Source organism: Ancylobacter mangrovi (assembly GCF_024752355.1).
Classification (GTDB): Bacteria; Pseudomonadota; Alphaproteobacteria; order Rhizobiales; family Xanthobacteraceae; genus Ancylobacter; species Ancylobacter mangrovi.
Genome location: NZ_JANTHZ010000001.1, coordinates 506728 through 732460 on the forward strand (window position 1 = coordinate 506728; position 225733 = coordinate 732460).

A 225733-nucleotide genomic window follows, 5' to 3' on the forward strand; every position below is an offset into this window, starting at 1 on the left:
CATGCTGCCGGAAACGGTGGATCGGCTGCTCGCCGGCGGCTGATCGCGCGCGGCGCGCTTGACACCGGCAAGGCGGGCACACTAAATCCTGCCGCCGCAAGACGGACGGCCCGACGCGTTCGGGCCCGGGCGGGCGATTAGCTCAGCGGGAGAGCACTCCCTTCACACGGGAGGGGTCGCAGGTTCAATCCCTGCATCGCCCACCATTTTTCCCTAGTGTTATCAAAGCGTTGCGCAGATAACCGCTTCCGCAAGCGTTGCACGGAAGTGCGAACGACAGCCGAACACGGCGCCGCCACTCGTGGAAAACGCGTGGAAACGCGAGGGTCGGTTCTAGTTCCGTTCGCCCCTTCCCCCAGACAGGCGCCATCGGTTGGATATTCGCTGTCCAGCGCATTCGGAATGCCCCCTCCCTCCTCTTCGTCGCCCTTCATGGCAAGGAATGTTGGTCCGCGATGAAGATCTGGGGCCGGTCCGACTTCATTCATCGCCGTTGGGATTTTCGCGCCAAGCGAGAAATCTTGGCGGGCGACGTGCTCAGTTTGCGACCGGATCGGACTTCGATCGCCCAAGCCCGGCAAAGCTGAAGCTGGAATCGACCGCGATGTTCTGTTGCGTGGGAGAAGCAGGAGCGCCTTTGAGGGTCGAACCTGCGACCCCTCCCGTGTGAAGGGAGTGCTCTCCCGAGCCGACGCATGAAACCACAATGGTCCGAAAACCTGGCACCCGATACTCGCCTGAAGGGCCAGTTCCCCTCCCCCTGTGACCGCGTCGCCATAGGCGGGGCGGAAACGGCGCCGTAACGTCACCGCCGGGCCGTTGTTTGCCCTTTACGCGCCGGAAAGACTAAAGTCCTCAGCGTTGCACGGGGCCGGCCGGTCGTTCCGGCCGCGCAACAGGGAACTGGATTTCGTAGGGGCTTAAGATGCGACTGAATCGACTTGCCGCCCTCGCCGTCGCCGCTCTGCTTGCCGGCGCGACCTGGGCGGGCACTTCGCCGGCAAGCGCCGAGGAGGGATTCTTCTTCGGACTGTTTGCCAAGCCGTATGACTTCGGCAACGGGCCCGGCGGCGCCTCCTCCATCCGCCGCCAGCTCGTGCGCTATGACGGCAAATACGGGCCCGGCACGGTGATCGTGAACACCGGCGAGCGCCGGCTCTATCTCGTGCAGGACAACGGCACGGCCCTGAAATACGGCATCGGCGTCGGGCGCGACGGCTTCCGCTGGGCGGGCGTGAACACCATCAGCCGCAAGGCCGAGTGGCCGGGCTGGACCCCGCCGTCGCAGATGCTGAAGCGCCGGCCGGACCTGCCGCGCTACATGCCCGGCGGCATCGACAACCCGCTCGGGGCGCGCGCGCTCTATCTCGGCAACACGCTCTACCGCATCCACGGCTCCAACGAGCCGGAGTCGATCGGCCAGGCCGTCTCGTCCGGCTGCATCCGCATGACCAATGACGACGTCATCGACCTCTACGACCGCGTGCGGGTCGGCACCAAGGTGGTCGTGCTGAGGTAGGACACCGGGCGGCGTGCCGGCACCGGGACGCCGCCCGCCATCGGGCCTCCCAGCCGGTCTACGCCCTAGGCGCCGACGACTCTGACAGCGGCGCCTTTGACGCCGGCGCCCTGGACATCGGCGACTTTGACATCGGAGCCCGGTGCGGGCTCCCGGCGGCGGGGCGCCCTGCCCCCGCCCCCCACGGACTCAGTGCCGGCGCACCGTCCCGGGCGTGTCGCGCGAGAGGTTGCGCGAGGCGAGCTCCTGCTGGTAGCGCGTCCAGCGCGCCTCCTGCTCGCGGCCGAGCTCGTGGAACGTGTCCCAGGTGTAGATGCCGGTCGAATGGCCGTCGTCGAAGACGAGCCGCACCGCGTAATTGCCGACCGGGATCACCTCGGCGATGCGCACCTCGCGCTTGCCGGCCACGAGCTGGCGGTCGGCCGCGGAATGGCCCTGCACCTCGGCCGAGGGGCTCTCCACCCGCAGATATTCGGCCGCCAGGGTGAAGCTCGAGCCGTCCTCGAAGGCGATGGTCAGCGCGCTGTGGTCCTTGTGAACCTTGATCTCGGTCGGCCAGGCATCGGTCACGGCGGTCTTTCCCCTTTGCACATCATCCCCACATAGAGGCGACGGGTCCGCCCGCCAAGCCTCGCGCCGGCATGCACGCGCAAACGTGCATATCGGAAGGTTCTCACCGCGACGTGATGGTCAAGTGGCTCCGGTAATCGCCCCATAGACGCCACCGCCTTGGCACCCCTGGGGCAAGCGGGTAAAAACGTCAGACACTGGCGCCGCTTAGCAGCGCCACGGGAGCGAAGGTAGTGACGAACCAGGAAGCCCTCATCGACCGGATCCAGCGCGAGGCCCCACGCCCGCCGCTCGTCGACACGTTCGGCCGGGCGGTGAGCTATTTGCGCGTCTCGGTCACCGACAGGTGCGACTTCCGCTGCGTGTACTGCATGGCGGAGCACATGACCTTCCTGCCGAAGCCCGAGCTGCTGACGCTGGAAGAGCTCGACCGGCTGTGCTCGGCCTTCGTCGCGCGCGGGGTGCGGAAGCTGCGCCTGACCGGCGGCGAGCCGCTGGTGCGGCGCGACGTGATGACCCTGTTCCGCTCGCTCTCGCGCCATCTCGATTCCGGCGCGCTGGAGGAGCTGACGCTCACCACCAACGGATCGCAGCTCGCCCGCTTCGCCCGCGAGCTCGCCGATTGCGGGGTGAAGCGCATCAATGTCTCGCTCGACACGCTGGACCCGCAGCGCTTCCGGGCGCTCACCCGCTGGGGCGACCTCGGCAAGGTGCTCGCCGGCATCGACGCCGCGCAGGACGCCGGCATCCATGTGAAGCTGAACGCGGTCGCCCTGCGCGGCGAGAACGAGGACGAGATCCCCGACCTCATCCGCTGGGCCCATGGCCGCGGCATGGACATGTCGCTGATCGAGGTGATGCCGCTCGGCGAGACCGGGGCAGAGCGGCTCGACCAGTACCTGCCGCTCTCCACCGTGCGCGAGCGCCTCGAGCAGCAATGGACGCTGAGCGACATCGCCTTTCGCACCGGCGGCCCGGCGCGCTACGTCTCGATCGCCGAAACCGGCGGGCGGCTCGGCTTCATCACGCCGCTGACGCACAATTTCTGCGAGGGCTGCAACCGCGTCCGCGTCACCTGCACCGGCACGCTCTATATGTGCCTCGGCCAGGACGACGCGGCGGACCTTCGCGCGCCCCTGCGCGCCTCGGAGAGCGACGACCGGCTGCACGCGGCGCTGGACGAAGCGATCTTCCGCAAGCCGAAGGGGCACGACTTCGTCATCGACCGCCCCGGCCGTCCCCCGGCGCTGCGCCGGCACATGAGCGTCACCGGCGGCTGAGACGCCCTCGCGGGGCCCCGCCGGCAGCCGGCTGCCGCCCGTTACCTGCCGCCCTTCCGCTGCATCGCACAGCGCGGCCGAAGCTGCGACATCGGCGCATGGCAGCTCCTACGTAAGCTTTGTTGCTGCATTGCAATGCGATGTGCATAGCTGCTCGCATTACGTAGTGCTAGCAATGCACTGCCCGCCCCGCAAAATGCGAGTCCCTTCCATGCAGCTCCCGCTGTTGGCCCTTGCCATGGCGTCTTTCGGCATTGGCACCACCGAATTCGTCATCATGGGACTGCTGCCGGAAGTGGCCGCCGATCTCGGCGTGACGATCCCGGCCGCGGGCATGCTCGTCACCGGCTACGCGCTCGGCGTGGTGATCGGCGCGCCGATCCTCGCCATCGCCACCAACCCGCTGCCGCGCAAGGCGACGCTGATGGTGCTCGCCAGCGTGTTCGTGGTCGGCAACTTCCTCTGCGCCATCGCGCCGGACTACTGGCTGCTGATGGGCGCGCGCGTCGTCACCGCCTTCTGCCACGGCGCCTTCTTCGGCATCGGCGCGGTGGTCGCCGCGAGCCTGGTGCCGCCGAACCAGCGCGCCAGCGCCATCGCGCTCATGTTCGCCGGGCTGACGCTCGCCAATGTGCTGGGCGTGCCGCTCGGCACCGCGCTCGGCCAGGCGCTGGGCTGGCGCTCCACCTTCTGGGCGGTGGTGCTGATCGGCATCCTCGCGGTCAGCGCGATCGCGCTCTGGGTGCCGCGCGACATTCCCCATGCGGCCGGCAACATCCTGCGCGAATTCGGCGTGCTGAAGCGCCCGCAGGTGCTCATCACCATGCTCATCAGCGTGGTGGCCTCGGCGAACCTGTTCGTCGTCTTCACCTATATCGCGCCGCTGCTGCGCGAGGTGACCGGGCTCGCCCCGCACACCGTGACCTATGTGCTGCTGCTGTTCGGCGTGGGCATCACCATCGGCAACATACTGGGCGGGCGCCTTGCCGACTGGCGGCTGATGCCCTCGCTGATGGGCATCTTCGTCGGCCTCGCCGCCATACTGGTGGTGATGGTGTTCGCCAGCCCCTTCCCGGCGTTGACGGTGCCGACCGTATTCGTGTGGAGCATACTGGTGTTCGCCGTGGTGGCGCCGATCCAGACCCGCGCGGTCGATTCCGCGGTCGGCGCGCCCAACCTCGCCTCGACCCTCAACCAGGGCGCCTTCAACCTCGGCAACGCCGCCGGCGCGTGGATCGGCGGCGCGGCGATCGCGCTCGGGGCGAGCTATGCGGACCTGCCGTGGATGGGCGCGACGCTGTCGCTGGTCGCTCTCGGCCTGTGCATGGTCTCGCAGGCCATCGAGCGTCGCGAGGGGCGCCTTGCCGCCGTCACCGACGCCGCGTGCGAGGAGTGCTGAGCACGCGCCGCCGCCCGCCCGCATTCCGTCGCTATTCCGTGGCCTGACTTCCGCATTACCCCTCCGGCATCTCCCTCCATGTATGATCCCACCGCCAATCGCCGCGGCATCCTCCTGATGATCGCCGGCTCCTCGGTCTTCTCGACCAACGACGCCATGTCCAAGCTGGCGCTCGCCTACATCCCGCCGACCGAGATCCTCGCCGTGCGCGGGGCGATGGCGGCGGTGCTGATGCTGCTGCTGATCGCCTGGCGCGGCCAGCTTCCGGCGGTGCGCCACGTGCTGGACCGGCGGGTGCTGGCGCGAGCCTCGGCCGAAGCCTGCGTCGCGGTGCTGTTCATCACCGCGATCGTCACCATGTCGATCGGCGACGCGACCGCGATCCTTCAGGTCGCCCCGCTCGCCACCATGGCGGTGGCGGTGCTGGCCTTCGGCGCGCGGATCGGCGCCGGTCAGTGGGCGGCGGTCGCCGTCGGCTTCCTCGGTGTGATGCTGATCGTCAAGCCGGGCAGCTCGGCCTTCAACGCGGTGGCGCTGCTGCCGCTCGCCTCGGCGCTGCTCATCTCGGCCCGCGACTTCGTCACCGGGCGCATCGGCGCCCATGTGCCGACCCTGGTGGTCACCCTCGCCACCGCCCTGGTCGGCATGGCGATCGGCTTTGGCGGCAGCGCGGTCGAGAGCTGGCAGCCGCTCAACCTGTGGACCATCGCCTATCTGTTCGGCGGCTCGCTGTCGCTGCTGTGCGGCCACATGCTGACCATCGCCGCCTTCCGCGGCGCCGATCCCTCGCTCATCTCGCCCTACCGCTACGCCGCAGTGGTGTGCTCGGTGGGGCTGAGCGCGCTGATGTTCAACAACATGCCGGACCTGATCTCGATCGGGGGCATGGCGCTCATCATGGCCGGCGGGCTCTACACCATGCACCAGCACCGCGCCACGCCGGCCCGCAAGGCCGTCGCGCGGCCGGAGGCCTCGGGCGAGCCGGCGCAGCAGCACGGCTCGCGCTGAGCGCCCGCGAGAGAGCGGGCGTTCCCGGCGCGCGCCCTCACCCGCGCTGGCGGGCGCGGATCATGTAGCCGTCATAGGGATATTCGCCGACCTGCCACCAGAGGTACTCCTCGTTGCGGAAGCCGATCAGCGAATCCATGATCTTCTTGAAGCCGGCGTTCTTGGCGCCAATCTCGGCATAGAGCTCGTTCGCCGCCGTGTAGGAGGCGTCGACGAAGCTCTGCGGGAAGGGGCGAAGCTGGGCGCCCTGGGCCACCAGCCGGCGCAGCGCCGCCGGATTGAAAGCGTCGTACTTGGCCAGCATGTCGGCATTGGCATAGGCCACCGCCGCCTCGAAGATCGCCTGATAGGACTTGGGCAGGTCGTTCCACTTGGCCCGGTTCACGACCACATTCATGGTCGGCCCGCCGTCCCACCAGCCGGGATAGTAGTAATAGGGCGCCACCTTCACGAAGCCGAGCTTCTCGTCGTCATAGGGGCCGACCCATTCGCAGGCGTCGATGGTGCCCTTCTCCAGCGAGGGGTAGATGTCGGCCGGGGCGATCTGCTGCGGCACCACGCCGAGCTTGGCCACCACCTGCCCGGCGATGCCGCCGATGCGGAACTTCAGGCCCTTGAAGTCGTCGAGGCTCTTCACCTCCTTGCGGAACCAGCCGCCCATCTGGGTGCCGGTATTGCCGCCGAGGAAGCCGACGAGGTTGTACTTGGCGAGCACCTCGTCCTGCAGCTCCCGCCCGCCGCCATGGTAGAACCACGCGTTCTGCTGGCGCGCGTTCAGGCCGAAGGGCATGGTGGTGAAGCAGGCGAAGCTCGGGTCCTTGCCTACATAGTAATAGAGCGGGGTCTGGGCGAGCTCGACGGTGCCGTTCTGCACCGCGTCGAGCGCCTGCAGGCCCGGCACGATCTCGCCGGCGGCGAAGTTCTGGATCTGGAACTTCCCGTCCGTCCCCTCGCTAACATATTTCGAGACCAGTTCGTTGGCGCCGAAGATCGCGTCGAGCACCTTGGGCACGCTGGAGGTCAGGCGCCAGCGCACCTGCGGCGCGCTCTGGGCGATGGCGGGCGCGGCCAGCAGGGTCGCCGGCGCGGCGGCCGCCGCCGTGCGCAGGAAGGCGCGGCGGGGAAGACGTCCCCCGGTGGAAGGCGAGGCGTCGTTGTGGCGCGGGAGATCCGGGCGCGGCTGGCCCGTGGCATCGGCTTCTTTGCTCATGGCGCCTTTCCTGTCACTTCGCGCCGGCCGGCGCAACCGCGCTCGAAGGTGCCGCGCGGCACCGGAAACGGACATGCCCGGCACGAGGCCGGGCATGGTGGATCTGTGGTCGCGGGCGCGGGCTCAGCCGCGCGGACGGGTGCGGATCTGGAAGGTGTCGAAGGTGTATTCGGCCACCTGCCACCACAGGTTTTCCTCGTTGCGGAAAGCCTGCATGTTGTCGATGACCTTCTTGAAGTTCGCGTTGTTGGCCGAAATCTCGCCCCAGAGCTGGTTGGTCGCCTTGAGGCAGGCTTCCATGACCTCCATCGGATAGGGGCGAAGCTGCGTGCCGTTTGCCACCAGGCGCTTGATCGCCGGCGGGTTCTGGGCGTCGTAGCGCGCCTGCATGATGGTGTTGGCGTAGGTCGAGCCGGCGATCAGCGCCGCCTGGTAGGGCTTCGGCAGATCGTTGAACTTCTGCAGGTTGGCGAAGGCGTGGATGGTCGGGCCGCCCTCCCACCAGCCGGGGTAGTAGTAGAACTTGGCGACCTTGTAGAAGCCGAGCTTCTCGTCGTCATAGGGGCCGACCCATTCGGCACCGTCGATGGTGCCCTTCTCCAGCGCCGGGTAGATGTCGCCGCCGGCGATCTGCTGCGGCACCGCGCCGAGCTTGGAGAGCACCTGCCCGGCGATGCCACCGATGCGCATCTTCAGGCCCTGCAGGTCGGAGACGGTCTTGATCTCCTTGGAGAACCAGCCGCCCATCTGGGTGCCGGTGTTGCCGCAGGGCAGGCCGTAGACGTTGTAGTTGGCGTAGAACTCGTTGAAGAGCTCGTTGCCGCCGTGCTGGTACAGCCAGGAATTCTGCTGGCGCGCATTGAGGCCGAACGGCACCGAGGCGGCGACGGCGAAGGTGGGGTCCTTGCCGACGAAGTAGTAGGACACGGTGTGGCACATCTCGACCGTGTTGTTCTGCACCGCGTCGAGCACCTGCAGGCCGGGGACGATCTCGCCCGCCGCGAAGACCTGGATCTGGAACTTGCCGTCCGTCAGGTCGGAGACCATCTTCGACATGACTTCGGCGCCGCCATAGATGGTGTCCAGCGACTTGGGGAAGCTGGAGGCGAGACGCCAGCGGATTTCCGGGGCCGACTGGGCGATCGCCGGGGCGGCAAGGGTCGTCGCCGCGACGCCGGTGCCGGCGGCAGCGAGAAACTGACGGCGCTTCATCAGAACATCTCTCCTTAACGGGGTTCCTCACGGGCCCGGTTCTGCCTCATCGCATCCGGGCGCAAACGCTTGTTGGCGAAAGACCTACGCTAGCCCCGCAACCGACGCAACCGCCCGCATCTGCGCCTTTTGTCGAGGGTCGGCGCATCAACGCGCCGCGTTTACGAACATGGCGACGCTGCGGCAGGAGGCGACATGAATTCGCCGCTCCCCACAGGCACTATGCTTCCGGATTTCCTGCAACGTTCACTGAACAACTGGCCCCTGCGCCACTTACCGCTCAGCTAACGTTGAGGGAACAAAGTAATTTCATCCCGATTGTGCAGATACTCGAACAGGGGCTCCGGCCCTCCGGTCCCAAGGTCTATTACGGAGTGATCCTATGAAGTCTTCCGTCATCATGGCCGCCGCTGCGAGCGGGATCGTCTTCTTCGGCATGATCGCCGAGGCCGCCGCCTGGGGGCGCAACGGCACCTTCGTCGGCCGGCGCGGCCACGCTTTCGGCATCATGGGCTCGGGCGGCTGCGCCTCCGGCTCGTGCTGGCGCAACCGTTCCGTCACCGGCCCGCGCGGCTATGGCGTCATGCGGCAGGGCAGCGTGACCCGCAACGCGCCCGGCCGGTGGAGCTATGGCGGCTCGAGCGTCGGCTCGGGCGGGCGCTCCATCACCCGCCAGGGCAGCGCCACCCGCACCGCGCCGGGTCAGTGGAGCTATGGCGGCTCGGCGACCACCGGCAACGGGCGCACGGCCTCCCGGCAGGGCTCGATCTCGGCCGGCAACGGCGCCGTCTCCGCCAACAACACCGTCACGGGCCTCAACGGCAGGACCTACACCACGCAGAAATCGCTGACCGGCACGCCCGGCAATTACAGCTACGCGAAGAGCGTGACCGGCCCGAACGGGCAGAGCGCCAGCCGGCAGGGCGGCGCCACCAGGAGCGCCCCGGGCCAGTGGAGCTATGGCAGCACGGCCACCGGGCCGAATGGCGGCACCGCCTCCAGGCAGGGCAGCGCCACCCGCGCGGCGCCCGGCCAGTGGAACTACGGCGCCACCGGCACCGGCCCGAACGGGGGCACCGCGACGCGCCAGGGCAGCGTGACCAACACCGCCCCCGGTCAGTGGAACTACGGCGAGAGCACTACCGGTCCGCGCGGCGGCACCACCTATCGTCAGGGCACGGTCTACTGAGCGACCCGGGCGCGCCATCCGCCTCCCGTCGCGACGGGGAAGATATGAAAATGCCCGGCTGCGGCCGGGCATTTCTCTTTCCGAGATCTTCAATCCAGAGACCGCGCGGCTTCCGCCCCCCCGGGGGCCAGAGCGTGGCGCGTCAGCTCTCGACCACGATCCGCGGCCCCGGGCGGGCGGCGGCCTGCTTGCCGGCCAGCGCGTCGCGCACCGCGCGGGCGATCGTGCGATAGGTCTCCGCCTCGGCGCTGTCCGGCTTCGTCGCCACCACCGGCAGGCCGGCGTCGGAGGTCTCGCGGATCGACATCTGCAGCGGCACCTCGCCGAGGAACGGCACGCCGAGCCGCTGCGCCTCGTGGCGCGCGCCGCCATGGCCGAAGATGTCCGAGCGCGTGCCGCAATGCGGACACACGAAGTAGCTCATGTTCTCGACCACACCGAGCACCGGCACGTTCACCTTCTGGAACATGGCGATGCCGCGCCGGGCGTCGATCAGGGCGAGGTCCTGCGGTGTCGAGACGATGACCGCGCCGGCGAGCGGCACCTGCTGCGCCATGGTGAGCTGCGCGTCGCCGGTGCCCGGCGGCATGTCGACCACCAGCACGTCGAGCGGCGCCCAGGCGACCTCCTTCAGGAGCTGGCTGATCGCCGACATCACCATCGGCCCGCGCCAGATCATCGCCGTCTCCTCCTCGACGAGGAAGCCGATCGACATCACCTTGAGGTCCCAGGAGCGCAGCGGCTGCAGCATCTTGCCCTGCACGTCCGGCTTGCCCTTCAGCCCCATCAGGCGCGGCACCGACGGGCCATAGATGTCGGCGTCGAGCAGGCCGACCTTCAGCCCGAGCGAGGCGAGGCCGAGCGCCAGGTTGGCCGCCAGCGTCGACTTGCCGACGCCGCCCTTGCCCGAGGCCACGGCGATGATGGCGCCGACGCCCGGCAGGCCGGGGGATTCCTTCTGCGGATCGGCCGGCGGGCGCGGCGCGGCATGGGCGTGGCCCGCATGCGCATGACCGGCATGGCCGCCGGCGCCGGAGACGCGCGCCGGCTGGGCCGGACCGCCGGCGGGCGCCGAGCCGGCCTTGCGCTCGGCGGTCAGCGCCACCAGCGCCGAGGTCACGCCGGGCGTGCCGCGCACGGTGCGCTCCACCGCCGCGCGCACCGGCTCCCAGGCCTGCGCCTCGGCGGCGTCGACCGTGATCGACATGTAGACCTTTCCGTCGGAGACCAGGATCTCGGACAGCGTCCCGGTCTGCGTCACCGGACGGCCGTCCGGCGCGGAAACCTGCGCCAGCCGTGCCTTAACCTCGTCTGCGGTCGCCATTCTCGCGCTCCTGCTTGAACTCTCGTGTGGGTGAGACACCAGCGGGCCGCAAGCGTCAACCCGGCCGCTCCCGTCGCCTCATCGGGGCCGTTTATGACCACCGCATTGCACAATCGGCGACCACTTCGACGATATGACTAGGAATGCATCAACCCCGTTGCGCAACATTCGGAAATAATGCCAGCATGAGTTGCCGGAGAAGAACAACACGCCGGCACCTGAGCAATTTCCAGAGGGGAACAGCATGAGCCTCGTCACCCGTATCGCGGCCGCGGCCGTCTTGGTCGCTGCCACCATCAGCGGCGCTTCCGCCAAGGAGTGGAAGGTCGTCCGCATCGGCACGGAAGGTGCCTACCCGCCCTTCAATTATATCGAAAACAACGAAATCAAGGGCTTCGACATCGATATCGCCAAGGCGCTGTGCGAGAAGATGAAGGTGGAATGCACCTTCGTGGCGCAGGACTGGGACGGCATCATCCCCGCGCTGCTGGCCGGCAAGTACGACGCGATCGTCGCCTCCATGTCGATCACCGAGGAGCGCAAGAAGCAGATCGCCTTCTCGAAGAAGTATTACAACACCCCCGCAAGCTTCGTGGTGCCGAAGGATTCGAAGATCACCGACACCTCCCCCGAGGCGCTGAAGGGCAAGGTGCTGGGCGCCCAGGGCTCGACCATCCACTCCAACTACCTCGAGGATATCTACGGGCCGGCCGGTGCCGAGATAAAGCTCTACGGCAAGCAGGACGAGGCCAATCTCGACCTCGCCAATGGCCGCCTCGACGCGGTGCTCGCCGACAAGGTGGTGCTGCTCGAATGGCTGAACTCGAAGGAAGGCGCCTGCTGCAAGTTCACCGGCGCCGAGTACAAGGATCCGAAATATTTCGGTGAGGGCGTGGGCGTCGGCATCCGCAAGGACGACACCGATCTGGTCGCGATGTTCAACAAGGCGATCGACGAGATCCTCGCCGACGGCACCTACAAGAAGATCAACGACAAGTACTTCCCCTTCAGCGTCTACTGACGCGCGCTCCGCACGGTGCCGTTCCGGAGAGGCTCCCGGGACGGCACACCCTCTCATGACCATCGTGGAGCGGATGCGTCCTCATGCTGGAGCTGCTCGGCCTGCTCTCCTTCGGCCCGGACGGCTGGGGTGACGAGATCGCGCAAGGCGCGCTGCTGACCATCGAGCTGGCGCTCACCACCCTGCCCGTGGGCATCGCCATCGGCCTGGCGGTGGCGCTCGCCAAGGATTCCCATTCGCCGCTGCTGCGCGGCCTCGGCAATTTCTACACCACCATCTTCCGCGGCCTGCCCGAGCTGCTGACGCTGTTCATCGTCTATTATGGCGGGCAGATGCTGTTCACCCGCGTCGCCGGCTACTTCTTCGAGGATGCGCATATCGAGGTGAACCAGTTCGTCGCCGGCGTGGTGGCGCTGGGCCTGGTGCTGGGGGCCTTCTCCAGCGAGGTGCTGCTGGCGGCGATCCGCTCGGTGCCGCGCGGGCAGAAGGAAGCCGCCTCGGCGCTCGGCCTGCCGCGATGGCGGGTGTTCCGCCTCGTCACCTTCCCCCAGCTCTGGCGCGTCGCCCTGCCGGGCCTGTCCAACAACTGGATGGTGCTGCTGAAGGACACCTCGCTGGTCTCGGTGATCGCCATCAGCGACCTCATGCGCGAGACCGCGATCGCGGTCGGCGTGACCAAGCAGCCCTTCTTCTTCTACCTCGTCGCCTGCCTCATCTACCTCGTCTTCTCGGCGGCCTCGAGCGCCGTGTTCGTGCATCTGGAGGCGCGCGCCTCGCGCGGCTTCAAGCGGGTGGGAGGCCACTGATGCAGACACTGCTCGACGCGCTCGGCACCGGCTTCCTGTGGCTGATGGGACTCCTCGGCCTCAATGTCGATCTGATGGAGCGCTACGGCCTGCGCTTCCTCGACGGCGTGCAGGTGACGCTGGAGCTGGTGCTGCTCTCGGTGTTCCTCGGCGCGCTGCTGTCGCTGCCGCTGGCGGTGGCGCGGGTGGAGGGCGGCAAGTTCCTCTCGCGCGCCTCCTTCACCTATTCCTACTTCTTCCGCGGCACGCCGCTGCTGGCGCAGACCTTCCTGGTCTATTACGGCGCCGGCCAGTTCCGCCCCCAGCTCACCGATATCGGCCTGTGGTGGTTCTTCCGCGACGCCTTCAACTGCGCGGTGTTCACCTTCACCCTCAACACCGCCGCCTACCAGGCGGAGATCCTGCGCGGCGGCATCGAGAGCCTGCCGATCGGGCAGATGGAGGCGGCGCGCGCGATCGGGCTGACGCGCTACCAGGCCTATCGCAAAGTGATCCTGCCGCAGGCGATCGCGATCGGCCTGCGCCCGCTCGGCAACGAGCTGGTGCTGATGATCAAGTCGAGCGCCATCGCCTCGGTGATCACGGTCTACGACCTGATGGGCGTGACCCGCCTCGCCTTCTCGCGCTCCTACGACATGGAGGTCTATCTGTGGGCGGCGCTGCTCTACCTCATCATGGTCGAGCTGGTGCGCCGGATCTGGGACGTGCTGGAGCGCCGGTTGAACCGGCACCTCACGCTCTCGCGCTGACGGCTCACACCAGCCGCGCCACCTCGGCCCGCAGCACCGGCACCAGCTCCGCCTCGAACCAGGGATGGCGCTTCAGCCAGCCGGTGTTGCGCCAGGAGGGGTGCGGCAGCGGCATGATGCGCTCGTCTTCCCGCGCCTCGAAGATCTCGCGCCAGCGCGTCACCCGCTCGGTCAGCGAGAGGCCGGCATAGGCGCCGAGGCCGAGCCTCTTCAGATGATAGCTCTGCGAGGCGCTGCCCACCGCGACCACGAGGCCGAAGGGCGGGCGCGCGGCGAACAGCCGGTCGTGCCAGAGCCGCGCGCATTCGCGCCGCGGCGGCAGGTCGCCCCCCTTGGCGTCCTGTCCGGGAAAGCAGAAGCCCATGGCGGCGATGGCCACCCTCTCCTCGTCGTAGAAGGTCGCGCGGTCGATGCCGAGCCACTGGCGCAGCCGGTCGCCCGAGGCGTCGTTGAACGACATGCCGCTGGCATGGACCTTGGTGCCCGGCGCCTGCCCGGCGATCAGCAGCCGCGCCTTCGGGCCCACATGGAGCACCGGATTCGGGGCGTGCGGCAGCGGCCGGCCGAGCGGCGCCTCGACGCAGACCCGGCAGGCGCGGATCCGCGCCAGCAGTTCGTCGAGCGTTTCGCGGCGCGCCGGGGCATCGACGATGCGGGCGGAGGGGGAAGCGGGCATGGGCCCTAGATAGGCATGCGCGGCGGCCGGCGAAAGCGGTCGCGCCGTCAGGCGTTCCCTCGCGCCCTCCGGGGGGTCGTGGAAAGCCGGCAGGCTTAGTCCGCGCCGCGCGGATGGCGGGCGCGCCAGTTCGCCGGCATCTCGAACGGCCCGGCCCAGATGCCGCGGCGTTCCTCGCGGGCGGTGCTCTGCTCGCCCGTATAGGCGAGGCCGGTCGCCACCGCCCAGCCCTGCGCGACCAGCGCCGCGCCGATGTCGCGGCCATCCGCCTCGCAGATCGCCACCGCGCGGCCGTAGCGGTCCTCGTCGACCGGCCGGCAGTTCACCTTCGCGCCGGCGACGAGCGCCTGCAGCGCCGCCTTCGCCTTCTCCCCGCACGGCCAGCGCGTGGCTGCCTCGCCGCAGCTCTGGTGGAGCTCGGGGGCGTCGATGCCCTCCAGCCGCACCCGCACCCCGTCGAGTTCGAGGCTGTCGCCGTCGGCCACCCGCACCGCGCCGGTGAGCGGCGGCACGAAATGTTCCACCACCAGCGCGATCACCACCAGCACCACCGCGACGAGGATCGAGCCGCGCGTGGAGGGCCGCCAGCGCGTGCCGGCACGCCGTGGCGCGCGCCGCCTCACGCGTCCGCCACGCCCGCCTCGGCGAAGGTCGCCATGCCGGAATGACAGGCGAGTGCGGACTTGATGACGCCGATCGACAGCGCCGCGCCAGAGCCCTCGCCGAGCCGCATGCCGAGGTCGAGCAGCGGCTCGAGGCCGAGGCGCTCCAGCACCCGGCGATGCGCCGGCTCGGCCGAGACATGGCCGGCGAAGCAGTGGTCGAGCGCGTGCTCGTCCATGGCGCGGAGCACGGCGGCGGCGGCGGTGACGACATAGCCGTCGAGCACCACCGGCACGCGCTGCATGCGGGCGGCGAGAATGGCGCCGGCCATCGCCGCCACCTCGCGCCCGCCGAGCTTGCGCAGCACCTCCAGCGGGTCGTCGAGATGGTCCCTGGCGCGGGCGACCGCCGCGCGCACCGTCTCGACCTTGCGGGCCAGCGTCTCGCCGGTGGAGCCGGTGCCGGGGCCGACCCATTCCTCCGCCTCGCCCCCATAGAGGCCGTGGAAGATGGCGGCGGCGACGGTGGTGTTGCCGATGCCCATCTCGCCGAGGCACAGCAGGTCCGGCTCGCCGGCCAGCGCCTCCATGCCGAAGGCCATGGTGGCGGCGCATTCGGCCTCGGTCAGCGCGTCCTCGACGACGATGTCGGGGCTCGGCAGGTCGAGCGCGAGGTCGAAGACCCTGAGCCCGGCGCCGAACACGCCGCAGATCTGGTTCACCGCCGCCTTTCCGGCGGTGAAGGTGGCGACCATCTGCTTGGTCACCTCCGGCGGATAGGGCGAGACGCCGCGGCTGGCGACGCCGTGGGTGGCGGCGAAGACGGCGACGGTGGGCCGGTTCACCACCGGGATCGCCCGCCCCTGCCAGCCGGCGATGTCGATGGCGATCGCCTCCAGCCGGCCGAGTGCGCCCGGCGGCTTGACCAGCTCGCCCTGGCGCGCGGCGGCGGCGGCGCGGGCCGCCCCGTCGGGTCCCGGCATGGTGGCGACGAGGTTGCGAATGTCGTCGAAGGGCAGGCCGGAGACGGCGCGCGGCATGGGACTTCCTTCTTGGGCCTTCTGGCGCGGCGGATGCACGCGGCGGTGGGATTCGGCGATGGGACTCGGCGAAAGGACTCGGCAGGTTGCACACAGCGCGCCGGTAACAGGGCTCGCCTCCGGCGCGGCGGCGGGGTAGACCCTCCCACAGGAGCGCGCAACCCCCAATCCGCCAGACCCGCGCCTCGGGCCGCCCATGACGTCGCAGGCTACGACACCGCCCCGCTTCGATGCCGCCTTCCGCACGCGGCTCGACGCGCTGTTCGCCTGGCGGCGCGACGTGCGCCATTTCGAGCGGGGACCGCTGGCGCCGGGCGTGCTCGACGACTTGCTGGCGCAGGCGACCGAGGCGCCGAGCGTCGGCCTGAGTCAGCCCTGGCGCTTCGTTCTGGTGCGCGCGCCCGAGCGCCGCGCCGATATCCGCGCGATCTTCGAGACCTGCAACGCGCAGGCGCTGGCCGGTCAGGCGAGCGAGCGGGCCGGGCTCTATGCGCGGCTCAAGCTCGCCGGCCTCGACGACGCGCCCGAGCACGTCGCCGTGTTCGTCGAGCCCGAGCCGGAGGCGGGCCACGGCCTCGGGCGCGCCACCATGCCCGAGACGGTCGCCTATTCGGCGGTGATGGCCATCCACACGCTGTGGCTCGCCGCCGCGGCGCGCGGGGTGGGCCTCGGCTGGGTGTCGATCCTCGACCCGCAGGCGGTGCGCGCCGCGCTCGACCTGCCCGAGCGCTGGCAGCTCGTGGGCTATCTGTGCATCGGCTACCCGGCCGAGCCCTCGCGCGTGCCCGAGCTCGAGCGCAAGGGCTGGGAGCACCGCCGCCCCCTCGCCGATTTCCTGCTGACGCGCTGAACCGGATCGAAGGACACCATGCCCCTGCCCGTCCTGTCCGATGTGCCCGAGGCGCTGCGCTTCCTGACCAGGCTCCCGGTGCCCGGAAGCGGCGCGGCGCCGGCAGCGAGCGACGGGCCGGCGCGCCCCTATATGGACCGGCTGGCCCCGGCCTTCCCCGTCGCCGGCGCCATCATCGGCCTGCTCGGCGCGCTCGTCCTCGCCGTCGGCCTTGCCATCCATCTCGGGAGCTGGGTCTCCAGCGTCCTCGCCGTCGCGGTGATGACGGCGATCACCGGCGCGCTGCACGAGGACGGCCTCGCCGACACGGCCGACGGGCTCGGCGGCAACGGCATCGAACGGCGCCTCGAGATCATGAAGGACAGCCGCATCGGCAGCTTCGGCGTGCTGGCGCTGGTGCTGGCGATGCTGCTGAAGGTCGGCGCGCTGCAGGGATTGTCGTTCGCCAGCGGGCTCGGCGCCGGTGCGGCGCTGGTCGCCGCGGGGGCGCTCTCGCGCACTGCCGGCCCCTGGATGCTGGCCGTGCTGCCGCCGGCGCGAGCGAGCGGTCTCGCCGCCGGGGTCGGCCGTCCCTCGCCCGCGGCCTGCCGGATGGCGGCCGCCATCGGTGTCGTGATCGCCTTCGCGGTGACGGTGCCGGTGTTCGGCCTGGCGGCGTTCGTGGTCGCCCTCATCTTTGGAATCGCAGCCTTTTTCGGCATCGTCCGCCTTGCCCGCGCCCAATTCGGCGGGCAGACGGGAGACATTGCCGGGGCCGCCATCGTGGCGGTGGAGATTGCCTTCCTCACGGGCCTGCTTATCTTCGCGCGGCAGCTTTGAGCCGACCGAATCCGATGCCGACAACCGTCTCCACTCCTTGCGTTGCCACCTGCACGCTCGACGCGGGCGGGCGCATCTGTATCGGTTGCGGCCGTACCATCGAGGAGATCGGCGCCTGGAGCAGGATGAGCGAAAGCGAGCGCCGCGCCGTCATGGCGCGCCTCGCAGCGAGCCGCGCGGCGGACGCCGCAGCGACCGCCCGCGCGCCGGCACGCCCCGCCCGGATGCGGGAGGGCGCGCGGTGAACAATGACCGCCTGATGTGGATCGTGGTGATCGGCCTTGCCGCCGGCATCGGCCTGATCGCCTGGAGCGAGGCCACCGGCGGCATAGCCGGCCTCGGCGCGCGCCAGCTCGCCCATCTCGTCACCTACGGGGCGATCGGGCTGGTGGTGGGCGCGGCGGTGGTGGCGACCTTCACCGGCCGGCTCGGCGAGGCGCTGCGCGCGGTGGCGCTGTGGCTGGTCATCTTCGCCGTGCTGGCGGCCGGCTACACCTACCGGGTGGAGATCCACGCCGTCGCCTACCGGGTGCTGGCCGAGCTCGCACCCGGCTACGCGGTGCCGCTCGCCGATCGCGGCGCGCCGGCGGTCGAGGTGGCGCGGGCGAGCGATGGCGACTTCAACGTGCGGGTCGAGATCAATGACAGCCGCATCCCGATGCTGGTCGACACCGGCGCCTCGAGCGTCGTGCTGACGCCCGAGGACGCGGTCGCGGTCGGCCTGCCGATCGAATTCCTGCGCTACGACATCCCGATCGACACCGCCAACGGGCGCGGCAAGGCGGCCGCCGTGGTGCTCGACCGGGTGGCCATCGCCGGCAGCATCGAGGAACGCAACGTGCCGGCGCTGATCGCCAGCCCCGGCACGCTCAAGCACAGCCTCCTGGGCATGAGCTTCCTCTCCCGCCTCGGCAGCTTCGAGATCAGTGGAGAGAAGCTGATAATGCGGGCCAAGATCGCGCAGTAACGCACGCTCAGCGCATCATCAGCGCGACCAGGAAGCGCAGCCCGGTTATCAGCAGGAACAGGCCGAAGCCGATCTCGAGCTGGCGCCGGGTGAAGGCGTGGGCGAGCCGCGCGCCGAGCGGCGCCACCAGCGTCGCGATGCCGCCGACCAGTATCAGCGCCGGCAGCGAGACATAGCCGATGGAGAGCGGCGGCAGGCTGGCGAGATGGGGAATGCCGCTCAGCATGTAGCCGATGGTGCCCGGCACGGCGATCAGCGCGCCGAGGCCCACCGAGGTGGCGATGGCGTCGTGGATCGGCACCCGGTAGAGCGTGAGCACCACGGTCGCGATGCCGCCGCCGCTGATGCCGATCAGCGGCGAGGCGGCGCCGATGCCGAAGCCGTAGGCCGCCATGGCGGCGCGGCCCGGCAGCGTCTCGCCCAGCACCCATCTCGACCCGGCGAACAGCATCTTCGAGGACATCAGCGCGGCGAAGACGACGAACGCGCCCTGCAGCACGATGTCCGGCGACACCGCCGCGAGCAGCGTGCCGCTGATCACGCCGGCGAGGACCGACGGCGCCCATCGCCGCAGCACCTGGCTGTCCACGCGGGTGCGCGCGCGGTGCGCGAGGAAGGAGCGCAGCGCTGTGGGCACGATGATCGCCAGCGACGAGCCGACCGCCAGATGCATGCGCTCGGCTTCGGGAACGCCGAGCGTGCCGAACATCTCGTAGAGGACGGGGACGACGATCGCCCCGCCGCCGACGCCGAACAGGCCCGCCAGCATGCCGGTGGCGAAGCCCGCCGCCAGCAGCGCGCCGGCAAGCCAGATCAAGTGCTCAAGAGGTATGGACTGCAGCATTACGCCACCAGGGAACGCCTTTCTTCCGCCCGACGAACCTCGTCGACGGCGGCGCGCAGGACGGCGAGACCGGCCTCCGGCCTCACCCCTTCCATGGCGAGGCGGCGACGATAGGCCCGCGCACCGGGGCGGCCGGTGAACAGACCCAGCATATGACGGGTGACGTCGTGAAGACGCCCGCCGGCGGCGAGATGCGCGCCGATATAGGGCTCGAACGCCTCCACCGCGGCGAAGGCGTCGGCGTGGGGAGGCGCCTCGCCGAACAGGCGGGCATCGACCTCGAGCAGCAGCTCGGGCTGCTGGTAGGCCGCGCGGCCGAGCATCGCGCCGTCGACATGGCGAAGCTGCGCCTCCACCTCGTCCAGCGAACCGATCCCCCCGTTGATGCTGACCGGCACGCCGGGCAGGCGGCGCTTGAGCCGGTGCACGCGGTCGTAGTCGAGCGGGGGAATGTCGCGGTTCTCCTTCGGCGACAGGCCTTCCAGCCACGCCTTGCGGGCATGGACGACGAGCGCGTCCGCGCCGGCCGCGAGCACGGCGTCGGCAAGCCGGTCCAGCGCCACCTCCGGGTCCTGGTCGTCGACGCCGATGCGGCACTTCACCGTGACGGGGATGTCGACGCGCGCCTTCATCGCCGCCACGCAGGCGGCCACGAGCTCGGGGTCGCGCATCAGGCAGGCGCCGAAATTGCCGCCCTGCACCCGGTCGGAGGGGCAGCCGACATTGAGGTTGATCTCGTCATAGCCGCGATCGGCGCAGATCGCCGCCGCCTGCGCCAGCGCATCCGGGTCCGAGCCGCCGAGCTGGACCGCAACCGGATGCTCGTCCTCGCCGAAGCCGATGAGGCGGTCGCGGTCGCCGAAGATCACCGCGTTTGCGGTCACCATCTCCGTATAAAGCCGCGCCCGGCGCGAGAGCAGGCGATGGAAAGCCCGGCAGTGGCGGTCGGACCAGTCCATCATCGGCGCGACGGAAAATCGGTGTTCGTGAAAAGCCATCATTCTTCTTGCCGGGCGGACATGCCCGTGGGCGCTCCATGTACTCGTTCGTACGCCATTAGACGCCCATTTGCGCGGCCTTTCGACCGGGCGGCGCGGAAAACGCGCCGAAACGGCATCACCACAGGCGATTCCGCCGCCGTGCATATCAATGATATGGCAGAGCGCGGCACGGCGCTACCGCCATCTGCGCCGGATGGAGGGCGCCGCGCGGCCGCGCTGCTATTTGTAGTAGGTGCGGTAGGTGCGGACCATGCTCGGCACGAATTCGCGCAGGATCGCCTTGATCCCGAGCGCCTTGCCGTTCTGCCGGTAGAGGTAGTTCGTCACCACCGCCCGCATGACGTTTTCGGGATAGGTCTCGCGGAAGAGGAACAGCAGCTCGTTCTTCTCGAGCAGATGATGGAGATAGGACCCGGCCGGCGGGGCTATGCTCTTCCAGTAGCCGATCGTGGTCAGGATGTTGTTGAACAGATGGACGGTGACCGCGTCGTCGCATTTCGAGGCGCAGAAGTCGAAATGTTCCGGCAGCAGGACCTTCCATATGTCCTGATAGTCGATCGGATAGAAGGCGACGTGCGGGGTCGGCTCGATCGGCCCGCCGAGCACGCGGTTGACCCGCTCGATCAGCGCCGGCCCGGTTTCCCCCCAGCGCAGATCACGGTCGAACAGCTTGTGGACCTCCTCGCGCAGCGTGGTCAGGACCTCTGTGTCGGAGATGTAGATGATCGCGTTGTTCAGCCCGCGCGGCTCCTCCGCGATCAGCAGATTGGAGCGGTCGGCGAAATTGCCCTCGCCGATCATCAGCACGTCGATGTCGACCCAGGTGAGGTTGCGCCGGCGCATCATCTCGTAGCGGAAGAAATCCGAGAAATGGCACACGTCGGGCCGGCCGTTGTAGATGATGCGCTGGCCGATCGCCTCGGGAACGATCGCCGCCGCATCCTCGACCGCGATCCCCTCCGGCACGTTTTCCAGCGGCGCGTAGGAGAACAGGGTGAGGTCGATGCCCCGGCGCAGGAACGAGAGCAGGCACGCCTGGTCGAGCGCGCTGAGCGTGCCGCGCGCCCAGAACGTGCCGACACCCTCGCCGGGAAAGGCGCTGCGCGCCTTGAAGGCGCCCTTGCCCGGCCTGCCGCGCACCGCACCCGCCCTCTGTGCGGCGTCAAGTTGCTGTTCGCCATATCGCATCGCGTCATCGCCCTCGCATAAGCCCTGCCCCGGAAACGCCGTGCGACGAACTCGCGCGATTCCGCCTTCCCTCCCGCCGCCGTCGATCATGGCGGGCCCGCGCACCCCGAAAGCGCCGGTCTGAATGCGTAGGCCCGGATGTAGTCGACCTGCAGCACCACCGGGTTCGGTGTCTCGCTAATGGAAAAGCCGGAGCCGAGCGCCAGATCCACCAGGATCATCAACTTGTTCCTGTGACTGTCCGGCGTCTTCACCTGCCACATCGGCTTGCGATCGAGATAGAAGGTGATGTTGGCAGGCGTGACGGCCGCGCTATAGGTGTGGAACTCGTCCTCGAGCGAGCCCTCCGCCACCTCGAACGTGTTCAGATCGCCGGTCTGGATCGCCGGGTCGTCGGACCACAGGTGATAGGCCGCCTGATAGGAATCGCGGGCGTGGCCGTAATATTCGATGATGTCGACCTCGAGCGTGCCGTCCGTCTTGCCCGGCTCGGGAATGGCGTTCAGCCAGAAGGCGGGCCAGGTGCCGGGCCCCGTCGGCAGCTTCATCCGCGCCTCGAAATAACCGTAGCGCAGGCCGAAGCCCTTGCCCGTGTCGTCGGCCGAGGCGAGCAGGCCCGAGGTCCAGTTGCCGTCGGCATCCTTCGAGGCGGTGATGCTGAGCACGCCGTCCTGGACCGAGAAGGGCGAGTCGGGGCCGGGATCGCCGAAGGCGGCATCGCCGAAATCGCCGTCCCAGGGGGTATGGGCGATCCAGCGCCCATCGCCGATTTCGCGCGCCGCGACGCTCAGCTCGTCGAACTCGTCGTCGAAGACGAGCTCCAGCCGGCAGAAATCGATGGCGTTCCCGACCGGCGGATCCCTGCCCTCCGCCTCGGCCGGCACCACCGGCGGCGCCAGCGTCGTGGCGCCGGAGAGGATGGCGAGGGACAGGGCGAGGCGGGCCGCTTTCATCGCGCATCCCCCAGCAGCGCGCGCGTCAGCTCGACGTGACGGGCGATGTAGTCCTGGCAGCCGAGCCCGCCGAGCCGCATCCGCGCCTGCGCGCGCTGCGCCAGCAGGATGCCGCGCTCGGGCGCCGCGAGCAGGGAATGGACCGCCTCCCGCAGCGCCAGCGGATCGCCGGGCGGTACGTAACAGGCGGATCGCGCGTCGAAATAGGCCTCCAGCCCGCCGGTGCCGCTCACCACCATGGGCAGCCCTTCCAGCGCCGCCTCCTCCATCACCGTGATGCCGCTTGCGTGCCGGTTCGGCTTCAGCGGAACGACCATGAGCGTCGCCTCGTGCATCAGGCTCTGCAGCTCGCTGTTGTCGGCGAGCTGGACGATGCGGACATTGGCCGCGTCGCGCATGAGCGAGACCGGGGCGGTCCCCGAGACGATGGTGAGCTCGATGTCCGGCTGCCCGCGCAGGGCGGCGACCAGCGTGCGCCAGTCCCTGTGGCGGTCGTTGCCGAGGCTGACGATCCGGGCCGGCCGGCTTACGCGCACGCGCGGCGGGGTCCATTTCTCGCTCGGAATGCCGAACAGCACCAGCTCGCAGCGCTTGCCGGGAAAAGCCCGGCGGATCACCGCCAGGTTCTCCGGCGAGAGCGTGGTGAGCAGGTCCACCTCGCGGATCAGGCGCCGGAAGAAGGCGCGGCGGATCGCCGTCAGGTCGTCCCAGCGGTCGAACAGCCACACGCTCTGGCCGAGCAGCTTCGGCCGGCCGCTGGGGCGGCGCCCATAGATCGCCAGCAGCAGCGCGACGGCGAGATACTGGGATTCGGAGTGGGTCCAGATCACGTCCGAGCCGAGGATCGCCTCGCGATTGTGCAGGGCGTGGAGATAGTCGAAGCCGAGCAGCGCCCGCACCGCATAGCGCACCGCCTTCCGCAGCACGCCCTCCTTCGCCGCCCGCGAGAAGGCGACGGCGCAGCCCATGGCGCGCGCCCTCGCATAGCCGTAGGGCGAGGGGTCGTTGAGGCCGATGAGGGTGCCGGCCCGCCAGCGCCGCTCCCATTCCTGCGCGTCCTGCGCGAAGGCGAGATGCACGAACACCTTCGGCTCCGCGCCGGGAGGGTCCGGGGCGGTCGGAGGGTGCCGGCCGGCAAGCGGCAGGGTGCGGTGCTCGTTCATGCGGGCCACCTGCGGCGCAGCCGGGCCTGCGGCGATGAGGGCGCGGCGCCGTCGGGCTGGCGGCGTTCGCCCGGCGCGCGGCCTTCGGGGTGAAGGGGGCGGTGACGGAGGCTCATGGCGCCAGATCCTCCCGGCGCGTCACCAGCCCGTCCGCGATGGCCATCTCGGCGAGATAGGCCTCGGCCGAGGTCGACCAGCGGTACTTCTTGGCGTTCTCGCGCCCGGTCGCCACCAGCTTGAAGCGCAGGGCCGGCTCGGCACGGAGCTGCTTGAACGCGTCGAGCCACGCCTCGGGCTGATCGGGCGCGGCGTAGAGCGCCGCCGCACCGCAGATCTCCGGCAGGCTCGCCCGGTCGGAGACGACGACCGGGCAGCCCAGCGCCATCGCTTCCAGCGGCGGCAGGCCGAAGCCTTCCGCATAGGAGGGAAAGGCGAGGCAGAGCGAGTTCGTCAGCAACGCCGCCAGCTCGTTGTCGGTGAGCCGGCCGAGGACCGTCACGTTCGCATTGTCCGCCGCCGCGCCGGGCGCGGACTGGAACACCCGGCTGTCCAGCGCGCCGACCAGCGCGAGCCGGAAGCCGACCGCCGCGAGCCGCGGCGCGAGGTCGAGCAGCATGCCGATATTCTTGTGCGGCGCCGGGCTCCCCAGCACGACGATGGTGCTGGAGCCCGCCGCGCGCCGCGTCGCCTCGGAGTGCTTGGGCGTCCATGTCAGTGCGTGTTCGTGGCCGCACGGAATGACGCTGATCTCCGCTTCCGGGCGGATGCCGGAACGGGCGAGCTCGGCGGCCGAGAACGAGGAGACCGTGACCACCCGCGCCACCCGCCGGGCGAGCAGCGGGAGGAACAGGCGGTGCAGCAGGCGGTAGCGCAGCGAATAGCTCTGCGGGAAGGCGCTTATGTTGGTGTCGTGGATGCACAGGATCTGCCGGGCGACCGCCAGCGGGCCCGTGTTGCACAGGCTGAGCAGCCCGCCGCGCACCTGGCCGGGGAGCGTGAACTGCTCCCACAGATGGCCGCGCAGCTCCCCGACCCGGCGAACCGCGATGTGGCCCAGCGCGTAGTCCTCGGCGTTCTTGGGCGTCACCAGCTCGAGCTCCAGTCCCTGCGCGAGGGGATGCCTGTCGGCGATCAGGCGGTCGAGGGCGGCGACGATCCCGTGGGCATAGCGCTGGACACCTGTAAGGGGTTGGGTCAGGAAGCGCCCGTTGATGGTCCAGCACCTGATCATGCTCGAATGACGCCTTTCCACCGACGCGCGCGATCAGCAACGGCGCACGTTAGTGTCGGGGACGCTTCGGCCCGGTGCCAGTCGGCATTCGGTGTAGAGGCTCGCGAAGACCTACCCCTTCCGCACGATATGCTTCGCCCGGCGTGTAATTATTTCCTCCATCCCGGCTAAACCCTCGGACGGCGGGAGCAATATTCGCCATCGCGCCGGCCTACCCCGGACGACACGCACTCGTTGCGCGCCTGCAGGTCGCCTGCGTCAGTGCGGGGCGTTCGCGATCCGGCCCACCGGCACGACGGGGAGCCGCCCCGACCTCCGGGCCAGCCCCGGCGGCGCCGCGGCAAGCGCGTCGCGGCAGGAGAGCACCGTGGCGAGGCAGATGAAAAACAATATGCCCGGATCGGCATTGCCGCTGGAGATGATTGCCGGCACCAGCATCCACAGGCCGGCGGCGCGGGCCGATTCGTGCAGGGCGAGCGCAGAAGTGTCTCCGCCCGCCGGGCGCGGCGGCGGGCGCAGGAACAGCCCCGCCAAGACGAGCAGCAGCGTTGTTCCGATGATCCCGGTCTGGCTCAGCATCGCGATCAACCAGTTCGACGCGCGCGAGCTGCCCATGCCGATGCCGATGCCGCCGGTTTCGAAAAACACCTGGATGCTGCGGTCGTTCGCATAGCCGCGCTCCTGGGCCGAGGAGGACTGCGACTTGTTCAGCAGCGCCTCCTCCAGCAGGCGGCGCACGCTCGAGAAGGCGCTGTCGTCCAGCAGGTAGATGCCGAGGCAGACCGTGACCCCGACGAGGATGACGCCAGCGAGAATCAGGTCCGAGCGGCGCGGGCCTCCCCGGAACGGGAACAGGCTGGCGGAGATCGCCAGCCACAGCATATAGGCGCCGAGGCACGCATAGCCGGTGCTGGAGGTGGACAGCATCAGCATGCCGAGCGACAGCAGCATGAGCGCGAAGGCCAGCCGCCCCTGCGTGATCCGCCAGTAGGTCATGATGAAGACCAGCCCGGGGAACAGGGCGGTGGCGAAGGCGGACGCCTCGGAATGGCCGCCGGCGATGCGATAGAAGCCGACCGAGATGTCGTCCGTCAGCAGCGCGTAGCTCGCCGTGCGGATGGGAAGCAGCACGTCGCCGGCGCCCGCCAGCTTGCCCAACAGGTCGAGCAGCCCGAGCCCGACATTCATCCCCACCCAAGCGACGAAGCCCAGCTCCATGGCGGCGAGGGCGCCGGGCCGGCGCAGCTCGATGCACAGCAGCAGGCAGGTCAGCCCGCCGAGCACGAAATAGCCCGACTGGGTGATGTTGCCGGTACTGGGCGCGAGCGGGACCTCGAGCCCGCCCGACTGGCGCAAATCGAACATGCCGACGTCGCCCTGGAACAGCCGCGGCAGGATCACGGCGGTGCCCGCGACATAGACGATGAGGAGCAGGACGAGGAGGCAGGCGCGGTGGCGGACGAGCTCGGCCGCGAAATCGTTCAGCCCGTCCCGGCGACACACCACGCGGACGACGAGGATCAGCGCGAACAGCGTGTAGATGAGGGGCGAGGAGCCGCCGAGGCTCGGCAGCACCGCGAAGGCCGTTGAGCCGAACGCCAGCGACATCATGAGCCCGACCAGCACCGGCGAGCCCATCGCACGCCCGATCAGCAGCAGGGCGAGGCAGACAAGAAGTCCTGTCGGCGACGGGATCATGTCACATCGCTGCCGTTTTGACGCCGTCACCTGACGGGGTGAGCGCGTGGTGGGTGATAGCCGCCCTTCTGGGCGTGGCGACCGGCCTGTGGTTGCGGGCCTCGGCCGTGCTCGCCCTGACGGTGGCGGTGGCGGTCGCGGCGGCGGCGATCGACCTCTGGGCCGGCGAGACCCTCGGGCCGGCCCTGCTCCACGCGCTGGCGGCGGTGGTGCTGCTCCAACTCGGATACCTCGCCGGCCTGCTGGTCGCCACGGCGTGGCGCCGGCGGTCCAGATAGGCGGTCCCGGATCGGGACGGCCGGGCGGGGCGAGGCGCGTCCATGGTCACGAGGTCTGATGGGTGCGCAGCAGCGCGGGTATGGTCCGCAGCAGGATCAGCACGTCGGTCCAGAACGACCAGTTGCGCACATAGTCGGCGTCGAGGGCGACCCGCTCGGCATAGGTCAGGCTGCTCCGACCGCTGACCTGCCACGCCCCGGTCATGCCCGGCCGGACGCTGAGATAGTGCTCGGCCATCGGCCCGTAGAGGGCGATCTCCTCGCGCACGATCGGGCGCGGCCCGACGCAGCTCATCTCGCCGCGCAGGACGTTCACGAGTTGCGGCAGCTCGTCGAGGCTGGAGCTGCGCAGCATCCGGCCGACGAAGGTGATGCGCGGGTCATTGGCAAGTTTGCGGGTGCGCTGCCATTCCTCGGCCGCCGCCGGGTTGGCGGCAAGATGGTCCCTCAGCACGCGGTCGGCGTCGCAGACCATGGTGCGGAACTTGTAGCAGTGGAACTCGCGCCCGCCGAAGCCGACCCGGTGGTGGCCGAAGATGATCGGCCCGTCGGTCGACGCCTTGATCAGCAGCGCCACCAGGACGAGGAGCGGCGACAGCAGCACCCCGGCCGTGACGGCGACCAGCAGGTCGAGCAGGCGCTTGGCCGCGCGGCCAGGGGCGCGCTCCGCGAGGATCGGCTCGCGCAGGTGCGGGCCCGGAAAAGGCCGCGCCGGCAGGCCGGCGTAGTGTTGATCGTCCAGCATGTATCGCGCCCCTGCCAGTTTTCTACTCGATTTTGTTTCGGAGATACTCTCGGGCCCAAACGCATAGAAGTGGTAATTACTGGAGTAAAACTATGCCGATCTTTACCTGTAAGCCGTAACGCCCAACACCTCGGCCTACCCCTTCGGCGCCGTGCCGACCGGCCGGATGAGGGAGCGCCGACCCGCCGGAAGGTCGCGCGCGCCGGTCAGCGTCGAGGCTACGGAAGGGACGGACACACGCCATGCACGCGCCCTCCTTCCGGCATCATCCAGGGAAAGCGCCGGCGCCCGTTACCCGTGTGTCCGGGAGGGCGGCCGGCGGCGTCAGGCGGCCTTGTTCAGCACCGTTCCCAGCACCGCGCTTCCGGTGGATTCGAGCCGGTCCACCGCCTCGGTGATGAGCTGGGCCGGCGTGCGGCCCCACTCCACCACGACGAGCACGCCGTCGAGCAGCGGGCCCATGGCGATCGCTCCCGAGCTCTGCTCCAGGGCCGGCAGGTCCACCACCACGAGGTCGTGGCTCAGCAGCGCCTCGTCGAGGCAGCGCATCATGGCGCCGGAGCCGAGCAGCGCCTCGGAGATGGCCGAGGTGAACTGGCGCGTCGGCACCAGCTCAATATGGGTGCGCGGCACCGGCGTCGCGCATTCGCTGACCCGCCGGTCCTCCAGCAGGATCTGCAGCAGCCCCGGCTGCTGCTCGGAAACGTCGGCCGCCGCCGTCATGGCGCAGCGCTGGAGATCGGCATCGATCACCAGCACCCGCACGCCCGAGGCGGCGAGGAGGCAGGCGAGGTTGCCGGCGACGGTGGTCTTGCCCTCGCCGGTGAGCGCCGAGGTGACGCCGATGGCCCGGGTGCGCTGCGCCTCGGCCCGCGCGCGGGCGACCAAGGTCGTGCTCACATTGGCGAGGGCATTGAGGAAGGGATCGCCGCCCAGTTCCTCGTTCGCGGTGAAGCATTCGAGCGAGGGCCGGCCGTATCGTCGCTTGAGCCCGGCGAGAAGGGTGCCGAGGCCACGGTCGAAGGAGTGGCGCGGCGACCAGCGGGCGCTCCCGCTGCGATGGATGCGCGGCAGGGCGCCGAGGCAGAGCCGGCCCAGCTTCTGGTTGGCGTGGCGCACCGAGCGGATGCTGGTGTCGAGGTTCTCCCTCAGCACGGCGGCGCCGACCCCGACCACGCCGCCCAGCAGCAAGCCGAAGGCCAGGATCAACTTCGAGCGCGGGTGGCTCTTGTCGAGCGGGATCGTCGCCGGGGTGAGCAGGCGCGTCTCGACCAGCGGGTTGGACTGGCGCTGGAGCACCTCGGCATAGCCCTGAAGAGCGCTCTCATAGATCTTCTTGTAGGCGAGCGCGGTGCTCTCCAGTTCCTCGAGCGTGTTGGGGTCGTCCGCCGACTGGCCGGCCGTCCCCTGCCCCACTGCACCCGGTTCCGCCCCGCTTAGCCCGGCCACCGGGCCGTCGAGGGCGGGATCGCCGCCCGCGTCGGAGGGGCGATAGGCGGCGTAGCTGCGGCCGGCCTTGAACTCCTGAAGGGCGAGCGCGGCCGCGTTCATCTGCTCGCGCAGCTTCGCCACCCGGCTCTCGAGCCAGTCGGAGCCGGCGCGGGCGGTGAGCGTGCGCGATTCGAGCTGGTCGCGGATGTAGATGTCGGCCGTGGTGTTGGCGACCAGCGCCGCCAGCTTCGGGTCCGGCGAGGAGAAGCTGAGATCGATCACATAGGAGAAGCCCGAGCGGCGCGCGTCGAGACGGCTGTTGAACACGCCCAGCGCCCGCTGCAGCGCGATGGGTCGGGGCACGTCGGGACCGGGCGGCTTCATGAAGGCCGGGTTGTCCAGCAGGCCGAGTTCCTCGATCACCGCCTTGGCGATCCGTTCGGAGCGCAGCACAACGAGCTGGCTTTCGATCTGCGCCGCGTCGATCGCGCTCGACTGCAGTTCCTCGCGCGTGGGCTGGGAGGATTTCGGGTCGACCAGGAGCTGGGCGCGCGCGGTGTAAAGCGGCGTCGCCGTCTTCACATAGGCAAAGGCGGCGGCGCCGGCGATCGCGACGGCGACGAAGACGATCAGGAAGTGCCGGAGGACGAAGACCGACAGTTCGGGAACGGTGACCGTATCGGGCGGAAATTCAATATCCCCCCAATCGGTCCGCGAGCCGCCGCTAGTGTTCGCCACGACGTGACGCGCATCTTGCCTGGTAAGCTTCATGACCGGACCCAAGACCTCAGGAGTGAAAAAGCTCGCGAACGCGCCGCGCCACCCCCACGACAATTGTGACTCGGCAATATCAAATTGTAATACGCACCCCGTGTTGCAGTAACATCGCCGGAAGCGGTAGCGCGAATACCTAAAAGGACCTCATGTTCCGCCGCACGTCGGCTGCATCGGCCGGATCCGGGCCGCCGGCCCGGGACGAAGAAATGCAGAAGGCGGTACGTCGCGGCGCGGGAGGCGTGGTACGTCCGGGGTAGCGGCCGCCCGCGCCGGATCGGAAGGGTGGCCCCGTGCGGGCGGGCCCGCTCAGCCCAGCTCCTCGCGCACCTCCTGGAGGTAGGCCCGCGCGCCGAGCGCGGTGTCGACCGTGGGGGCCGTAGCCTCCGGCGCGCGCTCGAGCCAGGCCTCGCGCCACCAGCAATAGATGGCGCGCGGGCAGAAGACGCGCTTGCCGCTGATCCGCCCACGGCACCAGACGTTCTCGAGAATGACGGCGGGCGTCTTCATAATCCGCATCACGCCGGTCTTCTCGTCGAGGAAGTGGTCGACCCGGGCGCGCACGCGATAGACGCCGCCGCAATAGGGCACCATCTCGCCGTCGAAATAGAGGCCGCGATGGTGATTGCGGGCATCGAGGGTCGCCATGATCTGCTCGTAGGGCTTCACGCGCACGAGTTCGCCCGGCTGCAGGTCGAGCGGGTAGACCGGCGCATGCGTCGAATCGTCGAGATGCCCCCACATCCGCGGATAGGGCACGCCGCCCCACAGCGACTGGAACACGTTGTAGAACCAGCGCCCCGGCGCCCCGAAGCGCGAGCGCGGCCGCGCCAGATTCTCATAGGCGAAATAGATCGCGCTCATCGCCATGGTGCCGAGCCCGACATTGCGCGAGGCGAGGTCCTCGGCGAACTGGCTGAAATTCCACCGGCCCATGAGCTTGGTGTAGAGCGGAAAATCGGTCGCCTGGCACTGCCAGCGCGGCTTGCCCGAGGCCGAGACGCCGTTGCGCGCGGCCCTCTCGACATCCTCCTGCGTGCACCGTCCGATCGAAGCGGGGGACGGAACCGGGGCGGAGGCCGGCGCCAGCTCGGCGCCGTCGGCGTCGACCCGCCGCAGCCACGCCTCCTTCCAGAACACGCTGCACAGCGCCTGGCAGCCGCCATGGCCGGCGCCGTTGCACCGCACCCCTTCCAGCAGCACGCCGTCCTTCAGCGTGCGGCTGCTCAGCGGGTGGATGGTGTCGCAACTCTTGTGGCCGCGCTTGGCGACGCGGATGCGCTTGCCGCAATAGTCGAACATCTCGGGCATGAAGGGCATGCCGTCGAGCCGGCCGTTCTCGTCGAGCGTGGCGAGGATCTCCTCCTTGCTGCGCACCTCGACCCAGTCGCCGGCGCAGGAGCGGATGGCGATCGGGTGCGAACGGGCCTCGCCGGGAGAGCGGCCGGGCGCGCGCTCGGGCGCCGGCGCCAGCGGGCCGGCCGTCCTCGCCAGGCCCGCTTCCGTCGGGGTGCCGTCGCCGGCCACGGGGCCTTCACCGATGCGGGCCATCACACCTCCTCAATCCGTCAGCAGCAATTTGCGGGCAAAGAAACCTTCGGCGTAGCGGGCGCGGCATTCCACGCCGCGCAGGCGCGCCAGCGCCATGAATGTCTCGGCGTCGAACCACGCCTTGGAGCGCTGTGTGCCGAAATGGCGCTGCAGCAGCTCGACCTTGCGCAGCAGGATCTCGTCCGGCAGCGGCACGTAGAGGTTCGGCTGGCCGAGGTCGCCGTCCCATTTCGGGATCTCGACCTCCAGCACCAGGTGATCGCGGAACGCGTTCCAGGCGAGCTCGCACAGCAGGCGATGGTCCTGATGAGCGTCGTCGCGCCGGTGGGTCAGCACCACGTCCGGGTCGAGCCGGCGCTTGAACCCTTCCACCCAGTCCTTCACCGCCGCGCGCTCGGCGGGCAGATAGCCGTCGCGGAACCCGCCTATGTGGACCTCGACCGTGGCGACGCCCTTCAGGAAGTCCGCCGCGCTCGCGCGCGCCTCGCTCTCGCGCGGCCCGGCGGCGCTGGCCACGCACCAGTGCACCTCGAGCACGGCACCGGCGGCGATCCAGTTCAGGATCGTCCCCCCGGCGCCGATCTCCATGTCGTCCGAATGCGCACCAAGGCACAGGATTCTGAGCCCCTTGCCGGGGCGCGCGAGGGCGAGAGGGTGCATAGGCTCAGGCCCTCGACGCGAGGACCTGCGGGACCGGCCCGCATTTGCGCCAGGGCATCTGGCCCTTCTCGATCATGTCCTCCAGGCTCTGGCGGTCCCTGAGCGTGTCCATCGCCCGCCAGAAGCCTTCGTACTTGTAGGCGAGCAGTTGGTCGGCCTCGATCAGCCGCGCGAACGGCTCGACCACCAGTTCCTCCCCGTCGCGCATGTAGTCGAAGATCTCCTTGCGGAAGATGAAGTATCCGCCGTTGATCCACATGTCGGCGGCGTCGGAGGCCTGCATGCCCTGGACCCGCCCCGCCGCGTCGATCTGCGCCAGATGGAAGGTCAGCATGGGGTGGATGGCGAGGAAGCACGCCACCTTGCCGCTGCGCGCGAAAGTCTCGATCATGTCGTCGAGCGGCGCGTCCGACAGGCCGTCGGAATAGTTGGCGAGGAACATCTCCTCGCCCTCGACCAGATGGCGCACCGCCCACAGGCGCGAGCCGATGTTGCGCCACACGCCGGTGTCCACCAGCGCCATGCGCCAGTCGACCGGCTTGTCGCCGAGGATGTCGACCGTCGCGCCGCCATTCGACACCACGACGTCGCTGTAGATCTCGGGCCGGTGGTTGAGGAAGAACTCCTTGACCACATTGGCCTTGTAGCCGAGGCAGAGCACGAAGTCTCGGTGCCCGAACCGGCTGTAATAGTCCATCACATGCCAGAGAATGGGCTGCCCGCCGAGCGGGATCATCGGCTTTGGCACCGCCTCCGAGTATTCGCGGATACGGGTTCCAAGGCCACCACAGAAAAGAACAACTTTCATGGCGCGAATCCAAAAGTTAAATATTCTATATTAACTATGAACTTGGCGTTCCGAATGTCCAGCTCGGCTTTATTTACAAAGACTACCAAATTGGAATGATACGATTACATCGAATACGTCGCCAACTTCCCCATCGGAGGGAAACGCCGGGCGATCCGGCCGCGCGCCCGCCCCGCCCGCAGGCGGAGACGGGTGCCGAGGCAGGCGCCGCTCAGGCGGGGGTGAGGGCCGCCGGGCTGGCGGCGAGGTGCTCGCTGAGCCAGGTCTCGCCGCGGAAGCGCTCATACTGCTCGGCGCGCAGCCGGTCGGCGAGGCGCCCGGGAGAAAGCGCGACGTCGTCATAGGTGAGGACGGCGTCCTTCGGCACCGCACGCAGCAGCCGGCAGCCCTGCACCAGCCCCTCGGGCAGGTAGCGCCCCCGGCTCATCTCGTCGGCGTTGGCGGCCTCGCCATAGGTCATGTACATGCCGTACTCGTCGAGCACCTCGCCGGCCTCGAGATCGCGCTTGGCGACGGCGCACACCTCGACCACCGGGCCGTCCATCGGCGGGGCGAGGTTGTCGCCGAACAGCGCGACCCGCGCGATGGCGTTCGGCGTCTCGAAATGCACGAGATGATAGGGCACCCAGAACGGGTAGAGCGGCCCCTCGCCCAGCTTGTAGAGGTTGAGGTAGTGCCGCTGCTTGGGATCGGGGTGCTCGGCCAGGATGAAGGCCTTCACGCCGGACGGGCCCACCGTGTAGTCGACGATGCCGCCGAGATCGCGCAGCTCGTCGAGGTCGTAGAGCTGGTGGATGTCCATGATCGAGCCGTTATAGGCCACGCCTCGGCTCATGCCCCGGCTGCGGACCTTGAACCCGGTCGCGTTGGCCACGATCGTCTGCTCGAAGCTGATCTTCGAGCCGTCGGCGAAGGAGGTGACCATGGCCGCGTTCTGCTCCCACCGCTCGGCCCAGGCGCGCTGGGTCGTGGGGGTGCGATAGGGGTCCTGGAGGCCCTTGACGTTGCCGATGACGCGCGGCGTCAGTCCGAGCCCCCTCACCCAGCGGAAGAGGTTCATCTGCAGCCCGGGCTCGTCGCCGTCGCAGGCGGAGAGGATAACGCCGTGCCGGCGGGCATAGACCTGCAGGATCGGGCCGATGGTCGCGTCCACCTCGGCGTTCATCATCACCACGTGCTTGCCGTGCTGGAAGGCGTCCATGAACACGTTGGCGCCGAACTCGACCGACCCGGTGACGTCGACGATGACGTCGATCAGCGTCGAGCGGCAGATCAGCGACGGGTCGTCGGCGACCACCGGGCGCCCCGCCCGGATGGCCTCGTCGAGCGCGGCGACGGTGCCGGCGCGGACCACGTCGCCGAGGCGCGCATAGTGGTAGACCTGCACGGCCCGCTCGGGGTTGCGGTTGTAGATCGCCGACATCCGCATGCCCGGCACGCTGTTGACGATCTGGTTGGTGAGCCCCTGCCCCATGAAGCCGGCGCCCACCATGCCGACGCGGATCGGCCGCCCGGCGGCCTCGCGCGCCCTCAGGGCGTTGTCGACGATGATCACAGCAACGCTCCCTGGACCGTCCCGATCATGCCGAACTGCATGCGCAGGCGCACCTCGCGCTCCGCTTCCTCGAGCAGCGGCCACACCCGGTCCTTGGCCGACATCTCGGTGACGGGAAGCGGCCAGGAGAGGCCGAGGCGCGGGTCGTCATAGCGCAGCCCGCCCTCGGCGGCCGGCATGTAGAACTCGCCGACCTGGTAGCTGGTCTCGGTGCAGTCCTCGAGCACCTGGTAGCCGTGGGCGAAGCGCTCGGGCACGAACAGCGCCCGGTGGTTGTCCGCGGTGAGCTCGACGGCGGTGTGCTGGAGATAGGTCCGGCTCTCGGGCCGCAGGTCGACGATGATGTCGAGGATCGCCCCGCGCGTGCAGCGCACCAGCTTGGTCTCGGCGGCGGGCGGATACTGGAAGTGCATGCCGCGCAGCGTGCCGCGGTGCCGGTTGAACGCCACGTTGGTCTGGGCGATGGCCGGCTTCAGCCCGTGCGCGGCGAACTCCTTCTGGCAGAAGGTGCGGGCGAAGAAGCCGCGCTCGTCCTCGCGCCGTTCCAGATCGATGATGAACGCGCCGGCGAGATTCGTTTCCTTGAAGATCATGTCAGCCTCGCTCGTTGAAGATTGACGCCGGTCCGGCGGATCGGCTCCCGGTTCAGCCCGCCGCGGCGACCTCGACCGGGCCGCGCTCGCGGGCGGGGCTGGTCCAGCGCAGCGAGGCGTCGAGCCGGCCCTCGGCGATCAGCCGCTTGAGCGTGTCGATGCGCCGGAAGCGCGGACCCTCGAAGTCCTCGACGCTCACGCCCACCTGCCGGTAGGCCTCGTAGAGCTGCTCGACGCCCCGCCGGGCGGTCCATTGCGGCTGGAACTCGGGGAGCTGTCGGCGCACCTTGGCGAAGCTCACGCTGTAGGAGCGCTTGTCCGGCTCGCCGCCGGGCGCGTACTCGATCACGCAGTCGGGCACGACCTGCTCGACCATGTCGGCGATGTCGCGGATCTGGTAGTTCTCCTCGTCGCGCCCGATGTTGAACGCCTCGTTGTGCACCCGCTCGCGCGGCGCGCGGGCGGCGGCGATGAAGGCGCGGGTGATGTCCTCGATATGGACGATCGGGCGCCAGGGCGTGCCGTCGCTCTTGATCAGCACCCGCCCCTTGGCGACCGCCCAGGCGGTGAGATTGTTGAGCACGAGGTCGAAGCGCAGGCGCGGCGACAGGCCGTAGGCGGTGGCGTTGCGCAGGAAGACGGGGCTGAAGTCCCGGTCCGCCATCGCCGACAGGCTCCACTCCACCATTGCCTTGGAGCGTGCATAGGGGGTGATCGGGGCGAACGGCGCCTCCTCGGTCACCGCGCCGTCGCCCGAGGCGCCGTAGAGGCTGCAGGACGAGGAGAACAGGAAGCGCCCGACGCCCGCCTGCTTGGCCACCATGGCCAGATGCACGGTCGCGGCGTGGTTCAGCTCGTAGGTCAGATTCGGGTTGAGGTCGCCCAGCGGGTCGTTGGAGAGCGCGGCGAGATGGAACACCGCGTCGAAACCCTCGAGGTCGCGCTGCGTCAGGTCGCCGACATGGGCGCGCATGTGCCGCGCCGGCCGCTGCGGCGGCATGAAGATGCAGTCCTCGAACAGGTCCGCATCGACGCCGACGACGTCGAACCCCTCCTCCACCAGCATCGGGACCATGACGGAGCCGATGTAGCCGGTATCCCCCGTGACAAGCACTTTCATGAAGCGGCTCCAGGTTGGTTGGGGATGCCCGACCGGGACAGGCAGCGACGCGTACACTGCTTCCATGTTCCCAGGTCGAGCATCCCACAGCTCGAATGACCCGATCGCGGCCGGTGCCGCACGGGACGCCTAGGCCGGCACGCCGGCCGGCTCGATGATGGGGAAGACCGGCGACTTCAGGCCCAGCCGCACGGCGGTCCGGCGCGCCTGCCAGGCCGCGCGCAGGAACGGCCATTCCAGCACCGCGTGGAGATAGGCGCCGGCGGTCGGCAGGGCGGAGGCCTTGCGCAGCCAGGCCAGATGGCGGGCGCGCATCTCGTGCCGGCCGGTGACGCGCCAGTAGAGCAGCCAGCGATAGTAATACCGCAGGTGACGGCGCCGGCAGGCGAGATACTCCGCGCGGGTTTCGAAGACGGTCGGGCCCCAGCGATCGATGATCTGCAGGATCGACCAGAAGTCGACGAAGTTTCCTTCCTTGTAGGTCGAAGTGATCGACCCGTCGTGCATGCGCGACACCACCAGCGGCTCGTGCACGCAGGCATAGTCGCCGCGCGACAGCGCCCGGATCGCCGCGTCGAGGTCGACGTCGAGCAGCGGCGTGCCGTAGTGCTCGATATCGTAGAAGTGCCGCGTCATCGGGCCCCTCGGCTTGCGGTAGAGGCAATGCTGGTAGGGCGGCCCGTGGATCTCCTTGCGCAGCTTGTGGCGCGCGATCGCCCGGCCGCTGAAGAGGCTCCGGTCGGTCGGCATGTCGCCGCCGAACAGCGCGTCGTTGTTCCAGCCGCGGCAGCCGATGACGCTGGCCTGCGGGTATTGCTCGCCGAGCGCGACCATCTTGCCGATGCAGTCCGGCACCATCAGGTCGTCGGCGGGAAGGATACGGAAATAGCTCGCCCCCCGCGGGACCATGGCGAGCGCGGCGTTCCAGTTCTCGAGCTGGGGCAGCGTCTCGGCATTGCGCGCCACGATCAGCGGCACCGGGCCGTTCCGGTATTTCTCGATGATCTGCGGGGTGGCATCGGTGCTGGCATTGTCGAGCACGCAATGCACCAGCCGCGGATAGGTCTGCGCCTGCACGCACGCCATGGTCTCGTCGAGAAACCTGGCACCGTTGTAGACCGGTGTCGCTATGGCAACGAGCGGAACGGAGGCCATGTCCGAACGTCCCTGATCCGAGCGGAGAGAGGGAATGCGCCTGGAGGTCGCCGGCCATCCGCGGGGGACCCATGTCCACCCGCCAGCGTCACCGGCTACGTGGAAACGTTAGGGCCAAATATATTTAGGTGGTCCGGCTAATAGGGCTTACGCGGTCCTCCCCTTTCGGCTTAGCTCCCGCCGGCGGCGATCTTCCTTTGGTCCCGGAAGACGAGCCCCGGCCTACATCCTTCAGCGGGCGTAACGCCGGCAGCACCGATCCGGCTATCGATCCGCGGCCGGCGGCCGGCCCGCCAGGATCACCCGGGCGAAGCCGAGCGCCGAACGCCTGTGCAGGCTCTGCCCGCGATAGGCGAGCAGCACCTTGGCCCGCTCGGGCGAGGACAGCCCGGCGAGCAGGAAGAACGCCGCGAGTCCGGCCTTGTGCTTGAGCGAATGCTGCTCGCCCAGCAGCTTGACCAGCAGCCCCGGCAGCGAGGCGACGGGTGGGCGGCACCCTGAAGCGACATCGAGATAGAAGGAGCGCTCGCGGAAGAAGAAGGTCTTGCGAGGATCGGCAAGCTCGCGGCCCGGCGCACGGGCCCGCACGATCTCGCGCAGGTGCCGCATGCGCGTCAGGAAGCGGGCAATCTCGCGCTCGATGATGCGCGGCTCGGGCGGCAGATGCAGGGCTGAATCGTTGGCGTCGTGGATCCGGTAGCGCCCGAGCTCCTCCGAGGTGCTCACCACGTCGCCGAAGAAAGGCGCCGCGAACAGGATGACGCCGTCGATCGAGGGCTCGTAGTCGACGTCGCGCAGCACCTCGCACAGGTCGCGGCGGAACACGTTTCCCGAGGTCGACGGCGTCTTGTAGACGCCGCTGCGCAGCACCTGCCGGACCGTCGCCTCGCGGCCGCGGAAGGTGTCGAAGATGGCCGGGCCGCAGTCGAGCTCGCGGCCGTCCCCGTCGATCCGCGTCAGCGAGAACTGCAGCTTGGCGACGCCGGGATCGAGCATGCCGATGATCCTTTCGAGCGAGCCGGGCTTCAACTCGTCATCGGCGTCGAGGAACAGGACGAACGGCGCGCTGGTCCGCTCCAGCCCGTAGCGGCAGGCGCCGAGCTGGCCGCTGTTGGCGATCCGCCACGCGGTGGCTCCGGTGCGGCCGATCACCTCCCAGGAGCGGTCGGTCGACCCGTCGTCGACCACCACCAGCTCGCATAAGGGGTGGGCCTGGTCGAGGACGCTGCGGATCGCCCGCTCGACGAACCGCTCGTAATTATGGCAGGCGATGATCACCGCGAGCTGCGGTCCTGCGCTCATGGCACACTCCGGCGCGCGCCGCCTCCCGCGAGGACGGTCAGGTTCGTTCGGACGTCGTCGCGGCCGGCAGCGCTTGCGCCGGCGATCGGTCCCTGCGCCGCCGGTCGGCGGGCCGGTGGATATCGATCGCCCTGTCGAAGGCCCGGCGGATGCCGCGGTGGAAGCGCTCGGTCGAGAAGCGGCCGGCGCGCTCGCGGCAGGCATCGGCGGAGAAGCGGCTGCGGTCGGCCTCGAAGGCGGCGATGGCGTCGACCAGCGTCGCCTCCTCCTGCCGCTCGAACAGCAGGCCGGTCGGCTCGTGCCCCGCTCCGGGCGGCGCGACGATGTCGCGCGCCCCGCCGCGGGCGAAGGCGATCAGCGGCGTGCCGAGCGCCTGCGCCTCGGCGAGCGCGATGCCGAAATCCTCGCAGCCGGCGAACACCAGCGCCTGAGCGCGGGCAACCGTGCGCAGATAGTCGGCACGCGGCAGGAAGCCGGTGAAGGTGATGTTGGGCCCGGCGATCGAGCGCAGTGCCCGCGACTGCTGGCCCTCGCCAACCACCAGCAGCCGACGGGAGGGCATGGCGTTGAACGCCCGGATGACGAGGTCGGTGCGCTTGTAGGGCGCGAGGAACGAGGCGGTGACGTAGTAGTCGTCCTTCTCGGCGCTGAACGCCTCGGGGGCGACCTCGACCGGGGGGAACACCACCTGCGCGTCGCGCCCGTAGATGCGCCGGATGCGCGCGCGCACGAAGTTGGAGTTCGCCACCATCACGTCCGGCGCGTGGGCGGTGCGGGTGTCCCACATGCGCATGTGGTGCAGCACGACGCTGAAGAGCAGGCGGCCGAGCCGGCCCATGCGCATCTGCTCGGCATAGGAGAACTGCTCGTCCCAGGCGTAGCGCATCGGGCTGTGGACGTAGCACAGATGCGGCTGGTCCGGCCGCGTGATCACACCGCGCGCGAACGCCGCGGACGAGCTGATGACCGCATCGAAGCCGGTGACGTCGAACTGTTCGATCAGGAACGGGCACAGCGGAAAGAGATGGCGATAGAAACGCCGCATGCCGGGCCAGTCATTGATGGCGCTGGTATGGAACTTCGCCCCGCCGAAATGGGTCTCGAGCACCTCGGGCTCGAGAAACTGGAACAGGGTGAAGATGTCGCCGGCGCCGAATACCTTCCTCAGCTCCGCCAGCACGCGCTCGCCGCCGCGGAAGGAGGGGCACCAGTCATGGACCAGCGCGAGCGAGCCGCCGAAGCCACCGATATCGGACGCCAGGGGCTCGGCCCGCATGCCCTCGACACGCGCGCGCTCCACCGGCGCATCTGCAAACTGATACATTGCCGGCTCCCCGCCCCGGGCACCGCACAGCCCGACCGACGTAGTCTCCGATGGTTCGCGGGGCGCACCAAGGCACCAATTCGGCGAAGGCGCCGCAAACCAATGCTGCAACGGCCGCGCCGTACGCTACTCATTTGGGTGTAGAAAACACACTCTCGACCACGGCGGCATCGATTAAATTGGTACTCGGCCCGGACACGCTTACCGATATACTTAAGCGCATCGTTTCATCTACGCTGATTGCGCGGAGTTTTCATGAACATTACGATCATCGTCCCGACGAGCGGGCGCCCCGCCGTGGTTGCGCGGCTGCTGTCGCTTCTCGAGCGCCAGACCCGGCTGCCCGACCATGTGATCGTCTCGGCCACCTCGCCGCGCGACATCGGCGACATCAGCGATCTCGCCTTCAAGGTGTCGTGCATCTATGGCGAGCCGGGCCTGTGCGCCCAGCGCAATCGTGGCCTGTCGGTGCGCGACCCGCAGACCGACATCATCGTGTTCTTCGATGACGACTTCGTGCCGGCCGGCAGCTATCTGGAGCGGCTGGCGCAGGCCTTCGAGGAGAACCCGGATTACGCCGTGACCACCGGCAACGTGCTGGCGGACGGCGCCTGCGGGCCGGGTGTCGGCTACGACGAGGCGCTGGCCCTGCTCGCGAACCCGCGCGTCTCCCTCGCCTCGCCGCCGCGCGTCGAGGACCGGGAGAGCGCCTATGGCTGCAACATGTCGATCCGCGCCCGCATCATCGGCGAGCGACGCTTCGACGAGCGGCTGCCGCTCTATGGCTGGCAGGAGGACACGGACTTCACCAGCCAGCTTCGCGCGCACGGGCAGATTGTGTTCCTCGAGAATCTACTCGGGGTGCATCTCGGCACCAAGGGCGGGCGGGTGAGCGGGGTGCGCCTCGGCTACTCGCAGATCGTCAACCCGGTCTACCTGATCGGCAAGGGCACGATGAAGCGCTGGTACGGGCTGCGCCTGATCTGCCGCAACCTCGCGGCGAACCTGGTGAAGAGCCTGCGGCCGGAACCCTATATCGACCGCCGCGGCCGGCTGAAGGGCAATTTGATCGGCTTCATCCACCTCCTCACGCGGCGTGCCGACACTGAACACATCCTCAAGCTGTGAGCATCGGACCATGACGGCCATGCACCGAAAGACCCTCCTCCTGATCGCGGCGATGACGCTTCCGGTCCTGACATTCGCGAGCGCCTCGCACGCCTCGGACTCCTATCTGCTGGGCCCGCAGGACAAGCTGCGCATCCGGGTGTTCGAATGGCGTCGCTCGCAGGACCGGGTCGTGCAGTGGGAGGGGCTGAACGACGAGTTCACGGTCTCGGCCGACGGCACGGTCAGCCTGCCGCTGGTCGGCGTGGTGCCGGCGCTCGACAAGACGCCGACGGCGGTGGCGCAGGACATCGCCGGCCGGCTGCAGCGGCGCATGAACCTGATCGCCCCGCCCGACACCAGCGTCGAGGTCGCGCAGTACCGGCCGATCTATGTGGTCGGCGACGTGATGAAGCCCGGCGCGTTTCCCTTCCGCCCCGGCATGATCGTCATCCAGGCCGTGTCGCTGGCCGAGGGCCTGCTGCGCACGCCCAGCCAGGCGCGCGACATGGTGACGGTGCAGGGTGAAATGGGGCAGATCTCCCTGCGGCGGGATGCCCTGATCGCGCGCAAGGCGCGGCTGGAATCGGAAGCGGCGGGCAGCGGCTCGATCGCCTTCCCCGCCACCCTGCTGACCCGCCAGACGGCGCCGGCGATCGCCGCGCTGATGCAGCAGGAGATGCTGATCTTCAAGACGCGGGCGGAAGCCTACCGCACCCAGACCGAAGCGCTGAACGACCTCAAGGACTATCTCGAGAAGGAGGTCTCCTCGCTCGAGGCGCAGATGGGCGCGGAGATGACCCAGACCGACCTCCTGAACAAGGAGCTCGACGGGGTTTCCTCGCTGGTCGCCAAGGGGCTGGCCGCCGCGCCGCGCCAATATGCGCTGGAGCGGACCAAGGCCGAGATCCAGGGCGACCGGCTGCGCCTCGAGGCCGGCATGCTGCGGGCCCGGCAGGAGATCAGCAAGGCCGACCTCAGCCTGCTGGAGCTGAAGAACAAGCGCGAGGGCGATATCGCCCTCGACATCCGCCAGACCGAGCAGGAGCTGCAGGAACTGGCGAACCGGGGCAATGTGGCGCAGGGCCTGCTGCGGCAGATATCGCCGCTCTCGCTGGCGCGCGGGCGCGCGACGCCCGTCTTCATGATCATGCGCGCCGGGCAGCCCGGCACCGACCCGGTGGTGGTGAAGGACACCGACGCCGTCCTGCCCGGCGACACGGTGATCGCCTCTCTGCCCGAGCTCGCCGAGCCGCGCCCGCAAGGTCTTCCACAGATGATTCCGGGCGAGGCCGCCGTCGGCCCCGACGCGCCCTCCGCCTCGAGCGCGATCAGCGCCGCCAACTGAGTCACGTGCCCCTTGCCGAGAATCTGTCGCCCGCAAACCGTTGCCACGCTTGGGTCCAGGCCCCGCGCGCGGCAGCGGCGCGCCGGTTGCGCACGGGCCCTTCCATGAAGGTCCCATCGATGAAGAGGGCCGGAATGATTGGCTCGCCGCCATCCGCCCGGAACGTCGCCTACACGGTCAAGCCGCAGCGACGTGAGATCAGCATTGACGCCGGCTCAGGATTGCCAATAGTGCTGCATCTCATTTGTTATCCGTACTTAGGCTTTTTTCTGTGTTCTGCATTGAAATCGACGAAGCTCGCGCCAGTTGATTTTGGTGCCGGCTAGACATGAGCGAGTGCAGGATGTTCGGGCGAATTCCGTATATCCCCCCACCGGGCCGGGGCTACGAAGCGCATGTCGGCAGTCCGACTTCGCTGCGGATCATGTGTCACGACGGCATGGAGTTCGTAGTCCCCACGGACAGACTGCATCTGCGTGAGGACAGCGTCGTCTGGGAAGACGAGATGGGCCTGTGGTGCCTGCCGATCCACATCATCACCTGCATCGCCGGCGAGTTCTGGAGCGGTGGGCTGGCCGATACGCCCCCCTGTTACGTAGCCGGCCGAGCCTGAGCTGCCCCGCCTGAGGCGCGAGCGACGCGCCGCGGATTTCCGCGGCCGGTGCGCCCTCCCGTTTCCCGAAAATCCTTCCCCCTGACAACAGATCCCATCGCCCGGTTTTTGCCGGCGCGTGGCGCTCGGCACGCGCCGGCATCGCACGGCCGGCAGCGCGCGTCGAACCGGCATCGTGCGCCCCATACCCGCCCCGTCCTGGTCTCCGCCAGGAGATAACCCGGCGCGCGGTCTCCTACGTCTTCCGCCGTCCGCACCACTGCACGGCGCGAGGCCCGCACCTCCCCCGACATAAGCCATCTGCGCAACAGGCAATACGCCGAACGTTCTCCCGCCTACTCAATATTGACGGATGATTAATCCAGATAACTTCGCCTTATCATTTGTTTAGACTAGGCATTCGACGCGGTCCGGCGCTCTAATCACGTATTATTATTTACGCGCTCCGACGACGGCCAAGACGATGTGTCGCAAATGGAGGATTTTCTGGACGGGATGCTGTCCCGCCCTCCCCTCCGCTCGTCCATCGCGCCGCCATCATGCGCATCGCGGCGCTGCCCCCTCAGCTCGGTTTGGCGGAGTGCTCTTTCATGTCGGTGCTGGTGTCGGGGGGGGCAGGCTATATCGGCAGCCACATGGTTCTGGCGCTCATCGACGCCGGTTTCGACGTCATCGTGCTGGACGACCTGTCCACCGGCTTCGACTGGCTGGTCCACCCCGAGGCGAGCTTCGTGCGCGGCGACGTCGCCGATGCCGCCCTGGTGCGGCGCGTCGTCAGGGAGCACGAGGTCGACGCCGTGGTGCACTTCGCGGCACGGATCGTGGTGCCGGAATCGGTGGCCGATCCGCTGGGCTACTACCTCGCCAACACCGCCAAGTCGCGCAGCTTTCTCGAGACGCTGATCGCTTTGGGGGTGAGCAACTTCATCTTCTCCTCCACCGCCGCCGTCTACGGCATGGTCGGGAGCGACCCGGTGTCGGAAGAGGCGGCGCTGGCGCCGATCTCGCCCTATGGGCGCTCGAAGCTGATGACCGAATGGATGCTGTTCGACGCCGCCGTCGCGCATTCGCTGAGATACGTCGCGCTGCGCTATTTCAACGTCGCGGGGGCGGACCCGGCCGGCCGCGCCGGCCAGTCGACCCGCCGGGCCACGCACCTCATCAAGGTCGCGGCCGAGGCGGCGCTCGGCAAGCGCGCGGGCATCGAGATCTTCGGCACCGACTACCCCACGCCCGACGGCACCTGCCTGCGCGACTACATCCACGTCACCGACCTCGTCGCCGCCCATCTCGACGCGCTGCGCTATCTGCGCGCCGGCGGGGCGAGCCGCGTGCTCAATTGCGGCTATGGCTGGGGCTATTCGGTGCGCGAGGTGGTCGACACGGTGAAGCGGGTCTCGGGGGTGGACTTCCCCGTCCGCGTCGCCCAGCGCCGGGCCGGCGACCCGGCGGCGATCGTCGCCGGTGCGCACTGCATCAAGCGCGACCTCGGCTGGTCGCCCAAGCTCGCCGACCTGGACCTGATCGTCGCGCACGCGCTCTCCTGGGAGATGCGGCTCGGCGAGCGCAACCGGATCTGACGCCGGCCGGACCGGCGGGTAGCCCGACGGAGCGGCGTCCGCCTATTCGGACTTCGCCGCCGCGCGCAGGGCCTCGGCATGGCGATGGACCACGTTCTCCAGGCTGAACTGGTCGACATAGTCCTTGCGATAGCCGGAGAAGCCGCGCTCATAGCCGAGATTGTCGTGGTAGTAGCGCATGGCCTCCACCAGCGCCGCCTCGTCGCCGAGCGGCACCAGCTCGCCCAACCGCCTGTCGGTCAGGATGTCGCTCGGCCCGAAGTCGCAGTCGATCGCCACCACCGGCAGTCCGAACCGCAGCGCCTCGCATATGACGAGCGACCATCCCTCCCAGCGCGACGTCGAGACATAGATGTCGCTGGCCTCGAAGGCGGCGTGCGGGTCGGTCGGGTGATATTCGACGTCGACCGCGTCATGCAGCCCCAGCCGCTCGATCTGCGCCCGCAGCGCCGGCTCGTCGCGGCCATGCCCGACCAGCTTGAGGCGCACGTCCGGGCGCTGCGCGCGAAGCCGGGCGAAGGCATCGAGAAGGATGTCCTGGCCCTTCTGGTAGGCGAACCGGCCGACATTGACGAAGGTGATCGGCCGCGCATTGTCGTTGTCGCCGCGCCCGCGCACCGCAAAGGCCCGCACCGGGTTGGGCAGCCAGACCGTCCGCGACCGGGTCTTGTAGCGTTTGACGAAGGCGCTGAGCTGCTTCGGCGAGGTGCCGAATATGTAGGGGATGCGGCGGAGCACCACCGTCTCCGCGATCAGGAACATGATGCGCGCCTTGAAATGGGTCCGCTCATGGGCCGGATTGCCGTGCAGGTGCAGGGCGAAGCGCGTCTTCAGCCCGAGGCAGGACAGCCAGCAGAACACCAGCGGCTCGACCTGCGGCACGACGACGAGGTCGTAGCGGTTGGCCTTTATGAGCTCGCGATAGGTGTGGAAGCGCGCCAGCGGCGTCGGAGCCAGCCGCAATATGCGGTTGTACTTCCTCGTCTCGGCGGGAAAGTTCTCGTGCTGCGACGTGTAGAGGACGTCGATGTCGAATTCCGAGCCGTACTGGACGACGAGCTCGGTGCAGATGCTGTCCACCACCCGCTCGATGCCGGCGAACAGCGTCGTGCCCGGCTGGATGTAGAGAATCCTGAGCTTCCGCGAGGGTGAAGGAGGAGACGTCGCCGGCCGCATGGGTTCGGGCGTGCTCATCAGGTATCCCCCAGGGCGGATCTCAGAACCGCGGTCCTTCTGTTGTGGCCGTTGGCAGCAGGTCGCCGACGGGCGGGCACTGCCGGTATGCAACGCGAACGTGCAACGCCCCACCCGACGGTTCCCCCGATCCCGTGACCGTCGGCACGCGCATGACGCCCGGCCTCAGTTGGAGCGGCTTCGCAGCGCCCGAAGGCGGGTCAGCATGTAGCCCACCGGCCCGGGGGCGAGGTGCCATATGCACGCTGCGTAGAAGGAGAGCGCCAGGACCGGCGCGAGGACGAGCTGCACGGGAGCCCCGAGCGGCGCCAGCAGATAGGCGCTGCCGAAGGCACCGATCGCCGCCGGCACCGCCGGCACGAGGTAGATGGCGGCGTATTGCCGGATCGAGACCGGGGCGACCCGGTTCAGCACCGTGTAGCAGACGCAGGGCGTGAACAGCGTGAAGTAGACCGCCACGCCGAGCGCGACCCCGTAATCGGCACTGAACGTGGCGCCGATGGTGATGAGGAGGAGGAACACGCACGCATTCAGCATGGCGTAACGTATGAGGCTTCGGAACCGGCCGTTTGCCGGCAGCAGCGGGCCGATGACCCACGACACCGCGTCGAAGGCGAGGCCGACGCTGAGGATCTGGATGTAGATGGCCGCGCCGGCCCAGTCGTCGTGGAAGACGAGGCCGATGAAGGGCTGCGCCAGCGCCGCCTGGAGGAAGCAGATCGGCATCACCACGATCGCCAGCACCTGCGAGGCAACCATCGCGGCGTCGCGCTGGCGTAGAGGCTCCCTGCTCAGATGGATAAGCGCGGGGAACAGGACGCTGCCGACGCTGCTTCCCATCAGCCGCACCGGCTGCGCGGCGATGCGGTAGGCGAAGAAATAGAGGCCCACGCGCACGTCGCTGGCGACGAGGCCCAGCACCATGGCATCGCCCTGGCCGATGAGCGAGGTGATCAGGCGCGTGCCGGAAACCGCCAGCGATTTCGGCAGCAGCGCCGTCCAGTGGAAGTGCGCCCGTCGCCGCGGCATGGCGGTGCGCGTGATCGCCCAGGCGGCGGCGCTGAAGACGGCCGCCCCGAGCGGGATCGGAAGGGCGAAGCTGTAGGCGCCGAAATCGGCCGCCGCGAGGGCGATGGTCGCCAGGTTGACGACGACCACCTCGGCGAAGCCGAGCACGGACAGCAGCCGGAAGTCCAGCCGGGCGCGGATGACGGTGACCGGGATCACGCTGAAGGAACGCAGCGGCACGCCGAGCGCCACCACCATCAAGAGGCCCGCGAGCTGCGGATGACCATAGACGCGGGCCGCCACCGGCGCGGCGCACACGAGCACCACCAGGCAGAGCATCGCCGGGCCGACGCTGAGCCAGAACAGCGTGCCGAACCAGATCGGCATACGGTGCCGGCGCTGGAGCACCACGTCGTCGAGGCCGAGCTGGAAGGCCGAGCTGACGATGCCCGACACCGTCAGCGCCAGGCTGATGAGCCCGAAATCGGCCGGCACCAGCAGCCAGGCGAGCACGAATTGCGAACCGGCCTGGACGACGCGCGAGGCGGCGTTCTGGCTGAAGAACCAGAGCATGCCGTGCACCACGGCATGGCCGACGCCGCGCTGGTCCGCGCGCCGCGCATCGGCCTGGGGAGCCGCGACCTCTTCCTCGATGGCAACGCCGGTGAGCGCACGTATGTCGGCGGTCAAGATGACATTCCCTCTGAGCGGCCCGCCCTGGAACGGGCAGCCTTCCGAACGGCAAGAATGGTCGGGCCGGAGAGGCCCGGGTGCGGCTCCGGGGGAGCGCGGGACGGGGCGGCCCCAGCGGCGCGGGGCCGGTTCCGATGCGGGGGCCGACGGTCTCCCGCCAATAAGGCACCGCCCACCCGGCAAGGGGCGGCGCGGAACCCTTCGAGGACGGCGCCCGAGCGCGTCGCAAGGGCCTCGCCGGAAATGCAGGTCGGGCCGGCAGCCGCCGCGACGAGCGCGGCGGAACCCCGGGTGTCGATGGACGGGGTGCCCTCTCCCCGGCACCGCCGCGCATGCGGCATGGCCGGCTTCGAAGCACCACGTTACGAACACGGCAACTCTAGCACCGCCCGCCGACCCGCAAATATACCCCCTTCGCGTGACGAGAGGCGTAAATATTCGTATGTCGAAATTCCGATACGGTGCAGAATTATACTAACCGCCTACGCCCATCTACGATCGGAACGTAAACGGCTGGTACATGTAGTGAATCAGATGTCGGTATGTGAGGCAGCCACGCCCATTCTGCTGCCACAAGGCCCGAGGCATCGGCTGCGTTGCTTTCGTCCGAACAGCTCGCAGCGCTCCCTCTTCGGGGCGTGTCGTCAGGGTACCCGCGGCGGAGCCGGCGATTGGCCTCGGCCGGGTGCGACGCGCGGCGGATCCAGCCCGCGAAACGCCGGCCATCCGTCGCCGGCGGCGTGTGTCCGGCACGGGCGCGATCCATTTCAGGAGGCCCGCCGGGCGGTCAGCCGCTACGGTCGATCACAACTTCGTGATGTAATTTGATAACTGCCCCCGTTACCTCAAGACCGCCCACCCAAGGCGGCAACATGCGTCAGTCCGGAAACATCTGCTGCGTGACGAACGCAACCTCGGTCCGGTTCTTTGCCTTCAACTTCTTCATGATGTTGCGCACATGAACCTTCACCGTGCTTTCGCACATGGTCAGTTCATAGGCGATGACCTTGTTGGACATGCCCTTGCGCATGGCCTTGATGACCGCGAGCTGACGGGGCGAAAACAGCTCCGACAGGTCGGCGGGTGCATTGACCATACCCCCGCTCGGCAACGAAAGAAGACATTGAGCGGGAATGAAAAAACCGCCGCGCTGAACGAGATAGAGCGCCTTGAGGATGGCGTCGAGGCTGAGCGTGGTCGGCAGGAAGGCGCGCGCGCCGCTGGCGATCAGCTCGTTGAGCGCCGCAGGACGCTCCTCGTCAGACATGACGGCAAATGGGATGCCGGAAGACAAAGCCCGCAGTTCCGACAGCTGCTGCTTGAGTTCCGACATCGAGTTCAGGTTGTTCGCCCAGAAAACCAGCAGTGACGTTTGTTCCACAAGGCCGCTCTTGCGCCATATCTGGATGGAGTCGAAGAGCAGATAGTCACTCCTCGGATCAGCCGTCGTCAGCGAGGACGACAGACAGTCCCGCACAAAAGTACGACTGTCGATCAGAACTATAAGAGGTCTGGTCGCCGAGTTGTGGAGGGTGGAGTCACCGGGTTTTGTGGGCAGGCTAGTTTCCGCAAAAGGAACCAGATCGTTGTGTCGGGTGCTAGTTTCACTATCCGCATTCATTCCGAACCGACCTTTCTTATTAGGCAGGACGATGGATTTTACGAGCTAGAGAAGCCTGTGATCTAGATAATCGGGACGGTGCCTGCTGCCCCAACTACTAACCGCAAGTTGATGCCTAGTTCAATATATCAGATGGCCTATCCCGAAATCATACCTATTTTGGTGGCGCTTTCGAAAAACAAATACACCTTCGGCAGAGCACGAATAGGGAAAATCGCGAGGCCTGCCCGGTCCCGCCGTTTTGCCCCCGAATTCTCCGGGGTCGCCTGACGGACAGAGAATCTTTTCGTGTTTCCATACACTTGGATATGTTTTTAAGCCGAAATCTTACCTCATTTACGCGTGAACTGGCGTTCTTCCTCGAGGAATCCGGGCATCGATTGGCGGGATGGGTAAAATTTCACCGACCTACTGAACGGTAACCTGATGTTGCTCGCCTACCTGCCGTAAAGGACGGTGGGCGGTGCGACGGGCCGTCGCGGGACGGTTGGAACTGCACCCGCAGGCAGACGTTCGACTCCGGGAGACCGGAAACGGGGGAAGCCAGAAGGAACATCCCATGCCGAACATTCACGACGCCCGAATTCTCGTCATCTCCGCCAATGGCTTCGAGCAGGCGGAACTGACGGTGCCGCGCGACAAGCTGAAGAGCGCCGGCGCTCGCGTCGAGGTTGCAAGCCCGGACGGCAAGCCGATCCGCGGCTGGGACAAGACGGACTGGGGTGACACCGTGCCCGCCGACCTCGCCATCCCCGCCGCCCGGGTGGAGGACTATGACGCGCTGGTCATTCCCGGCGGGCAGATCAATCCGGACCTGCTGCGGGTCAATGACGACGCGATGAAGCTGGTGCGCGGCTTCCTCGACAGCGGGCGCACGGTGGCCGCCATCTGCCACGGCCCGTGGCTGCTGGTGGAGGCGGACGCGGTGCGCGGGCGCACCGTCACTTCCTACAAGTCGATCCGCACCGACGTGAAGAACGCCGGCGGCAACTGGGTCGACCGCGAGGTGGCGACCGACCAGGGCATCGTCACCAGCCGCTCGCCCGCCGACCTCGACGCATTCGTCGCCAAGATCATCGAGGAGGTCGGCGAAGGCCGCCACGAGCGCCGCAAGGCGGCGTGAGCGACCGGCCGGAGCGGGAGAAGGGTCATGGCGGAAGCCAACTTCGAAGTGGTGGGCCGCAAGGGCCCGTGCCGACGGCTCCATCCGCGTGAGCCCGGCTGGGACGATGCGGAGGCCGCCTTCACGGCGACCTCCGTGCCCGACGCCATCCGGCCGGGCCGCCGGGTGCTGGCGGGCACGGCTGGGCGGCGCAGCACCGGCACGGTGCGGGTCTGAAAGGGACGATCATGGCTCCACGCGCGACATGGAAAGGCTTTCTCAAGCTCGACGAGGTGGTGTGCGGCGTCGCGCTGTACACGGCGGTCACGGCCAGCGAGCGGGTGAGCCTGCACATGCTGAACAAGCGCACCGGCCACCGGCTGCAGCGGCGTTTCATTGACCCCGACACCGGCGAGACGGTCGAGCGCGACGAGCAGGTGAAGGGCTACGAGGTCGGCTCGGGCGACTATGTGATGCTCGACCCCGAGGAGGTCGCGGCGGCCACGCCGGAGAACGACAAGACGCTGTCGGTGGAGGGCTTCATCCCCTGCGGGCAGGTGGACGACCTCTATTTCGACCGTCCTTATTACCTGCGCCCGGCCGACGAGGCCTCGCAGGCGACCTATGCGGTGATCCGCGAGGGCTTGCGCGCGAGCAAGGTCGCCGCCCTCGTCAGCGGCGTATTGTTCCGCCGTCCACACACGCTGCTGCTGCGCGTCCATGACGACGGGCTGATCGCCACCATGCTCTCCTTCGACTACGAGGTACGCTCGGCAGAAGACGCCTTCGCCGATATCGGCGAGGTGAAGATCGAAGACGAGATGCTCGACCTCGCCCGGCACATCATCGACACCAAGGCCGGCACCTTCCGCCCCGAGGCCTATGAGGACCGTTACGAGGCGGCGCTGGTCGAGCTGGTGCGCGCGAAGATGGAAGGCCGCAAGATTCGTCCGCCCAAGGAAGCGCCGCGCGGCAAGGTGGTCGACCTGATGGACGCCCTGCGCCGCAGCGCCGGCATGAAGGGCGAGGGCAACAAGGCGGACGCGAAGGCGACCGGCGGCAAATCGGCCCGCGGCAAGTCGGCCTCCAGCAAGTCCACCTCCGGCAAGAAGGCGGCGGGCAAATCCGCCTCCGGCGGCGCGCGCGCGTCCGCCCAGCGCAAGGCGAGCTAGGCCATGGCGCTCGAAACCTACCGCCGCAAGCGCAATTTCGAGGTTACCTCCGAGCCGCCCGGCAAGGCCGCCGCCGAGGAGGGCCATGCCTATCTGATCCAGAAGCATGCCGCGCGCCGGCTTCATTACGACCTGCGGCTGGAGATGGACGGCGTGCTCAAGAGCTGGGCGGTGACGCGCGGGCCGAGCCTGGTGCCGGGCGAGAAGCGCCTCGCGGTCCATGTCGAGGACCATCCGCTCGACTATGGCAGCTTCGAGGGCACGATCCCCAAGGGCGAATATGGCGGCGGCACGGTCATGCTCTGGGACACCGGAAGCTGGAGCCCGATCGGCGATCCGCACAAGGGCTACGCCAAGGGCCATCTCGATTTCGAGCTGCATGGCGAGAAGCTCGACGGGCGCTGGCATCTGGTGCGCATGCATCCGCGCCGCGGCGAGAAGGCCGTCAACTGGCTGCTGATCAAGGGCGACGACGCAGCGGCCCGGCCCGACGGCGCGCCCGACGTGCTCGACGAGCAGCCGGATTCGGTGAAAACCGGCCGCACCATGGACGAGATCACCGAAGGCGCGCCGAAGCATGGGCGCACGGAGCGCGCGGGCAAGGCGAAGGCTACGGCCACGGCCACGGCGAAGGCGAAGACCGCAACCAAGGCCAAGGGCCCCCGCACCAAGGCGCGCGCCGCCCCTTCGCCCGCCCGCCGGTCGGGCAGCTCCGGCAAGGCCGCCCCGGCCGGAGGCAGCCTCGGCAAGGCCGGTCCGATGCCGGACTTCGTCGCGCCCGAGCTCGCGACCCTCGCCGCCAAGGCGCCCGCCGGGCGCAACTGGATCCACGAGATCAAGTTCGACGGGTACCGGCTGCAGGTGCGGATCGACCGATCGGCCAGCCCGAAGAAAAGGATACGCCTGCTCACCCGTTCCGGCCTCGACTGGACCGACCGCTTCGGCCCGGCGCTGGTGCACGCGCTCGCCGACCTGCCGGTGGAGAGCGCCATCATCGATGGCGAGCTGGTAGTGGAGGCCGAATCCGGCGCCTCGCACTTCGCCAGCCTGCAGCAGGACCTCTCCGAGGGGCGCACCGACCGTTTCGTGCTCTACGCCTTCGACCTGCTCTATCTCGACGGGCGGGACCTGCGCGAGGTGCCGCTGATCGAGCGCAAAAGCGCACTCGCCGGCCTCCTCGCGGACGCCGCCGCGCCGCTGCGCTACAGCGAGCATTTTGAGGTCGACGGCGCCACCATGCTGCGCCACGCCTGCCGGCTGAGCCTCGAGGGCCTCGTCTCCAAGCGCGCCGACGCGCCCTATCGCTCCGGGCGCGGCAAGGACTGGGTGAAGTCCAAATGCACCCACCGGCAGGAATTCGTGGTCGGCGGCTTCGTGCCCTCCACCGCCATGGCGAAGGCGGTCGGCTCGCTGGTTCTCGGCGTCTATGAGGACGACCGGCTGCGCCATGTGGGGCGCGTGGGCACCGGCTTCTCCCGCAAGGTGGCGCAGGACCTGTTCAGGCAATTGTCGGCGATCGAGCGGCCGCGCAGCCCGTTCGCGGGCCGGCTGGCCACCGAGGCGGCGCGCGGCGTCACCTTCGTGAAGCCCGAGCTCGTCGCCGAGATCGAGTTCCGCGGCTGGACCGGCGACGCCAATATCCGCCAGGCAGCCTTTCGCGGTCTGCGCGAGGACAAGCCGGCGCGCGAGATCGTGCGCGAGGATGCCCCGACGCCGGGCGAGGTGGCCAAGGCCGGCAAGGCGTCGCCGGCGCCGCGCTCGCGGGTCAAGCTGACCCATCCCGACCGCATCTACTGGCCGGAGGACGGCGTCACCAAGCAGGGTCTCGCCGAATATTACGGCGAGGTCTGGCGCTTCATCGCACCGTACCTGGTCGCCCGGCCGCTGGCGCTGCTGCGCTGCCCGGACGGCATCGCCAAGGCCTGCTTCTTCCAGAAGCACGCCTGGCGCGGCATCAACCGCGCCATCCGCGTCTCGCACGACACCGAAGGCGAGGAACTGCTGTCGATCGACGATTTCGACGGGCTGATCGCGCTGGTGCAGGCGGGCGCGCTGGAGATCCACCCCTGGGGCGCGACGCTGGCCGAGATCGAGACGCCGGACACGCTGATCTTCGACCTTGATCCCGGCGAGGGCCTCGACTGGTCCGACATCGTGGAGGGCGCGCGCGAGGTGCGCGAGCGGCTGGAGGCGGCGGGCCTTGCCGCCTTCGTCAAGACCTCGGGCGGCAAGGGGCTGCACGTGGTCGCGCCGCTGAAGCCGCAGGCCCGCTGGGATGCGGCCAAGGACTTCGCCAAGGGGCTGGCCGACGCCATGGCTGCCGACAGTCCGGACCGCTATGTCGCCGTCGCCACCAAGAGCCGGCGCAGCGGCCGGATCTTCGTCGATTACCTGCGCAACGGGCGCGGCGCCACCGCCGTGGTCGCCTACGGCACCCGTGCGCGGCCCGGTGCGGCGGTCTCGATGCCGCTCGGCTGGGACGAGATCGAGGGCCTCGCCGGCGCGGCACAGTTCACGCTCGACAACGCGCCGGCCCGGCTCGCCAACCTGACGGACGACCCGTGGGCGGATTTCCGCGCGGCGGCAAGGCCCCTGCCGGCGCCGACCGGGCGCCGCCGCCGCACGCGCTGAGGGATTTCCGCCGAAGGTTGCACCTCAGCGGCCCTTGCCGCGCCCCTTGGTCTCGGCGGCGAGGCTGCTCTTCAGCGCATCCATGATGTTGACGACATTGGTCGGCGTCTCCTGCTCCGCGCCCTTCTTCGCCTTGGGCGTGCGCCGGTGCTTCTTCTTCGCCTCGATCAGCGCGCGCAGCTCGTCCTGCATCGGGTCGTGGACCAGCGCCCCATCCCAGTCGCGCGTGCGCCTGTCGATGAGCCTGCCGACCAGCTTAACGAGGTCCGGCTCGACATCGCCGTCGATGCCCTCGAAATAGTCCTCGGGCCGGCGCAGCTCGTCGGCATAGTGCAGCGTCCACACCACGATGCCGCGCCCGCGCGGCTCCAGCATCACCGGCCGCTCGCGGCGGTAGAGCACGAGGCGCGAGAGCCCGACCGTGCCGGTGGCGGCCATTGCCTCGCGGATCACCGCGAAGGCCTCCTCGCCGACGGGATCGTCGGGCATCAGGAAATGCGGGCGATCGTACCAGATCCACTCGACGCTGTCGGCGGGCGCGAACATCTCGATGTCGATGGTGCGCGTGCTCTCCAGCGCCACCGAGCGCAGCTCATCGTCCTCCAGCATCACATAGTCGTCGGGCCCGCGCTCATAGCCGCGCACCTGGTCGTCGTCCTCGACCGGCTTGCCGCTGCCGCTGTCGACATAGATGCCCTCGACCCGGTTACCGGTGGCGCGGTTGAGGGTGTGGAAGCGGACCTTCTCGGCCTCCGAAGTGGCCGGCATCATCGCCACCGGGCAGGTGACGAGCGAGAGCTTGAGATAGCCCTTCCAGAAACTGTGCTGCGCCATCCGCGCCTCCTCCGCCGCGCTCCATCCGGTCAACCCGCTACCGCCCCGTCCGTTCCGGCGGCCATGAAGGCCGGAACTTTGCCGGCCCGGGCTCATTTGTTCCCTGACCAACCCGGGGGTAGCGAATGCTCGACATCCGTGCCGGCCATGCGTGCCGCCTCAGTCCTTCCCTTGCCGGCGACCTGCGCCCCGTCGCCGCGCGCGCCGCCTCCCTCGACGAGGACGGCTGCTTCCCGAGTGAGGACATCGAAGTCCTCGCCGCCGGCGCGCTCGCCGCCGCCTTCCCCGGCCCGCGCGGCGAGGACGGGCTCGCCATCGGCGCGCCGGAGGAGCTGATGGAGGTCCTGCGCCTCGTCGGCCATGCGAGCCTGCCGCTGGGCCGGCTCTATGAGGGGCACGTCAACGCCGCCGGCCTGATCGCCCGCTACGGCACGCCCGCGCAGAGGCTCGCCGCGTGGCGCGACGCGCAGGACGGCGCGCTGTTCGGGATCTGGAACACGCAGGCGCCGCAGGACGGCGTGCGGCTGCTGCGCCGGTCCGGCCGGCTGGAGCTCGCCGGCGCCAAGACCTTCGCCTCCGGCGCCGGGCATGTGGCGCGCCCGCTGATCACGGCGCAGGACGAGCGGGACGAATGGGTGCTGGTGCTGCCCCGCCTCGACGGCGCGCCGCGCGCCGACCTGTCGGACTGGCGGGCGCACGGCATGCGCGCCTCGGCGACCGGCAGCTTCCGCTTCGACGGGCTGGCGGTGGACGAGGGCGACATCATCGGCCGCGCCGGCGACTATCATCGCCAGCCGTATTTCTCCGCCGGCGCCTGGCGCTTCTGCGCGGTGCAGCTCGGCGGCATGGAGCGGATCGTCGACGAGGCCCGGCACACCCTGCGCGCGCGCGGCCGCGAGGGCGACCCGCATCAGCGGGCCCGCATGGGCGAGGCCGTCACGGCGGCGGAGACGGCACGGCTCTGGGTCGAGCGCGCCGCCCGCATGGCGGAGGCGGAGGATCTCGACACGAACGCCGAGGCCGGCGCCGGTGCTGTCGCCTATGTGAACCTCGCGCGCGGGGCGGTGGAGCGGGCCGGGCTCGACATCATGGAGCTCGTGCAGCGCTCGGTGGGGCTTTCCGCCTTCCTGCGACCCGATCCGCTGGAACGCCTGTGCCGCGACCTCGCCACCTATCTGCGCCAGCCGGCGCCGGACCGGGCGCTGTGCGAGGGCGCCGCCCATGTGCTGGCGACCGGCCAGCCGCTGCGGGAGATGTGGCGATGATGCTGACCGCCGGCGAGGCGCTGCGCGCGATCGAGGACTTCCCGGTCGTCGAGCCGGCCGCGTTCGTGCGTCGCGGGCTGCTCGTGGTGGCGCCGCATCCCGACGACGAGAGCCTCGGCTGCGGCGGGCTTATTGCCGCCTGCCGCAGTGACGGCCTGCCGGTGACCATCGTGTTCGTCAGCGACGGCGCCGGCTCGCATCCCCATTCCCGCGCCTTCCCGCCGCCGCGCCTCGCCGCCCTGCGCCGCGAGGAGGCGATGGCCGCCGCGCAACGGCTCGGCGTCGAGGAGAGCCGCGTGCATTTCATCGACCTGCCCGACCGGGAGGTGCCGACCCGCGGCCCCCTCGCCGAAGAGGCGATCGCGCGCATCGCCGGGCTCGGCGAGGGGGCGGACGTCGTCCTCGTCTCCTGGCGTCACGATCCCCATTGCGACCACCAGGCGAGCTTCGAGCTGGCGCGGCAGGCGGTGCGGCGGCTCGACGGCGCGCGGCTGTTCGAATACCCGGTCTGGGGCCTGACCCTGTCGCCGCTGGAGCCGCTGGACGGGCCGGCACCGAAGGGCTGCCGGGTCGAGATCGAGGCCTTCCTGCCGGCGAAGCGGCGGGCAATCGCCGCCCATGCGTCGCAGACCACCAACCTGATCCATGACGACCCGAAGGGCTTCCGCCTGACGCCCTCGCTGATCGCGCTGTTCGATACCCGGTTCGAGACCTATTTCGAGGCCGGCGCATGAGCGCGAGCCTTCCCCCCGCCTATTTCGACGCGCTCTACCGGCGCTCGCCCGACCCGTGGTCATTCGAGACCAGCGCCTATGAGCGCGCGAAATACGCGGCGACGCTCGACGCCCTACCGCGCCCCCGCTACCGGCGGGCGCTGGAGGTCGGCTGCTCGATCGGCGTGCTCACCCATGAGCTGGCCGCCCGCTGCGACGCGCTGATTGCGATCGACCCCGCGCCGCTCGCGCTGGAACGGGCGCGGGCGCGCTGCGCAGGGCTGGCGCAGGTCCGCTTCATGGGGGGCTATGCCCCTCGCGACTGGCCCGACGGGCGCTTCGACCTCATCGTGCTGTCGGAGGTGGTCTATTATCTGGGGCCCGAGGACGTCGCCCGCCTCGCGGCGCGGGTCACGGGCGCGCTCGCCCCGGCGGGGCATGTCGAGCTGGTGCACTGGCTGGGCGAAACCGACTATCCGCTCACCGGCGACGCGGCGGCCGAGCTGTTCATCCGCGAGACGGCCCGCGTGCTGCGCGTCCACACGCAGCAGCGCACCGGCGACTACCGCCTAGACCTGCTGGTCGCTCGATAGCGCCTCGCCGGGCGCCGGCAGGCGCGCCAGCAGCCGATGCGCGGCGGCAAGGTGGTGCTCCATCTCCTCCGGGCGAAGCGGCAGCGGCCGCAGCAGGGGGCTCAGCGCCTCCGCCCGCGCCCACGCCTCGCCGAAGCGCAGCGAGGCGGCGCCCGAGAGCGTGCCCGCCCTCAGACCCAGCCGGCGCTCCCACTCGCCGGGGCGAAAACCCGTGCCGAAGGCGCGGCGCAGGCGCGCGCGCAGCCCCATGCGGCGCAGCGCGACCGGCAAGGCCTCCAGCCGCTCGTCGCCGGGCGTCGCCCGGTCGTCGCAGCGCTCGCGCAGCGTCGCCGCGCAGCCGCGTGCGGCCCGCCCCTCGAGCCGCGCCGAGGTGGTGACGACGATGTCGGGATCGTGGCGGATCGGAATGTCGTGGCGCGCCAGCGCGGCGGCGAGCGCGCGGTCCTCGCCGCAGGCAACGGCGGGCAGGCCGCCGATCCGGCGATAGGCCGACAGGGTGAGCGCGAAGCTGGCGCCGGAATCGGTCCAGTGGTTCGGCCACGGGTCGTGCGGCTGCGGGTCGAGCCGCGCGGCGAGCGCGAGCAGCGCCGCCTCATAGGCCGCCTCGACGCGCCGGCGCCGCGCCAGATGGCGCGGCAGCAGGGCCGCCTCGGCCGGATCGAACACGAAGCGGCCGGCCACCGCCCCGCAGGCACCGCGCAGCCCGGCGAGGTTGCGCACGATCCAGTCCGGCCCGACGCGGCTGTCGGCGTCCGTGGTCAGCAGCGCGCCCTCCCCGCGCCCGATCCATAAGCTGGCGATATCGAGCGCCAGCGCCCGCGCGGCGCCGGCGCTGGCCCGCTCGGAGGGCAGGCTGACCGACATCACGCGGTGCGGCATGTCGCTGGAGGCGAGCAGCCGCCGGGCGCGCCGGACAGTGGCGTCGCGGCAATTGTTGGCGAGCAGGACGAGGCCGACATCGGCCGCCCCATGCTCGCGTCGCTGCGCCAGCAGCGCCGACAGGCACGCCTCGATCCGCTCCTCCTCGTCGCGGGCGGGGATAGCCACCACCGCGCGCGGCGGACGGACGGACGGGGGCTCCACCTCATGAAGCCGGGTGGCGGAATCGGTACAGACGGCACGTTCCAGCATGGGCGGGTCCAGCACGCTCGAGAGCACGACCCGGGCCATGAAGGCTTGGAGTGGCCCGGGGCAGAACCCGAACGTTCGATGCGCGCCTCGCGTTCCCTGCCGGCAGGATCACCGGCTGCCAGCCCGCCTCAGAGCCGGCCGCCGACCTCGTCGAGATGGCCGAGCACGTCGGCGGGATCCTCGAACACGCGATAGGCGCCGGCGGTGCGCAGTTCCGCCTCGCCATAGCCGCCCGACAGCAGGCCGATGCCGAGCGCGCCGCAGCGCACCGCCGCCAGCATGTCCCAGATGCTGTCGCCGACCACCACGGACGAGCCGATCGGCGCGCCGAGCCGGTCGGCGGCGGCGAGGAACAGGTCCGGGTCGGGTTTGGCGTATTTCACCATGTCGCGCGTGACGACCGGCACGGCGGACGGATCGACGCCGAGCGCCTCGATGTTGGGCGCAGCCGTCTCTATGCGCCCGCTGGTGGCGATGGCCCAGCCGATGCCGTTCCCGGTCAGCGCCGCCAGAAGCTCGCGCGCGCCCGGCAGCGGCCGCACGGTAGCGGAAAGGCGCCGGTAAGCCGCCGCATGGGCGCGGCGAAGCCGCTCGCCGCGCTCGGGATCGATGGTCAGGCCGGTCTCGCGCAGGAGCTGGTTGGTGAACAGCCCGCCGCTCATGCCGATCTTGCGGTGGATGCGCCAGAAGGAGAGCTCGATGCCCTCCTCGTCCAGCGCCTCCTTCCAGGCGGCGACGTGCTGGTACACGCTGTCGACCAGCGTGCCGTCGAGATCGAAAAGAAAATGGGTCTGGCTGCGCATGGCGCCCTCTCCCCGAATAAGTGTCCCCGAAACGTCCGGCGCCGACGCGCCGGGCGTCAGTTCGCGACGCCCCGATAGGGCGCGTCCTTCAGCAGCCGGGCGAGATGGGCCGCGTTGGCGGCCAGGACGCGCGTGGTGTGGCGGGTCTTCCCGGCGGGCTCCGGCAGGTCCTTGTAGTCGGTGGCGCCCATCGCCTCGCCGACCCAGTAGGTGCCCCCGCCCATGGGAATGGTGAAGCCAATGTCGTTGAGCGCCTGGAAGATCTCGGCGTGGCAGTGATGCGCGCCGTCCTCGTTGCCCACCACCGCCACCACGGCGACCTTGCCATGGGTGGGCATGCGGCTGTGCTGGTCGGCCTCGGAGATGAAGGCGTCCATCCGCTCCAGCACCCGCTTGGCGACGGAGGAGGGCTGCCCCATCCACACCGGCGTGCCGATGACGACGATGTCCGCCGCGAGGATGCGTGTGCGCAGGTCCGGCCAGTCGTCGCCCGGGCCCTCGTCGGCGCTGACGCCGGGCTTAACGTCGAGGTCGACGACGCGGATCGTACAGCCCGAGGCATCTTGCGCCTTGAATGCCTCCATCACCTCGTCGAGCAGCCGACCGGTCGATGAGGCGGCGTTGCCGTGCTTCAGCGTGCAGTTGAGCGCGAGGACGTCGAGGGACATCACGCTTCTCCTTCGTTGGGCATCCCTTGGGAGCACGTATCGGATCGGCCGCGACCTGCCGGCGGGAACTTGCGGGCGGCAGCGTCGCGGCGCCTGCGACGGCCGGCTTCCGGGCACCGGGACTGAGAAACTTTAGTGGGAACTCCGCCACCGACGAACCGTTCCCCGGACAGGACGTAGCGGCAGCGGCACGGGTCCCGAGGTCGCCCTGATCCCAACAATGGAGAGAGCGATGCAGGTGTGGGAAGTAATGACCCGCGACGTGCGCGTCGCCAATGCCGACGAGACCATCGAGCAGGCGGCGCGGCTGATGGCCGGCCTCGACGCCGGCAGTCTGCCGGTCGGCAAGGACAACCGGCTGGTCGGCATGATTACCGACCGCGACATCGTCATGCGCGCCGTGGCGGCCGGCAAGGGGCCGGAGACCAAGGTGCACGAGGTGATGACGCCCGACGTGAAGTACTGCTTCGCCGATCAGGAGATCGAAGAGGTCAGCCGCAACATGGGCGACCTGCAGATCCGCCGCTTGCCGGTGGTGGATACCGACAAGCAGCTCATCGGCATCCTCTCCCTCGCCGACGTCGCCACCGCCGCGACCGACGGCGCGGCGGGCGTGGCGCTGGCCGGCATTTCCCGTCCCGGCGGGATTTACAGCCACACCGGCTAGAGGCCCCGGACGGCCCCCGTGCGGCGGCGTGCGAGAGGCGCGCCCCGCATGGGGACGGTTCGGCGGGCGCCGAATGCCGCTGCGGAAGTCGGCGGAACGACTTTAACCTTTGATAATCTTGGCGTTTTTCTGGCGGACACGCTGAACCTTTTGCGGCCGCCGTCGATTGAAGAAGTGGCGGGCAACGACTGGCCCCCCAGCGCTCCAATCACCGCCCGCACCGACCGGCCGCCGACTGACCGGCCGCCGTCGGAATGCCGCCCAGATCCTGATGGCGGGCCGTGAAGCCCGTTCCGGACAAGCTGGAACTTATCGGGAGTCACACCCATGACCGTTGAAGACGCGCGCGTGATGCGCATCGCCTCCCCTCCGATCCACCCCTTCCTCGCCCTCATCCCGGCCACCTGCTTCACGGGCGCGCTGCTGACCGACCTCGCCTATTGGGGCTCGGCGCAGATGATGTGGGCCGATTTCTCGGCATGGCTGATCAGCGCCGGCGTGGTGCTCGCCCTGCTGTTCGCCATCGTCGGGCTGGTCGAGATGATCGTGCGTCCCTCGCTGCGGGAACGCTCGGGGATGGTCCCCTATGTGCTCGGCTACCTGGTCGCGCTCGTGCTCGCGACCTTCAACATGCTCATTCATTCGCGCGATGCGTGGACGTCCGTCGTGCCCTCCGGGCTCGTCCTGTCGGCGCTGACGGTGCTGGTGCTCATCGGCACGGCCTTCGCCGGCGCGCTCCTCGTCTATCGCCCTCGCCACGGAGTTGATTACCAATGACCCGCACCCTCATCTCCGCCGGCCGCGGGGCGGCGGTCGTCCTGCTGTCGGTCACCGCGCTGGCGGTGCCCGGCCTTGCGCAGGAGAACATCGATCCGCAGGCGCAGATCGGCCCCAACCCGACGCTGCCCGAGCCGCATGAAGGGCTCTTTCCCACCATGCACCTCGCCGAGGTGGTCGGGTGGAAGGACAACCAGACCCCGACCGCCGCCGCCGGCCTGAAGGTCACGGCGCTGGCCTCCGGCTTCGAGCACCCGCGCAACATCTTCGTGCTGCCGAATGGCGACGTCCTGGTGATCGAATCGAAGTCGCCCGGCACCGACCCGGTCACGCGGCCCAAGGGCATCGTGATGAACTGGATCGAGGGCTGGGTGACCTCCGGCGGCGATACCGGCACCAGCAACCGCATCACCCTGCTGCGCGACGCGGATGGCGACGGCAAGCCCGAGGTCCGCTCGGTCTTCCTCGACCACCTGAACTCGCCCTTCGGCGTGGCGCTGGTCGGCAACGACCTCTATGTCGCCGATACCGACGCGATCCTGCGCTATCCCTACCAGACCGGCGACACCAAGATCACCGCCAAGCCCACGGTGCTGACGCCGCTGCCAGGCGGGCCGATCGACCACCACTGGACCAAGAGCCTGGTGGCGAGCCCGGACGGGACCAAGCTCTATGTCGGCGTCGGCTCCAACAGCAATATCGGCGAGAACGGCCTCGAGGCGGAGAAGAACCGCGCCGCGATCATGGAGGTCGACCGGGCGACCGGCGCCAAGCGCATCTTCGCCAGCGGCCTGCGCAACCCGAACGGGCTGACCTTCGAGCCGCAGACCGGCGCGCTCTGGGCGGTGGTGAACGAGCGTGACGAGCTCGGCCCGAACCTCGTTCCCGACTACATGACCTCGGTCAAGGAAGGCGCCTTCTATGGCTGGCCCTACAGCTATTACGGCCAGCATGTCGACCCGCGCGTCCAGCCGCAGCGCCCGGACCTGGTCGAGAAGGCGATCCCGCCGGACTACGCGCTGAGCTCGCACGTCGCCCCGCTGGGCCTCACCTTCTACACCGCCAACGCCCTGCCGCAGAAGTATCACGGTGGCGCGTTCGTCGGCGAGCACGGAAGCTGGAACCGCGACCACTTCAACGGCTACAAGGTCGTGTTCGTGCCGTTCAAGGACGGCAAGCCGAGCGGCAAGGCCGAGGACGTGGTCACCGGCTTCCTGACCAAGGACGGCAAGGCCCATGGCCGCCCGGTCGGCGTCGCCGTCGACAAGAACGGTGCGCTGCTGATCGCCGACGATGTCGGCAACACGGTGTGGCGGGTCACCTCCTCCGGCGCCACCGCCAGCGCCGCCGGGCTGTAGGCGCCGGCCCTCTCCACTGCTGGAAGAAACCTGTCGCGGCCGGCCCATGCGCCGGCCGCGATGCTTTGCGTCTGCGGCCCCTCCCCGCGCCCTCAGGGGCGCATCGCGTAGTCGGCGGAGGTCAGCAGGGTGAAGATGACGAGCCAGGCGGCGACGCCGAGCGCGGCGAGGCGCACCAGCCCGCCCTCCTCGCGCAGGTGCATGAAGAACCAGTAGATCAGCGCCGCCTTGGCCACGGCGATGGCAAGGCTGGCGGCGAGGCTCGCCGGCCCGGTCAGCGCGAAGCTGGCGCCGAGCGTGAGCAGCAGCAACCCCAGAAGGGCCGCCCAGACGAGGGAGAGAGTGCGCACCAGGCTCATGCCGCTCACCTTGCGAGATAGAGGGCGGGATAGAGAAACACCCAGATCACGTCGACGAAGTGCCAGTAGAGCCCGCTGTTCTCCACCAGCGCCACCCGCCCGGGCAGCGGCACGCCCCCGCGCGCGATGCGCCAGGCGAGGCCGGTCAGCAGCACGACGCCGATCGTCATGTGGATCGCGTGCAGGCTGGTCGCGACCAGATAGAGGTTCATGAACAGATGCTCGACCGGCCCGGAGAAATTCGCCGGGCGGCTGAACAGCGGCAGCAGGCCCTCATGGATCTCAAGCGTGTACTCGAAGGCCTTCAGCCCCAGGAACACCAGCCCGAGCCCGGCCGCGGCGACGAGCAGGCCCGCCGCCAGCCGCGCCCGGGCCGCGCGGGCGAACGCCACCGCCAGCGCCACGGCGAAGCTCGAGGTGAGCAGCACGCCCGTGTTGAGCGCGCCGATGAACACGTGCAGCTTCTGCGAGGCGGCGACGAATTCGGCCGGATGAAGCGCGCGGGTGACGAAGATCACCGCGAACACGCCGCCGAACAGCATCATCTCGGTGCCGAGGAAGACATACATGCCGAGCATGCCCGCCTCGTGCTGCTGGGCGGCATCGCTGAAGGGCTCGTGGAGCTCGATCCGCTCGCTCATGCCCGGCTCCCCGCATTCCCTTCAGCCGCGTTCCCTTCCGCCGCATCGCCGGCCTCCCCTTGATCGCCCTCCCGCTCGAGCGGGTAGTCGTAGGGCGGGCCGGTGACGACGGGGATCTCCTCGAAATTGTGCTTGGGCGGAGGCGAGGGCACGGTCCATTCGAGCCCGCGCACGTCCCACGGGTTCGGGCCCGCGGGGGCGCCGTAGCGCATCGACCAGAACAGGTAGGTGAACGGCATCAGATAGGCGACGCCGAGGATCGAGGCGCCGGCCGAGGAGAGCACGTGCAGCACCTGGAACGAAGGGTCGTAGACGTGGTAGCGCCGCGGCATGCCGAGATAGCCGAGGATGAACTGCGGGAAGAAGGTCAGGTTGAAGCCGAGGAAGATGAAGATCGCGGCGAGACGCCCCCAGATGCGCGGATAGATCCGCCCGCTCATCTTCGGCCACCAGAAGTGCAGCGCGCCGAAATAGGCGGACACCGTGCCGCCGACCATGATGTAGTGGAAATGGGCGACCACGAAGTAGGTGTCGTGCAGGTGCACGTCGACCGCCAGCATCGCCAGCACCAGCCCGGTCAGCCCGCCGACGACGAACAGGCCGATGAAGCTGGCGGCGAAGAAGAAGGGCGGGTCGAGCTCGATATGGCCTTTGTAGAGGGTCGCGGTCCAGTTGTAGACCTTGATGCCCGAGGGCACGGCGACCGCGAGGCTCAGGAACGAGAACACCGCGCTCGCATACATGGACTGGCCGGCCACGAACATGTGGTGACCCCAGACCAGGAAGCCGATGATGGCGATGGCGATCGACGAGCCGGCGATGAAGCGATAGCCGAACACCGGCTTGCGCGCCGAGGCCGCCACCAGCTCGCTGACCACGCCGAGCGCCGGCAGCACCATGATGTAGACCGCCGGATGGCTGTAGAACCAGAACAGGTGCTGGAACAGCAGCGGGTCGCCGCCGAGCTTGGGATCGAAGATGCCGAGGCCGAACAGCCGCTCCGCCGCCACCAGGGCGAGCGTGACCGACAATACCGGCGTCGCCAGCACCAGGATCAGCGAGGTGGCGTAGTGCGCCCACACGAACAGCCGCAGCCGGCCCCAGCTCATGCCCGGCGCGCGCAGCTTGTGCACGGTGACGATGAAATTGAGCCCGGTCAGGATCGAGGAGAAGCCGACCACGAACACTGCCACCGCGACCATCACCACATGGCCGTTCGAGAACATCGAGGACAGCGGCGTGTAGAAGGTCCAGCCGGTGTCGACCCCGCCGGCGATCAGCACGAAAACGGTGAACAGCCCACCGAGCATGTAGATGTACCAGCTCAGCAGGTTGAGGCGGGGAAAGGCGAGGTCGCGCGCCCCGATCATCAGCGGGATCAGGAAGTTGCCGAAGGTGTTCGGGATCGAGGGAATGAGGAAGAACCACACCATGATCACGCCGTGCAGCGTGAAGGCGCGGTTGTAGCCCTCATTGGTCAGCAGGTCCGCCTGCGGCGTCAGAAGGTCGGCCCGCACCAGCGCCGCCGCCGCCCCGCCGATGAAGAAGAACAGCGTCACCGAGATCAGGTAGAGGATGGCGATGCGCTTGTGGTCGGTGGTCAGCAGCCAGGAGCGCAGCGTGTGGCCGGCCCGCAGGTAGCTCACCCGCTCGTCCTGCGTCTCGGAAAGGCCGCGGTCGTTGAGGTCATCGGGGTTGGGCCGGCGCTCCAGCGCGTTGTCCATGGTCATTGCCGCATCCCCTCGGGCGATCCGCTGCGCAGCGACTTGATGTAGGCGACGAGCTGGAGAACCTCCTCCTCCGAGAGGACGTTCTGGAAGGTCGGCATGATATGCGGGTAGCCGGCCGCGATCTGCGACTGCGGCAGCAGGATGCTGTCGCGGATGTACTGGTCGTCGGCGGTGACGACGCCTCCGCCCTCCAGCGGCACCGGCCTGCCGTAGAGCCCGGTCAGCGGGGGCGCGTGCACCGTCGCGCCCGGCCCGTGGCAACCGCTGCAGCCGCGCTCGCGGAACAGCACCGCGCCGGCGGCGGCAAGTGTGTCGTCGACCTGCGACTGGCCGAGCCAGCGCTCATAGGCCGCCGGGGTCATGACGATGAAGCTGCCGCCCATCACGGAATGGTCGACCCCGCAGAACTCAGCGCAGGTGAGCTTGTAGGTGCCCGGCCTGTCGGCGGTGAACCACATCGAGGTGTAGCGGCCGGGAACGACGTCCTGCTTCAGCCGCAGCGCGGGGATGTAGAGGCTGTGGATCACGTCCTCCGACGCCATGGTGAGCTTCACCGGCTCGCCGGCGGGGACGTGCAGCTCGTTGATCTCGCGCTGGCCGCCGGGATGCTGGAACTTCCACATCCACTGCTTGGCGACGACGTCGATGGCTATGGCGTCGGCGGGCGGGTCGTAGAGATCGGCGAACAGCTTGGTCGCCCAGACGAAGAACACCACGGTGAGCAGGAACGGGACGATCGCCCACGACACTTCGAGCCAGACATTGCGGTTGACCGGGTGGGCGCGGTTGGCGGTGCGCCCGCGCCGGTACTTCACCGCGAACACCGCCATCAGCACGAAGACCGGCACCGAGAGCGCGACCATCATCAGGGTGAAGGCGAGCATCAGGCGGTCGACGCTGGCGGCGTGGGCCGACGCCTCGCTCGCCCAGCCCGCCAGGTTTTCCATCACCCCTTCCCCCGCGTTCCCGAGCGCCGCTCGCGCAGCAGGGCGACGCCGATGAAGCCGGCGCCGAGCACCACGGTGGCGCCGCCGCCGACCCGCAGCATCCACGAGATCATGGAGCCGTAGCGCCCGGTCTTGGGATCGTAGTGGTAGCAGAGCAGCAGGAGCTGATCGCCCCAGGTGCCGAGCTTGCCCTCCCCGGCCTCGGTGAGCGCCAGCTTGAGGTCGGTCGGCTCCGGCGAGACGCCGTAGAGCCAGCGCGCGAGGCGCCCGTCCGGCGTCAGCACCGCCACCGCCGCGACGTGGGCGTACTGGCCGATGCGCGGGTCCCACGCATAGCGGTAGCCGAGCGCCTTGGTGACCCTGGCGATGTTCTCCTCGCGGCCGGTCAGCCCGTGGATGGCCCGGTCCGGCAGGTCGGGAAAGCCGGCATGCAGGGCGTCGACCGAGGTCTGCGCCGCGTCCGGCCCCTCCTTCGGGTCGATGCCGAACGCGACCACGGTGAAGTCGGAGCCGGCCTTGTATTCCTGCGAGCGGATCGCCTGCGCCAACCCGCCCAGCGTCACGCCGCAGATGTTGGGGCAGTGGTGCAGCACCGGCGCGAGCAGGATCGGCTTGCCCTTCCCGATCTCGGCCAGCGTCACGGGCGAGCCGTCGGTGTCGCGGAAGGCGAGGTCGAGCGGGATCTGCGCGCCCGGATGCTGGTCGATGCCCGCCTCGTTGAAGGGATCGAAGGCCTGCGCATGGGCGAAGCCCGGCATCATCAGCAGCAGCATCAGCGGCAACATCGCGGCGACGAGGTGCCGGACGGCGACATTCGCGATGGCGAGATCTTTCATGGCGCGGCGTTGCCTCCCCCGTTGCTGTCGGGCCAGCCGTCCCGGGCAAGCATCTGCATGGCCCGGTCTATGGGAATGCGCACGCGCCCGGCCGGCTGGTCGGCCCAGCCATATCCTTGGAGGCGCGCCCGGGAGGCGGCCTCGATGGCGCGGCGGTCGGATTCGGGCGAGACCTCGAGCCGGGGGCCGGGTGGCTCCTGCCGGGCGGTCTCGAGCGCGGTGGCGCGCTGCGGCGGGCGCGAATGGGCGATGAGCGCCAGCACGAGGGCCACCACCGCGCCGGCGAACGCCATCAGCGCGAACACGCCGAACAGCGCGTAGATCACCCCGCGCACCGGGACGTCGCGCGGCTCATAGGCCGGCTTGTCATAGGCCGGCTTGCCCGCCTCGGCCGGGGCGTGTCCGCGTGCCGGGCTCATCGCGCCGCCTCCCCGCGCTCCAGGCGCCACTGCCTCAGGCGGCCCGAAAGCGCCGCCAGCAGCACCGCCATGCCGAGCGCCCCGAGGCCGGCGAAGGCGAGGAGCGCCGCCGCGACCGGGGCCGCCCCGCCCTCGCCCGCCGGCAGCACCAGCCAGGCCATCTCCAGCGCCTTGGCGAGCAGCGTCGCCATGGCGAAGGCGGCGAGCCAGCGCGGGCCGTTGCGCACCGGCGGCAGCAGCAGGAGCACGATCGGCACCAGCCCGAGCGCGCCGATGGCGTATTCGACCAGCGACCACACGCCCCTGGCCCGCGTCTGGTACCAGGCGACGATGGGCGGGAAGTTGTCCGACCAGCTTATGAAGTACTGCATGAAGGCCATGTAGGCCCACAGCAGCAGGGCGGTGAGCAGCAGCCCGCCGAGCAGGCCGGTCTGCCTTCCGGTGCCGCCGGCGGCGAGCCGCAGCAGCACCAGCGTCGCCATCGCGCTGCTCGCCTGGATCGAGAGCACGTAGAGGCCGAAGCCGGAGGAGTGGAAGTGCGGGTCGAGCGACATCAGCCAGTCGACGGCGGCCGTCGTGTCCAGCAGCACGAAGACGATCAGCCCGCCCGCCGCCAGCCCGCCCGCAGCGCCGCGCGCCAGCACGAAGGCCGAGACGATCCCGGCGAACGCGAAGAAGACGAGCGTCCTCAGGACGAAGAACCACGGCGTCAGGTAGATGCCGCGCCAGCCCTCGAACGCCATGCCGGACCATTCATAGAGGGCGGGAATCGCGAGCAGCACCGGGACCGCGGCCAGCGCGGCCAGCGCGAACGGCACCAGCATCGCGTGGGCGAAGCCTTCCAGCTCGGGGCGCCAGGCGCCGGGAACGAGCCCCATCATCAGCGACAGGCACAGCGCGCCGATCGGCAGGCCGGACCAGAAGCCGAAGGCGGCGAGCCAGCCCAGCATCGCGCCCGGGACGAGGAGAGCGAGCCCGAGCGCGGCCGCGCTCGTCAGCAGGCCCGCGACGCCCAGCAGCCGGAGGGAGCGCGTGTCGCTCATGACCCGCCTCCGAGGCGGCGCCGCTCGTCCGGCGTCAGGCTGGCGAGCGGCGCGTTCTGGCTGAGCTGGAGCGCGCGGATATAGGCGGCGATCGCCCAGCGGTCGGCCGGGGAGACGCGGTCGGCATAGGAGTACATCACGCCGTGGCCATGGGTGATGACGTCGACGAAATAGGAGGACGGCGCCTCGCGCAGCCGTGCCTCATGCAGGCTCGGCGGGCGGGGAAAGCCACGCGTGGGCACGGTGCCGCCGCCATAGCCGGCATAGCCGTGGCAGGGCGTGCAGTAGATGCCGAAGCGCTCGCGCCCGCGTGCGAGAAGTCCGGCGCTCATGGCGGGACGCTGGTCGAGTGCCGCCTGTCGCGCCGGCTCGTCCCTCGCCACCGTGCCCTCGGGCGGGGCCTGAAGCGACTTGCCGTCGGCGAACAGCTCGCTCGGCTCATAGCTGTCGTAGCGCGGCTGGTGGCTCATCTCGTCGTCGCAGGCGGCGAGCAGCGGACCGAGCGCGAGGGCGAGCAGGGGGGCAAGCAGGAGGGCGATGGCGGGACGGCGCGCGGCGCGGCTCATTCCGGCGCCTCCGTGTGGCGGACCAGCGCCACGCCCACCGGCTCGAGCCCCTCCAGGAAGCGCCGCGTGGCGCCGTCGTCGAATTTCGGGTCGTCGCCGAAGATGACGAGGAAGAACTTGTCGGAGCTGGCGAGATGGAACGCCTCGATGTCGAACACCGGATGGTGCAGGCGCGGCAGGCGGTTCAGCGCCAGCATGCCGCCGATCGAGAAGATGACGGCGAACAGCACCATCAGCTCGAAGGTGATGAGCATGAAGGCCGGCGTGGCGAAGAGCGGCCGCCCGCCGATGTCGATCGGGTAGGCGGCGTTGGTGTAGACCTGCATGCCGTAGCCGAGCGCGGCACCGAACACGCCTCCCGCCAGCGTGAGCCAGGGCACGCGGTTGTCCTCGAAGCCGAGCGCCTGCTGCGCCCCTTCCACCGGAAAGGGCGAATAGGCGTCCATGCGGCGGAAGCCGGCCTTGCGGGCGCTCGCGATGGCGTCGACCAGCGTTTCGGGCCGGCTGAACTCGGCCATCAGGCCGAACACCGGCGTGTGCGGCGTCGGCTCGCGCAGCGTCGCCTCGCCGCGCGGCATCGTCTTGCCGGGCGCCGGATGGCGGGGCTTCGGATTACGGGGCTTCGGGCTGCGTGGCGCCGGCTTACGCATGGCGCTCCTCCTCGTCCTCGGCCATCACCTCCTTGATCTCGAAGGAGGAGATGACGGGAAGGAAACGCACGAAGAGCAGGAACGGTGCGAGGAAGACGCCGAGCATGCCGGCGAACAGCCCCCACTCCCAGACGCTGGCGTGGTACTCGGCCCAGGAGGAGACCAGCCAGTCGCGGTAGAGCGAGGTCACCAGCAGCATGTAGCGCTCCAGCCACATGCCGATGGTGACGCTGAGCGCGATCAGGAACAGCGGCAGCGGCCGCACGCGGATGGAGCGGAACCACAGGAGCTGCAGCGGCACGAAATTGGCCACCACCGCGCCCCAGTAGCTCCAGGCATAGGCGCCGACCAGCCGGTCCTGCAGCGTGCCGAGCTCCTGCTTCTCGCCGGCATAGAGCACGTCGAACACCTCGGCCCAGTAGCCATAGGCGGTCATCAGCCCGGTCGCGAGCAGGAAGATGCCGAGCAGGTCGAGATGGCGTTCGCGCACCAGGTCTTGCAGCCCGAGCGCGTGGCGCAGCACGACCGCGATCATCGCTACCACCGCGAAGCCGGAAAAGGCCGCGCCGAGCACGAAATAGGGCGGGAACACGGTCGAGGACCAGCCGGGAATCGGCCCGGCGGCGAACAGAAGCGAAATCTCCGAATGCACGGAGACGACCAGCGGCACGGCGATCGCGGCGGTGAGCCGGTAGGCCTGCCCCCACCGCGCCCAGTGCCGCGCCGAGCCGCGCCAGCCGAGCGCCGCCAGCCCGTAGAACACCTGCTGACGGCGGGTGCGCGCCCGGTCGCGCGTGGCGGCGAGGTCAGGCACGATGCCGATGTACCAGAACAGCACCGAGACGGTGAGATAGGTGAGGACGGCGAAGAAGTCCCAGGTCAGCGGGCTCTTGAACTGCGGCCACACCGTCATTGTGCTGGGATAGGGCGCCATCCAGTAGAACAGCCACGGTCGGCCCAGATGCAGGATCGGGTAGAGGCCGGCGCAGACGACGGCGAACAGCGTCATCGCCTCGGCGAAGCGGTTCAGTGCATTGCGCCAGTGCGCGCCGAGCAGCAGCAGCATGGCCGAGATCAGCGTGCCCGCATGGCCGATGCCGAGGAACCAGATGTAGTTGGAGATGGCGAGGCCCCAGTTGACCGGGATGTTGTTGCCCCACATGCCGACGCCGTAGCGCAGCAGCGCCCCGGCCGAGACCACGAAGACCATCAGCAGCAGCAGGGCGAAGGCGAACAGGATCCACCAGCCACGCGGCTCGGGGTAGCGCAGCGGGATCGAGGTAACCTCCTCGGTCACGGCCGCGAAGCGGTCGCGGGAGGGGCCGGCGACGTCGCTCATCCCGCTTCGCCTCCCCCGTCATTCCCGGCCGGCTCGACCCGGGCGAGATAGGTGGTGCGCGGCCGGGTGTTGGCCTCTTCCAGCAGGGCGTAGCTGCGCGGGCTCGCCTTGCGGCCGCTGACGGCGCTGGCCGCGTCCGTCACGTCGCCGAAGCTGATGGCGCGGGTCGGGCAGGCCTGCTGACAGGCGGTGACGACCTCGCCGTCGTGGATCGGGCGGCCCTCCTTCTGCGCGGTGATCCGCGTCTCGGCGATGCGCTGGACGCAATAGGTGCACTTTTCCATCACGCCGCGCCCGCGCACGGTGACGTCCGGGTTGCGCGCAGCGCGCATTTCCGGCGGGTCGGCGCTGGTGAAGTCGAACCAGTTGAAGCGGCGCACCTTGTAGGGGCAGAAGGAGGAGCAGGTCCGGGTGCCGATGCAGCGGTTGTAGACCTGCAGGTTCAGCCCGTCCGAACTGTGCACGGTGGCGTTGACCGGGCATCCCATCTCGCACGGCGCCTGCTCGCAATGCATGCAGGGCACCGGCTGGACATAGGATTTCGGTGCGGCCGGATCGCCCTCGTAATAGTGGTCGACGCGCAGCCAGTGCATCTCGCGCCCCTGCGCCACCAGATCCTTGCCGACCATCGGCACGTTGTTCTCGGCGACGCAGGCGACCACGCAGGCATTGCAGCCGATGCAGGAATCGAGGTCGATCGACATGCCCCAGGACGGGCTGTCCCAGTGGCGGCGCGGATAGAAGCTCGGCGCGTCGTCCGCCTTCGGCACCGCCTCGCCGGGGGTGGCGACGGTGCGCACGAAGTCGAAGCCGTCCATCGCCTGATGGGTCTGGGTGGTGGCGACCTGCTGGCGCCCTCCGGTCTTCGCCAGCTCCGCGCCGGCGAGGCTCCAGCGGCCCTCCGGCCGGAGCGCGAAAGCGTCATAGCCGAACCCCGCGCCGAGCCCGCCCTCGTGCCGGCGCCCATAGCCGAAGGTGAGCGCGAGGGTGCTGCGCTCCTGCCCCGGCATGACCCAGACCGCGCCGGTGAGCCGGCGCCCGGATAGCGTCAGCGTCACCTCGTCGCCGGTGGCGAGGCCACGCTCGGCCGCGAGCGCGGGACTGACCGCCACGACGTTGCCCCAGGTGACCTTGCTGAAGGGCTTCGGGGTCTCCTGCAGCCAGGCATTGTCGGAGAAGCGCCCGTCCCACATCGTCGGGTCGGGCCGGAAGCAGACCGTCAGCCCGTCCGCCGCCGCCGGCACGGGGGGAACGTCCCGCGTGGCGACCGCCGGTGTGACGGGGTCAGGCGCGCTGCCCTCGACGAAGCCGCGCAGCAGCGCGTCGCGCCAGCGCCCGTCGAACGCCTCGCCCCACCAGTCGCGCCACGTCGCCTGCACGATGTCGCGGCTCCCGCTGCCGAAGTCGCCGGCCAGATTGGCGAGGATCTCGTGCACCCCGCGCACGGCATAGAAGGGGCGGATCAGCGGCTGGACGATGCTGGCGGTGCCGTCCACCGCGCGGGCGTCGCTCCAGCTTTCCAGCTCGTGCGCCAGCGGCGCGTGCCAGTGGCACAGCGCGGCAGTCTCGTCATGGTGCAGGCCGGCATGGAGCCGGAACGCCACCTTGTCGAGCGCGGCGCGGAAATCGACGCCGGCCGGCGCCGTATAGGCCGGGTTGGTGCCGAGCATGACAAGCGCGCTGACCTGCCCGGCCGCCATGTCCTCGACCAGCGCCGGCAGCGAGCCCATCCCTTCCGGCGGCGCCACCGCGACCGGAGCGGTGAAGGTCAGGCCGGTGCCCAGCGCGCCAATGCGCTCGTTGACGAGCAGGGCCAGCGCCTGGAACTCGGGCGGCTGCCGCTCGCCGGCGAGGACCAGCCCGCGGCCGGGCGCGGCTCGCAGCGCGGCGCTGGCATCGGCGAGCCAGCGCCGCTCGTCGCCGGCGAGGTCCGGTGCCGACGCGCCCGCGACGCCGAACTCGGCCGCCAGGGCGAGCAGCAGGGCGGCGACGCGCGCTTCCGCCGCGACCAGCCGGTCGCCGGCCATCATCCCGGTCAGGCTCGGCACCGCCTCGGCGACGAGAAAGCGGCAGCCGCCCTCCCCGCGCCGGAACGCCTCGCGCCGCGCCGACCAGCGCCGGGCATTAACGCTCTGGTGCGCGCCGGGGCCCAGCGGGTCGGCGTCGAGGCACACCACGGCCTCGGCGCGGTCGAGCCGGGCATGCATGTCGAGCGGGCGCCCGAACACGCGCGCGGTGGCTTCATGCCCGGAGCCGGCCATCGGCTCCCACACATGCCAGCGCGCCTTGGGCCAGCGCGTGCCGAGCGCCGCGATCTGCCGTGCCATTGTCGGCGAGGTGACGGTGCCCGTGAGCAGCCGCAGGCCCTCTCCCTGCGTCGCGTCGAGCGCGGTGGCGGTGCGCAGGACGGCGTCGTCGAACGCCGCCCAGGTCGCCGGGCGCCCGAGCCGGCGCGGCGCCTGCGAGCGGCCGGGATCGTAGAGCCCGAGCAGGGCCGCCTGGAGGAACACGTCGCTGGCGCCGCCTGTGGCCGGATGGTCGGGATTTCCCTCCAGCTTCACCGGGCGGCCGGCATAGGTCTTCCCGAGCGCCGGCTGGGCGAAGCCGCCGAAGGTGACGGCGGTCGCGTACCAGCGGGCGATGCCCGGCACCTCGCCCTCGGGCTGCTCGACATAGGGCAGCGCCGTCTCTTCGGCATGGGCCTCGAAGCCCGTGAGCCCCGACAGGGCGAGAGAGGCCGCCATCGCCCGCAGCAGCGAGCGCCGGTCGAGCACGCCGGCAAGACTCGCCGCGGCGGGAAACTCCTCGCGCAGGGCGGCCGCGAATTCGGGCGTCCCGGCAAGTTCCTCCAAGCTGCGCCAGAAGGCACGCCCGGTGCGGCCGGCCAGGCGCTCGCCGAAGCGGGCGGTGCTGGGCCGGCCGGGGCCGGCGGGGCCGTCGCGGGGCGCATCGGGCATTATGGGCGCGCTCCCCTTACCGGTGGCAGACGTTGCAGTCGTCGAGCTTGGAGGGCTCGATGCCGTAGGCCTTCACCATCAGCTCGCCATAGAGCTTGTGGTCCTGCGGGTGCTCGTCCCAGTCGCTCCAGTCCATCCGCGTCACCTGGTCGGGCGGGCGCAGATGCGGGCCGGGATCGCGGTGGCAGTCGAGGCACCAGCCCATCTGGAACGGATGTGCGCGCCTCATCAGCGGCATCTTGTCGACCCGCCCGTGGCAGGTGACGCAGGGCACGCCGCGCGCGACGTGGATCGAATGGTTGAAATAGACATAGTCCGGCACGCGGGCGACGCGGTTCCAGTGCAGGGGCTTGCCGGTGGCGAGGCTGGCGCGGACCGGGGCCAGCATCGGCGCGCCGGTCCAAATCTGCGAATGGCAGGTCATGCAGACATGGGTCGGCGGCAGGCCGGCCTCGGCGCTCGTCTCGACCCCGGTATGGCAATAGCGGCAGTCGATCCCCAGCCCGCCGACATGGTGCTGGTGGCTGAACGGAACCGGCTGGCTCCGCGTCCAGCCGACGAGCGTGGCATAGCTCGAGTCCATGTACCCCCCGATGAACAGACCGGCGCCGAGCACGGCGAGAACCAGCAGGAGCATGCCTGCTCGCAGGCGCGTGTCGGCCGATGCCGTGAAGATCTGCGGCATGGGATGGGTCCCGTGGGCGTCTGCGACGAAGGTTCAACGAGCCCGCACCGGAATGGTTGCGATGCACCGCCCACTTTCCGTGGGTACCGTTACGTCATTGACTTCGCAGGGAACGGGGCGCCCGCCGGACGGTTGGCGACGGTAACACCGCCCGTTCGTTTCGCACTGAGGCCGACCCGCCGCCGCGATCCGCCGCGGCGGATCGCGCGCAGGATTGAAGATGCTCTCGCTGTTCGAACTCGTCGCCGGCCTGCTCACGGCCACCGCGACCTTCGCCTGGCTCAACCACCAGTTCCTGAGGCTGCCGGCCAATATCGGACTGCTGGTGATGGGGCTTGGCGCCTCGCTGGCCCTGATCGGCATCGAGGTGCTGTTCACCGACACCCACATCTACGCCACGCTCGCCGACAGCCTGCGCCAGATCGACTTCTACGAGGCGGTGATGAACGGCATGCTGGCCTTCCTGCTGTTCGCGGGCGCTTTGCATGTCGACCTCGACCGGCTGCGCCGACGGGCCGCCGTGGTGGGGGCGCTGGCAACGCTGGGGGTCGCGCTGTCGACCCTCATCATCGCCACCGGGCTGTGGTTCGGCACCCAGCTCGCCGGCGTCCACTTCGCCTTTTCCTGGGCGCTGGTGTTCGGCGCGCTGATCGCGCCGACCGACCCGGTGGCGGTGCTTTCGACGCTGCGCTCGGTCGACGTGCCGGAGAAGCTCAAGACCGACATGAGCGGCGAAGCGCTCTTCAATGACGGCATCGCCGTGGTGCTGTTCACCATCACCCTGCAGATGGCGACCGGGAGTGGGGACGATTTCGACGTCTCCCACGTGCTGCGCCTCATCGTGGTCGAGGCCGGCGGGGGCGCGGTGCTCGGCCTCGTCACCGGCTTCATCGCCTACCGGGCGATGCGCGCGCTCGACGACTACTCGATCGAGGTGATGATCTCGCTCGCGCTGGTCACCGCGACCTATGCGCTCGCCAACGCCATGCACATGAGCGGGCCGATCGCGGTCGTGGTCGCGGGGGTGCTGATCGGCAATCGCGGCGCCTCGCACGGCATGAGCGACACCACCAAGCGCTACGTGTTCGGCTTCTGGACCCTCGTCGACGACATCCTCAACGCCGTGCTGTTCCTGCTGATCGGGCTGGAGGTGCTGGTGCTGCGCTTCGACCCGAGCTTCGCCTGGGTCGGCCTGCTGGCGGTGCCGCTGGTGGTGGTGGCGCGGTTCCTGGCGGTGGCGGGCTCGGTGACGCTGCTCGCCCGCTGGCAGAGCTTCGCGCGCGGCACGATCCCGGTGCTGACCTGGGGCGGGGTGCGCGGGGGCATATCGGTCGCGCTGGCGCTCTCGCTGACGGGGACGGACGCGCGCGCGCCGATACTGGCGGCGACCTATGCCGTGGTGCTGTTCACCATCATCGTGCAGGGACTGACCCTCGACCGCGTGGTGCGGCGCACGGCGCTGCGCGAGAGCTGACGCACACGCACTGCACCGCCCGGGGGCGGAACCCTCCCGCCGGCGATCCGTTCACCCCACAGGCGCCGCGCATCGACCGCCGAGCGCGCACCGTCAGCAACTGATCGAGAAGGAGAGCCGCCATGGCCAGCGATGCCAGGTCCCGGCTGGTCGATTTCCTCGACCACGAGGCCTTCGATCCCATCCTGCGCGCCAGCGCCGGGGACTATCCCCGCAGCCGGCACGCGAAGCTGCACGACGTCCAGCGGGCGACCGAGAACGAGAAGCGGCGCTATCACGGCTACGATTCCGCCCGCGAGATCTGCCGGATGTTCCGCGACGACCTCGTCTGCGAGCCCGCGCGCCGGATCGACCGCGAGCTCACCGCGCTGGACCTGCCGACCCTCGACAGCGTGCGCGAGGCGTTCGAACGCCTCGCCGCCGACGTCGGCGCCACGCACTGACCCACGGCGATACCTGCCCGCGACCGCCGCGCCGCCCGCGGGCACCAACCTCCCGAGGATGATCGATGGTACCTTCCTGGCTGCACCTCGTCGCCGGCCTGTCGCTCGCGACCGGCTTCCTCATCGCCGGCTGGATCGCCTGGGACGAATGGCACGACCCCCAGCACATGTGGATCATGAACGTCGTCTGGCCGATCACCGCCCTGTTCGGCACCGTGATCGCGCTGGCCGGCTATCTGCGCTACGGGCGCCTCGCCAGCCGCAGCCACATGATGGCGATGAAGAAGGGCGGCGAGGGCGAGACGCCGTTCCCGGTGATGGTGGCGAAGGGCGCGAGCCATTGCGGCAGCGGCTGCACGCTCGGCGACCTGCTGGCGGAATGGCTCGCCTATTTCGTGCCGGTGGTCGCCGTGTGGTTCGGCTGGCACACCGTGTTCGCGGAGAAGATGTTCGCGGTCTGGATACTCGACTTCATCTTCGCCTTCGTCATCGGCGTCGCGTTCCAGTACTTCACCATCAAGCCGATGCGCCAGCTCAGCGTCGGCCAGGGCCTCGTGCAGGCGGTGAAGGCCGACACCCTGTCGCTGACCGCGTGGCAGGTCGGCATGTACGGCTTCATGGCGATCGCGCAGTTCATCCTGTTCCGGCGCCTGCTCGGCACGCCGCTCGAGGTCGCCTCGATGGAGTTCTGGTTCATGATGCAGCTTGCGATGATCGCCGGCTTCATCACAAGCTACCCGGTGAACTGGTGGCTGCTTCATCGTGGCATCAAGGAGAAGATGTAGGGAAAGGCGTGAGCGCCGCCCTCCCCGGACGGCGCACGCGTTCTGCTGGCCGCCCGCTCGCCCGCCTGGAATCCGGATGGAATCGCACCTGACCGTTCTCGCCCTCGCCCTCATGCCGGCGCTGGGCAATTTCGCCGGCGGGCTGCTCGCCGAAATCGTGCCGGCCACGCCCCGCCTGCTGAGTGGCGCGCTCCATCTGGCGGCCGGCATCATCCTCGCCGTGGTGGCGGTGGAGCTGATGCCGGAGGCGCTGGCGGGCGCGCCGCCCTGGATCGTGCTGCTTGGCCTGTGCCTGGGCGGCGGCTTCTACATCCTGCTGGAATCGGTGATCGACCGTCTGCAGCCGCGCGGCGGCGGGGCGGAGGGCGGCGCCGAGGGCTCGATGGCCGGCGCCTGGCTCATCTACGCCGCCGTCTCGTTCGACCTGTTCAGCGACGGGCTGATGATCGGCGCCGGCTCCTCGGTCTCACTGGAGCTCGCCCTGGTGCTCGCCCTCGGCCAGGTGATGGCGGACGTGCCCGAGGGCTTCGCCACCATCGCCAACTTCAAGAATGGCGGCCAGCCGCGACGCCGGCGGCTCATGCTGGCGGCCGGCTTCGTCGTGCCCTGCCTGATCGGCGCGGCGGGCACCTACGTGCTGCTGCGCGACCTCAGCGACACGATGAAATACGCCGCCCTCGCCTTCACCGTCGGCATCCTGCTGCTCGCGGCGATCGAGGAGATGATGAAGGAGGCGCATGAATCGGCCGACGACACGCATCTGTCCTCGGCCCTGTTCATCGGCGGCTTCGCGCTCTTCACCTTCGTCGCTACCTTCTTCGACCGCTGAGGGGCGGCGCGGGGTCCGTCGCGTTCAGCTCGTCTCCTCGCCCGGCACCTTGGTCTTCTGGTGCAGCGTGTCGCGCAGATAGAGCTGCTTCAGCGCGACGTAGAACACCACGGTGAGCGGCGTGCCGAGCACCACCCCGACCGGGCCGAACAGCACCGCCAGCGGCAGCAGGGCGAACAGCGCCAGCACCGGCGGCAGATGCACCGTGCGCCGCTGCACCAGCGGCATGATGAGGTTGCTCTCCACCTGCTGCACCACGACATAGAGGCCGAGCACCCAGAACACCGCGCTGCCGCCCTGGGAGAGCGCGATGACCAGCGCCGGCACCGCCCCGACGATGGGTCCGACCACCGGTACGAACTCGGCGAGCCCGGCGATGAGGCCGAGGACGAAGGCCGACGGCATGCCGATGAAGTACAGCCCGGCGGTGGTGAACAGTCCGATCAGCAGCATCGAGACGAGCTGGCCGAGCAGCCATAGCTGCAACGCGCGCCCGGCATTCTCGGTCGCGCTGGCGACGTTGTCGCGGATCGAGGCGGGGAACACCCGAAGGCATCCCTTCAGGTAGAAGTCCGGCCGCGCGGCGAGATAGACGCCGCCGACCAGCACCAGCACGATATTGGTGAGCACCCCCAGCAGCCCCGACGTGTAGCCCGCCACGCTCTGGAGGACATTGCCGCGGCTGGCGAAGCTCTGCGCCTGTTCGGCGAGCCTCGAGCCGAGATCGACAATGCCGAGCCGATCGCCCAGCGCGTCGATCTGCTGGGGAAATTCCTCGACCAGAGTGGTCATCTGGCCGATGAGCTGGGCGCCGAGCAGCACCGAGACACCGACGCCGAGGGCCAGTATCAGCAGGCACGCCGCGACCAGCGACCAGCGGGTCGACAGCGGCAGCGCGCGCTCGATAAGCGCGGCGACGCTGCGCAGCATGATGGCGACCAGAATGGCCCCGAAGAACAGCAGCGCGACGCTGACGAGCTGCCAGGCCAGCAGCGTGAGCACGACCACGCCGACAACGATGAAGGCACCCCGCACGAGCGCGGCCGTATCGGAGAGGCCGCGCGGACGGGATACGGGCCGGGTCATTCTGTCTCCATCAATCGAGGTCGCAAGGTTCGCCCGGTAACGCGTGTCAGCGGGGCAGCCGCCGGACGCGAGCGGGCGGTGGGCGTCAGGACTTCTTGATCACGCCGCAGGCGATCCGGTCGCCCGCATTGCCGGCCGGCTGGCTCACATAGTCGTCCGGGCCGGAATGGATCACGATGGCCGAGCCGTCGTCGTCGAACAGCGTGGCCTTGCCGGGCTCCAGCGTCACCGCGGTGTCGAGCACCTGAACGCTCATCGTGCCGGCGGCGCCGACGAGCTGGTTCGGCATGTCGCCCGCATGCGGCCCGTCCGGGTCCATCAGGCCGTGGCGCTTCTGGCGCGGCGCATAGTGCCCGCCAGCGGTCTTGAAGCCGTCCTTCGGGTCGCAGCGGCCGGTCTGGTGGATGTGGAAGCCGTGCTCGCCCTGCGGGAGCCCGCTCACCTCGACGGCGATGAGGACGCCGTGCAGGGTCTGCCTCAGCGTCGCAGTGCCGATCTGCGCGCCCTCGGTGTTGATGATGCTCGCGGTGGCGGTCGCGGTCGCGCGGGCGGCCGGTTTCGGCGTTTGCGCGAAGCCGGGCGCGGCGGCGAGGCAGAGCGCCGCGACGGCGAATGGAAGACGGCCCATGCCCATCTCCTGTGGCTGTGACGGTGACGAGGAACCCCGCCGGCCTTGGCCGGCTGTCCGTCAGGCCGGCCGATTCCGCCGGCCGGGCGCTCCGCGTCTGCCGGATTAACGTTCCGGCCGGAACGCCGTTCCCGCCACCGGGGGGCGAATGTCGCGCCGAGTTCGCGCGGACCGGCGCGCCGGATCAGTGGCGCGGAGCGGCGCACCGCCCGGCGCCGCAATGGCGGCTGTGGAGCAGGCGGGTGAGCATCTGCGCGCGGCCGGCGGAGGAGCGCACGGACGCGGCACCAATGCCGAGTTTCCCGCTTTCGAAGGCGGCGATCACGCTGTCATGCACATAGCTGGTGCGGCAGACCGACAATGTGTTGGCGAGTTGCTCGGCGAGCGGGGCGACCGCCTCGCGGATCTGCCGCCGCCGGCCGCGCTCGCTGGTCTCCGGCGTGACGCGGCCGAGCTGGTCGAGCACGCCGAGCGATGCGGTCAGGGTACGGAAGTCCTTCAGCGAGATCCGCTGCCCGCTGATGGCCTTGAGGAAGTCGTTCACCTCGTTGGTGCGGACCGGATGGATGCGGCCCTCCGCGTCGCGATATTTGAACAGCCGGCTGCCCGGCAGCGTGCGGAGCAGGGTCAGCGCCTCGGCGAGGCGGGCGTCGCGCGCGCTCTTGCGGATCATCTTGCCGCCCTTGCCCTTGAAGGCGAGCGCGATCTCCTTCCCCTCCACCCGGACATGCGATTTCAGCAGCGTGGTCGCACCCCGGGTGCCGTTCTCCTCGGCATATTGCTCGCCCCCGGCGCGGATGGCGGTCAGCTCGACGAGCCGGACCACCGCCGCGAGGGCGAGCTGGCGGTCGGGATCGGGCCGGCGCAGCGCCCGCCGGACCGCCTGGCCGATGGAGACGAGCGCGCCGGCGAGCGCGGCGAGGCGCTGCGCCTTCATCGCCTCGCGCGCCTGGGTCCAGTCGGGATGGTAGCGGTATTGCAGCCGGCCGGCGGCGTCCTCGCCGACCGCCTGCAGATGCGCCTGCGGGTCGGGCGCGAGGCGCACGTTGCGGTAGGCCGGCGGCACCGCGAGGCTCCTGAAGCGGGCGAGCGTTTCGGCGTCCTTCAGCACCGCCCCGTCCGCGTCGAGATAGGAGAAGCCGCGCCCGCGCGGGACGCGCCGGATCGTCAGCTCGCCGCAGGAGACGAGGCGCAGGCCGAACCGCCGTGCCAGCCGCCTCAGTTCGGTCCTCTCGCTCATCGCGTCACCGTGTCGCCATCACCGGCGCTAGAACGCGCCCCGCCGCGCCGCGTTCCCGGAGGAGCGGCGAACGGGCGGAACGGCGGATGAAGGCCCACGTTGATGGGACGCCATATTATCCTGCCGGCCATGAGGAGGAGGCGATGCACGCGAGGAACGAGGACGCCCGGCCGCGGGGCACGTCACGGGGGGCCGCGGGGAGCCGAACCACCGGGCGCGCCGGAGCGGGCCGAGCCACGCGATGACGGAACGACGCGCATCGGCCTTCCACCTCTGCCTCGACATGCAGAGACTGTTCTCGCCGCGCGGTGCGTGGGCGAATGCGTGGATGGCCGGGGTGCTGCCCAACATCGCCGCCATCTGCGAGAGCTTTGCCGGCCGGACGGTCTTCACCCGCTTCATTCCCGCGCCGCACCCCGACGCCGAGATCGGCACCTGGCGCGGCTATTACCGGCGCTGGTCGACGCTGACGCTCGAGGAGATCGATGCCGACGAGCTCGCCATCGTCGACGAACTCCGCCCCTATGCTTCGCGCGCGCCGGTCGCCGACAAGCGGCGCTTCTCCGCCTTCGCCGCGCCCGCGCTGGCGCCGATCCTCAATGGTGCGCACGCCGACACGCTCGTCGTCACCGGCGGGGAGACCGACATGTGCGTGCTGGCGACGGTGCTGGAGGCGATCGACCGCGGCTATCGCGTGCTGGTGGTCGAAGACGCGGTGTGCTCCTCCTCCGACCCCGGGCACGAGGCGGCGCTGACCATCTATCGCAACCGCTTCGCCGAGCAGCTCGGTCTCGTCACCACGCGGGAGCTGGTCGAGCAGGTGGCCGCGCGGGCTCTGTGACGGAAGGGAACGAAGCCCGCGCGGCATCGTTCTCCGCGAGGCAGGGGACGATGCCGCCGGGGGCACGGCGGGGCAAGCCGCAGCATCATGGAGGCCATCATGCATGCCCGGACCCTTCTCACCATCGCGCTGGCGCTGATCACCGCGGTCGCGATCGTCTGGTTCATCAGCTCGTTCTTCGTGCTGCAGGATGAGAACCCGCGCACAAGCCTCGACGCGCCGATTCCGGTCGCGCTCACCGTCCCGGCCGTCGCCTCATCCTGACGGGAGCCGGCTTCGCGACGACGGCGGCGCAGCGCGGCCGGTCACAGCGGCCGGCGGTAACATGATAGACAAAAGCCATCATGCTACCTCCACTCCGCGGTGAGACAGGCGCCGTGCCGGCCGCCGGTGGAACGCCGTGCGTGCGCGGGAATTAACCTAGGTAAATCGCGGACCGGAGGCCCGCCCCCGCGCAGGGCCGACCCCCCGAAGGCTCCTTGAACGGGAGCACGCGCCGCGGCGCGATCGGACCGACAAACGCATTCTGGAGGTGTCGCCATGCCCCACTTCGCTGGGCGGGTACTTCGTTCCGGAACGACGGCCGGCCTGCTGATGGCGGCCGTGCTGGCGGGGTGCGCGCGCCGCAAGGGATATACGGCCGTCCAGCCGCTCAACGCGACGAGCCACTGGCTCGATGGCGGGCGCGCGGCGCGCACGCGGCGGGTCGACCTCGCCCACACGCTTCCCGGCGTCGCCACCCATCTCGCCGCGTCGATGTTCTGGGCCGGCGTGTTCGAGGCCGCACGGCGCCGCGGCCCGCGCCGGCCGCTGGTGGGCGATGCGGCGGGCGTGGCAGCGCTCGCCGCCTTTGTCGACTATGCGGTGGTGCCGAAACGCCTCACGCCGGGCTGGGAGGACGTGGTCGGTTGGCGCGACATCGCGCTTGCCTATGCGGCCATGGCGATCGCCTTCGCCGCCACGGGCGAAAGCTCAATAGAACGACTGCGGCGACCGCATAGAACGCCGCTGCGGCTGATGAAGCATAATTAATCCTGCGGGAGTAGTAAGTTATGTCCGTCAAGCGGAATGAATAGTCGAATATACGTTTCGCCGACGGTTACATTTTACGGAAGCGTTCTTATATGTGCTCGACCACGATCCCTCTCGGGACGAGGAGCAAGCCATGGCTCGCGAAGACCGCATCGAACTGAAGGCAAGAATGGTCACCGAACGACTGGCGACGCTGAGCGCCCAGCCGCTGGCCGACTTCGCCGTGCTCGAACGCCTGATCTGCCAGCGGGCGCAGGAAGCGCCGGCCCATGCCGATCTCGTCCGCGAGGGCGAGTCGTCGGCCGGCATCCGGATGATGCTGGGCGGCTGGGCCTGCCGCTACAAGATGCTGGTGAACGGCCGGCGCCAGCTGCTCAGCTTCGTGCTGCCGGGCGAATTGTGCGATCCCTACATGCACCTGCTCGCCCGCATGGACCATTCGCTGGCCGCGCTCACGCCGGTCACTTATGCCCAGCTGGGCCGCGAGGAGTCCGAGCGCCTGGTGCACGACCATCCCGCGGTCGCCCGCGCGCTGTGGATCCAGACCATGTTCGAGATCGGCGTCGAGCGCGAATGGACGGCGAGCCTCGGCCAGCGTGTCGCCTTCCAGCGCCTCGCCCACCTGTTCTGCGACATCTATCTGCGTCTCAACATGACCGGCATCGCCGAGGACAACTGGTGCGATTTCCCGCCGACGCAGGGCGATATCGGCGACGCGACCGGCCTGTCCTCGGTGCACGTCAACCGTACGCTGCAGGACCTGCGCGCGGCCAACCTCATCACGCTCACCAACAAGCGCCTGTTCATCCGCAATCTCGAGGCGCTGAAGTCGGCCGCGCTGTTCCGCCCGTCCTATGGCGTGGTGGCACATTAAGGGACCGAGACTAACTTACGTGGTTTCGCGCCCTGCCGAGGTGGCCCATTGTACCGCCACTGAAGGAGCCCGAACACGATGACCGATGAACTGGACGTGGCGTTACTCGACCTGTGCATGTGCCAGGCATGGAAGCAGATTCCTCCGGAGATCAAGGAAACCTACGGCGCGGTGAACCCGCGGGAACTCCGGCTCAAGCTCGCCCATGCCGTGATCGAGGGTGCCAAGATCTTCGCCGGCGACCCGGACAAAATCGTCGCCTTCGCCCTCTTCACGCTGCCCTCCCTGCCCAGCGCCTTCGGACGCCCCCATCCGGCCAGCCCGCGCCACCTCGACGCGTAGCCGGCCCAAGGGCGGCCCAGGGGAGGCCCCGCGGAAGCCGCGACGTTCAGCGAGCCCCGCCTTCCCGCCTGCCCTCTCTCGCTCCCCTCGCGAGCGCATGACGCGCGCGAACGCCGCCGCGTCGCCTTATCCTCACCTCCCAAAACCTCATCTGCCGACCCATCCGCCGCCGGACATGCCCGTCTGGTGGCGACGAGGCCGTTGCGCCACCCGATCCCGACTTCCTGCCCTCCGGCCGGAACCTCGCCCGCCGGCCGGCCGTTGACCCATACGGGGACCGGAAAGCCTTCGATCAGGCTCCGGCAGCGCCGCGCGTCAGCCGTGCTCCCCGCCCCGCCCGCAGCGGCGGGACAGACACCAGACTCATCCACAGGAAGGCGGACGGCGCAGCCCGTCCGCGCAGGGAGAATGTGATGGCCAATGCGAGCCGCAAGCACATCGGCGTCGGCAGCTCCGGCAAGAAGACCGGCGGCGGCGCGATGACCGACCTGCCCCGGGACACGCTGCCCGAGAACGCGCCGCTGTCCAACCGCGCCACCAAGCGCCACCCGGAACAGCGGGGCCTCGATTCGAAGGCGGTGCAGACCGACCAGTTCAAGGATCACTCCGCCAATCGCCGCGACGTCTAGCGGCGGCGCCCCGCTCCCGCCCGACGGGCACGGCGCGGGGCGCTTCCTCGCGCCGGCAGCGTGGAACGTCCGGTTCGTCTCGTTCGTTCATGGGAGCGCAACGCGAAAACGAACACGAACGAGGAGGCGTTTCCCCCCATGGCCAGTGCCGAGCCGAAGACCAAGGAAACGCCTCCCGACGTCGCCGCCCATGGCGGCACCACCCTGACAGCGGTCACGGTCGACAGCTTCAACGCGCAGCTTCGCGACGAGAACGGCTTCATCGGCGACAGCGTGCGCCGGGCCGCCTTCTTCGAGATCTTCGACCGCTGGCGCGCCCTCGGCGACCGCAAGCTCTCGGTGCTGGGCGACACGCCCACCGCCGAGCTCTCCAAGTCGCAGATCGACGAGGCGCTCGCCGACGGCCGCCCGCACGAGCAGGCGCTCATTCACAGCGCCATCGAAGAATATGCCTGCAAGCTGCTCGCCGTCATCCGGCACCTGATGCGCACGAAGGACTGGCGCGAGACCCAGCGCATCGTCGTCGGTGGCGGGCTGAGAGGCGGCCGTTTCGCCGAGATCGCGGTCGCGCGCACGGAACTGCTGGCCCGCGCCCACGACATGGACGTCGAGTTGCGTCCGATCCGGCACGACCCGGACGAGGCCGGGCTGATCGGCGCCGCCCACCTCGCCCCGAGCTGGATGTTCGCCAGCTTCGAGGACATCCTCGCCGTCGACATCGGCGGCACCAACATGCGCTGCGGCATCGTGCGGCTCAATCTCGACAAGGCCGAGGACCTGTCCAAGGCGCGCGTGCGCAGCACCGAGCTGTGGCGCCACGGCGACGAGGAGGTGAGCCGCGAGCAGGTGGTCGAGCGGCTGATCGACATGCTGCAAAAGCTGATCCACGAGGCGGACAAGGACGATGTGCGCCTCGCGCCGTTCATCGGCGTCGGATGCCCCGGCTCCATCGCCGATGACGGCACCATCGAGAACGGCGCGCAGAACCTTCCCGGCAACTGGGAAAGCTCGCGCTTCAACCTGCCCGCCGCGCTATGGCAGGCCATCCCCTCCATCGGCGGTCACGAGACCGCGGTGGTGATGCACAACGACGCGGTGGTCCAGGGCCTCAGCGAGGTGCCGTTCATGCAGGATGTCGAGCGCTGGGGCGTGCTGACCATCGGCACCGGGCTCGGCAATGCCCGCTTCACCAATCGCGCCCGGGGCAAGGCTGGCGAGGGCAAGGGAGGCAAGCGCGACGAGCGGAAGGCGGACAAGAAGAAGGACTGACGGGACGGCGCGCCGGTCGCCTCAGCTCCCGGCCTTCCGCCCTCCCGCCGACGTCCCGGCCGATGGCTTGCGCCGCACTGTGCGGCGCTTCGGACCGGAGGCCGGCTTGCTCTTGGTCCGCTCCTTCGCCGCCATGAGGTCGGCCGGCTCGGCGTCGCTCGCCTCGTCCTTCGTGTCCTCCCCGGCGCCGCCTTCGCGCTCGTGGCGCGCCATCAGCTCATATTCGGAGCGGATATCCTCGATCGCCTTGTCGTCGAGCTCCTCGAGATCGAGCAGCACCCGTCGCGTACCCTCGGTGCGGGCGATGAGCTCGTCGATCTTGATGTGAAGCGCCGCCGTATCGCGGTTCTGGCTGTTCTGGATCACGAACACCATCAGGAAGGTGATGATCGTGGTCGAGGTGTTGATGATGAGCTGCCAGGTGTCGCCGAAGCCGGCGAAAGGGCCGGTCGCGGCCCAGATCACGATCAGCCCGACGGCGCCGACGAAAGTGACCGGCCGTCCGGCCTGAACGGCGATATATTGCGAGAAACGCGTGAAGAAGGAACGCTTTGGCTGACCCGCCCGCGTGCTGTTGAGCGCCATTCGACACCCCCTTATGAAACCGCACAGGCAAACGCGGCCGCACGCGGCTGGTTCCGGCCGGCGGACGATTCACGGTGCCCGCGTAAGGCCCGTCTGAAGGGTCGATCGGTTCAGCCGACGAGCTCGCGCACCGCGCGCAGATCGGCGACGAAGGCGTCATAGGCGGCGCGCCTCGCCTCCTCGTCCGGCACCCGGAGCACCGAGGAGGGATGCACGGTGAGATAGCCGCGCCGGTTGCCGAAGGAGAGCGGCCCGCGCTCGCGCATCACCGCCACCTTCCGCCCGGCGAGCGCCTGCCCCGCCGTCCCGCCCAGCGCCACCACCAGCCGGGGATGGACGAGGCCGAGCTCGCGCTCGAGCCACCAGCGCTCGTGCGCGATCTCGCCGGCGGTCGGCTTCTGGTGGATGCGCCGCTTGCCGCGCTGGATGAACTTGAAGCGCTTGACGGCATTGGTGACGTAGCTTTCCGCCCGCTCGATGCCCGCCGCCTCCAGCGCCTCGTCGAACAGGCGCCCGGCCGGCCCGACGAAGGGCCTGCCCTGCCGGTCTTCCTCGTCTCCCGGCTGCTCGCCGACGAAGGCGATGGCGGCGCCGACCGGCCCCTCGCCCGGCACCGCCTTCGTGCCGCCGGGTACCGAGGGTTCGCTCGCCCGCAGCGCCGCGTTGAATTCGTCGAGCGTGCGGAAGGAGCGCTCCTCCTCCGGCGCGGGGGTGTCGAACAGGTCGGGCATGTCGCCCGGGTCGCGCTTCGCGCTCATGCCGCCTCCCGGGCCTCGGCCTGCCAGTCGACGTGCAGCATCTCCATCAGCCGCGCCGCGTCGTCGGGGGCGTGCAGTTTGTCGGTATTGTCGAAGAAGACGAACACGTCGCGCGGCTTGGCATGGCTGTCCGGCGCGCCGATGAAATCGCCGTCCTTCATGGTCCGGCCATGCGCCCAGGCCGCCACCCGCTTCGACCAGCGCGTCAGTGCCTTCTCGTCATAGCGCGAGCGGTAAAGTTCGGACGAGCCGTGCAGCCGGCAGTAGACGAAGTCCGCCGTCAGATCCATCAGCCGCGGCCACTCGACCGTGTCGGCGCAGACCAGCGCCACGCCGTGTTCGGCCAGCAGGTCGCGGAAGGCGCTGTCGCGGAAGCTCTCGTGCCGGATCTCCAGCGCGTGGCGCAGCGGCCGGCGCTTGTCGGTGGAGGTCGCCGACCGGCCGTCGAGGCGCTCGTCATGCCGCCGGGCGAGGCGCGCGGCGGCTCGGGTGTCCTTCGGCAGCAGGGTGAGGAAATCGCGCATCAGTCCGGCATCGAAGCGGAAATTGGGCGGGAACTGCCAGAGCACCGGCCCCAGCTTCGGCCCGAGCCGCAGCAGGCCGGAGGCGAGGAAGTTGGCGAGTGGCGTCTCGATCTCGCGCAGGCGCCTGGTATGGGTGATGTAGCGCGAGCCCTTCACCGCGAACACGAAGTCCTCCGGTGTCTCCTCGGCCCAGCGGGCGAATACGTCCGGCTTCTGCAGGCCGTAGAAGGTGCCGTTGATCTCGAGCGCGGGGAAACGCGATGCGGCATAAGCCAGCTCGCGCTTGTGGGTCAGGCCCTTCGGGTAGAAGTGCCCGCGCCAGGGGGCGTAGGTCCACCCCGAAACGCCGATCCTTATCTCGCCCTGGTGCCGTGCCATGTCGGACATCCCGGTTTCGTGAGATCGCGCCGCCGCTCCCAAGGGGAGCCGATGGGCCGGGCGCTTCCCCGGACCAATCCGCAAGCTGTGCGGCAGGTTCCGCGGGTTCTGAAGGATGCGCCCGTTGCGTCGGGGAACCATCGCCTGCCCCATCTGTTGGTCGGGAAACCCGACAGCGAGAGAAGGCCAGCCGATGCTCGAGCGTCACCCTGTTCCGCCGTTTCCCGACCAGCAGCAGCCCACGCCCGGCCGCACCGCGGCGATGTCGCCCCGCCCCGACCATGGCGAGGAAAGCTACAAGGGCTCGGGACGCCTCGCCGGGCGCAGGGCGATCATCACCGGCGCCGACAGCGGCATCGGCCGCGCGGTGGCGCTCGCCTTCGCCCGCGAGGGTGCGGACGTGCTCATCGCCTATCTCGACGAGCACGAGGACGCGCAGGAGAGCGCCGAGCTGGTGCGCGAGGCTGGCCGCAAGGCGGTGCTGCTCCCCGGCGACATCCAGCACGCCGGCCATTGCCGCAAGATCGTCGACGCGGCCGTGGCCGAACTCGGCGGGATCGACCTGCTGGTCAACAACGCCGCCCACCAGGCGACCTTCGAGGCGATCGAGGACATCAGCGACGCGGAGTGGGAGCTGACCTTCGCGGTCAACATCCACGCCATGTTCTACCTGACCAAGGCCGCGGTGCCCCACATGAAGCCGGGCAGCGCCGTCATCAACACCGCCTCGATCAACGCCGACAAGCCGAACCCGACCCTGCTCGCCTACGCGACCACCAAGGGCGCGATCCAGAACTTCACCGCCGGCCTGGCGCAGCTTCTGGCCAAGCGCGGCATCCGGGCGAACGCGGTGGCGCCGGGGCCGATCTGGACCCCGCTCATCCCCTCGACCATGCCGGCGGAAAAGGTGGCGCATTTCGGCGAGCAGTCGCCGATGGGCCGGCCCGGCCAGCCGGCGGAGCTGGCGCCCGCCTATGTGATGCTGGCCGACCCGCTGTCGAGCTATGTTTCCGGCGCAACCATCGCGGTCACCGGCGGCGGGCCGATGCTGTAGCCGCCGCGCCTACGCGCCTTGCCGTGCCTTTCACCACCGGGCGTTCATTTCCAGCGGAGGGAGAGACCATGCCGACGGCGACGCAGACCCGACCCGACATTTATCGCATCAGCGGCAGCGAGGCGGACTGGCACGTCGAGCGCAACAGCGAGACCAGCATCCCCTATGCGACCAAGGAAGCGGCCTTCGAGGCGGCGGTCGCCGCGGCGTCCAACGCCATCCGCGACGGCCACGAGGTGGTGATCGTCGTGCCGGGCGCACGGGCGGGCGAGAGCATGCTGGGCGGGGAGGATTCGGGCGAGACGCCCTGGTCGTCCCTGACCTGACGAAGGCGACGGTTGAAAGCCAGCATCCGCCCGGTGACGACGCCGGCGCGGGCGCATCGCCGTGGCCGGCGTGTTCCGCTTAGGTGATCGGCACTCGTCGACGGACGCAACGTCCCCTCCCGCCGTGGACGCCGCTGGCGGCGTCGGCGTCGGGTATTTCGCGCGCACAATCATGCTACCAATCGGCCGTCAGCCGGTTTCCCGCCACCGGGAACCCGCCTAGGAACCGCCGATGACCGACCCCTCCTCCTCCGCGAACGAGACCGGCCGCGTCTGCCGGCCGCAGCCGCGCGACTGGCTGTGCACGGCGATCCGGCGGATCGAGGCCGACATCAACCGTTCCGCCGATACCCACCTCATCCGCATGCCGCTCGCCGCCCAGCCCGGCATCACGCTCTACCTCAAGGACGAATCGAGCCATCCGACCGGCAGCCTGAAGCACCGCCTCGCGCGCTCGCTGTTCCTCTACGCGCTGTGCAATGGCTGGATCGGGCCGGACACGCTGATCGTCGAGGCGTCGAGCGGGTCGACGGCGGTGTCGGAGGCCTATTTCGCCCGGCTGCTCGGGCTCGACTTCGTCGCCGTCATGCCGCGCACCACCTCGCGCGAGAAGATCGCCGCCATCGAGTTCCAGGGCGGGCGCTGCCATCTCGTCGACGATCCGCGCTCGGTCTATGGCGAGGCGGCCGCGCTCGCCCGCGAGGCCGGCGGCCTCTATCTCGACCAGTTCACCTTCGCCGAGCGGGCGACCGACTGGCGCGGCAACAACAACATCGCCGAATCCATCTTCGCCCAGATGCGCGAGGAGCCCGCGCCCGTGCCTCGCTGGGTCGTCACCGGCGCCGGCACCGGCGGCACCTCGGCCACCATCGGGCGCTACATCCGCTACCGCCGGCACGACACGCGGCTATGCGTGGCGGACCCGGCGGGATCCGTTTTCCACCGCTACCACGCCGACCGCTCCGTCACCGAGATCGAACACTACGGATCGGTGATCGAGGGAATCGGCCGCCCGCGCGTCGAGCCCTCCTTCATCCCCGAGGTGGTGGACCGGATGATCGCCGTGCCGGACGTGCTCTCGCTCGCCGCCATGCGGGTCATCAGCGAGGTGCTCGGGCGGCGCTGCGGCGGCTCGACGGGCACCAACGTCTACGCCGCGCTCACGCTCGCCGGGGAGATGGCCGCCTGCGGTGAGGAGGGCTCGATCGTCACCATCCTGTGCGATGCCGGCGAGCGCTACGCCTCGAGCCTGTTCGACGATGGCTGGCTCGCCGCGCGCGGGCTCGACATCGCCGCCCCGGCCGAGGCGATCCGCGCCTTCCTCGCCGGCGCCGGGCCGATGCCGGCCTGAGCGCGGGCGAGTACCACCCCTCAGCCACCGAGCATGTAGAGCGCCGAGAGGGCCAGCACCGCGCAGCCGAACACGGTCATGACGAAGCCGCGGTTCCAGATGAAGCCGACGACATAGGAGGGCGTGCCGGTCAGCGCCCCGGTGGTCAGCGACATCACGCTGATCGGCGAGGCGCTGGTGCCGAGCGCCCATCCGAGCGTGAGCGTCAGCCCCACCATCATGGGATGCTCCAGCCCGAGCGTGCTCGGCCCGAGAAGCTGGGCCAGCAGCACCACCAGTATGGTGTGGGGAATGAACGCCGCCCCGGCGAGCGGGATCAGCACCAGGCACAGGATGAGCAGCAGGCTCGGCGGGTAGTGTCCGTGCTGCAGCGCGTCCCAGAACGACTGGTGGCGCACCACGATGCTGATCGCCGCGCCGATCACATTGGCGCTCATCAGCACCGTCGCCTCGGTGCGCATGTCCTCGATGCCGTGCGTCATCTCCCATATCCGCCGCAGCAGCGGCGGCGCGGGCGTCGGCGGCTCGACCACCAGCCAGAACAGCGCGAACAGCGGCAGCACGATGATGGTGGAGATGGTGGAGGAGAGACCGCTCGACACATGCAGCCCGACGGTGAGGGCGAGCAGCAGCGCGCTCGCGCCCATCACCACCAGCAGCGGCACCGGATCGGTGCCCGTGCCCGGCGCGGCGACGCCGAGCGGCAGCGTGCCCGCCCGCCCGGCGACCACGCAGGTCACCAGCAGGATGGTGAGCGCGGTGGCGCAGGCGAGCGCGAGGAACGGCACCGCGTTGAGCCCGACCACCGAGGTCGTGACGATGGCGAAGCCGAGCCCCATCGGCGACCAGATGGTCATCAGCACCGCGCCGCGCATGCCCGCCAGCAGCAGGTCGCGGCGCTGGAGGCGCATCTCGGCGGTGTGGTCGGCATGGGACAGCAGGTCGCCGATCATGCGGATGATGCCGACATTGAACAGCAGGCTGAGGAAGTGGCTGCCGATGTTGACGGCGGCGTAGCGCCGGCTGGCGGGAAACGACAGCAGGCTGCCCGCCGCCCGCTTGATGATCGCCGACGTCCGCACCGGGTAGCGCATCAGGCCGAGCACCGACATGAAGGAGGCGAAGCTCACGCCCTGCAGCAGCGCAGTGCGCAGTTGCTCGCGCTCGCCGGGATAGGCGACAACGATGAAGGCGCCGGCCGCCACCGCGACCAGCGTGAAGAGGCGCGCCAGCGTGCTCACGCGCAGCCATTGCAGGACGACGACGCCGAGCCCTGCGGCGATCGCGACGTTCCCAACCGCCACACGCCCGCTCACCGCCGCGGCGACGGTGGCGAGGCACATGACGAGTATGAGCAGGCGGGTGAGCGATCGAAACATACTGGCAGGGCGAGGCTGGACGGAAGCGGCAAGGCAGAGGTGGGCGCCGCTCCGCCGTCCCGGGGACGGCACCGCCGCTTCTCGCAGCGCAGCATCCCGGGTTCAAGTGCCGGAGGCGCAATAATCGACGCGCGGGCGGCCGGCGTTCATGCGCCTTCCGCATGGCGAGGGCCGCCGCGCGGGCTCTCCCCCGCGAGATCGGGACGAACATCTTCGCCCGCCCCGCGTTGTCCTCGCAGCACAAGGAGGCGAGAATGGACAGCAAGCACTCTCTCCCGACATCGCAATCCCTCGCGACGTCGCCGCGAGCCAAATCGCCGGCATGGGCCAAGGCTCCGGCGCGTGCCAAATCACCCGCACGTTCGAAATCGCAGACGCGCGCGGATGCCCGCGATGCCGCTCCCGACAAGCCGGTGTTCCGCTCCGACGAGGCGGCGGCCTTGCGGGAAGGCCATCACGAGGTCTACCGGCCGGTCGATGCCGCCATGACGCCGATCGACGCCGCGCAGACGAGGCAGCCAGCGCCGGGCGCCTATCCGTCCACCGATGGAAACGCGCATCCCGGCGTGCCCTATCCGCCCGAGGTCGACCCGAATGTGCGGATGGATGGCGGCGAGTACGAGCCTGTCAGCGAGATCGACACCATCCGCCGGACGCTGGAAGTGCCGGCCAGCCGGCGCGGCCCGGGATCGCCGCCGGACGACCGCGAAGGCGCCCTGAGCGGATCGAGCGGCGCCCGCCGGCGCGAATGAGCGGCCGGGAGGCGCGCCGTCAACGCGTCTCCCGGCTGAGCCGGACCAGCTCGGCATGGACGTGCCCGTTGCCGGCCCACAGGGCGCCTGGACGGTCGAGCGCGCCCGCGAAGGTCACGACGCCGCCAGCCTCGCGCACCAGCACGATGCCGGCCCAGCAGTCCCAGCAGAACAGCGCCGGGTCGTAGTAGCCGGCGAGCCGGTTGGCCGCGACATAGGCCAGCATCAGCGCGCCCGATCCGACCCGGAACACCACCCCGCCCTCGCGGTAGAGCGCCTCGGTGAAGGCGCCGACCTCGGCGGGCGTCGCCTTCTGCGTGGCGCCGAAGCCGATGGTGGTGGAGGCGATTGTCCACGCCTGATTCATGACGAGCCGGGCGCCGTTCAGCCACGCCCCGCCGCCCTCCACCGCGCTGTAGAGCTCGCGCATCATGGGCGCGAAGATGACCCCCGCCACCGGGCGCCCCTCGCGGGCGATGCCGATCGAGACGGTCCAGTTCGGCTGGCCCACGAGGAACGGCATGGTGCCGTCGATCGGGTCGATCACCCACACGAAGCCCGAGTTTCCCGCGGTCGGCGCCTCTTCCTCGCCGACAATGCCATCTTCCGGAAAACGCTTGCGAATCGCCCGGCGCAGCCAGGCCTCGATGGTGCGGTCCGCCTCGCTGACGAGGTCCTGCGAGGCCGATTTCAGCTCCGGGTGCAGGGTGTCGCGGTTGAGGAAGAAGGCGCGCGCCCTGCTCCCCGCCCTGCGCGCCAGCGCCTCGGCCAGTTCCCGCCGGGCGTGGAGCGGGTCGGTCTCGCCGTTCTGTCCCGTTTCCATCCTTAACGCGCCTCCACATTCTTGAACCGCGGCTCGTTGGCCACTTTAGCTGTTGGACGATGCTATTGCATATTTGAGATTACAAATGTATCGATTTCAGCGTCGAACGACGGGCCCATCGAGAGAACGGGACCGGGCTTTCTCGAAAGCGCCGGCGCCGGGATGTGGCCGGCACGTCTCGCGGAAAAGCGGAGAAGCGCGGCGGGTCCGCCGCCGCGGCCTCTGCCAACGATGAGAGGCGGCTTGAGCCGTCCGGATGTCGGCCTCGCCCAGAACCGTGGCGCTGCGCCATCTCAGGAGGAAAAAATGAAGCGTGCATTGAGAATCTGCGCCAGCGTCGTGGCCCTGGCGGCCGCGACCGCAACCATGCCGGTCGCCGCCATGGCCGACTGGCTCGAAGACGCCGCCAAGCCGCTGAAGGGTACCGAGATCAACGGCATCTTCCTCGATCGCCCCGGCTACCGCGCCATCATCAAGCTGCTGCCCGAGTTCGAGAAGAAGACCGGTATCAAGGTCAATTACGAGATCGTCCCCTACGAGAACACGCGCGAGAAGGAAGTGCTGAACTTCACCTCGCAGGGTGACCTCACCATGGCGCTGGTCGACCTGGTGTGGATCGGCGAGTTCGCCGAGAACGGCTGGCTGGTGCCGGTCGAGGACCTCGCCAAGGACAAGTCGATCACCGATCCGAACCTCAACCTGAAGGGCTTCTTCCCGCTGCTGCTGGACGCCTTCGGCACCTGGGACGGCAAGGTCTACGGCCTGCCCTTCGACAATTATTCCGGCCTGTTGTTCTACAACAAGTGCATGCTCAAGGACGCGGGCTTCGACAAGCCGCCGGCGACCTGGGACGAGGTGATGAACGTCTACGGGCCCAAGCTCACCGACGCCTCCAAGAACCAGTATGCCTACGCCCTGCAGTCGCGCCGCGGCGAGACCCAGTCGGCCGACAGCTTCATGCGCTTCCTGTGGCCGTTCGGCGGCTCGCTGCTGAACGCCGAGTTCAAGTCCAACCTGATGAGCCCGGAGAGCCAGAAGGGCCTCCAGTTCCGTCAGGACCTGATGAAGTACATGCCGCCGGGCGACGTCAGCTTCGACCATGCCGAGGCGGTCAATGCGCTGGCGCAGGGCCAGGTGGCGATGATCACCGAGTGGTCGGCCTTCTACCCGACACTGGCCGACCCGAAGACCTCCAAGATCGGCGACTGCCTCGCCGTCGCTCCCGAGCCCGCCGGCCCCGCCGGCCGCCTGCCCGCGCTGGGCGGCTTCTCGCTCGCCGTCGCCGCCCAGGCCTCGCCCGAGCAGCAGAAGGCGACCTGGCTGTTCATCCAGTGGGCGACCTCCGAGGACATCGCCAAGGCCTATGTCGACGCCGGCGGCGTGTCGGGCCGCATGGCGGTCTATGACGACCCGGCGATCAAGGAGAAGTACCAGTTCGTCGAGCCGATGGTCGCCTCCTGGCAGTCGGGCGTTCCCGAGTACCGTCCCCGCTTCCCGGCCTGGCCGGCCATCTCCGAGATCATCGCCGAGTGGGGCTCGAAGATGATGCTGGGCGAGGTCAGCGTGGAAGGCGGCTCGAAGGAGATCGGCACCCGGATGGAGGAAGTCCTCCAGAAGGAAGGCTACTACGACGGGAAGAAGAAGCTTCTCCAGTGAGTTGAGCCCGGCGGTGCGCCTGGTTGGCACCGCCGGACTTTGCGGGCGGGCACCGGAACCCCGCAATCCGGTGTCCGCCCTCTTCTTCCCCGAACCGTGCCGGGATCCGACGACATGACCACTCTCCATGGCCAGGCGCTGGACGAGATCCGGGCCTGCCTCGACAAGGTGCGGGGCGAGGAATTCGACGCCGCCGTCGCCGAGATCGCCGGTGCCGGGCGCATCGCGCTCTACGGGGTCGGCCGCGAGGGCCTGCAGATCAAGGGCCTCGCCATGCGCCTGTTCCATCTCGGGCTGAAGGCCGCGGTGGTGGGCGACATGACCACGCCTCCGCTCGGCGCCGGCGACCTGCTCGTCGTCTCCGCCGGGCCGGGCGACTTCTCGACCGTCGCCGCGCTGATGGGCGTGGCGCGGGCCGCCGGGGCGAGGATACTGCTGGTCACCGCCGAGCCCGCGGGAGCGGCTGCCGCGCGCGCCGACCTCGTGCTCGCCGTGCCGGCGCAGACCATGGCGAGCGACCAGGGCGCGGCGGCGCGCTCGGTGCTGCCGATGGGCTCGCTCTACGAGGGCGCGCTGTACGTCCTGTTCGAACTTCTCATACTCAGCCTGCGCGAGCGGCTGGGCGTGTCGCCCGCGCAGATGCGCGCCAACCACACGAATCTGGAGTGAGCCCGACCGGGCCCGTGCCGCTTGCGGCGCCCCTGCCCTCCGGCTCCCGCCAACGCCAGTAGGACGACGCCATGAGAGCCTCCGTGACCCAAGCCCCCGCGAAGCCCAACCGAGGTTACGGCCGCTGGACGCCGCTCTGGTTCCTGGCGCCCTCGGTGATCACGCTGCTGCTGATCGGCATCTACCCGACCCTGTTCGCGCTGGTCACCTCGTTCCGGCGCTACAACATCACCCGCCCGCGCGAGGGCTTCCCCTTCATCGGCTTCGACAATTATGTCGGGGTGCTCACCGACAGCACCTTCTGGTCCTCGCTGTTCCTGACCGCGAAGTTCTACGTCACGGTGCTGCCGATCCAGATCGTGCTCGGCCTCGCCATCGCGCTGCTGCTGCACAAGCCGGGCATGGGGCTGCTGAAGTCGCTGGCCCGCGTCACCCTGGTGGTGCCGCTCGCCACCACCTATGCGGTGGTCGGCCTGATCGGGCGGCTGATCTTCAACCTCGACTTCGGCGTCGCCAACCAGCTTTTCGAGGCGATCGGCATCGGGCGCATCGACTGGCTGAGCTCGCAGACCGGCGCCTTCGCCGCCATCGCCGTCATGGACATCTGGCAGTGGACGCCGTTCTGCGCGCTGATCTTCCTCGCCGGCCTCTCCATGGTGCCCGGCGAGATCGAGGAGGCGGCAAGGCTCGAGACCTCCTCCAAGCTCGCCCTGCTGCGCTACGTCCAGCTTCCCTACCTGCTACCGGGCCTGACCGCGGTCATGATCCTGCGTTCGGCGGACGTGCTGAAGCTGTTCGACATGGTGTTCGTGATGACGCGCGGCGGCCCGGGCTCGGCCACCGACCTGATCTCGATCTACATCCAGCGCGTGGGCTTCCGCATCTTCGATCTCGGCACCGCCTCGGCGCAGGCGATCCTCCTGCTGATCATCACCATCATCATCAGCCGCCTCTACATCCGGCTGTTCTACCGGGAGGTGCACTGATGCGCAGAACGTCCGGCAAGCTGTTCCACGCCCTCGGCCTGACCGCGGTGATCGTGTTCTCGCTGTTCCCGTTCTACTGGATGGTGGCGGCGAGCTTCAAAACCCAGCCCGATATCCTCGCCTCCCCGCCGGTGTGGTTCTTCACCCCGACGCTGCAGAACTACGCCGACATCTTCGCCGACGCGAAGGTGAGCGGGGCGATCGTCAACTCGCTGATCGTGGCGACCTCCTCGACCGTGCTGGCGGTGGCGCTCGGCGCGCCGGCGGCCTTCGCGCTCGCCCGCTACGAGTTCCGCGGCAAGTCCGACCTGTGGTTCTGGTTCATCTCCAACCGCATGATCAGCCCGATCGTGCTGGCGCTGCCGGTGTACCTGCTGGCGATCCAGGTGGGCCTGCTCGACACCCATCTGGTGCTGATCCTGATCTACCTCACCTTCAACCTGCCGATCGTGGTGTGGATCTGCACCGACCAGTTCAAGTCGATCCCGGCCGATCTCGAGCAGGCGGCGCGGCTCGACGGCGCCGACCAGTTCACCATCTTCCGCAAGATCTACCTGCCGCTCGGCGCGCCGGGGATCGCGGTGTCGGCGATCTTCTCCTTCATCTTCTCCTGGAACGAGCTGCTCTACGCGCTGGTGCTGACGCGCCGCAACGTGCAGACCGCGCCGGTCGTCGCCACCAGCTTCATGTCCGGCTACGAGCTGCCCTGGGGCAAGATCATGGCCACCGGCACGGTGATCGTGCTGCCGGTGACGATCTTCGCGCTCATCGTCTCGCGCCACATGGTGCGCGGCCTGACCATGGGAGCGACCAAGTGAGCGCGGGCGGCCCCGACACGCCCGTGCCGATCCCGTTCGGCATCAATCTCGGCTTCTGCGTGAAGCGCTGGGTGACGCCGGAGCTGTGGACGCGGATCGTGCGCGAGCGGCTGGGCTTCGAGCTGGCGCAGTTCTCCTACGACCTCGTCGACCCGATGTGGCCGGACGCCGTGCTCGACCGCCATGCGGAGGCAGTCCGGCGAGAGACGCAGGCGCGCGGGATCACCGTCCACAGCGCCTTCATCGGCCTCGCCCACTACACGTTCAACCAGCTCCTGCATCCCGACCCGGCGGTGCGCGACTATGCCGAGGCGTGGCTCGTGCGCGCCTACCGCTTCGCCGCGATGGCCGGCATTCCGCGGGTCGGCGGCCCGCTCGGCGCCATCGCCGCGCGGCTCGACGGCAGCGAGGCCGAGGCGATCGACGAGACCGACTATGCCGATCTGATCGCGCGCATGCACCGCCTCGCCGAGCGGGCCGCCGCCGAGGGGCTGAGCGAGCTCTACATCGAGCCCACCCCGCTGCGCCGCGAATGGCCGTGGACCATCGCCCAGGCGCGCCGGATGATGGGCGACGTCGCCGGCAGCGCGGTGCCGTGGCGGCTCTGCCCCGACTGGGGGCACGGCACCTTCGAGCCGCTCTACGGGCCCGATCACGGCGAGATGGAGCCCTGGTTCCGCGAGCTGAAGGGCGTCATCACCGCGGTCCACGTCCAACAGACCGACTTCGCGCTCGACCGGCACTGGGACTTCTCCGTGCCGGGCCGGGTCGATCCTGTGGACGTCGCCGCCAGGCTGCGCCGGACCGGCATCGCGCCGGCCCCGGTCTTCCTCGAAGTGTTCTATCCCTTCGAACACGACAGCGGGTCGATCCTGACGGCGCTCGAGACCTCCTCGGCGCTCCTCAGGAAGGCCTTCGCCTGAGGGGAGAGCACGGATGAACGGCGGTACGCGCGAACGCAGGCTCACGGCGGCCCAGGAGATCGAGGCGGCGCAGATCCGCGCCCGCGTCGCCTGGCTCTACTTCGTGGGCGGGCTCACGCAGCAGGACATCGCCGACCAGCTCGGGCTCACGCGGCTGCGCACCAACAAGATCCTCGGCCAGGTGCGCTCCGACGGCTCCGTGTTCATCGACATCCGCCTGCCCATGGCCGACTGCATCGAGGCCGAGGAGAAGCTGCGCCAGCGCTACGGACTTGAGGAGGCGACCGTCGTGCCCGCCCTGTCGGACGAGACCGAGCAGCAGCGCGTCATCGGCGAGGCTGCGGGCGCGATGCTCGACCGCCTGTTCGAGAACGGCATGGGGCTCGGCGTCGGCTGGGGCAAGACGCTGGCGGCCGGGCTGAAGCGCGTCACCGTCCGCCCCATGGCGCAGAGCTGGGTGACCTCGGTGATGGGCGGGCTCACGCGCGGCTCCGGCTCCAGCACCTTCGAGGTCGCCACCGGCTATGCCCGCGCCATCTCGGCCGAGTGCTACTACCTCGCCGCGCCGCTCTATTTCCCGACGGCCGAGAGTCGCACCATGCTGCTCTCCCACCACGGCATCAGCGAGACCATGCGCCGGGCGCGGTCGGTCGACATGGCGCTGCTCTCCTGCGGCGACATGACGACCCGCTCGCTGCTGGTGCAGACCCAGACCGTCTCCGAGAACCTCGACGCGCTGCGCGCGGCCGGGGCGGTCGGGGACCTGCTCGGCGTGTTCCTCGATGCCGAGGGACGGCCGGTCGACCACCCGCTCAACGAGCGCGTGCTCTCGCTGGCACCGCACGAGCTGAACCCGGTGCGCCATTCGATCCTCGCCTCGGGCGGCCTCTACAAGGTGCCGATCGTGCGGGCGATCCTCCGGGCCGGATATGTGAAGCGACTTGTGACCGACGAACGATGCGCCGCCGCGCTGCTGGAAGGCTGACGGACGGCGGCCCGGTCCGCCGGGGCCGGCCCTATCTGGAGTTTTGAACCGATGACTTTCTTGCGACTGGACAACATCAAGAAGACCTATGGTGACGTTCCCGTCATCAAGGGCGTCAGCTTCGCCGCCACCAAGGGCGAGTTCGTCGTTTTCGTCGGTCCGTCCGGCTGCGGCAAGTCCACGCTGCTGCGCATGATCGCGGGCCTCGAGGACGTCAGCTCGGGCCATCTCTACATCGACGAACGCGAGGTCACCTACGAGGAGCCCGCCAAGCGCGAGGTGTCGATGGTGTTCCAGTCGTATGCGCTCTACCCGCATATGAGCGTGTTCGAGAACATGGCGTTCGGCCTGCGCATGGCCAAGCGCCCGGAAGCCGAGATCAAGGCGCAGGTGGCCGAGGCCGCGCGCATCCTGCAGCTCGAGGCGCTTCTGGAGCGCAAGCCGCGCGCCCTCTCCGGCGGCCAGCGCCAGCGCGTCGCCATCGGGCGTTCGATCGTGCGCCACCCCAAGCTGTTCCTGTTCGACGAGCCGCTGTCGAACCTCGACGCCGAGCTGCGCTCGCAGATGCGCGTGGAGATCGCCAAGCTGCACCGCAGCCTCGGCGCCACCATGGTCTATGTGACCCACGACCAGGTGGAGGCGATGACGCTCGCCGACCGCATCGTCGTGCTGCGCGCCGGCCTCGTCGAGCAGATCGGCACGCCGACCGAGCTCTACGACAAGCCCGCCAACACCTTCGTCGCCGGCTTCATCGGCTCGCCGAAGATGAACTTCACCAATGCCCGCGTGGCTTCCGTCTCCGGCAACGGCCTCGTGCTGGAGCACCCGAGCTTCGCCGGCGGCAAGCTTGCGCTCGAGCGCCCCTCCGCGTCGGGCGTGAAGGCGGGCGACACGGTGATCGTCGGCATGCGGCCCGAGCACCTCACCGTCGCCCCGGCCGCGCCGGTGCTGGCGCTGACGCTCGACTTCGCCGAGAGCCTCGGCGGCTCGACCCAGCTCTACGCCAGCGGCGAGGGCGATCCGGTGATCGCGCTCACCTCCGGCCGGCCCGACCTCAAGCCGGGCGATGCCCTCAATCTCGGCATCGACCCTGCGCACATCTATCTCTTCAGCGCCGCCGGCCTCGCTCTCTGAGCCTCGCCGACGACGGCAGTTCAACAGGAAAAGCCCATGGTGCAGGCACTGGTTCTCGAGAAGAAGGGCGAGCTTTCCCTTCGCGACATCGAGCTTCCGCTCGAGGTCGGACCCGACGACGTGAAGATCGCCATCCACACGGTCGGCGTCTGCGGCAGCGACGTCCACTACTACACGCACGGCGCCATCGGCTCCTTCGTGGTGCGCGAGCCCATGGTGCTCGGCCACGAGGCGGCCGGCACGGTGACGGCGGTGGGCGCCCGGGTGAAGAACCTCAAGGTCGGCGACCGGGTCTGCATGGAGCCCGGCGTGCCGAACATGAATTCGCGCGCCACCAAGCTCGGCATCTACAATGTCGACCCGGACGTGCGCTTCTGGGCGACCCCGCCGATCCACGGCGTGCTGACCCCCGAGGTCGTCCACCCCGCCGCCTTCACCTACAAGCTGCCGGACAATGTCAGCTTCGCCGAGGGTGCGATGGTCGAGCCCTTCGCCGTCGGCCTGCAGGCGGCGACGCGCGCGCACATCACGCCGGGCGACGTCGCGGTCGTCATCGGCTGCGGCCCGATCGGCATCATGACGGCGCTGGCCGCGCTCGCGGGCGGCTGCGCGCGGGTCTACATCTCCGATCTGTCGGCGCCGAAGCTCGCCATCGCCGGCCAGTATGCGGGCGTCCACCCGGTCAACATCACCGAGCGCCCGCTCGCCGAGGTGATCGCGCAGGAGACCGAGGGCTGGGGCGCGGACGTGGTGTTCGAGGCCAGCGGCTCGCCGCGCGCCTATGAGGGCATCTTCGACATCGTGCGCCCCGGCGGCACGCTGGTGCTGATCGGCATGCCGGTCGAGCCGACGAAGTTCGACGTCGCGGCGGCGATCATCAAGGAAGCGCGGGTCGAGACCGTGTTCCGCTATGCCAACAATTTCGACCGCGCGGTGAACCTCATCGCCTCCGGCAAGGTCGACCTGAAGCCGCTGATCTCCGAGACCTTCGACTTCGCGCGCAGCATCGAGGCGTTCGAGCGCGCGGCCAAGGGCCTGCCGACCGACGTGAAGCTGCAGATCGCCATGCCGGGCTGAGCACCCGCCATCGTGCCGCTCCCGACCCCGGCCCGCCCCGCGCGGGTCGGGGTTCCTCACATTTGCGAACCGGAAAACGAGGACTGACATGGCTAGCAGGCTTCAGGGCAAGGTCGCCGCCATCACCGGCGCGGCGTCGGGCATCGGCCTCGAATGCGCCCGCGCGATGCTCGAGGAAGGGGCGAGCGTCGCCCTCGTCGACCGCGCCGCGGATGCGCTGGAGAGCATCTGCGCCGATCTCGGCCCCAAGGCGGTGCCGGTGGTGGTCGACCTGCTCGACCCGGCGAGCGTCGACACCATGCTGCCGCAGATTCTCGATGCGTGCGGCCGGCTCGACATCTTTCACGCCAATGCCGGCGCCTATATCGGCGGCGACGTGGTGGAGGGCGACCCCGACGTGTGGGACCGCGTGCTCAACCTCAACGTCAACGCCGCCTTCCGCACCGTGCACGCGGTGCTGCCGCACATGGTGGAGCGCGGCTCCGGTGACGTGATCTTTACCTCCTCGGTGGCGGGCGTCGTGCCGGTGGTCTGGGAGCCGGTCTACACCGCCTCGAAATTCGCCGTGCAGGCCTTTGTCCACACCGTTCGCCGGCAGGTGGCCAAGCACGGCGTGCGCGTCGGCGCGGTGCTTCCCGGCCCCGTCGTCACCGCGCTGATCAAGGACTGGCCGCAGGCCAAGCTTGAGGAAGCCCTTGCGTCAGGGGCGCTGATGGAAGCAAAGGAGGTGGCGGATTGCGTCGTCTTCATGCTGACGCGTCCGCGCAACGTCACGATACGCGATCTGGTGATCCTGCCGAACGGGACGGACCTGTAGACCATGAGTGGATGCTTCGCGGGAATCGACGTCGGCACGGGAAGCGTGCGCGCCGGCATCTTCGATGGCGAGGGCCGGCAGCTCGCCGTCGCCAAGCGCGACATCCGCATCTGGAAGGAGGCGGGCGACGTCATCGAGCAGTCGAGCGACGACATCTGGGCCTGCGTGTGCGCCTGCGTGAAGGAGGCCGTCGGCAATGCCGGCATCGCCCCCGGGGCGATCGAGGGCATCGGCTTCGACGCGACCTGCTCGCTGGTGGTGCTCGGCCCCGGCGGGCGCCCGCTGCCGGTCGGCCGCCATGGCGACCCCGAGCGCAACGTCATCGTGTGGATGGACCACCGCGCCACCGGGCAGGCGGACCGGATCAACGCCCTCGGCAGCCCGGTGCTCGACTATGTCGGCGGCACCATATCGCCGGAGATGGAGACGCCCAAGCTGCTCTGGCTCAGCGAGGAGCTGCCCGACAGCTTCGCCGGCGCCTGGCAGTTCCTGGACCTCGCCGACTTCCTCACCTGGAAGGCGAGCGGGAGCCTCGCGCGCTCGGTCTGCACGGTCACCTGCAAATGGACCTATCTCGCCCATGAGCAGCGCTGGGACGAGGGCTATTTCCGCCGCATCGGCCTCGGCCCGCTGGCCGATGAGGGCTTCACCCGCATCGGCACCGAGATCGTCGCGCCCGGCTCGCCGCTCGGCAGCGGGCTGACGCCAGCGGCGGCCGCCGAGCTCGGCCTCTCCCCCGGAACCGCGGTCGCGGCAGGGCTGATCGATGCCCATGCGGGCGGCATCGGCACGGTCGGCGCGCGCGGCGGCGAGGATGGCGTGCTGAACCGCATGGCCTATGTGTTCGGCACCTCCGCCTGCACCCTCCTCACCACCACGGAGCCCGCCTTCGTGCCGGGCGTGTGGGGGCCCTATTTCTCCGCCATGGTCCCGAACTTCTGGCTGAACGAGGGCGGCCAGTCGGCGGCCGGCGCGGCGATCGACCGGCTCGTGCGCCTGCACCCGGCCGCGCCCCAGGCGCGCGAGCAGGCCCGCGCTGCGGACCAGAATCTCAGCGTCTGGCTCGCCGGGCAGGCCGAGGCCGCCGGCGGCGCGCAGGCGATCGGCGAGCTCGTCGGCACGCTGCATGTGGTGCCGGAATTCCTCGGCAACCGCGCCCCCTTCGCCGACCATCTCGCGCGCGGCATCATCGCCGGGCTCGGCATGGACGAGGGGCTCGACAGCCTCACCGGGCTCTACATGGCCGGGCTCGCGGGCATCGGCTACGGCCTGCGCCAGATCCTCAACGCGCAGGCGGCGAAGGGCGCGAAGACCGACACCGTTCTCGTCTCCGGCGGCGCCGGGCAGAGCCCGCTGGTGCGGCAGGTGCTGGCGGACGCGGCCAATGTGAAGATCGCCGCGGTGAGCGCTCCCGAGCCGGTGCTGCTCGGCTCGGCCATACTCGGCGCGGTGGCCGCCGGGCGCCATGACAGCTTCGACTCGGCGATGGCCTCCATGTCGCGGATCGAGGTCATCTATGGGCCGAGCGCCGTCACCCGCGACTGGCACGAGCGCCGCTTCCACGCCTTCGAGACGCTACAGGCGGCCTATCGCAGCGTTCGCGAGCAGGTCACGGCCTCCTGAAGGCGCGGCGGGCCGCGGCCTGTGGACAACGCGCTGCGCGTAAAACGCCAAGACTAGGTGAGTATTCGCGTACGCGATGAAGACGATCCCGGATTTTCCGCGCGCGCTCCGATCGGCCCCTGCCATTCGGATGGACGTCGCGAAACGGCGCCGTGTCTTCCAATTCGCGCCCGTTCCCTTATATGAAGGCGCATGCCGGCCAATCCCGGTCGACATCTTGAAGGCGCAGCCGGCTCGCCGGCCGCATGTGATTGGATACGAATTGCAGGTTCTCGTTCGCGATAATAACGTCGACCAAGCTCTGCGAGTGCTGAAGAAGAAGATGCAGCGTGAGGGCGTGTTCCGGGAGATGAAGGCCCGCCGCGCCTATGAGAAGCCGTCCGAGCGGCGCAACCGCGAGGAAGCCGAGGCTGTTCGCCGGGCGCGCAAGGCCGCGCGCAAGCAGGCGATCCGCGACGGTCTCATCGCCGGCCCGAAGAAGAAGCCCGCTCCCGCGCGCCATGCGCCCCGGCCGGGCCAGTCCGCGCCGTTCGCCTCGACGGACGCTGCCAAGTAAGCCGGACGCAGCCAGGCAGGCTCGCTCACGCAGGCCGGACGCCCCGGACCGATCCGGGCGCTCCCCCTGCCTGAGACCGGCGTTGCCCGGGATCTGAGCGACGGCGCATCCGCGCCGCCTGCTCGGTGCGGGCCGTCGCAGCCCCTCCCCTTCCCCCGCAGAAACGTCCTTACGCCGACAGCGCCGCCGCGCGCTCCAGGCGCTCGCGTACCGCCGGCCGCTCCAGCGGCAGGTGCTTGAGGTCCTGCGCCTTCAGCGCCGCGAAGGCGCCATCCGTCGCCTCCAGCGTTGCCGCCACGTCGGCCTCGCTCAGCGCCGCGTTGATGAACATGTTGTGGTAGGGGTGCAGGTAGATGCCGCGCCGTACCGCCGCCGCGGTCCAGAAATAGCCGAGCCGCATTTCCGGATCGTCCTCGAACAGGATCTGCGGCATCTGCACCGGCCCGGTCTGGCGCAGCGCGAAGCCGTGATCGGCCGCCTGTCGGGCCAGCCCTTCGCGCAGCAGCGTGCCGGTGCGCGTGATGCGCTCCAGATAGTCGCTCTCGCGGACGATCTTCAGCGTGGCGATCGCCGCCGCCATCGGCACGGCGGAGAACCAGAACGAGCCGGTGACGAACACGCTGCCCGCCGCCTTGCGCAGATGCTCGCCGCCCACCAGCGCGGAGATCGGCTGGCCGTTGCCGATCACCTTGCCGCAGGAGGACAGGTCCGGCGCCACGCCCAGCGCCGCCCAGGCATGGTCGCGCGACAGGCGGAAGCTTGTGCGCACCTCGTCAAGCACCAGCATCGCCCCCTCCGCATCGCACAGCCGGCGCGCCTCGCGCGCGAAGGTGGCGTCGGGCTGCGCCTGATCGCGGAAGGTCTCGTGCCGGAACGGGGTCGCGAACACCGCGGCGACGTCGCCGGCGTGCTCCTTCATCGCGTCGGCGAGGCTCTGCGGGTCCTGGTCGCGGTAATAGGCGATATGGGCGCGGTCGTCGGAGAGGATGCCCGCCGGCCCCGGCGAGCACCAGGGCGCGGCACCGTGATAGACGCCCCGGCCCACCAGGATCTTGCGCTTGCCGGTGTGCGCCCGGGCGACCACCGTCGCCATCGAGGTGGCGTCGGTGCCGTTCTTGCAGAACATCGCCCATTCGGCGTGGCCGAGCATGCCAACCAGGACCTCGGCGAGCGTCACCATGATCTCCGAGGGGCCGGTCAGCGTGTCGCCAAGCTCCATCTGGGCGCGCGCGGCCGCGTCGACGGCGGCGTGGCGATAGCCCAGAAGATTGGGGCCATAGGCGCACATATAGTCGATATATTCATTATCATCGGCGTCCCACAGCCGGGTGCCGTCGGCGCGCCGGAAGAACTGCGGAAAATCGGCCGGCAGGAGAGCGGTGGATTCGTGCCCGTACATGCCGCCGGGAATGACTTTTGCAGCCCGTTCCTTGAGTTCGGCGTTACGCGAATTGGTCCAGCTCATCGATGGGATTCCGGGGATTCATGGCGGCAACCCCGCCCTTCCGCTTCGGAAACGAGGCGACGACCGCAATGCTGATGGGAACGGAGACGACTATCTCGCAAAACGATATTGATGAATTTATCGATTATCAACGGAAAACTGAGACGCGCGCCGCCGGGCGTTTGCCCTGCCGGAACGGCGCGTCTAGCCTTGCAGCAGGAGTGACCGGGCAGGCGCAGATGACGGACATGCAGAAGGCGGACGAGGTGGAAGCGGACGGGATGGCGGATGGCGACGAGGAGCACGCGCCGCGCAAGGCGCCGGTGCGCCGCCGGCGCGGCCAACTCCGGCTCAAGGCGCTGATCGAGGCGACCGACGCCCTGCTCGTGGATCATGACGTCAGCGAGGTCGGGCTCTACCAGATCGCCGAGAAGGCGGGCGTGCCGCCGGCTTCGATCTACCACTTCTTCCCCAACAAGGAAGCCGCGCTCATCGCCCTGGCGGAGGAGCATCTCGGCATCATGCTCGCCAATACGCGGCGCGAGATCGAGCCGCGGCCGGCGAGCTGGCAGGAGCTGATCGCCGCCCGCGTGCGCGCCTCGGGCGCCTATTACAACAGCCATCCGCCGCTGATGAAGCTGTTCCTCGGCGCCAGCATCGGGGCCGAGGTGCGCAAGCGCGACATGGCCGGCACGCTCGCCATCGCCCAGGGGCGCGCGGACCTGCTGGCGCGCTATTTCGTGATGCCCGCCATCCCCGGCTGGACCGCGAAGCTCGCCAATTCGCTCGCCATCGCCGACGGCATCTGGGCGCTTTCCTACAGCCAGCACGGGCACATCACCCAGGAATCGATCGAGGAGAGCCTGCGCGCCGCGATCGCCTATCTGCGCTGTTTCCTGCCCGAATGGATCGAGCCCCGCATAGGCTGAACCGATCTTTAGCGAATAAATATCGAATATTTCGCGCTTCCCGCCCCACTTGACGAAAGCGCGTGCCGCGAGGTGCCGCGGTGCAACCCGCCGGCAGCGGCGCCGGCCCACTTCGGCATTACCGCTCGAATTGCTTGCGATTGCTCGGAATATTCCCGACCGCACTAGGCAATTGCGCAATATTTAGGCTCAGCCTACAGAAACGTCACAATTCGCCCGCCAAAAGCCCGGCGCGCCCGTTTTTGATATTGATATTCGATTTTTCCATCACTAGCGTCATCGCCATCGCGAACGTGACGAGCGCCTGCATCGAACGAACCCGCCCTTTCCGGGGTGGCTCGCCGGTGCCGTGCCATGTCGATCCTCAGGGGTGGTGGTCGTGCCGAGGCAAATGCACTTCATCGGTTTCTGCATCGCGGGACCCAACTGGCACCACAACGGCGCCTGGCGGCACGATGAGAGCGACGGCACCGATTTCCTGAACCCGGCCCGCTACGAGAACATCGCCCGCATCCTCGAGGAGGGAAAGTTCGACGGCCTGTTCTTCGTCGACGTGCTGACGCTGTTCGACACCTTCGGCGGCAATTTCGCCGCCAATCTGCGCCAGCCCGGCCAGATGTTCCTGCTGGAGCCGCTGCAGCTCCTCGCCTGCATGGCGCGCGCGACCAGCCATCTCGGCCTCGCCGCCACCATGTCGACGGCCTTCTACCACCCGTTCCACATAGCCCGCTCCATGGCGACGCTCGACCACATCAGCGGCGGGCGCGCGGCCTGGAACGTCGTCACCTCAGCCAATGACCGCGAAGCGCAGAATTTCGGCATGGACCGGCTGATGGAGCGCGGCCTGCGCTACGACCACGCCGAGGAGGTGGTGGAAGCCTGCCAGGCGCTGTGGCGGAGCTGGGACGAGGACGCGCTGGTGCTCGACCGCAAGAACGGCGTGTTCGCCGACCCGGACAAGGTCCATTACGTGAATTTCGAGGGCCGGTGGGTGAAGACCCGCGGCCCGCTGCAGACGCCGCGCTCGCCGCAGACCAGCCCGGTGCTGATGCAGGCGGGCTCCTCCGAGCGCGGGCGCGAATTCGCCGGGCGCTGGGCCGAGGTGCTGTTCACCCTGCAGCCGGACAAAGCGCGGATGCAGGACTTCTATCGCGACATCAAGTCCCGCATGGCCGCGCATGGCCGCGCGCCCAACGAATGCGCCATCCTGCCGGCGGTGGACATCATCGTCGGCGAGACGGAATCGATCGCCCGCGAGAAGGCCGCCTATCTTGAATCGCTGGTCAGCGACGAGCTCGGCGTCGCGGAAATCTCCAACGCCATGGGCATCGACCTCGCCGGCTACCCGCTCGACCAGCCGCTGGTCGACATGGAGATCACGCAGGGCTCGCGCGGCGTGTTCGACCACATCCTGCGCGCCAGCCAGAACAAGAACATGACCCTGCGCGAGGCGGGCCATGCCTATGGCGTCAACGAGATCACCCCGCAGATCGTCGGCACGCCGCAGATGATCGCCGACTACATGCAGGACCTGTTCGAATCCGAGGCCTGCGACGGCTTCGTCGTGGTGCCGACGCTCTCGCCCACCGGCTATGTGCAGTTCGTGCGCTCGGTGGTGCCGGAGCTGCAGCGCCGCGGCATCTACCGCACCGAATATGCCGGCCGCACCTTCCGCGAGAACCTGCGCAGCTAAGGCCCCCCGCCGCCCCGGCCCGCGGCGGGGGGTGGCACAGCACGTGCTTATCCCTCGCCGGCGTCGCCGGCTCTGTGCCTCAGGTCTTCCCTTCGAGATCAGGATGTCCGCCATGACTGACCGCACTGACCAGAAGAACCACAGCGCCGGATCCGGCATTCTGCCCGGCGTGTCCCGCCGAACCTTCCTGGCCGGCGCAGCCGCCCTGACCGCGGCCGGCGTCGCGCGTCCAGGCATCGTGCGCGCCGCCGACGCCACCATGACCGTGCCCAATTCGGGCGGCGCGCTCGAGGCCGCCTACAAGGCCGCCTATTTCGACACCTTCACCGAAAAGACCGGCGTGAAGATCCTCGGCGCGCCCTATATGGATACCGCCCGCATCAAGGCGATGGTGGACGCCAACGCGGTCGACATCGACGTCGCCAATATCGACTTCGCCGAGGCCGCGGTGCTCGCCAAGCTCGGCCTTCTGGAGCCGATCGACTACGACATCGTCGACCGCAAGGCGCTGCTGCCCTGGGCCGCGGACGACCACTACATCGTCTCCGACGTCGCCGGCACGGTGATGGGCTGGAACACCCAGGCCTTCACCGAGGAGACCCGGCCCAAGGGCTGGGTGGAGTTCTTCGACGCCAGCGCCAAGCCGGGCCAGCGCAGCCTGTGGAAGCTGGCGCCGCAGACGATGGAAATCGCCGCCCTGGGCGCGGGCGTCTCGCCCGACAAGCTCTACCCGCTCGACCTCGATGCGGTCTTCTCCTCGCTCGACAAGATCAAGCCGAACCTCACCTGGTGGACCTCCGGCGCGCAGAGCGCGCAGCTGCTCATCAGCAACGAGGTGGACGTGGGCACCTCGTGGAACGGGCGCCTCTACAAGCCCAAGGTCGACGGCGCGCCGATCGACTACACCTTCGACCAGTGCATCTTCACCTGCGACGCCTTCATCGTGCCCAAGGGCGTGAAGGACAAGAAGCGGGCGATGGAGTTCCTCGCCAACCTGATCGAGGCCAAGAACCAGGCGGTGTTCGCCCAGCACATCCCCTACGGGCCGACCAATCCGAAGGCGTTCGACATGCTCGACGCCAAGACCAAGGCGCTGCTGCCGAACTCGCCGGAGAACGGCAAGACCGCCGTGCTGCAGAACGTGCCCTACTGGGCCGAGCACGGCGACGAGCTGTTCGCCAAGTTCAACAAATGGCTTGTCGGGTGAGCGATGCCGCGATGGCCGATGCGCGCGCCGGAACGGGCGCGCGCACGCAGCGCACGCCCGCGCGGGCCTGGTCGCCGGCGCGGCGCGGTATCTGGCTGCTGGTGCCGCCGCTGCTGCTGCTCGGCCTCTTCTTCGTGCTGCCGCTCGCCTATGTGCTGATCCAGAGCGGCTCGGCGCCGAAGGGGCCGTTCGACACCTATGTGCGGATCGCCCGCGAGACCTCGCTGCACTACCCGCTGATCTACACCTTCCGCACCGCCGCGATCGTCACCGTTTTCGCGCTGGTGCTGAGCTATCCGGTGGCGTTCCTCATCAGCCGCGCGCGCGGGCGCTGGCAGCTCGTGGCGATGACGCTGGTGCTGGTGCCGTTCTGGACCAGCGCCGTCATCCGCTCCTATGCCTGGCTGGTGCTGCTGCAGCGGCGCGGCATCATCAACGAGGCGCTGCTGACCCTCGGCCTGGTCGACCGCCCGCTGCGCCTGTCCAACACCGACATCGGCACCCATGTGGCGATGGTGCAGATCATGCTGCCCTTCATGATCCTGCCGCTGCTCAGCTCGATGCGCGCGATCGACCCGAGCGTGCTCCGGGCGGCGGCAATTCTTGGCGCCAATCCGGCGCGCCAGTTCGCCCATGTCTACTTCCCGCTCACCCTGCCGGGGGTGGGCGCGGGCTGCGCGCTGGTGTTCATCTCCACGCTCGGCTTCTACATCACCCCGGCGCTGCTCGGCGGCTCGAGCACCATGGTCGCGGTCGCCATCGAGCAGCAGGTCTCGCGCCTGCTCGACTGGCCGCTCGCCTCCGCGCTCGCCACCGTGCTGCTGGTGCTGACCTGCCTCATGTTCCTGCTCTACGAGCGGCTCAACAGTCGCCTCGCCTCAAGGGGAGGCGCGTGATGCGCGCGAACGCGAGCGAGCCGCTGTGGCGCATCGTCGGGCTCGGCCTCACGGGCTTCGCCGTGCTGGTGCTGATCTATCTGGTGGCGCCAACGCTCGCCATCGTGCCGCTGTCGCTGAGCCCGGACCCGTTCCTGCGCTTTCCCCCGCCCGGGGTCTCGTTGCGCTGGTACGAGGCCTTCGCGCACAGCATCGACTACCAGCTCGCCATCCTGAACAGCCTGAAGATCGGCATTCCCGCCGCCGCGCTCGCCACGGCCTGCGGGGTGATGGCGGCGCTCGCCGTGGTGCGCGGCGCGGTTCCCTTCCGGCGCACGCTCGCGGCCCTGCTCATCGCCCCGCTGATCCTGCCGCAGATCGTGCTGGCGATCGGCCTGTTCCCGCTGATGGCCAAGGTCGGGCTGGTGGGCACCTATCCGGGCATCGTGCTCGCCCATGCGGTGGTGACGATGCCGCTGGTCTTCATCACCGTCTCGGCGGCGCTGAGGACCTACACGCCCTCCTTCGAGCTGGCGGCGATGACGCTCGGTGCCAATCCCTGGCGCACCTTCGTCCACGTCACCTTCCCGATGATCCGGGCGGGCATCGTGGTCGGCTTCATCTTCGCGCTGACCTTCTCCTTCGACGAGCTGATCCTGGCCATGTTCCTGACCAGCCCGACCACGCGCACCGTGCCGCGCCTGCTGTGGGAGCAGCTGAACTACCAGATGACCCCGATCATCGCCGCCGCCACCGTGGTGCTGCTCGGCGCGACCATCGCGCTCCTGTGCCTCGCCGCCTTCGCCGCCACCCGCTCTCGCCATCTGTCCGGCGGCGCCAAGGGAGTGCAGCCGTGAACATGTCGAACCCGGACTTCCATGGAAGCCTGCACGCCGCGCCGGCCGGGCGCGGGGCGGCGGTCGAGTTCGACCACATCAGCAAGGACTATGGCGACCTCACTGTGCTGCACGAGACCTCGCTGCGGATCGAGCCGGGCGAGCTGTTCGCGCTGATCGGCCCGTCGGGCTCGGGCAAGTCGACCCTGCTCGGCATGCTCGCGGGTTTCGTGCCGCCGAGCTACGGCGCGATCCGCGTCGACGGCACCGACATCGTCGCCGTGCCGCCCTACCGGCGCAACATCGGCATGGTGTTCCAGAACTACGCGCTGTTCCCGCATATGAGCGTCGCCGAGAACATCGGCTTTCCCTTGAAGATGCGCGGCTGCTCGCGGGGCGAGATCGCCGAGCGGGTGAAGCGGGCGCTCGCCATGGTGCGGCTCGACTCCATGGGCGAGCGCCGCCCCGCCCAGCTTTCGGGCGGCCAGCAGCAGCGCGTCGCCCTTGCCCGCGCCGCCGTCTACGACCCGCGCCTGCTGCTGATGGACGAGCCGCTGGGCGCGCTCGACAAGAACCTGCGCGAGGAGATGCAGGAGGAGATCAAGCGCCTCCAGCGCGCGCTCGGCGCGACGGTGATCTACGTCACCCACGACCAGCAGGAGGCCGCCTTCCTCGCCGACCGGCTGGCGGTGATGCGCGCGGGCATGCTCGAGCAGATCGGCACGCCGCGCCAGCTCTACGAGATGCCCGGCACCCATTTCGTCGCCAGCTTCCTCGGCGAGGCGAGCCTGCTGCCGGTGGAGGAATTGCTCGCCCGCGACGGGCGCGAGGTGCGGGTGCGCACGCCCGGCGGCCTCGTCATCCGCGCGCTGGCGCCGAGCCGGGTGAGCGAGCGCCGCGCGGTGTGCCTGCGGCCGGAGAACATCGTCCTCGGGCCGGCGGCGCGCGAGCGCGACAACCACTTCCTCGGCGTGGTCGAGGAGGCCGTCTTCACCACCGGCTCGCTGCGCTACCGCGTGCGCCTGCCCGGCAGCGACAGCGTGCTCACCGTGCGCGTGCCCTCCCATCCCGGCATCGAGCTCCTCGCGCCCGGCAGCAGCGTGGATGTCGGCTGGGACGCGGCCATGGCGGTCACCATCGCCGACGACTGACCCGGAAATCCCCCGCATGCACCAGCCGACGACGACCCGCATGACCCCCGCCCCCGCGCCCGCCGATCTCGACGCCCGAAGCTTCAGGAACGGCATGGCGCGGCTCGCGGCCGCCGTGAACGTCATCACCACCGTCCGCGACGGCGAGCCCTACGGCTTCACCGCCTCGGCGGTGTGCAGCGTCACCGACACGCCGCCCACGCTGCTCGTCTGCGTGAACCGCACCAACCGCACCCATCCGGTCATCGCCGCGAGCCGCATCCTGTGCGTGAACACGCTGTCCGGCCCGCATGAGGAGCTGTCCATGGCCTTCGCCGGCGGGGCCAGCGCGGCCAGCATGGCCGAGCGCTTCCGCCACGGCGAATGGACCACGCTCGCGACCGGCGCCCCTGTCCTCGCCGATGCAGCGGTGGCCTTCGACTGCCGGGTCAACGCGTTCCACGAGGTCGGCACGCATGACGTGCTGATCTGCGAGGTGCTGGCGCTGCGCGAGGGTTCCTCCGGCGAGGGCGCCGCCGCGCAGGGGCTGGTCTATTTCGACCGCCGCTTCCACCGGCTGGCGTGACCGCCCGCCCGACCCAACCGACCCACGCCGCAACGAGGAGCCGTCCGGTGAGTGCCATGAGCTGCGTCTTCGAGGGTTACGAGCGGCGCCTCGAAGCGCTGAAGTCCAGCCCCGGCCCGTTCGCCGACGGGATCGCCTATGTCGGCGGCGAGCTGGTGCCGGTGGCCGAGGCCCGCATCCCGCTGATGGACCAGGGCTTCCTGCACTCCGACCTGACCTATGACGTGCCGGCGATCTGGGACGGGCGCTTCTTCCGCCTCGACGACCATCTCGACCGGCTGGAGAGGGGCTGCGCCCGGCTGAAGCTGCGCTGCCCGCTCGACCGGGCGACGCTCACTGCGACGCTGGTGGAGATGGCGGCGCGGAGCGGCATACGCGACGCCTATGTCTGCATCATCGTGACGCGCGGCCTGAAATATGTCCGCGGCAACCGGGCCGAAGACCTCGTCAACAGCCTCTACATGTATCTGGTGCCCTATGTCTGGGTGGTGCCGCCGGAGATGCAGAAGACCGGCGCGAGCGCGGTGGTCACCCGCACGGTGCGGCGCGTGCCGCCCGGCGCCATCGACCCGACGGTGAAGAACCTGCAATGGGGCGACTTCATCCGCGGCCTGTTCGAGGCGCGCGAGCGCGACGCGGTCTACCCGATCCTGCCGGACGGCGACGGCAACATCACCGAGGGCGCCGGCTACAACATCGTGCTGGTCAAGGACGGCGTGCTGCACACGCCCGATCGCGGCGTGCTCGAAGGGGTGACGCGCCGGACGGTGATGGAGATCGCCGCCGCCAGTGGGATCGAGGTCCGGCTTGCGCCGGTGCCGGTCGAGCTCGCCTATTCCTGCGACGAGATGTTCTTCTGCACCACGGCGGGAGGCGTCATGCCGGTCACCCGGCTCGACGGCGCGCGGGTCGGCGGCGGGCAGGTCGGGCCGATCACGCGCGCCATCTGGGAGGCGTACTGGGACCTGCACCAGAACCCGCAGCTGAGCTTCGCCATCGATTACGGGTGAACGCGGGCGCTCATCGAAGCAACCAGGCGCCACAGGCCGGGTCAGTCGCCCTCCGCCGGCCGTTCCGCCGCCCGCGCCTGCAGCGCGTCAAGATGGGGCCTTGCGGTGGCGGCGGTGATCTCCTCGATCAGGCGATAGCGCGCGACCAGCTCCTCGCCGAAGGGAGTGAGCTTCGCCCCTCCCCCATGCCGGCCGCCGGTCTGCGAGACGACCACCGGCTGGCCGAAGATCCGCCCGAGCTCGTCGACGAGGTCCCACGCCCGGCGATAGGACATCTTCAGCGCCCGCCCGGCGGCGGAGATCGAGCCGGTGCGGGCGATGGCCTCGAGCAGCTCGATCTTGCCGGGGCCGACGCGGCCCTTCGGCTCGAGGTCAATGCGGATCGAAAGAACGGCCATTTCCCGTCGCGTCCCGCCGGCGGTTCATCGGGTCCGTTCATCTTCTCGCATCAGGGGCAGGCCCGCACAACCCGGCCGCGCAACGACGTGCCGGCGACGCGAACCGTTGCCGGCAGGGCCGAGCTACGTCGCTACTGGCCGAGCCCGCTCTCGGCCACCAGCACGGGCTTGGCGCGATAGGCCTGAGGGTAGAGCCGCTTCAGATTCTCGATCTTCGGCAGGTCGTTGATGACGATGTAGGGATAGGTCGGATTCCGGGTCAGGAAGTCCTGGTGGTACCCTTCCGCCGGGTAGAAGGCGCGGCCGGGCTCGATCTTGGTGGCGATCGGCCGCTCATAGACCTTCGCCGCGTCGAGCTGGACGATATAGGCCTTGGCGATGCGCGCCTGCTCGTCGCTGGTCGGGAACACAGCCGAGCGGTACTGCGTGCCGTGGTCCGGCCCCTGCCGGTTGAGCTGGGTCGGATCATGGGCGACGGAGAAGTAGATCTGCAGGATCCGACCAAAGGAGATGCGGTGGGGGTCGAAGACCACCTTCACCGATTCCGCGTGGCCGGTGCTGCCGCTGCTCACCGTCTCGTAGCTGGCGCTGGGCGCCGAGCCGCCGGCATAGCCGGAGACCGCGCTGGTCACGCCGTCGACATGCTGGAACACGCCCTGCACGCCCCAGAAGCAGCCGCCCGCGAGCACGGCGACCTCGCGACTGGAGGCGGCGGCCTCGTCGACCGCCGGCGCGGGAATGGCGATGCCCTCCTGCGCCGAGGAGGACGAGGAATCGAAGGCGAAGGCGGCAAGGGCGAGCAGCGCCGCGCCGGCCAGGACGAGGGGAGCGGATTTCATCGGGTTTCTCCGGGGGTTCGGCTGCGACGACGGGGCGGGAGGCATCGCCCCTCACCCGACCATCGGCTTGAAGGTCATGGCGACGCCGTTCATGCAGTAGCGCAGGCCCGTCGGCTTCGGCCCGTCCTCGAACACGTGGCCGAGATGCCCGCCGCAATGCGCGCAGAGCACCTCCGTGCGCAGCATGGCGAAGGAGAAGTCGCGGCGCTCGCTGACCGCGCCGTCCAGCGGCTTCCAGAAGCTCGGCCAGCCGGTGCCGCTGTCGAACTTGGTGTCGGAGGAGAACAGGTCGCTTTCGCAGCCGGCGCAGGCGAAGACGCCGGGCCGGTGCTCGTCGTTGAGCGGGCTGGAGAAGGGCCGCTCGGTGGCAGCGCGCCGCAGCACCGCATATTGCGAAGGGGTCAGGCGCTGCCGCCATTCGGCATCGGTGTGGGTCACCGGAAACGGCGCCTTGGCCGTCTCCGCCCGCGCGCCCTGCCCGTAGCGCAGCGCCAGGGCGCCGAGCGCGGCGAGGCCGGAGAATGTGAGGAGACGTCGTGTCATCATGCGCGTGCTCCGCTGAAGGGGCATCGCCACCCGGGTCACGGGAGGCGTCACCTCCTCTACGCGCCGCAAGGTTACATCGTTACAGGCGGCCCGCCTGTCACGGCTCGGTGTGCGGGCGAGCGTCCGGCCGGCGCCGCTTCGCTACTCGCCGAGCAGCGGCTCGTAGCGCGCGTCGGTCAGCGTCTTGAGGAAGGCGACCAGCGCGTTGATGCGCCGGTCGTCGAGCGCCGGGCCGGTCTCCAGCTCCTTCATCGACAGCGTGCCGGCGACCTCCGGCGGGTCCCACCCGCGCCCCGTCTCGGGGTCGATCTGCCGCTTGGGCGAGGAGGAATTGTACTTGTTGTAGAAGAGGATGACGGTCCTCAGGTCCTTGAAGATGCCATTGTGCATGTAGGGCGCCGTCACCGCCACGTTGCGTAGGGTCGGCACCTTGAACTGGCCGTCATGGGCCGGGTCGGTCACGTCTCCGCGCGCCAGCAGGCCGTGGTCGAGCGGCGCCTTCAGCTCGGGATTGCGCGGCACGCCGATATTGTGGAAGCGATAATCGGTGAAGGTCTCGTCCCTGCCGCCGGAGGGGTGCAGCTTGTGGCACTGGCCGCAGCTCGTGAACTGATTGGAGAAGAACAGCACCCGGCCGAGCTCCTCCTGCGGGGTCATCTTGTATTCGCCGCGCAGATAGCGGTCATATCTGGAATCGAAGGGCGAGACGGCGGGGCTGCGCTCATAGGCCGCCAGCGCCTCGGTCAGGGAGGCGAAGGCGCGCTGGTCGCTGTCGAACACGTCCGGCCCGAACTGCTTGCGGAATGCCTCGAGATAGGCCGGCTTCTCCTTCAGCCGGGCGACCACGCTCGCCCGATCGGGCATCGCCATCTCGATCGGGTTGAGCAGCGGCTGTCCGGCCTGGTCCTCCAGCGTGTCGGCGCGCCCGTCATGGAACTGGCCGCCGACATAGTTCCCTTCGCCGTCCTTGCCGAAGCGCGGGCTGAAGGCGGCGTAGCTGACCGTGGGCGCATTGCGCACGCCAAGCGAGGTGCCGTCGTCGCCGATCGACACCGGCCCGCCGCGCGGATCGGCGAAGCCGGTCGAGGGGTCGTGGCAGGTGGCGCAGGACTGCGTGCGCTCGCGCGAGAGGTCGGTGTCGAAGAACAGCGTCTCGCCGAGCTTCTCCAGACCGGGCGCGTCGGCCGAACGGTCCTGCGCACCCGCGACCGCCAGCAGGCCCGCGAGCATGGAGGTCGCGACGGCGAGGGGAAAGGCGGCCTTCATCATGCCCGCCAACATAATACCGATCGGCGGCGATTTTCAGGCGATGCGACGCGATGAAGCACTATAGTGATTTGAAATATCGAAGGATTCCAAAGTGCGGCTGACGGGCAGATCGATCGTCGAGGGCCATGCCGGCGGGCCGGTCGTCGTCGCGCCCGTGCCGCTGTCGTTCTGGGGCGGCGTCGACCCGCAGACCGGAATCGTGGTCGACCGCTACCACCCGCTGCACGGCCGCAGCCTCGCCGAAGCGATCCTCGTCATGCCCGGCAGCCGGGGCTCGTGCACGGGCAGCAGCGTCGCGTTGCAGCTTCTCATGAACGGGCGGGCGCCGGCGGCCTTCGTCTTCACCGAGGAGGAGGAGATCGTCACCCTCGGCGTCATCATCGCCCGCAGGATGTTCGGGGTCTCGGTGCCGGTGCTGCGGCTCGCCGGAGGCGACATGGCGCGCCTCGTCGACGTCGGGCAGGCTGAGATTTCCGGCGACACGCTCGTCACCGACGGCGCCTCGGCCGCCGCGCACCACGAAGCGCCGGCGAGACGCGCGGCGACGGCGCTGAGCCCCGCCGACCGCGCCATGCTGCGCGGCGAGCATGGGGAAGCCGCCCGCTTCGCCATGGAGGTGGTGTTGGAGATGGCCGGGCTCTACGGCGCGCGCGAGTTGATCGACGTCACCCGCGCCCATATCGACGGCTGCATATACACAGGCGAGGCGAGCCTGCGCTTCGCCGAAAGGCTGCGCGATCTCTGTGCGCGGGTGCGCGTGCCGACGACGCTGAACGCCGTCTCGGTCGACGGGCGGCGCTGGCGCGCGCAGGGGGTCGACGCCAGCCTCGGCGAACCGGCCTGGCGGCTGGCCGAGGCCTATCTCGCCATGGGCGCGCGGCCGAGCTTCACCTGCGCCCCCTATCTGCTCGACGCGCCGCCCGCCCTCGGCGAGCAGATCGTGTGGGCCGAATCCAACGCCGTCGCCTACGCCAACAGCGTGCTCGGCGCGCGAACGATGAAATATCCCGACTATCTCGACATCTGCGTCGCCATCACCGGCCGGGCGCCGCTGGCGGGCTGCCATCTCGATGCCGGAAGGCGCCCCGCCGTGGCGATCGAGGTGGCGCCCATTTCCGCGCCGGACGATGCCTTCTTCGCGCTGCTCGGCCATCATCTGGGCGAGATGTCGCCGGAGGCGATCCCGCTCGTGCTCGGGCTGGAGGACGCGGCGATGACGGACGACGACCTCAAGGCCTTCGCCGCCGCCTTCGCCACCACCTCGGGCGCGCCAATGTTCCACATCGCCGGCATCACGCCCGAAGCGCGGGATGTCGCCGCCGCGCATGCGCTGGCGGAGGCGCTGCCCAAGCTTAAGGTCTCGCGCGCCGACCTCGCCGAAAGCTGGCGGCGCATCAATGGCGAGGAGGGTGCGGCCCGCATCGACCTCGTCGCGCTCGGCAACCCGCATTTCTCCTTCACCGAGATCGAACGCCTCGCGGCCCTATGCGCCGGCCAGCAGAAGGCGGCCGATGTGGCGCTCGTCGTCACCTGCGGACGGGACGTTTACGCCCGCGCGCAGGCGGCGGGGCTGACGGCGGCGCTGGAGCGCTTCGGCGTCTCCTTCGTCAACGACACCTGCTGGTGCATGATCGGCGAGCCGGTCATCCCGCCTGCGGCTCGCACCATCCTCACCAGCTCGGGCAAATACGCCCATTACGGCCCCGGCCTTTCCGGGCGCCGCGTGGTGCTGGGAAGCCTCGCCCAATGCGTGGAGGCGGCCTGTACCGGGGTGTTCGACACCGCCCTGCCCGGCTGGCTGCGGGCCTGAGCCCGCGCGCCGCGGACATGAAAAACCCGGGAGGCCATGAGGCTCCCGGGCTCGATCCGCACCCGCAGGTGGGCGGCCGTCAGGCCGGGTCGTAGAGCCCGCGGGGTTGCGCGGCGGCGAGGTCAGCGCCGGCCGCGCACCGGCACGGGCGCGGGCTGCACCTTGGTGCGGGCGACGTCGTCCATCAGCTCGTACCACATGGCGTTGAGCACCGCGAAGGCGGCGGCCAGCGGCAGGCCGAGCAGCCAGGCGAAGTACCACATGATCGGTCTCCTTCTCAGTAGGCGTGGCTGTTGTCGCGCTGGATCTCGGCCGTATCGACCTTGCCCCACAGCACCCGGTAGACCCAGGTCGTGTAGGCGATGATGATCGGCATGAAGATCACCGTGCAGACCAGCATGATGAACAGGGTGAGATGGCTCGACGAGGCGTCCCACACGGTGAGGCTGGAGCGCGGGTCGACGGTCGAAGGCAGGATGAAGGGGAACATCGACAGCCCCACCGTCGAGATGATGCCGAAGATCGACACCGTGCTCGCCAGCAGCGCCGTGAACTCGGCCCGGGTGCGCAGCAGGATCAGGCTCGCCAGCGCGCCGAGGATGCCGAGCGCCGGCCCCGCCATCATCCAGGGATGGGCGGCGTAGTTGGCGAACCACGCGCCCGGCGCCACCGCCACCGTCTTGGCCAGCGGGTTGGACGGGCCGTCGGCGACGAGCGCGCTGGTGATGCGGTAGCCGTCGACGCCGAAATAGAGCCAAAGCCCGCCGAGCACGAACAGCACCAGCGTCGCCAGCGCCGCGTAGCTGCCGATGGCCCGCGCGCGACGGTCGACATTGCCCTGCGTCTTCAGCGCCAGCCAGCCGGCACCGTGCATCACCACCATCGCCACCGAGAGCAGGCCGCACAGCAGGCCGTAGGGGTTCAGCAGCTCGAACAGCGTGGTGCCGTCATAGAAGATGCGCAGGTCGTCGTTCAGGTGGAAGGGCACGCCCTGCAGCACGTTGCCGACCGCGACCCCCATCACCAGCGCCGGCACCAGCCCGCCGACGAACAGCGCCCAGTCCCACGCCGTGCGCCACACCGATCCCTCGCGCTTCGAGCGGTACTTGAAGCCGACCGGGCGCAGGATGAGCGCGAACAGGATCGCGAACATGGCGAGGTAGAAGCCGGAGAAGGACACCGCGTAGAGCGGCGGCCAGGCGGCGAAGATCGCGCCGCCGCCGAGGATCAGCCACACCTGGTTTCCTTCCCAGGTCGGGCCGATGGCGTTGATGACGACGCGCCGTTCGAGGTCGGTCTGCGCGACGAAAGGCAGCAGGATGTCGGTGCCGAGGTCGAAGCCGTCCATGACGGCGAAGCCGATCAGCAGCACGCCGAGCAGCAGCCACCAGATGACGCGCAGGACGTCGTAGTCGATGAGCGTGTGAAGGATCATGGTTCCTACTCCGCGGCGACGAGGTGAGCGGGGATGAGTTCGGCGTCAGGCTCGTCGTCCGGCTCCGGTCCCTGTCGGATGGCGCGCACCATCAGCGTCATCTCGATGATGATCAGCACGGTGTAGATCAGCGCGAAGCCGACGATCGTCGTGAGCACGGTCGCCGCGCCGAGGCTCGACACCGCGGCGGCGGTGGGCAGCACGCCCTCGATGATCCAGGGCTGGCGGCCGAATTCCGCCACCACCCAGCCGAGCTCGACCGCCACCCAGGGCAGCGGGATCGCGATCACCGCCACCCACAGCAGCGGCCGGTAGCGGTCCAGCATCCGCCGCGCCGACAGGAAGAAGAACACCGAGGTCAGCACGATGAAGGACAGGCCGAGGCCGACCATGATGCGGAACGACCAGAACAGGGTCGGCACGCTCGGCACCGTGTCCCATGCCGCCTGCGCGATCTGCTCGGGCGTCGCGGTGCGCGGATCGTCGACATAGCGCTTGAGCAGCAGCGCGTAGCCGAGGTCGGTGCCGTGGTCCTCGAAGGCCTGGCGCACATCCGGCGGAATGGCGGCGTCCGAGCCGGCGGCGCGGATCTTCTGCAGCGCGTCGAAGGCGATCACCCCGCTCTTGATCCGGTCCTGCGCATGGCCGACCAGCTCGTTGATGCCCGGCACCACCGTGTCGAGCGAGCGGGTGGCGATCAGGCCCAGCACCCAGGGAACGCGCACCGCGAAATGGGTCTCGCGGTCGGTCTGGCTCGGCAGGCCGAACAGGGTGAAGGCGGCCGGCGCCGGCTCGGTCTCCCACATCGCCTCCATGGCGGCGAGCTTCATCTTCTGATGCTCGGTGGTGAGGTAGCCGCTCTCGTCGCCCAGCACGACGACCGACAGCGAGGCGGCGAGGCCGAACGAGGCGGCGACCGTCATCGACCGCTTGGCGAGCTCGATGTGCCGGCCCTTCAGCATGTACCAGGCGGCGACGCCGAGCACGAAGACCGAGGCCGTGACGTAGCCAGCCGAGACCGTGTGCACGAACTTCGCCTGCGCCACCGGGTTGGTCACCACCTCGAAAAAGTCGGTGATCTCCATGCGCATGGTCTGCGGGTTGAAGGCCGCGCCGGTCGGGTTCTGCATCCAGCCGTTGGCGACCAGGATCCACAGCGCCGAGAGGTTCGAGCCCAGCGCCACCGCCCAGGTAGTGACGAGGTGCCCGACCTTGGAGAGCTTGTCCCAGCCGAAGAAGAACAGGCCGACGAAGGTCGCCTCCAGGAAGAAGGCCATCAGCCCTTCGATCGCCAGCGGGGCGCCGAAGATATCGCCGACATAGTGGCTGTAGTAGCTCCAGTTCATGCCGAACTGGAACTCCATGACGATGCCGGTGGCGACGCCGAGCACGAAGTTGATGCCGAACAGCGTGCCCCAGAACTTGGTCATCTGGCGCCAGATGCGGCGCCCGGTCATGACGTAGACCGTCTCCATGATGGCGAGGAGCACGGAGAGCCCCAGCGTCAGCGGCACGAACAGGAAGTGGTAGAGCGCCGTCATTGCGAATTGCAGGCGCGAGAGGTCGACAACATCGAGTGTCATGGTCGGTTCCGGTTGCGTCCGGTCTCCTTTTGACGCGCCGCCGGGGCGACGCCGGGGGTCGTCTCAGTCAGGTCGCAGCGCCTCGAGCGCCGCTGCGAAGCCGGGATCGCCGCGCCGGCGGGTGCCGGTCACGCGACCTTCGGCAATCACGATCAGGCGGTCGGCGATGTCCGCCTCGCGCCGCAGATGAGTGGCGAGGACGAGGCTGCGCGGGCCCGCCGCCCGACCGAGCCGGGCAAGCACGTCGCGCGCGGTCGCGCCGTCGAGCCCTTCGGTCGGCTCGTCGAGCAGCCACAGCGGCGCGGGGGCGAGCATCAGCCGGGCGAGCGCCAGCCGGCGCGCCTGGCCGCCGGAAAGGCCCAGACCGCCCTCGCCGAGCCGGGTGTCGAGCCCGCCGGGAAGGCCGGCCACCACCGCGCCGAGCCCGGCCGCCTCCAGCGCCGCCAGCAGGCGTTCATCGTCAGCCTCGGGATCAGCGATCAACAGGTTGCCGCGCAGCGTGTCGCGGAACAGCTCGGTGCGCTGGGTGAGCAGCACCGACGGCAGGGCCGCGACCTCGCCGCGCGCGGGTCGGATCTCGCCGGCGATGGCGGCGAGCAGGGTCGACTTGCCCGCCCCGCTCATGCCGACCAGCGCGACGCGCTCACCTCGGGCGATGGCGAGGTCGATATCCGTGAGTGCCGGCAGCGGCGCGCCCTCGCGCCGGATCTCGATATGCCGCAGCCGCACCGCCTCGCCCGCGCCGGGCATCGCCCGGGGAATGGCGGGAGGCGCGGCGGCAGGCGCAAGGCGCGGGGCGACGCGGCGGGCGGCGATCAGCGCGCGCTCCAGCTCCACCGCCCCACGGCGCAGCGCGGCGAAGGGATCGAAAGCGGCGAGCACCAGCAGCAGCACCAGAGCGGCTGCCGGCGCGTCGATGGTGCCCGCCCCGTTCAGCGCCGCCACCGCCAGCAGCGCCAGCGCCAGCAGCAGCGTGCCGGCCATCGCGAAGCCGGCGGAGATGCGGGTCTCGACCCGGTTGAGCGCGTCGTCCGCTTCGGCGAGGCGCTGGTCGGCGGCGGCGAGGCCCTCGCGGGCGGCGGCGAGGCGGCCGGTCATGATGAGTTCGGTCTGTCCCGCGACGAGGTCGACCGCGCGGGCGCGCAGCACCTCCAGCGCATGGGCGCGGCGCCGTGACGGCCGCCGCGCGGCCCGCAGCGCGATGAGCGGAACGAGCGCGCCGACGCCGAGCACGATGAGTGAGAAGGCGAGCGCGAGGTGGGCGTCGACGAGGCCGATCAGGAACGCCACGCCGAGCGTCGTCGCCAGCGCCGCGATGACGGGGACCAGCACCCGCAGATAGAGCGAATCGAGCGCGTCGATGTCGAGCGTCAGGCGGAACAGCAGGCGGGCCGGCCGGTCGGCGAGCCGCCCCGCCGCCTCGGGCGCGGCCCAGCCGCGAAACAGCCGCTCGCGCAGCCCGGCCAGCACGGCGAGCGCCGCGTCATGCGTCACCAGCCGCTCGCCATAGCGCGCGGCGGTGCGGGTCAGCGCGGCGAGCCGGATGCCGGCGGAGGGGGCGAAGACGTCGAAGGCGAGCGCCGCCGTCACCGACATGCCGGCGATCGCGGTCGCGGTGATGAACCAGCCCGAGAGCGCCAGCAGGCACGCCCCGGCGAGCAGCGTCAGCGCTGCCAGCGCGGCGCCGGCGAAGAAGGCGCCCCGCCGCTCGGCGAGGAACAGGCGCAGGATCGCGCCCATCGCCCTGAGGTCGCGCGCGAGGCCGCCGCGCGGCTCCGCACGATGGGAGGCACCGATATGGGGGGTGACGTGCGGGCCGGTGCTCATGCGCCCTGCTCCTGCACGCCCTGCTGTTGTGCAGCGTGGTCGAGGCGGATGACGCGGTCCATGCGCGCCGCCAGCGCGGGATCGTGGGTGGCGACGATCAGCGTGCGCCCCTGCGCCAGCTCGATCAGCGCGTCGCCGACCTCGCGCGCGGTGCCGCTGTCGAGATGCGCGGTCGGCTCGTCCGCCAGCACGAGACGGGCCTGCGGGGTCGCGGCGAGCCGCGCCAGAGCGAGGCGCAGCGCCTCCCCCCCGGACAGGCCACGCCCGCCCTCGCCGATCGGCGCCGGGCCGCGCACGCCCGCCACCTTGCCGAGCCGGGCGGCGACAAGCGCACGACCGGCCGCGCCGGCGTCCACATCGGCGCGGCCGAGGCTGACATTGCTGCGCAGCGTGCCGGCGAAGATGTGCGGTTGCTGGCCGATATAGGCCATGGGCGCGCGTAGTCGGGCGGCACTGCCCGCATCCATCGCCTCGCCGTCGACGCTGACCCGTCCGCCCTCGGGCGCGACCAGCCCGGCGACGAGCGCCAGCACGCTCGACTTGCCAGCCCCGCTCGGGGCGAACAGCGCCACATGCTCGCCGGGCGCGATGTCGAGCGAGAGGTCGTCGAACAGCAGCGCCGGCTGGCCGGCATGGCGGAAGCGCACATGGTCCAGCCGCACCGCCAGGGCATGCCCGCCGCGGGACGGCATAGCTTCGTCGGTGCCGACGATCCGCGCCCCTTCACCGGCAAGTGCCTCGATCGCCTCCAGCGCCGCCTGCCCGGCCGCGCGGTCGTGCCAGGCGGCGGAGAGCTCGCGCAGCGGCTCGAAGAAGGCGGGCGCGACGAGCAGGATGAACAGCCCCTCGCCGAGGCCGAAATCGCGGCCCCAGCTTCCGAAGCCTATGGTGCCGAGCAGGTGGAAGCCGACATAGACCGCCACCATGGCGACGCCGAGCGCCGAGAACAGCTCCAGCACCGCCGAGGAGAGGAAGGCGATACGCAGCACCGCCATGGTGCGCTGGCGCAGGCTCTCGGCGTCCGCCCTCAGCCGGGTCGCCGTCGCCTCCACCGCGCCGAAGGAGCGGATGGTCGACAGTCCGCGCAGCCGGTCGAGCAGGAAGGCGTTCATGCCGCCCAGCTCGATGAGCTGAGCTTCGCTCGCCGCCTTGGCGCGCCAGCCGATCAGCGCCATGAAGAGCGGGATCAGCGGCGCGGCGACGGCGAGGATGAGCGCCGCCACCCAGGAGAAGGGCAGCACGCAGGCGAGGATGGCGAGCGGCACCAGCGTCGCGCGCCGGCGCGCCGGGACGAAGCGGGAGAGATAGGGCACCACCGCCTCCGCCTGCTCGGCCAGCGCGCTGGCGACGAGGCCGGAGGCGGGCCGGCGCGTGTCGAGTGGCGAGCCGAGCGCGAGCGCCTCGGCGGCCGCGGCGCGCAGCCGCATCAGCTCGCCCCGCGCGGTACGGAAGGCAAGGCGCGAGCCCGCCGCTTCCAATAGAGCGCGGACGACGCCGAGCAGCGCGAAGGCGCCGGCGGGAAGAACCATGTCGGCCAGCCCCTCGCCCCGCACCAGCCCGGCGACGGCGAGCGCGAGCAGCCCGGCCTGCGGCAGCCACAGCAGGGCGCCCGCGATCTGGAGCGCGATGGCCGGGCGAAGCGAACGGGCCCCGGCGGCGGAGCCGGCCTTCGCGCCACGGGCCGCGTCGGGAACAGCAGATCCGGAGGCCGGGGTGGTGCCGGGAGCGGTGCGTATGGCGGTGGCGAGGCTCATCTCACTCGCCCTCCGCCTGCGCCACGTCGGCACGCGTGTCGCCGGCCTCGCGGGCGGCCTTCGGCCGGCGGCGGCCGAGCGTGACGACCCGGTCCTTGGCTTCCAGCAGTCGGGTGATCTTGGCGCCGAGGCTCAGCAGATTGGCGAGACGCTCGGTCTCCAGCCGCTTCACGTCGTCATACCAGGTGGTGAGCTGGTCGATCAGGCCGTGCATCTCGGCAATGCGGCCCTGGGCGAAGCGTTCTTCGTCGCTGCCCGCCGGCTGCATCAGGATCTCGCGCAGCACAGAGAGCGTGGGGTCGACCTCGCGCTTCTTGCGCTCCTCGGCCAGCGTGCGAAGGATCTGCCACACATCGTCCGGGGTGGTGAAGAAGTCGCGCCGGTCGTCCGGCAGGTGCTTGTGCACGACGAGGTTCCACGCCTGCAGTTCGCGCAGCCCCATCGAGACGTTGGAGCGCGACAGGCCGAGCGCCTCGACGATGTCCTCCGCGCAGAGCGGCTCGGGCGAGACGTAGAGCAGCGCGTAGATCTGGCCGACCGTGCGGTTGATGCCCCAGCGGCTTCCCATCTCGCCGAAATGCAGCACGAAGGACTGGATGAGCGGCGGCAGGTTCACGGCGTCTTTCCCTACGGTAATTTCAGAAATTCCTGAAATCCGAGTTCGGCTGTACGCCATTCTGAGCGGCTACAAATCCGGCTCTTCCCGTATCGCGCGACGTCAACCGCGCCGATTTTCCGAACGCCCTGCGGCGGCCGGAGCGGCCGCGAAACCTTGACGACGCCGGCTTTCTCAGCCCTGCCGGGCGGCGAGGGAGCGCGCCGCCCACATGCCCGCGAGCATGGCGGGGACGAAGGCAAGCGTGCCCGGCGCGGCGAGGCCGATCGCGGTCAAGGCGGGGCCGGGGCAGAAGCCGCCCAGCCCCCAGCCGATGCCGAACAGCGCCGGCCCGACGATCAGCCGGGCGTCGATGTCGGTGCGGGTCGGCATGTGGAACCGCTCGGCGAGGAGCGGCGCCGGCCGGGCGGTAGCGAGGCGGAAGCCGAAGAAGGCCACCACCACCGCGCCGCCCATGACGAAGGCGAGCGAAGGGTCGAAGGTGCCGAACAGGTCGAGGAAGTTCAGCACCTTGGCCGGGTTGCTCATGCCGGAGACGACGAGGCCGACGCCGAACAGGAGGCCGAGGCCGAGATTGACGGCTACGGAAACGAACTTGCCGGACATCGCCTCAGCCTCCGATCAGGTGGCGCATCACGAAGACGGTCGCGAAGCCCGTCGCCATGAACACGCCGGTGGCGACGAAGGAGCGGCGCGAGAGCCGCGCCAGCCCGCACACGCCGTGGCCCGAGGTGCAGCCCGAGCCCCACACCGAGCCGAAGCCGACCAGCAGCCCGGCGGCGATCATCAGCACGAGGTTGGAGGAGACCGTCTGCATCACCGGCGCGCCGGTGGCGGCAACGACGAACGGCGCGGCGACGAGGCCGGCGACGAAGGCCCGTCGGCCGGCGAGGCCGCCGTCGCCATAGGGCGGGAACAGCCGGCTCGCGATCCCGCTGATGCCGGCTATGCGCCCTTCCAGCAGCATCATCAGCACGGCGCTGAGCCCGATCAGCATGCCGCCAGCGAGCGAGGCGACGGGGGTGAACTCAGTCATGGTCTTCCTGTCCGGCCGTCCGCCGCTCCCCGGATGCGCCGGGTGCGCAGAACAGCGCGTGCATGGTGGAGATGAAGGTCTGCACCCGCGGGTCGGCGAGGCGGTAGAATACCTGCTTGCCTTCCTTGCGGCCGGCGATCAGGCCCTGCTCGCGCAGTCCCGCGATCTGCTGCGACAGTCCGGGCTGCCGGATGCCGAGAAGCTCTTCCAGCTCGCGCACCGAGCGTTCGCCGTCCACTAGGGCGCAGGCGACCAGCAGCCGGTCGGGATTGGCCATGGTCTTGAGGAAGGCGGAGGCTTCTCCGACCCTTTGCTTCATTCCCATGGCCTCGCAGGAGAGCATATCGACCATATTCAGCCCCAGTTGGCGCCCTTGAGCAGATCGAGCGGGATCTTCAGATAACGCGTCCCGTTCGATTCCGGCTCCGGCAGCCGTCCTCCGTTGGTGTTGATCTGCAAGGAATGCAGGATCAGCTTCGGCATGGGAAGGGAGCGGTCGCGCGCCTCGCGTATGGCGACGAACTCGGCTTCGCTCTTGCACTTGGCCATATGGATGTTGGCCGCCTTCTGCTCGGCGACCGTGGATTCCCACAGCGGCGGACGCCCGCCCGGCTGGTAGTCGTGGCCGGTGAAGATGCGGGTCTCGTCCGGCAGGGCGAGAATGGCCTTGATCGATTCCCACAGCACCCTGGCGCTGCCGCCTGGAAAATCCGCCCGCGCCGTGCCGCTGTCGGGCATGAACAGAGTGTCGTGCACGAAGGCGGCGTCGCCGATCACATAGGTGATCGACGCCAGCGTATGGCCGGGCGAGAACATCACCTTCGCCTCGATGTCGCCGACCTTGAAGGTGTCGCCATCGGCGAACAGCCGGTCCCATTGCGAGCCGTCGGCGGGGAAGTCCGGCCAGTTGTAGAAGCCCTTCCAGAGCTGCTGCACGTCCTTCACCTTCTCGCCGATCGCGGTCGGCGCGCCGGTCTTCTGCTTGAGATAGAACGCGGCCGAGAAATGGTCGGCATGGGGATGGGTGTCGAGGATCCACTCGACCGCGTAGCCCTTCTGCCGCACGAAATCGAGAATGCGGTCGGCATTGCGCGAGGCCGTCTGGCCTGACTTCTCGTCGAAATCATAGACCGGGTCGACGATGGCGCACTTCTTCGTCGCCGGATCGGCGACGACGTACTGGACCGACCAGGTGCGCGGATCGAAGAAGCCGGTCACTTCGGGTTTCTGGGTCATTTCTCTTACGCCTTGCTTGCTGGCTGACGTCGCGGCGCTCACTTGCGCGCGCCGAGCGGGCAGGTGGAGATGCCGAGGATCGAATAGAGCGGGCAGGTGCCGAGGAAGCCGGTGAGCAGCGGCACGAGGCCGACCAGTCCCACCCAGCGCATGGCACCGTGCAGCACGAGGATCAGCGACAGCAGCGCCAGACCGACGATGATGCGCAGCACGCTGTCGATGCGTCCGATATTGCGGGTCATGTCCTCACCCCTTGAGCGCGGCAGGTTCGTCCCTGCCGTTTGTTTAAATACTTTGATTTCAAAAAAATGCAATCGTTTTTATGCAAGTATTAATGCGTATGAGGGCCTCCGGGCGCCATCGCGCTTGCACCCGGGCGCGCGGGCGCCTAGTCACGCGGGAAAGCATGCGGCGGGCGTGACGTGACAACCGGCTCGACTTCGGAACAGGAGACCCTCTGGCACCGGGTGCGCCGGCTTGCCCGCGCGAGCGAGCTGGGGCTCGTGCTCGCCGCCGCCGTGGTCGGCGTGCTGTCCGGGCTGGTGGTCGTGGCCATGAGCTCGGCCATGCAGGGCCTGCACGTGCTGATCTTCGGCATCGACCCGCACGGCCATCTCTCGATCGCGACCGGCCTGCCGGCAATGCTGGTGCTGCTCGCCCCGGCGCTGGGCGGGCTCGCCTTCGGCCTCGTCTCGGCGCTGCTGCGCCGGCGCGGCTTCGGCCAGCCGGTCGACCCGATCGAGGCCAATGCGCTGCATGGCGGGCGGATGTCGCTGAAGGACAGCCTGATCGTCGGCGCGCAGACCATCGCCTCCAGCGGGGTCGGCGCCTCGGTCGGGCTCGAGGCCGGCTACACCCAGGCGGCGAGCGGCGTCGCCTCGCGCCTCGGGCAGGTCTTCCATCTGCGCCGTGCCGACCTCAGGCTGATGGTCGGCTGCGGCGCCGGGGCGGCGATCGGGGCCGCCTTCAACGCCCCGCTGATGGGCGCGTTCTACGGCTTCGAGCTGATCCTCGGCACCTATGCGATCCCCGCCTTCGTGCCGATGATGACGGCGAGCTTCACCGCCACGCTGACGCGGCAGACCCTGCTGCCGGACATGCCCCCGCCATTGCCCGCGCTCGGCGCGCCGCAGATGAGCGACCTGCCCGCCATCCTGCTGCTGGGCATTCTGTGCGCGCTGATCGGCATCGTCATCATGCGCGGGGTGACGCTGGTCGAGGCCGGCTTCCGGCGCTCGGCGCTGCCGGCGGCGCTGCGCCCGATGATCGGCGGGCTGATCGTCGGCGCGCTGGCGCTGTGGAGCCCGGCCGTGTTCTCGGCCGGCCACGGCGCCGTCTACTACTATATCGGCGCCGACGCGACGCTCACCTTCCTGCTGATGCTGCTCGGCGCCAAGGTGATCGCCTCGGCGGTGTCGATCGGCGCCGGTTTCCGCGGCGGCCTGTTCTTCGCCTCGGTGCTGATGGGGGTGCTGGCCGGGCGCGCCTATGCGGCCGGGCTCGACCTCTTCGTGCCGGGCGTCGCGGAATCGCACGCGCTCTATGCGCTGATCGGCATGAGCGCGCTGGCGGTGGCGGTGGTCGGCGGGCCGATGACCATGACGCTGCTGGCGCTGGAGATGACGGACGACCTGACCCTGACGCTGGCGGTGCTGGCGGCGGCGGCGGCGGCCTCGCTGATCACGCGGCGCCTGTTCGGCTTCTCCTTCACCACATGGCGCTTCCACCTGCGCGGCGAGAACATCCGCGGCGCCCATGACGTGGGCTGGGTGCGCGACCTCACCGTCGAGACCTTGATGCGCCGCGAGGTGCCGCAGGTCAGCGCCGACATGACGATCGAGGAGGCGCGCAGGGCCTATCCGCCCGGCTCCACCAGCTATCTGGTGGCGACGACGCCCGAGGGCTTCTATGCCGGCATGGTACCGCCCGCCGCGCTCTACGAGGCGCGCGAGAGCGAGGAGGACGCGGACGCCCCGCCCGCCACGGTGCGCGCGCTGCTGCGCCAGGTCGACGACACGCTGCGTCCGGCGATGACGATCCGCAAGGCTCTCTCGGCCTTCGCCCATGCCGAGGCCGATGCGCTGGCCGTGACCACGCCGGAGCGGCGCATCGTCGGCATCCTCAGCGAGGCCCACGCGGTGAAGCGCTACAGCGACGAGATGGGCCGCCGGCTGAGCGAGCTCACCGGCGAGCGGCTCGACTGACGGCGCCCTTTGGCGCCGTTGCGTCGCTCCCGCCGGCGCGCTGTCACAAATTGAAACACGGGCGAGACAGGCTGGTGATCCCCGGCAGCTACCAAGAAGGTCAGGGCATACCGTGCGCACCGGTTCGCGGCGGGGTGCCGTCATCCTGCCAGGGGGAATTTGGCATGCTGAAGAAGCTCTTCGTCGCCGCCGCGCTGATCGCCGGCGCCACGCTGGCCGGCACCGCGTCGGGCAACGCCGCCACCGCCGCCGTCTCCACCGCCAACGTCAATCTGCGGGCCGGGCCCTCGACCGCCTATCCGGCCGTCACCGTCGTGCCGGCCGGCACGCCGATCACCACCTTCGGCTGCGTCAGCGGCTATAGCTGGTGCGACATCGCCTTCGCCGGCTATCGCGGCTGGGTGGCGGCGAGCTACATCCAGCTCGTCTATGGCGGCGCGCCGGTGGTGCTGACCGCGCCGGTCGCGGCGGCGGTCGGCATCGGCGTGGTCGCCTTCAACCGCGCCTATTGGGATCAGTACTACACCGCCTATCCCTGGTATGGCCGCTGGGCCGCCTACCCGCCTCCGCGCGCCTACGGGCCCTATCCGGCGCCGCGCGTCACCTCGCACAGCCGCGACGTGACCTGCGCCAACGGCTCGTGCACCGGCACCAGCGGCACCACCGGCCGCTATGGCGGCTCGACCTCGCAGACCCGCACCTGCGCCGACGGAAGCTGCAGCTCGACCCGCAACACCGAGGGGCCCTATGGCGGAAGCGCCACCCGCACCCGCTCCTGTGCCTATGGCGAAGGCTGCTCCGCGACGCGTTCGGGCGTGACCGGCGGCGGACGAACCTTCGGCGGCACGCGCAGCTTCAGCCGCTGGTAGCGCCGCCGCCACGCCGGGCAAACGAAAAGGCCGGGAGCTGGCTCCCGGCCTTCTTCACGTCGGAATGCCGCCGGTTCAGAGCGGCGTTCCCCAGCCCTCGCCACGGCGCCATTCGACGAAGCGGACGACGCGCTCGACCAGCCGCGACTGCATCTGCTTGACCATGTCGAGCTGGCCCGGCGTCAGCTTGGCCTTCAGCGCGTCCGCCGCCGCCTGGAGCGTCTTCGCCTTTTCGGCGCGCTCGATGGCGCTCGAAGTGATGTCGTCCACGAGGTCGAAGGCGGCGGCCTCCTCGCGAGTCTTCCTGTCGGTCCAGCGCCCGACCCGCTCGCCGGTCGGGATGAAGGCGATCAGCGCGCCCGTATAGGCCCGCCACGCCTCCATCTGGTCCGGCGTGATGCCGAGCGCGGTCTCCTGCGCCGACAGCAGCGCGCCGGCGACGAGGCGCGCCATCGTTCCGTCGAAGGCCGGCATGCCCGGCCCGAAGGCCGGCACGTCGCAGGGCCCGGCCTCCCGGAAGCCCCCGCCGAGCGGATCGGCGCGCAGGTGTACGACGCCGAGCGCGGGCAGCGCGAGGGCGGCGAGCGCACCGGCGGCCAGAGCCCCGCCCAGCACGGTCCGCAGCGATGCCTTTGTCGAAAGCAGTCTCATGGCAGTCATCCTTTGCCGTTGAGGAGGACCGCACCCTGGGACGGCAATGTCTCCCCCGGCCTACGCGCGCATGTCGATTTGTTTCAGTGCCCCAAGCCTGGGGCAGCGGCGCCTCAGGCGGCGGGCAGCGCCACAGTGATGCGCAGCCCGCCATGCGCGCTGTCGCCGAGTTCGATCGTGCCGCCATGCAGGTCGACGATGCGCCGGACGATGGTAAGGCCGAGCCCTGCGCCGCCGCTGTCGCGGTTGCGCGAGGCGTCGATCCGGTAGAACGGCTCGAACACATGGGCGCGCTCGTCCGGCGGGATGCCGGGGCCATCATCCTCGACCTGCAGGATCACATGCGGCCCCTCCGCCCGCACGCTGAGAAACGCGCAATGGCCGTGGCGCAGCGCGTTGCCGACGAGGTTCGCGCACAGCCGCTCCAGCGTCTTCTCGCCCACAGCGACCCGGGCGGGCTCGCCGGGCAGGTCGAGACGGATCGGCTCCGGCGCGGCATGGCCGGCGCGAAAGCGCGTGAGCACGGCGCCGAGGTCCGCGACCGCCGGCTCGGCGGACGAGAACGAGCTCTGCGCGAAGTCGAGCGTGTCCTCCACCAGCGCCTGCATCGCTTCGACATCGGCGACGGCGCCGGCGCGGTGGCGGCTCTCCGGCATCATCTCCACCCGCAGCCGCAGCCGCGTGAGATAGGTGCGCAGGTCGTGCGAGATTGCCCCCAGCGTAAGGGTGCGGTTCCTCACCAGCGTCGCGATGCGCTCCTGCATGGCGTTGACGGCGCGGATCAGCGCGCGCAGCTCCGGCGCGCCCTTCTCGGGGATCGCGACCGGGTCGAGCTGGCCGCCGATGCGGTCGACCTCGCGGGCGAGCCGGGTCAGCGGCTTCATCTCGCGCGCCACCGCGGCGAGCGCGGCCACCGCCACCAGCACGCCGAACACGCCGGCGAAGAAGCCGATCGGGATGCCGAGCAGGCGCACCGTCACCCGGTCCTTCACGTCGAGGACGAGATAGTCGCCGGTGGCGAGCTGGACATAGACCCGGAACGTCTCGCCCGGATGCGCCTTGTCGCGCGGATCGAAGCGCGCCAGCACCCGGCGCCCGGAATAGCCCGAGACGTCGAGCGCCGCGCGGATCGAGAGCTCCACCCGGTGCAGCGAGGTGGCGCCGGCATCGTCCGCCGGCGGCTCGGCGACCAGCGAGACGTTGCGCCCGTTCTCGGACAGCGCGGTGAACAGGTCCGGCCGCAGCGCGGGCGGCGCCCGCTCGACCAGGCGCACCAGCGAGACCACCTGGCGCGGCAGGGCGGGCGAGGCCTCCCCCAGCAGGCTGCGCCCGTCGCCCTGGCCGAAATAGAACAGCAGCGCCAGAAGCTGGATGGCGAGCAGCGCCATCGCCACGATGAGGATGATGCGCGCGAGCAGGCCGAGGCGCATCGCCGCCTCACGCGTCGCGCACGTCGGCGGAGAACAGATAGCCGGCATTGCGCACCGTGGTGATGATCTGCTCCTCCTCCGGCAGGCACTGGGCGAGCTTGGCGCGCAGCCGCGAGACGGTGACGTCGATGGTCCGGTCGAACGGGTCGGCCGAGCGCCCGCGGGTCCAGTCGAGGAGCTGGTCGCGCGAGAGCACGCGGCCCGGCCGCTCGAGGAAACAGGTGAGCAGGTCGAACTCCGCCGTGGTCAGGTTCACCCGCTGCCCGCCATCGTCCTCGATCACGCGGGCGTCGAGATCGGCCACCAGCCGGGCGAAGCGCTTGCGCCGGCGCTCGGGCGCGCCTGCCGAGAGCGCCCCGGTCGAGCGGCGCAACAGGGCGCGGATGCGGGCCAGCAATTCGCGCGGGTTGAACGGCTTGCCGAGATAGTCGTCGGCGCCGATCTCCAGCCCGACGATGCGGTCTATGTCGTCGTGCCGGGCGGTGAGCATGAGGATCGGCACGCGCGAGCGAGCCCGCAGGCGCCGGCAGATCGACAGCCCGTCCTCCCCCGGCAGCATGATGTCGAGAATGACGAGGTCCGGCATGCCGCGCATCAGCGCGCGGTCCATCAGAGCGCCGCTCTCGACCGCCTCGACCGCATAGCCCTCGCCGCCGAGAAAATCGGAAAGCAGGCCGCGTATGTCTCGGTCGTCCTCGACCAGGAGTAGCCGTTCCGCCGTCATGGAAGCGGCATGACAGCGGCCGGCCCGCGAGGCAAGCCGCGACCGGTGCGCCGATACAAACTGTTACGAAAAACCGGCTTTCCGAGACATCTGCGCAAAGCGGCGCGCCCATCCTCGCCCTGTACCGAGACGCACCACACCCCGGTCCTCTCGGCAGGCGGGCCGTTCGCGGCCGGCCGGGGCGATGGAGCCCGTCCACCGACCGCCCCACTGGGCGGGCTCCATGCCCAATCGCTCCATGCCCGATCCGCGGAGCGGCACGCCGTGCCGGCCGCGCGTCTCCCCTCGAACTGGATGGAACCCCATGCTCCGCAGACTGAACCTTCGCGCCGCCCTCGTGCTCGCTTTGGCCGGCATTGCCGGCGTCGTCCTCACCGGCAGCGCCTTCGCGCAGACGCCGGCGATGGCGCAGAACCTGTCGACCGCGCAGCGGCAGGCGATCCGTGCCGCCTGCGAGGCCGACATCCGCTCGGCCTGTGCCGGCATCCAGCCGGGCGGCGGCCGCATCCTCGAATGCATGAAGGCCAACCCGGACAAGATCTCGCAGCCCTGCAAGGATGCGCTGCTCTCCGCCCGCGCCGCGCAGGCGCAGTGACGTCAGGCCGGCGCGTCTTCGATGAACGTCCAGCCCGACCTCGACCAGTTCCAGTCGCTGCGCCCGCCGGTGCCGCGCGCACGGTCGCGCGGCAGGCTGCGCTTGGCGGGGCTGGCGCTCGCCCTGCTCGCCGCCGCCCTGTTCGGCGGGCGCTATCTCTATCCCCACGCCGTCGCGGGCGAGACGGTGCGCCCGGGCAGCCTCACCGTCGAACTCCGGGGGCCCGGCACGCTCGCCGCGCTGTCGGAGGCGAGCGTCGGCAGCCGGATCCAGGGCCGCATCGACAGCCTTGCCGTCGATCGCAACGATAAGGTGACGAAGGGCGAGGTGCTGGCCCGCCTCGGCTTTGACGACCTCGCCGGCGAGCTTACCTCGGCGCAGGCGAGCGCCGATGCCTCCGGGCGCGCGGTCGCCACCGCCGAGGCCGAGCGCGACCGCGCCGCTGCAGCGCTGGAGCAGGCGCGCGCGACCCATGAGCGGCAGGTGACGCTGATCGCCAAAGGCGTGGTGAGCGAGGCGACGCTGGACGACGCGCTCTCCGCCCGCCGCCAGGCCGAGGCCGAGCTCGTGCGCACCAAGCGGGCGATCGAGCAGGCGGAGGCCGAGCGCGACGCCGCGAAGGCCCGCGTCGCCGTTGCCCGCGCCCAGCTCGACGACAGCGTGATCCGCGCGCCGATCGACGGCGTGGTGGTCTCGCGCGCGCATTATCTCGGCGAGGTGCTCACGCCCGGCACCGAGCTCCTGCACATCGTCGACCCGAAGAGCCTCGTCCTCACCACGCGGCTGGACGAGAGCACGATCGCCGCCGTGCAGGCCGGACAGACGGCGACCGTCACCTTCGGCCCCGCGCAGGCGCCGATCACCGGCCACGTGCTGCGGCTCGACCGCGAGGTGGACGAGGAGACGCGCGAGTTCGAGCTCGACATCGCGCTCGACACGCTGCCGGTGAACTGGGCGCTCGGCCAGCGCGGCATCGCCCGGCTCGCGATCGAGACCCGGACCGGCGTGCTCACCGTGCCGAAATCCTTCATCGCCCGGCGGAACGGCATTCCCGGCTTGTGGGTGGCGCGGAACGGGCGCGCGCACTGGCGCGAGGTCGGCCTCGGCGCCGCCGGCGAGACCCGGGTCGAGGTTACGCGCGGCCTCGCGGGGGGCGACACGGTGCTGGCCCCGGACGGCGTGTTCGCCGGCATGCGGGTGCGCGTCGAGGAGACCCGCCCATGAACCTCGCGCTTAAGGACGCCATCCACTCCCCCACCCGCTTCGCGCTCACCGCGTTCGGCGTCGCCTTCCTGATGACGGCGATGATCGGCATGACCGGGCTCTATCGCGGCGTGGTCGAGGACGCGCTGCTGATCATCGAGCGCATCGACGCCGATCTGTGGGTGGTTCAGGGCGAGCGCGCCGGCCCGTTCGCGGAAGGCTCCGCCGTCGCGCCGGACATGGACCGGCGCGTGGAGGGCGTGCCCGGCGTCGCCGATGTGCGCCGCTTCACCCAGTTCACCCAGCAATTCGCCTTCGACGGCGCGACGCGGCGGGCCACCCTCACCGGCGTCGACGTGCCCCGCGACGACGGGCACTGGCTGCCGCTCACCGCCGGACGCTGGCTTCATGCCGGGCGCTACGAGGCTATCGCCGACGCCAGCACCGGCCTTCATGTCGGCGACCGGGTGCGGCTCGGGCTCGACGATTACGACATCGTCGGCTTGACCCGGCACATGGTCGATTCCGCCGGCGACGGGCTGATGTTCGTCTCGATCAACGACGCCACCGCCATCGCCCAGCGCCGCACCTCGGAGGAGGTGCACCTCGCCCGCGCCACCCATGGCGAGCTTGCCGCCTCGCCGGACGGCAGCTCGGTGGCGCAGGAGAGCAAGATCGCCGCCGTGCTGGTGCGGCTCGACCCGGCGGCGGACCCCGCACAGGTGATCGCGGCGATGGAGCGCTGGGGCGACGTGCGCGTGCTCACCACCGCCCAGCAGCGCGACCTGATGCTGAACGCGCGGCTGTGGAAGCTGCGGCTGCAGATCCTCGCCTTCACCGGGCTGATCCTGATCATCACCGCCATCGTGGTCTCGCTCATCATCTACACCATGACCATCGAGAAGCTGCACGAGATCGCGCTGCTCAAGCTCATGGGCGCGCGCGAAAGCGTGGTGGCGGGGATGATCGGCCAGCAGGCCGGGATGATCGGCCTCGCCGGCTTCGCGCTCTCGCTGCTGATCGCGCGGCTGGTGTTCCCGCTGTTCCCGCGCCGGGTGGTGATGGACCCGCCCGACCTCGCCGCGCTCGGCCTGGCGCTGGCGCTGATCTGCGCGGTAGCGGCCTGGGTGGGTATTGCGCGCGCCTCGAAGGTGAGCGCGCGCGAGGTGCTCTCGTGAGCGGCCCGGTGCTCAGCGTGCGCGGCCTGACGCGCCATTATGCGAGCCCGAGCGGGCTGGTGCGGGCGCTCGACGACGTCTCGCTGGAGATCGCGGCGGGGGAGCTGGTCGGCATCTTCGGGCCGAGCGGCTCGGGCAAGAGCACCTTCCTGATGATGGCCGGCCTGCTGGAGGCGCCGACCGCCGGCGAGGTCTGGCTCGCCGGGCAGCGTGTCTCCCATGCCGGGACCGATGTCGACGGGCTGCGCGAGGTGCGCCGGCACCAGATCGGCTTCGTGTTCCAGCGCGCCAACCTCATCCCGTTCCTCTCCGCCAGCGAGAACGTCGCGCTCAGCCTCGAGATCGCCGACGTCGCGGGGGCGGACGCGATGGCCCATGCGCGGCGCCTTCTGGCGGCGCTCGACCTCGCCCATCGCGCCGACAACCTGCCGACCCGGCTGTCGGGCGGCGAGCAGCAGCGGGTCGCGGTGGCGCGGGCGCTCGCCAACGGCCCGCCGCTGATCCTCGCCGACGAGCCGACCGCCGCGCTCGACAGCGTGCGCGGGCGGCAGGTGATGGAGCTGTTCCGCCGCATCGCCGCCACCCAGGGCGCGGCGATCGCCGTGGTCACGCACGACCCGCGCTCGACCGACCTGTTCGACCGCATCGTCCATTTCGAGGACGGGCGCATGGTGGCGTGAGGCGGAACGGGGCCGGCCCGCGCGCGCCTCACTCCTGCCCGGCGAGGGCGAGGAAGGCCTGCGCGGCGCGGGTCGTGTAGCGCTCCTTGTGCCGGAGCGCGAGGAACTCGCGGGCGGGCAGCGCATAGTCGACCAGCGCCAGCGTGCCGGCACGGATGGCGCCGTCGACCACGCGGCGCGAGATCACGCTCACCCCGCTGCCGGCCTCGACCGCGACGCGGATCGCCTCGTTGGAGGGATATTCCAGCACCACGTTCAGCGTCTCCGGCGCCAGCCCACGCGCGCCGAGGAACGCTTCCAGCATCGCCCGCGTGCCCGAGCCGGTCTCGCGCAGCACCCAGGGGCCGGCCTTCAGCTCCTCGACCGCGCGCGGGGGGCGCCAGGTCCAGGGATGGGTGACCGGCGCCACCAGCACCATCTCGTCGCGCGCGACGACCTGTTTCGCCAGCGCCGGCTCGTCGAGCTCGCCCTCGACAAAGCCGAGATCGGCCGCGCCCTCCTGCACCCTTCCGGCGACGAAGTCGGTATTGCCGATCTCCACCCGCACGGTGATGCCGGGATAGAGCGCGCGGAAACGGGCGATCACGCCCGGCAGCCAGTAATTGCCGACGGTCTGGCTGCCCGCCAGCTCAAGCCTTCCGCGCTCCAGCCCGGCGAGGTCGAGCAGCACCTGCTCGGCGGCGGCGGCCTGCGCCAGCACGGCGCGCGCCTCGACCAGGAACAGGCGCCCGGCCTCGGTGAGCGCGATGCGCCGGCCGACGCGGTCGAACAGCCGGGTGGCGTGACGCGCTTCGAGCGCCGCGACGGCGGCGCTCGTTGCCGAGGGTGTCAGGTTGAGCGCCTCGGCCGCCCGGGTGAGGTGCTCGCGTTCGGCGACGGCGACGAAGATGCGAAGCTGCTCGAGTGTCATGGCACCTCGTCGCCGGGCCTCAGCAGGGCCTCATGTGGTCATCTTCACCAGCATTAGGCTGAAAGAGGCGATGAACACAAAGGCGGCGAGGCCGAGGATGAAGGGCTTCACGCCCTTGGCGCGCAGCTTGGCGATGTCGGTCTCCAGTCCCATCGCCGCCAGCGCCATGGAAAGCATGAAGGTGGTGGCGAGCACGATCACGCTCTTGGCCTCCGGCGGCACCGTCACGACGCTGTTCACGCCGACCAGGGCGATGAAGCCGAGCACGAACCAGGGCAGCGGCGGCTTGGCCCGGGCCGCGCCGTGATGGGCGTGGTGCGAGGCGCGGCGGGTGGCGACGAGGCCGAGCGCGATCACCACCGGCGCCAGCATCATCACGCGGGAGAGCTTGGCGATGGTGCCGAACTCGCCGGCCGACTGGCCCTGCTGGTAGGCCGCCGCGACCACCTGCGCGATCTCGTGCACCGAGGAGCCGGTCCACAGCCCGTAGGCGTGGGCGTCGAGCCCCAGCACGCCGGGCAGCAGCGGATAGAGGAACATGGCGATCGAGCCGAAGACGGTGACGCAGGCCACCGCATAGGCGACGTCTTCGTCGGAGGCGCGCGTCACCGTGTTGGTGGCGATCACCGCCGAGGCGCCGCAGATCGAGGTGCCGGCGGCGATCAGCTCAGCGAGCTTGCCCTCGACCCCCATCACCCGGCCGAGCCCGATGGTGAAGAGGAAGGTCGCGACCAGGGTGAGGATGATGACGCCGACGCCCGTCGCCCCGACCTCCGCCACCTGCGCGGCGGTGAGCTGGAGGCCGAGCAGGATGATGGCGAAGCGCAGGATGCGGCGCAGCGAGAAGGTGACGCCCGGCTTCGCCCGGAGCGGCGTGCCCACCAGATTGTGCAGGGCGATGCCGATCATGATGGCGAGGATCATCGGGCTGAGCAGCCCGACCATGGGAAGCTGGCGCAGGCCGAAGGCGGCCGCTGCGATGGCCGCGGTCAGCGCCACGCCCGGCAGGATACCGAACCGCTCGAGCGCCGTGTGATGCTCGTGAACCGACTGCTGAACCAACTCCGCCTGCGACGCCATGGCCGTCTCTCCTTGGGTGACGGCCCTTGATCCCACGAATGTAACCATTCGATCCAGATCAAAATTTCGGACATTTCATTCGTTTATGATGAACGATAATGGCATGGCTCTGCGGCAGCGAGGAAAGGCTGTGAAAGCCTTGATTCAGAAGCCGCGCGAAACCCGCCCGCGCGGCCAGCCCGGGCGCACGAGAACGCCCGCGATCGAGCGCAGGGGACGGTGCGCGAGGGTACGCCCGTCAGTCCCAGTCGAAGGGTCGGCCCATGTCCTGGAAGCGGTGGTCGTGGCGGGGCGTGTGCCGGCCGGCGCGCGAAGCGACCCGCACCGGCACCGGGCGGAGCACCGTGCGCGGGGTGCCGCCGCCGGGCCCATCCGCCTCCTGGCCGAGCAGCATGACCGCGAAGCCCATCTGCACGCTGCCGAAGGTGACGCCGAGCGCGGCGGTGAGCGCCGCCACCGCGACAAAGCCCGAGGGCGATTCCCACACCAGCGTGCCGAGCCGGGCCACGTCGAGCAGGAGCAGTGTTCCCACGAACAGGGCGGCGACGCCGATGCCGATGACGGCATGGCGGATCAGGAAACGCACGAGCTGAGGCATCGGTGTGCCCTTTCTCGAACCGCGCCCGTCGCCGACAGTCCGGTCCGGCGCGCTTTCCCCGAGAATAGAGCGCGCGAAGGGGGCGGCAAGCCTCCTCTATTCCGCCAATTCCTCGTTCCGCCAATTCCTCATTCCGCGACGTCGCCGAGCGCCGCCTGCATGTCGGCCAGCGTCGGCGTCGGCATGTCGAAGCGGTCGCGAATGGTGGCGCAGGTCGAGCCGCCGAGCCGGGCGACGGCGTCGAGCCGGGCCGGGTCGATGCGCAGCCGCTCCGCGTCCACAACCTCGGCGCGGTAATGGGCATAGACGATCTCGCCGAGGATGATCTGGCGCGACCGGCCGAGCTCCAGCGTGACGTGCCGGCGGCACTCGAACGCGGCCGGCGCCTCGCGGATGAAGGGCGCGGCCACCTTGATGCCCGGCAGGGCGGTGAGGCCCGCCGCGGCGAGTTCGTCCGTGCCGGGCGGAAAGCCGACCCCGCACACATGCATCGCCTCGGCGATGGCGTGGGAGACGATGTTCACCGTGAACACCTCGGTGAGGCGGATGTTGAGCGCCGTGTCCTTGAACGACATGTCGGCATGGTTCTCCACCCCCAGCGCGAGGATCGGCGGATCGGCGGAGAGGCAGTTGAAGAAGCTGAACGGGGCGGCATTGACCCGGCCCTGCGGGTCGACCGTCGTCACCAGCGCGATGGGGCGCGGCACGATGGTGCCGATCATCAGCTTGTAGCGCTCGCGCTCGCCGAGTGCGCGGAAGTCGAAGCCGACATGCTCGTTGGTCTCGTCGCGCGGCTCGTCCACATCCATTCTCCTCGTCGGGCCGAACCGGCATCCACGCCGCGGCCGTGGAAGGCACGATGCACGCCTCATGCCGCCTTCGAAAAGCCCTGCGGCAGACGTCGCCGTGCCGCCAACCGGCGATGCTATGGTCCGTGCGCGGGCGGTGCCGGGCTTGATGTCGTGCGCGTCTTGCGGCCAAGTCCCGTTGCCGCGCGCATCTTCATGCTGGGGACCATCGGGTGGCAACAGCATTCGAGGGATGGACACAATGACCGGACGGCTGATCCGCGAGAGCTTCGGCGCGCTGCCCGACGGGCGGCCGGTCGAACGGCTGCGCCTCGTCGGCGAAGGCAGCTTCGAGGCCGCGATCATCACCTATGGCGCGGCGGTGCAGGCGCTGCACGTGCCCGACCGCGCCGGCGCGGTGGCGGACGTGGTGCTCGGCCATGACGCGCTCGCCCCCTATCTCGCCCATCGGCGCTATTTCGGCGCCGCCATCGGGCGCTACGCCAACCGCATCGCCGACGGCGCCTTCGCGCTCGACGGCGTGACCTACCGTGTCCCCGCCAATGAGGGCGCCAACGCCCTGCATGGCGGGTTCCAGGGCTTCGACCGCCGGCTCTGGCGGGTCGAGGCGGTGGAAGAGGACCCCGTGCCGCAGGCCAGCCTGTCCTATGTCAGCCCGGACGGCGAGGAGGGTTTTCCCGGCAACCTGCAGGTCCGCCTCACCTATGCGATCCCGGCGCCGGGTACGCTCTCCATCGCCTTCGAGGCGACCACGGACCGGCCGACCATCGCCAACCTAACCCATCACGGCTTCTTCAATCTCGCCGGCGTCGCGGCGGGCGGGAGCGTGCTCGACCATCACCTCACGCTGCTCGCAGAGCAGTATCTGCCGGTCGACACCGCCTCGATCCCGCTCGACGGACCGGCCCCGGTCGACGGCACGCCGTTCGACTTCCGCGCCGGCGCGGCGATCGGCGCGCACATCCGCGATCCGCACGAGCAGCTCAGCCTCGGCCATGGCTACGATCACAATTACTGCCTGCCCGGCGGGCACGCGGACGCGCCCCGGCTCGCCGCGCGGGTCGAGCATCCCGGCTCCGGCCGGGTGATGGAGCTGCTGACCGACCAGCCCGGGCTGCAGTTCTATTCCGGCAATTTCCTCGACGGCGCCGGGGCGGGCAAGTCCGGCCGGCTGCACCGCCAGTCCGACGCCTTCTGCCTCGAGCCGCAGGGCTGGCCCGACGCCCCGAACCGGCCGGACTATCCCGGCGTGCGGCTCGACCCGGGCGACACCTACCGCCACGTCTCGCTCTACCGCTTCTCCACGATTTGACCCCGCCTCCGACCCCGCACGCAGGAGCCCGCCATGCACGGCAACGCCCCCACATCCGACCGCCGGCTCCGCTCCCGCGCCTGGTTCGACAACCCCGCCAATGTCGACATGACCGCGCTCTATCTCGAGCGCTACCTCAATTTCGGCCTCAGTCAGGAGGAGTTGCAGTCCGGCCGGCCGATCATCGGCATCGCCCAGACCGGCTCGGACCTCTCCCCCTGCAACCGCCACCATCTCGACCTCGCCAAACGGGTGCGCGAGGGCATACGCGAGGCCGGCGGCATCGCCATCGAGTTCCCGGTCCACCCGATCCAGGAGACCGGCAAGCGCCCGACCGCCGGGCTCGACCGCAACCTCGCCTATCTTGGCCTCGTCGAGGTGCTGTACGGCTATCCGCTCGACGGCGTGGTGCTCACCATCGGCTGCGACAAGACCACCCCCGCCTGCCTGATGGCGGCGGCGACGGTGAACATTCCCGCCATCGCGCTCTCGGTCGGGCCGATGCTCAACGGCTGGTTCCGCGGCGAGCGCACCGGCTCGGGCACCATCGTGTGGAAGGCCCGCGAGATGCTGGCGGCGGGCGAGATCGACGAGGCCGGCTTCGTGAAGCTGGTCGCCTCCTCCGCCCCCTCCACCGGCTTCTGCAACACCATGGGTACGGCGACGACCATGAACTCGCTGGCCGAGGCGCTGGGCATGCAGCTTCCCGGCTCCGCCGCCATTCCCGCGCCCTATCGCGACCGGCAGGAGATGGCCTACCGCACCGGGCTGCGCATCGTCGGCATGGTGCATGAGGACCTCAAGCCCTCCGACATCCTCACCCGCGACGCCTTCCTCAACGCCATCCGCGTCAATTCGGCCATCGGCGGCTCGACCAACGCGCCGATCCACCTCAACGCCCTCGCCCGCCATATCGGCGTCGAGCTCGACCTCGACGACTGGCAGGCCCATGGCGAGGAGATCCCGCTGCTGGTGAACCTGCAGCCCGCGGGCGAGTATCTCGGCGAGGACTATTACCGCGCGGGCGGCGTGCCGGCGGTGGTCGCCGAGCTGATGAAGCAGGGCCTGATCGCCGAGGACGCGCTTACCGCGAACGGGCGCACGCTCGGCGAGAACTGCCGCGACGCGGCGATCCTCGACGAGGCGGTGATCCACCCCTTCGAGCGCCCGCTGAAGGAGAAGGCCGGCTTCCGTGTGCTGCGCGGCAACCTGTTCGACACCGCCATCATGAAGCTGAGCGTCATCAGCCCCGAATTCCGCGAACGCTACCTCTCCAACCCGGACGATCCCGATGCCTTCGAGGGGCCCGCGGTCGTGTTCGACGGGCCGGAGGACTATCACGCCCGCATCGACGACCCCGCCCTCGCCATCGACGGGACCACCGTGCTGTTCATGCGCGGCGCCGGCCCGATCGGCTATCCCGGCGCCGCCGAGGTGGTGAACATGCGCGCGCCCGACTACCTGATCCGCGCCGGCATCCACGCCCTGCCCTGCATCGGCGACGGGCGCCAGTCCGGCACCTCCGGCTCGCCCTCGATCCTCAACGCCTCGCCCGAGGCGGCGGCCGGCGGCGGGCTCGCCTTGCTGCGCACCGGCGACCGCGTGCGCGTCGACCTCAAGCGCGGTTCCGCCGACATGCTGGTGCCCGAGGACGAGCTGGCGGCGCGTCGGCGCGCGCTTGAAGAAGACGGCGGCTATCGCTACCCGGCCAGCCAGACGCCCTGGCAGGAGCTTCAGCGCGGCGTGGTCGGCCAGCTCGAGACCGGCGCGGTGCTGGAGCCGGCGGTGAAGTACCAGCGCATCGCCCAGAGCCGGGGGTTGCCGCGCGACAACCATTGACGGGCGGCCCGCCGTCCCCCGGCGGCGAAGCCGTACGGCGCGCGGGCGAAAAGACGCCCGCGCCGGCTTGGCCTGTGCGGGCCGAGCTCTTATTGCTGGCTAGCTAATCGGCTTAATCAGATCGGATGGGGACAGGATGAGCACGAGCGAAACCGCGATCGACGCGAAGACCTTCTGGCGCACGCTGGGCGAACGCGCCACCGGCATGACGGTGGTCACCGCCCGCGGCACCGACGGCCCGGCCGGCTTCCTCGGCCTGTCCGCCGCGCACATCACCGCCGACCCGGCGACGATGCTGGTCTCGGTCGACGCCAAGACGAGCGCCCTGCCCGCCATCCTCGCCAGCCGCCATTTCGCGGTGAACTACCTGCCCGCGAGCGCCACCCATGTGGCGGACGCATTCTCCGGCAAGGCCGGCCTGTCCGGCGCCGACCGCTTCAAGGAATGCGAATGGGGCGAGATCGCCACCGGCGCGCCGACGCTCAAGGCGGCGCTCGGCGTGTTCGACTGCGTGGTGGAGGACGTGATCGAGCGCGGCAGCATCTCGATCATCATCGGCCGGGTGGCCGGCGCACATGCCGCCGGCGAAGGCGATCCGCTGGTGTTCTTCCGCGGCAAGACCTATGGCGGCCTGACCCCGCTGTGAGACGGCGCCGCCGGGCGACGGCAAAGCGCCGCCCGGCCGGAGCCGCTATTCCAGATAGCCGTTGGCGGTGAGGTAGGAGACGATCTCCTCGGCCATCTCCTCCGGCGTCGCGGTGCCGGCCTGGAGGTGGATCTCGGCGTGCTCGGGCGGCTCGTAGGGGCTGTCGATGCCGGTGAAGTTCTTGATCAGGCCCTCGCGGGCACGCTTGTAGAGCCCCTTGGGATCGCGCTCCTCGGCGACGGCGAGCGGCGTGTCGACGAAGATCTCGACGAACTCGCCATCCTCGAAGCTGTCGCGCGCCTGGCGCCGCTCGGCCCGGAAGGGCGAGATGAACGAGGTCAGCACGATGATGCCGGCATCGACGAACAGCTTCGACACCTCGATCACGCGGCGGATGTTCTCCACGCGGTCGGCCTCGGTAAAGCCGAGATCCTTGTTCAGCCCGTGGCGGACATTGTCGCCGTCGAGCATGTAGGTGTGACGCGTGAGCGCCTGCAGCTTCTTCTCGACGATGTTGGCGACCGTCGACTTGCCCGCGCCCGACAGGCCGGTGAACCACAGCACCACCGGCTTCTGGAACTTCATCGCCGCGCGCGAGGCCTTGTCGACCTCCAGCGCCTGCCAGTGGACGTTGGTCGCGCGCCTCAGCCCGAAGTCGATCATGCCGGCGCCGACGGTGAGGTTGCTCATCCGGTCGATGACGATGAAGGCGCCGGTCTGCGGCACCTGCGCGAACGGATCGAAGGCGACGGCATGCTGGGTGGCGAAGTTGACCACGCCCACCTCGTTCAGCCCGAGCTGCTTGGCCGCGAGCTTCTGGAACGAGTTGACGTCGACCTTGTGCTTGATCTCGGTCACGCTGGCGCTGACCGTGCGGGTGCCGATCTTGATCAGGTAGGAGCGGCCCGGCAGCAGGTGGTCGTCATGCATCCAGATCAGATGCGCGGCGAACTGGTCGGCGACCTCGGGGCGCGCCCCCGCCGCCGCGATGATGTCGCCGCGCGAGATGTCGACCTCGTCGTCGAGCGTGATGGTCACCGCCTCGCCCGCATCCGCCTTGGTGAGCAGGCCGTCCTGGGTGACGATCGACTTGACGGTCGAGGTGCGGCCGGAGCCGGCGACCACGATCGGGTCGCCCGGGCGGACCGAGCCGCTGACCACCGTGCCGGAGAAGCCGCGGAAGTCGAGATTGGGCCGGTTCACCCACTGCACCGGCATGCGGAAGGGGCGCGCCAGCGCGTCGTCCGCCACCGGCACGTTCTCGAGGTGCTCGACCAGCGTCGGGCCGGTGTACCAGGGAGTGCGCTCGCTGCGCTCCAGCATGTTGTCGCCGAAGCGCGCGGAGAGCGGCACCGGCACGAAGGTCTCGAAGCCGAGGTCCCTGGCGAACTCCACATAGTCCGCCACGATCTGGTCGAACACTTCCTGCGAGAAGTCGACCAGGTCGATCTTGTTCACCGCCAGCACCACGTGGCGGATGCCGAGCAGCGAGACGATGAAGGAGTGCCGGCGGGTCTGGGTGAGAATGCCCTGCCGCGCGTCGACCAGGATCACCGCGAGGTCGGAGTTGGAGGCCCCGGTCGCCATGTTGCGCGTGTACTGCTCGTGGCCGGGCGTGTCGGCGACGATGAACTTGCGCTTGTCGGTGGCGAAGAAGCGGTAGGCGACGTCGATGGTGATGCCCTGCTCGCGCTCGGCGGCGAGGCCGTCCACCAGCAGCGCGAAGTCGAGATCCTCGCCCACCGTGCCGTGCTTGCGGGAATCGTTCGACAGCGTGGCGAGCTGGTCCTCGAACAGCAGCTTGGTGTCGAACAGCAGACGCCCGATCAGCGTCGACTTGCCGTCGTCCACGCTGCCGCAGGTGAGGAAGCGCAGCAGGCTCTTGTTCTCGTGCGCGGCAAGATAGTCCGCGAAGGTGTCGATCTCGGCCGGGAGGCTCATCAGAAATATCCCTCGCGCTTCTTCTTCTCCATCGAGGCCGCCTCGTCATGGTCGATCAGGCGGCCGGCGCGCTCGGAGGTGCGCGCGATCAGCATCTCGCGGACGATCGCCTCCAGCGTGTCGGCGTCGCTGTCGATCGCGGCGGTGAGCGGATAGCAACCCAGCGTGCGGAAGCGCACCAGCCGCTCCTCCGGCGTCTCGCCCGGATGCAGCGGAATGCGGTCGTCGTCCACCATGATCATCTGCCCGTCGCGCCACACCACGGGGCGCTTGGCGGCGAAGTAGAGCGGCACGATCGGAATGTCCTCGGCCAGGATGTACTGCCAGATGTCGAGCTCGGTCCAGTTCGACAGCGGGAAGACGCGGATCGATTCACCCGGCTTCACCCGCGTATTGTAGAGGTTCCACAGCTCTGGGCGCTGGTTCTTGGGGTCCCAGGCATGGGTCTCGGTGCGGAAGGAGAAGATGCGCTCCTTGGCGCGGCTCTTCTCCTCGTCGCGGCGCGCCCCGCCGAAGGCGGCGTCGAAGCCGTGCAGCGTCAGCGCCTCCTTAAGCGCCTCGGTCTTCATCACGTTGGTATAGAAGGACGAGCCGTGGTCGAACGGGTTGATGCCCTGCGCGACGCCTTCCTGATTGGTGTGCACAATGAGCTCGAAGCCGAGCTTCTTCGCCATCTCGTTGCGGAACTCGATCATCTGCCGGAACTTCCACGTCGTGTCGATGTGCATCAACGGGAAGGGCGGCTTGGACGGATAGAACGCCTTCATCGCCAGATGCAGCATCACGGCGGAATCCTTGCCGATGGAATACAGCATCACCGGCTTTTTGAACTCGGCGGCCACCTCGCGGATGATGAAGATGGACTCCGCCTCCAGACGACGGAGATGGGTCATACGATCAGCCGACACGGGATACCTCTCTCACCGATCTTGAATGGACCGCGCTCTCTAAAGCGTAGCAGCGCTCGGCACCGGGGCAATCGCCGCCTCGATCAGCCGGCGGTCGCCGAAGGCCAGGAAATGCGGGTTTGCGAAGGGCGCGTCATGCGCCTGCTCGCGCTTGTTGTAGGTCAGGGGCCGGCCGTCGCAGGTGGTCACCAGCCCGCCGGCGGCGCGCAGCACCGCGTCGCCCGCCGCCGTGTCCCATTCCATGGTGCGGCCGAAGCGCGGATAGATGTCGGCCGCGCCCTCCGCCAGCAGGCAGAACTTCAGCGAGGAGCCGGCCGAGACGAAGGAAACCTGCGGAAAGCGCGCGAGCCAGGCGACGGTCTCCTGCGAGCCGTGCGAGCGGCTGCCCACCGCCTTCAGCGCCGGCGGCGCGTCGCGCACGTCGATCCGCGCCTCTTCCGCGAGTAGGCCGTCGACGACGCGCGCCTTGAACGCCCCTTCCGGACCGCCGGCATAGAGCACGCCGAGCGCGGGGGCGTAGACCACGCCCGCCACCGGCGCGCCGTCCTCGATCAGGGCGATATTGACCGTGAACTCGCCGTTGCGGGCAAGGAACTCCTTGGTGCCGTCGAGCGGGTCGACCAGGAAGAAGGTACGCCCCGTCGCCGGCATGCGCCCGGCCGCACATTCTTCCTCGGCGATCACCGGGATGTCCGGCGCCAGCGTCTTCAGCCCGGCCAGGATCACCGCCTCGGCGCGCTGATCGGCCGCGGTCACGGGCGAGGAATCCGCCTTGGTCTCGACGGCGAAATCCGTGGCGTAGACGCCAAGGATCACCCGCCCGGCCTCCAGCGCCAATTCTACAATTGGCTTGAGTATTTTTTCGTGGCCCAAGGTTGAATACCCGCCGTCGCGCTTCGCTGAAATCCTACTGGTCGAATTTCGATGTAATCCGGCCGGTCCTGCCCCGAAAACGGACTTCGATGCCCGCTCCGCCTCCGGCCGTTTCATAGCCGGGAGCCGAGTTTGTCACAATCCGTATCTGTGAAAAAAATCAATCATCATTTGCGTGGCGTCAATATCATGGCTGGTATTCCCAACCAGACGCTGTACAAATGGGCGCTGCGATACCGACCCGCCCGGCCAGGTATGGCCGCCGCCGTCGATCTCGTAGAAGCGGGTCGCCGCCGCCGGGCAGGCGAAATCGTGCTCCACCACGTGGGTGCCGTCGTTAGCGCGGTCGGGAAGCTTGCGCTGGCTTCCGGCGCCGCAGCCATTGATCTGCGCCCAGAAATCGACGGTCTTCGCACCGGACATCACCTGCCCGCCGGCGCCGCGCATCAGCCCGGCCCTCACCGCCCCGCCGGCGAAGGGCATGATCGGGTCGTTCGCGGAGAGGAAGAAGATCATCGGCACCGGCCGTGCCGGGTGACAACCCCCGGCGAGTGCGCTCGGCAAATTGGCGATGGCGATGCCGGCCGCGGTGACCGAACCGGCCGCCTCGCAGACGAGACGCTGCGCCATCATGCCGCCATTCGACGCGCCCGCGACGAAGACGCGGCCGGCATCGCCCCCTTCCTCGGCCGCGACCTTCCTGATCAGCGCAACGAGGAAGGCGACGTCGTCGCGGCTCGAGCGCGTGGTCTCGCGCCCGTCGTTCCACTGCGAGCCGCCGGAATCGGGGAAGACGGCGATGAAGCCCATCTTGTCGACATAGCGCGCGAAGCCGGTCTGACGGGCGATGCGCGAACCGTCGCCGCCCCCGCCATGCAGTACCATGAGGATCGGCTTCGGCCCGCCGCCGCGGGCGGGACGGTAGAGCGTGTAGGTGCGCTTCAGGCCGCCGACCGTCAGGCTGTCCGACTCGGGCGAGGCCGCGCCGGCGGGCGTGAGACAAAGCATGCAGGCGAGCAGCGCGAACAACAGAGACGGTGCGGAGCGGCACATTTGCTTTCTCCAGCGATGTCAATCCAATACCGCAATGCGGGACGACTGGCCCGTTACGTTAGGAAGCATCGGAAAATGGGCGGTATTTTGCCCGCCGCGCGTCCGTATCGACACCGCTGTGCGGCTGGACAAGGCTTGCCGCGCTCACTTACAGTCCGGGCACTGGTTGATGATCTTTCGTTCTCCTTTTCAGTCCAGGTCAGAAAAGAATGCTGGGGGACAGCGACAGTGCCGGCGAGCGATCGACCCGTCGCGCCCGACTGGATGATCTGGTGCGCCTTCGCGACCAGGTCGAGGCGGAAGGCTTCACGTTCAGCGAACAGCAGGGCTCGCCGCGCGACAGGCTGCGCGAGGGCATAGGCGAGCGCATGGGCGAGGGCGCCGACGGCGGCGACCTGCGCAAGATGCTGACCGCCCGGCAGGGGCCCGCCGCGCTCGGCACACGCTCGCGCTCGCATTCGGGCGGGCGCGACGCCGAGGGCAAGCGCATCATGATGAAGCGCTTGAAGGAGGTCCGCCAGAAGGACGAAAATGGCGAAGCCGTCGAGGACGATGCGCGGCGCATGTTCCCCCGCCTGCAGGAGGCGGAAGGGCCTTCCGGCGCCATGCCCGGCGGGACGGGCGCGGCCGGCGGCGAGAATGCGGGCCGCGGCGAGCGTCTGAGGCGCCTTTTGCAGGCGCGCCGGGCCGAGGCAGGCGAGGAGACGACAGAGGAGACCGGCGGACGCGGGGAGCGTCTCCGGCGGCTGATGGAGGCACGTCGGGCCAATGGGGGCGGCACGGCGGATGGCTCGAACGAAGGTCGCGGTGAACGCCTGAAGCTGCTGCTTCAGGTGCTCAGGGACAAGCGGGACGCATAACGTCCACCGCCCTTCGGGTTCGCAGGTGCTCCCGCCAGCGCGCGCCGCGCGAGCGTTCGCTTGAACAGCACGTCGAGGGATGATGCCCGAGGACAAGGTCATGCCAGTTCGTGCCGTCGCCGAACCGACCGTCGGGAAGCTCCGCGCCGAGGACTTCTCGGAACTCGAGATCCCGTATCTGAACCCCTCGATCCGCACCAGCCAGTCCATGGCCTGGTTCGCCGACCGGGTGATCCTCGGCACCGGCCGCTCGCCGCTGGGCTTCCTCGGCCGCTTCACCGGCCAGGAGAGCCCGCGCCGCGGCGCCCATACCAGCACCGGCGGCAGCGACCAGGACGGCGCGCAGATCCTCTCCTTCGACCCGGTGAGCGAGGTCTGGACCAAGATCTATGACAGCCCGGTCCTGCCCGGGAAGGACGGCACGCCGCGGGCACGCGACCGCTCGATCCGCGCCTCCCTCGTCTGCCAGACGCTCGCCGACGACGCGCCGACGCTCTATCTCGGCGCCGGCTCGCTGGAGGCGCAGGTGACCTTCCTGCGCAGCGAGGACGGCCAGACCATCGAGGAATGCGGCGGGGCGGGCTTCAACCTCGACGCGGACGTGCCCTCCGCCCGCGCCATGGCCTGCCTGCACGGGCGCCTGTTCTGCACGCCCACCGGCCGCAATTACGGCCGCGGCATGTATGACGACAACATCACCGACTTCCCGATCGTGTTCACCGCCACCGACCCGCGTAGCGGCAACTGGGTGGCGGCGAGCGAGCCTGGCTTCGGCGAGGCGGAGAACCTGTCCATCAACGAACTCGCCGTGTTCGAGGACCACCTCTACGCGGCGACGCTGAACCCGCGCTTCGGCTTCCAGCTCTGGAAGACCGACGCGCGCGGCGAGCCGCCGTTCAAATGGTACAAGATCATCGACCGCGGCGCGTGGCTCGGCTCGACCAACTCGATCCCGGCGGCGGTGAAGGTGTTCAAGGGCGCGCTCTACGTCACCGCCACGGTGCAACGCCAGGGCCGCTCCAGCCTCGACAATTACGGCCCCTTCCCGGCGGAGATGATCCGCGTCTACGCCAATGACGACTGGGACCTCGTCAGCGGCACGGCGCGCTTCACCCCCAACGGCGTGAAGCGGCCGGTCAGCGGGCTCACCGGCGGCTTCGGCGACCGCTACACCCACGCCTTCTGGCGCACCGCCATCCATGACGGCGACCTCGTCGTCGGCACGGCGGGCTGGCGCTGGATGCCGACCTATCTGCGCAACCGCGACGAGCTCTCCGACGCGCAGTACAGAAGGCTGTGCGAGGACGCGGACAAGTACCGCGCCGGGGAGTTCAAGCTCTGGCGCTCGCCGGACGGGGAGACGTGGGAGCTCATCACCGAGCACGGCTTCCCCGGCAGCAGCCCGAACAATTACGGCGTGCGCGAATTGCTGCCCACGCCGCACGGCCTGTTCGTCGCCCCCACCGCCATGGTCGGCGCCGTGGGCGGGGGCGGGCTCGAGCTGTGGTGGGGGCGCAAGTGATGGTCGAGCCGCTCTTCATCCTCGCCCCGCCGCGCTCCTTCACCTCGATCTCCTGCGGCATGATCGGCTGCCACCCGCAGCTCTTCGGCCTCGCCGAGGTGAACCTCTTCGCCGTCGATACGGTGGCCGAGCTGATCGACATGCACCGCACCCGCCGGCGGCTGCAGAACGGCATCCTGCGCAGCCTCGCCGAGCTCGCCTTCGGCGAGCAGACCGAGACCACCTGCGAGGCGGCGCGCCGCTGGCTCAACGACAACCAGGACATGACGACGGCGGAGCTGTTCCGCACCATGCAGGACTGGGCGGACGGGCGCGGCCTTGTCGACAAGAGCCCACTGCACGTCTACGCGCCCGAGGCGCTGGCGCGCATCGCCGGCAACTTCCCGCAGGCGCGCTTCCTGCACCTCACCCGCCATCCGGGCGACACGGTGAAGTCGATCCTCCAGCTCAAGACCGAGATGCGCGAGAAGGCGCTCGCCAAGTTCCCGGCGCTCGCCGGGCGCGAGGAGCAGGTCGACCCGAAATCGCCGGAGACGATGTGGCTGCAGCCCCATCTCGACATCATGGAGATGCTGGAGACCATCCCGCCGGAGCGCAAGATGCGGCTGCGCGGCGAGGACTTCCTCTCCGACCCGCGCAACTACCTGACCCAGATCGCCGGATGGCTCGGCATCCGCACCGACGACGAGGCCATCGACGCGATGATGCATCCCGAGGCCTCGCCGTTCGCCTGCCTCGGCCCGGCCAATGCGCGCTACGGCAACGATCCCGGCTTCATGGAGAACCCGGCGCTGCGGCCCTACAGCTGGAAGGCGCGCCCGCTGGAATGGGTGAAGCCGGACGGCGAGGCGGTCGAGCTGAGCGAAACCGTGTCGTCCTACGGCATGATACTTGGATACTAGATGGGAACGGCCCGCGGGGCGGTGCGCGGCACCGCTCGCGCGATGAGGTGGCGGCGGACCGTGTGGGCGGTCGCGCGGGGCCGGCGGTTCCCAAGGGTCCGCGCGGCCCTATGGATGCGAGGGGGCGAAGGCGATGCTTGAGACGGCGACCATGGCCGAGACGGCGGCCGAGCGCGGGGGCGGCTATCCCGAGCCGCTGTTCATCCTCGCGCCGCCGCGCTCCTTCACCTCCATCGTCTGCGGCATCCTCGGCCAGCATCCCCAGTGCTACGGCCTGCCGGAGCTGAACCTGTTCCTCGGCGACACGCTGGGCGAAGTGTGGGGCGGCTTCGCCGGCTTCATGAAGTCGTTCGGCCGCGACGGGTTGCTGCGCACCTTCGCCCAGCTCCATGACGGCGCGCAGAACGAGGACACCATCGCCCGCGCACAGCAATGGATCATCAGCCGCAGCGACTGGCCGATCCGCAAGGTGTTCGACCACATACAGGAGCAGGTCGGCCCGAAGATCCTGGTGGAGAAGAGCCCGAGCACGCTGTTCCGGGCCGAATTCCTCGAGCGGGCGCTGCGGACCTTTCCCGAGGCCAACTATCTCCACCTGATCCGCCACCCGCGCGGCACTGCCGCCAGCGTGCTGAGCCTGCGCGCGGCGCATGAGGAGATCGCCCGCGTCGCCAACGTGCCCATGCTCGACCCCGAGCGGGTCTGGCGCATCAGCCACGAGCTGTCGGTCACGCTCACCGAGCCACTTCCGGTCGGCCAGAGCATGCGGCTGAAGGGCGAGGCGCTGCTCTCCCATCTCGACGTCTACCTGCCGCAGATCTGCGAATGGCTCGGCATCCGCTCCGACGCGGAGGCGATCGAGGCGATGATGCACCCGGAAAACTCGCCCTATGCCTGCGAGGGGCCGCCCAACGCGCCGCGCGGCAACGATCCCAACTTCCTCGAGAATCCGACCATCGATCCCGAGCGCCTGGCGCGCATCAAGGAACCCTCGCTTGTGGGCGAACTGAGCTGGCGCCCCGGCGAGAATTTCGACCCGCGCACCGTCAAGCTCGCCCGTCAACTCGGCTATTCCTGATGTCCAAGATCATCACTGAGGACCGCTTCCGCGTCATCGCCAGCGAGGGACTGGGGCGGGTGTCGAACGCCACCGCGCACTCCATGGCCTGGTTCCGCGGCCAGCTCTATATCGGCACGAGCTGCGGCAATGTCAGCGGCTCGGCCGACACGCCGCGCATCATGCGCTTCCACGCAGACAGCGGCGAATGGGAGACGGTGTACGAATCCCCTCTGGTGCCGGTCAACAAGCGCTCGCACGCGCCCGACCGGCAGCTCGTCAAGCACGTCAAGGGCATCGACCTCGACCGCTACCAGCAGCGGCGCGGCGTCTCCACCGACGTGATCCCGCGCGACGCCGGCTTCCGCTCCATGTGCCTGTTCCAGGGCAGGTCGGACCCCGAGCCGGCGCTCTACGTCTCCTCCATGTCGCGCTATGGCGGGCAGATCCTGCGCACGCTCGACGGGGAGAGCTTCGAGCCGGTGGGCGAGCCCGGGCTCGGCAATCCCGACATCTATTCGTTCCGCGGCCTGACCGTGCTCGGCGACAGGCTGTTCACCTCGCCGGCGGGCACCACCACCGACGAATGGCTCGACCGCAACCTTGCCCCGGAGATGCGGGTCTACGTCACCGACGACCCGGTGAAGGGCACCTGGGAGATCGCCTCCGAGGAAGGCTTCGGCGACCCCGCCAACATGGCGATCTACGCGCTGTGCACCGCCCACGGCATGGTCTATGGCGGCACCGCCAACCCCGAGCGCGGCATGCAGATCTGGCGCACCCGGGCCGAGGGCAAGCCGCCCTTCGTCTGGGAGCCGGTGGTGATGGACGGCGCCGGCGCCTTCAACCACAACCTCGCCGTCTCGGCGATGTGCGAGTTCAAGGGCGACCTCTATATCGGGGGCGGCATCACCGGGCTCGGCTACGACACGGTGCACGACATCGGCCCGGCCTCTGCCGAGGTGATCCGCATCCATCCCGACAAGAGCTGGGACCTGATCGCCGGGCGCATGCGCTTTACGCCGGACGGGCTCAAGGTGCCGCTGTCGCTGCTGGGGCCGGGGCTGGGCGACTTCTACAATTCGGTCGTCTGGGCACTCGGCGTGCATGACGGGGCGATCTATCTCGGCACCCACCAGTGGGAATCCTTCCGCTCGATCGAGATCGACGCGCCGGAGATCGTCGGCGGCTACCAGCTCTGGGCCAGCGAGGACGGCGAGAACTGGGAGCTCGTCATCGACGACGGCCACGGCAACCCGGCCGAGCTCGGCATCCGCACGCTGGCCTCGACCCCGCTCGGCCTGTTCGTCGGCACGCACAACCACAAGCGGCTGCTGCAGATGATCGGCCGGCGCAAGCAGGCGAAGATGGACTTCAACGGCGGCTTCGAGGTGCTGCTCGGCAAGTGAGCACACCGCTGCGCCGGCGGCATCGCCGCGGCCGGATTCGGCGCCGTCGGTGTTGCGGTGGCCGTTGCGGCAGCGGCACGCTGGTGTAGGGTGCCGCACGGGGCGGGCGCGCCCACGCTGGTCTTGAATGAGGCGCGCTGCGGGCGCGCCAGTCTGGGAGCGTCGATGCCGCAGCCATTGTTCATTCTCTGCCCGCCGCGCTCCTATTCCTCCATCGTCTGCGCGATGCTCGGCCAGCACCCCCAGTGCTACGGCCTGCCGGAGCTCAACCTGTTCCTCGGCGATACGCTCGGCGAGATCTGGTACGGCACCGTGTTCATGCGCTCCTTCGGCAAGCACGGGCTGCTGCGCACGCTCGCCGAGCTGCATGACGGCGAGCAGACCGAGGACAGCGTCATCCGCGCCCAGAGCTGGATCGAGACAAGGCTGAACTGGCCGATCGCCAAGGTGTTCGCCCATATCCAGGAATGCGTGGGCGAGCGCATCCTGATCGACAAGAGCCCGAGCACGCTGTTCCGCCAGGAGGCGCTGGCGCGGGTGATGCTGAACTTCCCCGACGCCAGCCTGCTGCACCTCACCCGCCACCCGCGCGGCACCTCGGAATCGGTGATCGCACTGCGCGAGGGGCATGAGGGGCTGAAGTCGCTCAACCAGGTGCTGAACGACAGCGACCGCAGCGACCCCGAGCGCATGTGGCGGCTCAGCCACGAGCTGGTGCTGGCCATGACCACCGGCCTGCCGCTCGGCCGCTACATGCGGCTGAAGGGCGAATGGCTGATGGCCAACCTTGCCGTCTACCTGCCGCAGATCTGCGACTGGCTCGACATACGCTCCGACGCGGACGCCATCCAGGCGATGATGCACCCCGAGACCTCGCCCTATGCCTGCCCGGGCCCGGCCAACGCGCCGCGCGGCAACGACCCGAACTTCCTCGAAAATCCCCGCCTCGACCCGGAGCGCCTCGCGCGGCTGAAGGAGCCGAGGCTCGAGGGCGAGCTGTCATGGAACCCCGGCGCGCATTTCGACCCGCGCACCGTCGGTCTCGCAAAGAGGCTCGGCTACGCGTGATGTCCCGCCTGCTCGATTCGACGTGCTTCATCCGCGCCGCGCGCGGCGGCCTAGGCCGGCCCGACGCGGCCGGCGCGCAGGCGATGGCCGTGTTCGGCGGCGCGCTCTATGTCGGCACCGGCGCCCTCGCCGCCGGCGTCACGCCGCCCCCGGCGCGGCTGTTGCGCTTTGCCGGCGAAACGTGGCGGACCGTGCTGGAATCCCCCACCTCCGGCATGGCGGAGGAGCCGGCGGTCGACCTCAGGCTCGCCCCCGACCTGCTGGAGGCGCTGCACGCGCGCGAAGGCGGGGCGACGAGCTGCCCGGACGATGCCGGTTACGTGTCGCTCGCCGTATTCCAGGCGCCGGGCGAGAGCGCGCCCGCGCTTTATGTCGGCACCGCCTCACCCGCCGGCGGACGGGTGCTGCGCTCCGCCGACGGGGAGAGTTTCGAGCCGGCTTCGGAACCCGGTTTCGACCTGCCCGCCTATGCGGTGACGGCTCTGTGCGTGCATGACGGGCGGCTGTTCGCGGTCACGCGCGGCGCGCTCGACGGGCCGCTGGTGGATCTCGACGCCTCGGCCCTGCCGGTGGTGCATATGTGCCTCGACCCGCAGGCCGGGAGCTGGGACGAAGCCTCGCTGCCGGGCTTCGGCGACGAGGACAACATCGCCGTCACCGCCCTCGCCTCCTTCGACGGCTGGCTCTATGCCGGCACCGCGAACCCCGAGCGCGGCTTCCAGCTCTGGCGCACGCGCGCGCAGGGGGAGGCGCCGTTCGACTGGGAGCCGGTGATCGAGGACGGCGCCTACGCCTTCACCGCCAACCATGCCGTCGCCGCGCTCGCCGTGTTCGGCGGCGCGCTCTATCTCGGCACCGCCACGCGCGCGCTCGGCTATGAGGAGGAGCCCGCGCTCGGCACCGACGCGGCCGAGCTGATCCGCCTCGACGCGGACGGCTCGTGGGACCTGATCGCCGGCCAGCCGCGCTTCACCCCGCTCGGGATCCGGGCGCCGCTCGCCATGATGGGCGCCGGCTTCGACGACCGCTACAACGCCGCCTTCGAGAGCCTGTGCGCGCATGACGGCGCGCTCTATCTCGGCACCCGGCACTGGGGCGCCTTCGCCGCGCTGGCGCAGGAGGCGGGCCCGGTCGTCGGCGGCTACCAACTCTGGGCGAGTGCGGACGGGCTCGACTGGGAGCTGGTGCTGGAGGACGGCGCCGGCAATCCTGCCGAGGTCGCCCTCGCCAGCCTCGCCTCGACGCCCGAGGGGCTGTTCGCCGGCTCGGCCAATGTCGAGCCGCTGCTGAGCCTCGCCGCGGCGCTGCGCGAGCGCGACGATTCCATCGCCCCGCGCGCCGGCTTCGAAATACTGCGCGGGCGCTGATCCGCGCAGCTTCTCAGAGGAACGCCGCCGCCCAGATCGAGCCGTCCTGCTCGGCCAGCGCGACGGGAATGCCGGCGACGCCCGGCCCGTCGACCATCGCCCCGCCCGGCGCCAGCGCGCGCACCGTAAAGGACAGCGGCGCGTGCGCGAACCCGGTGCCGAGCGCCTTGGCCGCCGCCTCCTTCGCGCACCAGGCGAGCGGCACCATCTCCGGCGGGATAGCCGCACGCTCGGCTTCGGAGAAGCCGCCGGCGAGGATGTCCGCCAGCCCCGCGCGGCCGCGCCGCTCGAGGTCCGCCCCGACGCCGGTGCCGGCCGGCGCGACGGTGGCGAACGCCTCGCCGTCGACATGGGAGACCGAGACCTCCGGCGGCGCGCCGAACAGCTCCAGCCCCTCGCCGGAGACCACCGGCCGCCCATCCTCCAGCGTGCGCACCACGATGTCGGCCGGCAGCAGCAGCGTGCCGGTCAGCCCGGCCCAATAGGTGCGCACCGACTCCTTGATCGCGATCCGCCCCATCAGCCAGTCGCTGCGCCGGCGCGGATTGGGCGGCAGCGCGGCCCATTCCACCCGCTCTTCGGCGCCGAGCACGGTGTGGGCGATCACCCGCCGCCAGATGCCGCCCGCATCGTCGAGGAAGCCGGCCGGAAAGGCCGGCACAGACCAGGCGATGGCGCCCTCCGGGAATGGCCCGGAAAAGGCGGCGGTGACGTCCTCGCCGTAGAAATTGTCGCGCGGCTGCCAGCGCGCCCGGCAGAAGCGGTGCGGCACGTCGAAGAAGCGGTCGCGCCAGCCGGTGGCGCGGAACAGCAGCCGCCCCTCGGCGTCGACGGCGGAGAAATCGCCGGAGAGGAAGCGCGCCCCACCCTCCCCCGACTCGAATGCCATGCGCCCGCCGATCCGCCCGCCGCCGGTGTCCTCGCGCCCGCCGCCGGGCAGGTCGATGCGCTCGATCCGCGAGGGGAAGGAGCTGAAATCGGTGCCGAAGCCCTGCGCGATCCAGAACGCGGTGACATGGCCGATGGCGTCGAGCAGCACGGGATTGAGCAGCAGCCCCGGCCATTCGCCGGCGCGGAAGAAACCTTCCAGCGGCGTGTCGGCGAGGCGCGCGTCGAGGCCGTGCTCGTTCCACGCAGTGAGCCCGTCGATGGAATGGTAGAGTGGGCCGTGGAACATGCCGGTCGTGTAGAGGTCCTCGTCGCGCCATTCCGGCGGGCGCGGCGCGCTCAAAGGGGCGACCTCGCCAGCCATGGCGTGCGGAGCGAACACCACTTCCGCATCGACCAGCGGCGAACCGTCCTCAGCCGCGACGCTGGCGGCGAAGCGGCGCTCGTCGGCGCTCGAGGGCAGCAGCGTAGCGGTCAGCACCAGACGGCGCCAGCCCTCGTCGAGCGCGACCCAGTTGTGCGCGCGCACCTTCTCCAGCCGCGCCGGCGCCTCGCCCCGCCCGTCGAGCGCGCTCGCCACCTCGGCCAGCATCTCGAGGCTCACCGCGAGCGGCACCACCGGCAGCGCGGCGAGGTCCGGGTCGAGATCGGAGACGGTGGAGGCGTAGAGCACATGGTCGCGCACATAGGTGTCGGCCAGCGCGTCGACATCGCAGCTCGCGACCAGCCGGTCGGGGCCGTCCTCGATCAGCGCCTGCAGGAACGGATAGGCCGCCGGCCCCTCCTGCGCCTCCGCCTCACCGGCGCTCCAGCCGGCGCCGGCGACGGCAGCCCGGAGCACGTCGGCCTGCGTATCGAGGAACTGCTGCATCAGCGCGAAGTGCCCCATCAGCACCGCCTCCGCCCCCTCCCGCGCGGAAACGGCGTCGGCCACGGGCTGAAGATCCGCTGGCGCCCCGATCGCGGCAGGCGCTTCGGCGGGACCCGTGGGCAGCAGCGCCTGGCGGAGCTGCGAAATCTCGTCCGGCGCGAAGCGCATCATCGGCAGTGTGTTGGGTAACACCCGCTCGCGCTGGAGCGGCGCGCGGGCCGCGTCGAGATCGGCCGGCACCACCCCGCGCCGCGCATAGAGCGCGCCGATATCAAGCCCGCGCCCGCTGGCCCAGATGCGCCCGAACGCGGAAAGCATCTGCCCGAGGCCGGCGCGCCGCCGGCTGTCGAGCGCGATGGCGAGGGTCTCGCCCTGCGTGCCCTGCAGGATGTTGTCGATGAAGCCGGTGAGGTTCGCCGACGGGCCGACCTCGATGAAGGTGCGGAAGCCGTCGGCGTACATGCGCTCGATGGTCTCGGTGAAGCGCACGCGCGAGCGCCACTGTTCCGCCGCCAGCGCCTCGATCGCCACCGGCTCGTCGGGCATCGGCGCGGCGGTGGCGCAGGAATAGACCGGCACGCGCGGGGCGTGGAAGCCCATGTCGCGATAGGTGCCCTCCACCATCTCCGCGACCGGCGCGAAGAGCGGGGTGTGATAGGGCCGGTCGAAGGGCAGAAAGGCACATAGCCCGCCCTCCCGGCCGAGCTCGCTGGCGATTGCCTCGAGCCGCGCGCGGTCGCCATAGAGCACGGTCTGCTGGCGGCAATTGTCGAGCGCAAGATGCACGCCCCCACCATCGGCCAGCGCCAGCATGCGCTCGCGCGGCACCGCGCCGACGGTGAGCAGCGCCCCGCCCTCGGCGTGGCCCGCGCCCTCCATGCCCTTGTAGAGCCGGTTCAGCTCGCGGATGTTGTGCTCGAGCCCGGCCCAGTCCTCGCTGCCGAACACACCGGCCGCGCGCAGCGCCGAGTGTTCGCCGCTGGAATGGCCGAGCATGGCGTCCGGCTCCAGCCCCACCGTGCGGGTGACGGCGAGCATCGCCTGGCTGGCGACGAACACCGATTCCGAGCCCAGCTCCAGCCCGAACAGCGCCTCCTCCAGCCGCGCGCCCCAGGCGGGGTCGAGCGTGGTCGGCGGCGGGAAGATGCAGTCGCTGGGGCGGAAGCCGCGCGCATCGCCGAACAGCCCGTCCCAGAAGTCGAACCACTCGCGCGCCTCGGGGAAGGCGGTCAGCACGCCGGCCAGCATGCCCTGGTACTGGCAGCCCTCGCCCGGGAACACGAAAGCGAGCCTGCCCTCGACCGGGGCGGGCGAGAAGAAGGCGTTGCCGCGCCCGTTGAGGGTCGATTTGCCGGCGGCGACGCGCGCCCGCGCCTTGGCGAGCCGGTCCTTCAGCTCCTCCACCGTCGACGCCACCACGGCGAGCCGCGCCGGCCCGGCGCCGGCCGCGCGCTCGGCGAGCGCGGCGCCGATCGCGGCGAGCGAGGCGCCCGCGAGCGGGCCGTCTAGCGCGGCCAAGAGCGCGTCGACCGACCCGGCGAGCGCCTCGGGCGTCTCGCCGGCCAGCACCACCAGCTCGGCGGAAAGAGCGCGCGGGCGCGGCGGGGCGGCGCTGGGCGGGGCCTCCTCCAGCACGGCGTGGGAATTGATGCCGCCGAAGCCGAAGGCGTTGACCGCCGCGCGGCGCTTCGCGCCCATGGGCTGCACCCAGGGCCGCGCCGCCGTGTTGACGTAGAGCCGCGTGGTCTCGATGCCGAGCTCCGGGTTGACCTCGTCGCACAGCGTCGGCGGCAGCACCTTGTGGTGCAGCGCCATCGCCGCCTTGATGAGGCCGGCCATGCCGGCGGCCGGGATACAATGGCCGATCATCGACTTGACCGAGCCCAGCGCGGTGCGCGGCAGCCCTTCGAGGCGCGCGCCGAACACCTCGCGCAGCGCGGTGATCTCGGTGCGGTCGCCGAGCGGGATGCCGGTGCCGTGCGCCTCGACGAGGCCGATGCTGGCGGGATCGACCCCGGAAATGTCGAGCGCCCGGCGCATGGCGAGGATCTCGCCTTCGAGGCGCGGGGCGAGCAGGCCGCTGCCGCGCCCGTCGCTCGACTGGCCGACCGCCTTCACCACGGCGTAGATCTTGTCGCCGGCCGCGCGCGCGTCCTCGAGCCGCTTCAGCGCCACCATGCCGAGCCCCTCGCCCAGCAACGTGCCGTCGCCGCCGGAGGAGAAGGGGCGCACCCGCCCGCGCTTCGACAGCGCGCCGAGCTGGGTGAACACCATGTAGACCTCGGCCGGCAACGCGGCGTTGACCCCGCCCGCCAGCATCAGGTCGCTGCGCCCGCTGCGCAGTTCCTCCATGGCGATGTTCACCGCCAGCAGCGAGGAGGCGCAGGCAGCGTCGATGATGTAGTTCGGCCCGCGCAGGTCGAGCTTGTTGGCGATGCGCCCGGTCATCACGTTGGGCACCAGCCCGGGCGCGATGTCGGCGTTGAAGGGTGGCAGCTTGGCGACCAGCGCCGCCTTCAGCGTCTCCAGCGCCTGCCCGTCCGCCTCCGGCAGCAGCGACCCGATCAGCGAGACCATCTGGTCGACGACGATGCCGTGCTGCACGACATTCGCGTTGCCGCGATGCAGATAGGTCGAATGGCCGAGGATGATGCCGCTATTGGTGTGGTCGTGGCCCTCGCCGAGATAGCCGGCATCGGCGAGCGCGGCCCGCGCCGCCTTCAGCGCCATGAACTGGTCGGGCTCGGAGCCGTCGACCGAACTCGGCATGATGCCGAACTCCGTCGGGTCGAAGCGGAACAGGTCGCCGAGATAGCCGCCCGCGGAGGTGGTGATGCGGGTCGGGCCGGCGCCGGCGAGATAGCGCGCCGCGTCCCAGTCCGGCTGCGGCTCGCGCACCTGCTCCTCGCCGCGCAGGATGTTGGCGAAGAAGGCGTCCGGCCCCTCGGCGCCGGGGAAGACGCAGGAGATGCCGACGATGGCGATGTCGCCGTCGCTGCCGTCCTCGGGTTTCGCCGTCTGCATCAGCATGGGAAGGGTCCGTCCGGCCGCCTAGACGCGGATCTCGCCGACATAGCCGCGCAGCCGGTTGAGCGCGGCATTGGCGGTGCTTTCCAGTTCCTCGATCACGAAGACCGGGGCGCCGGCCGCGTCGAGCACGGCGACATCCGCCGCCACCTGGTGCTCGCCGAGGCCCGGCTGCACCGCGAACAGCATGCGCGCCGGCGCGCCCGCACCGGCGAAGCGGCGCACCCGGCCGAAGCGGTTCGGCAGCGCCGCCGCGTCGCGCTGCACGCAGGACCACACCCAGGCAAGCTGGGCGGCGACGTCGACCAGCGCCGGGTCGAACAGCCAGGCCGCGCCCGGCTGCGCCCCGGCGACGAAGTCGCCCACCGGGCCCGGCCGGATGTCGGCGACGATGCCGCTGTCGTCGAGCCCCACCAGCTTCGTCGCCGCCTGGAAACACGGCCCGTGGAACAGCATGTCGCGATAGGCCTCGCGCGCGCCGAACGGGGCCGGCGCCGGCGCGAGGCTCCAGCCGAGCGGCTCGCCGCGCGGCAGCTCGTCGGTGATCTTCAGCGAGACCCGGTAATGGGCGCGCCCGCCGGGCGAGCGCAGTTCCACCGAGGCGCCGAACCCGCTGGCGTCGCCATGCTCGCTGCCGAGCACCTGCATCTCGATCGCGCGCGGCGCGTCCTCGTCGAACTTCAGCCCGGCGAGCAGGCGCAGCTCCGTGACCTCGCAGACCTGCCAGCCCGGCCACACGGCGGCGCAGGCTTCGGCCGCCATCTCCAGCGCCACGGCGGCGGGCAGCACCGGCACGCCGTCGATGCGGTGCTGTTCGAGATAGAGGTCGTGCGGCAGGCTCAGCGTGCGCGCGAGCAGGCGCCCGCCGCGTGCGCCGGGGCCGATCTGCGCCCCCGCGACCAGCGGCAGGAAGGGGAAGGTGAGCGCCTCCGCCGCCGCGGGGGCGAGGATCGGCCCGGCTGGGCGTGCGGCGACCGGCGGCGCGGCAACTGGCGCGGCCGGCATCGCCGGCAGAGGGAGATTGCCCATCTCGGCCTCGTGACGCTCCCACGGACCCTCGCCGATGACGATCTCGACGTCCTCCAGCGGTCCGCGCAGGATCTCGTCGAGGCAGGCGAGCGCCCCGGCTTCGGGCGGCACCAGCCCGACGCCCTTGGCCTCGAACTTGCGCCGGGTCTCCTCCGACACCATGCCCGGCCCGTGCCGCGTGCCCAGCCACGGCCCCCAGTTCAGCACAGCGACCTTGACCTCGGCCGGCCACAGCGCGCGAAGCTGGCTGCCGAGCCGGTTCAGCAATTCGTTGGCGGCGGCATAGTCGCTCTGGCCGGAATTGCCGTAGCGCCCGGCCACCGAGCCGAACATGACGAAGAAGCGCAACAGCGCCGGGTCGACCGCCGCCGCCAGCGCCAGCGCGCTCTGCGCCTTCGTCTCGACCACGCGGGCCCAGCTCGCCGGGTCCTTGTCGACGATCAGCCGGTCCTCGATCACGCCGGCGCCGTGCAACACGCCGTCGAGACGGCCGAACTCCTCGACGATGCCGTGAACCAGTCCGGCCGCGGCGACCGCCTCGCTCACATCGGCGATGCGGTAGACCACCCGCGCACCCGCGGCCTCGAACTCGGCGAGGTTGGCGCGGATCTCGCGCTCGCGCAGGAGCGCCTGCATGGTGCGCTCCATCTCGGCCGGCTTGGGAACGGTACCGGCGGCGCGCGCCTGCGCGATCAGCACGGCACGCAGCGCGGCGGGCGTCGCCGCCTCGCGGAAGGCGGGGTCCTCCGGCCCGGGCAGCGGGCTGCGCCCGCACAGCACCAGCGTGACGCCCGGCTCGGCGAGCGGGCGCAGCGTCTCGGCGGTGATGCCGCGCGCCCCGCCGGTGGCGAGCACCACCGCGCCGGCGCCGAGCGCCGCACGCGCCGGCAGCGCCTCGACCGCGGCGGCCTCGGTGCGGAAGATGGTGCGACGGCCGCCCGGATAGCCGACCTCGCGGCGCCCGCCGGAGGCTAGCTCGGCCAGCAGCGCGTCGGCGAGCGTCGCCGCCGGCAGCGCGGGATCGAGGTCGACCGCCTTGACCAGCGCGTTCGGCCATTCCTCCTGCGCCGATTTGGCGAGGCCTGGCCCGCCGCCCTGCAGCGAGATTCCCCCCAGTGTCGCGCCGCGGCCGAAGGCGCCGCCGAGGCCAGAGACGAGGATCACCCGTCCGCCCTGCGAAAGGGAGGCTCCGAAGCGCGACAGCAGCCGGTGCGCCAGCGCCTCGTTGACGGCAATCTGCCCCTTCCACGCGACGAGCGCCTCGCCCGGCGGCAGCACCGGGCTCGCCAGCGGGGCGAGATGGACCAGGCCGGCGAGCGGGCCCTCCGCGCCGGGCGCCGCGTCGGGCAAGGCATCGGGCGCGAGCACCTGCGCGGTGCCGCCGGCCGCCGTGATCCTGTCGGCGAGGGCGGAGGCGACGCCGCGCCCGTCATCGGTGATGAGATAGAGGCCCGGCGGCAGCGTGCCCGCCACCGACAGATCTTCCAGATGCGCCTTGACGACGAACCGGGGCGGACGGGCGCTTGTCGCGGGGGCGACGGCATCCGACCCGGTATGGTCAAAAGGGCGGGCGGCTCCGGCGACCGCGCCTCCAACCGCGCCTTCAAGACAGTCGGCCATGGCCTGCAGCGTGCGGCAGGCATTGAGCTTCTCGCCCAGCCCGTCGGTCGAGGTGACCGCGCCGGACGGCAGGCTCTTCACCAGCGCACCAACGATCTCGACCCGCTTGATCGAGTCGATGCCGAGATCGGCCTCGAGCTTCTGGTCAAGCCCGAGCATGTCGCGCGGATAGCCGGTGCGCTCCTCCACCAGGCCGAGCAGCAGGTCCATCAGCGCCGGACCGCCGGCGGGCGCGGGAGCCGCCGCGACAGGAGCTGCCGCAACGGGTGCGGGCGCCGGAGCGGGTGCCACCGGCGCGTGGCCGTTGCCGTTCACCGCGGTGGCGGGCGCGGCGGCCGGCGCGGGTGCGACCGAGATCGGAGCCGCTGCGACGGCGGGCGCGGCGGGCACCGGGCGCAGCACCGGCCGGGCCGGCGCCGGAGCGCGGGCCGGCACCAGCGTCGCCGCCGGGCGACGGACCACCTGGCGGGAGGCCCCGGCCGGCGCGCCGGCGCCGAGATAGGCCAGCAGCACGCTTTCCTGCGTCGAGAGGAAGCGCTGCATGGTCGCCTGGAACTCGTTCATCACCCCGTTGCCGGCGATGAACTCGCCATAGGTCTCGGCCTCGGCGTCGGCCTCGACCTCCTGAAGATGTCGTCGTTCGCCCGTGTCCATCGTGCGGGTTCCCAGGTTGGGCCGGCGCTCAAACCCGTTGGCGGCGGGCCTGGACGACGGCGGGTTGGCCGGAGGCGGAGAGGCCGGCGCGGCCGGCGGTTCGATGAGCATGGCCGGCGCCTTCGGGCGGGCGGCGATCTGCTCGACGGTGAGCGGCGGGGCGGGCTCGGCGCCGACGCGGCGCGCGCCCGAGCCGTTGAGCCACCACATGTGCTTCTGCGGCGCCGGCATGCGGGCCGCTGGCGCAAGGCTGCGCGGGTCGAGCCGCTGGCAGTCGCGCCCGGCCCAGAGCCTCGTCAGATCGAGCGCAGCGCCCTCCGCCATCAGCGCGCCGAGCGCCTGCAGGAAGCCCTGCAACCCGCCCGCATCGTCGTCGATGGCGATGGCGCGGCCGGGCCGCCCGTCGAGGATCTGGCGCACCATGCTCGCATGCACGGCCTTCGGCCCGACGGTGAGGAACACCCGCGCGCCTGCGGCGTACATGGCCTCGACCTCGGCGACGAACTCGACGCCGCGCACGAGCTGGTCCGCCAGCACCGCCTTCGCCGCGCCCTCCTCGGCCGGGTAGGTCCCGGCGGTGGAGTTGGCGAAGACCGGCACCGCGGCGGGCGCGAAGGCGACCCCTTCGAGGAACGCCGCCATGCCCTCGCGCGCGGCGGCGACGAGGGGGGAATGGAACGCCGCGCCCACCACCAGCGGCTGGTTGGAGATGCCGGCAGCGTCCAGCTTCTCCTGCGCCGCCGCCACCGCCGCGCGGGTGCCGGAGAGGATGGTCTGGCGCGGGGCGTTGTGGTTCGCCACCACGAGATCGGCGATGCCGGCGACCGCCGCCTCGACGGCGGCCCGGTCCGCGCGCATCGCCGCTATCATCGTGCCGAGGTCGCCGCCATTGGCCTGCGCCACCATGGCGCGCCCGCGCGCCGCCGAGATGCGCAGCATGTCGTCGAGCCCGTAGACACCGGCCGCGTGCAGCGCCACCAGCTCGCCATAGGAATGGCCGGCCGCCATGTCGGGCGCGAGGCCGAAGGCGGCCAGCACCTCGATCAGCCCGCCTTCCACCGCGCCGAGCGCGGGCTGGGCAACATCGGTGCGCGTCAGCGTGGCGAGCGCCGCCGCCCTCGCCTCCTCGTCATAGGCGCCGGTGGGATAGATGGCGCGGCTGAGCCGCCCACCCGGCAACCCCGCCTCATCCATCTGCGGCTTCAGCAGCGCGTCGGCGCGCTCCATCACCTGCCGCATTTCCGGGAACAGAACCGCGAGCTGGCGCAGCATCTCCGGATATTGCGCGCCCTGGCCGGGGAACACGAAGGCGAGCTGGCCGCCCTCCGCCAGCAGCGGCGCCTCGCTCACGGCCGCGCCCGGCGGCAGCGGATCGGCCGGGCCTTCGAGATGGCGGGCGAAAGCGGCGACGCGCTCGGCCACCGGCTCGTCGCGGCCGACCACCAGCGTCGCGCCGAGGGCGCCCCCGGGCGCCGCCTGCGCCAGCGTGAAGGCAAGATCGCGCAGCTCGGGCAGCGCCGGCAGGGCCGCCAGCATGCCGGCAGTGGCGCGCACCGCCTTCGCCAGCGCAGCGCGGTCCGCCCCGCGCCAGACCAGCAGCTCATGCGGCCAGCGCTTCTGCGCCACCGGGCGCACCTGGCCGGGCGCCGGGCCCTGATAGGCTTCCAGCGTGATGTGGAAATTGGTGCCGCCGAAGCCGAAGGCGCTGACCGAGGCGCGGCGCGGCACGCCTTCCCCGCTCACCCAGGGGCGCGGCTCGTCGATAAGGAAGAGCGGGCTGTCGGGGTTCGACAGGGTCCTGTTCGGCCGGTCGACATGCCCGTGCGGGGGCAGCACGCCGTGGTGGACGGCGAGCGTCGCCTTGATCAGCCCGGCGACGCCCGCGGTCGCCTTGGTGTGGCCGATCAGCGTCTTCACCGACCCGATCACGCTCTGGCGCGGCGTCGAGCCGGCCTCGCCGAGCAGGCGGGTCACGGTCTCGAGCTCGGCCGCGTCGCCCGCCACCGTGCCGGTGCCGTGGGCCTCGAACAGGCCGACCGTGACGGGCGAATAGCCGGCCATCTCATAGGCCCGGCGCATGGCGCGGATCTGCCCGTCCGGGTGCGGCGCGGTCATCGACTTGGCGTGGCCGTCGCTCGACCCGCCGACGCCCTTCAGCACCGCATAGATGGTGTCGCCGTCACGCTCGGCATCGGCGAGGCGCTTCAGCGCCACCATGGCGATGCCCTCGGAGATGACGATGCCGTCGGCCGAGGAATCGAAGGTGGAGCAGTGCCCGCGCGGGGAGAGCGCCTGCGTCTTGGAGAAGCACAGATAGCCGAACGGGCCCTGTACCGTGTCGACGCCGCCGGCGATGACGACGTCGCTGCGGCCCGATTCCAGCTCCAGCACGCCCTGGTAGATCGCCGCCAGCGAGGAGGCGCAGGCCGCGTCCACCGTGTAGTTGACGCCGCCGAGGTCGAAGCGGTTGGCCGAGCGGCCGGCGGCGACGTTGAGCAGGATGCCGGCGAAGCTGTCCTCGGTCCAGCGCGGCAGGCGCGCGGCGGCGTCCTCGTCGAGCCCGCCGAGGAAGCGCGGCATTTCCGAGCGCACGGCGTATTGCGCGCCGACATCGCCCGCCCCGCCCGAGGCGCCGAGGATGAGCGAGCAGCGCTCGCGCGAGGCGTTGAGATGCTCGAAGCCGGCATCGCCGAGGCAGGCGCGCACCACTTCCAGCGTCATGAGCTGCAAGGGGTCGATGGCCGAGATCGAGTTCGGCGGAATGCCGTAGCGCAGCGGGTCGAACAGCAGGTCGTCGAGGAAACCGCCCCAGCGCGAATAGATCTTGTCCGGCGCCGAGCGGTCGGGATCGAAATAGATCCGCCAGTCCCAGCGATGGGAGGGGATCTCGGTGATGGCGTTCACCTTGCCGAGGATGTTCTCCCAATACTCGGCGACGTTCGCCGCCTTGGGAAAGATGCCGCCGAGGCCGACCACGGCGACGTCCGCCGGGCGCGGGGCCTTGCGCGCCACCGATTGCGCGGCGGGCATCGCGTCGAGCAGGGCGAGCGCGTCCTCGCACACGGCGCGGTGCACGTCGGCGACGCTCACGACGGCGTCGCGCAGGGTCGCCACCTGCCCGATCATGAACATGCCCTCCGCCTTCTGGCGGGTGGCGGGCACCTTTCGGATCCTGCCCTCGGAGCCGGTGCGCTCGGTGCCCTTGGAGGCCACGCGCAGCCGCCCGAGCGTGAAGGATTCCAGCTCCTCGCGGATATCGTCCGCCGAGCGGCCCTCCAGCTCCATTTCCCTGCGGCGGTTGACGAAGTGCTCGGCGAACGGACTCATCGCCGCGCGCGAGGCGTGGCCGGGGCCGGTCTCCAGCGTCACCGTGCGCGCGCAGGTGATCGCCTCCTCCTGGAAGCCCTTCACCACCGCGCCGCTGTCGACGATCTCCTTCGTGAACAGATAGGCCGAGCCCATCAGCACGCCGACCTTGATGCCGAGCTCGACCAGCGGCGCGGCGATAGCCGAGACGATGGCGGCCGAGCGCGCGTCGTGGATGCCGCCGGCGAACAGGACGTGAATGCGCGCGGCCTGCTCGGCGTCGCGCACGTTCTCGACCAGCGTCTGAACCATCACGTCCCACAGCACGAAGCTGGAAAGCGGGCCGACATGGCCGCCGCATTCGCGGCCCTCGAACACGAAGCGCCGCGCGCCCTGCTCGACGAACATGGTCAGCAGGCGCGGCGAGGGAACGTGGAGATAGGTGGCGATGCCCTCGGCCTCGAAGCTCTGCGCCTGGTCGGGCCGCCCGCCGGCGATCAGGGCGAAGCGCGGCATATATTTGCGCGCCACCTCCATCTGGCCGGCGATCAGCTCGGCCGGGGCGAAGCCGAGCAGGCCCACGCCCCAGGGCTTGCCGTCGAGGCGCTCGGCGGTTTCGGCCAGCAGCGCGTCGACCTGCTCGGGACGCATCAGCGCCAGCGCCAGCATGGGCAGGCCGCCACCCTCGGCGACCGCCTGGGCGAAGCCCGCCGTGTCGCTGACGCGGGTCATCGGCCCCTGCACGATCGGATAGTCGGTGCCGTGCGAGCCGGCGACGCCCGCGCCCGGGCCGAAGGGGCGCGCCTTCGCCGCCGCCGCGCCGCGCCCGGCCGCCTCCGCCATCAGCGCATGGCCGAGGCGGCCCACCGTGGCGTAGCGTCGGGCGAAGCTCTCGGCGAAGGCCACGCCCTGGCCGAGCGGCATCACCTCTCCCATCGGGTCGTCCCAGCCGAGGCTGCCGAGGATCGCCGTCCCGGCCGCCGCGGCGTCGAGCCCGCCGATCACCTTGCGAAGCTGGCGCACATGGCGGAAGCCGGGCTTCTCGAACACCCGCCAGCGCGCCTCATCGGGCCCGATCAGCGCCGTCTCCAGCCCCGCGAGGCCGGCCAGGGCTGCGCGCGCGGGGGCCGTGAGCGGGGATTCCTTCAGGAGCAGGAGCTGGTCGTCCAGCACCACGCCGGCGGCGCCGCCGACCATGGCCGCCGCCGCGCTGTGCAGGCCAAGCCCGCCGCGCACGAACACCGGCGCCGCCTGCCGCTCCAGCGCCTTCTGCAGCAGGATGAAGCTGGTCTCCTCGCCGACGCGGCCGCCGGCCTCGTGGCCCTTAACGATCAGCCCGGCATGGCCCGACAGCCTGGCGAGACGCTCGTCCCACTCGATCAGCTCGACCAGCGTGCGCACCCCGATGGCCGACAGGCGGGCGGGAAGTTCGGGATCGGCGAGCACGGCGGCGGCGTCGACCAGCAGCCATCCCAGCCCGCGCGGCGCATAGGCCTCGACCAGCGCCAGCGCCTGCCCGTCGACGGCGGCCAGCTTGAGGCCGAACGGCGCGCGCGCATGGGCCGCCAGCCCGGCGAGCGCGGCTTCCGGCAGCGGCCCGACCTCGCCGTTCACCACGCCCAGGAAGCCGGCCCGCGAGGCGGCGAGCACGATCGACGGATCGCGATGGCCCGCGGGGGCCAGGGCGATGATCTGAACAAGATCGTCCATTCGCGTTGCGCCCCCGCTCATGTCCAACTCAGGTCCCGATGTCGAAACGTCTTCGGTTCGAACGTCTTCGATGGACGCGCGGTGCGCAGGCGGCCTCGCCGGCCGGCCCGGTGCGTTCCGCGACGCTCAGTCGGTCTTGTCCGTCGGCCTGCTGTCGGCGGGAAGTTCGTCGGCCGGCCTGGCGTCGAGCTTGTTGAGCCGCGCTTCCAGCTTGTGGATCAGCTTCTCGATCTGCTCGCGCGATTCCTTCGGGTCCGCGCCGGGTTTCTCCAGCCGGCGCTCCAGAAGCTTCATCAGGGCCGCACTGCCTCCGCCCTGCCCGCCGCCGAGGCCCGCGCCGGGCCCCTTGCCACCGCCCCCGTCCTGCTTGCGGGCCAGAACGCGCTTGAGCATCTCGCCGCGCGGCTCGCCGCCGTCGCCGCCCCGCTCCATCAGGCGCTTGAGGATGGCGGCACGCTTGTCGCCCCCGCCGCCTTCCTTGGCCATGAGGCGCTGGAGAATGGCCGCGCGGCGATCCCCGCCGCCCACGCCGGCCCCGTCGCCCTTCTTCTTCGCTATCAGGCGCTGAAGGATCGCGGCGCGCTTGTCGCCACCGGCGCCGCCGCCCTCCTTGTTGGCGAGAAGCCGCTGCAGCATCGCACCGCGCTGCCCGCCGCCGGCCGCGCCGCCCGCACCGGCGCCCCCGGCGAACACGTCCTCGGCCGCGCCCTGTGCCTTGGGCGCGGTGCGCGCCCGGCCGGCCGCCGCGTCGGCCGCCCCGCCCTCTGCCCGCCGGCGCTTCAGCTCGGCAAGCTTGGCCATCAGCTTGTCGTCGTTTTCCGCATTCATCACACGCCCCCGTGCGTTTGTCTTTGTCGAACGCGAAAGCTCCAAGCTTTCCGTCAGTATTATACTCCCGTGCACGCCGACCGTCAGGCCGGGCGTAGTCCTTCCACGAACGGAACCTCGAACACCTTCTCGTGCATCACCGGTCCGTGGCCGAAATACCCGCCCTCGCCGAAGGCTTCGCCATGGTCGGCCATCACCACGAAGTAGGTGTCCGGCGGGCTTTTCTCGATCAGTGCGCCGAACAGCTCGTCGACATAGTCCACGCAGCGGATCTGCTGCTCGTGCAGGCCGCGCAGCGCGTCGGCGTCGAAGAAGTCGTCGCCCTGCGTCCCCACGCGCCCGCCCCCGTCCTCGCCCTTGGCGAGCTGCTTGACCGCCCCGTGCACGCCCGAGATATGCGGCAGCTTGGAGCCGTCGAGCATGTAGGGGTAGTGCGTCTCACCGAGGTTGAGAAAATAGAAATGCGGCTTGTCGGCCGCAAATTCGATCTCCTTCACCATGCCGGCGAAATCATTGTGGTTGGGCATCAGCTTGTAGTCCGCGAAATACTTGTTCAACAGCGTGAAGCCATTCAGAACGGGCATAGAGACCTTGGCCTTGCAGACATATCCGTGGTCGCCGAGCACCTTCGCGAGTGAAAGCTGCGGGATGAACTTGTTGAAGCCGAGATCCGGGATGTTCAGCCGGTCGACCCAGCTTGAGAAGTCCTTCTTGTAGACCTCGGAGGCGTAGACGTGCTGCGGCGAGCGGTGCGGCACCAGGCCCATCAGGTAGGAATAATGGGACGGCGCGGTCCAGGATGCATAGGACCAGCGCTGCTCGATTTCGCCGAGCCGGCGGAAATTCCTCGACCGGGCCTCGACGAAGCTGTCGAAGCGACAGCTGTCGAGGATCATCACGACGAGATTACGCGGCATGATACCGGGTCCGATCCGTCATTGTCCGCGGCGCGCGAACAGGGCGCGGCGGCCGCGCGACGGCCGCCCCTCGCGAATGTTCGGCCGCGCCTCGGGATTGGTCTGCATTTCATCCTTGATGCCGATGAAACAGGCCTGGAATTTCCTGGCGAGTTCCTCGTCGCCGTCCGCGCTCTCCATCAGGGCGGCGATCTCGACGTTCTTTTCCAGCAGGTCGGGAAGGTTGAACACGGCGGCCCGGTATTCCTCGACCGCGTAGCCGTAACGGCCGAGCACGGTGTAGATGTCGGCGATGCGCTTGTGCACCATGCCGACGCGGCGATGCTTGCGCGTCAGTTCGCCCAGCACCGCCAGCGCCTCCTGATGCTGGCCGAGTGCGACGTGGCAGTCCGCGATCTGCAGCGACGCCATCATCAGCTTGGGATTGTGCTCCAGCGCCAGCTTGAAGGCGCTGATGGCGGCCGCGAACCGGCCGAGCGCCATCAGCGCACCGCCGAGCGCGTAGGTGATGACCGAGTTGTCCGGTGAGAGCTCGCTCGCCTCTTCCAGAAGCTGGCGCGCGAGATCGTATTTCTTCTCGCGCAGCGCCTGCCGGCCGAGCTTGTAGAGCGCGATCGAGCTGTCCGGCTTGATGTCGAGCAGCCGCTCCAGCTCCTCGCGGGCCTCCTCGCTCCGGCCCTGCTTCTCGTAGAGGTCCGCCAGCATCACGCGCACCGGCACCTGCTGCGGGTTGAAGGCCAGCGATTCCTTGAGGCGCTGCTCGGCCTCGTCGAATTCCGAGCGGTCCTTGTGCAGCCGGCTGAGCCGCATCTGGCCGAGCGCCAGCGAGGGCGCGATCTCGCCGACCTCCTCATACTCCTCCATCGCGCCGACAGTATCGCCGAGCTTGGCCCGGCACTCGGCGCTGAACAGCAGCGCGATCTTCTGCTTGGGATCGATGTCCAGCGCGGCCTGGAAGTGTTCGAGCGCGGACGCGTAGTCCTTTTCCATGAAATAGGCCCGGCCGAGGCCCACATAGGCCGACGCCTCGCCCGGGCGCCGCTTCACCAGTTCCTCGAACAGCACTCGCGCGCCGGCGGCATCGCCGCTCTTCAGTGCGGCCACCGCGCCCTGGATTTCAGACCGACCGCCCGCGCCCGCCGCGCGGCGCCCACTTCGCGCCCCGACCATTTCCACACACCCCACCCCGTCACGTATTGGTGGAGTTTGACCACCGCCCCCTACGTGACCTACATTCCGCAATGCAACATGAAGCCTACTTCTTCAGTATTTCGCTGACAAGAGTGACCAGCGCGAATCTTCCGCTTTCGCAAGTGGTCGCGACCTCGATCCCTATACTGGGGCACCGGCGGCGGCCAGACCGTTGTTTGGAATAATATTCCCGACCACTACTCGTTGATATAAACGACTTGACTGCACTTTCGGATGACCGCAAAGGTGCGAACGTACTCAATATAAATAATATTTTTCAATTTGAGTATACGACATGACGCAACGACGGGGCGCGCGCCTGCCGGCTTGCAATTCACGTAGCAGTGCCAAAGTGTTGGGCGCAGCGAAAGCCTACCTGCCCGCCTCGCGGGCAAATCCTGTGCTTCCGGTTGCTTTTCTGCAATATAATACCGGAGCAACGACCAATAAGTGGCGCCGCAGGCGGCGGCCGCCGAGGCCTGGAAGCGCAGCCGCTCATTCGCTCGGGCCCGGCGCGCCGGCTATTTACGCCGGACAAGAGACTGCTGCGCTCTTGATGTCATCAAATCGCTGGACGATGTTTCCTGAATCTGGGTTGATGGCTGACGTCGATGATTGGAAGTGACAGTTCCGTCATGCGCGGGCCGGCGCGGCGGGCGTCCCGCTCCTCCGGGAACGGGCCCGCGCCTGGGTTGAACCGGAGCAACGTGCATCGTCATGATTGACGTCTCCCGAAGCCCCCGCTCCTCCGAACGATGGCTGCGCGCCGACCTCGCGATCCGGCGCGACGAAGCGCTCGGCGTCGCTTGGGTGCGCGATCCTTCGACCGGCGCCGAGACCATGTTCGAGGGACCGGACTTCTACGTCCTCGACCTGTTCGACGAGACCCGCCGCACCGGCGCAGACAGGAGCCATCGCGAGCGGTTCGGCCGCGACATCGACCTGCTGGCGCGCAAGACGATGCAGCGGCGCCTGCGCAATGCCGGCCTGCTGAACGGCGCCGACGCCGCGCAAGTTGCCCCCCCTGCCGCCGCGACCCGGGCCGCTATTCCGAAGGCCCGCGTTGCGCCGGCGCCGGCCAGCGCGTCGCCCGCCAATGCAACGCCGCCCGCGGCGACCGCGACCCGCCCCAGCATGCGCGTCGCCCCGCGCACGCCGCTGCGCAGCCGCGACGCCGCGCCCGCACCGGCCGGCACGCGCCCGGCGGACCGCAAGCCCGCACCGCAGGGCCCTGCACCCGCCAGGAATCCCGTGCCTTCGCCGGCAAAGAATGAGGCTGCCCGGACGCGAACCAGCGCGCGCATCAACCCGCGCCAGCGCCGGCTTGCCGGAGACAGCGCGGCGCCGGTCGCCGGGCCACAGCCAGCACCGCCGGCTTCTCCTCCTGCGCCACAGGCCAAGCCTGCGCCCGCGCCGGCGATCGACCGCGCCGCGTTGCTCGAAGCGCTGAACGATTTCGAAGAGATCATCCGCCGTCCCGCCTCGCCCCGGGAGCCGCCCGCTTCTGAGGCTCCGGCACCCGAGGAGGCTCCACCGCAGGACGCCCCGCCGCAGACGCCGGCCGTGTCGCATGAAGCGATGTTCGAGGCGCTGAACGACTTCGACGAGACCATCCGACGCCCCGACCCGCCGCCGGAACCCTCGGCGGACTCTCTCCCACCCGACGAGCCTTCGCCGCAGGACGCCCCGCCGCAGGCACTCGCCACCTCGCATGAGGCGATGTTCGAGGCTCTGAACGACTTCGACGAGACCATCCGTCGCCCTGATGCGCCGCCTTCCGGCGAGGACAGCCCTTGGCAGGCAAGGGACCTCGCCCCATACGACCCGGCGCCCGAACCGGCGATGGAGTCGACTCCGGTCACCGATGAACCTTCCGGTCCCGAGGCGTCGGGAAGCGAGGCCGGGAGAGCGGGCGCAGCCGACGAGGCCCCCCGGGCGGCCGATCCGCCAGGCCCGCCGGACCCGCCCGGCATCGACGCGACATCCGCCGACGGTACCGGGCCGGCAATGGATATGGTCGCAACCGCCACTCCTGCGACGGCTTCCCCCTCATCGGCCGGACATGGCGACGCGACGCTGGCGGAGGCGCGGCGGGCGGGACCGAACTCTCCGGCCCCGAAGAGCGGGCGCCGGACGCGGCCGGCGACCAGCGCCGAGCGCCTTGCGGGCAAGCAGGCGGGCCGGGCCGGGCGGCACGAACGCAAGGTCTCGGACGCGCCTGCGCGGCGTACCGCGCCCACCGTCCTGCCGGCGAGCGAGCGCCTCGCCCTGCCGGCCCCCACCTCTTCCTCCACGCAAAGCCGCGGCAAGGACGATGCCGCCGAACCGGCGTCCCCCCAGGCGGCGATGCGTTCGGTGGTCGAGGAATCGGTCGCCGCGCCAGCCTTCGATGCCGACCTGTTCCTCGGCGACATGGATGACGAGCTGTTCGGCGGCACGTCGGCGCGCCACGGCGCGAAGCCCGGCGGGCGCGGCCGCGGTGAGGGCGCGGCCGGCGAAGCCAGGCATGCCGGAGGCGGGGGGCGCGGCTTCGGTGGAGGCGGGTTCGCGGGCGGTGGCGGCTTCGCCGGCCGCTTCGGCGGCGGCGGCGGGCTTGGCGGTGGCGGCGGCTTCGGAGGCGGCGGCCCCGGCGGCGGCGGCTTCGGAGGCGGTGGAGGCCTTGGAGGCGGCGGCGGTCTGGGCGGGGCGATGGGTGCCGGCGGCGGGCGCGAGGCGCTGTTCGCGGCGCTCGCCGGCCGCGGGCGCGGCGGCGGCGAGGCCGAGCGCGCGCCGTCCGACCGGGTGTCGCTGTTCAACCCGAAATATCTCTTCGCCCTGCTGGCCGTGCTGTTCTGGCCGATGCGCTACCTGCACTGGCTGCTGTGGCCGACGGTGGTGTTCGCCGGCATGGTGGTGTTCCAGAAATGGACGCTGTTCTCGGCCGACCTTCAGGCCATCACCTGGACCTGGTCGACCATCGCCAGCATGCTGGTCAGCTTCCTGATCGTGAACTCCACCGCCCGCATGACGCAGGGCACGGTGATCCAGAACGCGGGCGGCGAGGTGAAGCAGTTCGGCATCGTGGTCGAGCTCGGCATCCTGCCGCGCTTCTTCGTCGACAAGTCGGCGATCCCGACGCTCGACCGCAGCGGCCAGCTCTGGGCCTATGGCGCCCCGCTTGCCGCCCGCCTGTGGATGTTCTCCGGCGGCACGGTGCTGTGGAGCATGCTGCACGAGAACGGCACCACCTTCTCCGGCTATGCGCTGGTGGTGGCCCAGGCGGCGCTGATGGAATTCCTCATCATCGCCTTCCCGCTGATGCCCGCCGACGGCATGAACTGGCTGACCGTCTGGTTCGGCGATCCCAACCTCAAGAAGAAGGCCCTCGCCTCGCTGCGCAACTGGCTCACCGGCCGGCCGCGCCCGATGCTGGTCAAGCCGGAGGAGGAGACCGCGCTGATCCTGTTCGGCATCGGCGCGGTGCTGTGCTCGCTGCTGTTCGTGGGCACGCTGCTGACCTATTTCGCCATCGTGCTGGAGGTGGAGGTCGGCGGCGCGGGCATGGGCATCTTCCTGCTGCTCTGCCTCTCCTGCCTGATCTGGTTCATCGCCATGCTGACCCGCGACCACCGCACGTCGTGGGTGCCGATGCCTGCGGGCGAGGTCGCCGCGCCGGCCGGCAAGCCGGGCCAGGCCGCCGCCCCCGCCAAGCCGCGCACCAACGTCGCCGCCTGGGGGCGGGTGTTCTGGGCCATCGTCTGCGTGTTCCTGCTGGCGGTCGCCTTCCTGCCTTACGAATACGAGGCGTCCGGCTCCTTCAACATCCTGCCGATCGCCGAGAACCAGGCCAATGCCCGCACCGACGGCGAGATCGTCAAGGTGATGGTGCGCGAGGGCGACTGGGTGACGGAGGGCGAGGTGCTGGGCAAGCTCTCCTCCTGGGACCAGGAGCACGAGGTGGCGATCACCCGCGCCCGCCTCGACGAGGCGAAGGCCAAGCTCCAGCAGTTGGTTGAGGGCGCCAAGGCCGAGCAGGTCGAGGTCGCCGAGAAGGAGGTCGCCTCGCAGCGCGCCAGCGTCGCCTTCTCCGAGGCGGAGATGAAGCGGCAGGCCGAGCTCGAGAAGACCGGCACCGCCTCGCCCGCCGCCTATGAGCGCGCCAAGTCGCGCTACGACAGCGACGTCGCCAAGCTCAACGTCGCCATCGCCAGCCTCGACCTCGTGCGCAGCGCCGCCACCCAGAGCGAGATCGACGCCCGCAAGGCCGATGTCGACCGCCTGTCCGCCGAGTTCAAATACCGCGAGGATTTGCTGGAGCGCACCGATATCCGGGCGCCGGCCGACGGGCGCGTGGTCACGCCCAATCTCCACCTGCTGGTCGGCAAGTGGCTGAGGTCGGGCGACGCGCTGCTCGAGACCGAGGACATGCGCACGGTCGATGCCGAGATCGACCTGCCCGAGGCCGACATCTCGCTGATCCAGCCCGGCGACAACGTACGCATCAAGGCCTGGGGCTACAGCGACACGCCGATCCTCGGCAAGGTCGTCTCCATCGCCCCCGCGGCCTCGAAGCGCAGCTACGGCATGGTGGTGCGCGTCAAGGCAACCATCCCGAACGGGAATGGCGCGCTGAAATCGGGCATGACAGGCTATGCGAAGGTCGACGGCGCGCGGATGATGACCTGGCAGGCCTTCCTGCGCTTCATCGTGCGCTTCTTCCAGGTCGAGGTCTGGTCGTGGATACCGTGATGAGCGAGACCATCGCCGCCACCGCGCAGCAACGGACGCAGCCCGTGCAGGACAGTGCCCAGCCCATCTTCGTCCTCGGCGCCGCCGCCGGCGGGCGCCATGCCCTGATCGGCGCGATGCTCGGCCAGCACCCGGCCTGCTTCGGCATGCCCGAGCTCAACCTGCTGGTTGGCGACAATCTGGAAGAGGTCGCGTTCCGGCTGAACCAGCCGCACAACGCCCAGTTCCATGGCCTGCTGCGCGCCGCCGCCTACCTGCTGAGCGGCGAGCAGAGCATGGACGCGGTGGCGATGGCCCGCCGCTGGATGATCCGGCGCATGTCGCTGCCGACCTGGCGCATCTTCGAGGAGCTGCGGGTGAAGGTGGCGCCGCGGCGCATGGTCGACCCCAGCCGCGCCTATTCGCTCAAGCTGGACGCGCTGAAGGTGATCCAGCGGTCCTATCCCGGCGCCAGCGTGGTCCGGCTGGTCGCGCCGGCGGCGGAGCGTGGCGGGCGCGAGTCCGCCGGCGGGCAGAAGCGCCAGGGCGCCCTCGCCCGCTTCTTCGAGGCGCTGCCGGACGGCCAGCTCGCCGAGCTCTCCGTAGAAGGTTTCGAGCAGGCGCCCCGCACCACGCTGCGCAAGCTGTGCGCCGCGCTGGCGCTGCCCTGCGACGACGCCGCGCTCGACGCGATGATGCAACCGCAGAACTCGCCCTTCGCCGGGCTCGGGCCTGCCGGGGCCAATCTCGGCAACGACCCGGCGTTCCTCGCCAATCCGGCCTTCCGCTCGCCGCTGGAGCGGCGGTCCGCCTAGCGATGCAACGGCGCAGGGTTATGGGCGTGCCAGCCTTCTGCGCTCCAGCCCTGCGACTTGCCTTTTGCGCGTCAGTTCCCGGCCTTCTGCCGGCTGCGCAGCAGGGCGGCCTCCAGCATGTCGATCTCCTCGACCAGCACCTTGGAGAGTGCGGTGAGCATGCCGACCCGGTGGCGTAGATCCGCCATGTGGCTCTCGATCTCCTCCGGCGTGCTGGAACTGTCCAGCGTCGCCGTGCTGAGGTCCATCTCCAGCGAGCTGTGCAGGAAGTCCTGCAGATGCATCATCTGCTGCATCTTCTCGCTGTTGGCGTTGTTGACCGGGATCACGTCCTCGATCACCGCGGGCGCGGGGGGCGGCATCGGCGCGCGCCGGTGCCGGGCCGCCGGGGCGGGCACCGCCTCGGAGAGGCCGGCCGCCGGGATGCGGGGCCGGGAGGGGCGGGCGTCGTGCGTGCCGGCCGATGTCGGGGCAGCGGGCGTCGCGGCCCCGCTCGTCCCGTTCGCCTCGCGTGGCCCGTTCATGCAAGTCACCTCGTATCTGGCGGCCGCGGCATCGATCTTGCCTGCGAAATCCGCGTCGCCGTAACGCGCCGATTCCGTCGTGAAACGCCTCGACGCATCATGCTAGCTTAAGGGCAGGGGCCGCGCACGCACAGCCTTTCCATCCATTTGAGGCAATGATAGGCTCTCGCAGCTGCGAAAAGAAGACGTTTCTAGTTGCCGTTTGATGTAACGGGAACAGTTCGAATTACCGTGTATCGCGCCGGGGGCGGCGGTGGAGGGTGCGATTCGATGAAAGTCTTGATGATCGGGCTCGACGGAGCCACCTTTACGTTGCTCGACCCCCTGATTCAACAGGGAATCATGCCCTTCCTGGGGTCAATTCTTGAGAATGGCGTGCGGGCCAATCTCATGTCGACGCGCAATCCCCTGACGCCGCCGGCCTGGACCTCGATGGTGTCCGGCCGCCGTCCCGAGGCGCACGGCATCTACGACTTCCTGCGCCCGATCACGATGCGCGACGGGGGCGTGTTCCTCAAGATCAACGATTTCCGCGACAACCACTGCGAGACGCTGTGGTCGATCGTCAATCGCCGCGGCAAGCGGGCCACCAGCCTGAACTTCTACGGCATGTCGCCGGCGCCAGCGATCGACGGCTACGTCATCTCCGGCTTCGTGCCCTGGAGGCACCTGCGGCACGGCATCCACCCGAAGAGCCTGTTCGACACGGTCCGCTCCATGGACAAGTTCGACTATCGCGACCTCGGCATGGATATCGGCGAGGAGAAGAAGTGCGTGCAGGGCCTGCACGAGGGCGAGCACGTCGAGTGGATCGAGCTGCAGGACCGGCGCGATTCCGCCTGGGCCGAGATGACGAGCTACATCCTGTCCACCGACCCGACCGACCTCACCGCTGTCGTGCTCGACGGGCCGGACAAGGTGCAGCACCTGTTCTGGCGCTTCGTCGACCCGGAGCTGGTGAAGAAGGACGGCGACGCCTGGTACCAGCAGATCCGCGAGCTGTGCCTCGGCTTCTACCGCAAGCTCGACGAGAACATCCGCAAGATGGTCGAGGCGGCGGGGCCGGACACCGACGTCATCCTTACCTCCGACCACGGCTTCGGCCCGACCACCGAGATCTTCTACGTGAACGAGTGGCTGTCGCGGAACGGCTACCTGACCTGGTCCAACACGGCGGCCGACGACGCGCTCGGCCAGCTCACCGCCGAGAAGATCCGCGACCATCTCGGCATGATCCAGTGGCAGGCCACCACCGCCTTCTGCCCCACCCCCTCCAGCAACGCGATCTACATCAAGAAGGATCTCGGCTCCGGCTCGGGCGTGAAGGAGGAGGACTATCTCGACTTCGCCATGAAGCTGCAGCGCGAGCTGCTCGAGATCCGCGACCCGGTCAACGGCGAGAAGATCGTGCTCGGCGCCGATCTCAACAAGCTGCGCGGCACCAGCTATGTCGAGCCCTGCCCCGACATCACGCTGCGCCTGCGCGACGGCGGCTTCGTCTCGATCCTCAAGGCGCGCGAGATCATCGCCCAGCGCGAGGAAGCCGACGGCACCCACCGCCCGGCCGGCATCTTCGTCGGCTACGGGCCGAGCTTCCGCAAGGGCGCGCGGGTCGAGGACTTCAGCCTGCTCGACATCGCCCCGCTGATCCTCACCCTGATGGGCCTGCCGGTGCCCAGCGACCTCGACGGCCAGGTGCCGCAGGCCGCCCTCGCCGATACCCGCGAGGCGGTGATCGGCGGCGCGACGCAGGCGGCCGGCACCAGCGAGGACGACCGCGAGGAGCCGAGCGAAGAGGAGCGCGAGGCCCTGATGAAGCAGCTCAAGATCCTCGGCTACATGGACTGACCGCGTTGCCGGGCGTGCGGGGCCGCCCGGCTCCGCAGGCCGGCGCCGGCCTTTGGAACCCCTTCCATGCCGATGCTCGCCCTCAACGACCTGGAGGTCCATTACCAGCGCCTCGGCGCGGGCGAGGACGTCATCCTGATCCATGGTCTCGGTGCCAATCTCGCCTTCTGGTATCTCGGCGGCGGGCGCCACCTCGCCGCGAGCCGGCACCTGCTGCTCTACGACCTGCGCGGCCATGGCCGCTCCTCCATGCCGCCCAGCAGCTACCGGCTGCCGAGCATGGTGGCGGACCTCAGCGCGCTGATGAGCCATCTCGGCCTCGCCCAGGCGCACATCGTCGGCCACAGCTTCGGCGGGCGCGTCGCGCTGGCCTTCGCCGGGCTGCACCCGGACAAGGTGCGCAGCCTCGTGGTCGCCGACACGCAGATCCGCGCCTTCCAGCCGCCCATGCGCCTGCGCGACTGGCCGCACTGGAAGAGCTGGAAGGAGGAGCTGATGGCACTCGGCCTCGAGGAGCCGCCGAGCGACGATTCCATCATCGACTTCCGCCTGCTGTCCGAGCTCAACAAATATGGCGGCGACCTCGCCGGCACCGGCACGGCGCGCACGCAGCGGCGCATCTCGCTGCGCTCGCGCGACATGGGCAATCGCGGCCGCGAGAACTGGCAGACCATGCTCGCCAGCACCACCGCCGGCGCCGAGTTCGAGGATGAGACACCGCTGGAGACCGACTTCTTCTCCCGCGTCACCGCCCCCACCCTGCTGCTGTTCGGCGCGCTGTCGCACTGCCTGCCGACCGCCTACGCCCTGCTCGACCACCTGCCGCGCTCGCGGCTGATCACGGTGCCGCGCGCCGGGCATTTCTTCCCGGTGGTCGAGCCGGTGCGCTTCGCCCGCGCCGTCGACCGCTTCCTCACCATCAACGAGAGGCGCGGCGAGCGCATCGCCCCGCCATCGCTCGAAAACCGGCGCGGCCGGCTGCGCGCCATTCTGCGCGGCGACGATCGCCCGGGCCGGAGCCACTGAGTTGCGGACCGGTCATGTCAGCCTCATCACCGGCGGCAGCAGCGGCATCGGCCGCGGCATCGCCGAGGAGCTCGCACGGCGGGGCGGCTCGGTTGCGATCGTCGGGCGCGACGCCGGGCGCCTCGAGGAGACGCTGGGCGCGCTGCGCGCCCTCGGCCCCGGCCGCCACGAGGCGCTCGCGCTCGATGTCGGCGACCCGGAAGCCTTCGGCGCGCTCGCGACGCTGATCGCCGGTTACGGCCGCGTCGACCTCATGCTCGCCGCGGCGGCACTGGGAGAGGGCCCGGCCGGCGGCGAACGCCTGCCGAAGGCGACGCGCGACCTGCCGCTCTCCACCTTCCAGCGCGTGATCGACATCAACCTGCACGGCGTGTTCCTGGCGGTGAAGGCGGTGCTGCCGGCGATGATCGAGCAGGGCGACGGCGACATCGCCGCGGTCAGCTCTTCCACCACCCCGCACGGGCTTGGCGGGCGGCCGATGGCGCCGGCCTATTGCAGCTCGAAATTCGCAATCGCCGCGCTGTTCGCCACGCTGGCGGAAGAGGTGGCCGAGCACGGCATCCGCGTGCACACGCTGTTCCCCGGGCCGGTCGAGACGCCGCTCATCGCCGACACCATGCTGCACGCCCCCTATGGCGGGCGCATCACGGCCGACAATTTCGCCACCGCCGTGCTCGGGGCGATCGAACTCAACCGCTCGGTAGTGTTTGCCGATCCCATTATCCTGCCGGTGCCGGTGGAGCGCGGGGCTCCTCCGGCCGCAAGCTGACGGTGCTTTGGAGAGTGCGATGACCGACCCGCTGAACGGCAAGACCGTGATCGTCACCGGCGCGACGGGCGGCATCGGCGGCGCCTGCGTGCGCGCGCTGTTCGCGCGCGGCGCGAACGTGACCTTGGTCGACCGCAGCCCGGAGCGCCTCGCCAGCCTCGCCGCCGAGGGCGGGGAGAGATCGCTGCCGCTGGCGCTGGACGTCGCGAGCGAGGAGGACATGGCGCGCATGGCGGCCGAGACGGTGGAACGCTTCGGCGCCGTCGACGTGCTCATCTGCGCCGCCGGCATCCTGCGCACCGGGGGCCAGCCGCGCATGGTGGCGGACACCAGCTTCGAGGAGTGGAAGACCATCCTCTCGGTGAACCTCACCGGCACCTTCCTCGCCAACCGCGCGGTGCTGGGGCAGATGACGAAGCAGGGCCGGGGCGACATCGTCAACGTGTCCTCCACCTCCGGCCGGCAGGGGCGCCCGTTCGACGCGCCCTACTGCGCCTCCAAGTTCGGCGTGGTCGGCTTTTCCGAATCCCTCGCCGAAGAGGTCGGGCGCATCGGCATCCGGGTGCAGACCCTGCTGCCGGACGCGGTCGACACGCCGCTGTGGGACCAGAGCGGCACCGCCGCCATCCGTCCGCGCGAGTTGCTGACGCCTGAGCGCGTCGCCGAGGTGATCCTCTATCTGATCACCCTGCCGCGCGACACCTACCTGCTCAACCCCACGCTCTATCCCTCGCGCCAGCGGGCCCGGCGCAAGCCGGCCTCCCCCGCCGCCGCCAATCGTGAAACGGTGAGCTGATGCTGGCCCCCGAATTCCCGCACGGACCCGCGCCGCTGCCGGGCCTGTCGCGCGCCGACTTCGCCTGCGTGGGCAAGGGCGGCCTCGGCGACGGGCACAACAACTACGCCCACTCCATGGAGTGGTTCAACGGCAAGCTCTATCTCGGCACCACGCGCTCGAACCTGTGCATGCTGCGCATGCAGTCCTCCTACTCCGACATTCCCTTCACCACCTGGCCGGTGGAATGCCCGGAGACGATGGACGAGCTCTACAAGCTCGACCGCCGCGCGCAGATCTGGTGCTACGACCCGGCGACGCAGGCGTGGGAGATGGTGTTCCGCGCGCCGATGGTGGACGGCATCGGCGGCGCCAAGGTGCCGCGCGAGATCGGCTACCGCTCGATGCAGATCTTCCAGGGCGCGCACGACCCCGCCCCCGCGCTCTATGTCTCGGCCTGGGCGCCGGGCCGGGCGCCGGGCGGGCTCATCATGCGCAGCTTCGACGGGCGCCATTTCGAGCAGGTCTCGCGCTACGGCATATTGGAGAACGCGCCGATCTCCACCACGCGCTGCCTCACCGCCTTCAAGGGCCGCATGTTCTTCTCGCCCACCGCGAAGCGCGGCACGGACGGGGCGCAGCAGAACACGACCGGCCTGCCGGTGGTGTTCGAATCCGCCGACCCCGCCTCCGACCTCTGGATCGAGGCGAGCGAGTTCGGCTTCGGCGACGCCGGCAATCTCGGCATCTTCACCCTGTGCGCGGAAGGCGACCGGCTCTATGCCGGCACCTTCAACCTCGACGGCTTCCAGGTCTGGGCCAGCGACTGCGAGGGCAAGCCGCCCTATCGCTGGACCCGGCTGATCGACAAGGGCGGCCATCGCGGCGCGCTCAACCAGGCGGTGGCCTCGATGACCGGCTTCAAAGGCGCGGTCTATGTCGGCTCCGGCATCCAGGGCGGAGGCTATGACCGCGTGAACGGCGTCGGACCGGCGGGATCGGAGCTGATCCGCATCAACCCGGACGATAGCTGGGACCTCATCGTCGGCGAGCCGCGCGATACGCCGGAGGGACGGCGCGAACCGCTCAGCCTGATGCGCTCGGGCTTCGGCAACCTGTTCAACGGCTATTTCTGGACGCTCACCGCGCATCAGGACTGGCTGTATCTGGGCACCTATGACTGGACCGTCACGCTGCGCTGGACCGAGGGCGACGCGGCGCCGGCGCGCGTGCAGCGCCTGTTCCAGATAATGACCCGCGAGCAACTCATCGCCCATGAGGGCGGCGCGGACCTGTGGCGCTCCAGCGACGGCGACAACTGGCTGCCGGTCACCCGCAAGGGCTTCGACAACCCGTATAATTTCGGCGTCCGCAACCTTGTGTCGTCGGAGGCGGGGCTGTTCGTGGGCATCGCCAACGTGTTCGGCCCCCGCGTCGCGGTGCGGCGCGGCGAGCGCTGGGAATATGAGGACAACCCGGACGGCGGGCTGGAGGTCTGGCTGGGCAGCAAGGTCGGGACCTGATGCGCGGCCACGTCATCCTCGTCCTGCTGCTGATCCTCGTCCTGTTCCTGTGGCTGCGCCGGCGCCAGCGCCTCGGCCGACCGATCCTCCTGCCCCGCTTCGGGCGCCGGCCGCACACGCTCGCCGTCCTCGTCGGAGGCACGAGGCGCGTTGCCCAGATCTACCGCCCGCGGGCCAGCGCCGGCGCGCCGCTGCTGCTGTGCTTCCATGGCGGGCTCGGCCGGATCGACCGCTTCGCGCGCGGCAGCGGGCTGGTGGACCGGGGGCTGGAGCGCGGCTGCGTGGTCGCCTTCCCCTCCGCGCCGACCGGCTGGGTCGACGGGAGGCCCGAGCTCGGGGAAAGCGCCGAGGACCTCGATTTCGTCGAGGCGCTGGTCGACAGGCTCGCCGCCGAGATGCACATCGACCGGGCGCGGGTGTTCGCCATCGGCGTCTCGAACGGGGGGATGTTCGTCGAGCGCCTCGCGGCCGAGCGCCCGCATCTGCTGGCGGGCGCGGCCGCCGTCATCGCCTCGGTGCCGGTGCGCATGGCGAGGCCGGTCGCCGACGGCCCGCCCCTGCCCTTCGTCCTCGTCTGCGACCGCAACGACCAGATCATGCCCTGGCATGGCGGGCAGATCCTGCGCGGGCAGAACCGGGGCCATGGCGGCGAGGTGATCCCGGTGGAGGACGCGCTGGCGCTGTGGGTCGAGCGCAACCGCGCGGTGCCCGCCGGCGCACCGCTGCGCATTCCCGGGCCCGACGGCCATTTCGCCGAGATGGTGGATTTCAGCCCCGGCCCGGGCGGCGCGCCGCTGCGCTTCGTCGCCGTCAGCGGCGAGGGCCACCGCTGGCCGCGCTGGCCGTCCGGGCGCGGCGCACGCGGCTTCGACGCCGGCGAGGTCGCGCTCGACTTTCTCGCCCAAGCCGCCGCGGACGCGCCCGGCACGGGCGGCCTCGACGATCCGCTATCCGCCAGAGCCTAGCCAGGGGGCAGTCTCATGAGCACGTCCATGGTCGACACGACCTACGAATCCTACGCCAACCTGCCCGAATACGTGTCGGTCAATCAGGTCCTCATCGACCAGATCGACCTTCAGGGCGTGCGCCGCGTGGCCGATCTCGCCTGCGGCACCGGCCTGCTCTCCGGGCTGCTGCTCGACCGGAAGCCGGGCCTCGCCATCTGCGGCGTCGACCTCGATCCCGAGCAGACCGGCATCGCCGCGCGCACCTTCGCCGCGCGCGGGCGCCTGCTGCCCGATCTCGACGCCTTTCGCGCCGAGGGGGCGCAGGGCGCCTGCTTCCTGACCCGGAGCGCGGACGAGCTGCCGCTCGCGGACGGCGAGGTCGATTTGGTGATGATCGGCAACGCCATCCACCTGATGCCCGACAAGGACAAGTTCCTCGCCGAAGTGGCCCGCATCCTGCGGCCCGGCGGCGCGTTCATCTTCAACTCGCTGTTCTATGTCGGCACCTTCCCGGAAGGCAGCGAGCCGGTCTACACCGAGTGGCTGAAGCAGTCCGCCATCATTCTCGACGAGAAGAACCGCGCCCGCATCGCGGCCGGCGAGCCGCCCATCCCGCGCAAGCGGGGCGGCGGCGGGCGGGCCTTCGCCAAGGGCTGGCTCTCGCCCGAGGGCTGGGCCGAGAAGGTGGAGGCGGCGGGCATGAGCGTCACCAGCGTCGGACGCAGCGAATCCGTCATCTCGCGCAGCGGGCTCCAGCTCATCGGGGCCTATGGCGGGCTCGCCGAGGTGCTGATGAGCGGCTATCCGGTCGACATCGCCGCCGCCTGCCTGTTCGAGGGCGTCGACCGCGCCTTCGACGAGATGGGCATCGAATCGGTACCAAGGTACTGGATGGAAATGAAGGCGCGGCGCTGACCCCGCCGCCGGCAACGCCCGCCACCCGTCCGGCGGCAGGCGCCTTCCTTTCAGTCAACGCGCTCCCACCGGCAAGCAGCGGGGGCGCTCGAGGACTTCGTGACACTTTTTCCGGGCTACGGCCAAAGAAAAGCCCAACGCTGAAACCGCGCCGACGTAGCGTGGCACCATTGGCGCGCTTTGTTTTCATCCTGCCGCGAAATTCTTCGAAGGCAGGGTGGCCGGCCGTTGCAGAGCCGGCTTGTCGAATACCGATCGGTACCTCTTTAGACGAATTCGCCGGCCCGGAAACTCTGCCGCAGCAGCTCCCGATTGCGCCGGTGGGACGAAATGCTAGAGTTTCCTCTGCGCCACCGGAACGCCCCGTGACGCCTGCGTTCGGACCGGAAGAGGGCGGAGCCTGCCCGATATTCGCTCTGCCCCGGCCGGTCTGACATCGGAGCATTCGCATGCGAGCGACGTTCCCGGCGTTCCTGCTCTCGGTCGTGCTGGCCATCACCTCGTCGCCCGGCGCGCACGCGCAGTCGGCGCCGCGCATCGAACTGCGTGCCGGCGGGCTCAATCACTGTTGCGACCTCTACGTCCCGCCCGGCCGCGGCGGGTTCACCTCGCCGGACGTCATCCGGCGCGTCAGCGGCTATCAGAGCCTACCGTGGCGCGAGGGGTTTATGGACGGCATCATGATCGGCACCGGGAATTTCGGCGCCGAGCAACCGGTGTGGAACGCGGGCGGCGGCTGCGCCTCAGCCATGCACAACAACGCGAACGAGCGCGCCCATGTGCACGCCGCGTGACGCTGCCGTTGGACTGGGCTGTGCACTCGCGGTTCGGCGGGGAGCGCGCATCGAATACGGCGCTCGCCGCTACCGCCGCGGCGTGGGAGTTTCCGAGGATTTTCAGGAAGCAGGCCGAGGGCTGGAAATGGCGGGCATCGTGACGGGGACCGACACCGGCCGCGACCCCACATACGACATCCAGCTCATGGCGGATGGCGGGACGCTGGTGGTCGCCTATCTCAACGCCGGCGACCGGGTGATCTCCGCCGAATACGACTACGACACCGGCGCCAACAGCTGGGCCCGAGCCCGCGCCAGCGCGGCGGATGTCACGCGGGATCGGAATGAAAGTTGCTTGCGCCAACCGAATGCTTCCGCAACCGTCGCCCGGGCACCGAGGCGGTCGGCGCGTATTGGGACTTGCCGCAACTGGCAGCGGGTGCCGGCGCGGCCTGATGGGGGGGTAATGGATCATGAGTCTTGCGACGCGTAGCGATGTCGAGGGGGCCGTCATAAATGTCGCCAACGACATGGTCGCCGGCTGGGATATCGAATTGCCGAACGGCATCAATGCCGAGACCCGGCTGATGGAGGACCTGTCCTTCGAGTCGATCGATGTCGTGCAGTTCGCGGTCGCCATCGAGCAGGCGGTCGACCGCAAGGGGCTGCCGTTCGAGAAGCTGTTCATGAAGGACGGCGAATATGTCGACGACGTTGAGCTGCGCGAGGTGAGCGAGTTCCTGTGCAGGGAGTTGGGCGTGCACTGAGCTGGGCGCGCACTGAACCGCTCGACATGCCGGCCGGATGAGGGCGCCCCCGGGGCGCCATCACGCGACCATAATCGATGCCCTGAATGACGCTGCGAGACCTTGCTGGCGGGCGCGGGAACCGGGCTCGCCTCTTCACGTTTCCTTTGCGTCACGACCGTTGGAGACCGCGATGAGGCATTCAGTCATGATCGGTGCGCTGCTGGGCGGCCTTGTTCTGGCCGGCTCCGCGTCGGCGCAGGACGCGATGTCGCCGGAGATGAAGCAGCTCTTCGTGCAGAACTGCCGTCAGGACCTCGCCACCTACTGCTCGGGCGTGCAACCCGGCAACGGCGCGGTCAAGGGCTGCATCCGCGACAATTTCCGCAGCTTTTCCCAGCCCTGCAAATCGGCGCTGCGGCAGATGATGGCGCAGCGCTCGCAGCAGCAATAGCGAGGCCGCCCGGGCGCTTCCGGATCGCCGCCACTCGCGGCGGCGATCGCGTGGGCGCGTGACGGCGGGAAGAGCGCGCGACCGGCGCGGCAGATGTCGCTCGGGTGCGCTATCGGCTGGCTGCTCGACGGGCAAGCCGGATGACCGGCTGTCCGGCTTCAGGCCGCTGCACGGATGCAGGCCGCGCCGAGGCGGCGACCGCCCTTTCTTCACGCGGACGGAAAGGCTCCGTTCAGGAAGCGCGCCCTTCCGCGCCTGCCTTGCCGTCCCCCGATCCGCCTCGATGCGCCCTCACCCCATCAAAGCCCCCGCCGGGCGGGCGCGTAGAAGCTCTCCGACATGTCGGTCTCGTTCAGCGTGAAATGGTGGTCGGTCGGCGGCTGGGCGCGCTGGCCGCAGTCGAGCCGCGGGCAGATGCGGCAGCCCACGCCGATCGGCACCGCCTGCGAGGGGTCCGACAGGTCCATGCCGTCCGAATAGATCATCGCCCCGGCATGGCTGATGTGGCAACCGAGCCCGATGGAGAGATGCCGGCGCGGCGCGTTGTAGCGGTAGCCACCCTTGGTGATCGAGCGCGCGATGCAGAAATAGCGCTGGCCCTCGGGCATCTGGCTGATCTGCACGTTGATGCGCTCGGGATGCAGGAAGGCGGAGTAGACGTTCCAGCGCGGGCAGGCGCCGGAATGGCGCGAGATGTGGATCCCCGACAGCGAGAAGCGCTTGGAGATGTTGCCGGCGATATCGGTGCGCACCAGGTGCAGCGGAACGCCGCTCAGCCCGGGGCGCTGCAGCGTGGTCATGCGGTGGCACACCTGCTCGAAGCTGGTGCGGAAGCGGCGCTGGATGCGCTCGATGTCGTAGCGCGTCTCCTGGCAGGCGCGCAGGAACGGCTCGTAGGGCATCACCAGCGCGGCGGCGAAGTAGCTCGCCAGCGCGTTGCGGGTGAGCACCGGCGCGTCGGCGGAAAGGTTGCCGCTCTCGATCAGCTGCTCGATCTCGCGCGAGGCGGCGAGCAGGCCGAGCTGGTGGGCGACGGCGAAGAGCGCGGATTCGGGCGGCAGCACGTCGGCGGTGATGAGTTCGCGCCCATTGGCGTCGTGGCGCCGGGCGATCCCCGCCGGCAGCGAGGCGGCGTGCCAGTTCAGGCCGAACACGTTGAAGAGATAGGTCTTCAGCCCGTACTCGAAGGAATCCGAGGCGCTGTCGATGTCATGGCGCACCCGCTCGGCCGCCGCCTCCAGCGTCGGAAAATAGTTGGCGTTCTCCTGGATGAAGTCGGACACCGCGTCGGTCGCCGGGTGATAGCCGGTCTCCTCGTCCTCGACCGCCGGCGCACCGGTGCGGCGGGCGTCGCGCAGGGTCTTGTACTGGTCGAAAAGGCGCACCACGGCACGCCCGACCGTCGGGTTGGAGGCGGCGAGGTCGCGTATGTCCTGATTGGTCAGGGCGTGCTCGGCGAACACATCGTCGCTGAACAGCTCCATCAGGTCGCCGACGAGACGGGACTCGTCATTCTCCACCAGTTCGCCCGGCTCGATACCGAAATAGCCCGCGAGCTTCATCAGCAGCGGCACGGTGATGCGCCGGCGATTGTGCTCTATCAGGTTGAGATAGCTCGCGGAAATGCCCAGCGCGCTCGCAAGGTCGGCCTGCGAGATGCGCCTGGCCCGTCGCAGCCTCTGCACCCGGCTGCCGATGCGCGGCTCCATGGCGGACATTGCCCGCTCCTTTGCTCGGTTTACAAAACAGCTCGGTAAACTTTACAAGCCTTATCAGCTTAACACATTCATATTGCTATATTTCTTGTTCGCCCATGTCGAGTGTGAAATCTTTACATCACATCCCAAGCGGAGGAATTGACATGAGACCGCCCCATCACAACGGCGACGAGGAATTCGTCACCATCGTCGGCGGCGACGCCGAGGAGATCGGCCGGGCCTTCCGGGCGGAAGGTCTCGCCGAGAAGGACTTCACCATCGTGCACCGCATCGGCCGCCACCGCTTCGCCATGGCGCCGGGCCGCGAGCTCACCTCGCTGCTCGACGGCGGCACGCTGGTCGCCGCGACCTATACCCGCCGTGCCCGCTAGGCCGCGCTTCCACGCGCGCCGCGCCATCGACATGTGGCCCATCGATTCTCGGCCCGTCGATTCCCGGCCCGGCGCGCCGGGCACCGGCCCCGCGAGCCTCGCGGCGCCGGCGCCCGTTCACCCCGCTTCCCTCCACTCCGCTTCCATTCGCCCCGCCACCCGCACCGGCGTCCCCGCGACGACCCGCACGGCGGCCCGCCCGAACGCAACCGACCCTTCAGCCGCAGGAGCCGACCATGCTCGACACGATCCGCGAAACCGCGCGCGAGACCTCGCCTGACCAGTTCCCCGCACCGCCCTGGGCGCCCGACCGCTGGGCCGGCATCCACCGCAGCTACACCCGCGCCGATGTCGGCCGCCTCGCCGGCTCGCTGCGCATCGAGCACACGCTGGCGCAGAACGGCGCGCGCCGGCTGTGGGACCTGCTGCAGATGCAGGAATTCGTGCCCACGCTCGGCACCTACACCGGCAGCCAGGCGGTGCAGCAGGTGAAGGCGGGGCTGGAGGCGATCTACCTCTCCGGCTGGCAAGTCGCCGCCGACGGCAACTCGGCCGGCGACATGTACCCGGACCAGAGCCTCTACCCGGTCGACAGCGTCCCCGCCGTAGTCCGGCGCATCAACAAGGCGCTGGCCCGCGCCGACCAGATCCAGACCATGGAGCGCGTCTCCAATGGTGCCGGCGCGGCCGGGCCGGAGCTCGACTTCTTCGTGCCGATCATCGCCGATGCCGAGGCCGGCTTCGGCGGCCCGCTCAACGCCTATGAACTCACCAAGGCACTGATCGAGGCCGGTGCGGCGGCGGTCCATTTCGAGGACCAGCTCGCCTCGGAGAAGAAGTGCGGCCATCTCGGCGGCAAGGTGCTGGTGCCGACCCGCCAGTTCGTCCGCACCCTGAACGCGGCGCGGCTCGCGGCAGATGTCGCCGGCGTGCCGACCGTCATCATGGCGCGCACCGACGCGGAATCGGCGAGGCTCATCACCTCGGACATCGACGAGACCGACCGGCCCTTCATCACCGGCGAGCGCACGCCCGAGGGCTTCTACCGCTACCAGGGCGGCTTCGAGGCCGGCATCGCCCGCGCCGTGGCCTACGCGCCCTATGCGGACCTGCTGTGGTGCGAGACCTCGACCCCGAGCCTCGAGGACGCGCGCCGCTTCGCCGAAGGGGTGCACAAGGTCCATCCGGGCAAGATGCTGGCCTATAACTGCTCGCCCTCCTTCAACTGGGCGAAGCACATGGACCGCGATCAGATGAAGCACTTCCAGCGCGAGCTGGGAGCGATGGGCTACCGCTACCAGTTCATCACGCTGGCCGGCTTCCACAACCTCAACTACACGACCTTCGAGCTGGCGCGGCGCTACCGCGAGGACGGCATGGCCGCCTATTCGGAGCTGCAGCAGGCCGAATTCGCGGCCGAGAAGGACGGCTTCACCGCTACGCGCCACCAGCGCGAGGTCGGCACCAGCTATTTCGACGCCATCGCCACCGTGCTCAGCGAAGGCATGAGCTCGACCATGGCGATGAAGGAATCGACCGAAACCGCCCAGTTCTAGGAGGTCTCGCGGCGAGCGCCGGCACCGGGCCGGCCTCGCTCTGCGATGGGCGCTGGGGAGCTATGCGCATTTTTGCGCCCATCGGACCATCTGCGATATTGCGTCGCATCCGCCTCTTGCTGCATAGCACAAAGTGAGTTGGTGGCTCCGGGAGGGTGCCAACTCCCAAACGAACGGAGGAACCCCGCATATGAGCTATACAGACGTCGCCGGCCTCAAGGTGGATTCTGCGCTTGTAAACTTTATTAATGATGAGGCGATGCCCGGCACCGGGGTCGACGCGGCCGTGTTCTGGGAGAGATTCGCCGGCCTGGTCGGCACGTTCGCTCCCCGCAACAAGGAGCTGCTCGCCCGCCGCGACGAGCTTCAGGCGCAGATCGACGCCTGGAATCGTGCCCATCGCAACAAGCCGATCGACCCTGCCGCCTATGAGGTGTTTCTCGCGGAGATCGGCTATCTGCTGCCCGAGCCCGAGCCCTTCGAGGTGGCGACCGACAAGGTCGACGACGAACTCGCCCGCATTCCTGGCCCGCAGCTCGTGGTGCCCGTCACCAATGCGCGCTACGCGCTCAATGCTGCCAATGCGCGCTGGGGCAGCCTGTACGACGCGCTCTACGGCACCGACGCCCTGCCCGAGGACAACGGCGCCACCCGCTCCGGCGGCTTCAACCCGATCCGCGCCCAGCGCGTGATCGAGCGCGCCCGCATCTTCCTCGACGAATCCGTTCCGCTCGCCGCCGGCACCCACGCCAATGCGGTGGCCTACCGGGTCGAGGGCGGCGCGCTGAAGGTCGAGCTGAACACCGGCTCGGTGGTCGGGCTGAAGGACCCGGCGCAGTTCGCCGGCCATCGCGGCGCGGACGCCTCGCCCACCTCGGTGCTGCTGGTCAATCACGGCCTGCACATCGACATCGAGATCGACCGCAAGCACCGCGTGGGCAGCACCGACCCGGCCGGTGTCGCCGACATCGTCATCGAGGCGGCGGTGACCACCATCGTCGACTGCGAGGATTCGGTCGCGGCGGTGGACGCCGAGGACAAGGTGCACGTCTATCGCAACTGGCTCGGCCTGATGAAGGGCACGCTCAGCGCCGCCTTCGCCAAGGGCCGCGAGACCGTCGAGCGCCGCCTCGCCGCCGACCGCCACTACAGCCGCGCCGGCGGCGGCGACCTCACCCTGCACGGGCGCAGCCTGCTGCTGGTGCGCAATGTCGGCCAGCACATGATGACGGACGCGGTGCTCGACGCCGAGGGCAACGAGATCCCCGAGACCATCCTCGACGCCGCCGTCACCTCGCTGATCGCGATCCACGACCTCAAGGGCGATGCGGAGCTGCGCAACAGCCGCACCGGCTCGGTCTACATCGTGAAGCCGAAGATGCACGGCCCGGAGGAGGTCGCCTTCGCGGTCGACCTGTTCGCCGCCGTCGAGGGCGTGCTCGACCTCGAGCGCAACACGCTCAAGATCGGCATCATGGACGAGGAGCGCCGCACCAGCGCCAACCTCTCGGCCTCGATCCACGCCGCCCGCGAGCGCGTCGTCTTCATCAACACCGGCTTCCTCGACCGCACCGGCGACGAGATCCACACCTCGATCGAGGTGGGTCCGATGGTGCGCAAGAACGAGATGAAGGCGCAGGCCTGGATCAAGGCCTATGAGGACAACAATGTCGACGCCGGCCTTGCCGCCCATCTCGACGGGCACGGCCAGATCGGCAAGGGCATGTGGGCCATGCCCGACCGCATGGCCGACATGCTGGTGCAGAAGATCGCCCACCCCATGGCGGGCGCCAACACCGCCTGGGTCCCCTCGCCGACCGCCGCGACGCTGCACGCGCTGCACTACCACAAGGTCGACGTGTTCCAGCGCCAGGAGGAGCTGCGCTCGCGCCAGCCCGCCTCCAAGCGCGACCTGCTCACCATCCCGGTGGTCGACCGCGGCAACTGGGAGCCGGCGGCCGTGCAGGAGGAGCTCGACAACAACATCCAGGGCATCCTCGGCTATGTGGTGCGCTGGATCGACCAGGGCGTCGGCTGCTCCAAGGTGCCGGACATCCACGATGTCGGGCTGATGGAAGACCGCGCCACGCTGCGCATCTCCTCCCAGCACGTCGCCAACTGGCTGCTGCACGGGGTCGTCACCGAGGAGCAGGTCGAGGAGACGCTGCGCCGCATGGCGAAGGTGGTCGACGGCCAGAACGCCGGCGATCCGGACTACGAGCCGATGGCGCCGGCCTATGACGGCTTCGCCTTCCGGGCCGCGCGCGACCTCATCTTCGAGGGCCGCACCCAGCCCAACGGCTACACCGAGTTCATCCTCACCCAGCGCCGACGCGAGGCGAAGCAGGCGCGCGCCGCCTGAGCCCCGCATAACCGCAGACAGGCACAGCCTGACAGGAGGGCCGCGCGGCATCGCCCGCGCGGCCCTTTTCGTGTCTCCCACGCCACGTCCGCCTGCGCGCAGACGGGTCGGACAATCGCGCGTTCATCGTCCCGGCAATTGCGGATGGACAGGCCGTGCCGGGCGAAAGATATTGTGGGCTCGTTACCTAGCGACCGCCTCGACACGGCCCGCTTTGAAGATCACCGGCCGGTGGGCGGCCAGAGCCGGTGATCGCACGCACGGTCCTGTCATGATGCTGAGACGCCTCCGGCCCCTGTTCCTCGCGCTGTCCATGCTGGCCGCGACGCTCCCTTCTGCGCTGGCGCAGAGCGCCGCCGGGCCGGCACCGCAGGCGGCGGCCACCGCGCAAGGGGCTGAACCGCAAGCGGGCGCAACTCAGGGCGCTGCAGGGGCGGCGCTGCCTCTGTCGCCGCAGCAGTTCGACGCGCTGGTCGACGCGCTGTCGAAATCGGTGGCCGAACGGCTCGGCAAAACCCCGCCCGCCGCCGCAACGCCTGCCGGCACAGCCCCTGCCGCCGCGGACCATCCGGGGGCGGCCAAGGCCGGCGCCACCGCCGCCGGCGCGGCCCATTCCGACGCCATGATGATGGCGATGGCCAGCGAGGCGCCCTTCAGCGAGGTCTTCATCGACGTCATGGAGCGCGGCGACGACGCGCTCGAGCAGTTTCCCTCGCTGGTCACGGAGAGCGGGCGCATCCCCACCCTGCTGAGCGCGGAGATGAATGGCGGACGCAGCCGCTCCGCCTTCTTCCTGCTGCTCGCCGCCTGCGTCGCCGCCGCGCTCGCCGTCGAGGCGCTGCTGCTGTTCGCCCTGCGCGGCCCCCGGTCCTATCTCGCCGGCCGCATGGAGGGCGCGGCCTCGATCTGGGCGCTGGCCGCGCTGGTGAGCCTCGACGTCGTGGTGCTCACCGGGCTCTGGCTCGCGACCCATGGCATGGTGATCGGCCTGTTCGACGGCACCGAGCCGCAGGCCCGGCTCGGCTATCTCGTTCTCACCAGCGTGTTCTACTGGCGGCTCTATCTGGTGGTCTTCCGCATCGCGCTGCGCCCCGGCCTCACGCCGGCGCGGCTCGCCATGGTCGACGACCACGAGGCGCGCGCCATCTATCGCTGGGCCTCGGCGGTGATCCTGGTGGCGATCGCGCTGAGCGACTTCCGCCGCGTGCTGGAGGCCATCCATTCGCCGCAGCTCGTGGTGGTCTGCGCCATGCTGATCAACACCGCGATCCTCACCTCGCTGCTGATCGCGGCGGCGGTGGCGGTGCGCGAGCCGGTGGCGAAGTGGTTTCACGGCCTGTCGCAGGAGGGCCGGCCGGGGCCGATCGTGGCGACGGTGGCGCGCTGGTGGCTGGTGGTGGCGGTTCCCGTCTTCCTCGCCCTCGGCATCGCCCGCGTCTATGGCGCGCTGACCACCTGGGACGGCGTGCACACGGCGATCCTTCTGACCATGCACGTCCTGCTCGCCCTGGTGCTGCTCGAATCCTTCATGGACAAGGTCTGCCGCCTGATGCGGGCGGAGGTGGCCTCCGTCACCGCGGCGGAGGAAGTGGCGGTCGAAAACGCCGAGCTCGCCGCCGAGGTCGCCAGCGCCGCCGCGCAGCCGGTCGTTGCCGAGCCCGTGACGGCAGAGGCAATGCCCGCCGCCGGGGCCGAGCCGTCCGTGCTGGAGATTGCGCCGCTCGACCCGGCCGCCCTCGAGCGGGCCGCCGCGGAGCAGGCGGCGGCAGAGCAAGCGGCGGCCGAACAGGCGGCCCTCGCCGAGCAGATGGCCGCGCAGGAGCGCGCGGCCGCCCTGCACGCCATCGCCCGCGAGCGGGCGATCGAAGCGGTGATGCGCTGCCTGCGCGTCGCCATCCTGCTGGTCTCGCTCTCGCTGCTGGTGCGCATCTGGGTGGTCCATGGCGTCGGCATGATGGAGATGAGCCGCTACAACGCCCTCGCCGGCGCCGCCCTGCCGGCGGGCGCGATCCTGCTCGCCGCCTATTGCGCGTGGCAGGCGGTGGACTACTTCACCGGCCGCCATGCGCGCGAGGGCCTGCACGGCGGGCCGGCCATGCCGGGAACCGACGTCGAGGACGGACTTCACGGGCCGCGCTCGCGCATGTCCACGCTGCTGCCGCTGCTGCGCGTCACGCTCATGCTCGCCATCATCATCATGGCCGGGCTCACGCTGCTGGGGCAGCTCGGCATCGACGTGATGCCGCTGATCGCCGGCGCCTCGATCATCGGCCTCGCCATCTCCTTCGGCAGCCAGACGCTGGTGAAGGACATCGTGTCCGGCGTGTTCTATCTGGTCGACGATGCCTTCCGCGTCGGCGAGTACATCGACTGCGGCAAGGCCAAGGGCACGGTGGAGGGCTTCACCCTGCGTTCGCTGAAGCTGCGCCACCAGAACGGCATGATCCACACCATCCCGTTCGGCCAGCTCGGGCAGATCACGAACTTCAGCCGCGACTGGACGACGATGAAGTTCAACCTGCGCTTCACCCGCGACACCGACCTCGAGAAGCTGCGCAAGACGGTGAAGAAGATCGGCGCCGAGATGCTGGAGGACCCGGAGCTGAAGGAGGAGTTCCTGGCGCCGCTGAAGATGCAGGGGGTGGCCGACATCATCGACAACGCGCTGATCGTGCGCTTCAAGTTCACCGTGCGGCCGATCAAGCCGACCGTGGTGCGGCGCGAGGCGATCAAGCGTATGGTCTACCAGCTGCCGCAGCAGGGCATCCAGTTCGCCAACAACCTGGTGCCTGTGCAGGCGATGGGCGGGGATGCCGACACCGGAGCCGGCGCCGCCGCGGCGGTGACGCGCGCCCGCATCGCCAACGACCTCGCCGCCCGCGCGGAGAGCGAGGCCGCGACAGGCTGAGCCTTGCCGGCTACGGCGCGGCCGGATCCGGCGCGCTCCAGAAGGCGGTCCGCTCGCCGACATCGGGGCGCGGGCGCTCGCCGGGCGCCTCGCGCGCGGTGCCGAGATGGACGATGCCGGCCACCTTCTCGCCCTCGACCAGCCCGAGCAGCCGCTGCGCATGCGTATTCGTCGCGGCCCAGCCGGTGACCCAGATGCCGGAGAAGCCGAAGCCGTGCGCGGCGTGCAGCAGGTTCATACACACCGCGCCGGCGGAGAGTTCCTGCTCGAATACCGGGATCATGGTCTCCCGGTTCGGCCGGCTGACCACCACCACCGCGAGCGGGGCCGGGAACAGGCGCGACATGATCCCCGCGAACTTCTCGCGCCGCTCCGGCGCCATGTCGGGATTGCCGGCACGATAGGCCTCGGCGAGCAGCGCGCCGAGCCGCCCGCGCGCCTCCCCGCCGATCACGATGAAGCGCCACGGCGCCAGCATCGCGTGGTCGGGCACCCGCGTCGCCAGCTCCAGCATGCGTTGCAGCGTCGCCTCGTCCGGGCCCGGCTCGGCAAGCCCCGCCGCCGGGACCGAGCGCCGCCGGGCCATGGCGTCGAGCCAGCCGTCGGAGGGCGCGGAGGGGCGAGCGGAGGGCGACGAGGGGGGCACGGGCATGAAACGGTCCTGTTGGGGGATATGCGCGCATCGCCGGGTTTCAATCGGCTGCGCACACACTAGATAGGTCGCTGGCGATAAATTCGCCGGCTGGCCACGTAAAGGGGGACGTGCCACCTGACGGGATCTGCCATGCGCTGTGGCGGCCATCGCGGCCGGCCTCCTGCGCGTGCCGGTGCCGAAGGCCCCCCGGACGGCGGCGAGCCACCAACCGAACCAGAAGGAGGAATCCGCATGAGCATGAACGGCGAAATCCCGGTCCGCGACAACCGCGCCGCCGATCGCTTCGAAATCGAGCAGGACGGCCATCTCGCCATTGCGCAGTACCTCCTCGCGCCCGACCACATCATCTTCATGCACACCGAGGTGCCGCCCGAGCTTGGCGGGCGCGGCCTTGCGACGCGGCTGGTGGAGGCCGGGCTCGCCAGCGCCCGCGAGCGCGGGCTCTCCGTGGTTCCGCGCTGCTCGGTATTCGGGCGCTACATGATCAAGCATCCCGAGACCCACGACCTGCTCGCGCCCGAGATCCGCGCGACGCTCGGCCTGCCGGCCTGAGGCCGCGCCGCCACGGAACCTGCCCTCGCGCACGGGAAAAACCGGCCTTTCATACCCTTCCTTAACGCTGTGCTCCTAACGATGGGAGCACAGCCGGCAGGGTGAACGAAAGCCTGCCGGCCGGTGCCCGATGTTCATGAGCGGCAAAGGTTCCGGTGCCCATGCGTAACTCCGCGCGTCCCTCCGATCCGCACGAGATTTCTTCGACCGACGACGAGAAGCCGCGCCAGAACGCCGGCGGCCCGGGCGTCAGCGGACATCGGTTCACCCGCGCCAATCCGCAGACGGTGCATCTGCCCCCGCCGCCGAAGACGCCCAAGCCGGCGAAGGCGGCCGTGCCGCGCGAGCCGGCCCCCACGCGCGAGTCGTTCGCCGCGCGCGAGAGCGCGCCCGCACGCTCAAAGCCCGTGCCGTCGATACCGGCGGCGCGCACGATCGAGCCGCCCGGAGCGCCGGTGCCGAGCTGGCTGCAGCCCTTCACCCTGCCCTCGAACACGCGCTTCACCCGCACGCCGGACTATCTGCTGCGCCCGCAGCTTCCCGAGATCGCCCCCGAGCCCGAGGTGCCGGAGAGCGAGGCGCCGCCGGTCGTCGCGCCGCGCGTCTCGCAGACCCCGGTGCTGCGCGTGCCCCCGCGCCTGCCGCCGGCCGGCGTCGGCGCGCAGCCGCTGATCGCCGCGCTGGCCCGCCAGGCGAGGGCCGCCCAGATCGTCGGCGGCGACGGCGCCGGCCCGGTCCCGAACCTGCCGCCGGTCATGCCGGACAGCGACGCGCTTCCCGCCGTCCCGCCGGTCGAGGAGGCGCAGGAGGCGGTTACGCAGGAGGTGGCGCAGGAAGCTGTGGCACCCGAAGCCGCACCGGCCCCTGCCGATCTACCCGAAGCCTTCCTTCCGCAGACTGCCGTTCCGCAGGCGGCCCTGCCCGAGTCGGCCCTGCCCGAGTCCTTCCCGCATGACGAGATGGCGGGCGATCCGCCGCGCTCGATCCAGCTCATCGCCGAGATGATCCGGCTCGGCTGGGACGTGCCGCCGATGCCGCCTTCGCATCAGGACCCGCTTCCGGAGGCCCCCGCCGCGACCGCCGCACTCGCCCCCGTGCCGCCGCCGTCGGCGCCCGCGGCAACCGATGCCGCACCGGCCGGCGCAGGCCCAGACGTCCCGGCGTGGATCGCGGTGCCGATGGCCCGCCCGGCGGGATACGACGCTCCCTCGGTCACGGTGTCCTTCTCCTGGCCCGCCTTCGCCGTCACGGCCGAACCCGTCGCGCCCGCGCCGGCCGCTACTCCCGTGGCCCGCGAGCCGGAGCCGGCCCCGGTCGTCGCGCCTGTCGCGCCCGCGCCCGTCGCCGCCGAGCCGGTCGCCGCCGAACCGGTCGCCGCCATCCCCACCCCGGCACCGCGCCCCGTCGCACGTCCGGTGGCGTCGGACGTCTATGAGCTTCCCCCGCTCGAGCTGCTCACCGAGCCGCCCGCCAGCGAGCCGGACTACGAGCTGTCGGAGGAATTCCTCGACCGCAATTCGGTGAAGCTGCAGCAGGTGCTGCACGATTTCGGCGTGCGCGGCGAGATCATCGACGCTAATCCCGGCCCGGTGGTCACGCTCTACGAGCTGGAGCCGGCGCCCGGCATCAAGTCGAGCCGCGTCATCGGCCTTTCCGCCGACATCGCCCGCTCGATGAGCGCCATCTCCGCGCGCGTCGCCGTGGTGGAGGGCCGCAACGTCATCGGCATCGAGCTGCCGAACCAGCGCCGCGACACGGTGTGGCTGCGCGAGATGCTGTCGAGCCACGAATTCGAGGCGGCCAAGGCCAAGCTCGGCATCGCGCTCGGCAAGACCATCGGCGGCGAGCCGGTGATCGTCGACCTCGCCCGCATGCCGCACCTGCTGGTCGCCGGCACCACCGGTTCGGGCAAGTCGGTCGCCATCAACACCATGATCCTCTCGCTGCTCTACCGCCACCGGCCGGAGCAGTGCCGCCTGATCATGATCGACCCGAAGATGCTGGAGCTCTCGGTCTATGAGGGCATCCCGCACCTCCTCACCCCCGTCGTCACCGACCCCAAGAAGGCCATCGTCGCCCTCAAATGGGCGGTGCGCGAGATGGAGGAGCGCTACCGCAAGATGAGCCGCCTCGGCGTGCGCAACATCGATGGCTTCAACAGCCGGGTGGCGGAAGCCGCCGCCAGGGGTGAGATCATCACCCGCACGGTGCAGAAGGGTTTCGACAAGGAGACCGGCGAGGTGATCGAGGAGGAGGAGATCATGGACCTCTCCCCGCTCCCCTACATCGTGATCGTGGTCGACGAAATGGCCGACCTGATGATGGTGGCCGGCAAGGAGATCGAGGGCGCCATCCAGCGCCTCGCCCAGATGGCCCGCGCCGCCGGCATCCACCTCATCATGGCGACGCAGCGCCCGAGCGTCGACGTCATCACCGGCACCATCAAGGCCAACTTCCCGACCCGCATCTCCTTCCAGGTCACCTCGAAGATCGATTCGCGCACCATCCTCGGCGAGATGGGCGCCGAGCAGCTGCTCGGCCAGGGCGACATGCTCTACATGGCCGGCGGCGGGCGCATCTCGCGTGTCCACGGCCCGTTCGTCTCGGACCAGGAGGTCGAACGCGTGGTCGAGCATCTCAAGTGCCAGGCCCGGCCGGAATATCTCGACGAGGTGACGGCGGAGGAAGAGGACGAGCCGATCCCAGACGACGCGGCGGTGTTCGACAAGACCTCCATGGGCGAGGACACGGGCGACCTCTACGACCAGGCCGTGACGCTCGTCATGCGCGACAAGAAGGCCTCCACCTCCTACATCCAGCGCCGGCTGCAGATCGGCTACAACCGCGCCGCCTCGCTGATGGAGCGGATGGAGAACGAGGGCATCGTCGGCCCGGCCAACCATGCCGGCAAGCGCGAGATCCTGCGCGAGCTGCGCTGATCGAAGCCGGCCGCCGGGCTGCGCTCAGGCGGTCAGCCAGCCCCACAGGGTGAGCAGCGCGCTCATAACGAACGCCGCGCCGGCCAGCATCAGGGCGGCGCGCCAGTTGCGCCGCCGCCCGCCGGGCCACGGCGTCGAACGCCGCTTTGCCGGCGCCGCGGGCCGCGCGCCCGTACCCTCGTCGCGGCGCTGGCCGTTTCCCGGTTCGGAGGGGATGGACACTCCCGGATGTCCTTCGCCCGGCTGGCCGCGCTCGCCCACCCAGCCGGCGGCGGCCGGGTTCGGGCGCTGCGGCGCGGGCCGGACGGATGCGCGGCCGGCGCTCGCGGCGTCGTCCCTGTGGCTGCGGTCGGTGTCGTCGCGCGCACGTACGGCGGTCGTCATCACGTTGCCCCGGTGCTGATGCCTCAAACCTGCTCGAGCTTCATGTCGAGCTTCACGTCAAACTTCCCTCGGGGAGAACCGGACCGGCGCCCGCTGGTTCCCCTCGCGCGCCGCTGGCCTGCCCGGCGACAGGCCCGTTTCGGGCCGCAGACGCTGGCATGCCAGCACGTGCCTCTTTCGCTGGAGGGTCCGGAGGATTAGGTGTGTGCCGCACCCGCCCTTCCGGCGCGCCCGCGCCGCGTCTTCCATCGAGAGGTCAGTCATGTCCACGGTCAGCTATCCCGACGTCCAGCTCTTCATCGACGGCGTATGGCGCGAGGGGCACGGCCATGACGGCGCGGCGCACCAGCCGATCGTCAACCCGGCGACCGAGGAGGAGATCGGCACCCTCGCCCATGCGAGCCGGGCCGACCTCGACGCCGCGCTGCTGGCCGCCGAGAAGGGCTTCGCCACCTGGCGCCACGTGCCGGCGCATGAGCGCTACAAGCTTATGCGCAAGGCGGCCGAGATCCTGCGCGAGCGGGCCGAGGACATTGCCCGCATCATGACCATGGAGCAGGGCAAGCCGCTGCCGGAATCCCGCATGGAGACGCTGGCCGCCGCCGACATCATCGACTGGTTCGCCGAGGAGGCGCGCCGCCTCTATGGCCGGCTCATCCCCGCCCGCGGCGCCGGCGTGCAGCAGATCGTGCACAAGGAGCCGGTAGGCGTCGTCGCCGCCTTCACCCCGTGGAACTTCCCGATCAACCAGGCGGTGCGCAAGATCTCCGCCGCGCTGGCGGCCGGCTGCTCGATCATCCTGAAGGGCCCGGAGGAGACCCCCGCCTCCTGCGCCGCGCTGGTCAAGGCCTATGAGGATGCCGGCCTGCCCAAGGGCGTGGTCAACCTCGTCTTCGGCGTGCCGGCGGAAATCTCGCAGTATCTGATCCCGCATCCGATCGTGAAGAAGGTCACCTTCACCGGCTCGACGGCGGTCGGCAAGCAGCTCGCCGCGCTGGCCGGCGCGCATATGAAGCGTGTCACCATGGAGCTCGGCGGTCACGCGCCGGCGGTGGTGTTCGAGGATGCCGACGTCGACCTCGCGGTGAAGCTGCTCTCGGGCGCCAAGTTCCGCAATGCCGGCCAGGTCTGCGTCTCGCCGACCCGCTTCCTGGTGCATGAGGACATCTATTCGCGCTTCGTCGACGGCTTCACCGAGGCGGTCGGCCAGGTGAAGGTCGGCAACGGCCTCGAGGACGGCGTGCGCATGGGCCCGCTCGCCAATTCGCGCCGCGTCGACGCGATGGAGGCACTCACCGCCGACGCGCTGTCGAAGGGCGCGACGCTGCATGCCGGCGGCGCGCGCATCGGCAACAAGGGCTATTTCTTCCAGCCCACCGTACTGACCGACCTCGCGGCGGATTCGCGTATCCTCAACGAGGAGCCGTTCGGCCCGATCGTGCCGATCATGCCCTTCACCTCGACCGAGGCGGTGATCGAGGAGGCGAACCGCCTGCCCTATGGGCTCGCGGCCTATGCCTACACCACCTCCTCCGCCCGCGCCGACGAGTTCGCGCGCCGGGTCGAGAGCGGGATGATCTCGATCAACCATCACGGCCTCGCCCTGCCCGAGGTGCCGTTCGGCGGCATCAAGGATTCCGGCTACGGCTCGGAAGGCGGCATCGAGGCGATGGAAGCCTATGTGAACACCAAGTTCGTCACCCAGCTCGGCGTCTGACGACCACGCGCCCCACACCCTGCCCCGCGCGGGCTGGCGTGAGGGGCGCCCTCTCCCGAAACCCGGCGCGGCGGCGCTAGACCGCCGCCCGTCGGCCCGGCCGCTCCCTTGCCCACGCGAGGCGAGCGGCAAGGGCATGCGTGTCCCTCCTGTTCCGGCATTCCGATGGATCCCAGCGTCTTCATCGCGGTCATGGCCGCAGCCGCGATGCATGCCTCATGGAACGCGATCCTCAAGATCCGCCTCGACCCGTTCCTCGCCATGGTGCTGGTCAACGCCGCCTGCGGCGTCTTCGCGCTGCCGGTGGCGCTCGCGCTCGGCCCGCCGGAGCCGGATGTCTGGCTGTGGATTCTCGCCTCGATCCTGCTCCATCTCGGCTATTACCTGACGCTGTGCGGCGCTTACCGGCGCGCCGATATGGGGCTCGTCTACCCGATCGCGCGCGGCACCGCGCCGCTGCTGACCACGATGCTGTCGGCGACCCTGCTCGACGAGGCGATCGACCTGCAGAGCTTCCTCGGCGTGGCGCTGCTCGCCTGCGGCATCCTCGCCATCGCCTGGCCGCGCCGCGGCATGGCGGCGTTCGACGGCGCGGCGCTGCGGCTTGCGCTCTCCTGCGGCGTCAGCATCACCATCTACACGCTGGTGGACGGGCTCGGCGCGCGCCATGCGGGCAGCCCGCACCTCTACACCTCGTGGCTGTTCGTGGCCGACAGCATCCTGCTGTCTGTGGTCGGCCTCGTCTGGAAGGGGCCGTCCGGGCTGAAGCCCGCCCTCTCCTTCCTCGGCCCGGGCTTCGCGGGCGGGGCGATGTCGCTCACCGCCTACTGGATCACGATCTGGGCCATGACCCAGGCGCCGATCGGCCTCGTCGCGGCGGTGCGCGAATCGAGCGTGCTGTTCGCCGCCGTCATCGCCGTGGTGGTGCTGCGCGAGCCGCTGCGAGCCGAGCGCATGGCCGCCGCCGCGCTGATCGTGGCCGGGCTGGTGCTGATCAAGCTGCACTGAGCGCGCCGTTCGCGGTCCTGCGGCGTTCCTTCGCGGGCCGGCCTGTGCTTCCCTGCGCCGCATGAGCCTTCCGAACGCCAGCGAGATTCGCCCCGCCGCCCCTGCGACCGTCCCCATCGTGCCGGCCGAGGACGCCTTCGCCGGTCCGCTGGCGGTGGTCGGGCGCGGCGCGCCGCTGGTGATGGTGCTGGGCGGGGCCGGCACCGGCAAGACCACCTTCCTGCACGCGCTGCGCCGGCATGGCGGCAGCAAGCAGGCCTTCCTCGCCCCGACCGGCGTCGCCGCGCTGCAGCTCGGCGGGCAGACCATCCATTCCTTCTTCGGCATCCCGCCGCGCCTCGTCGATCCCGACGAGGTGAAGCCGCGCCCGCAGAAGCGCCGGCTGATGAAGAAGCTGGAGCGCCTCGTCATCGACGAGGTCTCGATGGTGCGGGCCGACCTTCTCGACGCGGTCGACCGCTCGCTCCGGCTGGCGCGCGGCGATCCCTCGCCCTTCGGCGGCGTGCAGGTGGTGCTGGTCGGCGACTTCCTCCAGCTTCCCCCGGTGGTGCCGATGGCCGAGCGCGAGATCCTCGGCCGGCTCGGCTATGAGGGTCCGTTCGCCTTCGACGCGCGGGTGCTGCGCGAGACCGAGGTGGCGCGCCTGCCCTTCCTCCAGGTGTACCGCCAGAGCGACGCCGCCTTCGTCGGCCATCTGGCGGACCTGCGGGCCGGCCGGCAGGTGGAGCGCGCCGTCGCCGCCATCAACGCCGCCTCCTTCCGCGCCCATCGCGAGGGGCGCATCCCGGTGGTGCTGGCGCCGACCAATGCCCGCGTCGACGCCTATAACCGGCGCGGCATGGAGACCCTTACCGAGGCCGGGCGCATCTATGAGGGCAAGAGCGAGGGCGAGTTCGACCTCGCCAATGACCGGCTGCCGGTGCCCGAGGTGCTGGTGCTGAAGGTCGGCGCGCGCGTCATGGCGGTGCGCAACGACCCGGAGCGGCAATGGGTCAACGGTTCGGTCGGCACCGTCATCGGCCTCGCCCCGGACCGCGCCTTCGTGCGGCTCGACGGGGCCGGCGTGGTCGAGATCGAGCGCACGAGCTGGGAGCGCATCCGCTACGACTGGGACGAGGCCACGGGCGGGCTCGCGGCCAAGGTGGTCGGCACCTATACCCAGCTCCCGCTGGTTCCCGCCTGGGCGGTGACGGTGCACAAGGCGCAGGGCCTGACGCTCGAGGACGTGCGGATCGACTTCGACAGCGGCGCCTTCGCCGCCGGCCAGGCCTATGTCGCGCTCTCTCGCGCGCGCTCCCTGGAGGGGCTGTCGTTGGTGCGTCCGCTGCGGGCCGGCGACATCCGCATCGACCGCCGCGTGGCCGCCTTCACCATGGCCTTCGAGGAATCGTCCACAGGGCTGGAGGCGCCGCGCTTTACATAATCGACCTTGTCGGTAGACTAATTGGGAACGAAAACAGCTGCGGGAGGGGACGATGACGAATCGCACGGGCCTGCGCCGCTATCGCGACAAGCTGCTTTTCGCCCTCGCCTATGGCGCGATCATCGGCGCCATCCTCTTCGCCCACCCGTTCGGCGGAGCGAAGGACGCGCAGGTGGTGGCGGCCTCGGTGGCGCCCGCGCCGTGACCACGATCCGGCGATTCGCGCGAAATGTTCCAATTCTGCGCTCGCCTCGCCACCGCTCTCGTATATAGGATTTCGGTGAGGGCTTCCTGCGGGGGGCGCGTCTCGTCGGAATTCACGCGGATATGCTGACCAACAAGGGCAAGTACGGCCTCAAGGCGATGCTTTTTCTCGCTCAGCTCGAGCCGGGGACGAGCGCCATGGGGCAGGAAATCGCCACCGCCAACAACATTCCCAAGAAGTTCCTCGACGCCATCCTGCTCGAATTGCGCAATGCCGGGCTGCTGCGCTCGAAGAAGGGGCCGGGCGGGGGCTACGCGCTCTCGCGCTCGGCGGCGGAGATCAATATCGGGCACATCATCCGCACGCTGGATGGCCCGCTGGCGCCGATAAGCTGCGCCAGCAAGAGCGCCTATGTGCCCTGCCAGGACTGCGAGGACCTCGAGACCTGCGCCGTGCGCCGGACCATGAGCCGGGTGCGCGACGCCATGTCCGACATCCTCGACCGCATGACGCTGGCCGAGATGGTCGCCACCGCCTGCCCCTCGGCCTCGCCCGCCGGCGCCCTCACCGAGGGCTGAGCGACCGGCGGTTCCCGCGTGGGGACGCTTTCCTCAGAAAAACGCCTGATGGCCGGTGATCGCGCGGCCGAGGATCAGCGCGTGAATGTCGTGCGTGCCCTCATAGGTGTTCACCGTCTCGAGGTTCACCATGTGGCGCATCACCGGATATTCGGCCGAGATGCCGTTGCCGCCATGCATGTCGCGGGCGAGCCGGGCGATGTCGAGCGCCTTGCCGCAATTGTTGCGCTTGAGCATGGAGATCGTCTCCGGCGGCAGCCGTCCCTCGTCGAACAGCCGCCCGGCGCGCAGCGCGAGCTGCAGGCCGAGCGTGATCTCGGTCGCCATGTCGGAGAGCTTCCTCTGCACGAGCTGCATCGCCGCCAGCGGCTTGCCGAACTGGTGGCGGTCGAGCGTGTAGCTGCGGGCGGCGTGGTAGCAGGCCTCCGCCGCGCCCATCGTGCCCCAGCCGATGCCGTAGCGCGCGCGGTTGAGACAGCCGAACGGCCCCTTCAGCCCCGAGGCGCCGGGCAGCAGGTTCGCCTCGGGCACCTCGACCTCGTCCATCACGATCTCGCCGGTGATGGAGGCGCGCAGCGAGAGCTTGTTCTCGATCTTCGGGGTCGAGAGGCCCTTCATGCCGCGCTCCAGCAGGAAGCCGCGAATGTCGTTGTCGTGCGCCGCCGACTTCGCCCACACCACCGCGACGTCGGCGATCGGCGAGTTGGTGATCCACATCTTGCTGCCCGAGAGCCGGTAGCCGCCCTCGATCTTCTCGGCGCGGGTACGCATGCCGGCGGGGTCGGAGCCCGCATCCGGCTCGGTGAGGCCGAAGCAGCCGACCATCTCGCCGGTCGCGAGCCTGGGCAGGAACTTCTTCTTCTGCTCTTCCGTGCCATAGGCGTTGATCGGGTGCATCACCAGCGAGGACTGCACGCTCATCGCCGAGCGATAGCCCGAATCGACGCGCTCCACCTCGCGCGCCACCAGCCCGTAGGAGACATAGCCGAGGCCGGCGCCGCCATATTCTTCTGGGATGGTCGGCCCGAGCAGGCCGAGCGCGCCCATCTCCTGCATGATCTCGCGGTCAAAGCGCTCGTCCATATAGGCGGAGGCCACGCGCGGCAGCAGCTTCTCCTGGGCATAGTCGCGCGCCGTGTCGCGGACCATGCGCTCCTCTTCCGTGAGCTGGCCATCGAGGTCGAGCGGGTCGCTCCAGTCGAAGACGGCGCGGGCGGATTTTCCGGTGGACGGGGCGGCACTCATGAGGCGACTTCTCCGGGACGGACGGACGGACGGACGGACGGACGGACGGCACGGCGCCGGCGCAGGCGGGCTTACGCAGCGGTCTTACAACGCCGGCGTGCTGCGCGCATCCCCGCCTCTCGACGCATGAAACCGGCCTCGACGGGCGCGCCTATTCGACTTTTGTCTGGGGGTAGGGTGAGATTGCGCAACTCGAAATGGCATGATTGAGTCCAATCTCGGACGATGCAGTTCAACAATTAATCGGGCCTGATAAACGGGCAGTCTGCGTCGGATCCACGAGAGGGAAATCTCATCATGCCGGTCATCAATGCCAAACTGGCCGCCGCCGCGGCCGTCCTGATGGCGCTTTCCGCGCCGGCCTACGCCGCGAAGACGCTTGTCTACTGCTCGGAAGGCAGCCCGGAGAACTTCACTCCGGCCCTCAACACGACCGGCACCAGCTTCGACGCGGCGCGTCCGGTCTACAACCAGCTCGTCGAGTTCGAGCGCGGCACCACCAAGGTGGTTCCCGGCCTCGCCGAGAGCTGGACGATCAGCGACGACGGCAAGGAAATCACCTTCAAGCTGCGCAAGGGCGTGAAGTTCCACTCCGGCGTCAACGGCTTCACCCCGACCCGCGACTTCAACGCCGACGACGTGCTGTTCTCGTTCAACCGCCAGTGGAAGGAAGACAATCCCTACCACAAGGTCACCGGCGGGGCTTACGACTACTTCAACGACATGGGCATGCCCGACCTTCTGAAGTCGATCGACAAGGTCGACGACTACACGGTCAAGTTCACGCTCAACGAGCCGAACGCGCCGATGCTGGCGAACCTCGCCATGGACTTCGGCACCATCATGTCGGCCGAATATGCCGACTACCTGCTCAAGAAGGGCACGCCCGAGCAGTTCGACCAGATCCCGGTCGGCACCGGCCCGTTCCAGTTCGTCGCCTACCAGAAGGACGCGGTGATCCGCTACAAGGCGTTCCCGGACTATTTCGGCGGCAAGGCGGCGCTGGACAACCTCGTCTACGCCATCACGCCCGACGCGACCGCGCGCTACGCCAAGCTGAAGAAGGGCGAGTGCCACGTGATGATGGCGCCGAACCCGGCCGACATCGCCTCGATGAAGTCCGATCCCGCGATCAACCTGCTCTCGCAGCCGGGCCTCAACATCGCCTATCTCGCGCTCAACGTCGAAAAGCCGCCCTTCGACAAGAAGGAGGTCCGCCAGGCCTTCAACATGGCGATCGACAAGGCGGCGATCATCAAGGACGTCTATCAGGGCGCCGGCCAGGCCGCGATCAACCCGATCCCGCCGACCATCTGGTCCTACAACAGCTCGATCAAGGACTATCCCTACGATCCGGAGAAGGCCAAGGCGATGATGGCCGACGCGGGGGTGAAGTTCCCGCTCGACATCGACCTGTGGTGGATGCCGGTGCAGCGCCCCTACAACCCGAACGCCAAGCGCATCGCCGAGATGATGCAGTCGGACCTCGCCAAGATCGGCATCAACGCCAAGCTCGTCTCATATGAGTGGGGCGAGTACCGCAAGCGCCTGCAGGAGGGCGAGCACATCACCGGCCAGCTCGGCTGGACCGGCGACAATGGCGACCCGGACAACTTCTTCTTCCTGCTCGGCTGCCCCGCCGCGCGCAAGGGCGGCCAGAACCTTGCCAAATGGTGCAACAAGGACTTCGACGCCCTGATCGACAAGGCCCGTACGATCTCCGACGTCGAGGAGCGCACCAAGCTCTACGAGCAGGCCCAGGTGATCTTCAAGGAAGAGGCCCCCTGGTTCACCATCGCCCACTCGGTGGTCTACGAGCCGACCCGCAAGGAGGTCGTGGACTACAAGGTGAGCCCGTTCGGCCGCCACGAGTTCTACGGCGTCGACCTGAAGCAGTGACGAACCGGCCGGTGCCGGCGGCGGGAGCGAGCCGCCGGCACCGTGCCTTTGCGAAAGACGGGCCGCTCGCGTGCGATCAGGAAAGACGAAGCGCCATCGGCCCGTCCGCTCGCCATGAGGCGCCTTTTCCGAACACGGCGCCCGCGAACGTGATGCCCCTGAAGGCGACGCCCCGAACTGGCGCCCTCGAACGTGGCGCCCTCAACCCTGCCTCCCGTGCCGTGCCCCTCCCGGGCCCGGCCCGGCGTGACGCGAAGCTGGTCCCCGACCGGCCAAGCCCGGGACATACATGCTGAAATTCTTCATCCGCCGTGTCGCGCTGACCGTGCCGACCTTCGTGGCGCTGATGTTCGTCACCTTCGTCGCGGTACGTCTCGTGCCTGGCGACCCGATCGAGGCGCGCACCGGCGAGCGCGGCATCGCCCCCGAGCGCCTCGCCCAGCTCCGCCACCAGCTCGGTCTCGACCAGCCGGTGTGGAAGCAGTTCCTCGATTATGCGAACGGGCTGATCCACGGCGATTTCGGCGTCTCCATCGTCACCAAGACGCCGGTGCTGCACGAATTCGCGACCCTGTTCCCGGCGACGCTGGAACTGTCGATCTGCGCGCTGATATTCGCCGTCGTGCTTGGCATCCCCGCCGGCGTGATCGCGGCGGTCAAGCGTGGCGGCATCATCGACCACGCGGTGATGACGGTCGCCCTCGCCGGCTATTCCATGCCGATCTTCTGGTGGGGCCTGCTGCTCATCATGTTCATGTCGGAATATCTGGGGCTGACCCCGGTCTCCGGCCGCATGGACCTCATCAACTACTATTTCGAGCCGGTGACCGGCTTCATGCTGATCGACAGCCTGCTGTCGGACCAGGAAGGCGCCTTCGGCGCGGCGGTGGCCCACCTCATCCTGCCCTCGATCGTGCTCGGCACCATACCTCTGGCGGTGATCGCGCGCATGACGCGCTCCTCCATGCTGGAGGTGCTGGGCGAGGACTATGTGCGCACCGCCCGCGCCAAGGGGCTCTCGCCGCTCAGGGTAGTGGGGCTGCACGCGCTGCGCAATGCGCTGATCCCGGTCGTCACCGTGATCGGCCTGCAGACCGGCACGCTGCTCGCCGGCGCCGTGCTGACGGAGACCATCTTCGCCTGGCCCGGGGTCGGCAAATGGCTGATCGAGTCGATCTCGCGCCGCGACTACCCCGCGCTGCAGGGCGGGATCATGCTGATCTCCGGCATCGTCATCCTCGTCAATCTCATCGTCGACATGCTCTATGTCGCCATCAATCCGAGGATCCGGCATGGCTGAGGAGACCGCCATCGGAGACCCGATGCCGACCGCGCCGGAGCGGCTGGGGCTCGACCCGGCCAGTGAGGGTAGCCTGACCGCGGAGGTGGTCACCGCCGACCCCATCGTCGAGACGGTGCCGCCCGAGGTCTCCGCGCTGAGGGCATTCTGGTCCGCCTTCACCGAGAACCGGGGCGCCCTGCTCGGCCTCGCCGTGGTGGTGTTCATCGCCCTGCTCGCGCTCTTCGCGCCGTGGGTCGCGCCGCACTCGCCGATCGAGCAGTTCCGCGACCACGTGCAGCAGCCGCCGGTGTGGGCGGGCGGCACCTGGGAGTTCGCCTTCGGCACCGACGCGGTCGGGCGCGACGTGCTCTCGCGGCTCATCTATGGCGCGCGCATCTCGCTCGGCATCGGCCTGTCGGTGATGCTGGTCTCGGTCGCGGTCGGCATCGTGCTCGGCCTCGCCAGCGCCTTCATGCGCGGCGTCGTCGAGGTGGTGGTGATGCGCATCATGGACCTCGTGGTGGCGATCCCGAGCCTGGTGCTCGCCATCCTCGTGGTCGCGGTGCTGGGGCCGAGCCTCATCAACACCATCATCGCGGTCACCGTGGTCTATCTGCCGCGCTATGTGCGGCTCGTCCGCGCTTCCGCGCTCGCCGAGCTGTCGAAGGAATATGTCGTTGCCGCGCAAGTCGCCGGTGTCGGGCGGCTGCGGCTGATGTTCGTGACCGTGCTGCCGAACTGCCTCGCCCCGCTCATCGTGCAGGCCGCACTCGGCATTTCCGACGCGATCCTCGAGGCGGCGGCGCTCGGCTTCCTCGGCCTCGGCGCCCAGCCGCCGACGCCCGAATGGGGTGCGATGCTGGCCGACAGCCGCGAATTCATCCGCGCCGCGCCGTGGATCGTGACCCTGCCGGGACTGGCGATCCTGGTGACGGTGGTGGCGATCAACCTGATGGGCGACGGCCTGCGCGATGCGCTCGACCCGAAGCTGCGGCGGAGCTGAGGGCATGGAGGCGACGGCCGACAGCCTGTACTCCGGCCTTCTCGTCGCCCTCGTCGGCGCGCTGGGCGCGGTGCTCGGCGCGGCCGCGACCGTCGCGCTGCAGAGCCGCTCGGTCGTGCAGCAGGACAGCCGCCACCGCGCGCAGCGCCAGCGCGACCTGCTGATCGCCATGCATGCCGAGATTCTCGCCGGCGTTGGCGCGAGCCGGCACCAGCTCACCCCTGAGGAGCGCGCCTACGCGCTCGCCAACGACAATCCGTTCGCCACGCCCGACGACAACGATTTCGTGTTCGCCGGCACGCAGGGGGACCTCAGCATCCTCCCGGAGCCGGTGATACATTCGGTGGTGCAGTATTATCGGCGGGCCGCGCAGTCGAACGCCATGACACGCGACCTGCGGGACGTTCAGTTCCGTGAACAGAGCGTGGAGGAGCGGCGCAAATTCGTCGCGTTGCTGCTTGGCGTCGTCGGCCAGCAACGTCGTATCGGCCACAAGGCACTTGATGAGATTGAAAGCTATGGCGACGGGCTGGGGCTCGATCTCGCGGCCAAACGCATAGCCTTCGAGGCCGCGGATGCCGCCCCGGCCATGAATGCGTCAGACGATGGGAACGATCGGGCCGACCATGATGCTTCCTCCAACCGCCAAGAAATATAGGCGCATGCAGGACGGAATGAAAGAACCCCTCCTCTCCATCCGCAACCTCACGGTCAGCTTCGACACCGCGCGCGGCCCGTTCAAGGCGGTCGACGGGGTCGACCTCGACGTCGCGCCCGGCGAGCTGGTCGCCATCGTCGGCGAATCCGGCTCGGGCAAGTCGGTCGCCATGCTCGCCGTCATGGGCCTGCTGCCCTGGACCGCGACCATCACCGCCGACCGGCTGAGCTTCGACGGGCACGACCTGCTCGCCCTCGCCCCGCGCGAGCGGCGCCGGATCATCGGGCGCGACCTTGCCATGATCTTCCAGGAGCCGATGTCGAGCCTCAACCCCTGCTTCACGGTCGGCTTCCAGATCCGCGAGGCGATGAAGGCCCATCTCGACCTCTCCCGCGCGGAGCGCCAGGCGCGGGCGGTGGAGCTGCTGGAGCTGGTCGGCATTCCCGAGCCGGAACGCCGCCTCCGGGCCTTCCCGCACCAGCTCTCCGGCGGCATGAGCCAGCGGGTGATGATCGCCATGGCGCTCGCCTGCAACCCCAAGCTCATCATCGCCGACGAGCCGACCACCGCGCTCGACGTCACCATCCAGGCGCAGATCCTCGACCTGCTGCTGCGTCTGCAGAAGGAGAGCGGGGTCGGCCTCGTCCTGATCACCCACGACATGGGCGTGGTGGCGGAAACCGCGCAGCGGGTCTGCGTCCACTATGCCGGCCAGCAGGTGGAGATGCAGCCGACGCGCGGCCTGTTCGCCGACCCGCACCATCCCTACACCGCGGCCCTGCTCGCTGCGCTGCCCGAACGCGCCAAGGGGCGCATCCTGCCTTCCATCCCCGGCGTGGTGCCGGGCCTCGCCGACCGGCCGCAGGGCTGCCTGTTCTCGCCGCGCTGCCGTTTCGCCACCGAGACCTGCCGCCGCGTCCCGCCGCCGCGCATGGGCTCCGAGCTCGGCCTCGCGCTGTGCCACTACCCGCTCGTCGAGGGCGTGCCCCAGAACCGGGAGATCGCCGCGTGACACAGGCCATACACGGAACCGCCCGCGAGAGAACCGCACCCGACACGGTCGCCCCCGGCGAGCCGCCGGCCGCCCACTCGGTGATGGAGGCGGTGAATCTCGCACAGTCCTACGAGGTCGCGCGCGGCATGTTCGCGAAGTCGGCGACGGTGAAGGCGGTGGCCGGCATCAGCTTCCGCCTCGCCCCGCGCTCGACCCTCGCCATCGTCGGCGAATCCGGCTCGGGCAAGTCCACGCTGGCGCGCATGCTGACCATGATCGAGCGCCCGGGCGACGGCTCGCTGCTGCTCGACGACGTCGACGTCGCCGAGGCCGACACCGCCACGCTGCGCCGCTATCGCGGCGAGGTGCAGATGGTGTTCCAGAATCCCTATGGCTCGCTCAACCCGCGCCAGACGGTGGGCAAGGCGATCGAGGAGCCGCTGCTCGTCAATACCAGCCTTTCCGCCGCAGAACGGCGCGCGCGGGCGCTCGACATGATGGCGCGCGTCGGTCTCCGACCCGAGCATCACGGGCGCTACCCGCACATGTTCTCCGGCGGGCAGCGCCAGCGTATCGCCATCGCCCGCGCGCTGGTGCTGCGCCCGAAGATCCTGGTACTGGACGAGCCGGTCTCCGCGCTCGACGTCTCGGTGCGCGCGCAGGTGCTCAACCTGCTGGTGGAGCTGCAGGAAAGCCTCGGCGTCGCCTATGTGTTCGTCTCGCACGATCTCGGCGTGGTGCGGCACATGGCCGACGAGGTGCTGGTGATGTATCTCGGCCGCGGGGTCGAGCACGGCCCGCGCGACGCCATCTTCGACGCGCCCAAGCATCCCTATACGCGCGCGCTGCTCTCGGCGACGCCGGTCGCCGACCCGGAATCGCGGCGCGAGCGCATCGTGCTGGAGGGCGAGCTGCCCTCCCCCTTCAACCCGCCGGCCGGCTGCCCCTTCAACCCGCGCTGCCCGCTGGTGATGGACCGCTGCCGGGTAGAGATGCCCCCGCTGGAACGCAAGGGCGGGCAGCTCGTCGCCTGCTGGGCGGCGCAATAGCGAACGAAAAGCGCCCGGAAGAGGCGCCGCCATCGGGCGGGCTCTTCCGGGCGCCGGTCTTTCACGATGGCCGGCCTTCCCGAGGGCGGAAAGGCCGGCGCGCGCTCACGCCGCGAGGTCGAAGCGGTCCGCGTTCATCATCTTGGTCCAGGCGGCGATGAAGTCCTTCACGAACTTCTCCTTGTTGTCGTCCTGGGCATAGACCTCCGCATAGGCGCGCAGGATCGAGTTGGAGCCGAAGACGAGGTCCATCCGCGTCGCGGTCCACTTCGTCGTGCCGCTGGCGCGGTCGCGGATCTCGTAGAGGCCGTTGCCGACCGGGTTCCACGTGTTGGCCATGTCGGTCAGGTTGACGAAGAAGTCCGTCGTCAGCGCGCCCTCACGGTCGGTGAAGACGCCGTGCCGGGTGCCGCCATGGTTGGCGCCGAGCACACGCATGCCGCCGACCAGCACCGTCATCTCGTTGGCGGTGAGGCCCATGAGCTGGGTGCGGTCGAGCATCAGCTCCTCGGCACTGACGATGTAGTCCTTCTTCAGCCAGTTCCGGTAGCCGTCATGCACCGGCTCGAGCACGGCGAAGGACTCAATGTCCGTCTGCTCGTCGCTCGCGTCGCCCCGGCCCGGGGCGAAGGGCACGGCGACCTCGAAGCCCGCGGCCTTGGCCGCCTGCTCGACGCCGACATTGCCCGCCAGCACGATCACGTCGGCGACGCTGGCGCCGCTCTCGGCCGCGATCGTCTCCAGCACGCCAAGCACCTTGGCGAGGCGGTCGGGCTCGTTGCCCTCCCAGTCCTTCTGCGGCGCGAGGCGCAGGCGCGCGCCATTGGCCCCGCCGCGCATGTCCGAGCCGCGATAGGTGCGGGCGCTGTCCCAGGCGGTCGCGACCATCTCGCCGATGGAAAGCCCGCTGGCGGCGATCTTGGCCTTCACCGCCGCGACGTCGTAGCCGGTCGCGCCGGCCGGCACCGGGTCCTGCCAGATCAGGTCCTCGGCGGGCACGTCCGGGCCGATGTAGCGGACCTTCGGGCCCATGTCGCGATGGGTCAGCTTGAACCAGGCGCGAGCGAAGGTGTCCTGGAAATACGCCGGATCGGCCATGAACTTCTGGCAGATCGCGTTGTAGATCGGGTCGACCTTCATCGCCATGTCGGCGTCGGTCATCATCGGGTTGTGGCGGACCGACGGGTCGCTCGCGTCGACCGGCCGATCCTCTTCCTTGATGTCGACCGGCTCCCACTGCCAGGCGCCCGCGGGGCTCTTGCGCAGCTCCCACTCATGGCCGAACAGCATGTCGAAGAAGCCCATGTCGAACTTGGTCGGATGCGTGGTCCACGCGCCTTCCAGGCCCGAGGTGACGGCGCGGCTGGCGAGGCCGTTCTGGTTCGGGTTGGCCCAGCCGAGGCCCTGCGCCTCGACGGCGCCGGCTTCCGGGTCCGCCCCGAGCAGGGTCGCGTCGCCATTGCCGTGGGTCTTGCCGACGGTGTGGCCGCCGCAGGTGAGCGCCGCGGTCTCCTCGTCGTTCATCGCCATGCGCGAGAAGGTCTCGCGCACCTGGGCGGCGGTCTTCATCGGGTCGGGCTTACCGTTCACCCCCTCGGGGTTCACGTAGATCAGGCCCATCTGCACCGCGGCGAGCGGGTTCTCCATGGTCGAGGGGTCGTCGACATTGCCGTAGCGCTCGTCGCTCGGCGCCAGCCATTCCTTCTCGGCGCCCCAGTAGGTGTCCTTCTCGGGGTGCCAGATGTCGGCGCGGCCGAAGCCGAAGCCGAAGGTCTTCAGGCCCATGGATTCATAGGCGATGGTGCCGGCCAGCACGATCAGGTCGGCCCAGCTCACCTTGTTGCCGTACTTCTTCTTGATCGGCCACAGCAGGCGGCGGGCCTTGTCGAGGCTCACATTGTCGGGCCAGGAGTTCAGCGGGGCGAAGCGCTGGTTGCCGGTGCCGCCGCCACCACGCCCGTCGGCGGTGCGGTAGGAGCCGGCGGCGTGCCAGGAAAGGCGGATCATCAGGCCGCCATAGTGCCCCCAGTCCGCCGGCCACCACGTCTGGCTCTCGGTCATGAGGGCGTGCATGTCGTTCTTCAGCGCCGCGAAATCGAGGGTCTTGACCTCGTCGCGGTAGTTGAAGTCCTTCCCCATCGGGTTGGTCTTGCTGTCCTGCTGATGAAGAATGTCGAGGTTCAGCGCGTTCGGCCACCAATCCATATTGGACATGCCGGAGGCCGTGTTCGCTCCGTGCATTACCGGGCATTTGCCGGCCGCACTCTTCGTCATGTCATCCATTGCGCTCTCCCATCCTGGCTTCGCTGGCTGGAGCGCTTCTAGCGCAAGTCTATAATAATGAAAATTTGCATTTTCTAATCATAGCGATATGCTCAGCTTATGGGCGATATCTCCATGAAGCATCTGCGCTATTTCGAGGCGCTGGCCCAGCATGGCCATTTCGGCCGCGCGGCCGTGGCCTGCGCGATCTCGCAGCCGGCCCTGTCGCTGCAGATCAAGGAGCTGGAGGAGATCCTCGGCGCGCCGCTGGTGGAGCGCGGGCCGCGCCAGATCCGCCTCACGGGGCTCGGCGAATCCTTCGCCGCGCGGGCGCGCGAGATCCTGCGGGCGGTGGACGAGCTCGACGACCTCGCGCGCGCCTCGCACAGCCCGCTGGCGGGAAGGCTGCGGATCGGGGTGATCCCGACCGTCGCGCCCTACCTGCTGCCGACCGTGATGAAGCGCCTCACCGACCGCCATCCCGAGCTCGACCTGCGCCCGCGCGAGGCGGTGACGCAGCGGCTGGTCGAGGACCTGCTTGAGGGGCGGCTCGACGCGGCGCTGGTGGCGCTGCCGGTCTCCGAGCCGGCGCTGGCCGAATACCCGCTGTTCGACGAGGAATTCATCCTGGTGCGGCCCCGCGAGGACGCGGGAAGGCCGGTGCCCAACCCGGAGATCCTGCGCGAGATGCGCCTGCTGCTGCTCGAGGAAGGGCACTGCTTCCGTGAGCAGGCGCTCTCCTTCTGCCGCATGTCGTCGAGCCTGCCGCGCGACCTGATGGAGGGAAGCTCGCTCACCACGCTGGTGCAGATGGTCGGCGCCGGCATCGGCGTCACGCTGATCCCGCAGATGGCGCTGCCGATCGAGACCCGCTCCTCCGCCGTCTCGGTCGCCCGCCTGCCGCAGCCGCGGCCCACGCGCACCATCGGCATGGTCTGGCGCAAGACCAATCCGCTGTCGGCCTCGTTCCAGCACATCGCCGAGATCGTACGCGAGGTGGGGCTGGAGGCGCTGGGCGACATCGTCTCCGGCGCCGGGCTCGACTGGAAGCCCGACGACGCGCCGGCCGGCGAGATTGCACCCGCCCGCCGCCTCAGCGCCGGGTGAAGTCCACCGGCACGGTGAAGGAGATGGTGCGCCCGCCCACATCGTCCGGCGGCGCGGGCACGGGCGAGGAACGACGGATCATCGCCACCGCTTCCTGATCGAAGCGCGGATTGCCCGAGCTGCCGACGAGGCGCGCCGCCACCACCCGCCCGGAGCGGTCGATGGTGAAGGCCACCCGCGACTTGCCGCGCCCGTTCTCGCCGGCAGGGAAGCGCTTGTGGCGGTTGAGATGGGCCATCAGCCGCGAGCGCCAGTTCGCCGCCGCCCGGCTGTTCGACGAGCTGGCACCCTGCGTCGGCGCGGCGACCCGGTCCGAGCGCGCGGCGTCGAGCGCGGGCGCGGCGGCGGTGCGCGGCGCGGGCGGCTTCTTGTTCTTCTTGCGCGGCTTGGGCTTCTCCTTCGGCCGCTCCTTGGGCTTCTCGACCGGCTTCTCCGGCGGGGTCAGTTCCTGAGCCAGCGGCGGAGGCGGCGGCAGCGGCACCTCGATGTCGGGCGTGGGCGATTCGTCGACCTCCGGCACCGGCTCCTGTTCGATCTCGGGCTCCGGCTCGGGCGGCGGCGTGTCCTCGACCTCGGCGAGCGGGTCGGGCTTGACCTCCTCCTCCACCTCCTTGGGCGCCTCCACCATGGGCGGGCCCGGCGCGGTCTCGGTCGGCTCCGCCTCGGGCGAGACCGGCATCTCGGCAAGCTCGATCATGATCGCGGCCGGTGCGTCGGCGGCGGCGACCGGCGGCTTCGACAGCAGATAGCCGAGCGCGCCGCCATGCACGGCGAGGACGACGCAGCCGCACGCCAGCCAGCCGGCCGCCTCGCGCAGGCGATGGCGCGGGCCGCCCTTGAGCAGCAGCAGGCTCATTGCGCCGGCGCCCCCGCGGACGGAGCGGGCGCAGCGGGGGACGGGGAGCCGGCGGGAGCGGCACCGGCATCGGACGGCGCGGCGGGACCGCCGACGGTCTCGAGGCCGACCAGCGCGATCTTGAGGTAGCCGGCCGCGCGCAGCAGGTTCATCACCTGCATCAGGTCGCCATAGGCGACCGCCTTGTCCGCGCGCAGGAAGATGCGGGTGTCCTTGTTGCCGTCGGTGGCGCGCGCGAGCTCGGCCCCAAGCGCGGGACGCGCCACGTCGTCATTGCCGAGCGCAAGGCTGAGGTCGCCCTTCACGGTGAGGTAGAGCGGCTTGTCGGGGCGCTGCTGCGGGACAGCGTTGGAGGCCGGCAGGTCGACCTTGACGTCGACGGTCGAGAGCGGCGCCGCCACCATGAAGATGATGAGCAGCACCAGCATCACGTCGATGAACGGGGTGACGTTGATCTCGTGGTTCTCGACCAGATCGTCGCTGTCGCTGCTCTGGAGCTTGGCCGCCATGGCGCCTCACTCCGCGGCCGCGCGCAGCCGCGCCGGGGCGTGCGCGGTGCGGGCGGCGACGTCGCGCCGGTCGAGGTCGCGCGAGAGCAGGCGCAGCACCTCGGCGCCGGCGTCGCCCATCAGCACCCGGTAGCCGGAGACGTGGCGGGTGAAGTGATTGTAGATCACCACCGCCGGGATCGCCGCGACGAGGCCGATGGCGGTCGCGAGCAGCGCCTCGGCGATGCCGGGCGCGACCACGGCGAGATTGGTGGTCTGCGCCTTCGAGATGCCGATGAAGGCATTCATGATGCCCCACACCGTGCCGAACAGGCCGACGAAGGGCGCCGTCGCGCCGATGGTGGCGAGCAGGCCGGTGCCGCGGGTGATGGCGCGCCCGGCGCCGACCTCGATGCGGTGGAGCGAGATCGACACGCGCTCCTTGATGCCGTCGGCGGGCAGGTCGCCCGAGCGCATAATCTCGAGATCGGTCGCGCGCAGCATCGCGCCGGCGGGCCCGGCCGGGGAGACGCGACGCGCCTCGTCGAGCGAGGCCGAAGCGAGGAAGCCGCGCAGCGCACGCCGCAGCCGGCGCTGGGCGAAGGCGAGCTCCAGCGACTTCACCAGCCAGACGGTCCAGGTCACGACCGAGGCGAAGGCGAGGCCGATCATCACCGCCTTCACGATCCAGTCCGCCGCCATGAACATGCCCCAGGGCGACAGGTCGTGCGGAAGCTGGGCGGAGACGGAGGTGTCCTCGTCGGGGAGCGGCAGCGCGCCGTCTTCGGTGCCGGGCGGCACTTCGGCCGCGCCCGCGTCCTCGCTCCCGGCCGGACCGGCGACGCCCGCCGCGCCGTCGGCGGAGGGCATCGGCGGCACCAGCCCGTCATCGGCCGGCGGGGCGGTCGTGCCGCCGGACAGCGAGGCGTTGGCCGGAACGGTGGTGGCCGGTGCGGGGGTGGGTGCCGTGGTCGAAGTGGCCGGAGCCGCCGGCGTTTCGGCCGGCTGTGCGGGGGCCTGCGAGATGGCCGGCGCCGAATTTTGGGCAGGCGCCGGCGTCTGGGCGGGCGCGGGCGCCGTCTGCTGAGCGAGCGCCGGCCCCGCCACGGCCGGCGCCAGCAGGCCGCAGATCAGGGCCGTGGCCAGCGCGCGGCGGCGCATCGGATGCGGGAAGGCTCGGCGAAGTGTCGGCATGGCGGTGACCCGAAGTTCTGGCCGCCCGTCCCGCAACGCAGGGTGCGCATACACGTATCGGGCCGCCGGTCTCGTCAGTTACCGGCTTCCATAAACCCGCAAGTACGCTGCCGACAATATGAAAAAGCTCGATCAGCTCAATGTAGAATTCTTCAAAATAAGGAATACGAAGAAGAATTCCAGTTTATCATCGTTCCAGACTAACGAATATTACCCGTCATTCCTCGATCACCTTGCCCGGGTTGAGCAGGCCCGCCGGGTCCAGCGCCTGCTTGAGCCTGCGCATCAGGTCGAGGGCGACCGGATCGCCGTAGTGGACGAGCTCGTGCGCCTTCAACCGGCCGATGCCGTGCTCGGCCGCGATGGAGCCGTCCATCTCGGTCACGATGTCGTGCACGATGCGGTTGAAGGTCTCCCACATGTCGATGAAGGCGGCCTTCTCCATGCCCTCGGGCTGGCTCAGGTTGAAGTGGATGTTGCCGTCGCCGACATGGCCGAACGGGCATGGCCGCAGCCCCGGCAGCGCCGCCGTCACCGCGGCGAGCGCGCGCTCCAGGAATTCCGGCACGCGGGAGACCGGCACCGAGACGTCGTGCTTGATCGAGCCGCCCTCGTGCTTCTGCGCCTCCGACATGTCCTCGCGCAGCCGCCACAGCGCGTCGGCCTGCGCCTCGCTGGCGGCGATCACCGCGTCCAGCACCTCGCCCGCCTCCATCGCCTCGCCCAGCCCCTCTTCCATCAGCGCCGCGAGATCGAAGGCCCGCGTCGGCGCGGAGAACTCGGCGAGCACGTACCAGTCGTAGCGCTCGGCGAGCGGGCGCACCGTGCCGGGCATGTGCTTCAGCACCGTCTCGACGCCGAAGGCGGCCATCAGCTCGAAGGTGGTGAGCGCGTCGCCCGCCTCGCCCCGCAGCCGCTTCAGCAGCGCCAGCGCCGCCCCCGGACCGGGCACGGCGAGGAAGGCGGTGGAGCGCTGCGCGGGCTGCGGGAACAGCTTCAGCACCGCGGCGGTGATGATGCCGAGCGTGCCCTCGGTGCCGAGGAAGAGCTGCTTCAGGTCGTAGCCGGCATTGTTCTTGCGCAGCCGCTTGAGCCCGTTCCACACCCGCCCGTCGGCCAGCACCACCTCGAGCCCGAGCACCAGCTCGCGGGCGTTGCCGTAGCGCAGCACCGCCGTGCCGCCGGCATTGGTGGAAAGGTTGCCGCCGATGCGGCACGAGCCCTGCGAGGCGATATGCAGCGGGAACAGGCAGCCCGCATCCTCCGCCGCGTGGTGCACGGTGTCGAGGATGACGCCGGCCTCCACCGTCATCGTCATGTCCACCGGGTCGACGTTGCGGATGCGATCGAGGCGGGTCAGCGACAGCAGCAGCTCGCCGAACGGGGTCTGCCCGCCGACGAGGCCTGTATTGCCGCCCTGCGGGACGATCGGCACCCCGGCCTCCGCGCAGGCGGCGACCACGAAGGCGACCTCCTCGGTGGTTCCCGGCCGGATCACGGCGGCCGTGCGCCCCTGATAGAGCCCGCGCTCCTCGCGCAGATAGGGCGCCATGTCGGCGGGGTCGGTCAGCACATGAGCCGCGCCGAGGCGCTGGGTGATGGCGGCGAGCAAGAGGGAGAGGTCGGCGCGGACGGGCGAGGTGACGGACATTGAACTCTCGTGCGACAGGCGGCTGGAGCGGGCATCGGGGCGGGGCCGGCATGCGGCGTGAAGCACCATAAGTCCGCTTCGCCCGCGAGTCAGGACCGTCCGGGAAGGCGCGGCCGCAACCCGGCGCGAGGCCCGGCCGTTCTGTCCCCTGTTTCGCCGCCCTGCTGCTCTCCCTGCTGCTCTCCCTCTTGCCCGCGGTCCGCTTTGCCCCTATCGGAGCGCCATGGCGCCCCCTCTTCTTCTGCTTCAGGACACGCGGCTCACCTTCGGCGGCACGCCGCTGCTCGAAGGTGCGGAGCTGTCCGTCTCTCCCGGCGAGCGCGTCGGCCTCGTCGGCCGCAACGGCTCGGGCAAGTCGACCCTGCTCAAGATCGCAGCCGGCCTCGTCGAGGCCGACGGCGGCACGCGCTTCGTGCAGCCTGGCGCCACGGTGCGCTACCTGCCGCAGGAGCCGGACCTTTCCGGCTTTCCCGACGTGCTCGCCTATGTCGAGGCCGGCATGGGGCCGGGCGATCAGGACTACCGCGCCCGCTACCTGCTGGAGCAGCTCGGCCTCACCGGCGAGGAAGACCCGGCGAGCCTGTCGGGCGGCGAGGCCCGCCGCGCCGCGCTCGCCCGCGTGCTGGCGCCCGAGCCCGACATCCTGCTGCTGGACGAGCCGACCAACCATCTCGACCTGCCGGCCATCGAGTGGCTGGAGGGGGAGATCGCCTCCTCCCGTTCGGCCCTCGTGCTGATCAGCCAC

The 225733-nt window shown here is 69.9% G+C and carries 204 protein-coding genes, 1 tRNA gene and 1 pseudogene (2 of these 206 running past the window's edge); 112 read left to right on the top strand and 94 right to left on the bottom strand.

Going from position 1 to position 225733, the window contains the following annotated elements:
• From NVS89_RS02365 to NVS89_RS02375, 3 genes are all read left to right on the top strand, one after another.
• Window positions 1-43 carry the 3' portion of an HAD-IA family hydrolase gene (locus NVS89_RS02365; RefSeq protein WP_258730869.1) on the top strand. Its footprint begins 665 nt before the window's first position, so 43 of the gene's 708 nt are visible here — the last part of the coding sequence; the start codon falls outside the window, past its left edge; its stop codon occupies window positions 41-43.
• A gap of 88 nt (window positions 44-131) precedes the next feature.
• Window positions 132-206: transfer RNA gene (locus tag NVS89_RS02370), tRNA-Val, on the top strand.
• A 719-nt stretch (window positions 207-925) separates the two neighbouring features.
• Window positions 926-1519 (top strand): L,D-transpeptidase, encoded by a 594-nt coding sequence (locus tag NVS89_RS02375; protein WP_258730870.1) that lies wholly within the window; start codon window positions 926-928, stop codon window positions 1517-1519.
• Between the two features lie 189 nt (window positions 1520-1708).
• Here the strand turns inward: NVS89_RS02375 and NVS89_RS02380 are convergent, their stop codons facing one another.
• Window positions 1709-2089, bottom strand: a complete 381-nt coding sequence (locus tag NVS89_RS02380) for a gamma-butyrobetaine hydroxylase family protein (protein ID WP_258730872.1) — start codon at window positions 2087-2089, stop codon at window positions 1709-1711.
• Window positions 2090-2322: 233 nt separating this feature from the next.
• Between NVS89_RS02380 and moaA the strand changes: the two genes are divergently transcribed.
• From moaA to NVS89_RS02395, 3 genes are all read left to right on the top strand, one after another.
• Window positions 2323-3369 carry a GTP 3',8-cyclase MoaA gene (gene moaA, locus NVS89_RS02385; RefSeq protein WP_258730873.1) on the top strand — a complete coding sequence of 349 codons (1047 nt, stop codon included), beginning with the start codon at window positions 2323-2325 and terminating at the stop codon, window positions 3367-3369.
• Window positions 3370-3580: 211 nt separating this feature from the next.
• Window positions 3581-4768 (top strand): MFS transporter, encoded by a 1188-nt coding sequence (locus NVS89_RS02390; RefSeq protein ID WP_258730874.1) that lies wholly within the window; start codon window positions 3581-3583, stop codon window positions 4766-4768.
• 78 nt (window positions 4769-4846) lie between these two features.
• Window positions 4847-5776 carry a DMT family transporter gene (locus NVS89_RS02395; protein ID WP_258730875.1) on the top strand — a complete coding sequence of 310 codons (930 nt, stop codon included), beginning with the start codon at window positions 4847-4849 and terminating at the stop codon, window positions 5774-5776.
• A 37-nt stretch (window positions 5777-5813) separates the two neighbouring features.
• Here NVS89_RS02395 and NVS89_RS02400 read toward each other — a convergent pair whose 3' ends face one another.
• Both NVS89_RS02400 and NVS89_RS02405 read right to left on the bottom strand, forming a co-directional pair.
• Window positions 5814-6986: a TRAP transporter substrate-binding protein gene (locus NVS89_RS02400; RefSeq protein ID WP_258730876.1), complete on the bottom strand. Its 1173-nt coding sequence runs from the start codon at window positions 6984-6986 to the stop codon at window positions 5814-5816.
• A 123-nt stretch (window positions 6987-7109) separates the two neighbouring features.
• A complete protein-coding gene (locus NVS89_RS02405; protein WP_258730877.1) occupies window positions 7110-8198 on the bottom strand; it encodes a TRAP transporter substrate-binding protein in 1089 nt (362 codons plus the stop codon).
• A gap of 382 nt (window positions 8199-8580) precedes the next feature.
• Between NVS89_RS02405 and NVS89_RS02410 the strand changes: the two genes are divergently transcribed.
• A complete protein-coding gene (locus NVS89_RS02410; protein WP_258730879.1) occupies window positions 8581-9387 on the top strand; it encodes a hypothetical protein in 807 nt (268 codons plus the stop codon).
• Between the two features lie 142 nt (window positions 9388-9529).
• On the opposite strand, the gene NVS89_RS02415 is transcribed toward NVS89_RS02410, so the two are convergent.
• Window positions 9530-10711, bottom strand: coding sequence for an Mrp/NBP35 family ATP-binding protein (locus tag NVS89_RS02415; protein ID WP_258730880.1), 1182 nt, complete (start codon window positions 10709-10711; stop codon window positions 9530-9532).
• A gap of 244 nt (window positions 10712-10955) precedes the next feature.
• On the opposite strand from NVS89_RS02415, the gene NVS89_RS02420 reads away from it, so the two are divergent.
• From NVS89_RS02420 to NVS89_RS02430, 3 genes are all read left to right on the top strand, one after another.
• Window positions 10956-11732 carry an ABC transporter substrate-binding protein gene (locus tag NVS89_RS02420; RefSeq protein WP_258730882.1) on the top strand — a complete coding sequence of 259 codons (777 nt, stop codon included), beginning with the start codon at window positions 10956-10958 and terminating at the stop codon, window positions 11730-11732.
• 83 nt (window positions 11733-11815) lie between these two features.
• Entirely contained in the window at window positions 11816-12538 is a 723-nt protein-coding gene (locus NVS89_RS02425; protein ID WP_258730883.1) for an ABC transporter permease, read from the top strand.
• Window positions 12538-13287, top strand: coding sequence for an ABC transporter permease (locus NVS89_RS02430; RefSeq protein WP_374114510.1), 750 nt, complete (start codon window positions 12538-12540; stop codon window positions 13285-13287). The genes NVS89_RS02425 and NVS89_RS02430 overlap by 1 nt, the downstream gene beginning before the upstream one ends.
• 4 nt (window positions 13288-13291) lie before the next feature.
• On the opposite strand, the gene NVS89_RS02435 is transcribed toward NVS89_RS02430, so the two are convergent.
• From NVS89_RS02435 to cobT, 3 genes are all read right to left on the bottom strand, one after another.
• On the bottom strand, window positions 13292-13963 hold the full coding sequence (locus NVS89_RS02435; protein WP_258730884.1) for a uracil-DNA glycosylase family protein: 672 nt from the start codon (window positions 13961-13963) through the stop codon (window positions 13292-13294).
• Between the two features lie 95 nt (window positions 13964-14058).
• Window positions 14059-14586: a thermonuclease family protein gene (locus NVS89_RS02440; RefSeq protein ID WP_258730885.1), complete on the bottom strand. Its 528-nt coding sequence runs from the start codon at window positions 14584-14586 to the stop codon at window positions 14059-14061.
• On the bottom strand, window positions 14583-15605 hold the full coding sequence (gene cobT, locus NVS89_RS02445; RefSeq protein WP_258730886.1) for a nicotinate-nucleotide--dimethylbenzimidazole phosphoribosyltransferase: 1023 nt from the start codon (window positions 15603-15605) through the stop codon (window positions 14583-14585). Before cobT ends, NVS89_RS02440 begins: the two co-directional genes overlap by 4 nt.
• Before the next feature lie 196 nt (window positions 15606-15801).
• Here cobT and bluB point away from each other — a divergent pair, with 196 nt between their 5' ends.
• From bluB to NVS89_RS02465, 4 genes are read left to right on the top strand one after another with little or no spacing between them, the layout of a single operon-like run.
• Window positions 15802-16455: a 5,6-dimethylbenzimidazole synthase gene (bluB, locus tag NVS89_RS02450; protein WP_258730887.1), complete on the top strand. Its 654-nt coding sequence runs from the start codon at window positions 15802-15804 to the stop codon at window positions 16453-16455.
• A gap of 18 nt (window positions 16456-16473) precedes the next feature.
• The gene (gene cobS / locus NVS89_RS02455; protein ID WP_258730888.1) at window positions 16474-17274 is read left to right on the top strand and encodes an adenosylcobinamide-GDP ribazoletransferase; all 801 of its coding nucleotides are present in this window, start codon (window positions 16474-16476) and stop codon (window positions 17272-17274) included.
• Between the two features lie 14 nt (window positions 17275-17288).
• Window positions 17289-17519: a DUF1289 domain-containing protein gene (locus NVS89_RS02460; protein WP_258730890.1), complete on the top strand. Its 231-nt coding sequence runs from the start codon at window positions 17289-17291 to the stop codon at window positions 17517-17519.
• Complete coding sequence (locus NVS89_RS02465; protein ID WP_258730891.1) at window positions 17516-18241, top strand: TIGR02281 family clan AA aspartic protease; 726 nt, start codon at window positions 17516-17518, stop codon at window positions 18239-18241. The genes NVS89_RS02460 and NVS89_RS02465 overlap by 4 nt, the downstream gene beginning before the upstream one ends.
• Window positions 18242-18248: 7 nt before the next feature.
• Here NVS89_RS02465 and NVS89_RS02470 read toward each other — a convergent pair whose 3' ends face one another.
• The 7 genes from NVS89_RS02470 to NVS89_RS02500 all read right to left on the bottom strand — a co-directional run bounded on the left by NVS89_RS02470 (window position 18249) and on the right by NVS89_RS02500 (window position 26319).
• The gene (locus tag NVS89_RS02470; RefSeq protein WP_309486515.1) at window positions 18249-19058 is read right to left on the bottom strand and encodes a sulfite exporter TauE/SafE family protein; all 810 of its coding nucleotides are present in this window, start codon (window positions 19056-19058) and stop codon (window positions 18249-18251) included.
• Between the two features lie 26 nt (window positions 19059-19084).
• Window positions 19085-20083, bottom strand: coding sequence for a tRNA dihydrouridine(20/20a) synthase DusA (gene dusA, locus NVS89_RS02475; protein ID WP_258730893.1), 999 nt, complete (start codon window positions 20081-20083; stop codon window positions 19085-19087).
• A gap of 222 nt (window positions 20084-20305) precedes the next feature.
• On the bottom strand, window positions 20306-21226 hold the full coding sequence (locus tag NVS89_RS02480; RefSeq protein WP_258730894.1) for a hypothetical protein: 921 nt from the start codon (window positions 21224-21226) through the stop codon (window positions 20306-20308).
• A 134-nt stretch (window positions 21227-21360) separates the two neighbouring features.
• Window positions 21361-22227 carry a glycoside hydrolase family 16 protein gene (locus NVS89_RS02485; protein ID WP_258730895.1) on the bottom strand — a complete coding sequence of 289 codons (867 nt, stop codon included), beginning with the start codon at window positions 22225-22227 and terminating at the stop codon, window positions 21361-21363.
• Window positions 22224-23390: a glycosyltransferase gene (locus NVS89_RS02490; protein WP_258730896.1), complete on the bottom strand. Its 1167-nt coding sequence runs from the start codon at window positions 23388-23390 to the stop codon at window positions 22224-22226. The genes NVS89_RS02485 and NVS89_RS02490 overlap by 4 nt, the downstream gene beginning before the upstream one ends.
• A gap of 112 nt (window positions 23391-23502) precedes the next feature.
• Window positions 23503-24621 (bottom strand): glycosyltransferase family 4 protein, encoded by a 1119-nt coding sequence (locus NVS89_RS02495; protein ID WP_258730897.1) that lies wholly within the window; start codon window positions 24619-24621, stop codon window positions 23503-23505.
• A 258-nt stretch (window positions 24622-24879) separates the two neighbouring features.
• The gene (locus NVS89_RS02500) at window positions 24880-26319 is read right to left on the bottom strand and encodes a hypothetical protein (RefSeq protein ID WP_258730898.1); all 1440 of its coding nucleotides are present in this window, start codon (window positions 26317-26319) and stop codon (window positions 24880-24882) included.
• A 53-nt stretch (window positions 26320-26372) separates the two neighbouring features.
• Here NVS89_RS02500 and NVS89_RS02505 point away from each other — a divergent pair, with 53 nt between their 5' ends.
• Window positions 26373-26597 carry a hypothetical protein gene (locus NVS89_RS02505; protein WP_258730899.1) on the top strand — a complete coding sequence of 75 codons (225 nt, stop codon included), beginning with the start codon at window positions 26373-26375 and terminating at the stop codon, window positions 26595-26597.
• Window positions 26598-26643: 46 nt separating this feature from the next.
• Here NVS89_RS02505 and NVS89_RS02510 read toward each other — a convergent pair whose 3' ends face one another.
• The 11 genes from NVS89_RS02510 to NVS89_RS02560 all read right to left on the bottom strand — a co-directional run bounded on the left by NVS89_RS02510 (window position 26644) and on the right by NVS89_RS02560 (window position 39567).
• Window positions 26644-27342 carry a sugar transferase gene (locus NVS89_RS02510; RefSeq protein ID WP_258730900.1) on the bottom strand — a complete coding sequence of 233 codons (699 nt, stop codon included), beginning with the start codon at window positions 27340-27342 and terminating at the stop codon, window positions 26644-26646.
• A gap of 324 nt (window positions 27343-27666) precedes the next feature.
• Entirely contained in the window at window positions 27667-29511 is a 1845-nt protein-coding gene (locus NVS89_RS02515) for an AAA family ATPase (protein ID WP_258730901.1), read from the bottom strand.
• A 345-nt stretch (window positions 29512-29856) separates the two neighbouring features.
• Window positions 29857-31098 (bottom strand): hypothetical protein, encoded by a 1242-nt coding sequence (locus NVS89_RS02520; protein WP_258730902.1) that lies wholly within the window; start codon window positions 31096-31098, stop codon window positions 29857-29859.
• A 9-nt stretch (window positions 31099-31107) separates the two neighbouring features.
• Window positions 31108-31758: a PIG-L deacetylase family protein gene (locus tag NVS89_RS02525; RefSeq protein WP_258730903.1), complete on the bottom strand. Its 651-nt coding sequence runs from the start codon at window positions 31756-31758 to the stop codon at window positions 31108-31110.
• A gap of 4 nt (window positions 31759-31762) precedes the next feature.
• Window positions 31763-32566: a sugar phosphate nucleotidyltransferase gene (locus tag NVS89_RS02530; RefSeq protein WP_258730904.1), complete on the bottom strand. Its 804-nt coding sequence runs from the start codon at window positions 32564-32566 to the stop codon at window positions 31763-31765.
• A gap of 211 nt (window positions 32567-32777) precedes the next feature.
• Window positions 32778-34121, bottom strand: coding sequence for an NAD(P)H-dependent oxidoreductase (locus tag NVS89_RS02535; RefSeq protein ID WP_258730905.1), 1344 nt, complete (start codon window positions 34119-34121; stop codon window positions 32778-32780).
• Window positions 34118-34714 carry a dTDP-4-dehydrorhamnose 3,5-epimerase gene (rfbC, locus tag NVS89_RS02540; protein ID WP_258730906.1) on the bottom strand — a complete coding sequence of 199 codons (597 nt, stop codon included), beginning with the start codon at window positions 34712-34714 and terminating at the stop codon, window positions 34118-34120. The genes NVS89_RS02535 and rfbC overlap by 4 nt, the downstream gene beginning before the upstream one ends.
• Before the next feature lie 52 nt (window positions 34715-34766).
• Window positions 34767-35834: an NAD-dependent epimerase/dehydratase family protein gene (locus tag NVS89_RS02545; protein ID WP_258730907.1), complete on the bottom strand. Its 1068-nt coding sequence runs from the start codon at window positions 35832-35834 to the stop codon at window positions 34767-34769.
• Window positions 35835-35963: 129 nt separating this feature from the next.
• Entirely contained in the window at window positions 35964-36989 is a 1026-nt protein-coding gene (locus tag NVS89_RS02550; RefSeq protein WP_258730909.1) for a glycosyltransferase family 2 protein, read from the bottom strand.
• A gap of 264 nt (window positions 36990-37253) precedes the next feature.
• Window positions 37254-38291, bottom strand: coding sequence for a glycosyltransferase family 2 protein (locus tag NVS89_RS02555; protein ID WP_258730910.1), 1038 nt, complete (start codon window positions 38289-38291; stop codon window positions 37254-37256).
• A gap of 37 nt (window positions 38292-38328) precedes the next feature.
• Window positions 38329-39567 (bottom strand): glycosyltransferase, encoded by a 1239-nt coding sequence (locus NVS89_RS02560; protein WP_258731508.1) that lies wholly within the window; start codon window positions 39565-39567, stop codon window positions 38329-38331.
• A gap of 303 nt (window positions 39568-39870) precedes the next feature.
• On the opposite strand from NVS89_RS02560, the gene NVS89_RS02565 reads away from it, so the two are divergent.
• The 4 genes from NVS89_RS02565 (at window position 39871) to galE (ending at window position 44263) form a co-directional block, all read left to right on the top strand.
• Entirely contained in the window at window positions 39871-40743 is an 873-nt protein-coding gene (locus NVS89_RS02565; protein WP_258730911.1) for a glycosyltransferase family 2 protein, read from the top strand.
• Between the two features lie 52 nt (window positions 40744-40795).
• Window positions 40796-42070: a polysaccharide biosynthesis/export family protein gene (locus NVS89_RS02570; RefSeq protein WP_258730912.1), complete on the top strand. Its 1275-nt coding sequence runs from the start codon at window positions 40796-40798 to the stop codon at window positions 42068-42070.
• A 328-nt stretch (window positions 42071-42398) separates the two neighbouring features.
• The gene (locus NVS89_RS02575) at window positions 42399-42683 is read left to right on the top strand and encodes a hypothetical protein (protein ID WP_258730913.1); all 285 of its coding nucleotides are present in this window, start codon (window positions 42399-42401) and stop codon (window positions 42681-42683) included.
• A 590-nt stretch (window positions 42684-43273) separates the two neighbouring features.
• Entirely contained in the window at window positions 43274-44263 is a 990-nt protein-coding gene (gene galE / locus NVS89_RS02580; RefSeq protein ID WP_258730914.1) for a UDP-glucose 4-epimerase GalE, read from the top strand.
• Window positions 44264-44305: 42 nt separating this feature from the next.
• Here the strand turns inward: galE and NVS89_RS02585 are convergent, their stop codons facing one another.
• The 3 genes from NVS89_RS02585 to NVS89_RS02595 form a co-directional block, all read right to left on the bottom strand.
• Window positions 44306-45457 (bottom strand): glycosyltransferase, encoded by a 1152-nt coding sequence (locus tag NVS89_RS02585; protein ID WP_258730915.1) that lies wholly within the window; start codon window positions 45455-45457, stop codon window positions 44306-44308.
• Between the two features lie 165 nt (window positions 45458-45622).
• A complete protein-coding gene (locus NVS89_RS02590; protein ID WP_258730916.1) occupies window positions 45623-47155 on the bottom strand; it encodes an oligosaccharide flippase family protein in 1533 nt (510 codons plus the stop codon).
• An 880-nt stretch (window positions 47156-48035) separates the two neighbouring features.
• Window positions 48036-48779: a response regulator transcription factor gene (locus tag NVS89_RS02595; protein ID WP_258730917.1), complete on the bottom strand. Its 744-nt coding sequence runs from the start codon at window positions 48777-48779 to the stop codon at window positions 48036-48038.
• 559 nt (window positions 48780-49338) lie between these two features.
• On the opposite strand from NVS89_RS02595, the gene NVS89_RS02600 reads away from it, so the two are divergent.
• The 4 genes from NVS89_RS02600 to ligD are packed head-to-tail and all read left to right on the top strand — an operon-like array spanning window position 49339 to window position 53684.
• A complete protein-coding gene (locus NVS89_RS02600; RefSeq protein WP_258730918.1) occupies window positions 49339-49902 on the top strand; it encodes a type 1 glutamine amidotransferase domain-containing protein in 564 nt (187 codons plus the stop codon).
• A 27-nt stretch (window positions 49903-49929) separates the two neighbouring features.
• Window positions 49930-50118 carry a hypothetical protein gene (locus NVS89_RS02605; RefSeq protein ID WP_258730919.1) on the top strand — a complete coding sequence of 63 codons (189 nt, stop codon included), beginning with the start codon at window positions 49930-49932 and terminating at the stop codon, window positions 50116-50118.
• A gap of 11 nt (window positions 50119-50129) precedes the next feature.
• On the top strand, window positions 50130-51053 hold the full coding sequence (gene ku / locus NVS89_RS02610) for a non-homologous end joining protein Ku (protein WP_258730920.1): 924 nt from the start codon (window positions 50130-50132) through the stop codon (window positions 51051-51053).
• Window positions 51054-51056: 3 nt separating this feature from the next.
• Complete coding sequence (gene ligD / locus NVS89_RS02615) at window positions 51057-53684, top strand: DNA ligase D (RefSeq protein ID WP_258730921.1); 2628 nt, start codon at window positions 51057-51059, stop codon at window positions 53682-53684.
• A 24-nt stretch (window positions 53685-53708) separates the two neighbouring features.
• Here the strand turns inward: ligD and ku (NVS89_RS02620) are convergent, their stop codons facing one another.
• Window positions 53709-54518: a non-homologous end joining protein Ku gene (ku, locus tag NVS89_RS02620; RefSeq protein ID WP_258730922.1), complete on the bottom strand. Its 810-nt coding sequence runs from the start codon at window positions 54516-54518 to the stop codon at window positions 53709-53711.
• Window positions 54519-54643: 125 nt separating this feature from the next.
• Between ku (NVS89_RS02620) and NVS89_RS02625 the strand changes: the two genes are divergently transcribed.
• Genes NVS89_RS02625 through NVS89_RS02635 form a run of 3 tightly spaced genes read left to right on the top strand, consistent with a single transcriptional unit; the run spans window position 54644 to window position 57089 of the window.
• Window positions 54644-55783, top strand: coding sequence for an acyl-CoA dehydrogenase family protein (locus tag NVS89_RS02625; RefSeq protein WP_258730923.1), 1140 nt, complete (start codon window positions 54644-54646; stop codon window positions 55781-55783).
• 2 nt (window positions 55784-55785) lie between these two features.
• Entirely contained in the window at window positions 55786-56517 is a 732-nt protein-coding gene (locus NVS89_RS02630; protein ID WP_374114522.1) for a PIG-L deacetylase family protein, read from the top strand.
• On the top strand, window positions 56514-57089 hold the full coding sequence (locus tag NVS89_RS02635; RefSeq protein WP_258730925.1) for a class I SAM-dependent DNA methyltransferase: 576 nt from the start codon (window positions 56514-56516) through the stop codon (window positions 57087-57089). Before NVS89_RS02630 ends, NVS89_RS02635 begins: the two co-directional genes overlap by 4 nt.
• On the opposite strand, the gene NVS89_RS02640 is transcribed toward NVS89_RS02635, so the two are convergent.
• From NVS89_RS02640 to NVS89_RS02650, 3 genes are all read right to left on the bottom strand, one after another.
• Entirely contained in the window at window positions 57066-58259 is a 1194-nt protein-coding gene (locus NVS89_RS02640) for a glycosyltransferase (protein ID WP_258730927.1), read from the bottom strand. The two genes, NVS89_RS02635 and NVS89_RS02640, sit on opposite strands and share 24 nt — an antisense overlap.
• Window positions 58260-58348: 89 nt before the next feature.
• Window positions 58349-59023: an HAD family hydrolase gene (locus NVS89_RS02645; RefSeq protein WP_258730928.1), complete on the bottom strand. Its 675-nt coding sequence runs from the start codon at window positions 59021-59023 to the stop codon at window positions 58349-58351.
• A gap of 56 nt (window positions 59024-59079) precedes the next feature.
• On the bottom strand, window positions 59080-59691 hold the full coding sequence (locus NVS89_RS02650; protein WP_258730929.1) for a flavodoxin family protein: 612 nt from the start codon (window positions 59689-59691) through the stop codon (window positions 59080-59082).
• A 232-nt stretch (window positions 59692-59923) separates the two neighbouring features.
• On the opposite strand from NVS89_RS02650, the gene NVS89_RS02655 reads away from it, so the two are divergent.
• The 3 genes from NVS89_RS02655 to NVS89_RS02665 all read left to right on the top strand — a co-directional run bounded on the left by NVS89_RS02655 (window position 59924) and on the right by NVS89_RS02665 (window position 62493).
• Complete coding sequence (locus NVS89_RS02655) at window positions 59924-60358, top strand: CBS domain-containing protein (protein ID WP_258730930.1); 435 nt, start codon at window positions 59924-59926, stop codon at window positions 60356-60358.
• A gap of 327 nt (window positions 60359-60685) precedes the next feature.
• The gene (locus NVS89_RS02660) at window positions 60686-61135 is read left to right on the top strand and encodes a DUF2231 domain-containing protein (RefSeq protein ID WP_258730931.1); all 450 of its coding nucleotides are present in this window, start codon (window positions 60686-60688) and stop codon (window positions 61133-61135) included.
• Window positions 61132-62493, top strand: a complete 1362-nt coding sequence (locus NVS89_RS02665; protein WP_258730932.1) for a PQQ-dependent sugar dehydrogenase — start codon at window positions 61132-61134, stop codon at window positions 62491-62493. The genes NVS89_RS02660 and NVS89_RS02665 overlap by 4 nt, the downstream gene beginning before the upstream one ends.
• A gap of 92 nt (window positions 62494-62585) precedes the next feature.
• On the opposite strand, the gene NVS89_RS02670 is transcribed toward NVS89_RS02665, so the two are convergent.
• From NVS89_RS02670 to NVS89_RS02725, 12 genes are read right to left on the bottom strand one after another with little or no spacing between them, the layout of a single operon-like run.
• Window positions 62586-62852 carry a cytochrome C oxidase subunit IV family protein gene (locus NVS89_RS02670; protein WP_258730933.1) on the bottom strand — a complete coding sequence of 89 codons (267 nt, stop codon included), beginning with the start codon at window positions 62850-62852 and terminating at the stop codon, window positions 62586-62588.
• A 5-nt stretch (window positions 62853-62857) separates the two neighbouring features.
• Window positions 62858-63493: a cytochrome c oxidase subunit 3 gene (locus NVS89_RS02675; RefSeq protein ID WP_258730935.1), complete on the bottom strand. Its 636-nt coding sequence runs from the start codon at window positions 63491-63493 to the stop codon at window positions 62858-62860.
• Window positions 63490-65223, bottom strand: a complete 1734-nt coding sequence (locus NVS89_RS02680; protein WP_258730936.1) for a cytochrome c oxidase subunit I — start codon at window positions 65221-65223, stop codon at window positions 63490-63492. Before NVS89_RS02680 ends, NVS89_RS02675 begins: the two co-directional genes overlap by 4 nt.
• On the bottom strand, window positions 65220-66170 hold the full coding sequence (gene coxB / locus NVS89_RS02685; RefSeq protein ID WP_258730938.1) for a cytochrome c oxidase subunit II: 951 nt from the start codon (window positions 66168-66170) through the stop codon (window positions 65220-65222). The genes NVS89_RS02680 and coxB overlap by 4 nt, the downstream gene beginning before the upstream one ends.
• Window positions 66170-67006 (bottom strand): SCO family protein, encoded by an 837-nt coding sequence (locus tag NVS89_RS02690; RefSeq protein WP_258730939.1) that lies wholly within the window; start codon window positions 67004-67006, stop codon window positions 66170-66172. Before NVS89_RS02690 ends, coxB begins: the two co-directional genes overlap by 1 nt.
• The gene (locus tag NVS89_RS02695; protein WP_258730940.1) at window positions 67003-67425 is read right to left on the bottom strand and encodes a hypothetical protein; all 423 of its coding nucleotides are present in this window, start codon (window positions 67423-67425) and stop codon (window positions 67003-67005) included. The genes NVS89_RS02690 and NVS89_RS02695 overlap by 4 nt, the downstream gene beginning before the upstream one ends.
• Window positions 67422-68468: a hypothetical protein gene (locus NVS89_RS02700; protein WP_258730941.1), complete on the bottom strand. Its 1047-nt coding sequence runs from the start codon at window positions 68466-68468 to the stop codon at window positions 67422-67424. Before NVS89_RS02700 ends, NVS89_RS02695 begins: the two co-directional genes overlap by 4 nt.
• A complete protein-coding gene (locus NVS89_RS02705; RefSeq protein ID WP_258730942.1) occupies window positions 68465-69034 on the bottom strand; it encodes a c-type cytochrome in 570 nt (189 codons plus the stop codon). Before NVS89_RS02705 ends, NVS89_RS02700 begins: the two co-directional genes overlap by 4 nt.
• Window positions 69031-69684, bottom strand: a complete 654-nt coding sequence (locus NVS89_RS02710) for a DUF3341 domain-containing protein (RefSeq protein WP_258730943.1) — start codon at window positions 69682-69684, stop codon at window positions 69031-69033. The genes NVS89_RS02705 and NVS89_RS02710 overlap by 4 nt, the downstream gene beginning before the upstream one ends.
• Window positions 69677-71023, bottom strand: coding sequence for an NrfD/PsrC family molybdoenzyme membrane anchor subunit (gene nrfD, locus NVS89_RS02715; protein WP_258730944.1), 1347 nt, complete (start codon window positions 71021-71023; stop codon window positions 69677-69679). Before nrfD ends, NVS89_RS02710 begins: the two co-directional genes overlap by 8 nt.
• Complete coding sequence (locus NVS89_RS02720; protein ID WP_258730945.1) at window positions 71020-73980, bottom strand: TAT-variant-translocated molybdopterin oxidoreductase; 2961 nt, start codon at window positions 73978-73980, stop codon at window positions 71020-71022. The genes nrfD and NVS89_RS02720 overlap by 4 nt, the downstream gene beginning before the upstream one ends.
• A 16-nt stretch (window positions 73981-73996) precedes the next feature.
• On the bottom strand, window positions 73997-74665 hold the full coding sequence (locus NVS89_RS02725) for a cytochrome c3 family protein (protein WP_258730946.1): 669 nt from the start codon (window positions 74663-74665) through the stop codon (window positions 73997-73999).
• A 220-nt stretch (window positions 74666-74885) separates the two neighbouring features.
• Between NVS89_RS02725 and NVS89_RS02730 the strand changes: the two genes are divergently transcribed.
• The 4 genes from NVS89_RS02730 to NVS89_RS02745 all read left to right on the top strand — a co-directional run bounded on the left by NVS89_RS02730 (window position 74886) and on the right by NVS89_RS02745 (window position 78196).
• Complete coding sequence (locus tag NVS89_RS02730; protein ID WP_258730947.1) at window positions 74886-76139, top strand: cation:proton antiporter; 1254 nt, start codon at window positions 74886-74888, stop codon at window positions 76137-76139.
• 122 nt (window positions 76140-76261) lie between these two features.
• Window positions 76262-76582 carry a hypothetical protein gene (locus NVS89_RS02735; RefSeq protein WP_258730948.1) on the top strand — a complete coding sequence of 107 codons (321 nt, stop codon included), beginning with the start codon at window positions 76262-76264 and terminating at the stop codon, window positions 76580-76582.
• 65 nt (window positions 76583-76647) lie between these two features.
• Entirely contained in the window at window positions 76648-77367 is a 720-nt protein-coding gene (locus NVS89_RS02740; RefSeq protein ID WP_258730949.1) for a DUF4396 domain-containing protein, read from the top strand.
• Window positions 77368-77443: 76 nt separating this feature from the next.
• Window positions 77444-78196, top strand: coding sequence for a ZIP family metal transporter (locus NVS89_RS02745; RefSeq protein ID WP_258730950.1), 753 nt, complete (start codon window positions 77444-77446; stop codon window positions 78194-78196).
• A 24-nt stretch (window positions 78197-78220) separates the two neighbouring features.
• On the opposite strand, the gene NVS89_RS02750 is transcribed toward NVS89_RS02745, so the two are convergent.
• The 3 genes from NVS89_RS02750 to NVS89_RS02760 all read right to left on the bottom strand — a co-directional run bounded on the left by NVS89_RS02750 (window position 78221) and on the right by NVS89_RS02760 (window position 81150).
• Window positions 78221-79282 carry an AI-2E family transporter gene (locus NVS89_RS02750; protein WP_258730951.1) on the bottom strand — a complete coding sequence of 354 codons (1062 nt, stop codon included), beginning with the start codon at window positions 79280-79282 and terminating at the stop codon, window positions 78221-78223.
• Window positions 79283-79367: 85 nt separating this feature from the next.
• On the bottom strand, window positions 79368-79910 hold the full coding sequence (locus NVS89_RS02755; protein WP_258730953.1) for a superoxide dismutase family protein: 543 nt from the start codon (window positions 79908-79910) through the stop codon (window positions 79368-79370).
• Between the two features lie 184 nt (window positions 79911-80094).
• Complete coding sequence (locus NVS89_RS02760) at window positions 80095-81150, bottom strand: DNA topoisomerase IB (protein WP_258730954.1); 1056 nt, start codon at window positions 81148-81150, stop codon at window positions 80095-80097.
• 241 nt (window positions 81151-81391) lie between these two features.
• On the opposite strand from NVS89_RS02760, the gene NVS89_RS02765 reads away from it, so the two are divergent.
• The 7 genes from NVS89_RS02765 to NVS89_RS02795 all read left to right on the top strand — a co-directional run bounded on the left by NVS89_RS02765 (window position 81392) and on the right by NVS89_RS02795 (window position 86137).
• A complete protein-coding gene (locus NVS89_RS02765) occupies window positions 81392-81991 on the top strand; it encodes a cysteine hydrolase family protein (RefSeq protein WP_258730955.1) in 600 nt (199 codons plus the stop codon).
• 99 nt (window positions 81992-82090) lie between these two features.
• Window positions 82091-82255: a hypothetical protein gene (locus NVS89_RS02770; protein WP_258730956.1), complete on the top strand. Its 165-nt coding sequence runs from the start codon at window positions 82091-82093 to the stop codon at window positions 82253-82255.
• A 276-nt stretch (window positions 82256-82531) separates the two neighbouring features.
• Window positions 82532-83023, top strand: a complete 492-nt coding sequence (locus tag NVS89_RS02775; protein WP_258730957.1) for a hypothetical protein — start codon at window positions 82532-82534, stop codon at window positions 83021-83023.
• A gap of 133 nt (window positions 83024-83156) precedes the next feature.
• Window positions 83157-83897: a Crp/Fnr family transcriptional regulator gene (locus NVS89_RS02780; protein WP_258730958.1), complete on the top strand. Its 741-nt coding sequence runs from the start codon at window positions 83157-83159 to the stop codon at window positions 83895-83897.
• Between the two features lie 78 nt (window positions 83898-83975).
• The gene (locus NVS89_RS02785) at window positions 83976-84239 is read left to right on the top strand and encodes a hypothetical protein (RefSeq protein ID WP_258730959.1); all 264 of its coding nucleotides are present in this window, start codon (window positions 83976-83978) and stop codon (window positions 84237-84239) included.
• A 413-nt stretch (window positions 84240-84652) separates the two neighbouring features.
• The gene (locus tag NVS89_RS02790; protein WP_258730960.1) at window positions 84653-84868 is read left to right on the top strand and encodes a hypothetical protein; all 216 of its coding nucleotides are present in this window, start codon (window positions 84653-84655) and stop codon (window positions 84866-84868) included.
• 138 nt (window positions 84869-85006) lie between these two features.
• Window positions 85007-86137, top strand: a complete 1131-nt coding sequence (locus NVS89_RS02795; RefSeq protein WP_258730961.1) for an ROK family protein — start codon at window positions 85007-85009, stop codon at window positions 86135-86137.
• A gap of 21 nt (window positions 86138-86158) precedes the next feature.
• On the opposite strand, the gene NVS89_RS02800 is transcribed toward NVS89_RS02795, so the two are convergent.
• The 3 genes and pseudogenes from NVS89_RS02800 to NVS89_RS02810 form a co-directional block, all read right to left on the bottom strand.
• Entirely contained in the window at window positions 86159-86722 is a 564-nt protein-coding gene (locus NVS89_RS02800) for a low affinity iron permease family protein (RefSeq protein ID WP_258730962.1), read from the bottom strand.
• Window positions 86723-86832: 110 nt separating this feature from the next.
• A pseudogene (locus NVS89_RS02805) lies at window positions 86833-87480 on the bottom strand (UdgX family uracil-DNA binding protein); the annotation flags it as partial.
• A complete protein-coding gene (locus NVS89_RS02810; RefSeq protein WP_374114512.1) occupies window positions 87477-88391 on the bottom strand; it encodes a DUF72 domain-containing protein in 915 nt (304 codons plus the stop codon). The gene NVS89_RS02810 and the pseudogene NVS89_RS02805, both read right to left, overlap by 4 nt.
• A gap of 184 nt (window positions 88392-88575) precedes the next feature.
• Between NVS89_RS02810 and NVS89_RS02815 the strand changes: the two genes are divergently transcribed.
• From NVS89_RS02815 to NVS89_RS02825, 3 genes are all read left to right on the top strand, one after another.
• Entirely contained in the window at window positions 88576-89436 is an 861-nt protein-coding gene (locus NVS89_RS02815; protein WP_258730963.1) for an SDR family oxidoreductase, read from the top strand.
• 68 nt (window positions 89437-89504) lie between these two features.
• Window positions 89505-89762 (top strand): hypothetical protein, encoded by a 258-nt coding sequence (locus NVS89_RS02820; RefSeq protein ID WP_258730964.1) that lies wholly within the window; start codon window positions 89505-89507, stop codon window positions 89760-89762.
• Window positions 89763-89994: 232 nt separating this feature from the next.
• Window positions 89995-91113 carry a PLP-dependent cysteine synthase family protein gene (locus NVS89_RS02825; protein ID WP_258730965.1) on the top strand — a complete coding sequence of 373 codons (1119 nt, stop codon included), beginning with the start codon at window positions 89995-89997 and terminating at the stop codon, window positions 91111-91113.
• A gap of 20 nt (window positions 91114-91133) precedes the next feature.
• Here NVS89_RS02825 and NVS89_RS02830 read toward each other — a convergent pair whose 3' ends face one another.
• A complete protein-coding gene (locus NVS89_RS02830) occupies window positions 91134-92492 on the bottom strand; it encodes a hypothetical protein (protein ID WP_258730966.1) in 1359 nt (452 codons plus the stop codon).
• A 254-nt stretch (window positions 92493-92746) separates the two neighbouring features.
• Here NVS89_RS02830 and NVS89_RS02835 point away from each other — a divergent pair, with 254 nt between their 5' ends.
• Window positions 92747-93244 (top strand): hypothetical protein, encoded by a 498-nt coding sequence (locus NVS89_RS02835; RefSeq protein WP_258730967.1) that lies wholly within the window; start codon window positions 92747-92749, stop codon window positions 93242-93244.
• A gap of 19 nt (window positions 93245-93263) precedes the next feature.
• On the opposite strand, the gene NVS89_RS02840 is transcribed toward NVS89_RS02835, so the two are convergent.
• Window positions 93264-94067 (bottom strand): inositol monophosphatase family protein, encoded by an 804-nt coding sequence (locus NVS89_RS02840; RefSeq protein ID WP_258730968.1) that lies wholly within the window; start codon window positions 94065-94067, stop codon window positions 93264-93266.
• A 306-nt stretch (window positions 94068-94373) separates the two neighbouring features.
• On the opposite strand from NVS89_RS02840, the gene NVS89_RS02845 reads away from it, so the two are divergent.
• The 11 genes from NVS89_RS02845 (at window position 94374) to rpsU (ending at window position 105311) form a co-directional block, all read left to right on the top strand.
• Window positions 94374-95723 carry an ABC transporter substrate-binding protein gene (locus NVS89_RS02845; RefSeq protein WP_258730969.1) on the top strand — a complete coding sequence of 450 codons (1350 nt, stop codon included), beginning with the start codon at window positions 94374-94376 and terminating at the stop codon, window positions 95721-95723.
• A 114-nt stretch (window positions 95724-95837) separates the two neighbouring features.
• Window positions 95838-96392: an SIS domain-containing protein gene (locus NVS89_RS02850; protein ID WP_258730970.1), complete on the top strand. Its 555-nt coding sequence runs from the start codon at window positions 95838-95840 to the stop codon at window positions 96390-96392.
• 83 nt (window positions 96393-96475) lie between these two features.
• Window positions 96476-97378 carry a carbohydrate ABC transporter permease gene (locus NVS89_RS02855; protein WP_258730971.1) on the top strand — a complete coding sequence of 301 codons (903 nt, stop codon included), beginning with the start codon at window positions 96476-96478 and terminating at the stop codon, window positions 97376-97378.
• Window positions 97378-98196 (top strand): carbohydrate ABC transporter permease, encoded by an 819-nt coding sequence (locus tag NVS89_RS02860; protein ID WP_258730972.1) that lies wholly within the window; start codon window positions 97378-97380, stop codon window positions 98194-98196. The genes NVS89_RS02855 and NVS89_RS02860 overlap by 1 nt, the downstream gene beginning before the upstream one ends.
• Entirely contained in the window at window positions 98193-99119 is a 927-nt protein-coding gene (locus NVS89_RS02865) for a sugar phosphate isomerase/epimerase family protein (protein ID WP_258730973.1), read from the top strand. Before NVS89_RS02860 ends, NVS89_RS02865 begins: the two co-directional genes overlap by 4 nt.
• Before the next feature lie 13 nt (window positions 99120-99132).
• Window positions 99133-100104 carry a sugar-binding transcriptional regulator gene (locus NVS89_RS02870; RefSeq protein ID WP_258730974.1) on the top strand — a complete coding sequence of 324 codons (972 nt, stop codon included), beginning with the start codon at window positions 99133-99135 and terminating at the stop codon, window positions 100102-100104.
• 51 nt (window positions 100105-100155) lie between these two features.
• Window positions 100156-101238 (top strand): ABC transporter ATP-binding protein, encoded by a 1083-nt coding sequence (locus tag NVS89_RS02875; protein ID WP_258730975.1) that lies wholly within the window; start codon window positions 100156-100158, stop codon window positions 101236-101238.
• Window positions 101239-101277: 39 nt separating this feature from the next.
• Window positions 101278-102315, top strand: a complete 1038-nt coding sequence (locus NVS89_RS02880; RefSeq protein ID WP_258731510.1) for an NAD(P)-dependent alcohol dehydrogenase — start codon at window positions 101278-101280, stop codon at window positions 102313-102315.
• An 88-nt stretch (window positions 102316-102403) separates the two neighbouring features.
• Window positions 102404-103132 carry an SDR family oxidoreductase gene (locus NVS89_RS02885; protein ID WP_258730976.1) on the top strand — a complete coding sequence of 243 codons (729 nt, stop codon included), beginning with the start codon at window positions 102404-102406 and terminating at the stop codon, window positions 103130-103132.
• Window positions 103133-103135: 3 nt separating this feature from the next.
• Window positions 103136-104755 (top strand): FGGY-family carbohydrate kinase, encoded by a 1620-nt coding sequence (locus NVS89_RS02890; protein ID WP_258730977.1) that lies wholly within the window; start codon window positions 103136-103138, stop codon window positions 104753-104755.
• A gap of 262 nt (window positions 104756-105017) precedes the next feature.
• Window positions 105018-105311, top strand: a complete 294-nt coding sequence (gene rpsU / locus NVS89_RS02895; RefSeq protein ID WP_258731511.1) for a 30S ribosomal protein S21 — start codon at window positions 105018-105020, stop codon at window positions 105309-105311.
• A gap of 169 nt (window positions 105312-105480) precedes the next feature.
• Here rpsU and NVS89_RS02900 read toward each other — a convergent pair whose 3' ends face one another.
• The gene (locus tag NVS89_RS02900; protein WP_258730978.1) at window positions 105481-106776 is read right to left on the bottom strand and encodes an aminotransferase class III-fold pyridoxal phosphate-dependent enzyme; all 1296 of its coding nucleotides are present in this window, start codon (window positions 106774-106776) and stop codon (window positions 105481-105483) included.
• A gap of 218 nt (window positions 106777-106994) precedes the next feature.
• On the opposite strand from NVS89_RS02900, the gene NVS89_RS02905 reads away from it, so the two are divergent.
• From NVS89_RS02905 to NVS89_RS02940, 8 genes are all read left to right on the top strand, one after another.
• Window positions 106995-107684 (top strand): TetR/AcrR family transcriptional regulator, encoded by a 690-nt coding sequence (locus NVS89_RS02905; RefSeq protein ID WP_258730979.1) that lies wholly within the window; start codon window positions 106995-106997, stop codon window positions 107682-107684.
• 391 nt (window positions 107685-108075) lie between these two features.
• Window positions 108076-109377 (top strand): LLM class flavin-dependent oxidoreductase, encoded by a 1302-nt coding sequence (locus tag NVS89_RS02910; protein WP_258730980.1) that lies wholly within the window; start codon window positions 108076-108078, stop codon window positions 109375-109377.
• 112 nt (window positions 109378-109489) lie between these two features.
• Window positions 109490-110584, top strand: a complete 1095-nt coding sequence (locus tag NVS89_RS02915; protein ID WP_258730981.1) for an ABC transporter substrate-binding protein — start codon at window positions 109490-109492, stop codon at window positions 110582-110584.
• An 11-nt stretch (window positions 110585-110595) separates the two neighbouring features.
• Window positions 110596-111480, top strand: coding sequence for an ABC transporter permease (locus NVS89_RS02920; protein WP_258730982.1), 885 nt, complete (start codon window positions 110596-110598; stop codon window positions 111478-111480).
• Entirely contained in the window at window positions 111480-112316 is an 837-nt protein-coding gene (locus NVS89_RS02925) for an ABC transporter permease (RefSeq protein ID WP_258730983.1), read from the top strand. Before NVS89_RS02920 ends, NVS89_RS02925 begins: the two co-directional genes overlap by 1 nt.
• A gap of 2 nt (window positions 112317-112318) precedes the next feature.
• Complete coding sequence (locus NVS89_RS02930) at window positions 112319-113446, top strand: ABC transporter ATP-binding protein (RefSeq protein WP_258731512.1); 1128 nt, start codon at window positions 112319-112321, stop codon at window positions 113444-113446.
• A gap of 16 nt (window positions 113447-113462) precedes the next feature.
• Window positions 113463-114011, top strand: a complete 549-nt coding sequence (locus NVS89_RS02935; protein WP_258730984.1) for a flavin reductase — start codon at window positions 113463-113465, stop codon at window positions 114009-114011.
• Window positions 114012-114067: 56 nt separating this feature from the next.
• Entirely contained in the window at window positions 114068-115021 is a 954-nt protein-coding gene (locus tag NVS89_RS02940; protein WP_258731513.1) for an aminotransferase class IV, read from the top strand.
• Window positions 115022-115062: 41 nt separating this feature from the next.
• On the opposite strand, the gene NVS89_RS02945 is transcribed toward NVS89_RS02940, so the two are convergent.
• From NVS89_RS02945 to NVS89_RS02960, 4 genes are all read right to left on the bottom strand, one after another.
• Window positions 115063-115419, bottom strand: coding sequence for a winged helix-turn-helix domain-containing protein (locus NVS89_RS02945; RefSeq protein WP_258730986.1), 357 nt, complete (start codon window positions 115417-115419; stop codon window positions 115063-115065).
• A gap of 131 nt (window positions 115420-115550) precedes the next feature.
• Window positions 115551-116258: a peptide-methionine (S)-S-oxide reductase MsrA gene (msrA, locus tag NVS89_RS02950; protein WP_258730988.1), complete on the bottom strand. Its 708-nt coding sequence runs from the start codon at window positions 116256-116258 to the stop codon at window positions 115551-115553.
• 51 nt (window positions 116259-116309) lie between these two features.
• Window positions 116310-116804, bottom strand: a complete 495-nt coding sequence (msrB, locus tag NVS89_RS02955) for a peptide-methionine (R)-S-oxide reductase MsrB (protein ID WP_258730990.1) — start codon at window positions 116802-116804, stop codon at window positions 116310-116312.
• A 141-nt stretch (window positions 116805-116945) separates the two neighbouring features.
• Window positions 116946-118073 carry a cytochrome-c peroxidase gene (locus tag NVS89_RS02960; protein WP_258730991.1) on the bottom strand — a complete coding sequence of 376 codons (1128 nt, stop codon included), beginning with the start codon at window positions 118071-118073 and terminating at the stop codon, window positions 116946-116948.
• 91 nt (window positions 118074-118164) lie between these two features.
• Between NVS89_RS02960 and lhpI the strand changes: the two genes are divergently transcribed.
• Complete coding sequence (lhpI, locus tag NVS89_RS02965; protein WP_258730992.1) at window positions 118165-119883, top strand: cis-3-hydroxy-L-proline dehydratase; 1719 nt, start codon at window positions 118165-118167, stop codon at window positions 119881-119883.
• 122 nt (window positions 119884-120005) lie between these two features.
• On the opposite strand, the gene cydX is transcribed toward lhpI, so the two are convergent.
• From cydX to NVS89_RS03020, 11 genes are all read right to left on the bottom strand, one after another.
• A complete protein-coding gene (gene cydX / locus NVS89_RS02970; RefSeq protein ID WP_258730993.1) occupies window positions 120006-120146 on the bottom strand; it encodes a cytochrome bd-I oxidase subunit CydX in 141 nt (46 codons plus the stop codon).
• Window positions 120147-120160: 14 nt separating this feature from the next.
• Window positions 120161-121318 (bottom strand): cytochrome d ubiquinol oxidase subunit II, encoded by a 1158-nt coding sequence (gene cydB, locus NVS89_RS02975; protein WP_258730994.1) that lies wholly within the window; start codon window positions 121316-121318, stop codon window positions 120161-120163.
• Between the two features lie 5 nt (window positions 121319-121323).
• On the bottom strand, window positions 121324-122901 hold the full coding sequence (locus NVS89_RS02980; protein WP_258730995.1) for a cytochrome ubiquinol oxidase subunit I: 1578 nt from the start codon (window positions 122899-122901) through the stop codon (window positions 121324-121326).
• Between the two features lie 63 nt (window positions 122902-122964).
• Window positions 122965-124641 carry a thiol reductant ABC exporter subunit CydC gene (gene cydC, locus NVS89_RS02985; RefSeq protein ID WP_258731514.1) on the bottom strand — a complete coding sequence of 559 codons (1677 nt, stop codon included), beginning with the start codon at window positions 124639-124641 and terminating at the stop codon, window positions 122965-122967.
• An 83-nt stretch (window positions 124642-124724) separates the two neighbouring features.
• A complete protein-coding gene (cydD, locus tag NVS89_RS02990) occupies window positions 124725-126482 on the bottom strand; it encodes a thiol reductant ABC exporter subunit CydD (protein WP_258730996.1) in 1758 nt (585 codons plus the stop codon).
• Window position 126483: 1 nt separating this feature from the next.
• Complete coding sequence (locus NVS89_RS02995; RefSeq protein ID WP_258730997.1) at window positions 126484-127098, bottom strand: GbsR/MarR family transcriptional regulator; 615 nt, start codon at window positions 127096-127098, stop codon at window positions 126484-126486.
• Between the two features lie 174 nt (window positions 127099-127272).
• Complete coding sequence (locus NVS89_RS03000; RefSeq protein ID WP_258730998.1) at window positions 127273-127704, bottom strand: DUF6691 family protein; 432 nt, start codon at window positions 127702-127704, stop codon at window positions 127273-127275.
• 4 nt (window positions 127705-127708) lie between these two features.
• Complete coding sequence (locus tag NVS89_RS03005) at window positions 127709-128134, bottom strand: YeeE/YedE family protein (RefSeq protein WP_258730999.1); 426 nt, start codon at window positions 128132-128134, stop codon at window positions 127709-127711.
• Window positions 128127-128453 carry an ArsR/SmtB family transcription factor gene (locus tag NVS89_RS03010; RefSeq protein ID WP_258731000.1) on the bottom strand — a complete coding sequence of 109 codons (327 nt, stop codon included), beginning with the start codon at window positions 128451-128453 and terminating at the stop codon, window positions 128127-128129. Before NVS89_RS03010 ends, NVS89_RS03005 begins: the two co-directional genes overlap by 8 nt.
• Window positions 128454-128488: 35 nt before the next feature.
• Window positions 128489-129370, bottom strand: coding sequence for an MBL fold metallo-hydrolase (locus tag NVS89_RS03015; protein WP_258731001.1), 882 nt, complete (start codon window positions 129368-129370; stop codon window positions 128489-128491).
• A gap of 38 nt (window positions 129371-129408) precedes the next feature.
• Complete coding sequence (locus NVS89_RS03020) at window positions 129409-129612, bottom strand: YgaP family membrane protein (RefSeq protein ID WP_258731002.1); 204 nt, start codon at window positions 129610-129612, stop codon at window positions 129409-129411.
• A 180-nt stretch (window positions 129613-129792) separates the two neighbouring features.
• Between NVS89_RS03020 and NVS89_RS03025 the strand changes: the two genes are divergently transcribed.
• Together NVS89_RS03025 and NVS89_RS03030 are read left to right on the top strand one after the other, a co-directional pair.
• Window positions 129793-131574, top strand: a complete 1782-nt coding sequence (locus NVS89_RS03025) for a chloride channel protein (protein ID WP_258731003.1) — start codon at window positions 129793-129795, stop codon at window positions 131572-131574.
• A 164-nt stretch (window positions 131575-131738) separates the two neighbouring features.
• The gene (locus tag NVS89_RS03030; RefSeq protein WP_258731004.1) at window positions 131739-132443 is read left to right on the top strand and encodes an SH3 domain-containing protein; all 705 of its coding nucleotides are present in this window, start codon (window positions 131739-131741) and stop codon (window positions 132441-132443) included.
• A 75-nt stretch (window positions 132444-132518) separates the two neighbouring features.
• On the opposite strand, the gene NVS89_RS03035 is transcribed toward NVS89_RS03030, so the two are convergent.
• From NVS89_RS03035 to NVS89_RS03045, 3 genes are all read right to left on the bottom strand, one after another.
• Entirely contained in the window at window positions 132519-133094 is a 576-nt protein-coding gene (locus NVS89_RS03035; protein ID WP_258731005.1) for a hypothetical protein, read from the bottom strand.
• A 113-nt stretch (window positions 133095-133207) separates the two neighbouring features.
• Window positions 133208-134524, bottom strand: a complete 1317-nt coding sequence (locus NVS89_RS03040; RefSeq protein ID WP_258731006.1) for an ATP-binding protein — start codon at window positions 134522-134524, stop codon at window positions 133208-133210.
• Between the two features lie 7 nt (window positions 134525-134531).
• The gene (locus NVS89_RS03045; RefSeq protein ID WP_258731007.1) at window positions 134532-135248 is read right to left on the bottom strand and encodes a response regulator; all 717 of its coding nucleotides are present in this window, start codon (window positions 135246-135248) and stop codon (window positions 134532-134534) included.
• A 304-nt stretch (window positions 135249-135552) separates the two neighbouring features.
• Here NVS89_RS03045 and NVS89_RS03050 point away from each other — a divergent pair, with 304 nt between their 5' ends.
• Genes NVS89_RS03050 through NVS89_RS03065 form a run of 4 tightly spaced genes read left to right on the top strand, consistent with a single transcriptional unit; the run spans window position 135553 to window position 138904 of the window.
• Window positions 135553-135843: a cysteine rich repeat-containing protein gene (locus NVS89_RS03050; RefSeq protein WP_258731008.1), complete on the top strand. Its 291-nt coding sequence runs from the start codon at window positions 135553-135555 to the stop codon at window positions 135841-135843.
• Between the two features lie 21 nt (window positions 135844-135864).
• Entirely contained in the window at window positions 135865-137067 is a 1203-nt protein-coding gene (locus tag NVS89_RS03055) for an efflux RND transporter periplasmic adaptor subunit (RefSeq protein ID WP_258731009.1), read from the top strand.
• Window positions 137064-138224: an ABC transporter permease gene (locus NVS89_RS03060; RefSeq protein ID WP_258731010.1), complete on the top strand. Its 1161-nt coding sequence runs from the start codon at window positions 137064-137066 to the stop codon at window positions 138222-138224. Before NVS89_RS03055 ends, NVS89_RS03060 begins: the two co-directional genes overlap by 4 nt.
• Window positions 138221-138904 carry an ABC transporter ATP-binding protein gene (locus NVS89_RS03065; protein ID WP_258731011.1) on the top strand — a complete coding sequence of 228 codons (684 nt, stop codon included), beginning with the start codon at window positions 138221-138223 and terminating at the stop codon, window positions 138902-138904. Before NVS89_RS03060 ends, NVS89_RS03065 begins: the two co-directional genes overlap by 4 nt.
• A gap of 28 nt (window positions 138905-138932) precedes the next feature.
• On the opposite strand, the gene NVS89_RS03070 is transcribed toward NVS89_RS03065, so the two are convergent.
• The 4 genes from NVS89_RS03070 to NVS89_RS03085 all read right to left on the bottom strand — a co-directional run bounded on the left by NVS89_RS03070 (window position 138933) and on the right by NVS89_RS03085 (window position 142301).
• On the bottom strand, window positions 138933-139814 hold the full coding sequence (locus NVS89_RS03070) for a LysR family transcriptional regulator (RefSeq protein WP_258731012.1): 882 nt from the start codon (window positions 139812-139814) through the stop codon (window positions 138933-138935).
• 30 nt (window positions 139815-139844) lie between these two features.
• Complete coding sequence (locus NVS89_RS03075; protein ID WP_258731014.1) at window positions 139845-140894, bottom strand: YeiH family protein; 1050 nt, start codon at window positions 140892-140894, stop codon at window positions 139845-139847.
• 238 nt (window positions 140895-141132) lie between these two features.
• Complete coding sequence (locus tag NVS89_RS03080; protein ID WP_258731015.1) at window positions 141133-141492, bottom strand: hypothetical protein; 360 nt, start codon at window positions 141490-141492, stop codon at window positions 141133-141135.
• Between the two features lie 128 nt (window positions 141493-141620).
• Window positions 141621-142301, bottom strand: coding sequence for a flavin reductase family protein (locus NVS89_RS03085; RefSeq protein WP_374114513.1), 681 nt, complete (start codon window positions 142299-142301; stop codon window positions 141621-141623).
• Between the two features lie 241 nt (window positions 142302-142542).
• Between NVS89_RS03085 and NVS89_RS03090 the strand changes: the two genes are divergently transcribed.
• From NVS89_RS03090 to NVS89_RS03100, 3 genes are all read left to right on the top strand, one after another.
• Window positions 142543-143613, top strand: a complete 1071-nt coding sequence (locus NVS89_RS03090) for an aldose epimerase family protein (protein WP_258731016.1) — start codon at window positions 142543-142545, stop codon at window positions 143611-143613.
• Between the two features lie 33 nt (window positions 143614-143646).
• On the top strand, window positions 143647-145452 hold the full coding sequence (locus NVS89_RS03095) for an IlvD/Edd family dehydratase (RefSeq protein WP_258731017.1): 1806 nt from the start codon (window positions 143647-143649) through the stop codon (window positions 145450-145452).
• Between the two features lie 136 nt (window positions 145453-145588).
• A complete protein-coding gene (locus NVS89_RS03100; protein ID WP_258731018.1) occupies window positions 145589-146098 on the top strand; it encodes a flavin reductase family protein in 510 nt (169 codons plus the stop codon).
• 45 nt (window positions 146099-146143) lie between these two features.
• Here NVS89_RS03100 and cysN read toward each other — a convergent pair whose 3' ends face one another.
• From cysN to NVS89_RS03120, 4 genes are all read right to left on the bottom strand, one after another.
• The gene (gene cysN, locus NVS89_RS03105) at window positions 146144-148039 is read right to left on the bottom strand and encodes a sulfate adenylyltransferase subunit CysN (RefSeq protein ID WP_258731019.1); all 1896 of its coding nucleotides are present in this window, start codon (window positions 148037-148039) and stop codon (window positions 146144-146146) included.
• A complete protein-coding gene (gene cysD, locus NVS89_RS03110) occupies window positions 148039-148932 on the bottom strand; it encodes a sulfate adenylyltransferase subunit CysD (RefSeq protein ID WP_258731517.1) in 894 nt (297 codons plus the stop codon). Before cysD ends, cysN begins: the two co-directional genes overlap by 1 nt.
• Before the next feature lie 54 nt (window positions 148933-148986).
• Complete coding sequence (cysQ, locus tag NVS89_RS03115; protein ID WP_374114523.1) at window positions 148987-149805, bottom strand: 3'(2'),5'-bisphosphate nucleotidase CysQ; 819 nt, start codon at window positions 149803-149805, stop codon at window positions 148987-148989.
• A 150-nt stretch (window positions 149806-149955) separates the two neighbouring features.
• The gene (locus NVS89_RS03120) at window positions 149956-150873 is read right to left on the bottom strand and encodes a CE1 family esterase (protein ID WP_258731020.1); all 918 of its coding nucleotides are present in this window, start codon (window positions 150871-150873) and stop codon (window positions 149956-149958) included.
• 209 nt (window positions 150874-151082) lie between these two features.
• Between NVS89_RS03120 and NVS89_RS03125 the strand changes: the two genes are divergently transcribed.
• The 7 genes from NVS89_RS03125 (at window position 151083) to NVS89_RS03155 (ending at window position 159058) form a co-directional block, all read left to right on the top strand.
• The gene (locus NVS89_RS03125) at window positions 151083-151733 is read left to right on the top strand and encodes a hypothetical protein (protein ID WP_258731021.1); all 651 of its coding nucleotides are present in this window, start codon (window positions 151083-151085) and stop codon (window positions 151731-151733) included.
• Window positions 151734-151833: 100 nt separating this feature from the next.
• Window positions 151834-153255: a hypothetical protein gene (locus NVS89_RS03130; protein ID WP_258731022.1), complete on the top strand. Its 1422-nt coding sequence runs from the start codon at window positions 151834-151836 to the stop codon at window positions 153253-153255.
• Window positions 153255-154157, top strand: a complete 903-nt coding sequence (locus NVS89_RS03135) for a sulfotransferase family protein (protein ID WP_258731023.1) — start codon at window positions 153255-153257, stop codon at window positions 154155-154157. Before NVS89_RS03130 ends, NVS89_RS03135 begins: the two co-directional genes overlap by 1 nt.
• A 133-nt stretch (window positions 154158-154290) precedes the next feature.
• Entirely contained in the window at window positions 154291-155235 is a 945-nt protein-coding gene (locus NVS89_RS03140; RefSeq protein ID WP_258731024.1) for a sulfotransferase family protein, read from the top strand.
• On the top strand, window positions 155235-156623 hold the full coding sequence (locus tag NVS89_RS03145) for a hypothetical protein (RefSeq protein ID WP_258731025.1): 1389 nt from the start codon (window positions 155235-155237) through the stop codon (window positions 156621-156623). The genes NVS89_RS03140 and NVS89_RS03145 overlap by 1 nt, the downstream gene beginning before the upstream one ends.
• Before the next feature lie 165 nt (window positions 156624-156788).
• Entirely contained in the window at window positions 156789-157691 is a 903-nt protein-coding gene (locus tag NVS89_RS03150) for a sulfotransferase family protein (RefSeq protein WP_258731026.1), read from the top strand.
• Window positions 157691-159058, top strand: coding sequence for a hypothetical protein (locus NVS89_RS03155; protein WP_258731027.1), 1368 nt, complete (start codon window positions 157691-157693; stop codon window positions 159056-159058). Before NVS89_RS03150 ends, NVS89_RS03155 begins: the two co-directional genes overlap by 1 nt.
• A 13-nt stretch (window positions 159059-159071) precedes the next feature.
• On the opposite strand, the gene NVS89_RS03160 is transcribed toward NVS89_RS03155, so the two are convergent.
• From NVS89_RS03160 to NVS89_RS03180, 5 genes are all read right to left on the bottom strand, one after another.
• A complete protein-coding gene (locus tag NVS89_RS03160) occupies window positions 159072-163847 on the bottom strand; it encodes a type I polyketide synthase (protein WP_258731028.1) in 4776 nt (1591 codons plus the stop codon).
• Window positions 163848-163868: 21 nt separating this feature from the next.
• Window positions 163869-172163, bottom strand: coding sequence for a type I polyketide synthase (locus NVS89_RS03165; protein ID WP_258731029.1), 8295 nt, complete (start codon window positions 172161-172163; stop codon window positions 163869-163871).
• Window positions 172164-172289: 126 nt separating this feature from the next.
• A complete protein-coding gene (locus tag NVS89_RS03170; RefSeq protein WP_258731030.1) occupies window positions 172290-172991 on the bottom strand; it encodes a hypothetical protein in 702 nt (233 codons plus the stop codon).
• Between the two features lie 83 nt (window positions 172992-173074).
• Window positions 173075-173908, bottom strand: a complete 834-nt coding sequence (locus NVS89_RS03175) for a sulfatase-like hydrolase/transferase (RefSeq protein ID WP_258731031.1) — start codon at window positions 173906-173908, stop codon at window positions 173075-173077.
• 18 nt (window positions 173909-173926) lie between these two features.
• Entirely contained in the window at window positions 173927-175012 is a 1086-nt protein-coding gene (locus NVS89_RS03180; RefSeq protein WP_258731032.1) for a tetratricopeptide repeat protein, read from the bottom strand.
• A gap of 804 nt (window positions 175013-175816) precedes the next feature.
• On the opposite strand from NVS89_RS03180, the gene NVS89_RS03185 reads away from it, so the two are divergent.
• Together NVS89_RS03185 and NVS89_RS03190 are read left to right on the top strand one after the other, a co-directional pair.
• Window positions 175817-179827, top strand: coding sequence for an HlyD family secretion protein (locus NVS89_RS03185; RefSeq protein WP_258731033.1), 4011 nt, complete (start codon window positions 175817-175819; stop codon window positions 179825-179827).
• Window positions 179827-180621: a sulfotransferase gene (locus tag NVS89_RS03190; RefSeq protein WP_258731034.1), complete on the top strand. Its 795-nt coding sequence runs from the start codon at window positions 179827-179829 to the stop codon at window positions 180619-180621. The genes NVS89_RS03185 and NVS89_RS03190 overlap by 1 nt, the downstream gene beginning before the upstream one ends.
• A gap of 71 nt (window positions 180622-180692) precedes the next feature.
• Here NVS89_RS03190 and NVS89_RS03195 read toward each other — a convergent pair whose 3' ends face one another.
• A complete protein-coding gene (locus tag NVS89_RS03195; RefSeq protein ID WP_258731035.1) occupies window positions 180693-181145 on the bottom strand; it encodes a hypothetical protein in 453 nt (150 codons plus the stop codon).
• Between the two features lie 282 nt (window positions 181146-181427).
• Here NVS89_RS03195 and NVS89_RS03200 point away from each other — a divergent pair, with 282 nt between their 5' ends.
• From NVS89_RS03200 to NVS89_RS03250, 11 genes are all read left to right on the top strand, one after another.
• A complete protein-coding gene (locus NVS89_RS03200) occupies window positions 181428-182993 on the top strand; it encodes an alkaline phosphatase family protein (RefSeq protein ID WP_258731519.1) in 1566 nt (521 codons plus the stop codon).
• 66 nt (window positions 182994-183059) lie between these two features.
• Window positions 183060-184019, top strand: coding sequence for an alpha/beta fold hydrolase (locus NVS89_RS03205; RefSeq protein WP_258731036.1), 960 nt, complete (start codon window positions 183060-183062; stop codon window positions 184017-184019).
• A 1-nt stretch (window position 184020) separates the two neighbouring features.
• Window positions 184021-184788 carry an SDR family oxidoreductase gene (locus NVS89_RS03210; protein WP_258731037.1) on the top strand — a complete coding sequence of 256 codons (768 nt, stop codon included), beginning with the start codon at window positions 184021-184023 and terminating at the stop codon, window positions 184786-184788.
• A gap of 19 nt (window positions 184789-184807) precedes the next feature.
• The gene (locus tag NVS89_RS03215; protein ID WP_258731038.1) at window positions 184808-185584 is read left to right on the top strand and encodes an SDR family oxidoreductase; all 777 of its coding nucleotides are present in this window, start codon (window positions 184808-184810) and stop codon (window positions 185582-185584) included.
• Window positions 185584-187086: a hypothetical protein gene (locus NVS89_RS03220; RefSeq protein WP_258731039.1), complete on the top strand. Its 1503-nt coding sequence runs from the start codon at window positions 185584-185586 to the stop codon at window positions 187084-187086. Before NVS89_RS03215 ends, NVS89_RS03220 begins: the two co-directional genes overlap by 1 nt.
• Window positions 187086-188051: a CE1 family esterase gene (locus NVS89_RS03225; RefSeq protein ID WP_258731040.1), complete on the top strand. Its 966-nt coding sequence runs from the start codon at window positions 187086-187088 to the stop codon at window positions 188049-188051. The genes NVS89_RS03220 and NVS89_RS03225 overlap by 1 nt, the downstream gene beginning before the upstream one ends.
• A gap of 15 nt (window positions 188052-188066) precedes the next feature.
• Complete coding sequence (locus NVS89_RS03230; protein ID WP_258731041.1) at window positions 188067-188948, top strand: class I SAM-dependent methyltransferase; 882 nt, start codon at window positions 188067-188069, stop codon at window positions 188946-188948.
• 449 nt (window positions 188949-189397) lie between these two features.
• Entirely contained in the window at window positions 189398-189742 is a 345-nt protein-coding gene (locus tag NVS89_RS03235) for a hypothetical protein (RefSeq protein ID WP_258731042.1), read from the top strand.
• On the top strand, window positions 189726-190217 hold the full coding sequence (locus NVS89_RS03240) for an ElyC/SanA/YdcF family protein (RefSeq protein ID WP_258731043.1): 492 nt from the start codon (window positions 189726-189728) through the stop codon (window positions 190215-190217). The genes NVS89_RS03235 and NVS89_RS03240 overlap by 17 nt, the downstream gene beginning before the upstream one ends.
• Window positions 190198-190491, top strand: coding sequence for a hypothetical protein (locus NVS89_RS03245; RefSeq protein ID WP_258731044.1), 294 nt, complete (start codon window positions 190198-190200; stop codon window positions 190489-190491). Before NVS89_RS03240 ends, NVS89_RS03245 begins: the two co-directional genes overlap by 20 nt.
• A gap of 172 nt (window positions 190492-190663) precedes the next feature.
• On the top strand, window positions 190664-190924 hold the full coding sequence (locus NVS89_RS03250) for a cysteine rich repeat-containing protein (RefSeq protein WP_258731045.1): 261 nt from the start codon (window positions 190664-190666) through the stop codon (window positions 190922-190924).
• A gap of 299 nt (window positions 190925-191223) precedes the next feature.
• On the opposite strand, the gene NVS89_RS03255 is transcribed toward NVS89_RS03250, so the two are convergent.
• Entirely contained in the window at window positions 191224-192642 is a 1419-nt protein-coding gene (locus NVS89_RS03255) for a helix-turn-helix domain-containing protein (RefSeq protein WP_258731046.1), read from the bottom strand.
• Window positions 192643-192785: 143 nt separating this feature from the next.
• Between NVS89_RS03255 and NVS89_RS03260 the strand changes: the two genes are divergently transcribed.
• The 4 genes from NVS89_RS03260 (at window position 192786) to NVS89_RS03275 (ending at window position 199839) form a co-directional block, all read left to right on the top strand.
• Window positions 192786-193013 (top strand): hypothetical protein, encoded by a 228-nt coding sequence (locus tag NVS89_RS03260; protein WP_258731047.1) that lies wholly within the window; start codon window positions 192786-192788, stop codon window positions 193011-193013.
• Window positions 193014-193249: 236 nt separating this feature from the next.
• On the top strand, window positions 193250-194569 hold the full coding sequence (gene aceA, locus NVS89_RS03265; protein ID WP_258731048.1) for an isocitrate lyase: 1320 nt from the start codon (window positions 193250-193252) through the stop codon (window positions 194567-194569).
• Window positions 194570-194759: 190 nt separating this feature from the next.
• Window positions 194760-196931 carry a malate synthase G gene (locus NVS89_RS03270; RefSeq protein WP_258731049.1) on the top strand — a complete coding sequence of 724 codons (2172 nt, stop codon included), beginning with the start codon at window positions 194760-194762 and terminating at the stop codon, window positions 196929-196931.
• Between the two features lie 271 nt (window positions 196932-197202).
• Entirely contained in the window at window positions 197203-199839 is a 2637-nt protein-coding gene (locus tag NVS89_RS03275) for a mechanosensitive ion channel family protein (protein ID WP_258731050.1), read from the top strand.
• A gap of 10 nt (window positions 199840-199849) precedes the next feature.
• Here the strand turns inward: NVS89_RS03275 and NVS89_RS03280 are convergent, their stop codons facing one another.
• On the bottom strand, window positions 199850-200491 hold the full coding sequence (locus NVS89_RS03280; RefSeq protein WP_258731051.1) for a nitroreductase family protein: 642 nt from the start codon (window positions 200489-200491) through the stop codon (window positions 199850-199852).
• A 234-nt stretch (window positions 200492-200725) separates the two neighbouring features.
• On the opposite strand from NVS89_RS03280, the gene NVS89_RS03285 reads away from it, so the two are divergent.
• Together NVS89_RS03285 and NVS89_RS03290 are read left to right on the top strand one after the other, a co-directional pair.
• Window positions 200726-201046 carry a GNAT family N-acetyltransferase gene (locus tag NVS89_RS03285; RefSeq protein WP_258731052.1) on the top strand — a complete coding sequence of 107 codons (321 nt, stop codon included), beginning with the start codon at window positions 200726-200728 and terminating at the stop codon, window positions 201044-201046.
• A gap of 161 nt (window positions 201047-201207) precedes the next feature.
• Entirely contained in the window at window positions 201208-203985 is a 2778-nt protein-coding gene (locus NVS89_RS03290) for a DNA translocase FtsK (RefSeq protein ID WP_258731053.1), read from the top strand.
• Between the two features lie 24 nt (window positions 203986-204009).
• On the opposite strand, the gene NVS89_RS03295 is transcribed toward NVS89_RS03290, so the two are convergent.
• Entirely contained in the window at window positions 204010-204369 is a 360-nt protein-coding gene (locus tag NVS89_RS03295) for a hypothetical protein (RefSeq protein ID WP_258731054.1), read from the bottom strand.
• A gap of 262 nt (window positions 204370-204631) precedes the next feature.
• Between NVS89_RS03295 and NVS89_RS03300 the strand changes: the two genes are divergently transcribed.
• From NVS89_RS03300 to NVS89_RS03320, 5 genes are all read left to right on the top strand, one after another.
• Window positions 204632-206086, top strand: a complete 1455-nt coding sequence (locus tag NVS89_RS03300) for an NAD-dependent succinate-semialdehyde dehydrogenase (RefSeq protein WP_258731055.1) — start codon at window positions 204632-204634, stop codon at window positions 206084-206086.
• A 165-nt stretch (window positions 206087-206251) separates the two neighbouring features.
• A complete protein-coding gene (locus NVS89_RS03305; RefSeq protein WP_258731056.1) occupies window positions 206252-207094 on the top strand; it encodes an EamA family transporter in 843 nt (280 codons plus the stop codon).
• Window positions 207095-207155: 61 nt separating this feature from the next.
• Complete coding sequence (locus NVS89_RS03310) at window positions 207156-208517, top strand: ATP-dependent DNA helicase (RefSeq protein WP_258731057.1); 1362 nt, start codon at window positions 207156-207158, stop codon at window positions 208515-208517.
• A gap of 52 nt (window positions 208518-208569) precedes the next feature.
• Window positions 208570-208722 (top strand): hypothetical protein, encoded by a 153-nt coding sequence (locus NVS89_RS03315; RefSeq protein WP_258731058.1) that lies wholly within the window; start codon window positions 208570-208572, stop codon window positions 208720-208722.
• 122 nt (window positions 208723-208844) lie between these two features.
• Window positions 208845-209300, top strand: coding sequence for an RrF2 family transcriptional regulator (locus tag NVS89_RS03320; RefSeq protein ID WP_258731059.1), 456 nt, complete (start codon window positions 208845-208847; stop codon window positions 209298-209300).
• A 33-nt stretch (window positions 209301-209333) separates the two neighbouring features.
• On the opposite strand, the gene NVS89_RS03325 is transcribed toward NVS89_RS03320, so the two are convergent.
• Window positions 209334-210545, bottom strand: a complete 1212-nt coding sequence (locus NVS89_RS03325; protein ID WP_258731060.1) for an acyl-CoA dehydrogenase — start codon at window positions 210543-210545, stop codon at window positions 209334-209336.
• Between the two features lie 297 nt (window positions 210546-210842).
• On the opposite strand from NVS89_RS03325, the gene NVS89_RS03330 reads away from it, so the two are divergent.
• The 6 genes from NVS89_RS03330 to NVS89_RS03355 all read left to right on the top strand — a co-directional run bounded on the left by NVS89_RS03330 (window position 210843) and on the right by NVS89_RS03355 (window position 217430).
• Window positions 210843-212444 (top strand): ABC transporter substrate-binding protein, encoded by a 1602-nt coding sequence (locus tag NVS89_RS03330; protein ID WP_258731061.1) that lies wholly within the window; start codon window positions 210843-210845, stop codon window positions 212442-212444.
• A gap of 289 nt (window positions 212445-212733) precedes the next feature.
• Window positions 212734-213744 (top strand): ABC transporter permease subunit, encoded by a 1011-nt coding sequence (locus NVS89_RS03335; RefSeq protein WP_258731062.1) that lies wholly within the window; start codon window positions 212734-212736, stop codon window positions 213742-213744.
• Complete coding sequence (locus NVS89_RS03340) at window positions 213737-214729, top strand: ABC transporter permease subunit (protein ID WP_258731063.1); 993 nt, start codon at window positions 213737-213739, stop codon at window positions 214727-214729. The genes NVS89_RS03335 and NVS89_RS03340 overlap by 8 nt, the downstream gene beginning before the upstream one ends.
• A 4-nt stretch (window positions 214730-214733) precedes the next feature.
• On the top strand, window positions 214734-215387 hold the full coding sequence (locus tag NVS89_RS03345) for a hypothetical protein (RefSeq protein ID WP_258731064.1): 654 nt from the start codon (window positions 214734-214736) through the stop codon (window positions 215385-215387).
• A gap of 16 nt (window positions 215388-215403) precedes the next feature.
• Window positions 215404-216399, top strand: a complete 996-nt coding sequence (locus NVS89_RS03350) for an ABC transporter ATP-binding protein (protein ID WP_258731065.1) — start codon at window positions 215404-215406, stop codon at window positions 216397-216399.
• Window positions 216400-216482: 83 nt separating this feature from the next.
• Window positions 216483-217430 (top strand): dipeptide ABC transporter ATP-binding protein, encoded by a 948-nt coding sequence (locus NVS89_RS03355; protein ID WP_258731520.1) that lies wholly within the window; start codon window positions 216483-216485, stop codon window positions 217428-217430.
• Between the two features lie 105 nt (window positions 217431-217535).
• Here NVS89_RS03355 and katG read toward each other — a convergent pair whose 3' ends face one another.
• Window positions 217536-219713 (bottom strand): catalase/peroxidase HPI, encoded by a 2178-nt coding sequence (gene katG, locus NVS89_RS03360; RefSeq protein WP_258731066.1) that lies wholly within the window; start codon window positions 219711-219713, stop codon window positions 217536-217538.
• A gap of 99 nt (window positions 219714-219812) precedes the next feature.
• On the opposite strand from katG, the gene NVS89_RS03365 reads away from it, so the two are divergent.
• Window positions 219813-220799 carry a hydrogen peroxide-inducible genes activator gene (locus NVS89_RS03365; RefSeq protein WP_258731067.1) on the top strand — a complete coding sequence of 329 codons (987 nt, stop codon included), beginning with the start codon at window positions 219813-219815 and terminating at the stop codon, window positions 220797-220799.
• Here the strand turns inward: NVS89_RS03365 and NVS89_RS03370 are convergent.
• The 4 genes from NVS89_RS03370 to NVS89_RS03385 all read right to left on the bottom strand — a co-directional run bounded on the left by NVS89_RS03370 (window position 220786) and on the right by NVS89_RS03385 (window position 224988).
• Window positions 220786-221655 carry an energy transducer TonB family protein gene (locus NVS89_RS03370; RefSeq protein WP_258731068.1) on the bottom strand — a complete coding sequence of 290 codons (870 nt, stop codon included), beginning with the start codon at window positions 221653-221655 and terminating at the stop codon, window positions 220786-220788. The genes NVS89_RS03365 and NVS89_RS03370 overlap by 14 nt on opposite strands.
• Window positions 221652-222164 carry a TonB system transport protein ExbD gene (exbD, locus tag NVS89_RS03375; protein ID WP_258731069.1) on the bottom strand — a complete coding sequence of 171 codons (513 nt, stop codon included), beginning with the start codon at window positions 222162-222164 and terminating at the stop codon, window positions 221652-221654. The genes NVS89_RS03370 and exbD overlap by 4 nt, the downstream gene beginning before the upstream one ends.
• Window positions 222165-222170: 6 nt before the next feature.
• Window positions 222171-223337 carry a tonB-system energizer ExbB gene (exbB, locus tag NVS89_RS03380; RefSeq protein WP_258731070.1) on the bottom strand — a complete coding sequence of 389 codons (1167 nt, stop codon included), beginning with the start codon at window positions 223335-223337 and terminating at the stop codon, window positions 222171-222173.
• Window positions 223338-223554: 217 nt separating this feature from the next.
• The gene (locus NVS89_RS03385) at window positions 223555-224988 is read right to left on the bottom strand and encodes an FAD-binding oxidoreductase (protein ID WP_258731071.1); all 1434 of its coding nucleotides are present in this window, start codon (window positions 224986-224988) and stop codon (window positions 223555-223557) included.
• 223 nt (window positions 224989-225211) lie between these two features.
• On the opposite strand from NVS89_RS03385, the gene NVS89_RS03390 reads away from it, so the two are divergent.
• On the top strand, window positions 225212-225733 hold the 5' end (the start) of the coding sequence (locus NVS89_RS03390; RefSeq protein WP_258731072.1) for an ABC-F family ATP-binding cassette domain-containing protein. Its footprint extends 1290 nt past the window's final position; only the first 522 of its 1812 coding nucleotides appear in the window; it begins with the start codon at window positions 225212-225214; its stop codon lies off the right edge, out of view.

What these genes read in the sequence shown, in the direction of transcription:
- aceA (WP_258731048.1), top strand. Translation starts at nt 193,250, where the DNA reads ATGCTCGACACGATCCGCGAAACCGCGCGCGAGACCTCGCCTGACCAG.
- NVS89_RS02810 (WP_374114512.1), bottom strand. Translation starts at nt 88,391, where the DNA reads ATGTCCGACATGGCACGGCACCAGGGCGAGATAAGGATCGGCGTTTCG.
- NVS89_RS03000 (WP_258730998.1), bottom strand. Translation starts at nt 127,704, where the DNA reads ATGTCCGGCAAGTTCGTTTCCGTAGCCGTCAATCTCGGCCTCGGCCTC.
- NVS89_RS03070 (WP_258731012.1), bottom strand. Translation starts at nt 139,814, where the DNA reads ATGACACTCGAGCAGCTTCGCATCTTCGTCGCCGTCGCCGAACGCGAG.
- NVS89_RS03355 (WP_258731520.1), top strand. Translation starts at nt 216,483, where the DNA reads ATGGAGGCGGTGAATCTCGCACAGTCCTACGAGGTCGCGCGCGGCATG.
- NVS89_RS02730 (WP_258730947.1), top strand. Translation starts at nt 74,886, where the DNA reads ATGCTCTCGCTGTTCGAACTCGTCGCCGGCCTGCTCACGGCCACCGCG.
- NVS89_RS02415 (WP_258730880.1), bottom strand. Translation starts at nt 10,711, where the DNA reads ATGGCGACCGCAGACGAGGTTAAGGCACGGCTGGCGCAGGTTTCCGCG.
- NVS89_RS02525 (WP_258730903.1), bottom strand. Translation starts at nt 31,758, where the DNA reads ATGCACCCTCTCGCCCTCGCGCGCCCCGGCAAGGGGCTCAGAATCCTG.
- NVS89_RS02845 (WP_258730969.1), top strand. Translation starts at nt 94,374, where the DNA reads ATGAAGCGTGCATTGAGAATCTGCGCCAGCGTCGTGGCCCTGGCGGCC.
- cobS (WP_258730888.1), top strand. Translation starts at nt 16,474, where the DNA reads ATGCCCCTGCCCGTCCTGTCCGATGTGCCCGAGGCGCTGCGCTTCCTG.
- cydC (WP_258731514.1), bottom strand. Translation starts at nt 124,641, where the DNA reads ATGGGCGCGATCCTGCGCCTGTTCCTCGCCGAGCGGCGGGGCGCCTTC.
- NVS89_RS03125 (WP_258731021.1), top strand. Translation starts at nt 151,083, where the DNA reads ATGCTGGGGGACAGCGACAGTGCCGGCGAGCGATCGACCCGTCGCGCC.
- NVS89_RS03325 (WP_258731060.1), bottom strand. Translation starts at nt 210,545, where the DNA reads ATGAGTGCCGCCCCGTCCACCGGAAAATCCGCCCGCGCCGTCTTCGAC.
- NVS89_RS02585 (WP_258730915.1), bottom strand. Translation starts at nt 45,457, where the DNA reads ATGAGCACGCCCGAACCCATGCGGCCGGCGACGTCTCCTCCTTCACCC.
- NVS89_RS02840 (WP_258730968.1), bottom strand. Translation starts at nt 94,067, where the DNA reads ATGGAAACGGGACAGAACGGCGAGACCGACCCGCTCCACGCCCGGCGG.
- NVS89_RS03235 (WP_258731042.1), top strand. Translation starts at nt 189,398, where the DNA reads ATGCGAGCGACGTTCCCGGCGTTCCTGCTCTCGGTCGTGCTGGCCATC.
- NVS89_RS03310 (WP_258731057.1), top strand. Translation starts at nt 207,156, where the DNA reads ATGAGCCTTCCGAACGCCAGCGAGATTCGCCCCGCCGCCCCTGCGACC.
- NVS89_RS03350 (WP_258731065.1), top strand. Translation starts at nt 215,404, where the DNA reads ATGAAAGAACCCCTCCTCTCCATCCGCAACCTCACGGTCAGCTTCGAC.
- NVS89_RS03130 (WP_258731022.1), top strand. Translation starts at nt 151,834, where the DNA reads ATGCCAGTTCGTGCCGTCGCCGAACCGACCGTCGGGAAGCTCCGCGCC.
- NVS89_RS02740 (WP_258730949.1), top strand. Translation starts at nt 76,648, where the DNA reads ATGGTACCTTCCTGGCTGCACCTCGTCGCCGGCCTGTCGCTCGCGACC.
- NVS89_RS02635 (WP_258730925.1), top strand. Translation starts at nt 56,514, where the DNA reads ATGAGCGCGAGCCTTCCCCCCGCCTATTTCGACGCGCTCTACCGGCGC.
- NVS89_RS02780 (WP_258730958.1), top strand. Translation starts at nt 83,157, where the DNA reads ATGGCTCGCGAAGACCGCATCGAACTGAAGGCAAGAATGGTCACCGAA.
- NVS89_RS03340 (WP_258731063.1), top strand. Translation starts at nt 213,737, where the DNA reads ATGGCTGAGGAGACCGCCATCGGAGACCCGATGCCGACCGCGCCGGAG.
- NVS89_RS02600 (WP_258730918.1), top strand. Translation starts at nt 49,339, where the DNA reads ATGCCGAACATTCACGACGCCCGAATTCTCGTCATCTCCGCCAATGGC.
- NVS89_RS02420 (WP_258730882.1), top strand. Translation starts at nt 10,956, where the DNA reads ATGAGCCTCGTCACCCGTATCGCGGCCGCGGCCGTCTTGGTCGCTGCC.
- NVS89_RS03270 (WP_258731049.1), top strand. Translation starts at nt 194,760, where the DNA reads ATGAGCTATACAGACGTCGCCGGCCTCAAGGTGGATTCTGCGCTTGTA.
- NVS89_RS02910 (WP_258730980.1), top strand. Translation starts at nt 108,076, where the DNA reads ATGCACTTCATCGGTTTCTGCATCGCGGGACCCAACTGGCACCACAAC.
- galE (WP_258730914.1), top strand. Translation starts at nt 43,274, where the DNA reads ATGTCGGTGCTGGTGTCGGGGGGGGCAGGCTATATCGGCAGCCACATG.
- NVS89_RS03035 (WP_258731005.1), bottom strand. Translation starts at nt 133,094, where the DNA reads ATGAGACTGCTTTCGACAAAGGCATCGCTGCGGACCGTGCTGGGCGGG.
- NVS89_RS02735 (WP_258730948.1), top strand. Translation starts at nt 76,262, where the DNA reads ATGGCCAGCGATGCCAGGTCCCGGCTGGTCGATTTCCTCGACCACGAG.
- NVS89_RS03145 (WP_258731025.1), top strand. Translation starts at nt 155,235, where the DNA reads ATGTCCAAGATCATCACTGAGGACCGCTTCCGCGTCATCGCCAGCGAG.
- NVS89_RS02670 (WP_258730933.1), bottom strand. Translation starts at nt 62,852, where the DNA reads ATGAGCCTGGTGCGCACTCTCTCCCTCGTCTGGGCGGCCCTTCTGGGG.
- NVS89_RS03320 (WP_258731059.1), top strand. Translation starts at nt 208,845, where the DNA reads ATGCTGACCAACAAGGGCAAGTACGGCCTCAAGGCGATGCTTTTTCTC.
- NVS89_RS02820 (WP_258730964.1), top strand. Translation starts at nt 89,505, where the DNA reads ATGCCGACGGCGACGCAGACCCGACCCGACATTTATCGCATCAGCGGC.
- NVS89_RS02395 (WP_258730875.1), top strand. Translation starts at nt 4,847, where the DNA reads ATGTATGATCCCACCGCCAATCGCCGCGGCATCCTCCTGATGATCGCC.
- NVS89_RS03165 (WP_258731029.1), bottom strand. Translation starts at nt 172,163, where the DNA reads ATGGACGATCTTGTTCAGATCATCGCCCTGGCCCCCGCGGGCCATCGC.
- NVS89_RS03250 (WP_258731045.1), top strand. Translation starts at nt 190,664, where the DNA reads ATGAGGCATTCAGTCATGATCGGTGCGCTGCTGGGCGGCCTTGTTCTG.
- NVS89_RS02900 (WP_258730978.1), bottom strand. Translation starts at nt 106,776, where the DNA reads ATGAGCTGGACCAATTCGCGTAACGCCGAACTCAAGGAACGGGCTGCA.
- NVS89_RS02500 (WP_258730898.1), bottom strand. Translation starts at nt 26,319, where the DNA reads ATGATCCCGTCGCCGACAGGACTTCTTGTCTGCCTCGCCCTGCTGCTG.
- NVS89_RS03085 (WP_374114513.1), bottom strand. Translation starts at nt 142,301, where the DNA reads ATGGATGTGGACGAGCCGCGCGACGAGACCAACGAGCATGTCGGCTTC.
- NVS89_RS03365 (WP_258731067.1), top strand. Translation starts at nt 219,813, where the DNA reads ATGGGCGATATCTCCATGAAGCATCTGCGCTATTTCGAGGCGCTGGCC.
- NVS89_RS03075 (WP_258731014.1), bottom strand. Translation starts at nt 140,894, where the DNA reads ATGGCGTCGCAGGCGGAGTTGGTTCAGCAGTCGGTTCACGAGCATCAC.
- NVS89_RS02700 (WP_258730941.1), bottom strand. Translation starts at nt 68,468, where the DNA reads ATGAGCGACACGCGCTCCCTCCGGCTGCTGGGCGTCGCGGGCCTGCTG.
- NVS89_RS03205 (WP_258731036.1), top strand. Translation starts at nt 183,060, where the DNA reads ATGCCGATGCTCGCCCTCAACGACCTGGAGGTCCATTACCAGCGCCTC.
- cydX (WP_258730993.1), bottom strand. Translation starts at nt 120,146, where the DNA reads ATGTGGTACTTCGCCTGGCTGCTCGGCCTGCCGCTGGCCGCCGCCTTC.
- NVS89_RS02850 (WP_258730970.1), top strand. Translation starts at nt 95,838, where the DNA reads ATGACCACTCTCCATGGCCAGGCGCTGGACGAGATCCGGGCCTGCCTC.
- NVS89_RS03315 (WP_258731058.1), top strand. Translation starts at nt 208,570, where the DNA reads ATGACGAATCGCACGGGCCTGCGCCGCTATCGCGACAAGCTGCTTTTC.
- cobT (WP_258730886.1), bottom strand. Translation starts at nt 15,605, where the DNA reads ATGCCGCGCGCCGTCTCCGGCCTGCCCTTCGACGACATTCGCAACCTC.
- NVS89_RS03050 (WP_258731008.1), top strand. Translation starts at nt 135,553, where the DNA reads ATGCTCCGCAGACTGAACCTTCGCGCCGCCCTCGTGCTCGCTTTGGCC.
- NVS89_RS02400 (WP_258730876.1), bottom strand. Translation starts at nt 6,986, where the DNA reads ATGAGCAAAGAAGCCGATGCCACGGGCCAGCCGCGCCCGGATCTCCCG.
- NVS89_RS02885 (WP_258730976.1), top strand. Translation starts at nt 102,404, where the DNA reads ATGGCTAGCAGGCTTCAGGGCAAGGTCGCCGCCATCACCGGCGCGGCG.
- NVS89_RS02770 (WP_258730956.1), top strand. Translation starts at nt 82,091, where the DNA reads ATGCATGCCCGGACCCTTCTCACCATCGCGCTGGCGCTGATCACCGCG.
- NVS89_RS03185 (WP_258731033.1), top strand. Translation starts at nt 175,817, where the DNA reads ATGATTGACGTCTCCCGAAGCCCCCGCTCCTCCGAACGATGGCTGCGC.
- NVS89_RS03215 (WP_258731038.1), top strand. Translation starts at nt 184,808, where the DNA reads ATGACCGACCCGCTGAACGGCAAGACCGTGATCGTCACCGGCGCGACG.
- NVS89_RS02625 (WP_258730923.1), top strand. Translation starts at nt 54,644, where the DNA reads ATGCTCGACATCCGTGCCGGCCATGCGTGCCGCCTCAGTCCTTCCCTT.
- msrA (WP_258730988.1), bottom strand. Translation starts at nt 116,258, where the DNA reads ATGAAATCCGCTCCCCTCGTCCTGGCCGGCGCGGCGCTGCTCGCCCTT.
- cydD (WP_258730996.1), bottom strand. Translation starts at nt 126,482, where the DNA reads ATGAGCCTCGCCACCGCCATACGCACCGCTCCCGGCACCACCCCGGCC.
- coxB (WP_258730938.1), bottom strand. Translation starts at nt 66,170, where the DNA reads ATGGAAAACCTGGCGGGCTGGGCGAGCGAGGCGTCGGCCCACGCCGCC.
- NVS89_RS02790 (WP_258730960.1), top strand. Translation starts at nt 84,653, where the DNA reads ATGGCCAATGCGAGCCGCAAGCACATCGGCGTCGGCAGCTCCGGCAAG.
- NVS89_RS02545 (WP_258730907.1), bottom strand. Translation starts at nt 35,834, where the DNA reads ATGAAAGTGCTTGTCACGGGGGATACCGGCTACATCGGCTCCGTCATG.
- NVS89_RS02510 (WP_258730900.1), bottom strand. Translation starts at nt 27,342, where the DNA reads ATGCTGGACGATCAACACTACGCCGGCCTGCCGGCGCGGCCTTTTCCG.
- NVS89_RS02830 (WP_258730966.1), bottom strand. Translation starts at nt 92,492, where the DNA reads ATGTTTCGATCGCTCACCCGCCTGCTCATACTCGTCATGTGCCTCGCC.
- NVS89_RS02570 (WP_258730912.1), top strand. Translation starts at nt 40,796, where the DNA reads ATGACGCTTCCGGTCCTGACATTCGCGAGCGCCTCGCACGCCTCGGAC.
- NVS89_RS02405 (WP_258730877.1), bottom strand. Translation starts at nt 8,198, where the DNA reads ATGAAGCGCCGTCAGTTTCTCGCTGCCGCCGGCACCGGCGTCGCGGCG.
- bluB (WP_258730887.1), top strand. Translation starts at nt 15,802, where the DNA reads ATGACGTCGCAGGCTACGACACCGCCCCGCTTCGATGCCGCCTTCCGC.
- NVS89_RS03140 (WP_258731024.1), top strand. Translation starts at nt 154,291, where the DNA reads ATGCTTGAGACGGCGACCATGGCCGAGACGGCGGCCGAGCGCGGGGGC.
- NVS89_RS02650 (WP_258730929.1), bottom strand. Translation starts at nt 59,691, where the DNA reads ATGTCCCTCGACGTCCTCGCGCTCAACTGCACGCTGAAGCACGGCAAC.
- NVS89_RS03230 (WP_258731041.1), top strand. Translation starts at nt 188,067, where the DNA reads ATGAGCACGTCCATGGTCGACACGACCTACGAATCCTACGCCAACCTG.
- cydB (WP_258730994.1), bottom strand. Translation starts at nt 121,318, where the DNA reads ATGATCCTTCACACGCTCATCGACTACGACGTCCTGCGCGTCATCTGG.
- NVS89_RS03100 (WP_258731018.1), top strand. Translation starts at nt 145,589, where the DNA reads ATGAGCACGAGCGAAACCGCGATCGACGCGAAGACCTTCTGGCGCACG.
- NVS89_RS03275 (WP_258731050.1), top strand. Translation starts at nt 197,203, where the DNA reads ATGATGCTGAGACGCCTCCGGCCCCTGTTCCTCGCGCTGTCCATGCTG.
- msrB (WP_258730990.1), bottom strand. Translation starts at nt 116,804, where the DNA reads ATGATGACACGACGTCTCCTCACATTCTCCGGCCTCGCCGCGCTCGGC.
- NVS89_RS02925 (WP_258730983.1), top strand. Translation starts at nt 111,480, where the DNA reads ATGCGCGCGAACGCGAGCGAGCCGCTGTGGCGCATCGTCGGGCTCGGC.
- NVS89_RS02575 (WP_258730913.1), top strand. Translation starts at nt 42,399, where the DNA reads ATGAGCGAGTGCAGGATGTTCGGGCGAATTCCGTATATCCCCCCACCG.
- NVS89_RS02940 (WP_258731513.1), top strand. Translation starts at nt 114,068, where the DNA reads ATGAGCTGCGTCTTCGAGGGTTACGAGCGGCGCCTCGAAGCGCTGAAG.
- NVS89_RS03225 (WP_258731040.1), top strand. Translation starts at nt 187,086, where the DNA reads ATGCGCGGCCACGTCATCCTCGTCCTGCTGCTGATCCTCGTCCTGTTC.
- NVS89_RS03120 (WP_258731020.1), bottom strand. Translation starts at nt 150,873, where the DNA reads ATGTGCCGCTCCGCACCGTCTCTGTTGTTCGCGCTGCTCGCCTGCATG.
- NVS89_RS02860 (WP_258730972.1), top strand. Translation starts at nt 97,378, where the DNA reads ATGCGCAGAACGTCCGGCAAGCTGTTCCACGCCCTCGGCCTGACCGCG.
- NVS89_RS03010 (WP_258731000.1), bottom strand. Translation starts at nt 128,453, where the DNA reads ATGAAGCAAAGGGTCGGAGAAGCCTCCGCCTTCCTCAAGACCATGGCC.
- NVS89_RS03370 (WP_258731068.1), bottom strand. Translation starts at nt 221,655, where the DNA reads ATGAGCCTGCTGCTGCTCAAGGGCGGCCCGCGCCATCGCCTGCGCGAG.
- NVS89_RS03335 (WP_258731062.1), top strand. Translation starts at nt 212,734, where the DNA reads ATGCTGAAATTCTTCATCCGCCGTGTCGCGCTGACCGTGCCGACCTTC.
- NVS89_RS02945 (WP_258730986.1), bottom strand. Translation starts at nt 115,419, where the DNA reads ATGGCCGTTCTTTCGATCCGCATTGACCTCGAGCCGAAGGGCCGCGTC.
- NVS89_RS02765 (WP_258730955.1), top strand. Translation starts at nt 81,392, where the DNA reads ATGACGGAACGACGCGCATCGGCCTTCCACCTCTGCCTCGACATGCAG.
- exbD (WP_258731069.1), bottom strand. Translation starts at nt 222,164, where the DNA reads ATGGCGGCCAAGCTCCAGAGCAGCGACAGCGACGATCTGGTCGAGAAC.
- NVS89_RS02825 (WP_258730965.1), top strand. Translation starts at nt 89,995, where the DNA reads ATGACCGACCCCTCCTCCTCCGCGAACGAGACCGGCCGCGTCTGCCGG.
- NVS89_RS03190 (WP_258731034.1), top strand. Translation starts at nt 179,827, where the DNA reads ATGAGCGAGACCATCGCCGCCACCGCGCAGCAACGGACGCAGCCCGTG.
- NVS89_RS03280 (WP_258731051.1), bottom strand. Translation starts at nt 200,491, where the DNA reads ATGCCCGTGCCCCCCTCGTCGCCCTCCGCTCGCCCCTCCGCGCCCTCC.
- NVS89_RS02935 (WP_258730984.1), top strand. Translation starts at nt 113,463, where the DNA reads ATGCACCAGCCGACGACGACCCGCATGACCCCCGCCCCCGCGCCCGCC.
- NVS89_RS03385 (WP_258731071.1), bottom strand. Translation starts at nt 224,988, where the DNA reads ATGTCCGTCACCTCGCCCGTCCGCGCCGACCTCTCCCTCTTGCTCGCC.
- NVS89_RS03300 (WP_258731055.1), top strand. Translation starts at nt 204,632, where the DNA reads ATGTCCACGGTCAGCTATCCCGACGTCCAGCTCTTCATCGACGGCGTA.
- NVS89_RS03220 (WP_258731039.1), top strand. Translation starts at nt 185,584, where the DNA reads ATGCTGGCCCCCGAATTCCCGCACGGACCCGCGCCGCTGCCGGGCCTG.
- ligD (WP_258730921.1), top strand. Translation starts at nt 51,057, where the DNA reads ATGGCGCTCGAAACCTACCGCCGCAAGCGCAATTTCGAGGTTACCTCC.
- NVS89_RS03290 (WP_258731053.1), top strand. Translation starts at nt 201,208, where the DNA reads ATGCGTAACTCCGCGCGTCCCTCCGATCCGCACGAGATTTCTTCGACC.
- NVS89_RS03200 (WP_258731519.1), top strand. Translation starts at nt 181,428, where the DNA reads ATGATCGGGCTCGACGGAGCCACCTTTACGTTGCTCGACCCCCTGATT.
- NVS89_RS02390 (WP_258730874.1), top strand. Translation starts at nt 3,581, where the DNA reads ATGCAGCTCCCGCTGTTGGCCCTTGCCATGGCGTCTTTCGGCATTGGC.
- NVS89_RS03055 (WP_258731009.1), top strand. Translation starts at nt 135,865, where the DNA reads ATGAACGTCCAGCCCGACCTCGACCAGTTCCAGTCGCTGCGCCCGCCG.
- NVS89_RS02920 (WP_258730982.1), top strand. Translation starts at nt 110,596, where the DNA reads ATGGCCGATGCGCGCGCCGGAACGGGCGCGCGCACGCAGCGCACGCCC.
- NVS89_RS02435 (WP_258730884.1), bottom strand. Translation starts at nt 13,963, where the DNA reads ATGCCCGCTTCCCCCTCCGCCCGCATCGTCGATGCCCCGGCGCGCCGC.
- NVS89_RS03330 (WP_258731061.1), top strand. Translation starts at nt 210,843, where the DNA reads ATGCCGGTCATCAATGCCAAACTGGCCGCCGCCGCGGCCGTCCTGATG.
- NVS89_RS03095 (WP_258731017.1), top strand. Translation starts at nt 143,647, where the DNA reads ATGCACGGCAACGCCCCCACATCCGACCGCCGGCTCCGCTCCCGCGCC.
- NVS89_RS03020 (WP_258731002.1), bottom strand. Translation starts at nt 129,612, where the DNA reads ATGACCCGCAATATCGGACGCATCGACAGCGTGCTGCGCATCATCGTC.
- NVS89_RS02680 (WP_258730936.1), bottom strand. Translation starts at nt 65,223, where the DNA reads ATGACCATGGACAACGCGCTGGAGCGCCGGCCCAACCCCGATGACCTC.
- NVS89_RS03195 (WP_258731035.1), bottom strand. Translation starts at nt 181,145, where the DNA reads ATGAACGGGCCACGCGAGGCGAACGGGACGAGCGGGGCCGCGACGCCC.
- ku (WP_258730920.1), top strand. Translation starts at nt 50,130, where the DNA reads ATGGCTCCACGCGCGACATGGAAAGGCTTTCTCAAGCTCGACGAGGTG.
- NVS89_RS03040 (WP_258731006.1), bottom strand. Translation starts at nt 134,524, where the DNA reads ATGCGCCTCGGCCTGCTCGCGCGCATCATCCTCATCGTGGCGATGGCG.
- NVS89_RS02560 (WP_258731508.1), bottom strand. Translation starts at nt 39,567, where the DNA reads ATGCGGGCCGAGCCCCTGGCGTCCGATATCGGTGGCTTCGGCGGCTCG.
- NVS89_RS02665 (WP_258730932.1), top strand. Translation starts at nt 61,132, where the DNA reads ATGACCCGCACCCTCATCTCCGCCGGCCGCGGGGCGGCGGTCGTCCTG.
- NVS89_RS02785 (WP_258730959.1), top strand. Translation starts at nt 83,976, where the DNA reads ATGACCGATGAACTGGACGTGGCGTTACTCGACCTGTGCATGTGCCAG.
- NVS89_RS02960 (WP_258730991.1), bottom strand. Translation starts at nt 118,073, where the DNA reads ATGATGAAGGCCGCCTTTCCCCTCGCCGTCGCGACCTCCATGCTCGCG.
- exbB (WP_258731070.1), bottom strand. Translation starts at nt 223,337, where the DNA reads ATGCCGACACTTCGCCGAGCCTTCCCGCATCCGATGCGCCGCCGCGCG.
- NVS89_RS02640 (WP_258730927.1), bottom strand. Translation starts at nt 58,259, where the DNA reads ATGGCCCGGGTCGTGCTCTCGAGCGTGCTGGACCCGCCCATGCTGGAA.
- NVS89_RS03345 (WP_258731064.1), top strand. Translation starts at nt 214,734, where the DNA reads ATGGAGGCGACGGCCGACAGCCTGTACTCCGGCCTTCTCGTCGCCCTC.
- NVS89_RS02485 (WP_258730895.1), bottom strand. Translation starts at nt 22,227, where the DNA reads ATGAAAGCGGCCCGCCTCGCCCTGTCCCTCGCCATCCTCTCCGGCGCC.
- NVS89_RS03005 (WP_258730999.1), bottom strand. Translation starts at nt 128,134, where the DNA reads ATGACTGAGTTCACCCCCGTCGCCTCGCTCGCTGGCGGCATGCTGATC.
- NVS89_RS02460 (WP_258730890.1), top strand. Translation starts at nt 17,289, where the DNA reads ATGCCGACAACCGTCTCCACTCCTTGCGTTGCCACCTGCACGCTCGAC.
- NVS89_RS02930 (WP_258731512.1), top strand. Translation starts at nt 112,319, where the DNA reads ATGTCGAACCCGGACTTCCATGGAAGCCTGCACGCCGCGCCGGCCGGG.
- NVS89_RS03295 (WP_258731054.1), bottom strand. Translation starts at nt 204,369, where the DNA reads ATGACGACCGCCGTACGTGCGCGCGACGACACCGACCGCAGCCACAGG.
- NVS89_RS03255 (WP_258731046.1), bottom strand. Translation starts at nt 192,642, where the DNA reads ATGTCCGCCATGGAGCCGCGCATCGGCAGCCGGGTGCAGAGGCTGCGA.
- NVS89_RS02660 (WP_258730931.1), top strand. Translation starts at nt 60,686, where the DNA reads ATGACCGTTGAAGACGCGCGCGTGATGCGCATCGCCTCCCCTCCGATC.
- NVS89_RS03170 (WP_258731030.1), bottom strand. Translation starts at nt 172,991, where the DNA reads ATGAATGCGGAAAACGACGACAAGCTGATGGCCAAGCTTGCCGAGCTG.
- NVS89_RS02695 (WP_258730940.1), bottom strand. Translation starts at nt 67,425, where the DNA reads ATGAGCCCGGCACGCGGACACGCCCCGGCCGAGGCGGGCAAGCCGGCC.
- NVS89_RS02745 (WP_258730950.1), top strand. Translation starts at nt 77,444, where the DNA reads ATGGAATCGCACCTGACCGTTCTCGCCCTCGCCCTCATGCCGGCGCTG.
- NVS89_RS02605 (WP_258730919.1), top strand. Translation starts at nt 49,930, where the DNA reads ATGGCGGAAGCCAACTTCGAAGTGGTGGGCCGCAAGGGCCCGTGCCGA.
- NVS89_RS02645 (WP_258730928.1), bottom strand. Translation starts at nt 59,023, where the DNA reads ATGCGCAGCCAGACCCATTTTCTTTTCGATCTCGACGGCACGCTGGTC.
- NVS89_RS02755 (WP_258730953.1), bottom strand. Translation starts at nt 79,910, where the DNA reads ATGGGCCGTCTTCCATTCGCCGTCGCGGCGCTCTGCCTCGCCGCCGCG.
- NVS89_RS02750 (WP_258730951.1), bottom strand. Translation starts at nt 79,282, where the DNA reads ATGACCCGGCCCGTATCCCGTCCGCGCGGCCTCTCCGATACGGCCGCG.
- cysD (WP_258731517.1), bottom strand. Translation starts at nt 148,932, where the DNA reads ATGACCCATCTCCGTCGTCTGGAGGCGGAGTCCATCTTCATCATCCGC.
- NVS89_RS02905 (WP_258730979.1), top strand. Translation starts at nt 106,995, where the DNA reads ATGACGGACATGCAGAAGGCGGACGAGGTGGAAGCGGACGGGATGGCG.
- NVS89_RS02720 (WP_258730945.1), bottom strand. Translation starts at nt 73,980, where the DNA reads ATGCCCGATGCGCCCCGCGACGGCCCCGCCGGCCCCGGCCGGCCCAGC.
- NVS89_RS02675 (WP_258730935.1), bottom strand. Translation starts at nt 63,493, where the DNA reads ATGAGCGAGCGGATCGAGCTCCACGAGCCCTTCAGCGATGCCGCCCAG.
- NVS89_RS03150 (WP_258731026.1), top strand. Translation starts at nt 156,789, where the DNA reads ATGCCGCAGCCATTGTTCATTCTCTGCCCGCCGCGCTCCTATTCCTCC.
- NVS89_RS02890 (WP_258730977.1), top strand. Translation starts at nt 103,136, where the DNA reads ATGAGTGGATGCTTCGCGGGAATCGACGTCGGCACGGGAAGCGTGCGC.
- NVS89_RS02795 (WP_258730961.1), top strand. Translation starts at nt 85,007, where the DNA reads ATGGCCAGTGCCGAGCCGAAGACCAAGGAAACGCCTCCCGACGTCGCC.
- NVS89_RS02725 (WP_258730946.1), bottom strand. Translation starts at nt 74,665, where the DNA reads ATGCCGCAGATCTTCACGGCATCGGCCGACACGCGCCTGCGAGCAGGC.
- NVS89_RS02555 (WP_258730910.1), bottom strand. Translation starts at nt 38,291, where the DNA reads ATGAGCGCAGGACCGCAGCTCGCGGTGATCATCGCCTGCCATAATTAC.
- NVS89_RS02705 (WP_258730942.1), bottom strand. Translation starts at nt 69,034, where the DNA reads ATGAGCCGCGCCGCGCGCCGTCCCGCCATCGCCCTCCTGCTTGCCCCC.
- rfbC (WP_258730906.1), bottom strand. Translation starts at nt 34,714, where the DNA reads ATGATCTTCAAGGAAACGAATCTCGCCGGCGCGTTCATCATCGATCTG.
- katG (WP_258731066.1), bottom strand. Translation starts at nt 219,713, where the DNA reads ATGGATGACATGACGAAGAGTGCGGCCGGCAAATGCCCGGTAATGCAC.
- NVS89_RS02980 (WP_258730995.1), bottom strand. Translation starts at nt 122,901, where the DNA reads ATGACACTCGATGTTGTCGACCTCTCGCGCCTGCAATTCGCAATGACG.
- NVS89_RS02375 (WP_258730870.1), top strand. Translation starts at nt 926, where the DNA reads ATGCGACTGAATCGACTTGCCGCCCTCGCCGTCGCCGCTCTGCTTGCC.
- NVS89_RS02425 (WP_258730883.1), top strand. Translation starts at nt 11,816, where the DNA reads ATGCTGGAGCTGCTCGGCCTGCTCTCCTTCGGCCCGGACGGCTGGGGT.
- NVS89_RS02710 (WP_258730943.1), bottom strand. Translation starts at nt 69,684, where the DNA reads ATGCGTAAGCCGGCGCCACGCAGCCCGAAGCCCCGTAATCCGAAGCCC.
- NVS89_RS03240 (WP_258731043.1), top strand. Translation starts at nt 189,726, where the DNA reads ATGTGCACGCCGCGTGACGCTGCCGTTGGACTGGGCTGTGCACTCGCG.
- NVS89_RS02815 (WP_258730963.1), top strand. Translation starts at nt 88,576, where the DNA reads ATGCTCGAGCGTCACCCTGTTCCGCCGTTTCCCGACCAGCAGCAGCCC.
- ku (WP_258730922.1), bottom strand. Translation starts at nt 54,518, where the DNA reads ATGGCGCAGCACAGTTTCTGGAAGGGCTATCTCAAGCTCTCGCTCGTC.
- NVS89_RS02655 (WP_258730930.1), top strand. Translation starts at nt 59,924, where the DNA reads ATGCAGGTGTGGGAAGTAATGACCCGCGACGTGCGCGTCGCCAATGCC.
- NVS89_RS03080 (WP_258731015.1), bottom strand. Translation starts at nt 141,492, where the DNA reads ATGCCTCAGCTCGTGCGTTTCCTGATCCGCCATGCCGTCATCGGCATC.
- NVS89_RS03245 (WP_258731044.1), top strand. Translation starts at nt 190,198, where the DNA reads ATGAGTCTTGCGACGCGTAGCGATGTCGAGGGGGCCGTCATAAATGTC.
- NVS89_RS02495 (WP_258730897.1), bottom strand. Translation starts at nt 24,621, where the DNA reads ATGATCAGGTGCTGGACCATCAACGGGCGCTTCCTGACCCAACCCCTT.
- NVS89_RS02775 (WP_258730957.1), top strand. Translation starts at nt 82,532, where the DNA reads ATGCCCCACTTCGCTGGGCGGGTACTTCGTTCCGGAACGACGGCCGGC.
- NVS89_RS02915 (WP_258730981.1), top strand. Translation starts at nt 109,490, where the DNA reads ATGACTGACCGCACTGACCAGAAGAACCACAGCGCCGGATCCGGCATT.
- NVS89_RS02410 (WP_258730879.1), top strand. Translation starts at nt 8,581, where the DNA reads ATGAAGTCTTCCGTCATCATGGCCGCCGCTGCGAGCGGGATCGTCTTC.
- NVS89_RS03160 (WP_258731028.1), bottom strand. Translation starts at nt 163,847, where the DNA reads ATGCTGATGCAGACGGCGAAACCCGAGGACGGCAGCGACGGCGACATC.
- NVS89_RS03045 (WP_258731007.1), bottom strand. Translation starts at nt 135,248, where the DNA reads ATGACGGCGGAACGGCTACTCCTGGTCGAGGACGACCGAGACATACGC.
- NVS89_RS02490 (WP_258730896.1), bottom strand. Translation starts at nt 23,390, where the DNA reads ATGAACGAGCACCGCACCCTGCCGCTTGCCGGCCGGCACCCTCCGACC.
- NVS89_RS03015 (WP_258731001.1), bottom strand. Translation starts at nt 129,370, where the DNA reads ATGACCCAGAAACCCGAAGTGACCGGCTTCTTCGATCCGCGCACCTGG.
- NVS89_RS02690 (WP_258730939.1), bottom strand. Translation starts at nt 67,006, where the DNA reads ATGAAAGATCTCGCCATCGCGAATGTCGCCGTCCGGCACCTCGTCGCC.
- NVS89_RS02800 (WP_258730962.1), bottom strand. Translation starts at nt 86,722, where the DNA reads ATGGCGCTCAACAGCACGCGGGCGGGTCAGCCAAAGCGTTCCTTCTTC.
- NVS89_RS03155 (WP_258731027.1), top strand. Translation starts at nt 157,691, where the DNA reads ATGTCCCGCCTGCTCGATTCGACGTGCTTCATCCGCGCCGCGCGCGGC.
- NVS89_RS03060 (WP_258731010.1), top strand. Translation starts at nt 137,064, where the DNA reads ATGAACCTCGCGCTTAAGGACGCCATCCACTCCCCCACCCGCTTCGCG.
- NVS89_RS02565 (WP_258730911.1), top strand. Translation starts at nt 39,871, where the DNA reads ATGAACATTACGATCATCGTCCCGACGAGCGGGCGCCCCGCCGTGGTT.
- NVS89_RS02430 (WP_374114510.1), top strand. Translation starts at nt 12,538, where the DNA reads ATGCAGACACTGCTCGACGCGCTCGGCACCGGCTTCCTGTGGCTGATG.
- cysN (WP_258731019.1), bottom strand. Translation starts at nt 148,039, where the DNA reads ATGAGCCTCCCGGCCGAGATCGACACCTTCGCGGACTATCTTGCCGCG.
- NVS89_RS02875 (WP_258730975.1), top strand. Translation starts at nt 100,156, where the DNA reads ATGACTTTCTTGCGACTGGACAACATCAAGAAGACCTATGGTGACGTT.
- NVS89_RS03260 (WP_258731047.1), top strand. Translation starts at nt 192,786, where the DNA reads ATGAGACCGCCCCATCACAACGGCGACGAGGAATTCGTCACCATCGTC.
- NVS89_RS03305 (WP_258731056.1), top strand. Translation starts at nt 206,252, where the DNA reads ATGGATCCCAGCGTCTTCATCGCGGTCATGGCCGCAGCCGCGATGCAT.
- nrfD (WP_258730944.1), bottom strand. Translation starts at nt 71,023, where the DNA reads ATGAGCGACGTCGCCGGCCCCTCCCGCGACCGCTTCGCGGCCGTGACC.
- NVS89_RS03090 (WP_258731016.1), top strand. Translation starts at nt 142,543, where the DNA reads ATGACCGGACGGCTGATCCGCGAGAGCTTCGGCGCGCTGCCCGACGGG.
- NVS89_RS02520 (WP_258730902.1), bottom strand. Translation starts at nt 31,098, where the DNA reads ATGGCCCGCATCGGTGAAGGCCCCGTGGCCGGCGACGGCACCCCGACG.
- NVS89_RS03135 (WP_258731023.1), top strand. Translation starts at nt 153,255, where the DNA reads ATGGTCGAGCCGCTCTTCATCCTCGCCCCGCCGCGCTCCTTCACCTCG.
- NVS89_RS02835 (WP_258730967.1), top strand. Translation starts at nt 92,747, where the DNA reads ATGGACAGCAAGCACTCTCTCCCGACATCGCAATCCCTCGCGACGTCG.
- NVS89_RS02870 (WP_258730974.1), top strand. Translation starts at nt 99,133, where the DNA reads ATGAACGGCGGTACGCGCGAACGCAGGCTCACGGCGGCCCAGGAGATC.
- NVS89_RS03030 (WP_258731004.1), top strand. Translation starts at nt 131,739, where the DNA reads ATGCTGAAGAAGCTCTTCGTCGCCGCCGCGCTGATCGCCGGCGCCACG.
- NVS89_RS03175 (WP_258731031.1), bottom strand. Translation starts at nt 173,908, where the DNA reads ATGCCGCGTAATCTCGTCGTGATGATCCTCGACAGCTGTCGCTTCGAC.
- NVS89_RS02550 (WP_258730909.1), bottom strand. Translation starts at nt 36,989, where the DNA reads ATGGCCTCCGTTCCGCTCGTTGCCATAGCGACACCGGTCTACAACGGT.
- dusA (WP_258730893.1), bottom strand. Translation starts at nt 20,083, where the DNA reads ATGGCTTTTCACGAACACCGATTTTCCGTCGCGCCGATGATGGACTGG.
- NVS89_RS02530 (WP_258730904.1), bottom strand. Translation starts at nt 32,566, where the DNA reads ATGAAAGTTGTTCTTTTCTGTGGTGGCCTTGGAACCCGTATCCGCGAA.
- NVS89_RS02760 (WP_258730954.1), bottom strand. Translation starts at nt 81,150, where the DNA reads ATGAGCGAGAGGACCGAACTGAGGCGGCTGGCACGGCGGTTCGGCCTG.
- NVS89_RS03285 (WP_258731052.1), top strand. Translation starts at nt 200,726, where the DNA reads ATGAGCATGAACGGCGAAATCCCGGTCCGCGACAACCGCGCCGCCGAT.
- NVS89_RS02595 (WP_258730917.1), bottom strand. Translation starts at nt 48,779, where the DNA reads ATGAATGCGGATAGTGAAACTAGCACCCGACACAACGATCTGGTTCCT.